The 230,686-nt window shown below is 30.2% G+C and carries 193 protein-coding genes, 31 tRNA genes, 1 other RNA gene, 8 pseudogenes, 1 riboswitch and 3 other annotated features (1 of these 237 cut by a window edge); of the genes and pseudogenes, 47 read left to right on the forward strand and 186 right to left on the reverse strand.

Annotated features, from left to right (window positions below):
* Positions 1 to 296: 296 nt before the first annotated feature.
* Positions 297 to 372, forward strand: a tRNA-Met gene (locus FNZ64_RS07015).
* Between the two features lie 211 nt (positions 373 to 583).
* Here the strand turns inward: FNZ64_RS07015 and FNZ64_RS07020 are convergent.
* The 8 genes from FNZ64_RS07020 to FNZ64_RS07050 form a co-directional block, all read right to left on the reverse strand.
* Entirely contained in the window at positions 584 to 2,317 is a 1,734-nt protein-coding gene (locus FNZ64_RS07020) for an NADH-dependent [FeFe] hydrogenase, group A6 (protein WP_142414143.1), read from the reverse strand.
* Positions 2,318 to 2,335: 18 nt separating this feature from the next.
* Complete coding sequence (locus FNZ64_RS07025) at positions 2,336 to 4,225, reverse strand: NADH-quinone oxidoreductase subunit NuoF (protein WP_142414144.1); 1,890 nt, start codon at positions 4,223 to 4,225, stop codon at positions 2,336 to 2,338.
* 3 nt (positions 4,226 to 4,228) lie between these two features.
* Entirely contained in the window at positions 4,229 to 4,723 is a 495-nt protein-coding gene (nuoE, locus tag FNZ64_RS07030) for an NADH-quinone oxidoreductase subunit NuoE (RefSeq protein ID WP_142414145.1), read from the reverse strand.
* 813 nt (positions 4,724 to 5,536) lie between these two features.
* The gene (locus FNZ64_RS07035) at positions 5,537 to 7,045 is read right to left on the reverse strand and encodes a DUF1846 domain-containing protein (RefSeq protein WP_142414146.1); all 1,509 of its coding nucleotides are present in this window, start codon (positions 7,043 to 7,045) and stop codon (positions 5,537 to 5,539) included.
* Between the two features lie 465 nt (positions 7,046 to 7,510).
* A complete protein-coding gene (locus FNZ64_RS07040; RefSeq protein ID WP_142414147.1) occupies positions 7,511 to 9,466 on the reverse strand; it encodes an elongation factor G in 1,956 nt (651 codons plus the stop codon).
* 264 nt (positions 9,467 to 9,730) lie between these two features.
* Positions 9,731 to 10,588 (reverse strand): prohibitin family protein, encoded by an 858-nt coding sequence (locus tag FNZ64_RS07045; protein ID WP_142414148.1) that lies wholly within the window; start codon positions 10,586 to 10,588, stop codon positions 9,731 to 9,733.
* A gap of 3 nt (positions 10,589 to 10,591) precedes the next feature.
* Positions 10,592 to 10,729, reverse strand: coding sequence for a hypothetical protein (locus FNZ64_RS14665; RefSeq protein ID WP_185903709.1), 138 nt, complete (start codon positions 10,727 to 10,729; stop codon positions 10,592 to 10,594).
* A gap of 52 nt (positions 10,730 to 10,781) precedes the next feature.
* Positions 10,782 to 11,945 carry a class I SAM-dependent methyltransferase gene (locus tag FNZ64_RS07050; protein WP_142414149.1) on the reverse strand — a complete coding sequence of 388 codons (1,164 nt, stop codon included), beginning with the start codon at positions 11,943 to 11,945 and terminating at the stop codon, positions 10,782 to 10,784.
* A gap of 264 nt (positions 11,946 to 12,209) precedes the next feature.
* Here FNZ64_RS07050 and FNZ64_RS07055 point away from each other — a divergent pair, with 264 nt between their 5' ends.
* Positions 12,210 to 12,608, forward strand: coding sequence for a (deoxy)nucleoside triphosphate pyrophosphohydrolase (locus tag FNZ64_RS07055; RefSeq protein WP_142414150.1), 399 nt, complete (start codon positions 12,210 to 12,212; stop codon positions 12,606 to 12,608).
* Between the two features lie 9 nt (positions 12,609 to 12,617).
* On the opposite strand, the gene FNZ64_RS07060 is transcribed toward FNZ64_RS07055, so the two are convergent.
* From FNZ64_RS07060 to splB, 4 genes and pseudogenes are all read right to left on the reverse strand, one after another.
* Positions 12,618 to 15,572, reverse strand: a complete 2,955-nt coding sequence (locus tag FNZ64_RS07060) for a DEAD/DEAH box helicase (RefSeq protein WP_142414151.1) — start codon at positions 15,570 to 15,572, stop codon at positions 12,618 to 12,620.
* A gap of 207 nt (positions 15,573 to 15,779) precedes the next feature.
* Positions 15,780 to 16,457: a DUF2812 domain-containing protein gene (locus FNZ64_RS07065; protein ID WP_142414152.1), complete on the reverse strand. Its 678-nt coding sequence runs from the start codon at positions 16,455 to 16,457 to the stop codon at positions 15,780 to 15,782.
* A complete protein-coding gene (locus tag FNZ64_RS07070) occupies positions 16,441 to 16,782 on the reverse strand; it encodes a PadR family transcriptional regulator (RefSeq protein ID WP_142414153.1) in 342 nt (113 codons plus the stop codon). Before FNZ64_RS07070 ends, FNZ64_RS07065 begins: the two co-directional genes overlap by 17 nt.
* Positions 16,783 to 17,280: 498 nt before the next feature.
* A pseudogene (splB, locus tag FNZ64_RS07075) lies at positions 17,281 to 18,302 on the reverse strand (spore photoproduct lyase).
* 199 nt (positions 18,303 to 18,501) lie between these two features.
* On the opposite strand from splB, the gene FNZ64_RS14910 reads away from it, so the two are divergent.
* Positions 18,502 to 19,128: a hypothetical protein gene (locus FNZ64_RS14910; protein WP_142414154.1), complete on the forward strand. Its 627-nt coding sequence runs from the start codon at positions 18,502 to 18,504 to the stop codon at positions 19,126 to 19,128.
* 85 nt (positions 19,129 to 19,213) lie between these two features.
* On the forward strand, positions 19,214 to 20,158 hold the full coding sequence (locus FNZ64_RS07085) for a hypothetical protein (protein ID WP_142414155.1): 945 nt from the start codon (positions 19,214 to 19,216) through the stop codon (positions 20,156 to 20,158).
* A gap of 104 nt (positions 20,159 to 20,262) precedes the next feature.
* Here FNZ64_RS07085 and FNZ64_RS07090 read toward each other — a convergent pair whose 3' ends face one another.
* Complete coding sequence (locus tag FNZ64_RS07090; RefSeq protein WP_142414156.1) at positions 20,263 to 20,769, reverse strand: GNAT family N-acetyltransferase; 507 nt, start codon at positions 20,767 to 20,769, stop codon at positions 20,263 to 20,265.
* Positions 20,770 to 21,090: 321 nt separating this feature from the next.
* Between FNZ64_RS07090 and greA the strand changes: the two genes are divergently transcribed.
* The 4 genes from greA (at position 21,091) to FNZ64_RS07110 (ending at position 24,358) form a co-directional block, all read left to right on the forward strand.
* On the forward strand, positions 21,091 to 21,555 hold the full coding sequence (gene greA, locus FNZ64_RS07095; protein ID WP_142414157.1) for a transcription elongation factor GreA: 465 nt from the start codon (positions 21,091 to 21,093) through the stop codon (positions 21,553 to 21,555).
* A 499-nt stretch (positions 21,556 to 22,054) separates the two neighbouring features.
* A complete protein-coding gene (locus FNZ64_RS07100) occupies positions 22,055 to 22,867 on the forward strand; it encodes a transporter substrate-binding domain-containing protein (RefSeq protein WP_142414158.1) in 813 nt (270 codons plus the stop codon).
* A gap of 71 nt (positions 22,868 to 22,938) precedes the next feature.
* Complete coding sequence (locus FNZ64_RS07105) at positions 22,939 to 23,610, forward strand: amino acid ABC transporter permease (protein ID WP_142414159.1); 672 nt, start codon at positions 22,939 to 22,941, stop codon at positions 23,608 to 23,610.
* A gap of 13 nt (positions 23,611 to 23,623) precedes the next feature.
* Positions 23,624 to 24,358, forward strand: a complete 735-nt coding sequence (locus tag FNZ64_RS07110; RefSeq protein WP_142414160.1) for an amino acid ABC transporter ATP-binding protein — start codon at positions 23,624 to 23,626, stop codon at positions 24,356 to 24,358.
* Between the two features lie 312 nt (positions 24,359 to 24,670).
* Here the strand turns inward: FNZ64_RS07110 and FNZ64_RS07115 are convergent, their stop codons facing one another.
* The 15 genes and pseudogenes from FNZ64_RS07115 to FNZ64_RS07180 all read right to left on the reverse strand — a co-directional run bounded on the left by FNZ64_RS07115 (position 24,671) and on the right by FNZ64_RS07180 (position 38,910).
* On the reverse strand, positions 24,671 to 25,804 hold the full coding sequence (locus tag FNZ64_RS07115; protein ID WP_142414161.1) for an SH3 domain-containing protein: 1,134 nt from the start codon (positions 25,802 to 25,804) through the stop codon (positions 24,671 to 24,673).
* A gap of 119 nt (positions 25,805 to 25,923) precedes the next feature.
* Complete coding sequence (locus tag FNZ64_RS07120) at positions 25,924 to 26,559, reverse strand: hypothetical protein (protein ID WP_142414162.1); 636 nt, start codon at positions 26,557 to 26,559, stop codon at positions 25,924 to 25,926.
* A gap of 24 nt (positions 26,560 to 26,583) precedes the next feature.
* Positions 26,584 to 27,366: a class I SAM-dependent methyltransferase gene (locus FNZ64_RS07125; RefSeq protein ID WP_142414163.1), complete on the reverse strand. Its 783-nt coding sequence runs from the start codon at positions 27,364 to 27,366 to the stop codon at positions 26,584 to 26,586.
* Between the two features lie 310 nt (positions 27,367 to 27,676).
* Positions 27,677 to 29,233, reverse strand: coding sequence for a glycosyl hydrolase family 18 protein (locus FNZ64_RS14915; protein WP_243129224.1), 1,557 nt, complete (start codon positions 29,231 to 29,233; stop codon positions 27,677 to 27,679).
* Positions 29,234 to 29,646: 413 nt separating this feature from the next.
* Positions 29,647 to 31,608 carry a bifunctional metallophosphatase/5'-nucleotidase gene (locus tag FNZ64_RS07135; protein WP_142414164.1) on the reverse strand — a complete coding sequence of 654 codons (1,962 nt, stop codon included), beginning with the start codon at positions 31,606 to 31,608 and terminating at the stop codon, positions 29,647 to 29,649.
* A 192-nt stretch (positions 31,609 to 31,800) separates the two neighbouring features.
* Positions 31,801 to 33,786, reverse strand: a complete 1,986-nt coding sequence (locus FNZ64_RS07140) for an ABC transporter permease (RefSeq protein WP_142414165.1) — start codon at positions 33,784 to 33,786, stop codon at positions 31,801 to 31,803.
* The gene (locus FNZ64_RS07145; RefSeq protein WP_142414166.1) at positions 33,776 to 34,546 is read right to left on the reverse strand and encodes an ABC transporter ATP-binding protein; all 771 of its coding nucleotides are present in this window, start codon (positions 34,544 to 34,546) and stop codon (positions 33,776 to 33,778) included. Before FNZ64_RS07145 ends, FNZ64_RS07140 begins: the two co-directional genes overlap by 11 nt.
* Positions 34,547 to 34,660: 114 nt before the next feature.
* Positions 34,661 to 35,677, reverse strand: a complete 1,017-nt coding sequence (locus tag FNZ64_RS07150) for a sensor histidine kinase (RefSeq protein WP_142414167.1) — start codon at positions 35,675 to 35,677, stop codon at positions 34,661 to 34,663.
* Complete coding sequence (locus FNZ64_RS07155; protein WP_142414168.1) at positions 35,668 to 36,348, reverse strand: response regulator transcription factor; 681 nt, start codon at positions 36,346 to 36,348, stop codon at positions 35,668 to 35,670. The genes FNZ64_RS07150 and FNZ64_RS07155 overlap by 10 nt, the downstream gene beginning before the upstream one ends.
* A gap of 323 nt (positions 36,349 to 36,671) precedes the next feature.
* Positions 36,672 to 36,809, reverse strand: coding sequence for a helix-turn-helix transcriptional regulator (locus tag FNZ64_RS15100; protein ID WP_423244935.1), 138 nt, complete (start codon positions 36,807 to 36,809; stop codon positions 36,672 to 36,674).
* Between the two features lie 158 nt (positions 36,810 to 36,967).
* On the reverse strand, positions 36,968 to 37,216 hold the full coding sequence (locus FNZ64_RS07165) for a DUF2442 domain-containing protein (RefSeq protein ID WP_142414170.1): 249 nt from the start codon (positions 37,214 to 37,216) through the stop codon (positions 36,968 to 36,970).
* Positions 37,217 to 37,229: 13 nt separating this feature from the next.
* Positions 37,230 to 37,391: pseudogene (locus FNZ64_RS15015) on the reverse strand (DUF4160 domain-containing protein); the annotation flags it as partial.
* A gap of 121 nt (positions 37,392 to 37,512) precedes the next feature.
* Positions 37,513 to 38,475 carry an IS3 family transposase gene (locus FNZ64_RS07175; protein ID WP_423244940.1) on the reverse strand — a complete coding sequence of 321 codons (963 nt, stop codon included), beginning with the start codon at positions 38,473 to 38,475 and terminating at the stop codon, positions 37,513 to 37,515.
* Positions 38,439 to 38,738 carry a transposase gene (locus tag FNZ64_RS15105; RefSeq protein ID WP_423244936.1) on the reverse strand — a complete coding sequence of 100 codons (300 nt, stop codon included), beginning with the start codon at positions 38,736 to 38,738 and terminating at the stop codon, positions 38,439 to 38,441. The genes FNZ64_RS07175 and FNZ64_RS15105 overlap by 37 nt, the downstream gene beginning before the upstream one ends.
* A 67-nt stretch (positions 38,739 to 38,805) precedes the next feature.
* On the reverse strand, positions 38,806 to 38,910 hold the full coding sequence (locus tag FNZ64_RS07180; RefSeq protein WP_423244937.1) for a DUF4160 domain-containing protein: 105 nt from the start codon (positions 38,908 to 38,910) through the stop codon (positions 38,806 to 38,808).
* A 638-nt stretch (positions 38,911 to 39,548) separates the two neighbouring features.
* Between FNZ64_RS07180 and FNZ64_RS07185 the strand changes: the two genes are divergently transcribed.
* Positions 39,549 to 40,331, forward strand: coding sequence for a hypothetical protein (locus FNZ64_RS07185; protein WP_142414172.1), 783 nt, complete (start codon positions 39,549 to 39,551; stop codon positions 40,329 to 40,331).
* A 156-nt stretch (positions 40,332 to 40,487) separates the two neighbouring features.
* Here the strand turns inward: FNZ64_RS07185 and FNZ64_RS14920 are convergent, their stop codons facing one another.
* The 5 genes from FNZ64_RS14920 to FNZ64_RS07210 all read right to left on the reverse strand — a co-directional run bounded on the left by FNZ64_RS14920 (position 40,488) and on the right by FNZ64_RS07210 (position 45,277).
* Positions 40,488 to 41,129, reverse strand: a complete 642-nt coding sequence (locus tag FNZ64_RS14920; RefSeq protein ID WP_243129225.1) for an IS4 family transposase — start codon at positions 41,127 to 41,129, stop codon at positions 40,488 to 40,490.
* A gap of 622 nt (positions 41,130 to 41,751) precedes the next feature.
* On the reverse strand, positions 41,752 to 43,680 hold the full coding sequence (locus tag FNZ64_RS07195; RefSeq protein ID WP_142414173.1) for a hypothetical protein: 1,929 nt from the start codon (positions 43,678 to 43,680) through the stop codon (positions 41,752 to 41,754).
* 644 nt (positions 43,681 to 44,324) lie between these two features.
* Positions 44,325 to 44,894, reverse strand: coding sequence for a hypothetical protein (locus FNZ64_RS07200; RefSeq protein ID WP_142414174.1), 570 nt, complete (start codon positions 44,892 to 44,894; stop codon positions 44,325 to 44,327).
* Position 44,895: 1 nt separating this feature from the next.
* Positions 44,896 to 45,111: a hypothetical protein gene (locus FNZ64_RS07205; RefSeq protein WP_142414175.1), complete on the reverse strand. Its 216-nt coding sequence runs from the start codon at positions 45,109 to 45,111 to the stop codon at positions 44,896 to 44,898.
* A 4-nt stretch (positions 45,112 to 45,115) separates the two neighbouring features.
* On the reverse strand, positions 45,116 to 45,277 hold the full coding sequence (locus FNZ64_RS07210; protein WP_142414176.1) for a hypothetical protein: 162 nt from the start codon (positions 45,275 to 45,277) through the stop codon (positions 45,116 to 45,118).
* 554 nt (positions 45,278 to 45,831) lie between these two features.
* On the opposite strand from FNZ64_RS07210, the gene istA (FNZ64_RS07215) reads away from it, so the two are divergent.
* The 5 genes from istA (FNZ64_RS07215) to FNZ64_RS07230 all read left to right on the forward strand — a co-directional run bounded on the left by istA (FNZ64_RS07215) (position 45,832) and on the right by FNZ64_RS07230 (position 49,936).
* Positions 45,832 to 47,328, forward strand: a complete 1,497-nt coding sequence (gene istA, locus FNZ64_RS07215) for an IS21 family transposase (RefSeq protein ID WP_142414177.1) — start codon at positions 45,832 to 45,834, stop codon at positions 47,326 to 47,328.
* Positions 47,325 to 48,104 carry an IS21-like element helper ATPase IstB gene (gene istB, locus FNZ64_RS07220; RefSeq protein ID WP_243129226.1) on the forward strand — a complete coding sequence of 260 codons (780 nt, stop codon included), beginning with the start codon at positions 47,325 to 47,327 and terminating at the stop codon, positions 48,102 to 48,104. Before istA (FNZ64_RS07215) ends, istB (FNZ64_RS07220) begins: the two co-directional genes overlap by 4 nt.
* 134 nt (positions 48,105 to 48,238) lie before the next feature.
* Complete coding sequence (locus tag FNZ64_RS15110) at positions 48,239 to 48,538, forward strand: transposase (protein ID WP_423244936.1); 300 nt, start codon at positions 48,239 to 48,241, stop codon at positions 48,536 to 48,538.
* A 56-nt stretch (positions 48,539 to 48,594) separates the two neighbouring features.
* On the forward strand, positions 48,595 to 49,464 hold the full coding sequence (locus tag FNZ64_RS07225) for an IS3 family transposase (protein ID WP_423244941.1): 870 nt from the start codon (positions 48,595 to 48,597) through the stop codon (positions 49,462 to 49,464).
* Positions 49,465 to 49,657: 193 nt separating this feature from the next.
* Complete coding sequence (locus tag FNZ64_RS07230) at positions 49,658 to 49,936, forward strand: hypothetical protein (RefSeq protein WP_142414179.1); 279 nt, start codon at positions 49,658 to 49,660, stop codon at positions 49,934 to 49,936.
* A 222-nt stretch (positions 49,937 to 50,158) separates the two neighbouring features.
* Here the strand turns inward: FNZ64_RS07230 and FNZ64_RS07235 are convergent, their stop codons facing one another.
* The 9 genes from FNZ64_RS07235 to FNZ64_RS07275 form a co-directional block, all read right to left on the reverse strand.
* The gene (locus FNZ64_RS07235) at positions 50,159 to 50,953 is read right to left on the reverse strand and encodes an MBL fold metallo-hydrolase (protein ID WP_142414180.1); all 795 of its coding nucleotides are present in this window, start codon (positions 50,951 to 50,953) and stop codon (positions 50,159 to 50,161) included.
* Between the two features lie 416 nt (positions 50,954 to 51,369).
* A complete protein-coding gene (locus FNZ64_RS07240; RefSeq protein ID WP_142414181.1) occupies positions 51,370 to 51,723 on the reverse strand; it encodes a hypothetical protein in 354 nt (117 codons plus the stop codon).
* Positions 51,724 to 52,262: 539 nt separating this feature from the next.
* Positions 52,263 to 52,496, reverse strand: a complete 234-nt coding sequence (locus FNZ64_RS07245) for a heavy-metal-associated domain-containing protein (protein WP_012658662.1) — start codon at positions 52,494 to 52,496, stop codon at positions 52,263 to 52,265.
* A gap of 89 nt (positions 52,497 to 52,585) precedes the next feature.
* The gene (locus tag FNZ64_RS07250; protein ID WP_142414182.1) at positions 52,586 to 54,439 is read right to left on the reverse strand and encodes a heavy metal translocating P-type ATPase; all 1,854 of its coding nucleotides are present in this window, start codon (positions 54,437 to 54,439) and stop codon (positions 52,586 to 52,588) included.
* 58 nt (positions 54,440 to 54,497) lie between these two features.
* Positions 54,498 to 54,800 (reverse strand): hypothetical protein, encoded by a 303-nt coding sequence (locus tag FNZ64_RS07255; protein WP_047001639.1) that lies wholly within the window; start codon positions 54,798 to 54,800, stop codon positions 54,498 to 54,500.
* 149 nt (positions 54,801 to 54,949) lie between these two features.
* Positions 54,950 to 55,714, reverse strand: a complete 765-nt coding sequence (locus FNZ64_RS07260; RefSeq protein ID WP_185903710.1) for a Crp/Fnr family transcriptional regulator — start codon at positions 55,712 to 55,714, stop codon at positions 54,950 to 54,952.
* Positions 55,711 to 55,953, reverse strand: a complete 243-nt coding sequence (locus FNZ64_RS07265; protein WP_242849830.1) for a hypothetical protein — start codon at positions 55,951 to 55,953, stop codon at positions 55,711 to 55,713. Before FNZ64_RS07265 ends, FNZ64_RS07260 begins: the two co-directional genes overlap by 4 nt.
* A gap of 18 nt (positions 55,954 to 55,971) precedes the next feature.
* Positions 55,972 to 56,196, reverse strand: a complete 225-nt coding sequence (locus FNZ64_RS07270; protein WP_142414183.1) for a helix-turn-helix domain-containing protein — start codon at positions 56,194 to 56,196, stop codon at positions 55,972 to 55,974.
* 128 nt (positions 56,197 to 56,324) lie between these two features.
* On the reverse strand, positions 56,325 to 57,587 hold the full coding sequence (locus FNZ64_RS07275; RefSeq protein ID WP_479723886.1) for a recombinase family protein: 1,263 nt from the start codon (positions 57,585 to 57,587) through the stop codon (positions 56,325 to 56,327).
* A 77-nt stretch (positions 57,588 to 57,664) separates the two neighbouring features.
* Between FNZ64_RS07275 and FNZ64_RS07280 the strand changes: the two genes are divergently transcribed.
* Both FNZ64_RS07280 and FNZ64_RS07285 read left to right on the forward strand, forming a co-directional pair.
* Positions 57,665 to 58,890 (forward strand): IS3 family transposase gene (locus tag FNZ64_RS07280; RefSeq protein ID WP_142413290.1). Its coding sequence is split into 2 segments (ribosomal slippage): positions 57,665 to 57,956 and positions 57,956 to 58,890, totalling 1,227 coding nucleotides; the frame shifts between segments, so codons are not numbered across the junction.
* Between the two features lie 130 nt (positions 58,891 to 59,020).
* A complete protein-coding gene (locus tag FNZ64_RS07285) occupies positions 59,021 to 59,743 on the forward strand; it encodes a recombinase zinc ribbon domain-containing protein (protein ID WP_243129227.1) in 723 nt (240 codons plus the stop codon).
* A gap of 91 nt (positions 59,744 to 59,834) precedes the next feature.
* Here the strand turns inward: FNZ64_RS07285 and FNZ64_RS07290 are convergent, their stop codons facing one another.
* The 4 genes from FNZ64_RS07290 to FNZ64_RS07305 form a co-directional block, all read right to left on the reverse strand.
* Positions 59,835 to 60,371, reverse strand: a complete 537-nt coding sequence (locus FNZ64_RS07290; protein ID WP_142414184.1) for a PIN domain-containing protein — start codon at positions 60,369 to 60,371, stop codon at positions 59,835 to 59,837.
* Positions 60,364 to 61,119 carry an ImmA/IrrE family metallo-endopeptidase gene (locus FNZ64_RS07295; RefSeq protein ID WP_142414185.1) on the reverse strand — a complete coding sequence of 252 codons (756 nt, stop codon included), beginning with the start codon at positions 61,117 to 61,119 and terminating at the stop codon, positions 60,364 to 60,366. The genes FNZ64_RS07290 and FNZ64_RS07295 overlap by 8 nt, the downstream gene beginning before the upstream one ends.
* Positions 61,109 to 61,462, reverse strand: coding sequence for a helix-turn-helix domain-containing protein (locus FNZ64_RS07300; protein ID WP_185903711.1), 354 nt, complete (start codon positions 61,460 to 61,462; stop codon positions 61,109 to 61,111). The genes FNZ64_RS07295 and FNZ64_RS07300 overlap by 11 nt, the downstream gene beginning before the upstream one ends.
* 777 nt (positions 61,463 to 62,239) lie before the next feature.
* A complete protein-coding gene (locus FNZ64_RS07305; RefSeq protein ID WP_242624585.1) occupies positions 62,240 to 62,461 on the reverse strand; it encodes an ATP-binding protein in 222 nt (73 codons plus the stop codon).
* Between the two features lie 113 nt (positions 62,462 to 62,574).
* Here FNZ64_RS07305 and istA (FNZ64_RS07310) point away from each other — a divergent pair, with 113 nt between their 5' ends.
* From istA (FNZ64_RS07310) to FNZ64_RS07320, 3 genes are read left to right on the forward strand one after another with little or no spacing between them, the layout of a single operon-like run.
* On the forward strand, positions 62,575 to 64,071 hold the full coding sequence (istA, locus tag FNZ64_RS07310) for an IS21 family transposase (RefSeq protein ID WP_142414187.1): 1,497 nt from the start codon (positions 62,575 to 62,577) through the stop codon (positions 64,069 to 64,071).
* Positions 64,068 to 64,847: an IS21-like element helper ATPase IstB gene (gene istB, locus FNZ64_RS07315; RefSeq protein WP_243129226.1), complete on the forward strand. Its 780-nt coding sequence runs from the start codon at positions 64,068 to 64,070 to the stop codon at positions 64,845 to 64,847. Before istA (FNZ64_RS07310) ends, istB (FNZ64_RS07315) begins: the two co-directional genes overlap by 4 nt.
* Positions 64,837 to 65,265 carry a hypothetical protein gene (locus tag FNZ64_RS07320; protein WP_142414188.1) on the forward strand — a complete coding sequence of 143 codons (429 nt, stop codon included), beginning with the start codon at positions 64,837 to 64,839 and terminating at the stop codon, positions 65,263 to 65,265. The genes istB (FNZ64_RS07315) and FNZ64_RS07320 overlap by 11 nt, the downstream gene beginning before the upstream one ends.
* A 102-nt stretch (positions 65,266 to 65,367) precedes the next feature.
* On the opposite strand, the gene FNZ64_RS07325 is transcribed toward FNZ64_RS07320, so the two are convergent.
* The 13 genes and pseudogenes from FNZ64_RS07325 to FNZ64_RS07385 all read right to left on the reverse strand — a co-directional run.
* Positions 65,368 to 65,646, reverse strand: coding sequence for an AAA family ATPase (locus FNZ64_RS07325; protein ID WP_243129228.1), 279 nt, complete (start codon positions 65,644 to 65,646; stop codon positions 65,368 to 65,370).
* Positions 65,647 to 65,690: 44 nt separating this feature from the next.
* Positions 65,691 to 66,056 (reverse strand): GrpB family protein, encoded by a 366-nt coding sequence (locus FNZ64_RS07330; protein ID WP_242855620.1) that lies wholly within the window; start codon positions 66,054 to 66,056, stop codon positions 65,691 to 65,693.
* A 128-nt stretch (positions 66,057 to 66,184) separates the two neighbouring features.
* Complete coding sequence (locus FNZ64_RS07335) at positions 66,185 to 66,679, reverse strand: HD domain-containing protein (protein WP_008981870.1); 495 nt, start codon at positions 66,677 to 66,679, stop codon at positions 66,185 to 66,187.
* A gap of 37 nt (positions 66,680 to 66,716) precedes the next feature.
* Positions 66,717 to 67,457, reverse strand: coding sequence for a class I SAM-dependent methyltransferase (locus FNZ64_RS07340; RefSeq protein ID WP_008766909.1), 741 nt, complete (start codon positions 67,455 to 67,457; stop codon positions 66,717 to 66,719).
* Complete coding sequence (locus FNZ64_RS07345) at positions 67,454 to 68,308, reverse strand: nucleotidyltransferase domain-containing protein (protein WP_027625761.1); 855 nt, start codon at positions 68,306 to 68,308, stop codon at positions 67,454 to 67,456. The genes FNZ64_RS07340 and FNZ64_RS07345 overlap by 4 nt, the downstream gene beginning before the upstream one ends.
* Positions 68,309 to 68,327: 19 nt before the next feature.
* Positions 68,328 to 69,545 carry a macrolide efflux MFS transporter Mef(A) gene (mef(A), locus tag FNZ64_RS07350; RefSeq protein ID WP_142414189.1) on the reverse strand — a complete coding sequence of 406 codons (1,218 nt, stop codon included), beginning with the start codon at positions 69,543 to 69,545 and terminating at the stop codon, positions 68,328 to 68,330.
* Between the two features lie 433 nt (positions 69,546 to 69,978).
* The gene (locus FNZ64_RS07355; RefSeq protein ID WP_142414190.1) at positions 69,979 to 70,569 is read right to left on the reverse strand and encodes a helix-turn-helix domain-containing protein; all 591 of its coding nucleotides are present in this window, start codon (positions 70,567 to 70,569) and stop codon (positions 69,979 to 69,981) included.
* A 34-nt stretch (positions 70,570 to 70,603) separates the two neighbouring features.
* Entirely contained in the window at positions 70,604 to 71,686 is a 1,083-nt protein-coding gene (locus FNZ64_RS07360) for a vWA domain-containing protein (protein WP_243129229.1), read from the reverse strand.
* A gap of 73 nt (positions 71,687 to 71,759) precedes the next feature.
* Positions 71,760 to 72,880, reverse strand: a protein-coding gene (locus FNZ64_RS07365) for an IS3 family transposase (RefSeq protein WP_423244938.1) whose coding sequence is annotated in 2 segments (ribosomal slippage) — positions 71,760 to 72,625 and positions 72,625 to 72,880 — 1,122 coding nt in all. Because the reading frame shifts where the segments join, the coding sequence is not laid out codon by codon here.
* 54 nt (positions 72,881 to 72,934) lie between these two features.
* Positions 72,935 to 73,864, reverse strand: a complete 930-nt coding sequence (locus FNZ64_RS07370; protein WP_142414192.1) for an AAA family ATPase — start codon at positions 73,862 to 73,864, stop codon at positions 72,935 to 72,937.
* A gap of 1 nt (position 73,865) precedes the next feature.
* Positions 73,866 to 74,330 (reverse strand): DUF6530 family protein, encoded by a 465-nt coding sequence (locus FNZ64_RS07375; RefSeq protein ID WP_185903712.1) that lies wholly within the window; start codon positions 74,328 to 74,330, stop codon positions 73,866 to 73,868.
* A complete protein-coding gene (locus FNZ64_RS07380) occupies positions 74,327 to 74,674 on the reverse strand; it encodes a GIY-YIG nuclease family protein (protein WP_142414194.1) in 348 nt (115 codons plus the stop codon). Before FNZ64_RS07380 ends, FNZ64_RS07375 begins: the two co-directional genes overlap by 4 nt.
* A 219-nt stretch (positions 74,675 to 74,893) precedes the next feature.
* Positions 74,894 to 75,382, reverse strand: a pseudogene (locus tag FNZ64_RS07385) (ATP-binding protein); the annotation flags it as partial.
* Between the two features lie 85 nt (positions 75,383 to 75,467).
* Here FNZ64_RS07385 and FNZ64_RS07390 point away from each other — a divergent pair.
* A pseudogene (locus tag FNZ64_RS07390) lies at positions 75,468 to 76,599 on the forward strand (IS3 family transposase).
* A gap of 170 nt (positions 76,600 to 76,769) precedes the next feature.
* Here FNZ64_RS07390 and FNZ64_RS07395 read toward each other — a convergent pair.
* The 4 genes and pseudogenes from FNZ64_RS07395 to FNZ64_RS07410 all read right to left on the reverse strand — a co-directional run bounded on the left by FNZ64_RS07395 (position 76,770) and on the right by FNZ64_RS07410 (position 80,084).
* Positions 76,770 to 77,933, reverse strand: coding sequence for an NlpC/P60 family protein (locus FNZ64_RS07395; RefSeq protein WP_243129230.1), 1,164 nt, complete (start codon positions 77,931 to 77,933; stop codon positions 76,770 to 76,772).
* Between the two features lie 16 nt (positions 77,934 to 77,949).
* A pseudogene (locus FNZ64_RS07400) lies at positions 77,950 to 78,450 on the reverse strand (ATPase, T2SS/T4P/T4SS family); the annotation flags it as partial.
* Positions 78,451 to 78,526: 76 nt separating this feature from the next.
* Positions 78,527 to 78,814 (reverse strand): hypothetical protein, encoded by a 288-nt coding sequence (locus FNZ64_RS07405; RefSeq protein ID WP_142414195.1) that lies wholly within the window; start codon positions 78,812 to 78,814, stop codon positions 78,527 to 78,529.
* Between the two features lie 316 nt (positions 78,815 to 79,130).
* Positions 79,131 to 80,084 (reverse strand): quinone oxidoreductase family protein, encoded by a 954-nt coding sequence (locus FNZ64_RS07410; protein ID WP_142414196.1) that lies wholly within the window; start codon positions 80,082 to 80,084, stop codon positions 79,131 to 79,133.
* Between the two features lie 175 nt (positions 80,085 to 80,259).
* On the opposite strand from FNZ64_RS07410, the gene FNZ64_RS07415 reads away from it, so the two are divergent.
* The 3 genes from FNZ64_RS07415 to FNZ64_RS07425 all read left to right on the forward strand — a co-directional run bounded on the left by FNZ64_RS07415 (position 80,260) and on the right by FNZ64_RS07425 (position 84,755).
* The gene (locus FNZ64_RS07415) at positions 80,260 to 81,702 is read left to right on the forward strand and encodes a DDE-type integrase/transposase/recombinase (protein ID WP_142413186.1); all 1,443 of its coding nucleotides are present in this window, start codon (positions 80,260 to 80,262) and stop codon (positions 81,700 to 81,702) included.
* A 377-nt stretch (positions 81,703 to 82,079) separates the two neighbouring features.
* Complete coding sequence (locus FNZ64_RS07420; protein ID WP_142413186.1) at positions 82,080 to 83,522, forward strand: DDE-type integrase/transposase/recombinase; 1,443 nt, start codon at positions 82,080 to 82,082, stop codon at positions 83,520 to 83,522.
* 291 nt (positions 83,523 to 83,813) lie between these two features.
* The gene (locus FNZ64_RS07425) at positions 83,814 to 84,755 is read left to right on the forward strand and encodes a helix-turn-helix transcriptional regulator (RefSeq protein WP_142414197.1); all 942 of its coding nucleotides are present in this window, start codon (positions 83,814 to 83,816) and stop codon (positions 84,753 to 84,755) included.
* Between the two features lie 308 nt (positions 84,756 to 85,063).
* Here the strand turns inward: FNZ64_RS07425 and FNZ64_RS07430 are convergent, their stop codons facing one another.
* The 3 genes from FNZ64_RS07430 to FNZ64_RS07440 all read right to left on the reverse strand — a co-directional run bounded on the left by FNZ64_RS07430 (position 85,064) and on the right by FNZ64_RS07440 (position 89,656).
* Complete coding sequence (locus FNZ64_RS07430) at positions 85,064 to 85,768, reverse strand: MBL fold metallo-hydrolase (RefSeq protein ID WP_142414198.1); 705 nt, start codon at positions 85,766 to 85,768, stop codon at positions 85,064 to 85,066.
* A gap of 262 nt (positions 85,769 to 86,030) precedes the next feature.
* Positions 86,031 to 87,380, reverse strand: a complete 1,350-nt coding sequence (gene rlmD / locus FNZ64_RS07435; RefSeq protein WP_185903713.1) for a 23S rRNA (uracil(1939)-C(5))-methyltransferase RlmD — start codon at positions 87,378 to 87,380, stop codon at positions 86,031 to 86,033.
* A gap of 320 nt (positions 87,381 to 87,700) precedes the next feature.
* Positions 87,701 to 89,656 (reverse strand): S9 family peptidase, encoded by a 1,956-nt coding sequence (locus tag FNZ64_RS07440; RefSeq protein ID WP_142414199.1) that lies wholly within the window; start codon positions 89,654 to 89,656, stop codon positions 87,701 to 87,703.
* A gap of 324 nt (positions 89,657 to 89,980) precedes the next feature.
* On the opposite strand from FNZ64_RS07440, the gene FNZ64_RS07445 reads away from it, so the two are divergent.
* Complete coding sequence (locus FNZ64_RS07445; protein ID WP_185903714.1) at positions 89,981 to 90,838, forward strand: alpha/beta hydrolase; 858 nt, start codon at positions 89,981 to 89,983, stop codon at positions 90,836 to 90,838.
* A 106-nt stretch (positions 90,839 to 90,944) separates the two neighbouring features.
* On the opposite strand, the gene FNZ64_RS07450 is transcribed toward FNZ64_RS07445, so the two are convergent.
* Positions 90,945 to 91,718 carry a class I SAM-dependent methyltransferase gene (locus FNZ64_RS07450; protein ID WP_142414201.1) on the reverse strand — a complete coding sequence of 258 codons (774 nt, stop codon included), beginning with the start codon at positions 91,716 to 91,718 and terminating at the stop codon, positions 90,945 to 90,947.
* Positions 91,719 to 92,025: 307 nt separating this feature from the next.
* On the reverse strand, positions 92,026 to 92,916 hold the full coding sequence (locus FNZ64_RS07455; protein WP_142414202.1) for a YitT family protein: 891 nt from the start codon (positions 92,914 to 92,916) through the stop codon (positions 92,026 to 92,028).
* 503 nt (positions 92,917 to 93,419) lie between these two features.
* Between FNZ64_RS07455 and FNZ64_RS07460 the strand changes: the two genes are divergently transcribed.
* The gene (locus FNZ64_RS07460) at positions 93,420 to 93,923 is read left to right on the forward strand and encodes a YbhB/YbcL family Raf kinase inhibitor-like protein (protein ID WP_142414203.1); all 504 of its coding nucleotides are present in this window, start codon (positions 93,420 to 93,422) and stop codon (positions 93,921 to 93,923) included.
* Complete coding sequence (locus tag FNZ64_RS07465) at positions 93,920 to 94,135, forward strand: hypothetical protein (protein WP_243129231.1); 216 nt, start codon at positions 93,920 to 93,922, stop codon at positions 94,133 to 94,135. The genes FNZ64_RS07460 and FNZ64_RS07465 overlap by 4 nt, the downstream gene beginning before the upstream one ends.
* Positions 94,136 to 94,323: 188 nt before the next feature.
* Here FNZ64_RS07465 and eutM read toward each other — a convergent pair whose 3' ends face one another.
* The 14 genes and pseudogenes from eutM to FNZ64_RS07535 form a co-directional block, all read right to left on the reverse strand.
* Positions 94,324 to 94,614: an ethanolamine utilization microcompartment protein EutM gene (gene eutM, locus FNZ64_RS07470; protein ID WP_142414204.1), complete on the reverse strand. Its 291-nt coding sequence runs from the start codon at positions 94,612 to 94,614 to the stop codon at positions 94,324 to 94,326.
* A 58-nt stretch (positions 94,615 to 94,672) separates the two neighbouring features.
* Positions 94,673 to 95,119: a EutP/PduV family microcompartment system protein gene (locus tag FNZ64_RS07475; RefSeq protein WP_142414205.1), complete on the reverse strand. Its 447-nt coding sequence runs from the start codon at positions 95,117 to 95,119 to the stop codon at positions 94,673 to 94,675.
* Positions 95,116 to 95,469 carry a BMC domain-containing protein gene (locus tag FNZ64_RS07480; protein WP_142414206.1) on the reverse strand — a complete coding sequence of 118 codons (354 nt, stop codon included), beginning with the start codon at positions 95,467 to 95,469 and terminating at the stop codon, positions 95,116 to 95,118. The genes FNZ64_RS07475 and FNZ64_RS07480 overlap by 4 nt, the downstream gene beginning before the upstream one ends.
* 39 nt (positions 95,470 to 95,508) lie before the next feature.
* The gene (cutD, locus tag FNZ64_RS07485) at positions 95,509 to 96,462 is read right to left on the reverse strand and encodes a choline TMA-lyase-activating enzyme (protein WP_142414207.1); all 954 of its coding nucleotides are present in this window, start codon (positions 96,460 to 96,462) and stop codon (positions 95,509 to 95,511) included.
* 144 nt (positions 96,463 to 96,606) lie between these two features.
* Positions 96,607 to 99,162, reverse strand: a complete 2,556-nt coding sequence (gene cutC / locus FNZ64_RS07490; protein WP_142414208.1) for a choline trimethylamine-lyase — start codon at positions 99,160 to 99,162, stop codon at positions 96,607 to 96,609.
* A gap of 81 nt (positions 99,163 to 99,243) precedes the next feature.
* A complete protein-coding gene (locus tag FNZ64_RS07495; protein WP_142414354.1) occupies positions 99,244 to 100,737 on the reverse strand; it encodes an aldehyde dehydrogenase family protein in 1,494 nt (497 codons plus the stop codon).
* Positions 100,738 to 100,783: 46 nt separating this feature from the next.
* On the reverse strand, positions 100,784 to 101,083 hold the full coding sequence (locus tag FNZ64_RS07500; RefSeq protein WP_142414209.1) for a BMC domain-containing protein: 300 nt from the start codon (positions 101,081 to 101,083) through the stop codon (positions 100,784 to 100,786).
* Positions 101,084 to 101,106: 23 nt separating this feature from the next.
* Positions 101,107 to 101,403, reverse strand: a complete 297-nt coding sequence (locus FNZ64_RS07505) for a BMC domain-containing protein (protein ID WP_142414210.1) — start codon at positions 101,401 to 101,403, stop codon at positions 101,107 to 101,109.
* A gap of 40 nt (positions 101,404 to 101,443) precedes the next feature.
* Positions 101,444 to 101,710, reverse strand: coding sequence for a helix-turn-helix domain-containing protein (locus FNZ64_RS07510; RefSeq protein ID WP_142414211.1), 267 nt, complete (start codon positions 101,708 to 101,710; stop codon positions 101,444 to 101,446).
* Positions 101,697 to 102,808: pseudogene (locus FNZ64_RS07515) on the reverse strand (hypothetical protein). The gene FNZ64_RS07510 and the pseudogene FNZ64_RS07515 overlap by 14 nt, the downstream one beginning before the upstream one ends.
* Positions 102,809 to 103,272: 464 nt before the next feature.
* Positions 103,273 to 104,103 carry a MerR family transcriptional regulator gene (locus FNZ64_RS07520; RefSeq protein ID WP_142414213.1) on the reverse strand — a complete coding sequence of 277 codons (831 nt, stop codon included), beginning with the start codon at positions 104,101 to 104,103 and terminating at the stop codon, positions 103,273 to 103,275.
* Between the two features lie 218 nt (positions 104,104 to 104,321).
* On the reverse strand, positions 104,322 to 106,289 hold the full coding sequence (locus FNZ64_RS07525; RefSeq protein ID WP_142414214.1) for a class I tRNA ligase family protein: 1,968 nt from the start codon (positions 106,287 to 106,289) through the stop codon (positions 104,322 to 104,324).
* A gap of 64 nt (positions 106,290 to 106,353) precedes the next feature.
* Positions 106,354 to 106,630: a binding site (T-box leader), on the reverse strand.
* A 76-nt stretch (positions 106,631 to 106,706) separates the two neighbouring features.
* Positions 106,707 to 107,414 (reverse strand): annotated as a pseudogene (gene pduB, locus FNZ64_RS07530) (propanediol utilization microcompartment protein PduB); the annotation flags it as partial.
* 250 nt (positions 107,415 to 107,664) lie between these two features.
* Positions 107,665 to 108,006: pseudogene (locus FNZ64_RS07535) on the reverse strand (amino acid permease); the annotation flags it as partial.
* Positions 108,007 to 108,084: 78 nt separating this feature from the next.
* On the opposite strand from FNZ64_RS07535, the gene FNZ64_RS07540 reads away from it, so the two are divergent.
* Positions 108,085 to 108,513: a hypothetical protein gene (locus FNZ64_RS07540; RefSeq protein WP_142414216.1), complete on the forward strand. Its 429-nt coding sequence runs from the start codon at positions 108,085 to 108,087 to the stop codon at positions 108,511 to 108,513.
* 294 nt (positions 108,514 to 108,807) lie between these two features.
* Here FNZ64_RS07540 and FNZ64_RS14675 read toward each other — a convergent pair whose 3' ends face one another.
* The 15 genes from FNZ64_RS14675 to FNZ64_RS07630 all read right to left on the reverse strand — a co-directional run bounded on the left by FNZ64_RS14675 (position 108,808) and on the right by FNZ64_RS07630 (position 135,029).
* Complete coding sequence (locus tag FNZ64_RS14675; protein ID WP_185903715.1) at positions 108,808 to 108,969, reverse strand: hypothetical protein; 162 nt, start codon at positions 108,967 to 108,969, stop codon at positions 108,808 to 108,810.
* Positions 108,970 to 109,254: 285 nt separating this feature from the next.
* Complete coding sequence (locus FNZ64_RS07550) at positions 109,255 to 109,719, reverse strand: hypothetical protein (protein ID WP_142414217.1); 465 nt, start codon at positions 109,717 to 109,719, stop codon at positions 109,255 to 109,257.
* Between the two features lie 122 nt (positions 109,720 to 109,841).
* The gene (locus FNZ64_RS07555; RefSeq protein WP_142414218.1) at positions 109,842 to 114,263 is read right to left on the reverse strand and encodes a coiled-coil domain-containing protein; all 4,422 of its coding nucleotides are present in this window, start codon (positions 114,261 to 114,263) and stop codon (positions 109,842 to 109,844) included.
* Positions 114,263 to 114,994 carry a DUF6063 family protein gene (locus FNZ64_RS07560; RefSeq protein ID WP_142414219.1) on the reverse strand — a complete coding sequence of 244 codons (732 nt, stop codon included), beginning with the start codon at positions 114,992 to 114,994 and terminating at the stop codon, positions 114,263 to 114,265. The genes FNZ64_RS07555 and FNZ64_RS07560 overlap by 1 nt, the downstream gene beginning before the upstream one ends.
* An 11-nt stretch (positions 114,995 to 115,005) precedes the next feature.
* Positions 115,006 to 116,595, reverse strand: a complete 1,590-nt coding sequence (locus FNZ64_RS07565; protein WP_142414220.1) for a hypothetical protein — start codon at positions 116,593 to 116,595, stop codon at positions 115,006 to 115,008.
* On the reverse strand, positions 116,588 to 117,655 hold the full coding sequence (locus tag FNZ64_RS07570; RefSeq protein ID WP_243129236.1) for a Wadjet anti-phage system protein JetD domain-containing protein: 1,068 nt from the start codon (positions 117,653 to 117,655) through the stop codon (positions 116,588 to 116,590). The genes FNZ64_RS07565 and FNZ64_RS07570 overlap by 8 nt, the downstream gene beginning before the upstream one ends.
* A 431-nt stretch (positions 117,656 to 118,086) precedes the next feature.
* Positions 118,087 to 118,311 (reverse strand): DUF6718 family protein, encoded by a 225-nt coding sequence (locus tag FNZ64_RS07575; RefSeq protein WP_142414222.1) that lies wholly within the window; start codon positions 118,309 to 118,311, stop codon positions 118,087 to 118,089.
* 371 nt (positions 118,312 to 118,682) lie between these two features.
* Positions 118,683 to 119,069 carry a hypothetical protein gene (locus tag FNZ64_RS07585; protein ID WP_142414223.1) on the reverse strand — a complete coding sequence of 129 codons (387 nt, stop codon included), beginning with the start codon at positions 119,067 to 119,069 and terminating at the stop codon, positions 118,683 to 118,685.
* Positions 119,070 to 119,819: 750 nt separating this feature from the next.
* Complete coding sequence (locus FNZ64_RS07595; RefSeq protein WP_185903716.1) at positions 119,820 to 121,238, reverse strand: DUF4357 domain-containing protein; 1,419 nt, start codon at positions 121,236 to 121,238, stop codon at positions 119,820 to 119,822.
* 895 nt (positions 121,239 to 122,133) lie between these two features.
* Entirely contained in the window at positions 122,134 to 127,389 is a 5,256-nt protein-coding gene (locus tag FNZ64_RS07605) for a DEAD/DEAH box helicase (RefSeq protein WP_142414225.1), read from the reverse strand.
* Positions 127,389 to 128,429: a hypothetical protein gene (locus FNZ64_RS07610; RefSeq protein WP_142414226.1), complete on the reverse strand. Its 1,041-nt coding sequence runs from the start codon at positions 128,427 to 128,429 to the stop codon at positions 127,389 to 127,391. The genes FNZ64_RS07605 and FNZ64_RS07610 overlap by 1 nt, the downstream gene beginning before the upstream one ends.
* Entirely contained in the window at positions 128,416 to 130,365 is a 1,950-nt protein-coding gene (locus tag FNZ64_RS07615; RefSeq protein WP_142414227.1) for a hypothetical protein, read from the reverse strand. Before FNZ64_RS07615 ends, FNZ64_RS07610 begins: the two co-directional genes overlap by 14 nt.
* Positions 130,355 to 131,977: a hypothetical protein gene (locus tag FNZ64_RS07620; protein ID WP_142414228.1), complete on the reverse strand. Its 1,623-nt coding sequence runs from the start codon at positions 131,975 to 131,977 to the stop codon at positions 130,355 to 130,357. The genes FNZ64_RS07615 and FNZ64_RS07620 overlap by 11 nt, the downstream gene beginning before the upstream one ends.
* Before the next feature lie 400 nt (positions 131,978 to 132,377).
* Positions 132,378 to 132,560, reverse strand: coding sequence for a hypothetical protein (locus tag FNZ64_RS07625; protein WP_142414229.1), 183 nt, complete (start codon positions 132,558 to 132,560; stop codon positions 132,378 to 132,380).
* A 435-nt stretch (positions 132,561 to 132,995) separates the two neighbouring features.
* Positions 132,996 to 135,029, reverse strand: a complete 2,034-nt coding sequence (locus tag FNZ64_RS07630; RefSeq protein ID WP_185903717.1) for a DUF262 domain-containing protein — start codon at positions 135,027 to 135,029, stop codon at positions 132,996 to 132,998.
* Positions 135,030 to 135,151: 122 nt separating this feature from the next.
* Between FNZ64_RS07630 and FNZ64_RS07635 the strand changes: the two genes are divergently transcribed.
* Entirely contained in the window at positions 135,152 to 136,174 is a 1,023-nt protein-coding gene (locus FNZ64_RS07635) for an IS6 family transposase (RefSeq protein ID WP_142414231.1), read from the forward strand.
* Positions 136,175 to 136,714: 540 nt separating this feature from the next.
* Here the strand turns inward: FNZ64_RS07635 and ssrA are convergent.
* Together ssrA and smpB are read right to left on the reverse strand one after the other, a co-directional pair.
* Positions 136,715 to 137,045: a transfer-messenger RNA gene (gene ssrA, locus FNZ64_RS07640) on the reverse strand.
* A 173-nt stretch (positions 137,046 to 137,218) separates the two neighbouring features.
* The gene (gene smpB, locus FNZ64_RS07645) at positions 137,219 to 137,692 is read right to left on the reverse strand and encodes an SsrA-binding protein SmpB (protein ID WP_142414232.1); all 474 of its coding nucleotides are present in this window, start codon (positions 137,690 to 137,692) and stop codon (positions 137,219 to 137,221) included.
* Positions 137,693 to 138,052: 360 nt separating this feature from the next.
* Between smpB and FNZ64_RS07650 the strand changes: the two genes are divergently transcribed.
* Positions 138,053 to 140,527 (forward strand): ABC transporter substrate-binding protein, encoded by a 2,475-nt coding sequence (locus tag FNZ64_RS07650; protein ID WP_142414233.1) that lies wholly within the window; start codon positions 138,053 to 138,055, stop codon positions 140,525 to 140,527.
* Between the two features lie 274 nt (positions 140,528 to 140,801).
* On the opposite strand, the gene FNZ64_RS14680 is transcribed toward FNZ64_RS07650, so the two are convergent.
* The 37 genes from FNZ64_RS14680 to FNZ64_RS07830 all read right to left on the reverse strand — a co-directional run bounded on the left by FNZ64_RS14680 (position 140,802) and on the right by FNZ64_RS07830 (position 151,087).
* Positions 140,802 to 140,957, reverse strand: a complete 156-nt coding sequence (locus FNZ64_RS14680) for a hypothetical protein (protein WP_185903718.1) — start codon at positions 140,955 to 140,957, stop codon at positions 140,802 to 140,804.
* 91 nt (positions 140,958 to 141,048) lie between these two features.
* Positions 141,049 to 143,289 (reverse strand): ribonuclease R, encoded by a 2,241-nt coding sequence (rnr, locus tag FNZ64_RS07655; RefSeq protein ID WP_279233263.1) that lies wholly within the window; start codon positions 143,287 to 143,289, stop codon positions 141,049 to 141,051.
* An 862-nt stretch (positions 143,290 to 144,151) separates the two neighbouring features.
* Positions 144,152 to 144,868: a pseudouridine synthase gene (locus FNZ64_RS07660; protein WP_142414235.1), complete on the reverse strand. Its 717-nt coding sequence runs from the start codon at positions 144,866 to 144,868 to the stop codon at positions 144,152 to 144,154.
* Positions 144,869 to 145,001: 133 nt separating this feature from the next.
* The gene (locus FNZ64_RS07665) at positions 145,002 to 146,369 is read right to left on the reverse strand and encodes a triple tyrosine motif-containing protein (RefSeq protein ID WP_142414236.1); all 1,368 of its coding nucleotides are present in this window, start codon (positions 146,367 to 146,369) and stop codon (positions 145,002 to 145,004) included.
* Between the two features lie 97 nt (positions 146,370 to 146,466).
* Positions 146,467 to 146,907 carry a YaiI/YqxD family protein gene (locus FNZ64_RS07670; RefSeq protein WP_142414237.1) on the reverse strand — a complete coding sequence of 147 codons (441 nt, stop codon included), beginning with the start codon at positions 146,905 to 146,907 and terminating at the stop codon, positions 146,467 to 146,469.
* Between the two features lie 295 nt (positions 146,908 to 147,202).
* Positions 147,203 to 147,279 (reverse strand) — tRNA-Arg (locus FNZ64_RS07675).
* A 35-nt stretch (positions 147,280 to 147,314) separates the two neighbouring features.
* Positions 147,315 to 147,388: transfer RNA gene (locus FNZ64_RS07680), tRNA-Gly, on the reverse strand.
* A gap of 25 nt (positions 147,389 to 147,413) precedes the next feature.
* A tRNA-Gly gene (locus FNZ64_RS07685) sits at positions 147,414 to 147,489 on the reverse strand.
* Positions 147,490 to 147,491: 2 nt separating this feature from the next.
* Positions 147,492 to 147,575: transfer RNA gene (locus FNZ64_RS07690), tRNA-Leu, on the reverse strand.
* Between the two features lie 5 nt (positions 147,576 to 147,580).
* A tRNA-Lys gene (locus FNZ64_RS07695) sits at positions 147,581 to 147,656 on the reverse strand.
* A gap of 6 nt (positions 147,657 to 147,662) precedes the next feature.
* Positions 147,663 to 147,737, reverse strand: a tRNA-Gln gene (locus tag FNZ64_RS07700).
* A 3-nt stretch (positions 147,738 to 147,740) separates the two neighbouring features.
* Positions 147,741 to 147,817, reverse strand: a tRNA-Arg gene (locus tag FNZ64_RS07705).
* A 6-nt stretch (positions 147,818 to 147,823) separates the two neighbouring features.
* Positions 147,824 to 147,897, reverse strand: a tRNA-Gly gene (locus tag FNZ64_RS07710).
* Positions 147,898 to 147,925: 28 nt separating this feature from the next.
* Positions 147,926 to 148,001 (reverse strand) — tRNA-Pro (locus tag FNZ64_RS07715).
* A gap of 3 nt (positions 148,002 to 148,004) precedes the next feature.
* Positions 148,005 to 148,080: transfer RNA gene (locus FNZ64_RS07720), tRNA-Lys, on the reverse strand.
* A 5-nt stretch (positions 148,081 to 148,085) separates the two neighbouring features.
* Positions 148,086 to 148,162: transfer RNA gene (locus tag FNZ64_RS07725), tRNA-Arg, on the reverse strand.
* Between the two features lie 6 nt (positions 148,163 to 148,168).
* A tRNA-Gly gene (locus FNZ64_RS07730) sits at positions 148,169 to 148,242 on the reverse strand.
* A gap of 25 nt (positions 148,243 to 148,267) precedes the next feature.
* A tRNA-Gly gene (locus FNZ64_RS07735) sits at positions 148,268 to 148,343 on the reverse strand.
* A gap of 2 nt (positions 148,344 to 148,345) precedes the next feature.
* A tRNA-Leu gene (locus FNZ64_RS07740) sits at positions 148,346 to 148,429 on the reverse strand.
* A 5-nt stretch (positions 148,430 to 148,434) separates the two neighbouring features.
* A tRNA-Lys gene (locus FNZ64_RS07745) sits at positions 148,435 to 148,510 on the reverse strand.
* A gap of 4 nt (positions 148,511 to 148,514) precedes the next feature.
* Positions 148,515 to 148,589, reverse strand: a tRNA-Gln gene (locus FNZ64_RS07750).
* Between the two features lie 3 nt (positions 148,590 to 148,592).
* Positions 148,593 to 148,669: transfer RNA gene (locus FNZ64_RS07755), tRNA-Arg, on the reverse strand.
* A 6-nt stretch (positions 148,670 to 148,675) separates the two neighbouring features.
* A tRNA-Gly gene (locus FNZ64_RS07760) sits at positions 148,676 to 148,749 on the reverse strand.
* Between the two features lie 29 nt (positions 148,750 to 148,778).
* A tRNA-Pro gene (locus FNZ64_RS07765) sits at positions 148,779 to 148,854 on the reverse strand.
* A gap of 3 nt (positions 148,855 to 148,857) precedes the next feature.
* Positions 148,858 to 148,933: transfer RNA gene (locus FNZ64_RS07770), tRNA-Lys, on the reverse strand.
* A gap of 5 nt (positions 148,934 to 148,938) precedes the next feature.
* A tRNA-Arg gene (locus FNZ64_RS07775) sits at positions 148,939 to 149,015 on the reverse strand.
* A 6-nt stretch (positions 149,016 to 149,021) separates the two neighbouring features.
* Positions 149,022 to 149,095, reverse strand: a tRNA-Gly gene (locus tag FNZ64_RS07780).
* Positions 149,096 to 149,120: 25 nt separating this feature from the next.
* Positions 149,121 to 149,196, reverse strand: a tRNA-Gly gene (locus tag FNZ64_RS07785).
* 2 nt (positions 149,197 to 149,198) lie between these two features.
* Positions 149,199 to 149,282: transfer RNA gene (locus tag FNZ64_RS07790), tRNA-Leu, on the reverse strand.
* A 5-nt stretch (positions 149,283 to 149,287) separates the two neighbouring features.
* Positions 149,288 to 149,363 (reverse strand) — tRNA-Lys (locus FNZ64_RS07795).
* A gap of 4 nt (positions 149,364 to 149,367) precedes the next feature.
* Positions 149,368 to 149,442: transfer RNA gene (locus FNZ64_RS07800), tRNA-Gln, on the reverse strand.
* A 3-nt stretch (positions 149,443 to 149,445) separates the two neighbouring features.
* Positions 149,446 to 149,521, reverse strand: a tRNA-His gene (locus FNZ64_RS07805).
* A gap of 4 nt (positions 149,522 to 149,525) precedes the next feature.
* A tRNA-Arg gene (locus tag FNZ64_RS07810) sits at positions 149,526 to 149,602 on the reverse strand.
* 6 nt (positions 149,603 to 149,608) lie between these two features.
* Positions 149,609 to 149,682 (reverse strand) — tRNA-Gly (locus tag FNZ64_RS07815).
* A 29-nt stretch (positions 149,683 to 149,711) separates the two neighbouring features.
* A tRNA-Pro gene (locus FNZ64_RS07820) sits at positions 149,712 to 149,787 on the reverse strand.
* A 189-nt stretch (positions 149,788 to 149,976) separates the two neighbouring features.
* Positions 149,977 to 150,459, reverse strand: a complete 483-nt coding sequence (locus FNZ64_RS07825; protein WP_142414238.1) for a metallophosphoesterase — start codon at positions 150,457 to 150,459, stop codon at positions 149,977 to 149,979.
* A gap of 28 nt (positions 150,460 to 150,487) precedes the next feature.
* Positions 150,488 to 151,087, reverse strand: coding sequence for an XTP/dITP diphosphatase (locus FNZ64_RS07830; protein ID WP_142414239.1), 600 nt, complete (start codon positions 151,085 to 151,087; stop codon positions 150,488 to 150,490).
* A 452-nt stretch (positions 151,088 to 151,539) separates the two neighbouring features.
* Between FNZ64_RS07830 and FNZ64_RS07835 the strand changes: the two genes are divergently transcribed.
* Positions 151,540 to 152,952: a hypothetical protein gene (locus FNZ64_RS07835; RefSeq protein WP_142414240.1), complete on the forward strand. Its 1,413-nt coding sequence runs from the start codon at positions 151,540 to 151,542 to the stop codon at positions 152,950 to 152,952.
* A 135-nt stretch (positions 152,953 to 153,087) separates the two neighbouring features.
* Here the strand turns inward: FNZ64_RS07835 and FNZ64_RS07840 are convergent, their stop codons facing one another.
* From FNZ64_RS07840 to trmL, 21 genes are all read right to left on the reverse strand, one after another.
* Positions 153,088 to 154,722: a peptide ABC transporter substrate-binding protein gene (locus FNZ64_RS07840; protein WP_142414241.1), complete on the reverse strand. Its 1,635-nt coding sequence runs from the start codon at positions 154,720 to 154,722 to the stop codon at positions 153,088 to 153,090.
* A 384-nt stretch (positions 154,723 to 155,106) separates the two neighbouring features.
* On the reverse strand, positions 155,107 to 157,098 hold the full coding sequence (gene ligA / locus FNZ64_RS07845) for an NAD-dependent DNA ligase LigA (RefSeq protein WP_142414242.1): 1,992 nt from the start codon (positions 157,096 to 157,098) through the stop codon (positions 155,107 to 155,109).
* 19 nt (positions 157,099 to 157,117) lie between these two features.
* The gene (gene pcrA, locus FNZ64_RS07850; protein WP_142414243.1) at positions 157,118 to 159,322 is read right to left on the reverse strand and encodes a DNA helicase PcrA; all 2,205 of its coding nucleotides are present in this window, start codon (positions 159,320 to 159,322) and stop codon (positions 157,118 to 157,120) included.
* A 147-nt stretch (positions 159,323 to 159,469) separates the two neighbouring features.
* Positions 159,470 to 159,736 (reverse strand): YerC/YecD family TrpR-related protein, encoded by a 267-nt coding sequence (locus FNZ64_RS07855; protein WP_142414357.1) that lies wholly within the window; start codon positions 159,734 to 159,736, stop codon positions 159,470 to 159,472.
* A gap of 290 nt (positions 159,737 to 160,026) precedes the next feature.
* Complete coding sequence (gene secG / locus FNZ64_RS07860) at positions 160,027 to 160,257, reverse strand: preprotein translocase subunit SecG (protein WP_142414244.1); 231 nt, start codon at positions 160,255 to 160,257, stop codon at positions 160,027 to 160,029.
* A gap of 233 nt (positions 160,258 to 160,490) precedes the next feature.
* Positions 160,491 to 161,792: a phosphopyruvate hydratase gene (gene eno / locus FNZ64_RS07865; RefSeq protein ID WP_142414245.1), complete on the reverse strand. Its 1,302-nt coding sequence runs from the start codon at positions 161,790 to 161,792 to the stop codon at positions 160,491 to 160,493.
* Between the two features lie 82 nt (positions 161,793 to 161,874).
* On the reverse strand, positions 161,875 to 163,410 hold the full coding sequence (gene gpmI, locus FNZ64_RS07870) for a 2,3-bisphosphoglycerate-independent phosphoglycerate mutase (RefSeq protein WP_142414246.1): 1,536 nt from the start codon (positions 163,408 to 163,410) through the stop codon (positions 161,875 to 161,877).
* A gap of 28 nt (positions 163,411 to 163,438) precedes the next feature.
* A complete protein-coding gene (tpiA, locus tag FNZ64_RS07875; RefSeq protein WP_142414247.1) occupies positions 163,439 to 164,185 on the reverse strand; it encodes a triose-phosphate isomerase in 747 nt (248 codons plus the stop codon).
* A 65-nt stretch (positions 164,186 to 164,250) separates the two neighbouring features.
* A complete protein-coding gene (locus FNZ64_RS07880; RefSeq protein WP_142414248.1) occupies positions 164,251 to 165,447 on the reverse strand; it encodes a phosphoglycerate kinase in 1,197 nt (398 codons plus the stop codon).
* A gap of 234 nt (positions 165,448 to 165,681) precedes the next feature.
* Complete coding sequence (gene gap / locus FNZ64_RS07885; protein ID WP_142414249.1) at positions 165,682 to 166,686, reverse strand: type I glyceraldehyde-3-phosphate dehydrogenase; 1,005 nt, start codon at positions 166,684 to 166,686, stop codon at positions 165,682 to 165,684.
* Between the two features lie 52 nt (positions 166,687 to 166,738).
* Complete coding sequence (locus tag FNZ64_RS07890; RefSeq protein WP_142414250.1) at positions 166,739 to 167,770, reverse strand: sugar-binding transcriptional regulator; 1,032 nt, start codon at positions 167,768 to 167,770, stop codon at positions 166,739 to 166,741.
* A gap of 331 nt (positions 167,771 to 168,101) precedes the next feature.
* Positions 168,102 to 169,262 (reverse strand): glycine/sarcosine/betaine reductase complex component C subunit alpha, encoded by a 1,161-nt coding sequence (grdD, locus tag FNZ64_RS07895; protein WP_142414251.1) that lies wholly within the window; start codon positions 169,260 to 169,262, stop codon positions 168,102 to 168,104.
* A 29-nt stretch (positions 169,263 to 169,291) separates the two neighbouring features.
* Positions 169,292 to 170,827, reverse strand: a complete 1,536-nt coding sequence (gene grdC, locus FNZ64_RS07900) for a glycine/sarcosine/betaine reductase complex component C subunit beta (RefSeq protein ID WP_142414252.1) — start codon at positions 170,825 to 170,827, stop codon at positions 169,292 to 169,294.
* Positions 170,828 to 171,123: 296 nt separating this feature from the next.
* Positions 171,124 to 172,428 carry a glycine reductase complex selenoprotein B gene (gene grdB / locus FNZ64_RS07905; RefSeq protein WP_142414253.1) on the reverse strand — a complete coding sequence of 435 codons (1,305 nt, stop codon included), beginning with the start codon at positions 172,426 to 172,428 and terminating at the stop codon, positions 171,124 to 171,126.
* Positions 172,429 to 172,522: 94 nt separating this feature from the next.
* Positions 172,523 to 172,993, reverse strand: coding sequence for a glycine/sarcosine/betaine reductase complex selenoprotein A (gene grdA / locus FNZ64_RS07910; protein ID WP_142414254.1), 471 nt, complete (start codon positions 172,991 to 172,993; stop codon positions 172,523 to 172,525).
* 70 nt (positions 172,994 to 173,063) lie between these two features.
* Positions 173,064 to 174,350 (reverse strand): glycine/sarcosine/betaine reductase component B subunit, encoded by a 1,287-nt coding sequence (locus tag FNZ64_RS07915; RefSeq protein ID WP_142414255.1) that lies wholly within the window; start codon positions 174,348 to 174,350, stop codon positions 173,064 to 173,066.
* A gap of 140 nt (positions 174,351 to 174,490) precedes the next feature.
* A complete protein-coding gene (locus FNZ64_RS07920) occupies positions 174,491 to 174,823 on the reverse strand; it encodes a thioredoxin family protein (RefSeq protein WP_142414256.1) in 333 nt (110 codons plus the stop codon).
* An 85-nt stretch (positions 174,824 to 174,908) separates the two neighbouring features.
* A complete protein-coding gene (trxB, locus tag FNZ64_RS07925) occupies positions 174,909 to 175,832 on the reverse strand; it encodes a thioredoxin-disulfide reductase (protein ID WP_142414257.1) in 924 nt (307 codons plus the stop codon).
* 13 nt (positions 175,833 to 175,845) lie between these two features.
* On the reverse strand, positions 175,846 to 176,223 hold the full coding sequence (locus FNZ64_RS07930; RefSeq protein ID WP_142414258.1) for a GrdX family protein: 378 nt from the start codon (positions 176,221 to 176,223) through the stop codon (positions 175,846 to 175,848).
* A 125-nt stretch (positions 176,224 to 176,348) separates the two neighbouring features.
* Positions 176,349 to 176,500: riboswitch (glycine riboswitch) on the reverse strand.
* Between the two features lie 182 nt (positions 176,501 to 176,682).
* Positions 176,683 to 177,522 (reverse strand): DegV family protein, encoded by an 840-nt coding sequence (locus tag FNZ64_RS07935; protein ID WP_142414259.1) that lies wholly within the window; start codon positions 177,520 to 177,522, stop codon positions 176,683 to 176,685.
* A gap of 11 nt (positions 177,523 to 177,533) precedes the next feature.
* Positions 177,534 to 178,001, reverse strand: coding sequence for a tRNA (uridine(34)/cytosine(34)/5-carboxymethylaminomethyluridine(34)-2'-O)-methyltransferase TrmL (gene trmL / locus FNZ64_RS07940; RefSeq protein ID WP_142414260.1), 468 nt, complete (start codon positions 177,999 to 178,001; stop codon positions 177,534 to 177,536).
* A 351-nt stretch (positions 178,002 to 178,352) separates the two neighbouring features.
* On the opposite strand from trmL, the gene gap (FNZ64_RS07945) reads away from it, so the two are divergent.
* Positions 178,353 to 179,357, forward strand: a complete 1,005-nt coding sequence (gene gap / locus FNZ64_RS07945; RefSeq protein WP_423244939.1) for a type I glyceraldehyde-3-phosphate dehydrogenase — start codon at positions 178,353 to 178,355, stop codon at positions 179,355 to 179,357.
* 246 nt (positions 179,358 to 179,603) lie between these two features.
* Here gap (FNZ64_RS07945) and FNZ64_RS07950 read toward each other — a convergent pair whose 3' ends face one another.
* Entirely contained in the window at positions 179,604 to 180,965 is a 1,362-nt protein-coding gene (locus tag FNZ64_RS07950; protein ID WP_185903719.1) for a VanW family protein, read from the reverse strand.
* Positions 180,966 to 181,137: 172 nt separating this feature from the next.
* Here FNZ64_RS07950 and FNZ64_RS07955 point away from each other — a divergent pair, with 172 nt between their 5' ends.
* Positions 181,138 to 182,178, forward strand: a complete 1,041-nt coding sequence (locus FNZ64_RS07955) for a M42 family metallopeptidase (RefSeq protein ID WP_142414263.1) — start codon at positions 181,138 to 181,140, stop codon at positions 182,176 to 182,178.
* A 196-nt stretch (positions 182,179 to 182,374) separates the two neighbouring features.
* Here the strand turns inward: FNZ64_RS07955 and sleB are convergent, their stop codons facing one another.
* Positions 182,375 to 183,052: a spore cortex-lytic enzyme gene (gene sleB, locus FNZ64_RS07960; RefSeq protein WP_142414358.1), complete on the reverse strand. Its 678-nt coding sequence runs from the start codon at positions 183,050 to 183,052 to the stop codon at positions 182,375 to 182,377.
* 369 nt (positions 183,053 to 183,421) lie between these two features.
* Between sleB and FNZ64_RS14925 the strand changes: the two genes are divergently transcribed.
* The 3 genes from FNZ64_RS14925 to FNZ64_RS07970 all read left to right on the forward strand — a co-directional run bounded on the left by FNZ64_RS14925 (position 183,422) and on the right by FNZ64_RS07970 (position 186,841).
* Positions 183,422 to 183,718 (forward strand): hypothetical protein, encoded by a 297-nt coding sequence (locus FNZ64_RS14925; protein WP_243129234.1) that lies wholly within the window; start codon positions 183,422 to 183,424, stop codon positions 183,716 to 183,718.
* A 41-nt stretch (positions 183,719 to 183,759) separates the two neighbouring features.
* Positions 183,760 to 184,860: an asparagine synthetase B family protein gene (locus FNZ64_RS07965; protein WP_243129235.1), complete on the forward strand. Its 1,101-nt coding sequence runs from the start codon at positions 183,760 to 183,762 to the stop codon at positions 184,858 to 184,860.
* 130 nt (positions 184,861 to 184,990) lie between these two features.
* Positions 184,991 to 186,841, forward strand: coding sequence for a YgiQ family radical SAM protein (locus FNZ64_RS07970; RefSeq protein ID WP_142414264.1), 1,851 nt, complete (start codon positions 184,991 to 184,993; stop codon positions 186,839 to 186,841).
* A gap of 15 nt (positions 186,842 to 186,856) precedes the next feature.
* Here the strand turns inward: FNZ64_RS07970 and FNZ64_RS07975 are convergent, their stop codons facing one another.
* The 3 genes from FNZ64_RS07975 to FNZ64_RS07985 all read right to left on the reverse strand — a co-directional run bounded on the left by FNZ64_RS07975 (position 186,857) and on the right by FNZ64_RS07985 (position 188,990).
* Positions 186,857 to 187,501 carry a hypothetical protein gene (locus FNZ64_RS07975; RefSeq protein WP_142414265.1) on the reverse strand — a complete coding sequence of 215 codons (645 nt, stop codon included), beginning with the start codon at positions 187,499 to 187,501 and terminating at the stop codon, positions 186,857 to 186,859.
* Positions 187,502 to 187,562: 61 nt separating this feature from the next.
* Positions 187,563 to 188,456, reverse strand: coding sequence for a YegS/Rv2252/BmrU family lipid kinase (locus FNZ64_RS07980; protein ID WP_142414266.1), 894 nt, complete (start codon positions 188,454 to 188,456; stop codon positions 187,563 to 187,565).
* 105 nt (positions 188,457 to 188,561) lie between these two features.
* Positions 188,562 to 188,990, reverse strand: a complete 429-nt coding sequence (locus tag FNZ64_RS07985; protein WP_142414267.1) for a CBS domain-containing protein — start codon at positions 188,988 to 188,990, stop codon at positions 188,562 to 188,564.
* A 254-nt stretch (positions 188,991 to 189,244) separates the two neighbouring features.
* On the opposite strand from FNZ64_RS07985, the gene pssA reads away from it, so the two are divergent.
* Positions 189,245 to 189,757 carry a CDP-diacylglycerol--serine O-phosphatidyltransferase gene (gene pssA / locus FNZ64_RS07990; RefSeq protein ID WP_185903725.1) on the forward strand — a complete coding sequence of 171 codons (513 nt, stop codon included), beginning with the start codon at positions 189,245 to 189,247 and terminating at the stop codon, positions 189,755 to 189,757.
* Between the two features lie 46 nt (positions 189,758 to 189,803).
* Here pssA and FNZ64_RS07995 read toward each other — a convergent pair whose 3' ends face one another.
* The 5 genes from FNZ64_RS07995 to FNZ64_RS08015 all read right to left on the reverse strand — a co-directional run bounded on the left by FNZ64_RS07995 (position 189,804) and on the right by FNZ64_RS08015 (position 194,840).
* Positions 189,804 to 190,133 (reverse strand): hypothetical protein, encoded by a 330-nt coding sequence (locus FNZ64_RS07995; protein WP_142414269.1) that lies wholly within the window; start codon positions 190,131 to 190,133, stop codon positions 189,804 to 189,806.
* A 63-nt stretch (positions 190,134 to 190,196) separates the two neighbouring features.
* Positions 190,197 to 191,246 carry a calcium/proton exchanger gene (gene cax, locus FNZ64_RS08000; protein ID WP_142414270.1) on the reverse strand — a complete coding sequence of 350 codons (1,050 nt, stop codon included), beginning with the start codon at positions 191,244 to 191,246 and terminating at the stop codon, positions 190,197 to 190,199.
* Between the two features lie 119 nt (positions 191,247 to 191,365).
* Positions 191,366 to 191,911 (reverse strand): rubrerythrin family protein, encoded by a 546-nt coding sequence (locus FNZ64_RS08005; protein WP_142414271.1) that lies wholly within the window; start codon positions 191,909 to 191,911, stop codon positions 191,366 to 191,368.
* Between the two features lie 155 nt (positions 191,912 to 192,066).
* Positions 192,067 to 192,942 carry an L-serine ammonia-lyase, iron-sulfur-dependent, subunit alpha gene (gene sdaAA, locus FNZ64_RS08010; RefSeq protein ID WP_142414272.1) on the reverse strand — a complete coding sequence of 292 codons (876 nt, stop codon included), beginning with the start codon at positions 192,940 to 192,942 and terminating at the stop codon, positions 192,067 to 192,069.
* Between the two features lie 236 nt (positions 192,943 to 193,178).
* Positions 193,179 to 194,840, reverse strand: coding sequence for a nucleoside kinase (locus FNZ64_RS08015; RefSeq protein WP_142414273.1), 1,662 nt, complete (start codon positions 194,838 to 194,840; stop codon positions 193,179 to 193,181).
* Between the two features lie 157 nt (positions 194,841 to 194,997).
* Between FNZ64_RS08015 and FNZ64_RS08020 the strand changes: the two genes are divergently transcribed.
* The 3 genes from FNZ64_RS08020 to fba all read left to right on the forward strand — a co-directional run bounded on the left by FNZ64_RS08020 (position 194,998) and on the right by fba (position 197,162).
* Positions 194,998 to 195,687: a DUF421 domain-containing protein gene (locus tag FNZ64_RS08020; protein ID WP_142414274.1), complete on the forward strand. Its 690-nt coding sequence runs from the start codon at positions 194,998 to 195,000 to the stop codon at positions 195,685 to 195,687.
* A complete protein-coding gene (locus tag FNZ64_RS08025; RefSeq protein ID WP_142414275.1) occupies positions 195,687 to 196,067 on the forward strand; it encodes a DUF4363 family protein in 381 nt (126 codons plus the stop codon). Before FNZ64_RS08020 ends, FNZ64_RS08025 begins: the two co-directional genes overlap by 1 nt.
* 150 nt (positions 196,068 to 196,217) lie before the next feature.
* Positions 196,218 to 197,162 carry a class II fructose-1,6-bisphosphate aldolase gene (gene fba / locus FNZ64_RS08030; protein WP_142414276.1) on the forward strand — a complete coding sequence of 315 codons (945 nt, stop codon included), beginning with the start codon at positions 196,218 to 196,220 and terminating at the stop codon, positions 197,160 to 197,162.
* A gap of 95 nt (positions 197,163 to 197,257) precedes the next feature.
* Here fba and FNZ64_RS08035 read toward each other — a convergent pair whose 3' ends face one another.
* The gene (locus FNZ64_RS08035) at positions 197,258 to 198,292 is read right to left on the reverse strand and encodes a nucleoid-associated protein (protein WP_142414277.1); all 1,035 of its coding nucleotides are present in this window, start codon (positions 198,290 to 198,292) and stop codon (positions 197,258 to 197,260) included.
* 366 nt (positions 198,293 to 198,658) lie between these two features.
* On the opposite strand from FNZ64_RS08035, the gene FNZ64_RS08040 reads away from it, so the two are divergent.
* The 5 genes from FNZ64_RS08040 (at position 198,659) to leuS (ending at position 204,170) form a co-directional block, all read left to right on the forward strand.
* Positions 198,659 to 199,207, forward strand: a complete 549-nt coding sequence (locus tag FNZ64_RS08040; RefSeq protein WP_142414278.1) for a class IV adenylate cyclase — start codon at positions 198,659 to 198,661, stop codon at positions 199,205 to 199,207.
* Position 199,208: 1 nt separating this feature from the next.
* Positions 199,209 to 200,096 carry a DUF5685 family protein gene (locus FNZ64_RS08045; protein WP_142414279.1) on the forward strand — a complete coding sequence of 296 codons (888 nt, stop codon included), beginning with the start codon at positions 199,209 to 199,211 and terminating at the stop codon, positions 200,094 to 200,096.
* Entirely contained in the window at positions 200,080 to 200,709 is a 630-nt protein-coding gene (locus FNZ64_RS08050; protein WP_142414280.1) for a J domain-containing protein, read from the forward strand. The genes FNZ64_RS08045 and FNZ64_RS08050 overlap by 17 nt, the downstream gene beginning before the upstream one ends.
* Before the next feature lie 148 nt (positions 200,710 to 200,857).
* On the forward strand, positions 200,858 to 201,376 hold the full coding sequence (locus tag FNZ64_RS08055) for a hypothetical protein (RefSeq protein ID WP_142414281.1): 519 nt from the start codon (positions 200,858 to 200,860) through the stop codon (positions 201,374 to 201,376).
* 65 nt (positions 201,377 to 201,441) lie between these two features.
* Positions 201,442 to 201,650, forward strand: a binding site (T-box leader).
* Between the two features lie 81 nt (positions 201,651 to 201,731).
* A complete protein-coding gene (gene leuS / locus FNZ64_RS08060; RefSeq protein WP_142414282.1) occupies positions 201,732 to 204,170 on the forward strand; it encodes a leucine--tRNA ligase in 2,439 nt (812 codons plus the stop codon).
* 115 nt (positions 204,171 to 204,285) lie between these two features.
* On the opposite strand, the gene yjbM is transcribed toward leuS, so the two are convergent.
* Positions 204,286 to 205,077, reverse strand: a complete 792-nt coding sequence (gene yjbM / locus FNZ64_RS08065) for a GTP diphosphokinase (protein WP_142414283.1) — start codon at positions 205,075 to 205,077, stop codon at positions 204,286 to 204,288.
* Between the two features lie 196 nt (positions 205,078 to 205,273).
* Between yjbM and FNZ64_RS08070 the strand changes: the two genes are divergently transcribed.
* Positions 205,274 to 206,236: a DUF2225 domain-containing protein gene (locus FNZ64_RS08070; RefSeq protein ID WP_142414284.1), complete on the forward strand. Its 963-nt coding sequence runs from the start codon at positions 205,274 to 205,276 to the stop codon at positions 206,234 to 206,236.
* 41 nt (positions 206,237 to 206,277) lie between these two features.
* Here the strand turns inward: FNZ64_RS08070 and FNZ64_RS08075 are convergent, their stop codons facing one another.
* The 5 genes from FNZ64_RS08075 to FNZ64_RS08095 form a co-directional block, all read right to left on the reverse strand.
* The gene (locus FNZ64_RS08075; protein WP_142414285.1) at positions 206,278 to 206,967 is read right to left on the reverse strand and encodes a metallophosphoesterase; all 690 of its coding nucleotides are present in this window, start codon (positions 206,965 to 206,967) and stop codon (positions 206,278 to 206,280) included.
* 33 nt (positions 206,968 to 207,000) lie between these two features.
* Positions 207,001 to 207,258 carry an EscU/YscU/HrcU family type III secretion system export apparatus switch protein gene (locus tag FNZ64_RS08080; RefSeq protein WP_142414286.1) on the reverse strand — a complete coding sequence of 86 codons (258 nt, stop codon included), beginning with the start codon at positions 207,256 to 207,258 and terminating at the stop codon, positions 207,001 to 207,003.
* A 38-nt stretch (positions 207,259 to 207,296) separates the two neighbouring features.
* Positions 207,297 to 209,300: a hypothetical protein gene (locus tag FNZ64_RS08085; protein WP_142414287.1), complete on the reverse strand. Its 2,004-nt coding sequence runs from the start codon at positions 209,298 to 209,300 to the stop codon at positions 207,297 to 207,299.
* Between the two features lie 225 nt (positions 209,301 to 209,525).
* Positions 209,526 to 210,743, reverse strand: a complete 1,218-nt coding sequence (gene tyrS / locus FNZ64_RS08090; protein WP_142414288.1) for a tyrosine--tRNA ligase — start codon at positions 210,741 to 210,743, stop codon at positions 209,526 to 209,528.
* 210 nt (positions 210,744 to 210,953) lie between these two features.
* Positions 210,954 to 212,099, reverse strand: coding sequence for an AlbA family DNA-binding domain-containing protein (locus FNZ64_RS08095; RefSeq protein ID WP_142414289.1), 1,146 nt, complete (start codon positions 212,097 to 212,099; stop codon positions 210,954 to 210,956).
* Positions 212,100 to 212,450: 351 nt separating this feature from the next.
* Between FNZ64_RS08095 and FNZ64_RS15080 the strand changes: the two genes are divergently transcribed.
* The gene (locus FNZ64_RS15080; protein WP_341472630.1) at positions 212,451 to 212,606 is read left to right on the forward strand and encodes a DUF5670 family protein; all 156 of its coding nucleotides are present in this window, start codon (positions 212,451 to 212,453) and stop codon (positions 212,604 to 212,606) included.
* Positions 212,607 to 212,699: 93 nt separating this feature from the next.
* Here FNZ64_RS15080 and FNZ64_RS08100 read toward each other — a convergent pair whose 3' ends face one another.
* The 11 genes from FNZ64_RS08100 to FNZ64_RS08150 all read right to left on the reverse strand — a co-directional run bounded on the left by FNZ64_RS08100 (position 212,700) and on the right by FNZ64_RS08150 (position 222,948).
* Positions 212,700 to 214,292: a peptide chain release factor 3 gene (locus tag FNZ64_RS08100; RefSeq protein WP_142414290.1), complete on the reverse strand. Its 1,593-nt coding sequence runs from the start codon at positions 214,290 to 214,292 to the stop codon at positions 212,700 to 212,702.
* A 205-nt stretch (positions 214,293 to 214,497) separates the two neighbouring features.
* Positions 214,498 to 215,181, reverse strand: coding sequence for an ABC transporter ATP-binding protein (locus FNZ64_RS08105; protein ID WP_142414291.1), 684 nt, complete (start codon positions 215,179 to 215,181; stop codon positions 214,498 to 214,500).
* A complete protein-coding gene (locus FNZ64_RS08110) occupies positions 215,181 to 216,404 on the reverse strand; it encodes an ABC transporter permease family protein (RefSeq protein WP_142414292.1) in 1,224 nt (407 codons plus the stop codon). Before FNZ64_RS08110 ends, FNZ64_RS08105 begins: the two co-directional genes overlap by 1 nt.
* 5 nt (positions 216,405 to 216,409) lie before the next feature.
* Positions 216,410 to 217,477 carry an ABC transporter permease gene (locus FNZ64_RS08115; RefSeq protein ID WP_142414293.1) on the reverse strand — a complete coding sequence of 356 codons (1,068 nt, stop codon included), beginning with the start codon at positions 217,475 to 217,477 and terminating at the stop codon, positions 216,410 to 216,412.
* 178 nt (positions 217,478 to 217,655) lie between these two features.
* Entirely contained in the window at positions 217,656 to 218,195 is a 540-nt protein-coding gene (locus tag FNZ64_RS08120; protein WP_142414294.1) for a hypothetical protein, read from the reverse strand.
* A 145-nt stretch (positions 218,196 to 218,340) separates the two neighbouring features.
* Complete coding sequence (locus FNZ64_RS08125; RefSeq protein ID WP_142414295.1) at positions 218,341 to 218,520, reverse strand: hypothetical protein; 180 nt, start codon at positions 218,518 to 218,520, stop codon at positions 218,341 to 218,343.
* Between the two features lie 257 nt (positions 218,521 to 218,777).
* Positions 218,778 to 219,836: an ACR3 family arsenite efflux transporter gene (gene arsB, locus FNZ64_RS08130; protein WP_142414296.1), complete on the reverse strand. Its 1,059-nt coding sequence runs from the start codon at positions 219,834 to 219,836 to the stop codon at positions 218,778 to 218,780.
* A gap of 34 nt (positions 219,837 to 219,870) precedes the next feature.
* Positions 219,871 to 220,287, reverse strand: coding sequence for an arsenate reductase/protein-tyrosine-phosphatase family protein (locus FNZ64_RS08135; RefSeq protein ID WP_142414297.1), 417 nt, complete (start codon positions 220,285 to 220,287; stop codon positions 219,871 to 219,873).
* Positions 220,288 to 220,341: 54 nt separating this feature from the next.
* Positions 220,342 to 220,680 (reverse strand): ArsR/SmtB family transcription factor, encoded by a 339-nt coding sequence (locus tag FNZ64_RS08140; RefSeq protein WP_142414298.1) that lies wholly within the window; start codon positions 220,678 to 220,680, stop codon positions 220,342 to 220,344.
* Between the two features lie 314 nt (positions 220,681 to 220,994).
* On the reverse strand, positions 220,995 to 221,999 hold the full coding sequence (gene trpS / locus FNZ64_RS08145) for a tryptophan--tRNA ligase (protein WP_142414299.1): 1,005 nt from the start codon (positions 221,997 to 221,999) through the stop codon (positions 220,995 to 220,997).
* A gap of 120 nt (positions 222,000 to 222,119) precedes the next feature.
* Positions 222,120 to 222,362, reverse strand: a binding site (T-box leader).
* A 208-nt stretch (positions 222,363 to 222,570) separates the two neighbouring features.
* On the reverse strand, positions 222,571 to 222,948 hold the full coding sequence (locus FNZ64_RS08150) for a desulfoferrodoxin (protein WP_142414300.1): 378 nt from the start codon (positions 222,946 to 222,948) through the stop codon (positions 222,571 to 222,573).
* A gap of 362 nt (positions 222,949 to 223,310) precedes the next feature.
* Between FNZ64_RS08150 and FNZ64_RS08155 the strand changes: the two genes are divergently transcribed.
* Entirely contained in the window at positions 223,311 to 223,598 is a 288-nt protein-coding gene (locus FNZ64_RS08155; protein WP_142414301.1) for a hypothetical protein, read from the forward strand.
* Positions 223,599 to 223,655: 57 nt separating this feature from the next.
* Here FNZ64_RS08155 and FNZ64_RS08160 read toward each other — a convergent pair whose 3' ends face one another.
* Positions 223,656 to 230,686: the 3' portion of a glycoside hydrolase family 94 protein gene (locus tag FNZ64_RS08160; protein ID WP_142414302.1), read on the reverse strand. It continues 1,579 nt past the right edge of the window; the window shows 7,031 of its 8,610 coding nt (coding positions 1,580–8,610); its start codon lies beyond the right edge, outside the window; it ends in the stop codon at positions 223,656 to 223,658.

A 230,686-nucleotide genomic window follows, 5' to 3' on the forward strand; every position in this document is an offset into this window, starting at 1 on the left:
ATATCTTGTTTTCTTGGGAGAAGTGGTTAGGTGGCTAACTGCAACTATAAAACCATATACTTCCATACAAGCTATCACTATGCGGGCAAGTCTGCCCTTTGTTATAGGAATATTATTCTATATTAGCTTAATTTAAGAATTTTACTATAAAGAATGATTATAATACAAATGTCAATGAAAATATTTTCTAAAAATTAAACACTAGTGAAAAATTATATAAAAATTATTTTACTTGACTTATGATAATAAATAGCTTATACTTAATTCATAAGTTAATTTAAACAAATCAATAATGACGCGGGGTGGAGCAGCTGGTAGCTCGTCGGGCTCATAACCCGAAGGTCGTAGGTTCAAGTCCTGCCCCCGCAACCAAAAAACTTCTATATTTATTATAGAAGTTTTTTTACGTGCATAATTTAATTAATAAAAACAGTGCTTTTAATGGTTGTTAATCATTAAAAGCACTCTTTTATACGGTAACTATCACTTTAATTCTCCCATGGCACTCTGTGAAAGCTATTCTTACCAAATCTAAGATTTGGACTCTCTGCTTTTATTCAAAGTGGGAGAAAAATTAAATAAATTATTTAGCTTTATAAGATGTATGCAATAATTCATGTGCAATATGGCTATTAGGTTTTTCTAAAAATTCTTCATAGGCTTGTTTTATCATTGGGTTTTCATGTGCCTTTCTAATTGCCTTATTAGCATCTACTGAATATATAGACTCCATTCTCTTTTTAATTATTTCAGTATCACATTTGCTATATGGTTGACCTGCACCATTTATACATCCACTTGGACATGCCATTACTTCAATAAAATCATATTTTGATTTTCCATCTCTAACTTCTTCAATTATTTTTCTAGCATTTCCAAGAGAACTTGCCACTGCAATATTAACATCTTTTCCATTTAAATTTACAGTTGTTTCCTTAATTCCTTTAAGTCCTCTAACATCTTTAAAATCAACATTTTCTAAGGTTTCTCCTGTTACCCACTCATAGGCAGTTCTTAAAGCAGCTTCCATAACACCACCTGTAGTTCCAAATATTGAACCAGCTCCAGTAGATTCTCCTAGTGGATTATCAAATTCTGCTTCCTCCATGTTTCTTAAATCTATACCTGCCTCTTTAAGCATAGCTCCAAATTCTCTAGTAGTTATTACTACATCTACATCCTGAATTCCATCTCTACCCATTTCTTCTCTGCTTGCTTCATATTTTTTAGCTGTACAAGGCATAATAGAAACTACAGCTATATCTTTAGGTTCTAATCCTAACTTTTTAGGCAAATATGTTTTTGCCATGGCAGCAAAAATTTGTTGAGGAGACTTACAACTTGATAAATGATTTATTTGCTCTGGATATTCTTTCTCTACAAAGTTAACCCAAGCTGGACAACAACTAGTCATAAGTGGAAGATTTTCACCCTTTGTAAATCTATCTATAAATTCTGCAGCTTCTTCTGTAATAGTCATATCAGCTCCAAAATTTGTATCAAATACTGCATTAAATCCTAACTTTTTTAAGGCTCCAACCATTTTTTTAGTTACAGTGCTTCCAATTTCAAGTCCAAACTCTTCACCTAGTGCAACTCTTACAGCTGGTGCAACTTGAACTACAACATATTTTTCTTTATTATCTAGTAAAGGCCATATTTTATCATAGTCTCTCTTCTCTCTTAAAGCACCTGTAGGACAGACAGCAACACATTGTCCACAATAAGTACACTCTGTTTCTGCTAAAGGTTTTTTAGAGAAAGTAGAAATAACTGAGTCAAAGCCTCTATCTACTGGTGTTAGTATATTTATGTTTTGCACTTCACTACACATGGTCACACATCTTCTACATAATATACACTTGTCCATATCCCTTACAATAACATTAGAAGAATCATCTATTGCATATTGAGACATTTCACCTTCATATCTATTTTTTCTAATTCCTAAATCCGCTGCTATTTTTTGTAGTTCACAATTTTGGTTTCTTTCACACTGCAGACAATCTTTTGGATGGTCTGACAATAAAAGTTCTACTATAGTTTTTCTTGCTTTAATAGCCTTTTCAGAATTAGTTTTAATAACCATTCCTTCTGAGGCATCCACAGAGCATGATGGAATTAATTTAGACCTACCCTCTTGCTCAACTACACATACTCTACAGGTTCCTTTGCAATTTCTAACCTTTCCGTTATCCATATACATATTACAAAGAGTAGGTATATTAATATTTAACTTTTTAGCTGCATCTAATATGGATGTTCCTTTTTCTACTTCTACTTTTTCACCATTTATCACCAAATTAACCATAGTCATCTCTTTATCCCCCCTATGCTACTTAATTACTATCGCTTTAACTGGGCATGCACTATAGCAAGCTCCACATTTTATGCATTTATCTTTATCAATAAGATGTTTTTCTTTTATACTACCTTCTATACAGTTAACAGGACAACCTTTCGCACATTTTGTGCAACCTATACATTTATCTGTAATTTCATAAGTTAAAAGACTTTTACAAACTCCAGATGGACATTGTTTTTCATTCACATGAGCTTCATATTCATCTTTAAAATACTGAAGAGTACTTAATACTGGATTTGGAGCAGATATACCTAATCCACAAAGTGAGGTATCTCGAATAACCTTACAAAGCTCCTCCATATTAGTTAAATCTTCTTCAGTTGCTTTACCTTCAGTGATTTTATTTAAAAATTCTAAAAGCCTTTTATTTCCTACCCTACATGGAGTACATTTACCACAAGATTCATCCACAGTAAATTCCATATAAAATTTAGCTACATCAACCATGCAGTTATCTTCATCTAATACAATCATTCCTCCAGATCCCATCATAGATCCTATTTTAGTTAAAGTATCATATTCGATAGGTATATCTATTAAGGAATCTGGTATACAACCTCCTGATGGCCCACCTGTTTGTACTGCTTTTAACTTCTTATGATCTTTTATTCCGCCACCTATTTCATATATAATTTCCTTTAAGGATATTCCCATAGGAACTTCAACTAAACCTACATTATTGATTTTACCTGCTAGAGCAAAAACTTTAGTTCCTGCTGATTCAGCTGTCCCTATAGAACTATACCATGCTGCTCCCTTATTGATTATAGCTGGAATATTTGCAAAAGTTTCCACATTGTTTACACAAGTAGGTCTTTTCCATAATCCCTTTTCTGAGGTACGAGGTGGTTTCATTGTAGGTTCTCCTCTTTGTCCTTCTATTGAATGGACAAGAGCTGTAGCTTCTCCACAGACAAAGGCACCTGCACCATATTTAAGTTCTATATTGAAATTAAACCCTGTACCTAGTATATTTTCTCCTAAAAGACCTGCCTCCATAGCGTGATCTATTGCTATACGTAATCTTTTAATTGCTAAGGGGTATTCTGCCCTTATATAAATAAATCCTTGATTTGATCCTGTGGCATATCCACAAATAGCCATAGCTTCTAACACACTATGAGGATCACCTTCTAGTATTGCTCTATCCATAAAAGCACCTGGATCTCCCTCATCAGCGTTACATATTACATACTTAATATCACCTTTTGCATTAAGTGCTGTTTGCCACTTTCTACCTGTAGGGAAACCTCCGCCTCCTCTACCCCTTAAACCTGAATCTGTTACCTCTTTTACTACCTCTTCTGGAGTCATTTCTGTAATTACTTTTCCTAGGGCAGTATAGGCTCCTGCTCCAATTACTTCTTCAAAATCTTCTGGATCAATTACTCCACAATTTTTTAAAGCAATTTTCACTTGTTTTTTATAAAAAGGTATGTTGTTTCTATTTTTTATTCTTTCCTTAGTTTCAGGTTCTTCATATAAAAGCCTGTCTACTACTTTTCCTTCTAATATATGACTCTTAACTATTTCTTCTGCATCTTTCTCAGATACCCTTACATAAAAAACATTGTCAGGAACTATTTCTATAACAGGTCCTTCAGAACAAAATCCAAAGCATCCAGTCATTACAACCTTTGTAGATTCTGCTAGTCCATTCTTTTTCAATTCTTCTCTTAAAGCTTCCATAATTTTATATGAATTTGCGGACTTACATCCAGGTCCACCACAGACTAATATTTGCCTTTCTTTTATTTCTTCATTATTGGATAAGCTTTCATCATTATATCTTAAATCCACAAGTTTACTATACTTCTCTTTTACCTTTAATAAATCATTATAATCTATAAATCTATCCATAACTTATTCTCGCTCCTTAACTTCATTTAAGATTTTTTTAACTTGTGATTTGTCAAAATAACCATGAACATCTTCATTAACAAGCACTACTGGAGCTATGGAACAAGCCCCAACACATCTTAATACGTCTAAAGTAAAAAGCCCATCTTTGGTAGTCTCCCCTTCTTTTATACCTAACTCTTTTTTAAATTCATCTAAAACTTCTCCTGCTCCCCTAACAAAACAAGCAGTACCTGTACATACGCTAATAACATATTTACCCTTTGGTTCTGTAGTGAAATAAGAGTAAAAAGTTACTACACCATATACTTTAGAAACTGGAATTTCTAATTTATCAGCAATAAACTCTTGAACTTCATCACCTAAGTATCCATAAAGCTCCTGTGCTTTATGTAAAACAGCTATTAATGCTGACTCTTTGTTTTCTACATTTGATTGTTCTTTAATAAACTGCTCCAGTTCATTAAATTTTAAACAGTTCTTACAGCTTGAACACATTTTTTTCCCCTCTTCCAATAACATAATTATTTTAATTTCTTTTTACTATTAACTTATTTATGACTTAAATAATTTTTTTACTTTTAAATTTTAATATTATTAACTTTTTATATTAATACCCTGAATCCATTTACAATTTTCTTCATTATATCACTATTTAGAATATTTGTTAATTTAAAATCATGATTTATTTTTTGCTTATATGATTTGGTTATCCATATAATTAAGTTTATGTGTTTTTTTAACATTTGTTTTCCTGTTTTTTTGATATTTTTTTCACAAAACAAGTTTTAAAAATTTACAAAAAACTTATTTATATAGTTTTTCTTAAAATAAATTTTTTATTTCATATGCTTTTATTTTAAATTTTGCAATTTTACATATATGTAATATTCAAAAAGTATCATGATATTTCTTTTTTTTAAATTATACCATATTTATACTAATATAGATTAATATTATAATTTATCATAGATTGTTAATTGTTTATCCTATTTTTTTGTATAAAAAATTTTTTATATAAATTTTATTTTTTTCTTTAATATTCCCAAATTAAATTTCATTTCAACTTAATTTACCATGTATTAAAGAACTTTTATTCATATTATTTACAATAAAACTTTGTCTACTCCATGAAAAATACATTGCCAATTTAGTTTCATTTTATATCCTTAATATCACTATAAAGCATCTAATTTTTGCATAAAAAAACTCCTAACTTTTAAATTCGTTAGGAGTTTTATGACTATGGCTCTAATACTCCTATCTTATTTAAAGTGGGAGCAAAGAGCGTCTATGTCTCTTGCTTATATTCTAATTATTATAATAAAGACTCTCTGTTGGATATTCTGGATCACAAGTTATATCTATTCCTAATTTTCTAAAGGTCTGTTCATCACTTCTACTTAAAATAGTAGTGGAATGAGCTTGTGCGCCTTTTAACATAGGTAGTTTTTCCATTGCAACTTGTGCTATTGGATTAGTTGCAGCACATATACTAAGAGCAATTAATACTTCTTCACAACTTAAAGCTATACTTTTACTACCTAAAGTTTTTGATTTTAGGTTTATAATTGGCTCTAGTATAACTGGAGAAATAAGGTGAATATCATCCGATATGTTAGCAAAATACTTAACAGCATTTAAAATTACAGCTGCTGATGCATCTAGTACTTTTGAGCTCTTACCTGTAAGTATTGTACCATCTTCAAGTTCAATGGCTACAGCAGGACAAACTTCATTTTTATTAGAAGTCTCTTTTAATTTAGCTGAACGCTCCCTTGCAGGCATAACAACTTTTCTATCTTCTTCACTTAAATTAAGTTCTTCCATTATAAGCTTTACTCTATTAAAGGTCTCTTTGTCTACATATCCTTTTTTATATTCACAACTTGTTTTAAAATATCTTCTAATTATCTCTTGCTTAGAAGCTTCTTTTACAACTTCATCATCAACAATACCAAAACCTACTCTATTAACTCCCATATCTGTTGGAGATTTATAAATAGATTCTTCCCCTGTTATTTTTTCTATAATTCTTTTTAGTACAGGGAACATCTCAATATCACGATTATAGTTTACAGATATTTTATTGTAAGCATCCACATGGAAGGAGTCAATCATATTTACATCTTTAAGATCTGCAGTTGCAGCCTCATAAGCAATATTTAGTGGGTGTTTTAAAGGCACATTCCATACTGGGAAAGTTTCAAATTTTGAATATCCAGCTACTTTTCCTCTTCTATATTCATGGTAAAGCTGGCTAAGACATGTAGCAAGCTTTCCACTTCCTGGTCCTGGTGCTGTTACAACTACAATAGGTTTTGAAGTTTCAATATACGGATTTTTACCATATCCTTCATCACTTACAATGGTATCTACATCTGTTGGATATCCTTTAGTTGCCTTATGTTTATATACCTTAATTCCTCTTCTCTCAAGTTTGTTTATAAAGACAGTAGTTGCAGGTTGACCCTCATATCTAGTGATTACAACACTATTTACATCAAGATCATAAGATCTTAAATCATCGATTAATCTTAAAACATCCATATCATAAGTAATACCAAAATCGCCTCTTATCTTATTTCTCTCTATATCTCCTGCATATACACAAATAACTATTTCTACTTTTTCTTTTAACTTATGTAGAAGTTTAATCTTTGCATTTTCATCAAATCCAGGCAATACCCTCTTTGCATGTAGATCAAATAAAAGTTTGCCACCAAACTCTAGATATAGTTTGTCGTAGTTATTCACCCTCTCTAATATGTACTTTGATTGTTCTTCTAAATACTTCTTGTTATCAAATCCTTTTTTCATCTTTACGCCTCACAATACCATAGTTTTCTAATTTATTTTTATAAATGTTTATTAAGTATTTAATTTAACACATGACTTTAAAGGAATGCAAATTATACTAAACTAGTTTACATCCTAAAATAGTCTTACCTATGCTTTACAATAAAAAACTCCTACCAAGGTTTAGTATTAAAAACTTGGTAGGTTCCTTAATTATATTATATACAATAATTTAAAATAAGTATACTTATAATATGGACTTTCTTAAAATTTCAAATAAAATTAATATATAAATACAGTTCCTGGCTTCAGATGGAGTTTTACCCCCAATAAAACTTAGAACTCTCTTTATCTATTAAAAAAACATAACTCTACATATTTTTTTCAAAAATTTTTAATAGCCTTATTATTTTTTTCTTATTATTTCTGTAAATAAAAACAGAAATAATTGAAATTAAAATTCTTATGAATAATTTAACTATAAAGCTATCTTAAACAATGCATATATTCTTCTGCTTCATCTCCACTTACTAAAAAACCTTGCCCTTTTGAACAAAAAACTGAGGTGGAGGTATATTCTATATCTGCATATTTGTCATAACCTATTTTTTTTATAATCTCCTCTTGATTATGACATACATCATACCCCTCAAAAATAAAATTAAGTTTGCCTTTTCCCTTTGTGAAGGAAACAAAATCCATAGGATAATTCATAAAGTTAGCAACAGGCCCTCTTCCCTTTATAACTACTTTATTATTAAAAGTTTCTGGAGACTGGAAGGATCCCTTTAGTTTTTGTATATCAGATAAAACCCTACCCATATAATCTATATCTACTTCAATTTTAAAAGTATAATAAGGCTCAAGTAATATATTTTCTACCTTTTCTATGCCTTGTCTTAAAGCCCTAAAAGTAGCCTCTCTAAAATCTCCCCCACTGGTATGCTTATTATGTGCTCTTCCTGTGATTAAAGTAATTTTTAAATCTGTTAAAGGAGAACCTGTTAATATACCATGGTGCTCTCTTTCAAAAATATGTGTTTTAACTAAATTCTGATTCCCAGGTGGTAAGTCGTCATTATGGCACAAATTTTCAAATGTAATTCCAGAGTTTCTCTCCCCTTGCTCTATTTTTAAATGCACTTCCGCATAATGCTTTAATGGTTCAAAATGACCATATCCATGAGTTTTACTTAAAATAGTTTCCTTATAGAGAATTTCACAAGGACCAAATTCTATAAATAAATTAAACCTCTCCTCCATCAATTGTTTTAAAACTTCTAGTTGAATAACCCCCATAATGTGAACTTGTATTTCCTGTAGCTTCTCATTCCAAATAATATTTAATGCTGGGTCTTCAGCTTCCAAAATCTTAAAATAACTTAAAACTTCTTTAGAATTTAATTTTTCATCAAATATAACCTTTGATTTTAATGTAGGAATCATTTCATAATTTATTTTTTCTTTTAAAGTTCCTACTCCATCACCTGGAAGTAAGCTTTTTAAACCTGTCACTGCAAAGACATCTCCTGCACTAATCTTCTCTACATTTTTAAATTTATCTCCATTATAAATTCTTATTTCATTTACTTTTTCATAGGAGATATCTTCACCAGAGCCAAAATATACCTCTTCCTTAACTTTTAAAGTACCGCCTAAGGCTTTTATGTATGTTATTCTATTTCCATCTTCATCATGTCTTATTTTATAAACACGTCCACTAAACTCTTCTTCATTACAATATTCTGTAAAGGTAAGCATATCTAATTTCTCTAGAAAAGTATCTATTCCAATATCTTGAAGAGCTGAACCACTAAAACATGGATAAATTTTATTTTCTTTAATCATATGTTTCATGGCATTTATCCATGCTTTACTCTCATAAGCTCCTTCTATGTACTTTTCCAAAAGTTCCTCATTACGTTCTGCTACAAATTCTATAATATCCTCACTAATTTCATTCTCATTAAAGGACTCATCAATAAAACAAATATCATAAGTTAAATTAGCTTTAATCTCTTCTATTACTAAGCTAAGATTAGCTCCAACTCTATCTATTTTATTAATAAAGAAAAAGATTGGCACTTTATATTTTCTAAGAAGTTGCCATAGGGTTTCCGTGTGACCTTGAACTCCTTCAACCCCACTTATTATTAAAATTGCATAATCCATAACTGCAATAGCTCTCTCCATCTCTGTTGAAAAATCAATATGTCCAGGAGTATCTATTAAATAATAAGTTGAATCCTTATAATTAAAAACTCCTTGTCCTGAAAATACCGTAATCCCTCTTTTTCTCTCTATATTATTGTTATCTAAAAAGGAATTTTCATGGTCAACTCTACCAATGCTTTTAATACTTTTTGTATGATATAATAATTGCTCTGAAAATGTAGTCTTTCCAGCATCTACATGAGCAAATATTCCTATGGTTTTATTCATATTCCTTTGTCACTTCCCTCTTAAGATTAAGTTATTAACTTATATTTTAAAGTACACTGTAATTTCTAAATGTATATTGCAACTTTTAAATCAACAATTATTTAACCCTTATTATATATTTTAACAAAAATATTATTTTTTTAAACCATCTTTTACTACATTTCAACATATAATTAAAAATACTAACATGATAATAAAAAATCCAAACACCTTAAATCAGATGTTTGGATCTTTACTAAGCTTTTTCTTAGTTTATATTTTCCTTTACTTTTTTAAATCTACAATAGCGTTTCCACCTTGAACTTGTGGAAGCTTGCCATCCCATTTATCGATCTTCTTATATTCCACAATGGAAGGTGTTAAACTTTCTTGTAACTTTTTATTTGCTTGTGCTTCACCATTAGCTTTAATTAACTTAGCATCTGCCTCAGCTTGTGCCTCAATTTTTTTCTTTTCTGCATCTATTTTAGCTCTATCTCTTTCAATTTTACTCTGTTCTAATTTTTGCTGAGAATTAATTCTTGTTTGAATTGCTTTTTCGGTTTCACTATCTAATCCTATTCTTGGGAAATTAACTGAATCAATAACTATTCCATACTCTTCAAACTTCTCCCTACTATAATCTAACATTTCTTTGTTTAACTTTCCTCTTTGCTCACCATAAATATCTATAACAGAAAATTTAGAAGATACTTCTGAAGCCCATGATTTCATTTTTCCTCTTATAAATGTTCTTTCTATTTCCTTACCACTTTGCCCTTTAAATCTAGTAAATGTCTTAGGAAGTTTTTCAGAATCAAAATGATATGCAAACTCTAAATCCACATTTATGGTTTTACCATCCTTAGTTGGGATTATAAAACTATCATCATCTTCTGAGCCTTCTCTTTTATCTTTACTTAAAAAAGCCTGTTCTGTTGCAACTGAATATTGTTTAACTGATTTTATAGGAGATACGAACTTAAGCCCTTGAGTTAACACTCTATCCTGTACTCCTCCGTTCATGCTGTAAACTATGCCTACATATCCTGGTTTAATTATCTCTGCCGATTTGATTAATATAATTACAATAAAAACCATTACTACTGCTGAAACTATGGCACCTACTTTTTTGTTTTTCATTTACTATTCTTCCCCTTTAAATAAATTTATTATTGGTTTTATTATATATTTTATTGTTAAACTTCCTATTCTGTCTGCAAACTTTAAACTTATTATCCAAATTAAAAATAATATTAATCCCACCAACATAATAAAAGGCATATAAAATCTCCCCTTGTTTTTGTCTATAAATTAATCCATATTAAATTATCTTTTATATTAAATTATCTTCTTTTAATAAATTGTATAAAGTAGGGTTTAAACTAAATTCCTTCATTAGTTTCTCAACTTCACATAGTGATTTTTCTTTCTTTTCCTTAGATATATTCCCTTTTGATGCTCTAATTAATATGTTTTTAGGCGAATGTGCTATATCTATAAACTCTAAAAGCTGAGTTTTATATCCTACACTTTCTAATAGATTAGCTCTAACTGCATCTGTCATAAGTGCAGCAACTCGCTCCTTTACTATACCGTATTTTGTAAGTATGAATAAATCTTCTGACTTTATTTGATTGTTAAATTCATGCTGACAACAAGGTACAGAAAAAATCATTTTACTATTCCACTTTATTGCATTATATAAAGCATAATCTGTAGCTGTATCACAAGCATGTAATGTAATTACCATATCAACTTTATCATTATACTTAAAGCCATTTATATCTCCAAGTTCAAAATGTAAATTCTCATAATTATATTCCTTAGCTATATCATTGCATTTTTTAATTACATCTGCCTTAAGATCTAAACCTATGATTTTTACTGGAATTTCTTTAATCTCTGTAAAATAGTAATATAGTATAAAAGTTAAATAAGACTTACCACATCCAAAATCCAAAATAGTAAGTTCTTTAAAATCCATCTTCTTTATTTCATCATCAATAATTTCTATAAATCTGTTTATTTGCTTGTACTTATCATATTTAGAGTTAACTACTTTTCCTTCCTTAGTAAAAACTCCTAAATCTATAAGTGGCTTAATTATCATCCCCTCTTTAAGAATATAATTTTTCTCTTTATTGTGACCTTTATTAAGAAGTTTTACATTACTATCTTTTTTCTTACTTAAAAATACTTTGCCTTTTTTAGATATTTTTAAATCAAAGGTATTCCCCTCTGACCAAGCAGATAATTGCTTATAATTTCCCTGTAAATATTCTAAAATTTTATCCTCTAAGATTTTTACATCTATATTTTCATGAAACACTTGCTTATTCGTATATTTTTCTATTTGATAATACTGTTTTTCATTATTTTCCTTTAATGCAAAGGTTATTTTATTATATTGAACATCTTTATTAGCCTTATTACTAATAACTAACTTTATAATATCTTCACTTGTAATCTCACTTATTGCTTTTCTTAAATATTCCATTGTCACTCACCTTATAATTTATTTTAAATTAATCTTATTTATGTTTATACTTATATTATTATATCTATAAAATTAATTCAAATGTTTTTCATATGGTTTACATATAAAATACTGCTATATAATTATATATTATAATTTTAAATTAAATATAGAAATCTATTAATTTAAGTTATCTACTTACTTATTTACTTCAGCATTATAAAACTTATTATTTAATGTTATAATTATACTGGAAAATTAAAATAACTGGCTTAGGGGGGCATTATGAAAAAAATACTTAAAGTTGTTGGAGCAATTATAGAAAATGAGAATAAAGAAATCCTATGTGCTCTTCGTTCACCTAAAATGAGCATTCCAAACCATTGGGAATTTCCAGGTGGAAAAGTAGAAACCCATGAAACTTTAAAAGAAGCCATTGAAAGAGAGATAAATGAAGAGTTAAATTGTTCTATTGAATTTATGGACATATTTAATGACAATACTCATGAATATGAAAACTTCATTGTAAACTTAATTACTGTTAAATGTAAGTTAGTAGAGGGTACCCCTATTGCCAAAGAACATTCTAAATTAATATGGTTACATAGAGAAAATTTATCTTCTTTAAAATGGGCTCCAGCAGATATTCCCGCTGTGGAACAATTAATTACAGAAAAGGTATAGCAAATTTAGCTATACCTTTTCTGTAAATTCTGTATATAATCCTTGTGGAACTTTATTCTCTAGACTCATTATAGTAGTAATAGGCTTTTCTCCAAAATACTTTTCTACATTTCCCTTTCCTATATAGATATATGGTTGAACTACTCCATCAATACTCTTATACTTTCTTATAAAAATATGAAGATTAATTCCCCTCTGCTTATTAAATATAATATTTTTACCTCGCTCTGAGTCCTGGGAAGTGCTATTAGGACTTTGCCATTGAAAAGTATCCCTACCTATGAATTTATCCTTATAATTTATACTTTCTTTAATATCTTTTTCTTTATGAAGATCTATAAATAAAAAATATTCTTTTCCATTGGTAATAAGTCCACTTCCCCTAAATGAACTGTGAATCTTAGTATAATTAGATAATAATGCAGTATCTACCATTTGATATTGAGCATATAACTTTAAAAAAGGCATTCCATAGTAGTCTTCTCCAAATTCCTTTTCATACCTTATAAGCCCATAATTTATAATATCATTAATATATGACTTGTAATTTTTATTCTCTATAATCCTTTTAAAATCCTCTGTTATACTTAAAACTTCATTTTCAAGATTAAAAGATTTTATATTGTTTTTTATTTGTCCTGAATCATAATAACTTTGATTTAAAACATTTAAAGCATGTATTACACTATTATCATCTACCTCTTTAATGTATTTTAATATTTCTTTTTTAGCTTCCTCTTTAGTTATACTTATATTAGAAAGTAGATATTTTATAATACTAAACTCATAAACTCTTTTTAAAGGTAACTTACTTGAAAGCTCTTTAAGTATTTTATAGAAAACTTCATCCTGTAATAAATTTTGTAGTTCTTCATCCTTTTCTATATTAGAAACAAAGCCTAAATAGGTTTTTTCCTTGTTTATAAATCTTAAAGGGTCTGGAGCTCCATCATATTTAATATAGTCCATTAAAAAATATGGAATCTTACCACCATTTAATTTCTTAAATTCTAGGTATTCTTCTTTTAAATATTTCATAGAATTAAAATTTTCTCTATTTAATTGTTCTAATATTCTTTCTTGAGCTATCCTATCCATTTGAATATTAGTACACCCTGGTATATCTTCAAACTGTCTAGCCACTGCCACCTTTAAACTATCTTTATCGTAATATTTTCCTCCATTTAAGGCTAAGGCTATTAAAAAAGCTTTATTGTGATTTCCTATGAAATCCAAAACCGTTAAAAAAGATTTATCCCTATGCTTTCTTAATCCTCTTCCTAATTGTTGAATAAATACTATAGGCGAATTTGTAGGTCTTAACATTAAAACTAAGTTAATTCCAGGTATGTCCACACCTTCATTGAAAATATCCACAGTAAATATAACTTCTAATTCATGATTATCTGATTCTAAATTTCTAATATGTTCTTCCCTTTCCTGTGGTGAATTTTCCCCTGTTAAACAAATACTTTTTATTCCTCTTTTATTAAACTCTTCAGCCATATACTTAGCATGGTCAATACTCACACAAAATCCAATACACTTACGCTTTTCTCCCTCATAACCATAAAAATTGATCTTATCTATTATAAAATCAACTCTTTTATTGACATTTAATCTCTTGGTTAATTCTGTTATATCATTAATATCTACATCCATTAAATCAATGCCTTCAATATCTGTAATTCCAAAATAATGAAAAGGAACTATAAGTTCTAACTCTAAAGCTTCACTAAGCCTTACTTCTAGGGCTAAATTATTTCCGAAAATATCAAATATATTTTCACTGTCACATCTTTCAGGAGTTGCAGTCATTCCTAAAATAAAATCAGGTTTAAAATATTCCATTATTCTTTTATAAGAAGAACTAGCTGCATGGTGTGCCTCATCTACAATCATATACTGAAATTCATTCGGACTAAAATTATGCAGATTTATATTCATAGATTGCACTGTGGCAAATAAATAATCAGCATTTATATCTTTTCTACTTCCTGTTAAAAGCCCTGTGGTCTTATTTTTATTCTTAACCAGTTTTCTAAAGGTCCTTTCAGCACTTTTTAAAATTTCCTCTCTATGTACTAAAAAAAGCATCTTTTTAGGTTTATAATTAATAACATCAAAAGCGGACATATAAGTTTTCCCTGTACCTGTGGCAGCAACAACTAAAGCCTTATGTTCCCCTGATTCGCGAAGCCTATTTAAATTATTAATAGCTCTATTTTGCATAGAATTAGGTCTGATTATTTCATAGTCCGTAAAATCCAAATTTTTTCTATGCTCTGTTTTTCTTATTTCCCTTATAAAATTATTGTAATTAGTTAAAAACTCCTCATCTACAAAGGACGTTGAATTCCATAATTCTAAATATTCTTCAATAACTTCAAGGACAAACTTATCTTCCTTTTTAGATATGACCTTAACATTCCACTCAACATTACTCTTTAAAGCACGCTGAGTTATATTAGAAGAGCCTATAATTATTTTATACTCATCCTTATTTTCAAATATATAAGCCTTGGTATGAAAACCCTTTTCTTTATCAGCCACGAAAATCTTTAAATCTATATTACTAAACTCTTTTATTCTCTCTAATGCTTTAGGCTCCGTAAAATTTAGATAAGTAGAAGTTATAATTTTTCCCTTAACTCCTTTTTCCTCTAATTCCTTAAAAGTATCTAATAGAAGTTGTAATCCACTAAAATTAATAAAAGCAACACTAAAATAAAATTTTTCACATTCACTTAAGCATCTTTTTAATTCATTTAAAAGATTTCCCTTATATCCATTAGTGATTAACTTGTTACTAACTAAGTAATTATTATCCTCTATTTCTTTATGGTTAATTTTTGAATACTCATAGTACTTATCTGTAATTAGGTTTTTTTTCTTTTCTAATAACTCCGCAGTTTCACTTTCTTTATACTGGACTGAAAGTGCCCCTTCCCTTGTGAAATTCATAAATATCCCCTCTATAGATATAATTTTCTATTGCCATTTTCTATGTTAATTCTAGCATAATATTCCCAAAAGTACACTAGAATCCTTTATTTAACCTTATTTCATGTTAAGATTGCTTCACATTACAAAATGAAAATTAAATATAAAATCACCTTACTTTAAATTCTTTATGAATGTAGAAGTAAGGTGATAGTTTCTATATTAATCTCAGTTTTCATATATACTTCCATGATTTTTTAAATTGGAAATAAGCTTTGTATATGAAATGCTTCTGAAAGTAACATAGGAAAGAATAGAAACAAATATACCTGACCCAATAATTTTTATAATTGTAGGCGTTTCTCCACCAAGCTTTATAAATTCGTATAAAAACCATGGTTTTTTCAGGGCAATTCTCATGATAACCTGAAACAACACTAGTGCTAATAAAAATATCTCTATGCTAATATAAGCCTTTCTTATAGATTTATAATACTGGATTTTATCTTCAATATCTGTATGAACCTGAAATTTTTCTCCATCACTTTTCTTTTCTAAAATAAGCAATTCCTTATTAATCATCCCTTTAGATTTAGCAAACTTTCCACCTTTATCTGCAAAGGGACGATATTTAATTCTACTGCAAGAATACTGTCCAACATTAATTGGCTTTTCAAATGTGGTTATACCTACTTCATTTAAAAAGTCTTTATATTTAAGCATCTCTTCATAAGACTTATGAGCAACGTACTCAACCTTATACTCATATTGATTAGGCAAACTATCTTCAAAATAATAGAACCATCTTGTTGTCTTTACTAAATGATATCCCTTTGTGGCCATGTTGTTTAACCAATTTTCTTGGGCATTAATTCCATCAAAGAATATTTTAAAAACTTTCTTCATCTCCCCTAATACCTCCTTTTACTGTTTCTCTTGCCAAACCATAGATACTTTCCAATCTCTTTATTTCATTTTCAACTTGTTCTTTTCCTATATCTGTTATAATATATTCCTTCTTTCGTTCCTCTTCGCTAAGCTGTATAATCCATCCCTTCTTTAAAAGATTATTTAATGCTCCATACAAAGTACCAGCACCTAGGTCAACCCTGCCATTAGTTTTATCCTTAATAAACTGCATAACACCATAACCATGATTAGGCTTATAAAAAGCAAGTAAAACAAGTAAAGTGGTTTCTGTCAATGCACCACCCTGTACGTTATCTCTCATAACTTCATCCCCTTATTACGTTTAGTGATATATTCAATATATCACTAAACGTAATAGATGTCAATAAATTAATATCTAAATCTAAAGTTTTTACCAAATGCTTATGTATGAGTATATGATAAACAGAGTTATAAGTTTTCACAGAGTGCCATGGGAGTATTAGACCAGGTAGTTATCATATAAAACTTTAATTTTAAAAATCCAGAAGCTAACTAATAACTTCTGGATTAATTGATTAATTAAATTTTTAATTATTATAATAAACATAACTGTGTAAATCCTTTTCTAAATTTTCTTTTGTTAATTTTGCATAACTACGGTCTGGTGTCTTATGTATTGCAGTTCTTATAACTCAGTTAAGCATTGGATCCTGTATTACATCATCTTTTTCAGGTTGTGCTGTAACTTCATTCTTGTTTAAAACATATGCCTTACATATGTTTGCTCCCCTCAATGAGAACAACATAAAAAAACATAATAATGGTACACTAAAACTCTTTATATAATATACTTTATCTCACAATTAGTAAAAATCTCTTTAATGTTCTCCTCAAAAAAATTTTTAATTTCACTTATGCTCTCCTTAGGATATACATATTTTCCATACCCAAATTGACCATACTTATATTTTCTTTCTTCTTCATTCATGGGTAATTTATTGTCTGGAAATACTTCCATTATTATATTTTTAGCTCTTGTGGTATATCTATGAGATATGATTTCAAAAGTAATTGGATAACTTAAATCTTTAGGCAATTCTTTATTTAAACACAATAATAAATTTCTGTATTCTTCTTTCCAATTATCATATATAAAAACTGGTGCTATTATATATCCAATTGGATATCCTGCTTTAGCAGCCTTAACACTTCCTTCTATCCTATTATTTATTGATGCAGTTCTTTTTTCATAATTACTTATTACTGTATCTGTGTTTATTGTAAATCTAATTTCTGTTTTCCCATTATGTTTTAGATCTAAAAGTCCATCAATACCACTATATTTAGTCACAAATCTAAACCTACCATACTCATTATTTGCAAAAAGTTTATAGTAGTTTTTAATATTTCTGTGTATGGTTCTATAGGTACTGGATCCGAGGTTGCGGCACCTTCAAATATGGTTATTTCAGGAATTCTATCTTTTATATATTCTTCTGCCTGATTTAATATATCTTCTATATTAGCATTAACTTTTACATAGGGTTTATCACCTAAGTTGGTATTCAAATAACAATATTCACAATTCCCTATGCAACCTGAAACTAAGGGTAACTGATAATGTGCTGATGGTTTACATGATTGAAACTTTAATCCCTTTTTTACCCCTACAACTAAAGTGTTTTTTCCCTCCCTATAAAACTCATATAAATTTTCTCCTGGAATATGTTGTTTTACCTTATTTGAGGTTAATCTTATAAGTTCGATATTTTCATCTTCTTTAAATTTATCATATATTTTTTTACCTATTTCATGATCTAAAGAACCCTTTTCAAATATTATTCTCTTAGGAATAAACATGGCATACTCACACTCCTTATACATATATTTTACCTTTTATCTCAAATATAATACTAACTTTAGTTAGGAATATTAAAACATCAAATATTGTAAATAATAACTGGATTCTGATAAAAATTATGATATACTTATATGAGTAAAATTAGGAAAATATATTCCCTTAATATGGAATAAAATTCAAAAACGAAAGGATAAGCTTATGAAAAAAATAATTACTTTATGCTTAAGTCTATGCCTATGTATGTTAACTGCTTGCAGTGCCCCTAAAGAAATAAAGAAACTTACAAAGGAAGACATTAAAAAATATTCTTCACAAATGAGTTCAGATCCTATATCTGGTGATGTTACCTTAAATGGAGTAAAATACTCTCTACCTATTAAAGCTCAAAATTTAGTAGATAATGGTTGGAGGTATAATGACTTTGCAGATAAAGGACAACCTTTAGAAAATGGCTATTATGTAGACTCAATTTATATGGATGATGGAAGCAAGAGTGAGGATAGTCGTATTACAGTAACACTTTATAATACAAGTGGCTCTACAGTAAAGTTTGATGATGCCATGCTAGGTGCTATTAAAGTATCTAAAAAAAATGATTCATATAAAAATACTGTAGTATTGCCAAAAGGAATTACTTTAGCATCAACTTATGAAGAGGTTATTACTGCCTATGGACCTCCAAAAGTTGATTATATGAAACAAATGGGTTGGATTACATATTATATTAGTGACATGGGGGAATATGGACAAGAACTTCGTATTGAATTTGATAAAAATACAAAGGTTATTACATCAATAAAATTAAAAAATATACCTAAAAAATAAAAAATATACACATATAAAAAGTTCATTACATATTAAATTGTACATATAATTTAACAAATTATATTTTTAGTGGAGGATATTATTAATGAAAGACAAACTACTTATAGGTCTGTCAGAATCAACGAGTTTAAGTTTTCTTAGCAAGAAAGATACTTTATTTGGAACATATAGAGGATATAATGTTACAATAAACTCAAATAACTATATATACTATATTGATTTTCCTTTAAAACTTTCTGCTGAATTTGAATTAAATAAGGTCAATTCTTTTCTTCATGAATTAACAACTGAATTTAAAAAGCTTAATTATGCAACATATAAAAATTCTAGCATACAACTACAATATGCTGCTAATTATAGAAAATATCGTAAACCAGAAATATTATTATCCATATTAGATAAAATAATAGATTTTGCTATTACAAATAATTTAGTTACTTGTTGTAGCTATTGTGGTGAAGAAGCAGAAGTAACACCATTTTTAATAGGTAATACTATTATGGGATGTTGTAAAAACTGTCAGTTAGAAATTAAAAATACAATTGCTCAGGAACAAAGCAATTTTCAAAAACAAAGCAATAATATAGTTGGTGGAATCGTTGGTGGATTCATAGGTGCATTACTTGGATCTGTTATTTGGATAATTATAGCTCAAATGAACTATATAGCTGCTATTGCAGGACTAGCTATTGCTGTGTGTTGTATTAAAGGATATCAAATGTTTGGTGGAAAACTTAATTTACTAGGTGTTATTATTACTTCCTTAATTACTATTATAATGGTTTATTTAGCTAATCACATTTCCTTAGCTATTGATATATACTCAGAATTAAAGATGGATTATCCAATATCCTTTTTTGATGCCTTAAAATTTGTTCCTAAGGCTTTGGAAGAACCTTCAATTCAGAGATCATTTATAAGTAACCTAGTTATTGGTTATCTTCTTACTTTTGTGGGATCATGCTCTAATATTATACATGCTTATAGACAAGCTAACTATAAAATAAAGGCTGAAGAAATAGAGATGTAATTGCTATACTTTAGTTTAATATAAAATTTAAAAAACTAATATTATTGTAATATAGTGGACACTTCTATTTTATAAAATAGAAGTGTCCCTTAATAATTTTCATTTTACGCAGCCATTCTAAAAAAACTTTCCTTTGTAATATGATATTCTACCTCTGTTTCTGAAACTCGACTTTCTTTAAACCCAATTCCCTTAAATAGATTTCGAGATCTTTTGTTACTCTTTTTAATTTTAGCAACAACTTTTTCTGTTCTCATATCAAAAAAAGCTTTTTTTAATGCTTCCAAAACTGCATTATGCCCTATGCCTTTTCCCCATAGTTCCTTCTCCCCTACTGTAATAACAATTTCAACCGTTTCATTCTTAGGAACTAATCTTACAAATCCTACTGTATCATATATGTTTTTGATTATAAAAAATCTACAATTATTATTAAATAAATGAGTTAAAATAGGCATATTTATCCTGTTTATAACACTAGTTAAATTTTCTATAACTCTATTATCTTCATTTAAATTATTTATTATGTCTTCATCACTAAGCCAATTAATTATCTTATATGCATCATGCCTATATACTTCTTGACTTAGTTTAATACTCCTTGTCTCCAACGATTACAGCTCCTTAATATTATTATAATGCTTGCAAGCTTATGAATTAATTTATTCATAATCACAAATATATTACCAATAATATTAAGGTATGTAAAAAAGCTTTTACTCTATTACTTAAGTTTAAATGTCCTTTACTATATTTACCTTATTTTTCTTTCACTTTATGCATTCACTTATATTTTACATTTTTAGTATTTACATTCCATTTAAAGTTACTAAAAGTAATTTTAAAACATTTTAACGACTATAATTCACTTATAAACTAAAAAATCATGGTATAATATTTGATGTAAATATTTAAATGGAGGTTTAGATCTTATGCATAATAAATTAACAGAGGAAAATTTAAAAAAGTTAAAAGAAGAATTGGAATATAGACTGACTGTAAAAAGAGCTGAAATCGCAAGAGAAAAACTAGAAGCTGCTGCACATGGAGATAGGTCTGAAAATGCAGAGTATAAAGAAGCCTGTGCAAATTATAGAGAAAATGACAATAGAATTCAATACTTAATGACTATGATCTCCACAGCAACTGTAATAGATGATAATATGGTTGATACATCAGCACTAGGAGTTAATAGCAAAGCTAGAATTAAATTTATAGATGATGAATATGAAGCTACCGTAACCTTAGTAACAACTATGGACCTAGACCCTGAAAATATGCGCATAAGTATAGAATCAGATTTAGGAAAAGCTTTATACGGTAAAAGAGTTGGAGATATGGTTGAAGTTGATGCTCCAGGGGAAAAATATACTGTAGAGATATTGGAAATATTATAAGGAATAAATATTACTATATATAAGGTCTTAACACAAAAGATAGTGAACTAAAAGATAATGTAATAGGATGAATATATTTGCTAGATATAAAGTCTTAACCACAGGAAGCTGTAGTTAAGACTTTTAATATTTAGCTTAAAAATCCCTCAACTCATAGTACTTACTATTTTCATCTTTTAATAATTCCTCATGATTCCACTTCTCTGTACTGATGGATATTTATAACATAAACTTTTATATAATTACATATATAAATCCATCAACTATTTTAAGCAGTATAAAAAATAAGAAGAAAAATAAATATTTCAAGAACTCGATTTCATTGATTAACTATATGAGTTGGAAATAGTTCTATAATTATCTATAAGGTTTTTATATTAGACAAATTTATACATAATATTTAAACTATAATTATGTCTGAATAGAAAAATATTTATAAACAAGTATATTCTTGTATATACTTGTTTATAATTTAAATTAAATTTTTAGGGGGAGAATAATGAAGAAGATAATTACTTTATTATTAAGTGTTATTTTAGTATTTTCTTTAGCTGCCTGTGACAAAGCAAAAGATACAAAAACAGCAGCAAATATAAAAGAAGATAACAAACAAAAGACTATTACTGTAGGTACTTCAGGGGAATATTATCCTTGGGCATTTAAGAAAGATGATAAACTTCAAGGTTATGAAATTGACGTATGGAGTGAAATAGCAAAAAGAAATAATTATAAAATTGAATACAAAACTTCAAAATTTAGTGGTTTAGTAGGAATGCTTGATGCAGGCAAAATAGACACAATAGCACATCAAATGTCAATTACTAAAGAAAGATTAGAAAAATATAATTTTACTGAACCTTATGCATACAGTTACTATGATTTTGCTGTAAAAAATGATAGCTCTATAAAATCCTTTGAAGATTTAAAAGGTAAAAAAGTAGCTTGTTGGTTAGGTGGAAATGGAGAAAAGACTTTAAGAGATGTTAATAAAGAAAAAAATTTAAATCTTCAAATAGTAACATATGACGGAGCACCTATTGAAAAAGAAATTGAAATGGGAAGAGTAGAAGCTGGATGGCAAGGAGAAGTTAAAACAAAATCAACAATCGAACAAGGAAATCTTCCACTTAGACTTATAGGAGCTAAATTAGCCTTTGAAACAAATGCTTACCCATTTACTAAGGATGAAAAAAATAAGGAATTAGTTGACTCTATAACTAAAACAATTAAGGAAATGCGCGAAGATGGAACATTAAGTAAACTATCAGAAAAATGGTTTAAACTAGATACAACTGCTAAACCTGAAAAATAAAAAAATACGGTACATTTGTACCGTATTTTTGTACCTAAGGAATTTGTAAATAAATTAGAAGTGGTGATTATATGAATACAGTATTTGATGTTCAGTATGCTATTAAGCTTATCCCAATAATGCTTAAATACGTTAAAGTTACTTTACTCTTATCGGGATTATCTATGATATTCGGTGTTATACTGGCGGTAATAATATCTTTAATTTTTAATAAAAAAATCAAGATCTTAACACCCATATTAAAAATATATGTGTCCTTTTTTAGAGGAACACCCTTAATAGCACAATTATTTTTAGTGTATTTTGGTTTTGTACAAGTTATGCCTTCCCTTAGAGGTATGACTTCATTTCAAGCAGCTTTTATTGTTTTAAGTTTAAATTCTTCAGCTTTCATGTCAGAATCCATAAGAGGAGCTATTTCTTCAATAGATAAAGGACAGATGGATGCAGCATTATCTATTGGCATGACTTACGGACAAGCAATGAGAAGAATAATACTTCCTCAGGCAATACGAGTTGCAATACCAGCTTTATCAAATAGCTTTATAAGTATAGTTAAAAGTTCATCTTTAGCTTTTACAATTGGAGTTACTGAGATGATGGCATCTGCCCAAATGGAAGCTACTTCAAGTTATAGATATCTTGAGGCTTTTACAGATATTGCAATAGTTTATTGGGTATTAATTTTAATAATGTCTTTTATTCAAAGAAAAATTGAACTTAAATTAAATGAATGGTATTAATAAGGTGATAGTTATGATAGATATACAAAATATACATAAGCGTTTTAATGAATTAGAAGTTTTAAAAGGGATTAATCTTGAAATTAAAAAAGGTGAAGTCATTGCAGTTATAGGGCCCTCTGGTACAGGTAAATCTACTTTACTTCGTTGTATAAATTACCTTGAAGAACCTGATAAGGGTAAAATAACTATAGATGATTTAGAAATAGATTTCGAAAATTGTACTAAAGAAGATATATTTAAACTTAGATTAAAAACTTCAATGGTATTTCAAAATTATAATCTTTTTAAAAATAAAACTACAATTGAAAACATAATGGAACCTCTTATAGTTGTACAAAAGTACAGTAAACAGGAAGCTTATAAAAAGTCATTGGAATTTTTAAAACAAGTAGGCTTAGAGGAAAAAAAAGATGTCTATCCAAGTAAACTTTCAGGAGGTCAACAGCAAAGAGTAGGTATAGCTAGAGCCATGGCAACAAATTCAGAAGTAATTTTATTTGATGAACCTACCTCAGCTTTAGATCCTCAGTTAGTAGGGGAAGTCCTAGATGTTATAAAAAAATTAGCAAAAGAACATATAACTATGATAGTGGTTACTCATGAAATGAAATTTGCAAGAGAAGTTGCGGATAAAGTTATTTTTATGGATGAAGGTAGAATTATTGAACAGGGGACTCCAGAATATATTTTTAAGGAATGTAAAAACTCAAAGGTTACTAAATTTCTTAAAAGCTTCAATATATAGATGATAAAAGCAAATGACGTACCTTTTCTTCTTGTCTAAACTCAATAATATTTTTACAGTATTCACCAAAACAGCTTCTCTTCATTATTTAAATATATAACATTTAAGTAATATTAAAACCAATCTTATATTATATTACTGAATCACACAAAACATAAGCTGGAACTACACCTTAGAATTAGGTTGTTCCAGCTTTAATATTATTGAAAACTAAATCCCATTCATACAATTACCACACTTATGATTAAAAGTTATTATTTAAAAACTTTTTCTATGTTATTTCAACAATATTCTTAAAATTATATATGCTAATTAGTATATATAACTAAGGTATGTCTTAGATGACCATCCCTCAACACCATTTAATCTTATCTTAACCCAGTTGCCATCTTGAGAATAGCCTATCACCTCAGCATATTGATTTTGAGAGATAGTTCCAATGATTTGTGATGTTGTTGAAGGTGCAGTTCTTATGTTAAGCTGATATACAGATTTAACTGCCACATATTTTCCGCTTTCAATTGGTGAAAGAAGGCTTTCATATATATATCCAACCTTGCCATTATAATTTACTTGATACCATCCAGATGAATAGCTTATTAAATATAAAACTGTTCCTTTTGGAATTGTTCCTATTAATGATGATGATGTTGATGGTCCAAGTCTAAAATTTGCATAGGATTGAACATTTGTAACCTTTGCAAAGTTACCTTGTGCACTAGCATTGTCCTCTGCAATGTTTACATATCTTCCTGGTATATATCCTTTATTAATCTCATTCATACTTAAAAAGTATCTTTTAGTTCCTTGAATTCCACCATATGTTGTATCTGGGGTTGATTCATAAGTAAATGCTCCATAAACCCCATTTAAAGTTCCCCATCTATCAAATATAACCACATGGTCATATGGCTTGTTTAAAATATCCATATGCTTTATATCCTTAATGTCTATCTTTGTAAAATACTTATTAAACATTGTGGATGTAGAAATCTTATAATCATGAATATTATAAGTAGCTTGTACAAATCCTGAGCAATCAATTCCAGCTGTTCCGGAAATATAACCATATCCTGCCTCTGTATTAACATTTCCAGTATAAGCACCCTTGTTTACAGCATCAAGAAAGCTTGTCCATGGAGCATTTATGGAGTTTGTATCGAGTCCATCAAGCCCTCCCCAGTTATACGGAATACCTTTCATTTCGTCTGATATAACACTTTTAAGCTGATCTGGTTGTGTTACAAGGTTTAAATTGTATGGACTTAAATTACTGTTTTTGTCCCTTGAGTAAGTCCACTTAAGATCAATCATATTAAGTGCCCTCTGCTCAGCCTGAGCTCTGGTGATTTGAGTAACTTCTGCTGCCCTAACCGCTTTTTGGTTAAATGGAGTTAATGGTAGAAGTAATAATAAAGAAAGAAATGCGGAAAAAAACTTTTTCATTCTCTCACCCCTTGTGAAAATTTTAATAGTAATCTACGTTATCATAGGTAACCTAATTATATTGCCAAGGAGGAGTCCTATCAATAATCAAAATGTACCAGCTAATCCAATTGAAATATTTATTTATCTTTTAATCTATAAACTTTTTTAAGCTCATCCTTTAATCTTCCCTTAGAAAAAGGTCCTGCTTTTTTAATAAATTCTTCTTCACTTATAAGTTTATCTCCTTTAGAAGATGTTTCTACATAAAAAATATTTCCGTCTATATATAATTCTAAATATAAAGTATCTTTAAATTCATTAAAAATCTTTTTTTCTTCTTCTATTAAAGACTCATAATCCTTAGCTAAGGAAGAATAATTCATTACTACCATGTTTCCAGTTGTAACCGGCTTATCCTCTTCTAAAAATAAAGCCGTTCGTGACTCTTCACTAGAAATAATACCCTTATCACATAATATCTGTGGAATATGCATACCAACCCCCATATTAACTGAATGGTTTGTTTTATTTATAATATGAAAATCATACTTAATCACAGATTCTTTTAATTCATTTTGATTTTTTTCAATCTTGTAATTACATTTTATATCAAAAAATTCTTTATTCTTCTCTTTTTTTATATATTCCGTATTACTAGGGTCTTTTATCTCTTGTATACTTAACTCTTTTTTGCTAAAGGTAGTTATAAAGAAAACACTTAGACCAATAACTATAAGTATGAAAATAGCTTGGACTATTCTTTTCACTTTCATGTTGATTCCCCTTATATATTAATTTTATAACTTCTCACATATATATAATCCATGTTGACTGTACCCGATAAGACTCTCATCCTCGCATGTCATAAAGTGAAAATCCATCCACCTATTAAATTCCTCTTCATTAAATTCCCTTAGATTATTCCTTAAGGTTCCCCCTATTCCATCTGATGCAATATTTTTTATTTTATTTACATTAAAGTTTTTCATAAAAGATTCTATTTCCTTATATGAAGAAAAATAAAAACAGTCTCTTTTATCCCCAAATTCCAGGCCATCTGATGTAATCTTCAAAAGCCCTTCATCATATACATTCTTCTTATCCCTGGTTATCATATTTACAAAGGTTGCAAATCTATTGATATAAGCAACTGCCAAAATTCCTCCTTTTTTTAAAACTCTTAAACACTCCTTAATACAAGTACTTCTATCCTCTTCACTAGAAAGATGATATAAAGGTCCAAGGCACAAAACAAAATCAAAACTTTCCTTCTCAAAACATTTTAGATTTAAAGCATTTCCAACTACAGCATCTATCTCTATGTTACTAAGCTCAGCCTTTCCCTTAATTGTATCGATATGCTTTGGAACCAAATCAAGTGCTGTTACCTTACATCCCTTTTCTGCAAAATAAAGTGAATATTTTCCCGTTCCAGCCCCAACTTCAAGAATCCTAGATTCACTATTTATATACTTATCAAGATAGTGCACAGTTGTAATGAACTCTATTCTATGTGCGTTATCCTTAATAAGCCTCGAATCCTCATCATAATCCTCATAATATTCAATTATATTATCCATAATAACCCCTCCCCAATTAAAAATACTAATTAAAATTATTATTCTCTTATAAGAACACCTCAATTTACTCTTTAATTAATTTGTTTATAATCACAAGTAGAAGTAAATTCTTACAATATATATATTTCCATAATTATATTCTTTTTTCCGGTTATTATCAATATTATTTAAAATACCTAATTTAAATATTTAAATTCTTATTTGCTATTACCATTTTCTTATTCAAAAGAAAAAAGCTGCTACCATCTAACTATTATGTCAGTTGGCAACAGCTAATTATTTTATCCTATGTCTATCCGCTCTACTCTCTTTATCTACTAAATTTTTCTTTAATACTTGTCCAATACGGGGCGTTTTCAAGTCCCAATCTCCATATACCTATTCCATTTAAATCATATTTATTTACTAAATCTAATTTATACTTAAGACTGTTTTCATTTTCAAACCATACAGTATGGCTTATACCTGAAGCATCTTTATAATTGAAATAAGGCGTTTGTGATAGCTTGTCCCATAATATAGTTGCTCCATATTTTGTAGCTAAATTATAAACTCCTTGTATTCCATAAGCTTTAGTTCCATTTGATGACCAATCATATCCATAAGCTGCTGTACCTAAAAGTATTTTTTCCTTTGGAATTACTGAAACAGCATATTTTATAACATTTTCTACCCAATTTATTGAAGCTACTGCCCCTGGTTCGCCTCCTGGGTAATGTTCATCATAGGTCATTAATATAATCTTATCTGCATAATTGCCAAGCTTAGCATAGTCATAAGCTGCACACCAGGTATTAGCTGGATTATCATTAATTTTAGCTGGAACAGATAAAGTAACTGTAAAGCCTTGAGGCTTAAGGGTGTTATATAGCTGTTTTATAAACTCAGTATATTGATTTCTGTTGTAAGAGTAAATTCCTTCCAAGTCTATATTTACCCCCTTATATCCATTGGTCTTCATTTGAACTAATATATTATTTATAAGATTTTTTACATTGGATGGACTTTCAAGTAAGGTCTTTGCTATATTTCCATCAAAATTATTAGCTACCATGGCTAAAGTTTCTATTCCATTTTTATTAGCATAAGTTAACTGATTAGTTGGCATCAATCCTGTTATGTTACCTTTTCCATCTGTTATATAATTATGAGTAGCTATTTGATCAATATTACTCCTATTATTAACCATTGAGTTGTATGAAGAACTATCTCCAGAATAATAGTAAGTTGCAAATCCCAGAACCTTTTTCTTACCTGTTACAACTTGATTATTGCTTGATACGGTTTGGATACTTGTTGAAGCTTGTTTATTGCTTGATGTATTTTGAGTGCTTGTTGTAGTTTGTTTATTGTTTGACACACTTTGGACACTTGTTGTTGCTTGCTTGTTACTTGATACACTTTTGGTATTTGTTGTAGTCTGCTTGTTGGTTGATGGCTTTTTAGTACTTGTTGCAACTTTTGTCTTGCTTGATACAGTTTTTGTACTTGTTGAAGTTTTAATTTTGGGAACTACTACTTTTAAACGATTAGATCCCGAAGAACGTCCATACTTATTATAAGCTACAATATAATACCAATAAGTTTTTCCTGCACTAACCTTAGTATCTTTATAAGTTCTTGAAGTTGTATTTGCCAATAAAGTGTATTTTGAGTTATTGTTCGATGCCCTATAAATTCTATATCCTGATGCTGTTACTGAATTCCAAGTTAAATTTACTACTTTAGAAGTTATAGATACGGTCCTAAGCTTAGTAGGTGTTCTCGGTAGTTTTGATGTACTTCTAGGTTTAGCTGCTGCTACACTTGTTATAATTACTATAAACATTAAAAATAACATTGGTAAAGTTTTTTTATACTTCTTCACAAGTTACTCCCCCTTCTTTTGTTTATACCTATTTATCGTTATACTACAATTTTCAATTCACATGTAAATGTTGTAAAAAGTAGTGAGGATACTTTTACAATTTTCCCTACTGTACATCAAGTCACTATAAATACTTATGCAGATTTTTCTATTATTGCCCTACTTACTTATAACTTTATTATAATTATTATTATTGCAATTATTATTATTGTCTGTTATAGTCTGTTATAGTCTATTCTGTTCTTGTATAGTCTTGTCTAGTCTAGTATATTAATGTTTACCTTTTTACCATGCTTTGGTAAGTCATTTGGTAAGTACTTTGGTATATGGTTTGGTAAGTACTTTGGTATATAGTTGGTAAGTACTTTGGTGAACACTTTGGTACACACTTTGATATAAATTCTATATTAAAATTAAAAATTTCTCATAGTCATAAGTTGTTTTTTCTTTTTTCGCTTAACTAACATAAGTATTATAAATGCAATCAATGCAATTATTACTATGATAATGCAATAACCTGCAATAGCAATGCCATTTGGATTTCTTAAAATAGCTAATATACTAGGGTTGTTATCAACAATTATTCTATTATGATTAGTATTATAATATTTAGACACCTCAGAAATCCCCTCTACTTTATCAAAGGATTTAAGGTATTCTGCAATAGCTAACCATTCTTTTACTTCACACTTATTTCCATTAACTGTATTAGTTATTATCTGTGCTTCATAATCAGTAATTGGTTTGCCATCTTTAGTTTTTGGGACAATTGACAATAAGCCAAAAGATTTCTCGCCTACTACTGAAAGCATCTGAGCTGAATATAGTCCTGCTACCACTCGGTAAAGCTTATCATCCTGAATTTTTTCTAAGGAACCATTAGAATTTTGAAACTTAGCCTCTGTAACCTTATTAAAAATAAGCCTGTTAGGATTAAACTTAAAGCTTACTCCTGACATATAAAGCTTTGCAGCGGACATTATAGGTGAAATAGATGCTTCTACCTCACAGGCTGTCTTTATTTCTTTACCGGTGAGATATGCTGATATCAAAGGATATCCTGAAAGTTTATCTGCTCCTATACCTAGGGAGCTCACATTATATGCATCTGATGTAGTTATATTTCCTTTTACAAATGATCCTCTTATGTTACCCTCTGGTACAATTGCCATGGCTATAGGTTCATAGTTAGGACCTTCTGCTTTTTTCGTAGCATATATATAGGCATCTGTAATAAAGTTTCCTAGGGTATCTTCACCATGATTTACTCCAATACTAGATCTTTCCTTAAAATTAAAGCTTAAATTAGCAAGAACCTCATCAAATTTTAACCCAAAATTACTTAAATATTTTTCTTGTACTGTATTTTTAAAATTATTTATTGTTTTTGAAATATTAGGCTCCTCTGGTAAACTGCTATTTATTGGCTTAAACTTATAATTATCAATTTCCCAACTACCCTTTGAAGTCTTAGAAATGTTAATTTTCCCTAAATTTTTTCCATACTCTCCACAAGAAGCTATGACTGTTTTTCCTACCTTAAGTGGTTCAGTGAGTTTAGTATGTGTATGTCCGCTTATTATAATATCTATATCCTTTACCTTTTTTGCTATTAATTCATCTTCAGATCTAGATTTATCTTTATCTGTGCCTGAATGTGACAAACAAATAATAAGGTCAACCTTTTCTTTTTCCTTTAATATATTAACAACCCTTTTTGCACTTTCAGCTGGGTCATTAAACTTTACTTCTGTCATAGGAGCACTGTCTTCTGCATCCTTTCCCATCAATCCAAATAAACCTATTTTCACTCCATTTTTCTCAATTACTGTATAATCTTTTACACCATAGTCATTCATAGCTTGTTTTAGATTATTTAAAGCTTCAGTGATATTTCCATTTTTGTCCTTAGGATATGTAATATTTGATGCTACAATCTGAGGTAATCTCTCCTTACTATTTCTTGCAGCATTTAAACTTTCAGCCAAACCTTTATCTCTAAAATCAAATTCATGGTTTCCAAAAGTTGTTACATCATATCCCATTTGCCCTAAGATTCTAAGTTCTGGTGCATCACTAGAATAAATTGATTGAAATAAAGTACCCATTGAGTAATCACCTGCATCAACTAAAAGTAAGTTAGGATCTTTCTCTCTTTCTTGATTAATAGCACTTTGTAGCCTTGCATAACCACCAACTTGTTTAGCTTGTCCATTTTCTAGTACATTAAAAGGCAGTAAATTCCCATGCATGTCATGAGTAAAAAGTATAGTTAAGGATTTTTTATTCTCCTGCGCATAAACCTTTGATATACTATGAAAAGGTAGCATGGCTACTATTATAACCAAGCAAAGTATCCTAAATAATTTTTTCATATGTTATTTCTCCTTTAAACTTGTATTGTAAAAACATATTATCATTATTACCTTGAAAAAACAATAAAAGCCCCTGAAATCAAGGGCTTTATATTATACCAACATCATATATCGATATTCACTTGTGAACCTCCCCGACCATAAGGTTACAGGGCTTCGTATAGAAAATTGATAGTCTATAAATTTTTCATATTATATTCTTTGACTTATATTTTTCTTTGCTCCAAAATAAGTTGCTATAAAATATCCACCATATATAAGTATTAATACAAATAGTGAAATTAATACATTATTCATTGCTCCTACGCCGCCAACTACATTTATTATTTTCCTAGAAAATTCTAGTCCAACTATGGAATGTATCAATGCCAAGGATAATGGCATTATAAAGTATATGGCTATTTGACTTAACAAGGATTTATTAATTACTTTTTCGTCTACTCCTATTTTTCTTAATAGGTTATATCTCTCTATATTTTCTGTTGATTCAGATAGCTGTTGAAGTGCTAATACCGCTGCTGAAGTTATTAAAAATACCCCTCCAATATAGATTCCTAAATAAGATATTATGGCTCCCACACTTGATGAATTTGCCAATAAATCATCTTTTGTTATGTAGTAAAACTTGTCTTTTCCTTCTATAGGATCTATTTCTGTTTTGATTAATTTTTCTACCTCAGACTTATCTTTCTTATAATTTAAATTTAAGAAAGAACTTTTAACTGGTAACCCCTTTGTAATAGAATCATTAACTATAACGGTACATATGTTAGTTTTTATCATCTGGTCATAAGCAACAACTTCCATGGTCTTAACCTTACTTGGCTTTAATTTAAATCCATTTATATCTATTTCCTTATTAGAATCTAAAATTTTATCAAATACCTTTATAGAGTCCTTTATATCCGTAAAGATTGCATATTCATCCTTATTTAATTTTATGCCATCTTTTTTTGCCATCTTCATAATTTCATTAAATTTTGATATTCCTATAACCTGAACTGGTTGATTTGAGCTTACAGGATAATAGTTTTTAAGTTTTTCTTTTCCTTCCTCTGGTAATATATCATTATATTTTAAACCACTGTTAAAATTTGTGTAATTTATATATTCACTAGAATACTTACTTAAATCTACTCCATTTTCTTGCAATATTTTTTCTATATTACCTCCATTAAAGTTCCAAAATGTTAAATCATATTGAGTTAAGTCTTTTATCTCTGCATTCATGGCACTATTTATTCCAAGTCCGCCTGAAAACATACAAATTCCGAAAAATAGCATTAAGCATATAAAAGACATAGATATAAATACTGTATTTATCTTACTGTTTATTTGTCTTAAAACAAACATATTTAAACCTTTTAGATAATGTTTTTTATTAGCTTGAAATAACTTTAATAAAAATCCTGATAAAGAAAAGAAAAATAAGAATGTTCCAATTGTACCTAATAATATACTTACCCCAGTTACTTTAACGTTTAATTCAGCTACTCCACCCTTTAAAATCATATGGTATGCATAACAAATAATACTACAGCTTATAATAAAGGTTATTACAGAAATCCAAACATTTCTTATCTTTATATTTTCATTTTTTCTTGCTGAGGTTAATAAATCAATAAGATTAACTTTTCTTATAGTTATTGAATTAAACATTAATACAATTAAATATATACCACCAAAGCAAAGCAAGGTTTTTATCATTGAACTTGATGAAAAAATAAATTTAAACTTAGTAAGATTTACTTCAAACATTTTTGCTGTTAATACTGATAATCCTTGTGATAAAAGTACTCCTATACCTAAACCTATAGCTAAAGATATTACCCCTACTATTAAGGTTTCTATAAAAATTATTTTAGATAAACTTCCTTTTTCCATTCCCAGTGTCATATATATTCCAAATTCTTTTTTTCTTCTTTTTATTAAATAATTATTTGCATATATAATTAAAAATCCTAAAACAAAGGATACAAATATAGATGCAAAACCCATTATACCTTCTACTTGTTCAAAGGCTGAGGCTTGAACTTCATTTAATTCCATCATAATACTTTGAGATTGTATTGAATTAAAGGTGTAAAATATACATACTCCAAATACTAAGGTTAAGAAATAAATAGTATAATCTCTAAAACTTCTTTTTAAATTCCTAAAGGCTAGCTTAGAATACATTATTTTGGTCACCTCCAAGAAGGGTTATAACTTCAATTATCTTCTCGAAGAATTCTTTTCTTGAGTCCTCTCCACGAACTAATTCATTAAATATCTTTCCATCCTTAATAAATAAAATGCGACTTGCATAACTAGCAGAAAAAGCATCATGAGTAACCATCATAATTGTAGCATTTAAACTTTTATTCAAATCCTCTAAGCTTTCTAAAAGCATTTTAGCTGATTTAGAATCTAATGCCCCAGTTGGTTCATCTGCTAATATTAATGAAGGATTTGTTATTATTGCTCTGGCAGAAGCAACTCTCTGTTTTTGTCCACCAGACATTTCATAAGGGTATTTATTTAAAACTTCTTCTATATTTAGCTTTTTAGCTATATCTTTTACCCTTTTGTCTATTTCCTTGTGATTAACTTTTAATATAGTTAAAGCTAAAGCTATATTTTCATAAGCTGTTAAAGTATCTAAAAGATTAAAGTCCTGAAATATAAATCCTAACTCTTCTCTTCTAAACTTTGCTATGTTTTTTGAGTTTAATTTTGTAATATCATTTTCCGATATATAAATATGCCCACTAGTTACCTTATCTATTGTGGATATACAATTTAAAAGTGTAGTTTTTCCACTACCTGAAGCCCCCATTACACCAATAAATTCTCCTTCTTCAACAGAAAAGCTTATATTCTCAAGTGCTTTAGTAATATTGCCTTTTCTTCCATAATACTTCTCTATATTACTTACTCTTAACACTTCTTTTTTCATATTATCCTGCCTCCTAATCAATCTTATAGAATAATTGTAAGATTTATTAAGACTTCAATCCATAGAATAACCTAACAGAAAACTTACACTTTTGTAATATAACTATATTTAAAACTAATTTTCAAAAATCATCATTCTATTTATAGGAAATATTATGGATACCTTAGTTCCTACATTAATTTCTGAAGTTAAATTTATTCCAAGTCCAAGTTTTATGACTAACTTTTTGCATAGATATAACCCTATACCTGTGGATTTTCCGAACTTACGACCATTTTCGCCAGTATAACCCTTTTCAAAAGCCTTAATTACATCTTTTTCACTCATACCAATACCTGTATCTTCAATGTTTAAAATAATATTTTCTCCTATTTCATTTGTATAGAACCTAATTGTACCTTCACCCTTCTCCATATATTTAATAGAATTAGATACTATTTGATTTATAATAAACTCAATCCACTTGCTATCTGAATAAACAATTTTATCTAAATCTTTTACTTCAATTTTTATTTTTCTTTCTATTAAGATATTAGCATTTCTTTTTACAACTTTATTAACAGAGTTTTTTAAGTTTAATTCTTTTATTATGTAATCTTTTTCCAAAGCATTACTTCTAGTGTAAAAAAGTGCTTGTTCTATATAGTTTTCAACCTTTACTATTTCCTCATCTATGCTTTTTGTTACCTCTGATTTATTATTTTCTACAAGTAATTTACAGCTTGCTATTGGAGTTTTTATCTCATGAACCCACAGCTCTATGTATTCTCTATATTCATTATTATTTATTTTTAAAGAGGCAATTTCATCGTTCATAGCTTTAGTAGCTTCTTTAATTATGGAATATAAAATCTTACTATCTAAAAAATCCCCCTCATCTATGATTTCTGAAATTAAATACTTTTTATCTAACCTATCTAAATTTAACATTAGCTCATTATAATACTTTTTTTTATTAAAATAATCATATACATGAAATATAGATATCCCAATTAAATTAAGTATAAAGATAAAAAAAATAGCATAGAAGTCTACCTTTAAAGCAGCTAGTAATATTGAACTAAATATCATTATAGACAAACTTATAATTATAAATAATATTCTTTCTTTAATAAAATCCATTAATCCCATATTAATATATATCCTTGCCCTCTCTTAGTTTTTAAATAATCTACTGCTCCTATCTCCTCTAGCTTTTTTCTTAATCTATTTATATTTACTGTTAATGTATTATCATCAACAAATTCATCTGATTGCCATAAAGCTTCTATTATTTCATTTCTAGATACTATCTTTTCCTTATTTTTCATCAAAACATATAGTATTTTACTTTCATTTTTGCTAAGTTCAATTTTATTATTATTATATTCCACTTCACTTATAGATAAATTATGCAAAAGTCCCCTATATTCCAATATCTCTGAATCAGAATTACTATAAGCTCTTCTTATTATTGAAGATATTCTAGCTAAAAGTATTTGGGTATTATAAGGCTTTGTTATAAAATCGTCTGCCCCTAAGTTCATGCTCATAAGTTCATCTACTTCGTTATCTCTGCTTGTTACAATTATTATTGGCACAGTACTCCTTCTCCTAATTTCTCTACAAATATAATAACCATCATAATAAGGAAGATTAATATCTAGTAAAATTAAATGATACCTTTCTTTCATAACCTCTTCTACTATATTTTCAAAATTTAAAGAATAGCTAGTTTCATATCCATATTTATTTAAAAAAGTACACAGTTCATTTCTAATTTTTTCTTCATCCTCTATAATAAAAATTTTCTTTGTGTCCATAGTTCCTCCTAAATATTTTATAATTAAAAACATTATTTATAACTTAAATACGTTAAATTACCACGTTATAATTTTTTCTTATCTATTTATTCACCTTTATACTCTTTTGCTATGTTTTCAAGCATTTTATCCAAATAATCCTGGTGAACTTTTTCATCCTCAACAATTGCTATTTTTCTGCCCTCACCACCTCTTTATTTTAAATTATACCTTTTTACTATAATATTACAAGTATTGCTGCCTTAAGCTTTGCTAATAAAAAATCCACCATATTTCTATGGTGGAAAATAATATTACCGTACTATACAATACCTATTAAGTATTTATAAAGATTTACTTTTTAATTGGTATCCATATTTCAAAGCTACATCGGTTACCCTATTCCCCATAAATAAGTCCTGTGTAGCTAAAGACAATCTTCTTCTCCTTGTATATTCACTTACTGTAACACCTGTTATCATATAATACATCCTTTGAAAGTGAAATTCTGAGGACAAAGCTATTTTTGCAACTTCCTTTACATCTATTTTTTCAGTAATATTGTCCTCAATCTTATGTCACAATCTCAGGTGTTGTTCCAGAAAAAGGATGTAGTCAAGCAGTATACTTTTTCTGGGTGTTATGGATTCTTATAATAAGGAACACTATCCTCATATAAAGTTTCTGGATCTATATCAGCTTCGTTTTCCCACTCCACGCTATCAAAACTTGCTTTCACTGATTTAAATATTGATGTATCTTTTAGTTCTTTAAAGATACCTTTATTTAAATATGGATTCATATCAAATAATCTTACTTCACCATTTTCAAAAGTTAGTAGTAACTTATACCCGTCTAAGGCTTTTACATCTTTTACTGATAAGTACATATACATCACCTCTTTATTTTAAAGGTTCTATTTTAAATGGTAATTCACTTTCCATTGCTAAATTCCAATTAGCCTTTAATTCATCTTGATGAAGTTCAGCCCATGCTAATACTAATCTTAATTGTTTTCTTGGTAAGTTGCCTTCTATTAATTCACAAGTATTTATATCTATAACTGCCTTATAATCGGATTAACCCCTTTATTTTGGACAAACTCTATTAAATTCTCGCTATTACTTCAATTTTCATGCCATCATAAGTTATAGGCTTAATTCATTTACTATGTATTTTTATACACTATAACTTAACTGTCATCCATTCTAGAGTTTCTCCAGAATAAAGGTTATAAAATTCACTTGGAGTCTTATATCCTAAGCTTGAATGAATTCTACGGTTATTATATCTTTTCATAAATTCATCTACACTTATAAATGCTTCTTTATAATCATTAAATTCATTAACACTAAAACACTCATCCTCTAATATTCTGTGAAAAGATTCAATATGGGCATTCTTATTTGGTGTTCTAACAGGTATTCTCTCATGATGGATACCCAAAATTTCACAAGTCTCTTTGAAGGTATTACTAATAAACTGTGGACCATTATCAGTTCTTACCACAGGTAATTCAATATCCTTTTGAAATAAATTTCTTTTAATAAGACAGCGCCTAAGGGTAGCTGCGGTATCTTTAGCATCACAACTTAATCCCATATGATAGTCAATTAATGTTCTGTCAAATACATCAATTACATTTAGTAAGAAGAAAAATCTATCTTCTCCTTTTATATAGCCGTATTTAATATCTAGCTCCCAAACATTGTTTGAAGAGTTTACTTTTCTATTTATAGCAATACTCTTCTTAACTTTATCTTTAACTTTTCTCTGAGGCCTTAGTAAATCTAACTCTTTGCATAATCTATATGCTTTCTTATGGTTCAATACAAGCTTATATTCACGCTTGATGTGTTCTTTTATCTTTCTATATCCATAAAACTCTGCATCTCCATTTATTGATTCTATTATCCATTCTTTTATTTGTTCATCACACACTTTATCACCACTAAGATTAAATGAATATCCAGGAGCAGGTTTACCTACAGGTTTCTTTTTTATCTTATCTTTATTGGCAATATTATAGTAATAAGTTGATTTGCCTAATTTTATAATCTTAAGTACTAATAATGCACAATATCCTTGTGATATATATTTTTCACAAATTTCTACTTTATCTTTAATTGAGGGTTTACTTTTTTTAATAAGTCTCTAAGTATTGAAATTTCAAGATCTTTCTCACCTAACAGTTTCTTTAAATGATCATTTTCTTGCTCTTTTTCTTTAAGTTCTTTAGTTATTTCTTTTCCCTCAATTAAAGTTGATGATAAACCTTGTTTTTTTATCCATCCATTGACCGTTGATCTTGCAATTCCATGCTTACGTGCAACTATACCAATATCTTTTACATTATTAACTTCCTTAATGATTTGGGATTTAAACTCTTCTGTATAATTCTTCTTTTTCATGTATAATCACTCCTGACAATATTATTATATTTTACATAACAGATATTGTCCAATATCATTTAGGGGCTTAAGAGTAATCTCCATAAAAAGCATGAAAATGCGATGGTGCATGTTCTTTTGGTGCACAATACATCCTTATAATTATTCCATAAAACATACTTATTGTTGGCATAAAATCTCACACTCCTTTATTCAATTTACAATTTCATTATAACTTATTAATTAAATTATTCAAACAAATTAGTAAAAACTATTTTAATACCTAGAAATACATTGCCGTGTTATCTGCAATTCCTCCTCTACAAATTACTATTTATACTACTCAAAATTATTTCTAATTTTATTATAACATATTTTGTTAATTCATCATTACTTATAATACGGTATCTTCATGTACAAAAATAAACTTATGCAAGTCATATAAATGCCTAAGTCTAAAAACCTCATTTACTTAAAGGAAACTGGACTCACATTCCTTCGCTAAGTAAGTTCCCCTAACCAAATCAAAGATTTGGAGCATCACTTATGGTACATTTCTTCCTATCATATTCTAAATTCTATTAAATTCACTTTGAAGAAAAGCAGAGAGCCCAAATCTCTGATTTGCTGCGAATCGCTTTCACAGAGTGCGATGAGAATATTAGAGCAGCTAGTCATTCTATAAATTTAAAATGAAGATTTTAAATACTGGTATTCAAGAAAATTCCATAGTTATATGTGATATAATCTTATTAAATAAAGGTAAAACTTAAAGTAAAGTAGATAAGTTAGATAATTATCTAATAATAGTTATTTGAGGTGATAGTAACAATGAACAAATTAGATTTAAGTGCATTAGTTAATAAATACTCAAAAAATGATAAATCATATTTTAGTGGTTTACTTATGTATAAAGATAAGGAAGTTGCTATTATAGAGGATTCTAAACTAACTAAGATTATAGACAAATCATTATTGCCAATAATAATGTTAAATGAAAATATAGGTTCTTTTGATGCATGGTTACAAACTAGAGTTATTGACACTCATAGAGCTAACTCTAGGCATGTAAGACGTAGGTTAAGTGTTAGAAGTGAAGTTCCAAATGAAATAGTTGTAAAATCCAGAGCCCTTAGTATAACTGACAGCTATTGGTTAAAATGGACTAATGAAAATTTAACATATAATCATATCAGAAGCAAATTATCAGATGGATTAAATACCATAGCTCTTTATGGGAATTCAGAAAATGTTACATTTAATGATACTGATTTAACACCAGAATTAACTAACATAGGAAGCTTTGAAAAGTGTTGGAAGCTTATAGATGGATCTTGGTTCATGATTAAAAAAGGAACCTACAAAGAAAATTTTGCTGAGGTATTAATATCTAAAATAGCTATACATCTAGGATTTAATGCTATATCATATGAACCTTTAGATCATGGAAGATTAGTAAAATCTAAAGATTTCACTAATAATGCAGAGGTAGACTTTGAACCAATGTTTTCTTTCGTAAGGGATTACTGGGATATTGACAACTCCATAGAAATAATAAATCAATTAGGATTCATAAATGAATTTTTAGACATAACTTATATCACTAGTGTTTAATTTTTAGAAAATATTTTCATTGACATTTGTATTATAATCATTCTTTATAGTAAAATTCTTAAATTAAGCTAATATAGAATAATATTCCTATAACAAAGGGCAGACTTGCCCGCATAGTGATAGCTTGTATGGAAGTATATGGTTTTATAGTTGCAGTTAGCCACCTAACCACTTCTCCCAAGAAAACAAGATATTATCTATTAATTTTGTAATTGAATGTTTTATTAATCTCTTTATTTTTAATAAGCCGTAGGCTGTTTTGGCTACGTCTTGTATTAGTTTTATTATAATGAATGTTATTATTGCCGAAACAATTTGCATCATAACTGCATTAAGGCTATGTCCTATGAATCTTTTAATTTTTAAATTTTGCTTAATCCATTTGAAGAATAGCTCGATATCCCAACGTTTTTTATATAACCATGCTATATCTTCACTAGTATATTGTAATATGTTAGTTACAAAGGTTAGTATTTGACCTTCAGAATCAACTACAGTGATAACCCTATACTGATTTTTTGTCATATTAATATCTTCTGTACCAAGATAGCAAATAATATCTTCAATGATATTTATAGAATCATCTAGTAGAGTAACGTCAGAGTAAGTTATTTCAAGCTTACTTACTTCAGTTATAGCAGCATTATCTTTTAATCGGGTAATAAAGCGTATTCCTTTATTGCTAAACTCATCAAACTTTTTATAGTCAACATAGCCTTTGTCAAAGACATATATACAGTTGTTTTCTGTAATAAGTTCTTTCATCTTAGTTCTATCATGTGGTTTAGCATTAGACACNAATTATAAGCTCAGGAACTCCTTTGCTTAAGTTGAATTTTGTATGAAGCTTTATTCCTGCTTTTGTAGAGCGAAATTCTGCCCACTGAAAATAAGTCTTGGCCATACTTATAGTTGAAGAATCTATTAGTTTTATGGTTCCAAACTTTTTAAGTTTCTCATTTACAGGTAATTGTTTTAAAGCAGTATCAATTAGTTCGTTTAATATTGGAATGTAAACATTATAATCCATATAGTTATTATAATTAGACAACGTTCCCAAGCTAACGCTTTTTATTGACTCCTTTAGCTTAGAATCAGATTGCATAAAATCATCAACATCCCTTAAGCTATCTAGCTTCGCTAAATGAAAGTAAAGGTGAGTTTTCAAATGATTTGATGCTATATTATAGTCAACATCTAACTTATACGTAGATTTTTTCAAAGTGTTCCAGTTAACAATATCTAATAATTTTTCAAAAATAGTGATATAATTATTCATAGATAGTCAGCAACTCCTTTGCGATATGATTGTGGTAATTATATTAAAGCAAAGGTGCTGACTATTTTCATTTATATATTGCTGGTACACATAGAAATTTATTACAAGTTATTATTGTCAATAGGATTTTCAATCCATTAATTAAACACTAGTGACAATAAATAATAAATAAATTATAAAATTTACTTTTAAAATATATAATATAATAGAAGCACTTATCATAATTATAGTTGTTGCAATATTATTATTTAAAATCTTAATAGAACTATATCCCTGAATATATTTAGCTGCATATTTTTTACTGTTTACAATCATATCTATATAATTTGATATGTAAACAATAAATAGTAATACTAGTACAAATAGAAATATAAAAATATTTGCTTGAGCCATTAAAAATTTATAATTACTAATTTTAATCTCAAATCGTGTTAACATAGTATTGGTAATATAAAGCTTGTCTAAATTATATTGTATAAGCATACTTTTAAATTGATTTCTATCATTTAACTTAAAGGCTATACTACAATTTGCAAGATTATCATAATAAAAACTGCTTTTAAAACTTCCATTGTCTAGAATTATAATAGAATCGTGAATTTCCGTAGTTACTGTATCTTCATCATAAATAGAACTTAATATTTTATATTTTATTCCATTATCAATATAAATAATTTGTATATCATTTATATTATTTTTTTCATCTTCTAACTCCTTATTAAAACTATCATTTGCATATGAATTATAAATAGATATATAATTACTTTTTATATCCTTTTCATATTTCTTATATTTTTTTGGCACTAGGATGGTTGGAATGTGATAATTAAAATTCCAATCTATTTTAATTTTCGTATAATCCTCTATATATTTTTTATTCAATATAAGGTTATTACGTATATATGAATTAACCATTTGCTCCTTTGTTTCTCCTAATTCTGCCTGAAAAGAATCCTCTTTTAAATACTCTGTAATTAAATCTATCATAACATAGGCTTTATTTTGATTTTCAATATACATTTTCTTAACATTATTCTGAGTTTTAGCAAGTTCTTTTTTATTATTTCTTAACCTATCATATTCATCTGAATTAAAACCATAAGAAGTATACATATTATTTAATGCTTTATAAGCATCACATTTTTTATACAGTTCTTGCAAATCCCCATAATATTTAATAGACATATTAATTGATAATGTAATAAAAATAATTAATACAACCTTAATTATATGAATCATACAATTTAACCTAGAAGAAAAAACTTTATTTTTTAATGCTGCAATAATATCTAGTTTTTTGACAGATTTTTGTAATAATAGTATTAGTATAATATTAATACTACTAATAATAAATAAAAATAAAGTTAGAAAAATTATGTATCTCAAAGAAAATTTATTTTTAAAACAATAGTAAATAGAATATGCCAAAACCACTATTGCTATACAAATACTTTGTATCTGCAATGTTTCCTTAATATTAGTAAAAACTATTTTTGTAGGAGAAAAACCTGATAATTTTTTTACTGCATTTACTTTATATCTAAATATTGTATATATATAGAGAATTGCCAATGTAATAATACATAATATAATAAATTGTAGTAAATTTTGTTTTAAAATATTACTATAAGCTATTGATTGCTTATCTACCACCTTTATATCTACTCCTATTTTTTTCGAGAGCATACTTATTTCTTCTGGCGATAAACTAGCAGAAAATAATCCGCTACTATCTATAAAATCATCTTGTGTAATTTCAAAATATCTATAAATATTATTTGAAACACCAATAATTTTTTTAATTGACTTTATATCAGTATGGTAAATATCATAATAAATATTTTCATCTTCTGATATAGGAGTTTTCACTATTTGAAATGTAGCATTATTTTCTACAAGTCCTTCATATACTTTTAATAACTTATCACCTTGGAGATCACATACTTGATACTCTCTTAAAGAAGTATCTCCAATGTTATTAAGCCCATATATTTCATATATAGAATTATTAAATATGTATGAAAATATGAGCATTAAACCAACTAAATAAATTGCATATATTTTTTTCATAAAAAACCCCTTTTGTATATTTATTTAGCATAAAACTACTGAAACAATTGTTTGTTTTACTTTTTTGATCTTTATTCCTCCCCATAAATTAATTTGGTATTACAATTTAGTATCAACTTCCTTTATAATACTTTTTATTTATTTACTATTATATATTAACTTTTATTTTATTTAAATACAATTACTTCTACATTTTTCATCTATTTCTTACATTTTTCTTTTTTAATTTCACTACTTTGGAATATATATGTACTCATCTACTGCAATAGTTGTGATGAAATAATTGATAAAGTAGCTATCATACACAGTTAAAATAAGTAATAGATTTCATTTGTTTAGGATTAACTGAGAGACAAATAAGCCTACAATTAAAGGTATTGAGAATTGAAAGTTTAGTAGCAAAAAAATAATTTGCCACCATATTCTAAACTATGGTGGCAAATAGGTGGCAAAATCATTTATTTGAATCTAAAAATCTCTTCTAACTATTGTCTCAGCAGTAGGTTGCAGCAAATCAATTTTCCCTTCACTCAATTTCTTGGGCAATCCTTGCATGGACATTCGTAAAGCCTCAGTAGTCCCTTGGCGTAAGGATTCTCTGCTCCATAATGATAACGCAATATTGGTAACTATTGTTATTTATTTTATATTATCTCAAAAATAAACTCACAAGGTTTTTGCCCCTTGCTGTTAATCGGAGATGAAACAATTTCTTTTGTTTTTAGCCCAACGCCCAGTTGTAACTGTAAGTGACGCCTAAATGATCCGGCACAACAAAAGCAATAAGAAAGCGGCATAGTGCGATCATCAGCATAGCCTGTGAGATCAGAAACCGTCATGCCCTTTTTTACGGCGGCGGAACAGACGCATTTGTATTTTTCATTTCCTTTGTATAAAAGAGTTCCTGTCAATAAATTATTCCCGTTGAGAATAATTTTTTCCGAATCAAAAATATTGTTATTCAGATGGTTTACCTTTTCATCTAATGATTTACCAGTAAGGTTTTTTCCAATCTTTTTGCATTGTTTTAAAAATTTCTGTCCGCCTCCACAAGCGCATGAATCTAAAATCTCATGCATCATATCTTGGTCAAGCAGCTTCTCCATTCGCGAAATAACATCTACTAAATCTTCGTTGCCGATGATTTCTTTTATTATTTTTTCATCAACATTATTTAGCGACAACTTCTTTTTAATTCCATAAACCCTTGCCATTTTACTTTTCCCCCTTCAATTTAATTGGCACATAAATTTCAAGTTGATGATAGCCAATCCCTTTTTTAATATCATCATATGGATATATCATATTACATAGCGTTTGATGACCAGAATGCTCATCTATTTCAAAACCACTTGTTCCCACAGAGCGATATATTTTAATTTTCAAGCAGCTTTTTATAAACCGCTGTCTCCTTGTCGTATCAAAATCCATTTGTCTACAATACCTTAATTGAAGTTACATTTACTCTTTCTTTTTTGATTGTTGGATCAGCGACTAACTGAATGGCATTAGGTTGGTCTTCAATTACTTTATCACATATCAGTCTAACCAATTTTTTCCCAAGACCTTTTCCTAAGAGATGCTCTTCACCAATCATATAGTCAATTCCATAGGTTCCTGTTGGTTCACAATCTTCCTTAAACGCCTTCGTTCTTTAATTAGTTTTGTTATTATAGACTTCCCAGTTCCATTTTTACCAAATATAAAATTGATTTTCTTATCAAATCAAATATAATTTCATTTTCTTTGGGCTAAGTTAATATACATTAGAATTCCTCCATTATAGTGTTATGTAAAGTATTCTCTCAAGTAAATTAAGAACTCTTCCATTTTATTGTACATCAATTTACATATTATTACAACAAACAATTTATTATAATAGCAAATAAAATTATTGTATTTCAAATTATAAAACATAACTCTATCTATTCGAAGAATAACTGAAGATAACACGAAAGTATTCTCTCACGTCAAAATATATTCCCATCTAAAATTCTGTGCACACTGTAATCAACTTTTTATGCTCTTTAGGTACAGGGGATATTGTTGATTTATAATTAAAACTGACCCACCTTTAATACTTAAAATTGACCCGTCAAAAATAATAATGTACCCTAATCATGAAAGAAAAGATTGGGGGGAAAAGTTAAGGTGAAAGAAGTGCAAGATTGGATTACAGTAAATAGACTTTATAAGAAAGGAGTACCAATAAGACAAATTGCAAGGCAGCTAAAAATATCAAGAAATACTGTAAGGAAGTTAATAAAACTAAAAGAGGAACCTAAATATAGTAGAAGCCATTATGAAACTAAGGTAGACAAGTACAAAGATGATATAAATATGTGGTACTTAGATCCCTTATATAATTTTAATGGAACTAGAATATTTAGAGAACTCATAAAGAAAGGATATACTGGAAGCATCGGCCCTGTGTATAGATTTTTAAATAAGTTAAAGGATGAGAAAACTAAAGTTAGCTCAAAAGCCACTAGAAGAGTTGAAACTCCTTTAGGCGATCAAGCCCAATTCGATTGGTCAGAATATAAGGTTTTTATAAATGAAAAGTTAGTAACTGTATATTGTATAACAATGATTTTAGCTGCTTCTAGGAAAAAAGCTATAGTATTTAGTAAAAAAGTGGATGGCGAAAGCCTTTACGAAGCAATTCATGAACTCTTCTTAGACTTAGGTGGGGTAACAAAGGAGTTATTAATAGATAATCCTAAGGCATTAGTTATACATAATGATACTGGATACGAAGTAGACTTTAACATAAGTGCGTTGAGATTGGCCACATTTTTAGGATTTGAATTTAATGCTTGTGCACCATATAGAGCTAGGACTAAAGGGAAAATAGAAAAGCCATATCAATACATAGAGGAGCAATTTATCAAAGGAAATAGTTTTCAATCAATGGAGGAATTAAATTTTAGAGGTAAAAAATTTGTTGCTGAATGGAATAATAAAGTTCATGGAACTACTAAAAGAATACCAAATGAAATGTTCTTAGAAGAACTTGAAACGCTACTACCTGTAAAAAAATCTAAATTTATTATAGAAAAACTAAAGCAAAGAAAAGTAAGTTTAGACTCATTTATATCTGTAGATGGTAATAAGTATAGTGTTCCAATAGAATATGTAGGGAAAAAGGTAAAATTCAGAATAATATATGGATATAAAATAGAGGTGTTTAATGATAATTTAGAAGTTATAGCTTTTCATGAAGTTATTATTAATAAAGCTAAAGGAATAGTAGCTGTTGATGAATATTATGGACATTTAAATAATCTAGTCCCAAAATCTTTACCAGAAATACGTAGACAAATGGAGAATACATTTGCCTATGGTAAGTTATATTATGAGGAAGCAAGTAAAAGGCTTAAACAACCTAGTTTTCATGCAAAAGGCTTCCTTAAATTAAAGGAACTATATAATGTTGAAACCTTGAATCTTATTCTAGAATACTGTTTAAAGCATCATATCTACGATATAAGTGATATTAAAAAAGTTATAAAAGAAAACTACTTAGATATAATTGGAAATAAAATATCGGTAGATAGTAATAAAACCAATTCCTCAGAATTAGTTAGAGGTTTAGGTTATTATGAAAAACTATATAACTATGAACAAAAGGAGGGTCAAATTTGATTGAAAATACTAAAATTAACACATCAAGATCATATATAGACTCAGCTTTAAAAAGATTTAAACTCTTAGATATAGGTGAGAATTATGAAGAAGTTATAAAACATGCTATTGAAAATAAGTTATCTTATAGAGAATTTCTATCTAAGTTACTGGAATTAGAAACAGAAGGAAAGTTAAATAGATTAAAAGAAAGAAATATTAAAAATGCTAAATTTGAAGGAATAAAAACGCTTGAAACCTTTGATTTTAATGCTGAAATTAAAATTGAGGAATCAAAAGTTAGGGAGTTATATAACATAAACTTTATTGAGAAAAAAGAAAATATAATATTTATAGGACCACCAGGTGTCGGTAAAAGTCATTTAGCTACCGCTTTAGGGATAAGAGCATGTGAATTAGGTTTGAAAGTTCTATTTATCACGGCAAAAGATCTTATTGAAAACTTATATAGAGACTATGAAAAAGGAACTTTAAAAAACAGTTTTAATAAACTTAAAAAGATTGATTTATTAATTATAGATGAGTTAGGCCATTTTATGATGGATAAAGAAAAAGAGAGTATATTTTTTCAACTTATCCGCCACAGATACGAAAAAAACTCTCTTATAATAACTACCAATATCCCCTTAGGAGATTGGAGTAAAATATTTAGCAGCGAGTTAGCTGCCACCGCTATACTCGATAGACTGCTACATCATTGTCATATTCTAAGTATAACAGGTGATAGCTATAGGGTAAAGGAATTTTTAATGAGAGGTGAAAATTGTGCCAAATAGAAATGTAAGCATTGACTTTGAAAAGTTCGTTGAAATTTTTAATAATGACGGGAAGCCTACCTCTTAAGCCCCTAAATGATATTGGACAATATCTGTTATGTAAAATATAATAATATTGTCAGGAGTGATTATACATGAAAAAGAAGAATTATACAGAAGAGTTTAAATCCCAAATCATTAAGGAAGTTAATAATGTAAAAGATATTGGTATAGTTGCACGTAAGCATGGAATTGCAAGATCAACGGTCAATGGATGGATAAAAAAACAAGGTTTATCATCAACTTTAATTGAGGGAAAAGAAATAACTAAAGAACTTAAAGAAAAAGAGCAAGAAAATGATCATTTAAAGAAACTGTTAGGTGAGAAAGATCTTGAAATTTCAATACTTAGAGACTTATTAAAAAAAGTAAACCCTCAATTAAAGATAAAGTAGAAATTTGTGAAAAATATATATCACAAGGATATTGTGCATTATTAGTACTTAAGATTATAAAATTAGGCAAATCAACTTATTACTATAATATTGCCAATAAAGATAAGATAAAAAAGAAACCTGTAGGTAAACCTGCTCCTGGATATTCATTTAATCTTAGTGGTGATAAAGTTTGTGATGAACAAATAAAAGAATGGATAATAGAATCAATAAATGGAGATGCAGAGTTTTATGGATATAGAAAGATAAAAGAACACCTCAAGCGTGAATATAAGATTGTATTGAACCATAAGAAAGCATATAGAATATGCAAAGAGTTAGATTTACTAAGGCCTCAGAGAAAAGTTAAAGATAAAGTTAAGAAGAGTATTGCTATAAATAGAAAAGTAAACTCTTCAAACAATGTTTGGGAGCTAGATATTAAATACGGCTATATAAAAGGAGAAGATAGATTTTTCTTCTTACTAAATGTAATTGATGTATTTGACAGAACATTAATTGACTATCATATGGGATTAAGTTGTGATGCTAAAGATACCGCAGCTACCCTTAGGCGCTGTCTTATTAAAAGAAATTTATTTCAAAAGGATATTGAATTACCTGTGGTAAGAACTGATAATGGTCCACAGTTTATTAGTAATACCTTCAAAGAGACTTGTGAAATTTTGGGTATCCATCATGAGAGAATACCTGTTAGAACACCAAATAAGAATGCCCATATTGAATCTTTTCACAGAATATTAGAGGATGAGTGTTTTAGTGTTAATGAATTTAATGATTATAAAGAAGCATTTATAAGTGTAGATGAATTTATGAAAAGATATAATAACCGTAGAATTCATTCAAGCTTAGGATATAAGACTCCAAGTGAATTTTATAACCTTTATTCTGGAGAAACTCTAGAATGGATGACAGTTAAGTTATAGTGTATAAAAATACATAGTAAATGAATTAAGCCTATAACTTATGATGGCATGAAAATTGAAGTAATAGCGAGAATTTAATAGAGTTTGTCCAAAATAAAGGGGTTAATCCGCTACGGCTAAAAAATATATCGAAGATACTTACGATATTACATACAATATTGCACAAAGGCGCTTAGTCAAGGAAACAAATTATGTGTTTAGCAGAGCTACTAAAAAATATATTGTTCAAAATAAAACCGAGGAAGTGTTCATTAGTACAGATAAATTATTTGAAGGTAAATTTATATCAAAAGATAAACAAAGTACCTTAAATGATAAAAACATAAGTTTTGATGATATTTTAACTGATATTTTAAAAGATAGATTAACGGAGTTAGGCAAGTTTTTCAATATTTCTCAAAGTTCTAAGGAAATTTCAATTAATATGAAATTACTAAACTCCTCAGGATATAAAGTGAATATTTTAGATTAGAAGTAATAAATAAGCAACCAATAAGTATATTTTTGATATTACTTATTGGTTGCTTGATGGGTCAATTTTAATTAAAAAAGTGGGTCAAATTTACTTGACAATCTACACTAATGCAAGGCTTACTGATATATAATAAATAAATTTTGCTTTTTTAATTGTTCCATAATTTTATCGATAAGTTGTATTTTGTAAAATTGGTATTATCCTCATAATTCTTCTGATTTAGGCTTCAACTGTTTCTCCACATGACAGGTAAAATAAATTGGGCATTTGCTGAGATAGAACTTGAAATGCTTCTACCCCTGTACAATGACAAGTAAAGAATTGGGTTTTAGGATACTTTTGCAATTCCTTTGCAATACCATTCAATAATCTGGTAGATACAGTTTTCTTCGTCAATGGATTGAACAAATGATAACCACCAACGCATAACTGTGGGTTATATAGCTTTGCCTTCTCCATAATATTTACAATACCTGAATGACCGCAACCCATAATAACAGCTATTTGATTTTCTCTGATGACTAAGTTGTGTTCGTGTGTAAAATCATCTTTCTTCCCTTTCGCATACAATGCATCATTCGCATTTGAATAATATTTATCTGTATGACTTACAGTAAACACACTCAATTCATCATCAATCTGAAAGTCGCCTTCGATTAAAGCAATTTGCGGATGGTTTGCTAGGTTCTCGTCTATACCAACACTTACTTTCAAAAAAAGGAGCTTAGAATAGTGTGGCTCAAATGCTTTTTTCTGCACATATATCTTAGCAGTTGAGTTGATTTGCAAAAAACGTTTCAAAGCTCCACCGTGATCCATGTGTCCATGTGAGATAATAACTGTATCAACCATAGAAATATCGATACCTCTTATTTTGGCGTTATTAAAAACAGTATTGTCAGGGCCCAAATCAAATAAAATTTTATGTTTTTGCGTTTCAATATATAACGATAAGCCATGTTTAGCCTTTAATTCACACTTAGATTGATTCTCAACTAACGCTGTAATCTTCATACCGCTTCCTCCCCATACCATATAAACAATCACTTTCAAGACTGCCCGATAAATTACTATTTTTAGTTTACATATTGGAATTTGGCGAAATGAAGAGCTGTTCATTTCACACAACATCCCTTACTTTATAACATTCCTCCAAGCAAGTGTAATTGTGATGTTATAAAAAACAAGATTATTCCAATACTTAAAACTGTTAAAATCTGTTTTGATTTCTCGTATAAAACAAATATAGTTGCTCCCCATAGAAGTAATTCTAAAAAATAACTTATATCAAGATACCAAAAACCAAAATTGAATGCTTGTCGTGTCATCACCATAAAAATAATTGCCGAAATACAAATTGATATAATATGCGTTCCTTTAGCATACCAACATATTGCTCCTAAGAAAGGCGATACTACGGTCATTGCAAACTAAATCATCATATATGACTTGGGATAAAATCCTACAATCATAATAGTATAGGCATAATAACTGCTTACCATCCCGACAAAGAATAAAAAGCTATTCAAGGCTGCTCGCTTGAAAGATTTAGAGTACATAGCAATACAGATTCCACAAAAGAGCCAAACACCCATGCGTGAAAAGAAGTTTCTCAAATCCAACATCTGAAGGACATATGGCAATGAATTACTGGCTGTTTCATCTAATATCTTTGATACTATGCCAAGTGCTATTCCAACTGCAAATATTAGAACAGAATATAATATTTTTTTAGTGATTGATATTGTAACTGGTTGTCTGATTTCATTGAAAAATTTCCGCATTATTACCTTACAAAACATAAATAATCTCTCCTACAAATTCCTATTTGTCTAATTGCCTATATATAATTCATGTTTCATTACTCTGCTTTTCTACACTATATAATATAATTTATCCATCGATTTATCAACTTAGATTTCCTATTTTCCTCTGTCATCACTCCAATTATCCAATGTCATCTATAAAACACCCTATTTTTAAGGGTCAAAAAACGGTGTTTTTTCACCGATTTTTGACCCGATTTTCATCCTCAAACCACTATATATTGTGGTTAAGTTACCTTATTTCTTCTTGTCACCACAATACGTCATCAGAATTATACTCTCAACATGTTTTGAGATGAATTCATAGCTGTCAAGAAATATTGGCTCAAATGCTTTTATCGAAAATTCCCTCTGTGGAAACATATCCACAGAGGGAATTCGTATGTGAGAACATATCAGTCAAAGTATGGTTTTATTACATAGCTCCTCTAATACAGTTCTTAGGAAAAAATGCTTCCCAAACACTATCTCCCATATAAACTTAAGTGGTTCGTTACTTAAATATTTTTGACCTGGGATTTTAATACTTCATAACCTAATTTGTCGATAACATGTTCAATGTCTTTTATAGATACTTTTTCATCGTCAAATTCCACCCTCACCTTGCTTGAATTAAATAGTACTTTTAAACTCTCTTTACTTACCCCGTCCAAAGATTTCACACCATTCTCTATTTTTTGCATACAAGACGGACATGTTAATGTTTCTAACTGAATTGTTGCTTTTTGCATTTTTCATCTCTCCTTTAGTTTATGTTAATTGTATTATATACTATTATTATCTATAATAAATTGATTTACATCAAGAATTTTATTTATTTTTATTTTCTTAATTTATAGCGAAGAAGTCTCATACCATTTAAAATAACTACTAATATACTTGCTTCATGTACTAACATACCGATTGACATGTTCATCCATTCACTAAAGAATACGCTGGCAAGAAGGACTAATACAACCCCTACTGCAATAATAATATTTTGAAGCATGTTATTAGCGGTTGCTTTTGTTAAACCTAATGCATGTGGCAAGCGGCTGAAATCTGAATTCATTAAAACAACATCTGAAGTTTCGATTGCTACATCTGTTCCATTTCCCATAGCAATTCCAATTTGTGCTAGAGCTAGTGAAGGACTATCATTTACTCCATCTCCAACAAATGCCACAATTTGACCTTTTTCTTGTAACTCTTTAATATATGTTGCTTTATCTTCTGGCAACATATGTCCATGAGCTTCTGTAAGTCCTAGTTCACGTGCTACTAAATCAACTGTTCCTTGGTTATCACCAGAAAGAACTACTAGATTTTTAACACCAAGTTTTTTCAACTTTTTAAGATCATCTTTTACACCCGGGCGAATTTGATCACGAATACCCATCAATGCTTTTAATTCACCATCAACTGATGTTAAAACAAGTGAATTTCCATTTTTCTCAAATCTGGCAATATCTGCACGAGCTTTTTCACTTAAAAGAATATTTTCTTGCTCCATTAGTGCCACATTACCGACTGCAACTTTATGACCTTCTACATGAGCTACAATTCCTCCACCTTTTACAACATCTGTTTTTTCAACTGTATATAATTTTATATCTCCAATATATTCTACAACTGCTTTTGCTAATGGATGATCTGATTCCTTTTCAACACTTGCTAGATACCCTAATACTTCATATACATTATCTGCATAAATTTCCTTATCAGCTACTTTGGGATTTCCTATTGTTAATGTACCTGTTTTGTCAAATACCATGGTATCTAGTCTGCTAAAGTCACTAATAACCTCGCTACCTTTTAGAAGGACTCCATGACGTGCTCCATTGCCAATCCCCGCGACGTTTGAAACCGGTACACCGATTACCAATGCTCCTGGACACCCTAAAACTAATATTGTAATTGCAAGTTCAATATCCCTTGAAAATATCCATACAATAAAAGAGAGAACTAAAACAGCTGGTGTGTAGTATTTAGAAAATCTATCAATGAAACGTTCTGCTTCTGATTTTGAATCCTGTGCTTCTTCAACCAACTCAATGATTTTACCAAAAGTAGTATCCTCACCTACACGATCAGCAGTGATTTGAATAGTTCCATTTTCTAAAATTGTTCCGGCATATACCCCTGAACCTTTCTTTTTACTTACAGGAACCGCTTCTCCTGTAATACTTGCTTCATTAATATGCCCTTCTCCTGTTAACACTGTACCGTCAACTGGGATTTTTGCACCCGTTTTAACAAGCAAAATATCTCCTACATCAACTTCATCTATTTCTACTTCTTCAAACTCACCATTTTCCACTTGTTTTAAGGCACTTTCTGGTGCCATTTGAGTTAATTCTTTAATTGCAGAACGTGTTTTATTAAGTGTCCTTTGTTCTAGATAAGCTCCAAATAGAAATAAAAATGTAACAATTGCTGATTCTTCGTAGTTTCTAACTATAAAGGCTCCGATAACTGCAATGGTAACTAAAACATCAATACTAACTACTTTGACTTTTAATGCTTGATACGCTTGAATCGCAATAGGTGAAACTCCCAAAATTGAAGCAATTACTAATGCCCATATGGCTATTTGTTCGTTTTCGAAGCCTAATTTACTGACAAATGCAATTATTATTAAAATTGCACTTACTATTGTAATATGGTTTTTTCTTCCTAATATAAATTTTTGCACATTCATACTCCTCCCTATTAGATTATTTATATCTTTCCATTACTTTGTTTGTTTTCTTTTATGCTTCATATGCTTTATCTAATTCTGCTAACATGTTATATACTGCTTCATAACTTTCGCATACATCACCTGGAACTGTATAATTATCTGTGATTTCACGTAATTTTACAAACTCCTCTTTTAAATCCGGCTTTTCTACTCCCGCATCTTTTGCTTTCTTTGCAAGTTCATCATATACTTTACGAACCTGGTAGAATTCTGGATGATTTCCTCCATGAACTTTTGCTACAACTGGAACATATTGTGCTAATGTTTTTAAATGAGTTTCCTTTACTTGATTAAAATTTAATTGTCTTGACATATTTTTTTCCTTCTTTCTTGTTTTATTTTTTCTTTATCTTGATTATATAATACTATAGATTGAAAGAAATTAAATTGATCTAAATCAAGTTTAGTCTTTTTTAAATGTTTTAATAATTTTTACTACTATTTTACTTTATATTATCACATCTATACCAACAACAATCCATCTAAATCTAAAATCTCAATCCTTCTACCTGATTTTTGTTTTATATATCCTTCATTTTCAAGGTCAGCTAACTTTCTACTAATAGTTTCTGGAGTAGTTCCTAGATAAGAGGCTAAATCCTTTTTACTCATTGGCAATTCAATTTCCATTGGACCATCTCCGCTTTCCATGCATTCTGCAAGAAACAGTGCTAATCTAGTATCTACCTTCTCTGTGGCAAATCTAGTTGTTTGTTTTTCTGATGTTTCTAATCGGTTAGAGAATTCCGATAAAATCTTCAAAGATATAGTAGGGTACTTTAATAAAAATTCTTGCAAATCATTTCTACTAATCATACATACATCGGTATCACTCATTGCTTCTGCATATGCTTCCTGAATTGATTCGCGAAACAAGGCAAGCTCTCCAGTGAAATCGCCTGGATTTAATATTCTCACTAATTGTTCTTTTCCTGATTCAGACGAACGGTAAATTCGAATTTTCCCTTTACTTACAATATATAACAAGTCGGATATATCTCCCTCTCGGTAAATTACTTCACCCTTTTTAAAAGAGGTCGATTGTGTTACTTTCATAATTTCCTCCATCTGTTCTCCTTCTAAATGATTAAAGATCGGAACTACAGTGATACATGAAGCGTGTGAAGCTGACTCATGTCCTTGATGATGAGTGTGAGTAACATCGTGATACCCTTGTTTTTCTATATATTGATTTTTAATTTCATGCATCAAATCCTTTTTTTTCATTTGAATGCCCCTTTCATATTCTCTCTTAAGGTCTCTTTAGCTTTTTCCAAGTACCCACGAGTCCAGTAAATGCAGGTAAACTTATCCGGATGAATAATTGCGTTATCATCATAGTCAGGATTTTCCAGTGTACTTTTTAGACGTCCTATTTCTTGCTTAAGTCCTCGGATGGCGGTCATTATTTCTTCCTTTGTCTTTCCTTTGAGATACTCTTCATAGTAACTTTCCGGACTAATCATTATATTAGACCGCCTCCTTTATTCGTTAGATATTTTTATCTCATCACCATCAGGTAAAACAAATGCCTGCTCAAACCTGACACCCAGTACATCTGCGATGGCTTTCAACTCATCCAAGGTTACTGTTTCTCGCTTCAATTTCTTGTTGAAATTTTGTGGTGTCTGTCCAATACGTCTAGCAAGTTCGGAAACACTTATATTCATTTGCTCACACAGTTCTTTAATCATTTCTGCCGTAGTCATACAGCACCTCCAAGTTTACGCTAAGAATATTATAAACCGTTTGGTTGATAAATACAATTATTATAATCAGCAAGTAAAAGAAAACCCACAACTCTACTTCAGAGGCATGGGCTATTTACTTCTGGTTTTCATATTTCCATTTCGATGCCAGATTTAAAGACTATGATGAAGCGGTCTTCATAGACTGTAACGTTCTGGATTATCTTCCTCACAAGCTTATCGTCATATTCTAAGGTGCGGAATTTGTGCTTGCGGATAAATTCAATCAACTCATCGATTCGCTCATTTTCGCCACTAAGAGAGGCGTCTTCTACTAAAAGGGTCTGTAGCTTATCTCGCAGTTCATCAATCTCGTCTGCTAGATATTCATAGTCTTGCCCCTTATTAGCCAGCTTGATGAGTTCTTTTTGTTTTTCCTCTAGTGAGTTGTTAATCTCTGAAATTTGGTACTCTGTCGTTTCGCCAATCACCGCATGAATATTTTCTTCCAAGGTTTTTATCATGTTATTGCCACCTGCAAGCAGCTTATTAATTGCGGTCATTACAGCACCATAGAGTTCATCTTCTTTTACGGTTCGGTTCTTACAAACTTCAGGACCTTGCTCGATTCTAGTCACGCATCGCCAGACAAATTCTTTTCTACCATGAATATTCCAATATGTTCTCCTATAAATATCGCCACAATCTCCACAGAAGGTAATGGCACTTAAAGCGTACTTGCTACTATAAATTCGTTTGTTCTTGCCTTCTCCTGTGTAGATATTGCTTCTTCGATGAATCTCTTCCTGCACCTGCAAAAATAACTCTTTAGGAATAATCGCCTCATGGCTATTTTCAACATAATACTGGGGAAGATGACCTTCATTCTTAACTCGTTTCTTGGTTAGAAAATCTACAGTAACAGTCTTTTGTAAGAGGGCATCTCCGATGTATTTTTCGTTTTGGAGGATTTTTTTAACTGATTCCGGTCGCCATCTTGGTTTTCCCGCTGCTGTTAAAATACCATCCTTTTCAAGACCTCGACCAATACCCACTAGACTCTGACCTTCAAGGTATTCTCGGTAGATGCGTTTGATAATCTCAGCTTCTTCGGGGACAATAATTAAATTTCCATCTTCATCTTTCGTGTAGCCCATAAATCGCTTATGGTTGACCTGCACCTTGCCTTGTTGGTATCGGTACTGTAGGCCAAGCTTAACGTTTTGTGAAAGGCTCTGGCTTTCCTGTTGTGCTAGAGATGCCATAATAGTCAGCAAAACCTCACCTTTGGCATCCATTGTGTTGATGTTCTCTTTTTCAAAATAAACGGATATGTTTTTATCCTTGAGCTGTCTAATGTATTGAAGGCAGTCTAAGGTGTTACGCGCAAATCGGCTGATGGATTTTGTAATAACCTCTTAAGCCCCTAAATGATATTGGACAATATCTGTTATGTAAAATATAATAATATTGTCAGGAGTGATTATACATGAAAAAGAAGAATTATACAGAAGAGTTTAAATCCCAAATCATTAAGGAAGTTAATAATGTAAAAGATATTGGTATAGTTGCACGTAAGCATGGAATTGCAAGATCAACGGTCAATGGATGGATAAAAAAACAAGGTTTATCATCAACTTTAATTGAGGGAAAAGAAATAACTAAAGAACTTAAAGAAAAAGAGCAAGAAAATGATCATTTAAAGAAACTGTTAGGTGAGAAAGATCTTGAAATTTCAATACTTAGAGACTTATTAAAAAAAGTAAACCCTCAATTAAAGATAAAGTAGAAATTTGTGAAAAATATATATCACAAGGATATTGTGCATTATTAGTACTTAAGATTATAAAATTAGGCAAATCAACTTATTACTATAATATTGCCAATAAAGATAAGATAAAAAAGAAACCTGTAGGTAAACCTGCTCCTGGATATTCATTTAATCTTAGTGGTGATAAAGTTTGTGATGAACAAATAAAAGAATGGATAATAGAATCAATAAATGGAGATGCAGAGTTTTATGGATATAGAAAGATAAAAGAACACCTCAAGCGTGAATATAAGCTTGTATTGAACCATAAGAAAGCATATAGATTATGCAAAGAGTTAGATTTACTAAGGCCTCAGAGAAAAGTTAAAGATAAAGTTAAGAAGAGTATTGCTATAAATAGAAAAGTAAACTCTTCAAACAATGTTTGGGAGCTAGATATTAAATACGGCTATATAAAAGGAGAAGATAGATTTTTCTTCTTACTAAATGTAATTGATGTATTTGACAGAACATTAATTGACTATCATATGGGATTAAGTTGTGATGCTAAAGATACCGCAGCTACCCTTAGGCGCTGTCTTATTAAAAGAAATTTATTTCAAAAGGATATTGAATTACCTGTGGTAAGAACTGATAATGGTCCACAGTTTATTAGTAATACCTTCAAAGAGACTTGTGAAATTTTGGGTATCCATCATGAGAGAATACCTGTTAGAACACCAAATAAGAATGCCCATATTGAATCTTTTCACAGAATATTAGAGGATGAGTGTTTTAGTGTTAATGAATTTAATGATTATAAAGAAGCATTTATAAGTGTAGATGAATTTATGAAAAGATATAATAACCGTAGAATTCATTCAAGCTTAGGATATAAGACTCCAAGTGAATTTTATAACCTTTATTCTGGAGAAACTCTAGAATGGATGACAGTTAAGTTATAGTGTATAAAAATACATAGTAAATGAATTAAGCCTATAACTTATGATGGCATGAAAATTGAAGTAATAGCGAGAATTTAATAGAGTTTGTCCAAAATAAAGGGGTTAATCCGGTACAGTTCCTCAATACTATGTGGAAGATAACCACCCCGCCATTATTCCAAGAGATATTTACATGATTGTTCAAGAGGAACTAGTGCGCAGGCGCGTGGTTCATACCAGCAGTAATGGTAAGAAACGAAGCTTTAGCTCAAACCACTGCTTCTCACAGATTGTATTCTGCGGTGACTGCGGTGAGATTTTTAGAAGAATCCACTGGAACAACCACGGATGCAAATCTATTGTCTGGCGCTGCATTAGCCGCTTAGAGAGTACCGGCATTAAGGAGCCTTGCCGTGCAAGAACGGTTAACGAGCTGCTCCTTCAGGAGATTGCCTTAAAAGCTATCAATCAGACAATTGCCGACAAGGACAGCTTTACCAAAGCCTTACAGCAGAACATTGCTAAAGCAGTACGCTTATCCGATGTATCGTCGGTAGAAAGTATTGATGATAAACTTACAGAGCTACAACAAGAGCTTCTTAAAATGGCAAACAAGCGCCAAGACTATGATGAGATTACTGATGAAATCTTTAGGCTCCGTGAACTTAAGCAACAGGCGGAGGTTGATACGGTCACCAGAAATGAGCAAATAGGACGCATCACCGACCTGCAGAACTTCATCAATGAACAGCCTACCGATATTCAGGAGTTTGATGAAAAGCTGGTTAGGAGGTTAATTGGGAAGATTACTGTATTTGAGGATAGATTTGAAGTTGAGTTTAAGTCTGGTGTTAGTGTTGAGATTGAGGAATAAGACAAAAACAAGCACCCTACATCGATTTAAAGTAAGAAATTTTTCAAAAAAGAAGAATCCATATCAGTATTTTACTGTTATGGATTCTTTACTATTTACCCTTTAATTTTATGTACTCAGAAAAAGATGATGCTCCTAGTTTTCTACGTTTTGCAAGCATAGAAGCCCAAATTGTATTTCCGTCATCTTCTGTAATATAGCCTTTTTCCAATGCCTCAATTAATATATCTCCAGTGGTAATGTGCCTCAATTTGAACTCGCTGATATATGTGCTAATATCTTTTAAATTATTACTTGCTACAATACCATTATTAGTTTTTGCCAGTGCAATAGAAGCAGCTTCTCCTGGGCCGATTATCTTATGACCTTTATCTGGTGTAGTTGTAAGTTTTTGATACAAAGCATAAGTTTCACTGCCTACATTGATGGTTTCCAAACTAGCTTGCCCATTGTTAATCAGGAAATCAATTCGCTGTTTTAAATGCGGCGTAGTTGGATAAGATAATTCGTCATATGCTGGTTTTGGAATCACGACCATTCCAGGATAAAGTAAATTTAATAAATTCTGTTGATTTACCCATAAAAAAGCTGAAATACAGTCACTATCGAAGAAAAGCGAATCAGTCATTCAATTCGCCCCCTTCGGATTCATCACCGTAAACAAGATCGGGTCTAAAAGCAGTCAGCAAAAGTTGCTCATATTTACCCGTTGAAACAAGATCTTTTTCAAAAAGCTCTTCGGCTTGTTGAATATAATATCCATATGTTTTAAATTGCTTGTTTTCCGGAAGAGGTTTATAAAGAGTATCATCATAACCTAAATTAACAGCCGAACGTATTACACCTTGCCTAAACTGATCTGCTTGTTGTGGGGTTAACTTGTTATCTTCAATTAATCTACACAGCATAGCTTGCCGGCTTACCCCAAAATATTGTTCCAATTTGACAATCTCTTTTATTCCTAAACTATCCGATGTACTGCTTTGTATCTTTTTAATTGCTTCAGATAAAGCGACTGGTGGCATAAGAAAATAGGAGGCAAACTGGTCAGCAACCTTTTCAACCTCATTGCCACACCCAATTTTCATTGAACATACCGTCGAATGTTTATTTTCATCAAAATATAAGTGAAATAATTCATGAGCCATAGAGAATCGCTGTCTGCCTACAGACATAGAAGAATTGACGGCAATAACTGGGTTGCCATCATTCTTTATACACATTCCACTTAAATGATCTCCCATTGGATAAAAAACTAAAGTTAATTGTGGAATTGTGTGTGCCAACGAAAAAATATCGACTGGTGATGTAGTATCTTCACCTAACTCTTTTCGTAAACTTAATGCTTTTGTGCAAAGATCTAATTTATCTATCAATTCCGTTGCCTCCTAACAATTGTGTCATAAAATTCGAATTTAAAGCAATCCTATTTATGGCACTAATTGTCTCTAAATCATCTTCGTTAATCTCACTGGCTCTTAGAGCAAACGAAATTCGATTTGCAGGAATTGATTCTAGACAAAAGCTCTCTGTTGTAACACCAAATAATGCAGCTAACTTATCAAGCATATCCGAAGTCAAGGATCGTTCATTTTTTTCAAATTTAGATATTAAACTTTGATCAACATTTAAATATTTGGCAAGATTACTTTGTGTAAAACCGCTTTGCTCTCTTAAAGCCTTTATATTTTCACTAATTCTAAACATTGCATTGTCCATAATAATACCTCCTTCTTTACTATTATTATATGCCATCTTTGTCATAAAATCAACATGTTTTCAAAAATAATTTATGACAAAGCATGCAAACTTGTGATTGTGTCAACATCCAACCTGCTCACAAATCCTTGACATCTATCCTATAGCCTACGTCTATCCTGAACACACAACCCTAAGGATATGACATCTATCCTATAGTCTATAAAAATTGACATCTATCCTGACTTCTAAACTATCCGTTATTTTCCAGTAGATATGTTTCCACGAATTAGTTTTGCTCGTAAAAACAGGATAGATGTACCATAATACAAAACACTAGAAAGCCTAGTAAATAAGGCTTTTTCAACCGATTACTTATCTACCCTCGACATCAGTACCACGCACTCAACGTGGCTTGAGAGGACAGAATGAATGTCATTTGAGTATGTTCGTTCTCGGAAACATATCCACTGCGTTTTTAGCACTATCGGTAGACGGGAACATATCCATTCATGATAAAAAATAACGTGTCTAATTGCATAATCATGATTGAGTAGAGTTGTCAAAAGAATAAACATAACGTATTTCAGTAAGTTTTTTTCCTGTAATTTCAATAATGCATTCATCGTCTTCATTGCATCGCCACTTATTCTTCCGGCTGAATCAATACTACCCCCTGCTCTGAGATGACAATAATGATATCACCTGAAGCTGGTATCCCCTTGTTGGAAGTATATCTTTCAAAAAATTTGACAAAACTTATCATCTAGTACAATTTCCATGCCTAAAACCACAATATTAATATCCCTCGACTACTATAACTTCACCTTCTTCATCAGTTGGGGGTTGAAAATGATCATAATAAGTGGAAGCTGTTTGCTCCGTCAATATGATATCATTTTGATGATTTCCGTTTCTTTTTCGAATACGTTCCATAACAACTTCCTTAGGTGTCTTTATATAATAGATTTTGGGTTCTATGTCGTATTTCTTTAATAATGAAATATATTCATTTCTCATTTCTCTTGTTGATTTATAATTAAAACTGACCCACCTTTAATACTTAAAATTGACCCGTCAAAAATAATAATGTACCCTAATCATGAAAGAAAAGATTGGGGTGAAAAGTTAAGGTGAAAGAAGTGCAAGATTGGATTACAGTAAATAGACTTTATAAGAAAGGAGTACCAATAAGACAAATTGCAAGGCAGCTAAAAATATCAAGAAATACTGTAAGGAAGTTAATAAAACTAAAAGAGGAACCTAAATATAGTAGAAGCCATTATGAAACTAAGGTAGACAAGTACAAAGATGATATAAATATGTGGTACTTAGATCCCTTATATAATTTTAATGGAACTAGAATATTTAGAGAACTCATAAAGAAAGGATATACTGGAAGCATCGGCCCTGTGTATAGATTTTTAAATAAGTTAAAGGATGAGAAAACTAAAGTTAGCTCAAAAGCCACTAGAAGAGTTGAAACTCCTTTAGGCGATCAAGCCCAATTCGATTGGTCAGAATATAAGGTTTTTATAAATGAAAAGTTAGTAACTGTATATTGTATAACAATGATTTTAGCTGCTTCTAGGAAAAAAGCTATAGTATTTAGTAAAAAAGTGGATGGCGAAAGCCTTTACGAAGCAATTCATGAACTCTTCTTAGACTTAGGTGGGGTAACAAAGGAGTTATTAATAGATAATCCTAAGGCATTAGTTATACATAATGATACTGGATACGAAGTAGACTTTAACATAAGTGCGTTGAGATTGGCCACATTTTTAGGATTTGAATTTAATGCTTGTGCACCATATAGGGCTAGGACTAAAGGGAAAATAGAAAAGCCATATCAATACATAGAGGAGCAATTTATCAAAGGAAATAGTTTTCAATCAATGGAGGAATTAAATTTTAGAAGTAAAAAATTTGTTGCTGAATGGAATAATAAAGTTCATGGAACTACTAAAAGAATACCAAATGAAATGTTCTTAGAAGAACTTGAAACTCTACTACCTGTAAAAAAATCTAAATTTATTATAGAAGAACTAAAGCAAAGAAAAGTGAGCTTAGACTCATTTATATCTGTAGATGGTAATAAGTATAGTGTTCCAATAGAATACGTAGGGAAAAAGATAAAATTCAGAATAATATATGGATATAAAATAGAAGTGTTCAATGATAATTTAGAAGTTATAGCTTGCCATGAGGTAATTATTAATAAAACTAATGGGATAGTAGCTGTTGATGAACATTATGGACATTTAAATAATTTAGTCCCAAAATCTTTACCAGAAATACGCAGACAAATGGAGAATACATTTGTTTGTGGTAAGTTATATTATGCAGAAGCAAGTAAAAGACTTAAACAGCCTAGTTTTCATGCAAAGGGCTTTCTTAAATTAAAGGAACTGTACAACGTTGAAACCTTGAATCTTATTCTAGAATACTGTTTAAAGCATCATATCTACGATATTAATGATATTAAAAAAGTTATAAAAGAAAACTACTTAGATATAATTGGAAATAAAATATCGGTAGATAGTAATAAAACCAATTCCTCAGAATTAGTTAGAGGTTTAAGTTATTATGAAAAACTATATAACTATGAACAAAAGGAGGGTCAAATTTGATTGAAAATACTAAAATTAACACATCAAGATCATATATAGACTCAGCTTTAAAAAGATTTAAACTCTTAGATATAGGTGAGAATTATGAAGAAGTTATAAAACATGCTATTGAAAATAAGTTATCTTATAGAGAATTTCTATCTAAGTTACTGGAATTAGAAACAGAAGGAAAGTTAAATAGATTAAAAGAAAGAAATATTAAAAATGCTAAATTTGAAGGAATAAAAACGCTTGAAACCTTTGATTTTAATGCTGAAATTAAAATTGAGGAATCAAAAGTTAGGGAGTTATATAACATAAACTTTATTGAGAAAAAAGAAAATATAATATTTATAGGACCACCAGGTGTCGGTAAAAGTCATTTAGCTACCGCTTTAGGGATAAGAGCATGTGAATTAGGTTTGAAAGTTCTATTTATCACGGCAAAAGATCTTATTGAAAACTTATATAGAGACTATGAAAAAGGAACTTTAAAAAACAGTTTTAATAAACTTAAAAAGATTGATTTATTAATTATAGATGAGTTAGGCCATTTTATGATGGATAAAGAAAAAGAGAGTATATTTTTTCAACTTATCCGCCACAGATACGAAAAAAACTCTCTTATAATAACTACCAATATCCCCTTAGGAGATTGGAGTAAAATATTTAGCAGCGAGTTAGCTGCCACCGCTATACTCGATAGACTGCTACATCATTGTCATATTCTAAGTATAACAGGTGATAGCTATAGGGTAAAGGAATTTTTAATGAGAGGTGAAAATTGTGCCAAATAGAAATGTAAGCATTGACTTTGAAAAGTTCGTTGAAATTTTTAATAATGACGGGAAGCCTACGGCTAAAAAATATATCGAAGATACTTACGATATTACATACAATATTGCACAAAGGCGCTTAGTCAAGGAAACAAATTATGTGTTTAGCAGAGCTACTAAAAAATATATTGTTCAAAATAAAACCGAGGAAGTGTTCATTAGTACAGATAAATTATTTGAAGGTAAATTTATATCAAAAGATAAACAAAGTACCTTAAATGAGAAAAACATAAGTTTTGATGATATTTTAACTGATATTTTAAAAGATAGATTAACGGAGTTAGGCAAGTTTTTCAATATTTCTCAAAGTTCTAAGGAAATTTCAATTAATATGAAATTACTAAACTCCTCAGGATATAAAGTGAATATTTTAGATTAGAAGTAATAAATAAGCAACCGATAAGTATATTTTTGATATTACTTATTGGTTGCTTGATGGGTCAATTTTAATTGAAAAAGTGGGTCAAATTTACTTGACAATCTACATTTCTCTAGACCAAAATGAATAATCGAGAACAATATCAATGTTTTGCATGATAAGTGAAATTAGTTTTTCATCAAGATAGGTTTTAATATCTTCTAAAACCTCCTGAGGTAAAGGATGTTCATTCAAACCTCGTTTGAATGATTCTTCATCATAAGATAGTATTGTCATCCCGGTACTTTCAAATTTTTTTGCTAGTGTTGATTTACCTGCTCCCGCAGGGCCGCACATTAAAATAACTTTACTTTTCGACAAATTATCTACTGTATTTTTCATTGATATAACCTCCTATAACAAACCAAGAAAACATGACACTCTCCTTAAGCATTATTACTATTCGCTCTTTTCATGATTTCCTGTACTATTGATGTTTTAGCATTCGCATAGTGCTGGACATGCCTCCATTTATTCTTTGCCAAGCTTCGTTTGACTTGTGCATATTTGTCCCGATCAGTATCATTAGTCCGCAACCAATCACGGAAGCGTAACATTCTATCAATCTCTGATGTGCCCAAACTGAACACATGCAGATTAATATCGGTATCCGGTCCTTTAAACAAACGATGCTCAAACCAGTCAGGTTCTCGAATCTGTAGCACATATCCGGCCGCTTCCAACACTGGAACGTAGGATGACTCATCAGCAGAATCCTTAACAACCAACCGTATTCTTTTGCAACTCATCATCCGTTGTAGGCATGGAGGTATTATTAGATATCATCTTATCGCACTCCTTTGCTGCTTATTATCTAGGGTTAAACTTAACTACTATTTTTTCTTTGCGATATAAAATACATAACTGTAATAATCTACTACTAATCTAAAATAAAGCGATTATAAGCTATCCTTTTTCCTGTGTTTGTTTTAAAGTTTTCATCTATACACTTTTTTATCTTTTCCTGTTCTTTTTCTTTATCCATAACCGTTAAATTTTCAAGCAAATCAGCTTCCCATTGTATTTGAAAATCAAGTCCATCAATTTTAGATGGAGTATGATGGTTGCCTATTATAAAGCATATTCTATCAATATTTTTGTTATAGCCTACCTTTTTTAATATTTCTTTCGCTACTTCTGGTCCTTCCTTTTCTTGATAGACACCATCAATAGAACCGTATTTTTTTTGTGCTTCAACCGCACCAATATCATGTAGTATAGCAATAATACTGATGAATTCTTTTTCTTCCTCTCCGATATTTTCTCCTTTCATTATATCTTCTGCATTTTTCAAAACTTTGAGAGTATGCTCTATGCCAAAAGGAATTTCTTTGAATACTTCTTTCATCTCTATAATAATTTTTTCTTTAAACATAAATTACCTCCATTTATACCTTATAGGTGTTTTAGTTCTATCTATCCACTTTTTTGTTCGCCGATACAATCAGCATCATGGGACGGCGCATTTCATCCTGCATCCCCGGAATATCCATCATGTTTTCCGGCGGCTGCGGCTCCACAATATGATTTATTATAAAACCATTTGAAAGCAGTGTATTTAGATATGTGGTCAGTGTTCTATGATATTTTGTAACCTTTTCTCCCAAAAACACAGCTGTCCGTTTGCCCTCATAATAATAATTATCCACCGGAAAATGCAGTATTTCTCCTTTTTCGTTATAATGCCAGTCTTGTGTTCCATAGGCAGTAAAAACAGGATGTTCAACCGTAAAAACTAGCTTACCACCAGACTTCAGTATTCTATATATCTTTTTTACTAAAATCTCATAATCTGCTACATAGTGAAACGCAAGTGAACTTAATATTACATCAAAACTCTCCTCTGGGAATTCCACATCTTCTATAGCACAGCATTTATATTCAACCTGTGGAAAATGTGTTTTTTCTTTGGCTACCTCGAGCATTTTATGAGAAATATCAACACCTACAACAGAAGACGCTCCGTGTTCCATCGCATAAATACAGTGCCATCCATAGCCGCATCCTAAATCAAGCACACGCTTATCTTTAAAATCCGGCAGCAGCTTTCTCAATGTTTCCCATTCTCCTGCACCGGCTAGTCCCTGCTGTGAGCGACTCATTTGACTGTATTTTTGAAAAAATATATTATCATCATATTTGTTTTCTTTCATCTGAATTCCCCCTCGTTTAAAAAGTTATTTATCTCCGTTGCAATTTTTTTCACTTCTTTATAAAGCTTCTCGGTCATATCGTAGCATTCAAAAAGTGAAAGACCGAGTACTTCAAAAATATGATTTACCCTTTCGGCATATTTTTTAGGTTTATATTCAAAAGTTTCAAGCAGTTTTATAGCTTTCTTTTCGTTAATGCAATAAGCATTATTGCATGCAAATAGTACTTGATTTAAGCATGAAATAATACGAAAAACATGGCCTGCAATATAATATTTATCCTCTGCTCCCGCATTTGCTTTTACAAACATTAAAGAGAACTCTGCTTCAAATAAAAAAAAGTTTATCAAGCTCTTCTTTAGAGCACCAGGGTAAATTTCCGCCTGATTTTTTAATTCGCATAAGCTTTCATTTTTAGCATATTGTATCTTGCTGATAGCCAATTCTCCACGATACATAGCACTTATATAACCATGGGGATGCCCGGTCTGATAATTTGCAGTAACAATTCCTTGCTCCGTATCCTTGATTATTTGTTCCACCCGTTTTATATCACGTAAAATCAGATCAACATGATACCCGTTCATAACTAACCATCCGCCGCCATTGATCCAATCACCCCACGCTCCGGGAGGTACAACAAGGTTGTTTCTATTCTCATCATCCAACTCTGTAGCAATTTGGTTAATCGCTGTCAGGTCAAATGATTCTTGATTGTAATAAATTCCGATATCTATATCAGAATCCTCTGTATGGGTACCTCTTGCACGGGATCCCCCTAATACGATGCCTTCTATATAAGGCAAAGAGGATAATTTTTCTGTCACTGATTGAATAATATTATATATCATACGAACACACTCCTTTATTTTATTTTGCATCTAATTTTCTAATCTCAGTTATCATTGGGCAAACTATTGCAATGCAAATAATTAAAATACCTGATAGTAAAAACCAATGATTTACACCGATTCTATCAGCAAAGAATCCAGAAAGAATTAACCCAATTGGCATAGCAAGAGACATGATACTTCCAGTTAAAGAAAATACACGTCCTAAATATTCAGGCTTAATTTTCTCCTGAAAAAGAGCTGTTTGCACACCGCTGTAAAACGGAACCGAAAGCCCCATTATTGCACAGCAGACTACAAATATGAAAAATCCACTTTGGGGAAGTAATCCTGAAATGGTTAAGCTTATCCCCATCATAAAAATGGATGCCGTTATTAATAAGATTCGCTTTTGGTAATTCCCAAATAACCCTAATAATAGACCCCCTATCAACATACCAGAGGCATAAGCAATCTCCGTAATAGAAATATGCATCGGTGTACCATTAAAATATTCCATAGTGATTAAAGGATATAAAGCATTTATGGGCATATAAACAAACATATATAATGTTCCAACGAGTAATAAAGCAAATAATCCTTTATTTTGCCGTAGTACAGCCATTCCTTCTTTCATTTCTCGTATGAAATTTGGTTTCAAACTTTGCACTTGATCACCCAGCTTAGGAATACGTACAATTGCTCCCGTAATAGATGCAATCACAGCACCCAATACATCGATGGCAATAATAGCATTTAGTTCCCAAACGGAGTATAAGAGTGCTGCAACCGCCGGACTAACAATATAGCTTATAGACTGCAAAGACTGACTATAGCCTGCACATTTCGTAAGCTGTTCTTCTGGTACTAAAAGTGGCGTAACCGCATTGAGAGCCGGGGTGTGAAAAGCTGTTCCAATGCTACGGATAAACAATACTACCATAACCATCCAGATAGGTAGCTCCATATACAATGCAACAATAGCAAGCACTGCCCCAGCTGCTGCGATAATTAAATCAGCACCAATCATTATCTTCTTCCTATCATGACGATCCACTAATACACCAATAGCTGGTCCAAAGACCGCATAGGGTAAAAAACCTACTAGTGAAGCCATAGACAAGACCATCGCAGATCCTGTTTTCTCTGTAAGGTAAAAAATGATCGCCATTTGCAGGATGGCACTAGTGATTAATGATACTGCCTGCCCTGCCCATATTGTATAAAACTTAAGTTTCCAATTGTTGTATTTTTCCATTTATATTATCTCCTGCATATTATTTTGCTTGAATTTCTATTTTGAATAGCATTCTAGGCAATAAAAAATGCAGGCCTAAATCCACAATGTGGCTTTTGGTCTGCATACATACAATTTGGAAACATTCATATTAAAGACATAGTTAAATAAAGGTATAGTTAAATAACTTATATCTCACCGTAACTAATGAATGCTCAATATCGTATAAATAAGCACAACAAAAAAGCCTATCATCGGGGATAGATTCTGCTTTTTTTATTGCCAGCTTATCTTAAACGCATTGAGGCTGTCATAGTTTCGGTTCCTCCTAAACTCTTATTTGTATCAGCATATATTTTAACACAATAAGTTGTTTTAAACAACGTTTAAAATTGAAAAAAGCCACGGACAGTACAACAAACATATACATCTCAGGAAGATAATATTGATTTAATTATAGATTACCTGAATATACCGATAAGCCATGCTTAATACAATAAACAAATAGTTTGCCACCGGTAGTTATAGGAAACCTACAAGTTGGACTTTGTTCTGGGTACAAGCGATTTAGAAATACTCTGTCACTTTTAACACAGGCCACAAAAGAAAGATAATGATCTTTGGTCATTGGATGGTCAAAAGTGACAAAGTAATCAGTATCTATTTCCTCTACCGTGATTTTTGGTGCAATAGTTGCAACAGTAGGCAAGATACGTTCTAACTTTCTTCCGCAGCAGAAGATAGAGGCACTTCCTGTGCTCACCAAAATATTTCCACAGGAAGGACAGACGTAAAAACGTACTTTATCAATATTGCCGCTATCCGGCTTATTTGATGTGATTTCACCCTCCATCATCTGTTTCATATCAACACCCAAAATAGTAGATAGTTCTGGCCACAGCGATAGGTCAGGACATCCTAAACCACATTCCCATTTTGAAACAGTTTTATTTTGAATACCCAGTGCATCTGCAATATTTCTCTGGGTAAGTTTTTTTTCCTTTCGTAGCTTGGCAATTAATTTTCCTATTTTCATACAGTCCATGCATTCACCTCCATTTCTGCTTAGTATAACATACTTATAGAAACCTTGTGATTATTTGTACCAACCTTGCTGGAAGTTGCTTTAAATCGGTTATATCCAGTGTGCTTTCAGCACCGTAGAGTTTGCGGATAGCTTCTTTATCCTGGCCTATAGCTGCAGATAGGAATTGGATACCTTTTCGTCTATATTCCTGCAAAGTATCTTTCATATCATACGCTGCCTTTTCACCTGTATAATCGGGCATAGCCTTAGGCTGCCCGTCGCTGATGCTGATAATTAATTTGGATTTTTGGGGCGCATTAAGCAATCTATCGGAAATAATGCGCAATGCCATACCATCTCGATTGTTGCTGCGAGCCTGAATGTTCATAAGAGCATATTTTTCATCTGCATCTTTGCTTTCAAAGTCTACATAGGCATAGACAGACATTTGCTCCAGCTTGGAGCGGTCTGCTGTATCTCCGTAAACCATTATCGGAATTCCACACCCTTTGCAGAATTCATATAAGGCGACAGCTGCCTGTTTTGCTGCATCCAAACGACCAAAGGCTGACATAGACGCTGATTCATCAATCCTGAGAGCAACCGCAAGGGAGGGTTCTTCCTCAGGTGGGCGCTTGCGAGCAAATACGCGAAAATCCAAAGACGGAGCCTGATCCGCACAGAACTTCGTGCCATACAACCTCGATTTCACGAATTCAGCAGATAATTCATGCTCCAACAGCGGATTTGTTTTTCTGATTAATTCCCGAATAACTGGCATCAAGGTTGTCATCATACGGTTATACTCTTCCCTATTCTGATAGGTAACTTCCGGACGATGGACGATCAGTTTAATATCTTCATGGACACTTCCTTGAACACTTTTCCTTGCTTCTCTGTTCAACTGTTTACGAAATTCTTTTTTTTGTAATTCGGTTGTATCTGATTTATTGAGCTCATGATAGAATGGAGTGCCATTTTCTCCATTATCATTGCTTGAAATATCAGTATTTTCATCACTTCTCGTATCAGAATGCCCCTCACTGTCTTCTGATTTTTTCAGATGCACTGCATTTTTATCAGCTTGATCTGTCTTGGTAGAGAATTCTCCGTTTTCAGAAATATTAAGTTCCATTACTTCAGGATTCTCTCCGGTTTTTTGCAACTGACATATGTGATTGGATTGTCAACACTTTTTCATACAACTTTTATTCGGTCATTTTTGCTAGCCTATATTCTACTGGTGTCATATAATTCAGAGCACTATGAATACGTTTATTGTTATACCATAACACATAACCTTGCAATTCCTTTTTCAACTCTTCTAAATTTTTAAAAACTCTGTTAAATGCAAATTCTGTTTTTATAATTTTATATCCAGCTTCAGCAACTGCATTATCATAAGGGCATCCTTTTTTACTTAAGGAACGCTTTATCTTAAAAGCTTCTAAAACTTCATCTATTATCTTATTTTTAAATTCATTTCCCCTATCAGTATGGAATATTTTTACTTTAGTTAAATTTATATTAGAACTCATAAATGCTTCATAAACTAGATCAGCATTTTTTTTAGAACCTGCTGAATAGCCTACTATTTCTCTATTAAAAAGGTTGATTAATAAACATATATAATGCCATTTACCAGCCACATTAACATATGTAAGATCACTTACTACTATTTCTAAATCACTTCTATTATCAAATTCTCTATTTACTATATTATCTATCTTTTCCTCGTTACACTTGATTTTATGCACCTTATATTGTTTTACAGTATAATTAGAAACCAATCTGTACTTGTCCATAATTTGCCTTATTTTTCTTCTTGATGCTAATATATTTTGCTTTTTCAATTCTATTTTTATCTTTCTTGAACCATAATTATTCTTGCTATCTCTAAATATTGATATAACTGCATTTTCAAGTTCAGTGTTATATACTCTAGTTTTTTTCTTATAATACACTAGGCTCCTTGGAATATTTAGTATTCTACTCATTGCACTGATACTGTACTTTTCCCTATTTGCTAAAATTATTTCTATTTTCGTGCCATTATCAGCGCTGCTTGCTTTAAAATATCATTTTCCATCAGTAATTGTTTATTTTCCTTACGGAGACGTATTAGCTCATTTTCTTCTTCGGTACGATTATCTTTAGCCTTGAAAGACCCTGATTTGCCATAATCATTTACCCACTTAACTATTGTAGACTTGGCTATTTGATACTCCCTTGCAATATCGGATGTTGATTTGCCATTCTGTTTAAGAGCTACTATTTGCTTTTTAAAATCCTCTGTATAATTTTTTGTTTTTCCTGCCATGATATTCATCCTCTCAATATTTTATTTTATTATACCATGACCGAATGTTTTTTGTACAATTTATTATAACCTATCCAGATCCATTTCCTCAAGCTTTTCTGGCAAGCCATGACTAGCCAGTGCCTGCTCTAAAATAACAAGCTCCTGCGGATCGGTCGTGATTTTGTATAACACCTTATAATATAAACCTTTTTGGAATGAGGCACCACTTTGAACGGCATCCACCCAAAAGATATACGAACGCATACCGGCCACACCTTTAATGGCATTGGCGCGGGCTGTCTCATCCAGCACCATAATCGTTTCAGCTAATAGAGATAGTACAGGTTCAGATTCATAACCAGTCTTAGCTTTAACCCGCTCCATCATTACTTTTTTAGGCGGTAATTCTAGTTTTTCTGCATGCTGCACTCGATCTCGCAAAGCTTCATTTAAGGGTCTGAAGCCATTGTAACCGCGATTTGTTGTAATAACCGCAATAAAATCAGGGTGACGATGCGCGATACGAGTTGGCAAGTTTAGACTGCCATCTGGTTCTAATGCAGAATTTAGCGCCATTAAAACTGCAGCATCCCGAATCACTGTCGGTTCCTGAATCTCCAAGAGCCATCCATTTTCATATGCACGAACAATTTCAGAAGGATAATAGCCATATTCAACCTTATCAGAATAACCATCTTCTTCTGACAGCACCGGAAGAATCGAACCCAGAACATCGGATTTATCCATATCTGCAAAACAGGTTACTTTCGTATAAGGCAGGTTAAAATCAGCAGATAAAGCTTTGGCAATCTGGGTTTTTCCCGAACCAGCATCCCCTTCCAGCAAAATGGTGCTAATTTTCATTTCACCGCGATTCCAATTTCTTACTACTTCTTGATATATACGTTTTTCTGCTTCACTCTCAATATGTGAAGGTGGTTTTTGCCAGACAAGGGACTTCTCCTCTTCTGATAGCTGCCTGGTAGGCGATATAATACTGGTTTGTTTCATATTAATATAGCTCCAATTCTTCTAACATTCGATTAAGCACCCGCTTGCGTTCTCCAATCAATTCCCCTAAATCATTCAGACTCTGGGCAAATGCTTTGATTTCCTCATTGATATTTTGATTACCTACACACACCTCTACAGGTAGCATATCACCTTGTAGCCCAACACGTTCCACGAGGGGATTTTCCGGGTCATATAAAAGGGGGAGCCGGTAAGCCTCCTTGAAGTAAAGCAATGTCCTGGACAAAAAAATCATCAAATCAAATATTTGATGGATGGGCAACTCCTGGGCCAAAATCAATTCACCATCTTTATCATTTTTCCAAATCTGTGCGGCAATCTGCATTTTTTTATTTTCTTCCAGCATAGGTGCACCTAATGTTAAACATTTGATGTCAGATTGATAAGCGTTTCTGCCATCTATACGGTCATAATCATTTGATATCATAACAACCTTTTCATTCATCTCCATATCCTCCTTGCATTTGGATCAGCAGCGAGACACTGCTCTCTCAAACTTTCTAATTTTGCTGTATGATCTTCATGTGGATCATCATACTTTAACACTTTAATAACTAATAGTTCAAAGCCTTCCGAACCATATTTGTTCCAGAGTTCCTGTAATTGTTTATTAGGATGCCAGTTGGCTGCCAATTTCATATTATTGCTGTTAAAGTCTGATTTTGTATCTTTGGAGATACCAAAAAACACCTCTCCTGTTTCCATACAACGGTAAGATATTACTCCCATTTCAGGATGTCTGTTTTTATAGGCTTCTATAAGCTCTTTTTTTCTTTTTGTATCCATCATTTTCACCTCGTCTTTAGTATAAAATAATGTAACTCAAAATATAATCCACGCTCCGTAGACCATATGAATGCAGAATTATCCAATAGATACTATTTTATAAAAATAGTGGCTTGTGCAACTTGCCGTTAAGTTTTTCAATTTCCTATATGACATAAGCTGTGAATGTTGATAAAAAAATGTATGAAAATTCCAAAGTAAAAATGTAGGTTTATTCCAAAGCTATTGTCTATCATTTTCTATTAAATTATATACATCTTTCGTGCGATATGATGGTCCAACCATCTTAATAACATGAGAATGATGCAATAATCGATCTAAGATTGCATTTGCTAAAGTAGGATCAGAAAATACTTCCCCCCATTTACTAAAAGTTGATTTGTAGTAATGATTGTTGATGCATGTTCATAGCGCTTTGATATGAGCTAAAAATAGATTTGCACCCGTTTTATCTACTGGTAGATACCCTATTTCGTCTATGATTAATAACTTATGTTTGCAAAAGTGTCTTAATCTATGCTCTAATCGATTCTCTTCATGAGCCTTTCCTGTACCTGGAGTACCATAGAACAAGATGTTTTCTTTTTGTTCTATAAATGGTAATGAGCACAGATCTTTTATCTCATCTTTATTAACACCAGGTTGAAAGTTATAATCATAATCATTTGCTGTTTTTACATAAGGAAAATGAGATACTCTTACTTGCACTTGCGCTGCTCGTTCATAGGATAGGCTATACTAAATAGGATAGTTTTTCTCCGAACATGATATAATAAATTTATAGGAGGAGAAAGCCATGTCAAAAAAATATTATGAGGAAAATTTCAAGAAGCAAATTGTCAATATATTTAATCAAGGTAATCATACCTACAGGGAGATAAGTGAGCAGTACGGTATAGCAGCTTCAACTATGAGGCAGTGGGTAATAAGATATAATAATTCAAGGTCCTTTGATGCAGAAGATAATAAAACTGATGAAGAAAAAAAGATTAAAGAGTTAGAAAAGAAAGTTAAACAGCTTGAAATGGAAAATGATATTTTAAAGCAAGCGGCACTCCTACTAGGCAAAAAGTAGACCTCATTATTTCTAATAAAGAGAAATACAGTATTAGTGCCATGTGCGAATTTTTAGAGGTCTCACGTAGCTTAGTATATTATCGTTTAAATAAAGATCCTGATATATCTTCAAAGGAAGAAAAATTATCGAAGAACACATAAAGGATATATTTAGACTTAGTAGAAATAATTATGAAACAAGAAAGATAAAAGTAGAATTAAGGAAGTTAGGCTATCAAGTATCAAGAAAAAGGATAGCAAGGCTCATGAGAAAAAATAGCCTAGTATCTAACTATACAGTAGCTCATTACAAGGTTCATAAAAGCACATGTAACCAGACTGATACTCCTAATCTTGTAGATAGAGACTTTGATAATAGAGAGAAATTGGAGGTCGTTGTAAGTGATTTAACCTATATTAGAGTAGGTTGTAAATGGAATTATGTTTGCACCCTAATAGACCTTCATAATCGTGAGATTATAGGTTACTCTGCAGGAGAAAAGAAGGATGCTAAACTGGTAGAAAAGGTTCTTTTAAGTATACCCTATTCATTGAAAGATATAAAAATTTTTCATTCAGACCGTGGTAATGAGTATGATAACAAGCTTATAGATGATGTTCTAGAAACATTTCAAATAGAGAGATCTCTAAGTAATAAAGGTAGCCCTTACGACAACGCTGTAAGTGAGGCAGTATATAAAACAATGAAAACTGAATTTATATATCAGAAAAAGTTTGAGACATTAGAGGAATTGCAGTTAGAATTAGCAGAGTATGTTTACTGGTATAACAATCTGAGAATTCATGGTTCTTTAGGCTATCTAACACCAATGGAATATAGAGGGTTAAACACTCTGAAATTAGCTGGATAAGAACTGAAGCCATAGTAATTTCTTGTTCGGAGTAATTTTGTCCAAAAAGGGGTTGCCAATCCAGTTCTGTCATCTAACAAATTACTACTGAATTCTTCAAATTCATTTTTATCCATTATTTCAATACCATTAATCACACATACTTTTGTATCAAATCTTGAAATCTTTTTTCAAATATCGCCTTTGTTGTTAACATAAAGTCCTCCTTTTATTTTAAAATATGCGGCATCTATTACCTTGCCATTTCCAGCATAGACTCCTACATGGGTAATGTTCATAAATCTACTGTTAGGCTTGTGACTCCAAAACACTAGATCCCCAGGAACTAAATCTTCTTTTGAAACAGTAAGATTATTATTTACACAAAATTTTCCTTGCTCTGCTGCAGTTCCGGGTATTACAATTCCTATCTGCCTATAACTCCACATGGTCAAATAACTACAGTCTGTATAATTTCCTTGTCCTCTTCTCTCTTGTGAATAGGGATCTCCTAACCTTGTCATAGCGAGCTTTACTATCTCTGAACCATTCTCTCCCTCTGGCAATTCATGATACAATTGCTCTAGCTCTTCTGGAGTAATGCTATGTGTCCAATCTCCCCATTCCCCAAAACCATCTCCTTCACTTGGTGCTGGAACTCCATACTTAATTCGGTAATAGATTTCATTGGCATTAGCCATATCCTCATAAGTAGTTTCCTTTCCCATAATCATTTCAATATTTTCATAGATTTCTGGGAGAGTATCAATTGGTATTGCTATAGCTTGCAAAGCCCCTATAATATCTGGGTTTATTAACTTTATCCTAGAAATAAAACCCTTGAATACAGACAGAACTGGTGGATTTAAATAGTTCATATTTTCCGTGGCTGCTGTAAGGATATCCTCATTTCTTAAATAAGCAGTTGTTATAATACTTAGTGCTGCTTCAAGTTCTGCAGCAATATCCCTTTTAATATAACTTTGAGTAAGCCTTACATACCAAAACGGCAGAAACATAAAGCCTATTGCCATCACTGGTACTAAGAAAAAGTTACCCAGCATGATAGTAATAGATCCTCCCATGGCAAACAATAACAAGGATAAGGCACAAAGCATAGGAAACTTCTTCTCTCTTCCTGTTATTTTTAAAATCTCTTGTACTTCCATGATTTCTCGTCTTAAAATAGGTATTTTCTTTCGCTTTGTAGTCCCATTAATCTCATCCTTTATACTCCTTGGCTTACTCATCATCCTTTTAAATATGTTTTCTGTGAACTCCATGGATGAGATTCCAAATAAACTAAAAAAACCTGCAATCATTCCGATACAGGCAATCAACAAGATGGTACTCATATAATTTCCACCTCCTTTATTTCAATTTTTCTATGATGGCAATTGGCATTCCATTTTCCAAGAATCTTTTGCCAAGGCTATCTGAAATGCTATTAATCTGCTCATGGTAACCATTAATAATAAATTTTCCATCCTCCATCTGGTTTTCTGTAATTACATATTGATATAAGGGCCTATAGTTCCTTGTACCGTCTGATAGGATTTCTCACTCCATTATCTCCATCATTTTTCTTTTCTTATTTTCAAGTTGTTTACAAAACACAACAATAGGATAAGCCTCTGTTACATATCCCATTAGGGTTTCATCTGACATATCTACTGCTCGTTTGCAAAGAGATACCATTCTACGATAGGTTGCCTCACAAGAGTTTGAATGGATGGTAGTAAGAACAGCTACTCCTGTCCTTGCCGCTTCCTGTGCTGCATTGATCTCTGCTCCACGCATTTCTCCTACTACAATAATATCGGGGTTAAATCTTAAAGACATATCAAGTAAAGTAATCTGATCCACTCTTTGTGGTGTACACGATAAAACCTCTTCTTATGGATATGATTTAGAAATAGTTCACCAGTAAACTTTCTGCTAAGTAATTTCAATCTGTTTTTAGAACATAATTTTTTATTCTTCCAAAGCAATCTTCTATCAGATCTTTATATTCAATTTCATCTGTCACTAGTTTTTCTTTGAAATAAAGCCAATCATTAGGGTTCCCCCTACTTTTAACCTTTGCTACACAGCCATTACAAATCTTATTACCTCCATTACAATTAAAATGATTATTAATGACTATTCCACTTCTTCTTTGAGGAAAATTTGGTGCCAGCATCATCAGCTGCTCTATCCCTCCCAGTGATGTACCATACATAAAATATCTTGACATTGTTCTCAGTCCTTTCTTTCTATTAGTTTTTGAAATAAAAAAGAGGCGAAGACTATCGATCATAAGTTGACCGAAGACTTCGCCTCTTTGGTTTTCTGTATTAAATTTTAGATTTATATAAAATAAAAGCACCAAGACTTTTTTATCTCAGTGCTGTTGATATTTTTGAATTTAATTGTGGCTAGCATAAAGAACATGCTCATTTATCTACTAAAAGCCTCCCTTATCAATTGATTTTTTCACTCCCTCACACAATATTTGTATTATAAACAAGTTATTAAAATATTCTAACTGTATTTAAACTCTGCATCCTCACTTAATAACTAACTTGCAAGCAAAGTTTACCCACATAATGATTGTTAAGAGCCAGATGTGCTTTAAAAGCATCTTCCAGTAAGAACACCTTATCAATATGTGCTTTTATTTTACCTGAACTTATTAAATTATTTACTCTTTGTAAAATCTCTGGTTCGGGTTCACCATTATAACCAGTTATACTAATATCTGATTTTGATTTTGGAATCGGATATATTCCATTTGGATATGCTATACGCCCATTAGCACGAACACACTGAACTAAAGAGTTTGCAAGCTCACCACCTGTTGTAAATAGTGCAGCATCAAATCCTTTCGGTGCAAATTTGCTTGTTGCAAACATTACATCTTCTCTATGTCCATCCACCACAGCATCCACTCCAAGCTTCCTAATCATCGCAACTCCATCTTCACCTGAAGCTACTGCAAATACCCTAGCGCCTATATTCATTGCAATCTGCACAGCCAAGTGTCCGATTCCACCGCTTGCACCCAAAATTAATATTGACTCATCTTTCTTAATCTTTAATACATCCTCCAGCCCACGTAGTGCAGTTAATCCAACTCCTGATATTACACTGGCTTCCTGTAGTGTTATGGATTCTGGAATAATAGATACATACTTAGAATCTATTGAAACATATTCTGCATAAAATCCACCTTTGGGATTAAGAAATCCTGTAGCGTAAACCCTATCTCCAATAAAAAAATTGTCTACATTCTTTCCTTTGGCATAAATGACACCTGAACCTTCCGAACCTAATATAAACGGAAATTTCGAATTTAATCCAAGCATTTCATCATATCCACCTTCTCTCTCAAAAATATCCCATTGCCCAACTCCCGCATACTCAACTTTAATTAGAACATCGTTATCTCCAATGCTTGGAATTACCACATCTCTCACCATCAGTTCATCAGGGCCTCCAAATTTATAAAGTACTGCTGCTTTCATTTTATCTTCCTCCTATTGCTAATTGTTAGTGTAAAGTTTTTCACACTATATTTTTTACTTTATCTTTATATATCAAGGGTTACAGAATTTTTTTAAACAAAAAAACAATGACCCCCTTTTTTATGCTATAATTGAATCGCCAAAACCCAAAATAACATGAAAGGATGTCATTGCTATGGATTCAATTATAACTTATTTACTTTTATATATTCAATACCAAAACAAAATTATTTTAGAACTTTTTTTATTTATATCTAAATATATTCCTCTTAAACAATTGGTTTTTGAGGATTCACATAGTCCTGAATATCAGAAGTTTAAGGTGGATAAACTTCCTAAAATCTTCAATTCAGAACCTGTTGATTATCAATTGCTTTTAGCTTATTACAAGAACAGGTACGGAAAAACTGTTAAGCCAGTAAATCGTAGGTCTGAAAGTGCAAAAGTTGGTGAATCTACCGTGTGCCCTCGTTGTGGTGCTCCGCACAAATACATTTACAAAAATAATGGTTCTAAAGGTCAATATCAGTGTAAAGTATGTGGAGAGTTATTTAACGAAATAAATATCTATAATAGACCTTTAGCTTTACGTTGCCCTTATTGTGGACATATTTTAACACCTAAGAAAGATCGTAAGCATTTTAGAATACATAAATGTGTTAATCCTAAGTGTTCTTACTACCGCAATAACTTAGACAAGCTACCTAAAGACTTAAGTGACGCTAATAAACACAAGTACAAGCTCCACTACATCTATCGTGAGTTCACCATAGATTTCTTTAAAATGGACTTACATGAACTTCCTTCTAGAGCAATTAACTTTAAGTATAAGAAGTTTAATGCCCACATTATGGGGCTTTGCCTTACTTATCACGTTAATCTTAAGCTATCTACTAGACAGACAGCACATGCCTTGGAAGAAGTACACGGCATAAAGATTTCACATACAATGGTTGCTAATTATGCTATGACTGCTGCCGCAGTTATAAAGCCTTTTGTTGACACATTTGACTACAAACCATCTAATATTCTTTCAGCTGATGAAACCTATATCAAGGTAAAAGGTATAAAACATTACGTTTGGATTATCATGGATGCCTGTAAGAAGTCTATCTTAGGCTATCAAGTATCTGATACTCGTGCTGTAGGTCCATGTATCCTCACTATGCGTATGGCTTTTGAGAAGTTTAAAAAATTCCCTAATAAAGCCTTAAAATTCATTGCAGACGGCTATAGTGCCTATCCTCTTGCAAGTCAGCAGTGCAAAATCGTTAATGGATGGGACTTTGATGTTACTCAAGTTATCGGACTCACCAATGATGATGCTGTATCCACCGAATTTCGTTGGGTAAAGCAAGTAGTAGAACGACTTAACCGCACCTTCAAATCTTCTTATCGCGTTACCTGCGGTTATGGAAGCGAGAATGGTGCACTTTATGGCGTTTCCCTTTGGGTTGCCTATTATAACTTTCTACGTCCTCATCCTTATAACTACTGGAAGCCACTAAATGAGATAGATATTTTAACTAATGCGGGCAATATGCCTGCTAAGTGGCAAATACTTATTTATCTTGGTCAACAAACAATATTAAAGATGCAAGCTGAAAACTCTGCTTAATTTAGTTATAAAGTAAATATACGATATTTCTGAGCCACTACGTGGATAAATTAATGTGGTGATTAGCAATATCAAAAATTTTCCTTCTCTGAAAAGGATTTTTTGTCATGCTCAAAATTCGTTAATCCATCTTTAAATCACAAAATATTTTAGTATTCTACGCCCTTCGGGCAAAACATTTTTAAACTTAACTTTTTCATATTTCACTTTACACTATCTGCTAATTGTTAGTGTAAAGTTTTTCACACTATATTTTTTACTTTATCTTTATATATCAAGGGTTACAGAATTTTTTTAAACAAAAAAACAATGACCCCCTTTTTTATGCTATAATTGAATCGCCAAAACCCAAAATAACATGAAAGGATGTCATTGCTATGGATTCAATTATAACTTATTTACTTTTATATATTCAATACCAAAACAAAATTATTTTAGAACTTTTTTTATTTATATCTAAATATATTCCTCTTAAACAATTGGTTTTTGAGGATTCACATAGTCCTGAATATCAGAAGTTTAAGGTGGATAAACTTCCTAAAATCTTCAATTCAGAACCTGTTGATTATCAATTGCTTTTAGCTTATTACAAGAACAGGTACGGAAAAACTGTTAAGCCAGTAAATCGTAGGTCTGAAAGTGCAAAAGTTGGTGAATCTACCGTGTGCCCTCGTTGTGGTGCTCCGCACAAATACATTTACAAAAATAATGGTTCTAAAGGTCAATATCAGTGTAAAGTATGTGGAGAGTTATTTAACGAAATAAATATCTATAATAGACCTTTAGCTTTACGTTGCCCTTATTGTGGACATATTTTAACACCTAAGAAAGATCGTAAGCATTTTAGAATACATAAATGTGTTAATCCTAAGTGTTCTTACTACCGCAATAACTTAGACAAGCTACCTAAAGACTTAAGTGACGCTAATAAACACAAGTACAAGCTCCACTACATCTATCGTGAGTTCACCATAGATTTCTTTAAAATGGACTTACATGAACTTCCTTCTAGAGCAATTAACTTTAAGTATAAGAAGTTTAATGCCCACATTATGGGGCTTTGCCTTACTTATCACGTTAATCTTAAGCTATCTACTAGACAGACAGCACATGCCTTGGAAGAAGTACACGGCATAAAGATTTCACATACAATGGTTGCTAATTATGCTATGACTGCTGCCGCAGTTATAAAGCCTTTTGTTGACACATTTGACTACAAACCATCTAATATTCTTTCAGCTGATGAAACCTATATCAAGGTAAAAGGTATAAAACATTACGTTTGGATTATCATGGATGCCTGTAAGAAGTCTATCTTAGGCTATCAAGTATCTGATACTCGTGCTGTAGGTCCATGTATCCTCACTATGCGTATGGCTTTTGAGAAGTTTAAAAAATTCCCTAATAAAGCCTTAAAATTCATTGCAGACGGCTATAGTGCCTATCCTCTTGCAAGTCAGCAGTGCAAAATCGTTAATGGATGGGACTTTGATGTTACTCAAGTTATCGGACTCACCAATGATGATGCTGTATCCACCGAATTTCGTTGGGTAAAGCAAGTAGTAGAACGACTTAACCGCACCTTCAAATCTTCTTATCGCGTTACCTGCGGTTATGGAAGCGAGAATGGTGCACTTTATGGCGTTTCCCTTTGGGTTGCCTATTATAACTTTCTACGTCCTCATCCTTATAACTACTGGAAGCCACTAAATGAGATAGATATTTTAACTAATGCGGGCAATATGCCTGCTAAGTGGCAAATACTTATTTATCTTGGTCAACAAACAATATTAAAGATGCAAGCTGAAAACTCTGCTTAATTTAGTTATAAAGTAAATATACGATATTTCTGAGCCACTACGTGGATAAATTAATGTGGTGATTAGCAATATCAAAAATTTTCCTTCTCTGAAAAGGATTTTTTGTCATGCTCAAAATTCGTTAATCCATCTTTAAATCACAAAATATTTTAGTATTCTACGCCCTTCGGGCAAAACATTTTTAAACTTAACTTTTTCATATTTCACTTTACACTATCTGCTAATTTATAAATAATAGTATACACTAAAACCATGACAAAACTTGTCATGGTTTAATAAGGAGTGAAAAAAATGTCTAAAACAAAATTATTGTTTGATTTAATAATGTATGTTAATACTAAACACAATTTTACTGCTGAAGAAGTAGCACGTGAATATAATGTTTCAGTTCGAACAGCCCATAGATACCTTATGGAATTAAGCGAGATGGGTGTCCCTCTCTATACCGAACCTGGTCGTAACGGTGGATATCGTATACTTAACAATAGAGTACTACCACCTATTATTTTTAATGAAAATGAAGCTTTTGCCATCTTTTTTGCTTTTCAATCTCTTAAATTTTATAAATCATTACCCTTTGAAATTGATATTAAATCCGTTTCAAGAAAACTATATGCAGGTCTACCTTCTGACACCAAAAATAAAATAGATAATCTTGATACTATTTTATCCTTTTGGAATATAAAAAGAAGTACTCCTTCTCCATTTATAAAAGAAATTATAGATGCTGCTCTAGAAAGCCACGTACTTTCCATAGAGTATAAATCAAAATACAAAAACACATATAGAGAAATTACACCTATAGGTGTGTATGCCTATGCTGGATTCTGGTATATGCCTGCTCTTGACTTATATCAAAACGAAATTAAGGCTTTTCGTCTGGATCGCATTGTATCATTAATTAATAAACAAAAGAAGCATAACCCTGGTATAAATCTTGATGGCTGGCTCAAAAATCTCAATACACAAGAACCAAATGACCCTATCCATTTATATGCAGAATTGACCAGGGAAGGAATTCGACAATGCAACAATCAATCTTGGTTAGAACCACATATCAAAACAACTGATGAAGAGCATGGCTATATTGATATGGAAATTGATAGGAGCGAGATTGAATTTGTTTCAAAGTTTTTTATACAGTTAGGTACAAATGTAAAAGTATTGGAGTCGCAGGAAATCATAGACACTATTCGCAATCAATTGAAAGATACTTTACTGAATTACCTATGATTATTGTTCAATTACTAACTAAAAATTTACTATTTGTCATTCTACTACAATAGATATGAGACTTTTGTTGTCAATCTATTCATAATATCGCACCTCTTTCTTTATTTCGAAATTATACTTGGACAAAATTTCACCCTAAAAGTTAAATTTATTTTCTAACTTTTGGGGTGAATTTCAAGATTTAAAAATCTTCTATGAATAATCATTTTCTTGTTTGATATTAGTGATGTAAAATATAAAAACTTGTCTTAATATATATAATTCTCTAAGCTTCTTATTATTTATATTACTTCTTATCTAGAATTACATTACCTAGTTGTGGATCTAATTAATTTTCCTCCATGATAGCAATAATAATTATCTACATTCATAGACATAATCTTCTCTAACGAATTTTCAGCTGTACTTAAGTCAAGTGTAAATTGCGGATTTGCAATTACTAATTCACCATTTTCTATAACTGTCGCATCACCTGTTACAATGGAATTAGTCTCTGTTAAAAATAATGAAATATGACCCGGCGTATGACCAGGAGTTGATATAACCTGACACCCTCCTGCCCAGTCAAAATTATCTCCATCTTTAACTGTTATATCTACATTGACAGGTTTAACTTTTCTTAAGGTTTCACAGAAATCAATTCCAAATTGTTTCTGTTCTTCTGGCATGACCTTTAGTATTTCCTCTGCTTGTAACAGTCTAAGTGATTTCCTTTTACCAGAAATATACTCACTCTCTATTTCACTTGAAACCACCTTAATATGTGGATATTTTTCTTTAATTTCATATAAAGCTCCCATATGGTCATCGTCATGATGTGTAATCAGTACTTTTGTCAATGAATCTGGGTCTATTCCTTTTGATTTCATTTCATCTTCTAATAAAGTTAAAAGATTAGGATAGCCGCAATCAACTAAAACAACATCATTTTTATCTATTAATAAAATGGGATTTATAGTTTTCGTTTCATCTCCATACTCAAAGCTAATATTTAGCATTATTATTTCGTTCATTTAATTTCATCTTCTTTCTATAAAAACAAGCTCAATTTTATCTCATTATTATTTAATTTTTCACCTTAAACTCCTAAATAAGTATTAAAAATATTATTTAGTTTCCTACCTCTCTTTTTACTGCTTTTACCTTGTCATCACCCAAATTACCCTATGTCATCTATAAATCACCCTAAAAACAGGGGTCAAAAAACGGTGTTTTTTTGCTCTTTTTTTGCTCCAAAACAGATCCAAAACCACTATATGTTGTGGTCAGGTCTTATTATTTCTCCCCCAAACCACAATACGTCATCAGAATTATACTCTCAACGTGTTTAGTCTGCGGAAACATATCTACTGGCTGTATTTCCTCTACTTTATAACCATGTTTTGTTAAATACCTAAGATCACGTTCTTGTGTTACTGGATTACAGGATATATATACTACTTGTTTTGGTGCTAAACGAATTATAGAAGATAGGAATTTTTCATCACTACCACTGCGAGGTGGATCCATAAATACAACGTCAATGTTTTGTTTATTATTAGCTAAATCAACCATAAAATTACCAGCATCCTCATTATAAAAGCGAGTATTAGTTATTTTATTTGCTTTTGCATTTTTTATTGCATCTTTGACTGCATCTTTATTTAACTCAACACCTATGACATTTTTCACTTTACGACTGACAATAAGTGAGATAGTGCCAATGCCACAATATGCATCGATAACCGTTTCATTTCCTTTTAGGTTTGCCATATCAATTGCTTTATTATATAAAACTTCAGTTTGTATTGGATTTATTTGATAAAAAGATTTCGGTGAAATTTGAAATACACAGCCACATAAGGTATCTTCAATATATCCTTTTCCAAATAGTACTTTCTCTATATTCCCTAGCACAGCGCTTGTTTTACGATTATTAACATTCATAACAATAGTGGTGATCTCAGGATGTCTTTTTAATAGTTCACTTACAAAATTCTTTTTCCCTGGAAATACTTGAGATGATACTACAAGGACCACCATCACTTGTTTACTTACGAAACCTGTTTTCACTAAAATATGTCTAAGAAAACCTTGGCCAGTATCTTCATTGTAGGGTTTCATTTTAAAGGTCTTCATAATTTCACGAATGGATGCAGTTATTTTATCTGCAGGTTTATCTTGTATTATACAGTGTTCTATTGGAATTACATTATGCGTATGCTCCTCATAAATTCCTGATATAATTCTCTTTTTATTGTCATATGCTACTGTGGAGTGAACTTTATTACGATAAAAATAAGGTTCTTTCATGGTCAATACTTCATTAACTTTATGATATTTTTGCATTAATTTTACAACACTATTCCATTTGAATTTTGACTGTCCTTCATAAGACAAATGTTGCAATTGGCAGCCACCACATTGGTCAAAGTATTTACATTTTGGCACAACTCTGTCTTTTGATTTTTCCTCAATTCTAACCACCTTTGCACTTATAAAATTTCTTTTTTCAGTTACTTCAACAATAGCTGTTTCTCCATCAATTAAATAAGGTATATGAATTTCTTGGCCTCTTATTTTTACAATTCCTTTTCCTTCTTCATCCATACCTATACATTTTACTTTTATTTGTTCTTTGTTCATATTCTCACCTTTGCTTAAAGTAATTAAATTTACTTTCTCTCTCTATAATAATTCTATACTGCTTATTTTTGTAATAATATTTTTAATTATACCACATCCCACAGATTCAACCTTAATTTTTACATTAAAATGGGACTGTTACACTAATGAATTTACATACAATATATTGATTTGCAAATTTGAAATTAGCAAAATATATTGTAGTATTTGCTCTTAATGCGACAGTCCCCTTACTATTTATTACATTTGCTTTTGACTTTCCTTAATTGTTATTCTGCAGCTACATATCTTTAATAAAACTTTGAATTCCTTTTCTTTAATTAAACATGTTTTACAAACCACTGAAGATTTTGTTCCATTATTGCTTTATTAAGTCCAGGTTTATTAGGACCGTGTCCCATTCCCTTAAATACTACAAGTTCACTTTCCACTTCTAGGTCTTGTAGTCCTCTGTATAGCTCATATGCATTTGGAACAGGCACTCTCTTATCATTATCACCATGTTGGATAAGTGTTGGTGTGCAAGCAGTTTTTATATAGGTCATAGGAGAAGTTTTTGCATATATTTCTGGATCATTCCATGGTGTTGCTCCTAAATATGCCCTAGTAAATGTTGTTATATCTGTATTTACATAATACGTAGTCCAGTTACTTATTCCCGCTCCTACAGAGATTGCTTTGAATCGATTGCTAAAGGTTGAACAGAAGGCTGATATATATCCACCTTGGCTCCATCCCATTACTCCAACCCTTTCTTTGTCTACTATACCCTTTTCTATTAGAGCATCTACTCCTGAAATAACATCCTCATAATCCCCTACCCCAAGCTTTCTAAAATTGCTAGTTACGAACTTGCTTCCATAGCCTGAGCTTCCTCTGTAATTTGGTTCAAGAACAAGAAAGCCCTTTTCCACAAACTGCTCAATTGGATAAACTTTATTCATATTATGAATAGGGAATGATGCCCATGTTGGTCCCCCATGTATAACTACCAAAAGGGGATATTTTTTATTAGGATCATAATCATGCGGCTTAGATAAAACTCCTTCTATCTCAAGATCATCCTTTGTATTCCATGTTAAAAGTTCTTTTTCACTCAGTAGTTTATTCTCGTATACCTTGCTTTCATTGGTTATTTGTACTGAGTTTATATAAACTTCAGCTGCCTTATTTTTTCCTGTTTTAATATAGGCTATATTTTCACCATCTGAAGTACTATCTGCATCAATTATATAACATACATCTTTGCTATAAATTGAAGAGAGTTCACCCTTTTCAGAAACCATTCCAATTCGATAATTTGCTCTATCCTGCCAGTTTACAAGAATTCCTTTACTTGTCCATTTAATAGGTGTAACACTTCTGTCAAATTCAGATAACCTCATTATGGTTTCTTCCTTTTCAAGATCATATATCTCTAAAACAGCATCTTCAGGAACCTTCCATTTATAATATTCTGGCTCTCTTGGTGTTTTCGCAAATACAATCCTGTTTCCATCTGGAGAAAATGAAATATTTGAACTAAAGATTCCAGTAATATTAAGTTTTTTAAACTTTTTAGTGGATATATCCAATAAGTATACATTTGTTTCTTTATCTCTTATATCCCCTGTTGGAGTACATATAAGTGCAGCTTTTTTCCCATCTGGCGATAGTTGAAAGCCCCTTACGCTAAAATCCCTAGGATTTGTTATCTCAACTTTAACATCCTTTAATTCTTTCTCTTCACCTTTTTTCTTATTACTTAGTTCTTTAAATGATTCAATTGCTTCCTCTATTCCTACATAACATAAGTATTCATTTTTATATTCTTTATCAACATATTCAAATTCACCATAATTCTCTTTACGTTTCTTTAACTCTTCTGAGTCCGCTTCTGTAGTAGTGTAGTATATTCCCTTACCGTCAGGAGCCCACATAAAGCTGTTTACACCTTCCTTGGAATTTGTGATCTGAATTCCATTGAACTCATCAAAGGTTTTCAAAATAATTTGCTTTCGAAGCTTTTCTTTTTCACCCTTCTCTGCAATATAGGCTAAATAATTCTTATCGGTCGCCCATGCAGGGTTACTGCTTTCAGATTTACCTGTTGTTATGGGATAATGCTTTTGCCCATCTATTTCATAAACCCATACATGATTTCTGTATACATTTTCACCTAAATCAGAAGTTCTTTTAACATATGAAAGAACCTTTCCGTCCTTACCGATATTTATGGATTGAAGCCATGGCATTTGTACTAGTTCCTCAATTGAAGTATAGCTTGTCTTATTCATAAAATTCTCACTCCCTTAATTACCATAAAATTTCCCCATGAATTAAAAATTGGTAATTCCATGATTTCTTTTCATTATATAGTGTATTTTGGATTCATGTCAAGATGCTTGGTACACCCCAAAAATATTGACTAGTAATAGTTCTATAAGTATAATTTCAATAGGTAATGTACTAATGAAAAATGAAAGTGTAGTTATAAGAAAAAATGTAGAAAGGATCGTAAATTACAAAACCTTATAAAAAGGACTGTAAATTACAAAAAACTTATAAAGATGATAATTATTTTATTTATACTATCAATTTTAATTCTAGAAGTTTTTTCTGTGTATATAGTATTGAAATTTAGCCATCCTGATGGAAATAAACGTGTATTAAATTTTGAAAATTATAGCATAGAAAATTACGAAAAGGTTAATTTCAAAAGTGAACAAGGTAATGTCGAATTAGGTGGATATATTATAAAAACTAATAATAGTAAGAAAACTATAATTATATGTCATGGTTACGGTGATAATAAATTTATGGATGGTGGAAAAACTTCTGAGGCAAAGGTAGACCATCTTAAACTTGCAAAAATGTTTATTGATAAGGGATATAATACTTTTATATTTGATTTTAGAGGTCATGGTGATTATTTAGGAAAAAATGGAGTGACTGTAGGATTTAACGAACAGAAAGATCTTTTAGGAGCTATTAAGTTTATAAAATCTAAGGGTATAGGTGAAAATATAGGACTTATAGGCTTTTCAATGGGAGCTGCCACTTCTTTAAGTGTATTAGATAAAACAAAAGATATTAATTTTGTCATTGCTGATTCTCCTTTTAGTGAGTTAAAAGGATATTTAAAAAGTAATATGAAACATTGGACAGGCTTACCCTATTTCCCTTTTGTGCCTATAATAATGTTAAACTTTAAGCTTATATATGGAGTTGATTACAATAAAGTAAATCCTTTAAATAGTATTGAAAAATCAAGCATACCTATTTTAATGATTCATGGTAAAAAGGATATTACCATCCCCTATACAGAGAGTGTTAAAATGGAAAAATCATTGAAAAATTCTAAGAGCAAGTTGCTTTTATTTGATGATTCTTCCCATATAGGCTCTTATTCCTTATATAAGAATAGCTATGAAAAAGCTATAAAAGAATTTTTAGATTCTATAAAAACACCTAATTAAATTTAGGTGTTTTTAATTATTCTAAAACAATATTTAAATTCTATTTTACTGTTTTATATTCCAACAAACCATAACCTTAAAATAAATTAGACTATTTTACTATATATCACTTTCTTAAAATATCTAGTGTATGTCCGCTTGCTCCCAACAAATCTGGTCTTTCACAGGTAGAAAAATGATACTTAATAAAAAGTTGAAATGCATCTTCATCCATATGATTCAAAACAGATCTCATATAATTAGCTGGTCCATCTGCTGCAATTAATTTTATCCTTTGAAGTCCTACTTCCTCATCTAACTTATTGATATCTTCAATTCTTACATAATCATATAAATCTTTTGGTTCTGATATAACATGAAAATCCTCAGTAAGTTTGCCATTATCAACGCATGCACGAATATTATTTTCCTTAAAACCATAGGTTAATACACTATATTCATTCATACAGTATGCTACTAAGATGACTCCTCCAACTTTCGTTACCCTTTTTGCCTCTTGTAGGGCTTTTACCTTATCCTCAAACTTATATAAATGGTACATTGGTCCAAACACCAAGGTCATATCAAAAGTATTTTCTGAAAACCTTGATAAATCTAATGCTGTTCCCTGCATTGCCTTTACTGTACTTCCTTTTGACTTTAAAATTCCTAGGTTATGCTTCACAAGCTCAATGGCAGTAACATCATATCCTTCATTTGCTAATTGCACAGAATATCTCCCTGTTCCTGCCCCAACATCTAATATTTTTGCCTTATCATTATTTCCTAGATACTCATGAATATACTTCATGGAAGTAATATATTCAACTTGTCCATATCTTCTTGTTAATCTTTTGTCCTCACAAAATTTGTTGTAGTATTTTTCTAATTCCACTGTCATCTCTTGTTCCTCTTCTCCAAACTATGTTATCTTTATGTTTCAATAAATATTATACTATAATATTTAATTTAGAATATAATTTTTCTCTTAAGAAAGTTAAACTTTTTATTTACCACAAGCTAATGTGTTTTGTGGATTTCTATTTATCTTCCGCAAGCTGGAAATGTCATCATAAATACAACAACCACAATTTTTAAAATAATCAAGGGAAAACTTTTGAGTTTCTAAATGTTCATCAAATGCTTCTTTAGCATATGGATAAAACTTTGGGCCGTATCACTAACTTTTTAGTAATACAGCCCAGTTTTTATTTCTTTTCTAATAATACCTTTGGTTTGCTTTTGATTCCCTTTACTCCAAAATTGCCATAGATTTCACTAACTGTTCCTGCCGTAATAAATGCATCAATTTCTTCTTTTTTAATAAATTCCATAAGATAAGAAAATTCATTTCGTGTCATTAAACTTTGAATTTCAAACTTGTCCTCAGATCCTAATCCGCCTTTAATAGGATATAAGGTTGCTCCACGGTGCATATCTTCTATTATAAATTTACGAATTAACTGGTAATCTTTCGAAATAACACAGACCCTTTTTCTAGAATTAAATCCTATCATAAAATGTTCCAATATTAATCCATTAAGATAAGTTCCAATTAGTCCTATGATTACTGTTCTTATATCATATACAAAAATCGCAGTACAACAAATCATTGCTCCTGCAATAGTAACTGATGTACCTAAATCAACATGAAAATATTTATTTACAATTTTAGCTAGAATATCTAAGCCACCAGTTGATGCATTGCGTCTAAATAAAATAGTTTGTGAAAAACTCAAAATCAACACAAAACATAAAAGATCTAGCCACTGATCCTGCATTAATGATTGTTTAATTGGACATACTTTATCTAGTATGGCAAGCATAGGTGACAAAATCAACGCTGAATATACGGTTTTAACCCCAAATTCTTTTCCTATAAGAAAATATGATAAAATTAATAAAAATGCATTTATAATAAAAATTAATACCGGTAATGATATTGATGTAAGTAAATTAATTACTATTGATAAACCTGTAATAGAACCAATAACTAATTTACTTGGAATCAAAAAGAAATGTACAGCTAATGTTCCAATAAACATACCTAATGTTAATATTGGTAAATCCTTAATAAAAGCCTTTATATTTTCCCCCATTTTATCTCTCCCCAACTTTAAAACTAATTTCTTCTATTTGATAAATAATTTTTTATAACTTCTTCATAACTTCATGCATAAGACATATACCCCCCCAGTAATAGCAATATATATTTTCTAGAATCCCCATTTTATCTATATTAGAATAACCTTCAAAGAAATGATTTCAATTAAAAATTCTAATATTAGATATTATATTTAATTATAATGTGAAGAAGAAAATTGTTTACGTGATTAATTTTACCATAGATGCCTGCATCTTAAAATGAAATTTTTGACTTTTCAGAAAGAAACTTATCCACTTCATTTTGTCATTTTTTACACAATCTTAAAATGACATAGCAAGAAAAACTATTAAAATACTTGATATTAATTTCTTAAACATTTGAACTCCCCTTTTACAATAGAACATAGTACCAACAAAAAAGTGCGTAATTTACAAAGCTTTTAAACTGCTATAAACTAAACCCATAAAATAAAAAATATTTATTGGAGGTTTTGCAATGATTGTTATAAGTACTGGTATTGTTAATGGTATTATTGAAGATAAGTATGGAAAACATGGTACAGAATTTAATCAGAATGGAATGCCAACATATTCCTTACCCTTTGAAGTTATAGATGCACCAGAAAATACAAAAAGTTTTGCTTTATTTTTAGAAGATAAAGATGCATTCCCTGTGAGTGGAGGGTTTTCTTGGGTGCATTGGGTAGCAGCTAATATAATAAAAAATAAAGTTTTAGAAAATGAAAGTCAAAGAACTAAAGATTTTGTTCAAGGTGTTAATAGTTGGATGAGCATTCAAGGTGGAAATCAAAGTAAAGAATTATCATCATATTATGGTGGAATGGCTCCTCCTAATGAACCACATATATATGAACTTCATATATATGCCTTAGATACCATGTTAGATTTGGCAAATGGTTTTATGCTTAATGAAATGTTTCGTCAAATGGATGGTCATATTTTAGCGCAATATACATTAAAAGGAGAGTATAGAAATTGAGTATTCTAGAAGCAATTATGCTAATTTGTTTTGGTATAGCATGGCCCTTTTCAATTGCAAGGTCTATAAAATCTAAATCCATAAATGGAAAAAGCTTGATTTTCTTACTTGTTTTAATTTTAGGTTATATTGCAGGGATTGCAAATAAATTAATTAATAGCAAGGATGTTGTCTTATATTTATATTTTAAATTTAACAATGGTTTCTACTGATGCGCTTTTGTGGATTAGAAATAAGAACATAGAAAATAATTTATCTAAAAAATAAAAAATTGGACTGTCGCACTAAGAAATTTACATACAATATATTGATTGAGAAACTTAAAATCAACATAATATATTGTAGTATTACTTTTAATGTGACAGCCCAATTTCAATATAATAGACTTTAGTTAAAAATCTTAGTTTTCAGTTTCTTTAGTTGCTGGAAGAATTACTTCAACCTCAGAATGTGGACGTGGTATAACGTGAACTGATACTAATTCTCCAACACGTTGTGCAGCTGCAGCACCAGCATCTGTAGCAGCTTTAACAGCTCCAACATCCCCTCTAATCATAACAGTTACAAGTCCTCCTCCAATCTGCTCTTTACCTATTAAATATACATTTGCCGCCTTAACCATAGCATCTGATGCCTCTATTGCTGCTACTAATCCTTTTGTTTCTATCATTCCTAATGCATCATATTTCATCTTAGACTCCTCCTAAGTATCTTTTTATGTATTTTAATATAAATTTTATAATTGCCTGCTATTCCTCACATTTTTTAAATAAATACTTTTTTAAATCGTCAATTCCTGTTCTCAATTCAAAGCTAATATGAAAATATGGCTCTGATACCCCAATATTCTTTAACTGCATTAAACATTTTTCTTTATTTTCAGGCATTAAATCACATTTTGTTATAACCCCAACTACTGGGCATTTAAAAGACTTTGCAAATCCAGGGGAGTATACTTCAGTACAATTAGACTGGTCAACTACTATAAGCACATGAGATGCGTTCTGAGCTGTAGCGATTATATGACTATACATCCAAGCATTTTCTATATAAGCACCTGGAACATCAATAGTATTTTTACCATATCTTAAATCTGGTGTTGGTCTTAAGGGACCCTCATAATCATTTAATGCATTAACTATTGTGGTTTTACCAGACTTTGAAGGACCAATTACCATTATGCGTTTTTTTCTCATGTTCTTGTAATGGGAGCTGGAGTGAATCCAAGCATATTTCCTAGCGTATCATTTATTGCATTAAGTGCTATTTCAACACTTTGAACATCGCCACTTATTACAACTGAACCTGTAAAACGATCAAGAAATCCAACTCTAACGTCTGAAGCCTTAGTTGCAATATCTGCTGCAATAATAGCAGTTTCAAAGGGTGAAAGAGTTAAAATACCAATTGCCCCTGCTTCGTCAATTCCAAGACGATCATATATATCACTCACTGGTGATGCAATAACATGAGCTAAAGTAATTTGCTTCCCTGGTACTGTCTCTTGTATAACACGCTGTATACCTTTATCTAAAAAATCTCCCATAACTCCTACCTTCCATCTTATTATCTATTTAAAATTTATTTAATGACGGATTACTTTTACAGGTAAATCATATTTTTTAATCCATCCTTCTATTCTATCTAAATCTTCATTTTTTAAACTTGGATCTCCCTGTATAGGATATTCAATTCCTAATTGATTATATTTATTTACCCCCATCTTATGATATGGAAGTAAATCAATTCCCTTAAAGTTCTTATAATCTTTGTATGGTCTTAAAAACTCCATAGTTGCATCTATTTCTTCTTTTGAATCATTTATACCTTTAAGTAAAGGCATACGAATCTTTACATTATATTTGTTTTTAAGTAATTCCTGAAGATTTTCTAAAATCTGTTCGTTTCTTACTCCTGTTAATTCATAGTGTTTTTCAGAATTAATATGCTTAATATCAAATAAGAATAAATCTACAAACTCTGCAACCTTAAGTATTGTTTCCATCCTTGTATAACCGCAAGTTTCAATTGCAGTGTTTATACCTTCTTGCTTACATGCCATTAATAAGCTACCAGCTGCTTCAGGTTGCATTAAAACTTCTCCACCACCTAAGGTAACTCCACCACCAGACATTTCATAAAAAGTCCTATCTTCTTCTACAATTTCCAAAAGTTCAGAAATAGTTTTTGTTTCTCCAACTATTGATATAGCAGATTTAAGACAAGCCTCCTTACACTTACCACATCCAATACAGTCAATATGACGATTTACCTCATGCTTTAGAGTTTCATTAGATATGCTATGTATTCCCACAGGGCAAACAGAAACACAAGCTCCACAATCATTACATAAGTTACTTTTAAACATAACTCTATATTTTTTTTCTAATCCTTCAGGATTTGCACACCATTTGCAACGAAGGGGACACCCTTGGAAAAACACTATAGTTCTTACCCCATCTCCATCATACATATTATATTTTTGTATATTAAAAATCCTTGCTTTTCGTTCGATTATACCTAAATTTCCATTGCTCATATTCTTCATTCTCCACTTTCATTTACTTTGATTTTTAATATATTAATTTTAATCTGCAATCTACAGCACAAAACTGTAGATTGCAGACCTTATAAAAACCTATTATAAAAAGTTTTAACTTATATATTTTTTAAATTTCTATAATTAAAAATGATTAATCATAGTTCTACTAATAATTTCATCCTGAACATCTTTACATAACTCAACAAAGAATGCACTGTATCCAGCAACACGAACGATTAAGTCACGATATTGCTCTGGGTGTTTCTGTGCTTCTATTAAAGTATTGTTATCTAAGTAGTTAAACTGTACTTCTCCAAGCTGAAGGGCACATGCACTACGTAATAATGTAATGATTCCTTGTTCACCTTCTTTAGTATCAAGAAGACCAGATATTAACTTAAAGTTATGAACCATACCTATATTCATATCTTCACAAGACATTTTAGAAACAGATTTTATTATAGCAGTAGGTCCTTTGAAATCAGATCCTTGTGATGGACTTATACCATCTGATAAAGGTAACCATGCTTTACGTCCATTTGCTGTAGCTCCTGTCAGTTGTCCAAATGGAGTGTTATTTGATATTGATAAAGTACCATGGCTAAGTACTGAATATAATGTCTTATATTTACGGTGCTCTCTTTCAGTAAAGTTAATTAAGTCAGCAGCAATATAATCTGCATAATCATCATCGTTACCATACTTAGGTGCTTCTAAGCAGTCTTTTCTTAATTTTTCATATCCAACAAAATCAGCCTTTAAAGCTTCATTCATCTCTTGTAATGTATATTTCTTCTCTTCAAATACTAATTTCTTTATAGCTGCCATAGAATCTGTGTAAGTTGCAAGACCGCTCCAAACTACTCCAGGTCCAAAGTTATACATAGCTCCGCCTGCTTCTACACCTCTACCCTTTTCCATACATCCTTCATACATCATAGACATAAGTGGCTTTGGCGCAAGATCTCTATGAACACGTTGAGAAATTACTGTAGCAACACTTGTCCATTTAGTAATAAATTTAATTTGCTCTTTAACAGCTGCTTCAAATTGTTCGTAAGTTTTAAATTGGCTTAAATCCCCCATATCTGGACATACTTTCTTACCATACCATAGTGGTACACCATGATTTAAAACAAGCTCTATACATATAGGCCATTGAGTATATCCTGTAGAAGTCCATTGATATAATCTTCCTGATTTCTGTGGCTCAACGCATCCCATTAAACAGTAATCTCTTGCATCTTCTATAGAAACACCTTTAGCTAACATCATTTTTATATGAACATCGTCAAAGTGACATGCTGGGAATCCCATACCTGCACGAATAACATCAACTATCTTTTTAAGATATTTTTGTGGTGATCCTTTGTGGATACGACATGATACAGATGGTTGATATATCTTAACATGACGAACTGCATCCATTAAAAGGTATGTTAATTCATTTGTAGCGTCACGTCCTTCTCTAGTAACACCACCTAAACACATGTTAACAAATGGTTGGTAACCTGCAAAGAACTTAGAACCACCTTCACTTGTTATCCACATCATTTCAGACATTTTGATAAGCATACAACCTGCTAATTCAAATGCTTCAAAATCAGTCATACGTCCTGATTCAACATCAGCTTTATAGAATGGGTACATATATTGGTCAACACGTCCTATAGACATACCTGTTTGATTTTCTTCAACTACAAGTAATGATTCTATAGTCCAAACTGCTTGTATTGCTTCCCAGAAATTGCTTGGCTTATGAGCTGGAACTCTAGCATTTACTTCAGAAATCTTTAATAGTTCAGCTTTACGCTTAGGATTAGTTTCTTTTGCAGCAAGTTCTGCAGCATACTCTGACATACGTTTAGCATATATCATAACACCTTCTGCAGTATCAATCATTGATTTGTAGAAATAAATTTTATCTATATCTTCTGGTTTTTCATAACTTAGATTAGCTAATTTTTCTTCTGCTTCTCTCTTTATATCTAGCATACCTTTTTTCATTAAGATAACGTCATATCCTGGGTTAGAGTCTCCACCACCATTTACTGCATGATATGAACAATCAGAAACAAAGGATTCTCCTGAAAGTTCCCATACTCCTGCTTCACGATACTGGTCTTCACAGTATTCATCAACTGATTTACCCTTCCAGTATGGGAATAACTCCTCACGCATAATTTTCTTATCTTCTTCTGAGATATAGAATGGGTCTTGTGGACGATTTCCTATTGTATCAATTTCATCCTCCATCCATCTCCAAGCTATATCAGGAGAAAATGCTCCAGCACGAGGTTTTCCATTTGGTGCTCCAACTATAAGCTCATTATCTTGAATTACTAATGGTGCAGTTTCACAACAATACTTAAAGCATTTTCCACGCAAAACTGATTTAGGGATACCAGGATTTTCTTTAGCTATTTTAGTAATTGCTCTTGCTCTATGAGTTGTTATTGATGGAACTTGCTTCATATAATTTTCTTTTAACTTAATTAAACGTTCTGTTATTCCATCAGGAATTTCACCATTATTGTCACCAGATATAATATTTAAAATATCTGGTTCTTCTTTCATTATATCTTTAGAAACACTAGCAAACATCTTCATTAAACTAGCACGCTCTTCGTTAGACATGTTCTTAGTAGCTTCCATAAACTTAGCTGAAAATTTATTTGAAAATTCATTAATATCCAAATTTATTACCTCACATTCTTTAGTTTATTTTATAAATTAACTATTTTTCTTTAGTTTATTTCATATGTTAAATATGATTTTTTATTTTAATTCTTCTAGAACCTTTTTTACAATATTCTCTAATAACTTATAGTTATCTATTTCATTTACATTTAACTTATCACTTGAAGTTATAGCAGTAGAATTTTCTTTATTATCTATTGTTCTAATAATCTCCTCTACTGTACGAACCCCATACCCAACTTTACGAACATATACTAAATTCATAGGTGAAACATTGTCCGAAGTCATTCCTTGACCTGCAGAACCACTGCCTAAAGTCATTGAAGGAAATAAGTTTGTAGTCGCACCCATACTTCCCAAAGCTCCTAGAGTGTTAACAAGTACCCTTCCAACAGGTTTTTTAAGAATAAACTGGCGAATAACTTCTTCATCCTTTGAATGTATAACAAGTGTATGTCCATATCTCTCTGTAAGTAACAATTCTATACACTTTTCACAAGCATGCATCCAATCATCCTCTATATAAAAAGCTAAAACAGGACAAAGTTTTTCCTTTGAGTAAGGATTATTCTTAGAGACAAACTTTTGCTGTGAAATAAGTAGCTTTACATCCTGTGGAATACTAAAACCAGCACGTTTAGCTAAAAACTGTGGTGATTTACCGATCATTTCCGATTCAAGGCTTCCATCTTTATTAAAAAGAATTGAACCCAGTTTTTCAGCCTGATCCTCTGTCATAAAGTATCCACCATTTTTAAGAAATTCCTGTTTTACCACAGATGCAATACAACTATCAACCACAATTGATTGTTCAGCACTAGATACAACTCCATAATCAAAACTTTTACTACAAACAATATCTTTAACAGCTTGTGCTATGTCAGCTGTACGCTCTATGAATACTGGACCATTTCCATTCCCACCATAGATTACTGGTTTACCTGAGTTATAAGCCGCATCAAGCATTTCTGGAACTCCTGTATTCATTATAAGAGAAGTATCTCTATGATTCATAAGCTCTAAAGAACCGTTTTTAGTTACTGTATGCAAATATGCAAGTGCACCTTCTGGAAGTCCCGCCTTCTCTGCTGCCTTAATTAAAATATCAATTGTTTTAAAAATTGTATTTTTAGCTCTTGGATGAGGTGAAAATATAATTGCATTTCCTGATTTAATTGCAATCAATGCATTATATATGGTTGTAGATACAGGACTAGTTAATGGACAAAATCCTATAATAACACCCATTGGCACTCCAACCTCTTTTGTCCTATTAACTTTATCTTCATTGATAATACCTACACAATTCATACCTTTAAGTCTATTTTTCAAATATTTACACATAAAGTTATTTTTTAAATACTTGTCTTCCCACTTTCCACATTCTGTTTCTTCATTAGATATCTTTGCAAGTTCCTTTAAATGTTTTTCAATCTCTTCTGTCATACAATAAACTATCTCATCAAGTTTTTCCTGTGGGAAAGTTGCTAATTTTCTTTGTGCCTCTCTGGCATTTTCAACAAGAATCCTAGCTTCCTGCATGGAGAGTAAATCATTATCAATAATATTAATATTCATTTTTTCTCTCCTTTCCTTTAAAATTTATTTTTCTATTCTATTACAGATTTTCAATAGCATAACGCTTTATTATTTTTTCAAGATCATCATGTGGCCTTGGAATAACCAGTGAACTATAAAGGTTTCCGCCTTCCATTGCTTGAACTGCTGCAACACCTGCATCTACTGCTGCTTTACAAGCACCAACATCACCACGAACCAGTACAGATATATAGCCTGATGCAACATTTTCATATCCTACAAGCTCAACATTTGACGATTTGCACATAGCGTCTGCTGCTTCTAAAGCAAAAACCAGACCAAAAGTTTCGATTAATCCTAAAGCTTCATATCCTGCCATATGTACATCATTTCCTCCCTCTTTTATGAATCGATATCGTGTACTGAAACTATATTTCCAACTTCTTTAATAGGACGTGGCATAACATTCTTTGCTGTTAATGTACCAACAGCAGCTGCAGCTGCAGCACCTGCTTCTACAGCTGCCCTTACTGCTCCAACATCACCTTTTACCATAATAGTCACAAGAGTTGAACCAATATTTTCGTATGATATTAATTCAACATTAGCTGCCTTAAGCATTTTATCTGCTGCTTCAAGTGCAGGAACTAATCCTACCGTTTCTACAAGACCTAAAGCCTCATCTCCATAGTATCTCATTTAAGGGTTCTCCCTCCTATTTTAATAATTTATTATAAAATTAATCTTCTATATATTTATTAATTGTAGCGGCTCCCTCTTCGTTTGCACGATAATAAACCCTTAACTCTTTATCTTCGTCTAAATCAAATCTTGTTTCTTCAATAAGGCCATTTGCTTCTGCCGTCATTAAAGCATTAACTACAGATTTCTTGTTTAGTGCCTTAAAGTTCCCATATTCTTCTCCTAGTGCATTTATAACATCCACAGCACAAGCTTCAGAAACTTTAGTAAAATGTTTTAAAATTGCATAATTAAGCGGTTTCATCTATATCTCCTCCATCTTCTTTTTCTTTAATAAATCAAGTGGATTCATAGATATTGTGAGTATACCAAACATCATTATTACAGCTCCAATCCAAGCAACAGAAGGTAATGACCATCCGTCCATTCCACCATATACTCCTAATAACAATAAGCAGAATAATGGACCAAAGAAAGAATATGTACCATTACATGCAGTACCAAGCCCTGCTCCACACATACTGTTTCCAGCATACCATGTCATAAATGTAACAAAGGATAAAAGCCCACTTAAAGCAAACCAAACCATTGCAGGAGAACTTGTAAATGCCTTCATTGCAAGATCAATTGAAATGTTAACTCCACCTGCCATCATTCCGAAAATTGGAACTAATATGAATAAATTCGCTATTCCTGATGTTACTTGACGAATACAAATCCCAATTTCAGGATCGATCATTGCTGTACCATATCCAGCTACACAACCTTCAAAGCCCCATCCAAGAGCCGCAACAATAGCTATTGCAATACCAATTAAAGTCTTTGCTGAAGCACCACCACTAAGCCCTGTACTACCAATTAGGAAACTAGCAAATACACAAACTAAAATACCAAATGCCATACGTTTATTTAATTCTTGCTTATATAAAACTTTACCTAGTATAGCAGCAATAGCAGGACAAAGAGCTGATATAGGAACAACTATTGAACCAGCCATTTGAAGAGCTATAACATAAGCAGTACCCGCTATAGGTCCTCCAATAAGAGCTGCTAATATCATGATACGTCCTGGTTTTGTGTTAATACATCTTAAAAAGTCTCCAAATTTCCCTTTAACTGCTGCATATAAAAGTGACCAAATTGCGCTACATGTGTCATTTATAGCATTACCAAGTGCTGCAAGCAAATATGCTATAACAAAGGCTGATAAACCAGCTGTATTATTACCATACCAGTCACCCCAAACACCTTTAGCCATACCCATAGTTAGACATGCCGTATATAGTCCATAAGCAAGTCCTGAAAATAAAGCTAGTGATATACCCTTTTTGAAGAAATCACTTGCTAATTTCTTCTTTGCAGCGATTGCTTCTAAGCTTACTGCTTTTGAATCTCCACTCATAAAATAAAACTCCTTCCTCTTATGTAAAATAATTTTTAAAATTTATATTATTAAATAAAAATTTGCAATAAATATACTTTAAAACCGTTATAATTTGGATATTTCATTTTAGAGCTACTGGACATTTTTCATTTTTATCTTCTATGTATTTTATTTAAGTAAATTATATTCCTTTCCCCATAGGGCAAGGTCAACAGATATTTAACAAGAATATTTAAATAATTTATAATCTTATAATCAGAAATACAATTCAAATTTAATAAACAACTTATTTAAACATGAAAATTGGGGCGTTTCCATGTTCTTTAAATAACAAACATGAAACTGCCCCAATATCAATTAATAAAATTTAATTTTCTGAAATGGATGAATATATTTTATTGAGTAATATTCATTATTCGCAATTTTAATACCTTATCCCTTCAATACTTTACCCTAAGGTTAATGTTTTAAATATTAAAAAATTATTTTTTTCTACTGATTTTGATTAAAACTTCAGTTACAAATTTATCAGTATTTTTAGTAGTCCAATAATCTGTTACATATCTTTCATAAGATTCTTCAGCACATATATAGTTATGTTTTTCTGTCCATTCTTTTATTTTTTCATATGTTTCATTAATTGTTTCATGAGAGCCTATATGATAACAAGATGCAGCCATCCATCCTCCAAAATTAGTGATTGCCTCCTCTTTACATTTTAAAATTGCTTCTTGCATTATTCTCATTTTATTGCACTTTCCACTAATCTTATCTTCAAAACATGGAAAACATATAATCACAGGACCTGTTATTGCATTATTTATACTATCTATATACTTAGTAAATTCTATATTAATTATAGAGTCCATATAATCATAATTAAAATCTTGATCTAAAAAAGTTAAGGTACTATTTTCTATGTATTTTATAGACACATCACAAACATTATTCTCAATTACATTCTGTGCTTCAACTATAAGGTCATCCCAATCTTTAACGGATCTTATTTTTAAATTTATTTCTCTCTCAAGTTCTTTTAATTCATCAATTTTCTTTCTAAAGCTATTATGAAAAAAGTCATAAGTTTTTCCTTCTAAAAAAGCTTTCATTTCTTCAAGCTTAAACCCACTCTGTTTATAATATTTTATCATAGGAACAGATAATAAAGTTTCCTTGCTATAATATCTATACCCACTTTCATCATCTACTTTATCAGGCGATAATATATTCATTTTGTCATAATATCTCAATGCTTTTTTTGTTATCTTGCATATTTCGCCAACTTTACCTATGGAATATAGCTCATCTTTCATATTAGCTCCTCCTGTTTCTATATTTTATTTATAATTTTAAAATGTAATTTAAATTATATTTTAAAATATGTAATTTTTCAACTTTTATGAAGTGAAACACGCAAAAAAACCACCCATTAATGAGTGGCATAAAATAAAATCATTATAAACACTATATTAAATATAAGGTTTACCTGTGGTGGATATGGGGTTTTCACCCATTGACTTACAATAATTTATTAATATTGATGCTCCATTTTCTCAAAGAAATCACTCTTTGGTTCAAGGAACTTAAACTTATGATCCTCACCATCTTTAAAATAAGAATTAAGAGGGTCTAGTATTTTATCCCAATTCCATAATTCATCATCTATATTCAAGTAATCTCTAACCTTGTCACAGCCTTCTGGTGCTATGGGATGAACTAGTACTGCTATTACTTTGCACGCATAAAAGCAATCTGCTATTACTTGTCTTTTTAATTCTTCATTTTTAATATTGTTAGACCAATATTTGTTTATTTCTCTTATATAATCGTCAAGAACATATGATATTCTGTGAAAATCTTGGTTATACATATGTGTTTCATATTCTAATACTGTTCTTTCTGTTAATTCTTTTATTTTTTCGCTTACTTCCATGCTTGGAATACTTTCATTCATACTTTGCAATGTATAGAAGCATGAACGAAGAAGCCTGTTAAACACATTGGTTAGAAGGTTTCCTTCCTTTAACACTGGATCTACACCTACTTTTTCTTCTTCATTCATATAAACTTGTGGCTTAAATCCAACACTCTTTGAAGATAATCCTAAGCTCATAAAGTGCATACGTAATTGGTCTTTTGAATAATGTTCTAATAATTCATCTGCCATTGGAGGCTTAACTTCTGAACTACTACTAGCTTTTTTATCCATAAATAAAACATGTTTATTAGAAATAATATGTGGCAACTTAATTTTAGAAACATCTACAGCTTCACCTTTAGCTATTTTTAGTCCAATAAACATTGCTATTTCAGCGATTGAATAGAAATAAATATTATCTTCACCTATAAATTGATATACCATAGAATCGTCATCATCCCACCAATTATGCCAGTTTTCAGGATTTTCCCCTATGGACTCTAGATATGCTTTAGTGAAAGATATTGGCGCCCATAATGATTCTGGCCATACCCAAAATGTTAAATCCTTTAAGTCATCTCTGTCTGGCACTTTTACTCCCCAAGAAATGTTTCCTGATAATCTAAAAGGAACCAAAGTCTTACCACTTGTATAGTTAATGCTGAAATTATCTAATATTTCTTTAGCTTTATCTCTCTCTTCTAAGTTTTCAAAAATGAAAGTTACAAAAGATTTCTTTTCTTCATCTATGGTCTCATGCTTTGGAAGCTTAACTTCTAACTCACTAAGGTCATCAATATATTTTCTTGGAACAGATATTAATGGTTTCTTTAAAAATTCATCTATAGTTTTAAGCTCATATTTTCTTCTGTTAGTGTTTTTCTTTAAAAACTCATTAAGCTCATTCATAATATCCATAGACTCATCTAAGGTAAAGTACCAGTTATCTACACTCTTTAGTTCTGGCTTTTTTCCTGATAATGCACTAATAGGATTGATTAACTCTGACGACATATATTGATGTCCTAATGAACATTCTTCTGCATATGCCTTCTCAGAATTACATCCAGCAATTGGACATTTACCAGTTACTTGTCTTCCATTAAGAAATATTTTTTTATCTTCATCATAAAATTGTAGTGCTGACATCTTTTTTATATAGCCATTTTTAAATAGGGTATTAAATATTTCTTCTGAAGTTTTATTATGAATTTCACCAGTTCTTCCAATAGCTGAAGCACCAAAAAGATTCAAGCTAACATTATAATCTTCTAAGGTTTTCTTTTGACTTAAATGATTATCCTTAACATAGTCCTCTATAGTTTTTTCATAGCCATCTTCCTTAAGCTTTCTATGGCTTTCAAGAATAGGTGAACCATAACAATCTGTACCCGATATAAAAATTACATTTTCTTTCCCTATTCTATCCCTTAAAAATCTTGCAAATATATCTGCATGTATAAACATTCCACCAACATGCCCAAAGTGAAGGTTTTTGTTTCCATAAGGCATCCCAGCTGTAATTACAGCCTTCTTTGGAAATACTGGTCTTTCATTTCTTCCTAATCTTTTACTTATCATATTTTTCACTCCTTGAAATTTCACTATAATTTTTTACGTCAAAAAACCCCTGTAGAACTATATCTACAGGGGCAAAAATTCTATTTTGCGGTACCACCCTTTATTCTCTAAAATGTCATCATTTTAGACTCGTAAAGTACACCATCTTCCTAAAACTCTAAGAAAAATCATACTCTAGTTCTGTAACGTGAACCAACGTCATAGCATCACTTATAATAACCTCTTATAAGATCCGTATGAAGCTCCAAGACTTGTTTCATTATAAACTCATAACTTCCTCTCACCAACCGGAAGCTCTCTGTGTACTACTTTATAACTACTGCTCTTTTCATAGCCTTTAATTTCTATAATTATATACCTTATAAGGCTAAGTGTCAATTGTAAGACATGCTATGAGTTCAGAATTTATATATGATATTAGATATAAGGTTTCCCCGTAGTGGATATAGGATTTTCACCCATTGATTTAGCAATAGATAATCCCACTTCTCTAGCAGCAATTACCGATTGCCTTACAGCCTCTGAATCTCCTGTTATAGTTATTATGACTTCATTTGAATATGAAGTTCCCTTACTTGGACTTAAATAACTAATAAGTTCAACATTTGCAGTTTTAAGTGCAGTATCTGCCATTACAACTCCAATGCCTGCTGGTGCCCCTACAATTATACCAAAAGCTTTTCCTATAGGAGCATTAAAACCTTTATTTAGAGCAAAGCTTGCCCTTGCTGTATATTGCAAGTCTAAATGACCTGCATCAAATCCATAAACCTCTCCAAAATTTCTTTCCGTATTATTAAGAGCAATTTCTACTGCATTTCTTACATCAGCTACATCTTCTGATGCAAGTATGATTAAGCATCCATGCCCAGCTCCCCCTTTTGTATCTCTAGGAAGCTCAACACTAACCACTTTAGCATTACTAGCTTTTACCGCCTCATCAGCAGCCATAATTTGAGAGCCCGCTCCAGTTCTATTACTTATAATGCCTATTGCTCTATGGTTTTTATCTAATCCCATTTCCTCTCGCAAAACACTACTTACATTTGGTATAACAAGCCCCACTGTATCTCCATACTTTACTGTTCCTACAAATTCAGATATTGGTGATATTATATTCATTAACTCATTCTCCTTTTGAGATTAATTTTCATCTTTTGATTTTGTGATCTTACTAATTTACAAGCGTATGTTAACAAAGAATATATTACCGTAGAATTAAAAAAAATGCTATATAAAATATTAGCATATCAATGCTATAAATATAAAAAAGCCAGCACCTTTTTAACTGATACTCCCCCTTTATAAAAACAGTTTTATTATTTTAACTGTCTACTATAAAGGAATCACATCAAACGGTACCGGCCTATATATTTTATTTATTAACTACAGCATCTTCTTTATTAGTTTTCTTAGCTATTAAAGATAATATTAATCCTAATCCTACTAAAGCAAATGGTGTTACAATGTTAAGCACTAATTGGAAAGTATCTGTAGAATACACTCCACCTATACATGTAAAAGCAGTAAATGCAAAACACCAAGCTCCAAATATTATCCCTACAGTTTTACTTTTAACAAATTTATATTGTGATGGGAACTTATCCCCTGCTTTCTTTAGGGCAATATATGCAGTAAACACCCATAAATATCTCAATGGCATACAAACTGCATTTAATTTTACTAACCATTTAACTAAAACATCAACACTCTCTATTTTCACTAATAACCTATAATTAAACTGAATACTTAACCATTAATCGGATATCCTAAATATATGAGGAGTGTGATAGAAATGAATGGAAATACCGAATTATTAAACTTCATCTTTCAGAATTCACAAATGGGTGTGGATACAATTAACCAATTATTGGGTATAGTTGAAGATGAGAACTTTAAAAAACATTTACAATCCCAGTTAAATGAGTATAAAGAAATTCATTTAACTGCACAAAAAGCACTGAATGAAAATGGTCATGATGAAAAGGGCATTAGCACATTTGATAAAATTAAAACTTATTTCATGATTAATATGCAAACTATGACGGATAAAACACCCTCACATATTTCCGAAATGCTGATTATAGGAAGTAATATGGGCGTCATTGATGCAATTAAAAATCTAAAAAAGTACAATGAAGCTGAGCCCAGTATTATAAAACTCATGGAAAAATTGCTTAAGTTTGAAGAGGATAATGTCCAGCAACTTAAACAGTTTCTCTAAAAATTTATTTATCCACCCAGAATACTCTGAATAAACCAGTGTGTTTTTATAACTGCTTTTAAATAAGGGTACTTTCATAAGAAAATTTAATCAGAATTTTTAAAGCACGAGATACGCATGTCGATATCCCACACACACACTTGTAGAAGGATAATCACAAAAACAAGCAAGGTACTCTTAGAAATTAGACGTAGGGTTCCTTGCTTTTGTGATATATTAAAGTAAAATGTACCCCTATTATAACCTGCTTTAACAGTAATATCTCTTAATGTTATTTTATCTATTATTTTTTTACTATACAACGCTCAAAAGCATCAATGAAACTATGATTAGATCTTTTGTAGGCCAAATGCTTGGTATTCCAACCTTTTTAGCAGCCCAATTTCCTATGCATAATACTAAAGAAGTTGCTTTTTTACAATGTAGCTTGCAGTATATGCATTTTGAGTTACTCAAACCATTCCAACTATGTCCCATGCATGTGTAAGTCCATCCTCTGCAAAGCTATTAAAAGCAGTTTCATAAGACTCCTTGTCCACTATATCATATCCTATTTGTAAACCTTCTTTCATTGCAGGTATTAAATTCTTTTTCTCCTTATTCCAATAGGTTTCTGTACCACCTGTATATCTAAGATTGAAAAAATTATTTTCTAAAAGGTTATCCCTATTTTAATTTGTTAACTTCATATCTAAAAATAAGGCTGGATTTTGAAATAAAGCATTGGAACAAATTGCTTTTCTACATATTCTTTGTATTTAAATCAAGTTTCACATTTTGCTGTACTTTTCCATCGTCTTCTTCTAAATCCTTTATCACCTTATCTGAGAAATCCTTCCATTCATAAAACCCAATATTCTTTCTATCTGAAAAATCAATAATATCCATTGTGGATGTATCTAGTGCATACCATCCTGTGGATTTGCATAGTTTTTCTATTGTTTCAAGACAGGTATCCTCTCCTCTAACATGCAATATAATACAATCAACCTTATCCCTTGGTCCATCCATATTGAACTCTATTGAAAAGTCTTTCCTATCTAATATCCCCCAACTCTTATCAGAAAAGTCCACATCACCAAACACACTTTCCACTATTTTAATAACCTCACTTTTTTGACCTAAATACGACTTCAAGGAATTAATTTCCATGTCATCCTCAGATGGAATATCTTTTGTACTCTGAATTATTACATCCCAACTCATATTTTACTCCCCTTCTTAATTTCTGTTAGTATAAAGTTTTTTACACTATATTTTTTACCTTATCTTTATATATCAAGGGTTCAGCGTTTTTTTGAATAAAAAAACAATGACCCCCTTATTTATTAGTCTATATCCATAGCCATTTGTTTAATGTCCATTTTTCTTCCATATAACTCTTCATAACCTAATGACCTTAGATTGTAATCTGAATGGAATCTATTTATTACTATCTTCTCATAATGCTTAGATGCTTTCTTACCCATATAATATCTTGTAGGAAATATATTAGCGAGCTGTGTCTTTATTTCGAATCCCGCCGCCCATAGCTGTACATTGTTTTCCTTTAGTAAATTTAGTATAGGCAACCATATAATTTCCGATGTAGTACCAGAGAATGGATTATCTAAGATAACTACTTTCTTACTTTCATCTGTAGAATTTGTATACAGCTTTCTTAAGTAACTTATTATGCATATAAGCATAGTTATATACATACCATTTGTTTCACCTTTAGAACCGTATGCTCTATCTAGGCTTAACCAGTCGTTAACCTCCATATTATCTACATCTTCAAGTTTATATAGCTCTACTGATTTGTTTTTTATTCTATCTATAATTTGCTTAAACAAATTATCAGTAGTTAATCCTTTAGATATTTTGATTTTTCTTACTGCATCGTCACTCTCTTCCGAACAAGACCCTATAATTCCCTCAATGTAGTTTTTCATTTTTTCTCTCGCTAACTCATCTGGAAGCTTATTCAGATTAATTCTAAGCATTTCTTGTCTTCTACCATTAATCTCTATAATAGAAAGTTCAGTAAGCTTTTTAATATCTCTAAGAACATTTTCACTCTTTTGAATACATAAAGTTATGAATTTTTCTTCCTGTAATTCTAAAGACTTTATATTTTCAACTATCTTCTCTTGTTCAAATTTCAACATAGAAATCCAGCTATTATCGTCTTCTCCTGCTAATTTACTTACCATGTTTTTTAAAGACGATGATTTAGTAGGAAGTTCTTCAAGGTCTGATAAGATTTCTGAGTACCCTTGAATGCTAGTGGTCATATTTTTGCCAAAAGTTACATCTCTCTTAAATTCACTAAGTTTATACCTCACACTATTTTGAGCAATCTTAAGTTCTGTAGCTACATCTTGATAATTTCTTATAGATGTAAGCTTTTCTCCATTTAGTTCTATGTCAATATCCTTATCTAGCAATATAAACTTGTTTTTAGTATCATTATTATACCTTATCTTATCATCAAGTAGCCTCAATTCCTTATCAAGTTTAACCTTGATATTTATAGCCTCTTTTCTTATATTTTTCATATCCTTAACCTTATCTACATAAGAAAGACCTTCTAGCATTTCATCTATATTTTCCTTTATATCGCTATAATTAACAGAATTATTACTAAATAAAGTATCTATTCTAGAAGTTAAACTACCTTTTAATTCACCTTTACTAGATTTTATATCCATAAGTTCTAACTTCAATGCACCTAACTGCTTATCTAATGATTTCACGTAATCATTTAGATTTTTAAGAAGCTCATTAGAATTCTTTACGAAATCAATGGTTATATGAGAGAATTCCTCAAGAGTGAAGTTTTCGCGGTCTATTATAGATTTATTTTCCCCTATTCTTTGTTTACATTTTAATATTTCATCATTTAAAATCTTTAAATCGCTGCTTGATCCTTGAAGCTTCTCTAACACAGCTGTAAGTCTACTATTTTTATCTAGATACTCATCTTCAGTTAAGGTAGTACTAGAAGTTATTTCCCCAACAAAAGCTATATTATCCATATTCCTCTCTATCTCATATTCTTGTTTCGTAAATGATTCTTTCAAATCTTCGAATTCGGATTTTCTTGCTCTAAGTTCCTTTATATAATTTAGCTCAGCTTTTAAGGATTTATCTATCTCGGAACATACCTTATCATTTTCCGTAAGCTCCAATTCTAGCTTATCCATTCTACTTTTACAATCTAAATACACTTCTAAGGCTCTAAGTTGTTTTTCCTTTTCAGATATATTATCATTTGCAGATTTAATTCTTTCATTTATAGCTATTAAATCTGACTTAAGAGATATTTGAAGCTTATTAAACACATCTATACTATCTTCATTTTTATCTAAAAGCTCTTCTATGTTCCTTACTGTAAGAGCTAAGCTTTCAAGAGTAGCTTTATTAATATATCTGTCGATAAATTCTCTTACAGGTTTTATATCATTATTTAGAAATAATATAATATCTTCGATCTCTTTCACTTTAATTTCCAAGCTTTTTAACTCTTCTTCTTTTTCTAACTTTAATCTAGCTATTTTTTCCTCATTTGTATAGAATTCTATATCCTTTGAGGTAAATGCAACCCCTTTGGGATATATGATAACTTCTTCTAAGGTCTTTTTACTTATAACAGGAACTGCACTTCCGTAATAGTTATCCAGTAAGTCTTTATCTTCAATAAACTTCTTATAATCATTATCTTCCAATAGTACTGCATAAGGAATCAAGCTATTCATTTTTATAAAATATTCTTTTTCTTTTATATCTAATGATGATATAAACTCTAATCCTAATAATGGGTTTGAGAATCTCCCCTTTAAAATGTTATATATATTCATGGTATCATTACTTAAGGTTATATTGTGATTTTGCAAAGTACTTATAATACTTTTGCATTTTGATATATCATCGGTTAGGATAATTTTGCTTTCCTCATTCTTTGCAAGCTTATCGGATAACGTAGAATTAAGCTCTTCTACAGAACTACAATCATATATTTCAAATAGAACTTCACATTTTCCATATAAATTTGCCGCCACCTCTAGCTTTTCGCTCTCTATGTTGTACTCCATATCAAGCTTAGCTTTTTCTATATTTAATGAATTTATATTTGTTTCGGTTTCTTTTATCTGCTGGTCTATTGAAGATAGCTCTTTTATAAGGTCGTCAACTATAACTGTATTCTCCTCTATTTCATCCTCTAATCTTCTCTTAGTGTAAATATCCTTATCTAAGTTATGGATTATCTTAAACTCTTTTGAAGTGATTTTTTCAGCGAGTTCATCTTTCTCCTTAGCTATTCTTTTGTTATCTTTATTTAAACTAATAATTTCACTTTGCTTATCTCTTACTGAATCGGAGTACTTATCTATTTCATTGTTGCAATCAGATATATTAGCTAAATTTTCATTCTTTTTCCTTACAACTAACTCTTTCTTAGCTAATAAGTAAGATTTAACCTCAGCACCTAAAGAATTTCTTTCTGAAACAAGTTCTTTATTGTTAAGTTCTAAAGTTTCAATACTAGCTTTACATCTACTAATATTAGATTCTTCCTGTAATATAGAGTGGTAGGTGTTTTCTTGAGATTTAAAAGAACGGTTACGCTCTTCCTTCTCTAATGTATTCTCAAGAGAGGCTATTTCTTCTTTTTTCTCCTCTTCCTCTATTAACTTTTCTTCGTAAGCCTTTTCTATATTTCTAATTTCTAAGGCTTGAATATTTATATCTAAAGTTTCTATATCTTTTTTAACATTATTAAAATCCATTTCAGTAGCACTCTTTTTATCTGTAAGATTTATCATCTCTTCTTCTAAATAGATTATACTCTTCTTAATCTCTGTATATATTTTTTCTCTTTCAGTATACTTAGTTGATAAATCCTCCAACTTAATAGCTAACTTTTTGATTGATTCTATAATCTTCTCATATTCTTGAGACTTTGACTTACTTTTCATAAGTTCATCCATCTTCTCTCTTATATTTAAAAGGGAAGACGCTAGTTTTTCACTATCTTGATATTCGTATCCTGCCCTTGTAGAATAACATTCTTCAATTTTAGGAATAAGAAAATCTAATATGAATTTTTCAGCATTAGGGTATTGTCTTAAATAAGTTGCAACATATTTTTCATCAGCATTAACACCTTTTATAAGCTCCCACTCGGCTTCAGTAATATTGTATTGAGATAATCTCTTTCTATAAGATTTAGATACTGTAAATAGCTCTGTATAATAGTCTGCGGACTTAATGCTATGAAGATATTTTTTTAATTCAGACAAGGACATAAATTTACTACTTCCATCGTCATTAACCTCTTTTAAAGGCAAATTAAAAATATCATTTTCGTTACGATTATTATATAAGCATATATACGAAAATCTTTCAAAGTCAGCGTAAGTCTTATCCTCATCATCGTTATTGTTTTTTGTAGGTTTTGATGCACAGAATCCCGCTAGTAAATATTTGTATTCCATACCATGGTCTAATTCCCATTCAGTAACACAGTGAATTACTGTATTCTTATTTTTAGGTTCAAAAACGGCTTTAAAATCCCAGTCATTTTGCCATCTGCTGTTTGGTATTATGGTTTGCCCTATACATTGAATTAAAAAAGACTTACCGCCTCCATTAACCATATCTATAACCAAAGCATCTCCATGAGAGTTTAATTGTAAATCTTCATAATACTTCTTTCCACCACTAAATCTTGCATTACAAACCCTTGTACTTAATAAACCTGGCATTAGCGTAACCCCTCCCTCTCAATTTCTTTATCCAATAAGTCCATAAGAACTGTATTAGTATTTGAATCATCAAAAAATCTCTCTATCATATATTCAAATCTTCCAGTTATATAATATCTTCCTGTTGGCGTATCTCTTAATACTAAATCTTGTTTTATTAGAAAGCTCATAGTTCTATTGATAAGACCTATTTGTGTTTTTCCTCTATTATCATCATAATTAACATTTTCATTATCTTTTCTTAAAGATTCTGGGAAGCTCTCCCATGTAGCATATAACTTCTTAAATGAAGACTCATACTCTCCGCTTACAGTACAACTATCAGATAATGGTTTAAGCTTCTCGTTAACTTTATCCAACAAGCTTTTAGTGGTTACGTATTCAACCTGTGTTTTGTAATTACTTTGAATGTAGAAAGTAGATATTAGAGTGAAAATTATAAAATAAGTTAAATATAACTCACTATTGTTTTTAAGAAGCAGCTCACTTCTTAGTTCTTCATTCTTATATCCAAATATATCATTATTCGGCTTTGGTGTAATAAACACTCCATTCTTTTCATTTACATATAGGTCTAATCCCATTTCCTCTAACATTTCCTCTAGATATGCTCTTACAAAAGAATTAGTTACTACAGCTCTATATAATTCATGATTTGTATTATCATCTATCTTAATCTTTCTTATAACTTTTGAAAAAATCTCAAGTGCAGTTTTGTTATTTGAATCCATATGCATACCTCCTAATCATATTTTCTCTTTACTGTAACATTTGTCATATTGAATCCAGGTGCTATTTCTATATAAGAGTTTTCTATAGCAGTAATTTCTATACCATAATCTTTGTTATATCTTTTCTTTGACTCTAGTATGACCCTTTTTAATAAATTTGCATTACTTTCCTCTTCATCTTCGTTCTTAGTTTTTGATTTAGGTTTATCATTTTTTATATAACTTGTTTCGTTAGCTCGTATCATATCAATAATAACGCCGATAAAATCGGGATTCTTAAAGATATTTTCTATGTCCTCATCAGACGCATTCTCTATAATTCCCTTCATATCAACTTCTTCATTTTTTTCAAGTATCATGTAGAGATATTCTATTACATGCTTATAATTAGAAGAAACTCTTTCTCTAATTGCTCTATTAAATCTGTCAGTATCAATATTAATAGCATCATCTTCTTCTCTATCCACAGCGCCTTCTCTTTCACTCTTGTTTATACCACACAATAACATGTCATTTATTTTTCCAAGAGAAAATATCTTATCTATATTTAAAGACATAAATGGTGCTACGAAGTGACCTAGATTTTCAGCACTTCCAACTTTATTTAATTTATCAATATAAGTAGAAAAATCGAAAGATGGTCTAAGTAGCTTTATTCGTTTCTGTTTTAATATTTCGTCTGCTTTTCTAGTTAAGATTACAACTTTACCTAAAAGCTGCTGATGAAGTTCAACCGTCTTATTAAGTTCTTTATCCATTTCATCTAAGCACTTAAAAGCGTTTTTCTCTTTCTCACCTATCTCAGATTTCTTTACTTTAGTAGCAAATTCTTCCCTAAGAATTCTTACTTGCTCCATTGTTTCAGAAAATAATTCTTCTTCTTCCTTCTGTCTTTTATCTGCTAGATTTCTATATGCTAGAAAACCATCATAACCTCTATTTCCACCATATATAAGATTCATTTCGATTTCATATACTTTAGATATCTGTTTTATAACTTCTGCATTTACTTGAGTTAAAGATAAAAGAGCACTATCATATTCACTATCAGTTATAAGCTTCTTTAATAAAAGTAGACTGATAGTTATCTTACTTTCTTCTGTAAACTCTTTAGTTGCAAGTATTAAGTCTATTGCTAGTGGAGTTATTTCATAGTTCTGCTTTCCACTTTCCTCTTCTCCACTTCTAGTTATATACTTTACATTTTTAATTCCAGCCTTATCTTTATTTTTATCATACATTGGGAAAAATAACTCATATCCTGCTCCATTCTCCCCTTGTATCTTATCTAGTACATTGTTTGTGAATATATCTAACTCTTCCGCTGTAGGAGTAATTTCATAAAGGTTTACTAAGAGCATTTCTAAAAAATCTTTAATATTTACAAATTGAATTTTCTGATTTTTTAATTTGTTTTCATAGAACATAAAAGATAAAAGACTTAAGCAAACTTCACCCATATTAATATGTTCATACCCTTTTAAAGTAGTATATCTATAACTAAATAGATAAAAAAACGGATAGTACTTACGTAATGATTCTACTCTATCTGGACACTCTGTTAATGTATTATTAAGCGTCTTTAAATAGTTATTATTCAACCTTCCACCCCCTTAATCTTTTGTAATTCAAACTTTCCTGTGGAATATATAGTCTGTTCTTTAGTATATCTTTAAGTTCTATTTTATCTTCTTTACCAAAATAGCTTAAGAACTCTGCCATATCCTCTTCAGATGGAATAGTCTGATTTGGCGAAATAGATTCTTTAATCCCTCTATCCTTACCAGATTTCAAAAGACCTCTATATAAATTTACATTAGGCTTTATAGTGAATGTATCAAATTTATTTTTCAAAAGTGAGTATATACATATACCTTCTAAATCTATATCCCCATAATAAAGAATATTGTCTTTTGTAGTTACACCGTATTGAATAATACCAGCAAAGTTCTTAACTATACTATAACCTTCTCCAAAAACTAGCATATCAATAGATGTCTCATTCTCTCTCAAAAATCTATTTAAAGTCCAGTACGTTTCCAGATTTTCTATAACAAGAATATTTCTTATTTCCTTTTGATAAAACCCCTTAAATATAGTATTCAAAAGAGGATTATATTTTGTTCTGCATCCAAGACTTTCTTCATTTAAGCCTATCTTACCCATCACTTCTGAAGCTCTTCCAGGTTCCCCCGTAGTCATAGCCTTTTCATAGCCAAATAGCTCATAACTTACTTCATTCATACTTAAATCCTTATATTCAGTCTTATTCCTCATATAGTTATTAAGGATCATCAAAATATCATAGTCTTCCCTAAACTCCGATGCTCTTTTTTTATAGTATTTAAGATTCAGTTTATTAAGAGCTATCAATTTTATTTTTTCCTCATCAGTTAAAGTATCAGTTTCTTTTATTAGCTTATACTTCTTATAAAGACGTGGTTGCATAGAATTTTGTTCATTACCATACTTTTTTAAAATATTGCTTCGTTCCATATTGCTTATAAGCTTATAAAATTCTTCATAATATTTATTTTTAACATCGTTTATATCTATACCTAAAATTTCAGATGATAAAATAAATAATTCATCTAAAGTCCATACAGTTTTTCTTTTAAAACTCAGCATTTTAGACTGAATTTCACCATTTTCTATTTTCATCACAATTCTCTCACTCCTCTGCGCTCACTATATCACAAGCTCTACATAAAATCACAAACAATAATTGCAAACCTCTTTTGTGTTCATCTAGTTTCTTTTCATGCTCTTATTCAAAAATAGCCCTTGATACTGAATATATTAATACTAAATCCTTACTTTTCAAATCCTCATTCTCCTCTTATGATCTTCCCTATTATTGTATCTAAATTATCCTATAATCCAAAATAAGTCTGGCAATTTTTTTACCAGACTTTTTCTTACTTCCGTATAGATTCATCAATATTTATCAAACATAAACTTCCAGTTTATGTCACAACCCCTGGGTAGTTCCAGAAAAAGGATGTAGCAAGGCAGAATACTTTTTATGATTTCTATATCCAATAATCTTTTATAGAAATTAGGACCACTAAAATTAGAGATGCAATCTATTTTTACATTTTTATAACTTTAGATATAAATTCAACTTCATCATTAATTAATATATATGGAGCATATTCTCTATAACTATCTAAATCGTTTAAAGTTAATATTTGTACCCCGCGTTCAAGTGTTGTTAATGTTAGATACTTAGATAATGATGCTAATCTTTGACCTTGTTCTGCCTCTAATACTAAACTTCCTTCTTTATCAAATTTCTTTGCTACTAGATAACACATTCTTCAATACCTCCTTAAAATCAGATTCATTTTTAATTTCTCCATTATCATATTTTCTTCTTAACAATTCACCTATATTACTGTTTTTTTCATACTTATACAAATGTACATGAAGCCAATCATTAATAATCCTATCATGCTTAGTATTTATTTGAATCTCTATAGGATAATGTTTATTCGTCTTCTGATAATATAAATGAAATCCTCGATATCCATCATCATTAGCTTTCCCTTTTATCATATCAGCAACCTTAAAAATATTTAAATCTTGTTCTAAAACTTCATTATAATTATTTATGTTTATGTCATGACCCCTGGTGATGTTCCAGAAAAAGGATGTAGCGAAGCAGAATACTTTTTCTGGTTGCTAATTACTTTTTATTTTTAATATATTCATCTATAAGTTTTATATCATGAATATCTTTCTCTCTCCCCAGTTCTGCTTTTTGTTTCTTGATACTTTCTAAACTACCCACTGGTAATCCGTCAATGAATTCAATTTCATCTACAAACCAATTTTCAAGCAATTCAACCTTGTCACTTACTTCTACTATTTTTGAGTTATCATCTGATACTCTGTATTGACAGCCTTTTCCCAAATATTGTTCAACTAAATTTGTTGTACACCCCAAATCAATATCTCTTGTGGCTTCTTTAACTCCATGAATCACTAATCCTGCACCAGAAGTTATCCAATATTCACTTAAGGGCAAATCCATTTCCTTGAGTATTCTAATTATATCTTCTTTACATAACATTTAACTATCCCCCATTTATAATCGTTCTCAATATACTACAAATTTTAATCAATATGTTGATTAAATTATACCATGTAATTACAGTAACTCAAATTGGAATAGAATGCCCCATTTTGTCCCACTCATAGTTCATTAACTTGTTATATATAGTAGAAAGAAGTTTTTTTATAAAGGTTAGAAGCTGAGAGTTTCCTATAAAACTCCAAGGTAATCGTAGATGCCGCTGCTAGTAGAGATAAACTTCCAGTTTATGTCCTGAACCCTGTGTACCACCAAAAAAAAGGTTGTAATAATGTCTGCAATTGAGGCATCCAGTGAATATCCTATAACTCTAGTTGATTCCATTAACGTTGGAGCATACAGTGGTAATTTTATGCTTTTTATTTGTTCACCACACTAATCCAATGAAAATTCACTTTTCAAGATGTCAATAAGCTCTTTTGCCATTGATTTATCTAGCTGAATTGACTGACTCACTTTTTTAGGCATAACACGTTCAACAGTACCATATGTATCAATTTGAAAATATTTCTGACCGTTATCCTCAAATACAGTGAATGTTGCAACAGTAGTTTTATGAATAGTATTTCTAGTCTTTTCAATTCTATTAAATTGTTCAATATTATTTTATTTAGTTCATTTAAACATTATAATATTAAGTTTTCTGTTATTTGCAAGGTATCAGCCCTTTCAAAAAAATAATAACCTACTAGTAATTTAAGTAGGTTATTTATAACATTCATTATTTAATTATTCATCTTTACCCTTTAAGTATTCTCCTAAAGTCATCCCATTTTTAAGTTTCCAATACTTCATACCTGTTTCATTTCTTCCAAGGACTACTGAAGCTGCTGGAGATGATTTTGTAAATCTATAATCTTTTTCAAACACCATTTCATCTCCACTTTTAGCAATTACACCCTCATTAATTAGCTTTAATCTTAAATCAAAATATGAACCTTTAAGTGAATTTTCAATATTAGTTGAAACCCTAGACCCTTTTAAAACAACAAATCCGTCTTTTACATTTTTACCAATAGCATATACATTTTTCTTTTCATCTATGATATAAAATTTTTCTTCTACACTTCTCCAGTTAACTATCATATTTGAATCTCTATTCCTACTTTTCTTTCCATTATAAGCAATTAAACAAGCTTCTTTAAATGATTTCCAATGTACTTCATCTAATTTCAATATTTCATCAAAAGTAAAATATAAAATATAGCATTCAAAATTTTTAAACTCCCATTTTTCAATAGTATTTAATCTCTCCTGTAATATTATAGTTCTAAGATTATAAAAGTCTTCTTTAGGATATATTATTTCAGCTATAGGTTTATTCATATATGGTAATAGAAAAATTCTATAGTTCATTATATTCACAGCCACATCTACCCTGCTTTTATTTTTTCTATATCTAAATGCACAAGCCTTCCTTACATCTTCTGGTATGTTAAACTTTATCAACTCATAAACTTCCACTATTTTTTCTCCAGTATTCTCCATGCCACATTCATTAATAACTAACTCCAAGGCTTTATATTCTGAAATACTATTACTAACTGTATCCTTATTTGAGCTTTCTTTTTTATATGGATGGCTTCTTTTCTGCTCTATAATTTGCTTATTTAATTCTTTAATTTCACTTTTTATTTTATATTCTTGATTTTTATGTACTTCTAAAATACTAAGTTTATCTTGTATTGAAACTATTATCTCTTCATTAACTATGCCCCCATTATTCCATAAATTATTTATATCTTGTTTTATATCTTTTAAACCTTCTTCAATCAAAACACCATATTCTAAATTGTTATACATACCATTTTGAGTAAAGTTTGCTGATGTAATCACAGCTTTTTTTCCATCAATAACATAGATTTTAGCATGAAGATTGGAATAATACCTTACTTCAATATTAGGATTTTTAATTAACTTATTGAGTATATTTATATCTGAGGAACTGCTTATAAAGTCATCTAATGAAAGTCTTGTTAGAATTCTTATCTTTATTCCATCTAAAACGTCAATTATATTTATTATTGGGTTTTTAGATATATATGGTGCTACAATTATAATTTCATCTTGTGCATCAGATATCAACTGTTTAAGTTCTTCTCCAATAGAATTAGATTTATTGTGGTTATATAAAAATTTTACACTCATTATATAATCTCCAATCATAATTATTACAATTAATATTTCTATATATACATAAAAATTCCTTTGAAATAATAAACTCCTATCATTAAACTTTAAACTCTTAACACCTTGATATACATAACAACTTCCATATCCTCATATTCAGGTAAGCTACTCCAACATTTAATATCTTGGAAAATATAATCCTATGTAGTTCTTTGTCATTTTGCATTTCTTTCAATTATTTATTATTTAACATATATTTCAATTCATTAAAAAGCTCTCTGTGAAGTTTCCTAAACTTACGATCAAAGCAATTAGGAAAATAACAAATATCAAAAAATTATATATCCATATCACCCATCTTAATACATTTATTATTTTTGTTTATAATTAAACTTAGTATTTATGAATGAAATTATACTGTACATTTTAAATGGATCTTATACTGTAAACTCGTCAATATTATTATATACCTTAACTATTATAACTGTTAAAAGAATATTCAATTATTGTTTGTAAAATCCTTCTCTTAATTGAAAATAGTAACTAAACCTGATACAATAAAAAATAAAAAAATTATACCATAGAGAAACATGCTAACTCTTTTGTTTCTACAATAAAATATAATGATGCTATAAATCTTTTAGTAGAAATTGAACCTTATTTAGTAATTAACACTAAAAAGAAAAGGGCTAGCCTCATAATTGAAAAATACAAAGATGTTACTTCTAGAAATGGAAGGTATTCTAAAGAAATGCTTGAGGCTAAAGAAAAGTTTTATGAAGAATTTATTAGTATAAAATAGGTAAAACCCCACCACAAAAATGTGATGGGGTTTTTATTAGTGGAGGCGAACCGTACTTAACCACCATTTTTATAATATAATCTTTGTTTAATCAGTATATAAATGTACTTTTTATATCATTTTCATCAGTTGACTATATGCTTCTGGCAAAGCCTTCTTTATTAATCTATCTGATAAAGCAATGGCATTACAAGGTATATCTTTGTTTGTCTTTTTCCACATAGATGGATATACATAAACTCTTTTTTCAATATTATTTTTATATACTATTATTTCATCTCTTATAATATCCACTTTGAATTTTTCATCTAACTCCAACAACTCTTTTAAAGGTTTAAATATTTCATATTGCTCATTTACAGTAAATTTTTTTGCCATAATTCCCTTTTCTCCCCAATCAAGAAGTTGCATCGCTATATGTCTATCTAATTTTGTCTGTACTTTTTGATTCCAAAAGTGATTTAAGCACTTATAACATGAAGATTCACAGTTACACTCTTCTAATATTTTCTCTGTTTCTTTAAATAGATCCGATGTTTTATTACAAATCTCTGAACTATATCCAGCACCACTAGAAAGACTATCAAATAAAAATATATCAACAAAAACCACATCTTGTGAATATCTTAATCTATATCCGCTACGTATTTCATTAAATTCAATATCTAATATTCTTCCTGCTGCAAGTACCATTGCTTCTGATAATGATAATGAGGCTGTCCTTATCCATAAATCATTGGAACTACATTCTGCATTAACTTTATTTCTATCAATAGCAAACTCATATACAACCATGTCAGTCATAAAATTATGCCCCAAAACCACATTTTCAATATCATCATGATTGCATCTTTTTAATGCTCTTTGATGGTTAAAAGGCTTTTTCACCCTCTTTAATTCCTCTTCACCAGTTACTGCAGCTCCACAGTCCTTACAAACATTAAACCCTTTTCCTTTAGGTCCATTATTTAATACAATCAGCATCTGATCAGAACGTTTAGCTTTTTTAATATTACAGAAACCAGTTTGCAACATATCATCTTTTGTTGGTGTAGCTGAATAGCAAGGCTCTTCTGCATATGATACTTCATTTTCAGCTGCAGATTCTGGAATACTGGTAGCATTTAACGGGGCAAATCCCCAAGGCTTTAACATATTCAAATTATCTATATCTGTACCTTTGCAGAATGGACATTGATTATTTTTAGGCTCTTCTACCCCAAACCAACCACATGATTGATTTTTACATAAAAACAAATTCTTCAAATACTCTCCATTCTCAAAATACGGTCTTGCTGGTTTTTCATAATAGTTTGCTCTAAACTTTGAATGATAATTGTAAATCCCTCCAGATTTATATGTTTTCTTATCAACTACAATTATACGCCCTGGTGCATACTCACTTATAGCCATATCTAAAGACCTATCTGGTTTTTGCTCAATTTTTTCCCCCTTCTTATCCTCTATGAAAAAACCAACTATATTTTTAGGAAAAGAATATGTTGGGAATATACTTTCCTCATATAATACATCAAGTAAACTTTTCGCTTCATTTTTTTCATTATTATACTCTAAAGGATCATTAATAACTTCTTTACCAATTATATCAAGCTTTGCTTTTAATGTTTCCTTAAACTCCTCCCAATTAATTAAATTCATATCTGGTATAAGTACTTCTAATTCATCATTATTCTTTTTATAGTTTGATAAAAATACTGAAAAATCTCCATAATTATTCTCAAAGAACTCCACAACACTAAGCTTTTCTATTCCCTTATTGATAATGTATAAATATTCTGTAATTACAATCATACTAAGATGTCTATGTATAAGTTTGGAATTCTCCACATCAATCCATGGTTTTCTAACATTACCTGATATTATTTCGTATGGATTTAAAAAATAATAGCTATCATGTGGTCCATTATCAGTAAATGTAACTATAGTAGAAATTGCTGAACTCCTTCTTCCAGCACGACCTGCTCTTTGTTGATAGTTTTCACGCATTGGAGGAATATTTCTAAGTCCAACCGCTGTAAGAGAGCCAATATCTATACCAACTTCCATAGTTGTAGTACAACTTAAAATATCTATAGGCATATCCTCATTTATGTGAACATCTTGAAATCTCATTTCATAATCTTCTGTCGTTGACCACAGCTTTTCACGTTGATCCTTATGTGATAATTGTGCTGTATGTTCTTCGGTATTGATGCTTGTAATCAATGTGGACTTATCACCCTTAATTGCATCTAAAACTGGTTTTCTCCAGAAATTATATCTTTGTAAATCACATTTACTCATTTCTATAATACTATTGTCCCTACAGTGAGCACACATTTCCCATATAGTATGAGGAAATACCCCTGAACATTTTTTACAATGATACCACTTTTGATTCTCATTGTAACGCAGTGTTATTAAATTTAAATTTAAATATTTATTTTCATTTCCATTTGGAGACGCTGTATATTTTAATAAACATTTATAAATAACCTTTATTTCCTCAGGTGAATATTTTCTTTGTTCTAAAATTTTTTTAATTGTTTTGGGAATTTCCTTATTAGTTGGTATTCCAAATCTATCAAAACTAGTCGTTCTAACATTTTGTCTTACTCTATCATCAATTGTATCACCAAGTGCATAAGTATCTTTCATAATAATATTTGCCCAAGCTGAAAATAAAATAATAAACTCATCTTCATCCATCTCAATATCATTTTCATAGAAATCATCTAGAACCTCATCCATAATCTCATCATTACAAGGCTCAATCCAGCAAAGTCCTATATCTGTCAATGAACGATAACTACTGCACATAAGCTTCAATATTTGCTCATCATAGAGCCCTGGTGTAGTGTTGAATTGCGATTTGATAGAATCATACTCTATATCACGTTTTCTTCTCATAGACCTCTCTATCTTATCTTGAATTTTATTTATGTCTTCTGTAAAGTTCTTTTTTTCTTCACCATAAAATAATCTCAAATTATTTGTAAAAGCAACTTCTAAAAACACTATATATAATAAATCCATAGTAGGTTTTTTACTTTTTTTAGCTGCCCATTCCTGTAACTTTTGAGTTGCTATAACCATTATTTTTCTAACAGCATCATCATCCGCTGCTCTAGTTAAATCTTTAGCTAAACCTGCTGCTCTCTGTCTACTATCTGAAAAAAGCAATACCTTTCTTCCTGCATTCGGTAGTTTTCTCAATATTTCTTCATTAAAAACATTGGGTGGCTGAATATATAGTTGTTCTGATACTAAATTATAAAATGATTCATTACCTTTTGTAACAAAATCCGATACATTTAAATGTGATTTTTCACATTTAGGGCAATAATTATAAGTTAAAATTCCTGGTTTACCCTTTTGCTCTTTATTATTAAAAGCAACATAAAGAAACCCCTTTTTACCTGCATAAGTATCATTATCATCAAAAAACTTTCCTGAAACTGCATTAAGCCATCCAACTTTTGTTTCTTTTGATTTTGTAAACGGGCCCCAATTAGGTATTATATAAAAATGAACTTCTTTCATGTTATCTCCAAATTGTTCACCAACTTTATTCCAAACGAAGTTATCATTTATTTCATTTTCATGCATATACCCTTTTAAAAATAAAGCGCCACATCTTCTATCATTGACAAGTTCATATACTTTTCCGCCACAACACTCACAAGTATCTCTACCACTTCCAAAATATATCTTACCAATACTTAATCCATCACTGGAAACTTTCTCAGCACAATCTGGATTGCTACAAGCATATATTCCTTGTAACCCTCTAAACATCATGTGCAATCTTGCTGGAAATAAAACTTGGTTCTCTTTATTTTTTGCAAGTGGTGCAATAGCTAAAAGCACCTCTGTTGCTTTTCTAGCCGTAATAATATCTTCTTCTGGGAATACATGTTTTGATAAATCATCATATGAAATAGCATGTCCCCTACATACTTTCATGATATCAAGCATTGGCTTAAATTTGTTTAAGAAGTCATATAACCAAATTTGTGCTTCTTCATATTTTCTAAACTCTATCTCCTTTGATTCATCAAACATATTTGCAAAATTTTTAATGGCTTTAATTTTAAAGTTCTCATCTTGCTGAAACTCATCAATATTAATTTCTGCAAGCTTTGAAGATTCTATATTAACTGAATTCTCAAAAACTATATCTTTTTGCTCTCCATATACTATATTAAAACTGGATTCACTTTCTTTTTGCGCCGTCAAATTACATGCAAACTTTCTAACAGCTTCTTCTCCGTCAGAAGGTATGCTTGCACTTGTTAATATAAATCTTACTTTATCTCTATTAATATTTAATTTATGTAGTAGTCTACGTATCAAAAGGGCCACTTCTCCACCTGATGATCCTCTATACATATGTGCTTCATCAATGATAATAAGCAATTTATTTTCTTCAGACTCATTAAGCCAGATCTTTGTTTTCTCCCAAATACTTTGTTCAATAGGTCTTATCAACATGTATTCAAGCATTGAATAGTTTGTAATTAATATATCTGGACAAGACTGTTGCATCTCTTGTCTTGTTATTAACTCCGCATCTTTATCATTAGTAATATGTTTACCACTTAATAATTCTTCTAAGTATTCTTCCAAATTAAATTTAGATGGATACTTTCCTATCTCAATTAACTTTTGCTTTACATTATCGTCCCTGTCCAATAAATATTTTTTTAGTGTATTAGCAAGTTTTTCATCTTCATTAAGGTCATTATCACCAGCATAAGGTGTTCTTCCTGTATACATCCCAAATTGAGGTATTCTAAGATCATTATTATTTACATTTTTATAAAATACTCCTCTAAACTTTCCATCCACATCCCCAATCATTTTACGTAGGCGTCCTAATTGATCTGAAACCAAAGCATTCATAGGGTACAACATCAATGCCCTTACCCCTCTTTGTTGCCAAGATTTTGGGTTAGTTTTAGCTTCCTTAACTATACTACTAATCATAGGCCACATAAAACACTCTGTTTTACCTGAACCTGTTCCTGTTGTTATAAATAAATCTTTTCCTCCATAAAAAACTTCTAAAGCTTTTACCTGATGCTTAAATGGATGCCTAAATACTCCTAACTTATTTTCACACATATCTAAAAGTATATCTCTAACTTCTTCCGGAATATAAGCATTTACAATTCCATCTTCTAAAACCTTATACGCTGGGTTAGCTTCAATATATGGTGACTGAAATAATTCACCTTGTTTATTTAAAATTTCATCGCATGACTTTAATAATAGGTTGTTTTCTCCTAAATATTGTGCACGAATATAATCTATTAACTTCGTCTTTAATGCATTATGCGTACTGCTTATTCCGTACTTATCCATCACATAACCTCCTGTAAGTCAATATTTAAATTCTTTAATATAACTTCAACTACTGGCCATATACTAATATGAAAAATCAAATTTAATTTATCATTTATGTCTTTCATTGGCCAGCCTAGTAACAACAATATACCTTCTTCCTTTTCAGGCAATTTATTATATAAATTTAACCTAACTATTCCTTTTTCATATTCCATCTTATATGTAGCATTAGCTGAATTATTAACATCATTTTTTAAACCATACATAAACCTTCTTACTTCAAATTGATCAATTAAATACTTACTTATTTGACTTATATAAATATTATCATCTAATTTTTTTATAAATCCAAAATCGTAAAATTCATGTCTATAAAGAGTAATTTCTCCACTTTCTAACTTATATTCGCTATTCCAGCAACTTGAAAAACATTCCTTGCTATACTTATTAAATATTTCAGCTGAATAATAATCAATCTTATTCCACTTAATATTTTTTACATAAGACATAACTTCTTCTTTTGCTGATTTACTTTTTAAACCATAAAACTTAAATATTTTTTCTATATCCCTGGTATTTTCCTCTGTTGCTTTTTTTAATTGTGCTAACCCAGTTGATATTTTAATATTTCCTACATTTAATCCTCTAATGATACTAATTCCATCATTAACTACACATTCTTTATATGTTGGCAAAGCTAAATTTGTATTGAAACCTACATCAACCAACTCTCCCCCTTTATAAAGCCTATCCCTAATTGTTATTATTGGGTTTTCTTCACTATCATAAGGCTTAAACCACTTTTCTATTTCTGGATAAATTTCAATAATATTATCCAGAAATATTGAACATCTATTTATTATATGTATTTTACTCACTCCACTAAACTCTGGGTTGTTTTCAAATATATCTTCATCCAATGCAGAAATCCTTATCCAAATTCCTAGTGCAGAATACACTATTCTTGCAATATATTGTATTATTTCTTCTTCCTTATATCTTCTTATCCTTAAATCTTTATTAATATATTTTAAAAGTTCATGATTATTCTTTATCATAAATATCTCCTAAAATAGCTTGTAATCTTTTAAACTCCTCTGCAGAAATTCCTTGTTTTTCAATGTATTCTCTTAATTCTTTTAAAGTATCATTACATTTACATAATGGATATACTGAAAACATCAAAATACAACTTATAGCCTTATTTCCTAATTTTAATTCATCAATTATAGACATTATCTCTGCTAACCTAAACTTAGCACAATTACTAAGATTTATTGCATTATCTAATCTACTAATCTGCCTTAAATTTTCACTCTTAAATTTTTCATCCATATCAATATTAAATATATTTTCATTACATACGCCTGTTAATAACTCTCCTGAATTTCCATAACCCAACAAAATATCAACATCTACTAATGTCATATAGTTAAAAATACTCTTAGGTAATATGCTAATATTTTCCGAAGATTCCATTGAAAAGATAATTATTTTATTGGTATTTTCCTTAATTAAAGATAAATAAATACTTTCTGATATATTATCAACAGCATTCTCTATTAAAACAACCTTACCGGTTGAATTATCCACTTCTCTAATTAATTCGTTAGGATCATTATACCCTAGTGGTAATACTATAACTTCTGTACTTGCACCATTAATAAGATATGATATTGCCTCTGTTATTTTTCTTGAATTACATCCACTTAAAAGTAAACTCATTTTATTTGAAAGTATGGCATATATATATTGAGCTAACTCGAAAGAATACTTATTCTTAATACCACTGGATTGTAAATTATCCGATAAATCCTCTATAAATTCTATATCTTTATCAATCAGCTCTTTTTCACCATCTAATACTTTACTTGAAATTCTATGAATTTTACTTTCCTGTTTTGTTATGGTCTGTTGTTTATCAAAACCGATAGTGTTTAGCATTTCTCTCATATTAAGTATAAAATCCCTTGACTTCTCTTCTGTAGCTACTAATTTCTTTTTCAAATCATTTTTTGATAAATTTAATGAGTTAATTTCTGAAAGAAGTTCTTCTTTATTTTTTCTTAAACCTTGAAGAGTTTCGTCAATTTCAGCTCTCTCTTTTAATAAGTTTTTATTTTCCTTAATCCATCTTACATTTGCAACTTCATTAAATTTGTCATATTTTGAATTTACCCATTCTGATAATACTATTATTTGCTTATCTTTTTCATCATTTTCCACTTTTAATTTTTGTGCTGATAATTCTAACCTATCTATTTTATCCCTTAACTTTCTTACTTCTACTAACAATTTTTCTTCAGATCTATTATGATTTTGATTTAACTCCTTAATACTTAAATTTTTATTTTCTAGTTCAAACTCGTAAAATTTCTTTTCATCTTGCAATTTTTCTTCTAATATCTTAATTTGAAATTCTTTTTCTTCTAATTTAGTTGTATAGCTCTTTTCTATTTCTTTTAACTTACTTTCATATTTTATACTTAAATCATTTTTAACTTCAGTTTCTATTTCTTTGTGTAATATTTTATCTTTATACTCACTATTTAAATAGTTAATTTGCTCCTCAGTTAACTCATGATCTATCATTTTAAAATATAAATTAATATTATTTTTATATTTGGTTTCAAGCAGTGCATCTATAAATTCATCAAAATATTTAATATCATTTTCTTGAAGCTTAATTTTAATTATTTCATCCGAAGTAAGTTTTTCTAGAATAATTTTATCTACTTCTTTTAAATAAATTTTTATCAATTTTTCTATATGCCTTATTAAGCATTGATCTCGCTTTATATATATTCTTGAATAATATATATTTTTCAATTTTAAAGTTGATAGATTATCTGGTCTAAACCCTTTAATATCTTTACTATATTCTTTACTATATTTTTTTATTGGCTCAATAAGTTCTGAATGCGGCAGTAATGATATTATAAATTTAAATTCTTCTTTAGAATATTTATCTATTAATTTATGTTTAACTTCCAATTCTAGCACCTTCCTCAATTATTTTGTATATATCTCTTAAGACTTTAATAGCATCTCTAGGTATTTTATTTTCAACTATGAATTTCTTTACTAATTTAAATGTATTTGAGTTAGTTTGTATTAATAAAAGAAGTTTTTTTATCCAAATTGGTGCATCAACAACTTCTTTCCTGCACCTACAAAGCTTTCCATATACTAATTTATCATTAAATTCCAGTACATTTTGTTTATTAATTCTAATATATTGTATAAGAGAGGTTTGCTCTATATCATCAACGACTAACTCATCTCCAAAATCAATATTTTCTATAGTAGTTTCTTTTTCATCTTTAATATCATAGCATTTGTATACTTGATTATTTTTCAAATGAAGAACGGTACATTTAGATATCGAAGTTATTTTTAAGATTTTTTTCTTAGGTATCTTTGAGTAAATTCCCGTGTTAATTATGTTGTCATCACAGTCTTTAAGATAAATAATATTACTATATGTTTTAATCTTACCTTTATAATGATTTATAAATGCACATATTGAATTATACTTTTCATTTATATTTACTGATAAATTTTCTACTATAGGAACTTTTAATAAGTACTTATCTTCATAAATTCTATCTCCATATATATTGTTACTTGAATTATTTATATGTGTGAATACCTTAGCATCATTTTCTTCACTTTTTAAAACAAACATTGCTTCAATTTCACTATCTAAATAATAAAATTGATTATCCTTTTTAATTGCAGGAGGCCACATATCTATAATTGTTGATGGTTTATATATTAAACTTACCTTAAAGTTATCTCTGCAAAAATAATATAACTTAGTAAATTGATTTTCATTTTGTATCCTAAAATTGATTTTATAAACTTTATACTCTAAGCTTGTTTCAAGCGAAATATTCCCACAAAAATTCTTCTCTATCTCATTATATCTATCTAAAAGTTTGGAACTTCTGCATAAATAATAGTAATCTGTATTAGTGGTAATATCATCATTTATTCGTATTTTCCTACCACCTGTTTCACTATATATAAATAATGTTCCATTTTGTGAGATACCTTCAACTTTACTTCCCCATTTCTGTTTTAATAAACCTCTAGCTTTATTTGAAGAATATTCAAGCTTGTACCATTCCGATACCAAATTAATTCTTTTTAGAGTTACCGAATTTGTAGAGAAGTTAATATTATTTATAAAATATTTAATTTGCGAGTTATCATTAGCATTTAATAACTTTATGCTTACCTCAAATCCTTCTTTTATAGCAAGACTCATTAGCCATTCATCTATACTATAAAAACCTAAGTATATATGAAAACTATCATTAAATTTCTTTAAATATATAGGAAGTCCTATCCTTTCATATATAGAATAACTTTGGTCACTTTTGCTCCTTTGTTCACAAAGTTTTGTTGCTTCTTTAATATTTCCATGTCTAAAATACGATTTATATTTGTTACTACGTACAAAAGTTAAATACTCTCCACATTCTGGGCAAATAAATCTTTTATTACTAGATGAAATTGTATTATAATAAACTTTTTCCATCTCATCAGCTGTAACTGTTCTATGCTTTCCTATAGAGTAATTCTCTTTTGCCTTATGCATAAAATTCATCCCCTCGATATTCCATCATCTACTAAATAAACTAATTTCAACATTTATCACTCTCATTTTACCACATTTTTTTACATTGATATATATATTATGTAATATAATTGTATAAATGGAACTATGCATTTTAAAACGCCAAAAGGGCACTTTTGATGTTTAATCTTAAAGTGCCCCTTATTAATATACATCTTAAGTTTGTAATGCTTTTTTGATTGTAATTTCTTATGAAGCATAACTTTACTTACTTTATACCTTTTCAATATATATTCCAATAAAAATCATTTTATAGATGATCTTCAATAGCCCTAAAATTAATTAAATCTATTATTCAAACTATTACTATTATTCATTCCAAATCCACTTTCCCCCCTACCTCAATAATTTAATATTTTCTTTAATATTCTCTTGTTTTCATAGCAAACATAAACCCCCAGTTTATGTCACGACTCCTGGTGTCATAGCCACCAAAATGCGAAACTGAAATATCCAGACTATCTAGATTATCTAAAAACCTATTATAAAAATCTAAGCCTACTTCCAAAGAATTAACAGCATTCTCCGTAACATGTATCTCCATAAATATCTCTCCCATCAACACTCATAGCAACTATATAATAAAATTCTAACATATATAAGATAAAAATATAATATCAACTAGCTTTTATATAAATCACACCGCTCAATTTTATTTACTACATCTACACCTTAATTATTTTTAGCAAAAAAGACACATCGAAAATTACTTCAATGTGTTCTTTATAAGCTACAATTTCTTTTACAAAGTCCTGTATAAACTTTTTGCACTGTTGGATATTTCTAGTTATTACATAACTACTAAAATTATTTAATAACTTTCTTATATCTTCCTCGGTTATTTTGTGTTATATTTCACTTGTTTAAAATTCTACCTGTGATTTTCTTTTTTAACTTACCTATCTTTATTTTAAATTCTTCTTTCATACAATCTACTTCCTATTTCTTCAACTATATAAACAAAATAACCTTTTTAATATTATTTTATTTTATATATTATTTCATTTTCCATACCTTCATATTTCTCAATAACTAGTTTAGAATAATTCAATGCATCATTGGCACTCAAATTTTTCTCTATATATATTCCATCTGCTATTTCAGCTGGTTTTATCAAAGTACTACTATCATCAGTAATAATTCTTTTTTTTCTCCCTTTAAAATCATTGTGTTTAATTAAAGTTTTAAATATTTGTGAATCATATTCATGCATTACTGTACATATGCATATGAAAAACTCTCTCCAACTATTTACACTATATTTACTTCCACAAACCTGAATCTCATATGGACTTCTACCAGTTACATCTATATCATCCATGATTTCAAACTCACCTGTATCTACATCATTACTTATATATCTTTCTTCAATTAATGGATATCTCCATATTTCGATAGCACTTTCAAATAAACTATTACCTCTTTTTTCAATACTAACCTCATTCCAAATATCATAATGTAAAAAATCTCTATTTAAATTAATATTAGAATTTATTAAAAACTCCTTTTTCTCAATAAAACTTTTATTTGATAATTCCGAATTATATCCTGTCAAAGTTAAATTACCAATCTTATTTATATTTGTTTCATGAATATCCTTGTATTTTTTTCCTAAATCAACTTGCCATTTAGGTGTTAATGTTTGTGGCATAACATGCTCAATTGTTGTTTCTTCTAATTTAACTTTCTCTTTACTTTTATTTAATTCAATCTCTTCTAAGATAAATCTACCTTGCTTAAAATGATAGAAATCCTTATTAACGAAACTTTCCTTTAATAAAACATTATTAGGAAAGGCTACCTTACCTTTTTTATTTATTAACACTACACTAATTTTTTTATTTAATTCTAAATCTTTATATTTATCTTTTGCAATCTCTTTTGCTAACGATGCGAATACCTTATTTAAGGCATTTGTAGGTAAATCACAAATTAATCTTCTTAAAACATATGAAATTACAACATCTAAAGCTAGCTTTAATTCTTCATTAGTTATATTTTTATAAAGATAACAATCTTCAAATACACTAAGTAAAAAAGGATATACTACAGTAGATTTTAATTTTTGCAACTCTACTAATCTATTATTTATATCTTCATCAGGGCAATTACAATATTTAAACCAACTATAATACTGTCCATATGTTTTTAATTCTTCCAATAATCCATCAACATCATAGTTACTTAATTGTTGATAATAATCTTTAAAATTAATATATACCTTATCCTTATTAGGTATTGTTCCTGTTTTTAAAGTTAAGTAATCTCTTATAAAGTCTGATATTATCATATCCGGCAACAAACTCTCTATTTTAACCCAATAATTAGCATATAACTCTTCTTGTTTACTATACTCCTCACCCATTAACAAATAATTTCTTATTAAGTCTGCTTGAGTTAAATCTAATCCTGTTGAATTTAGACTTTCAAATATCAATTGAGGATTTTCATTTTCTCTCGATAACTGTATATAAACTATTTCTAACTTTTGAATACCGCTATATATCTCTTCTGGAGTTAATCTTGATAAATTAATCAACTCTAAGAAATATTTATAATTAGATAATATTGATGAATCTGGTAATGTATTTATATCACCATTAATAATTTCCTTATAAATTTTATAGTCTTCTTTCATTGGTTTTAGCTTAATTCTATACTCTTCTGGTGCTCTTTTATTTATTAAAAAACTTTCGTAAATATCTTCTTTTGTATCTATGTCAGTTATTACATCCTTCAACGCCTTTAAGAAAAGCATTATAGATGTTAACCTTTGTTGACCATCAATTACTATAAATTCTCTAAAATTAGCCGTATCGTCTCCTTGTATATAAACCATCGTACCAAGAAAATGGATACTTCTGTTTTCATCTTTAGCAATCTTCTCAATATCTCTAAACAACGTTAAACATTGACTCTTCTTCCAGTCATAATTTCTTTGATATACTGGAATCTTAAATGTTCTTTTCGACGCACTTATAAATTCTAAAAGATTTATATTATCAGCCTTCATATTCATCCCCCTATACTATATTTCGATCTGTTAAGTTATATGAACATTGCTCTTCTCAACCATAAGAAATATAATAAGTTTGCTTACAACAAAATATCCCCCATGAAAAGGAGAGAAGAACAATGAACAAAACAAATGTAAAATGTCCTCGTTGCCATTCTGATAAACTATATAAATTCGGATTGGATAAGCAGGCTAATCAAAAATATCAATGTAAAGAATGTAAACGTCAGTTTGCACCCGACTCCGTCACTACTAAGTCGAAATGTAACTATCCAAGATGCCCTAAGTGTGGTAAAGCAACTTATCTTCACCATAAATATAAACACTATAATAGATATAAATGTGGTAATAAAAAATGTAACCATGTAATTGTTCAGCATCATAACCTCAATATAGATATGGCTTCTAGCGAAGCTGTCTCAGGATCTCTTTCTATTAAGGGAATGAGATTCTCACTACATACCATTTTAACTGCTTTAACTTTGTATTTTTTAAATAACTCATCAACAAGAGCAATTTCACAATTTCTATTAGTTTCATCCAACATAAAAGTCTCACATGTTACTATAGCTAATTGGACTAATAAATTTGCTCCTTACTTTAAAGCCAAGGCTGATAAATTTAAAACTAATTTAAATTTACAATCTGACGATTGGCATGCCGATGAAACGGTAGTTTTCATTAATGGTGAACGTTATTATTTATGGTTAGCTATTGACTCTGAAACACGATTTGTTTTAGCATTTCATCTAACAAAATCACGTAGTGAGGATTCTGCATTTACACTAATAAATCAAGCTAAACAATTTGGAACTCCCACAAACTTTATAACCGATAGGCTACCTTCATATAATCAAGCTGCAGCGAAGCTATTAAATGAGAGTAAACATGTGCCTGTTGCCCCTATGTCTAGCGACGTAACTAATAACTTAATAGAGTCTTTTAATAAAACATTTAAAGCATGGTATAAAGCTAAAAAAGGTTTTAATTCTTTTGAGAAAGCAAATAATTTAATATCTTTATTTATCTTTCACTATAATTTTATTAGACCTCATGGTTCACTAAATAAGCTAACTCCTGCTGAAGTGGCAGGATTCCAAAGTGATAATTTAAATAAATTTTCTTGGTTTGTAGCTGCTTAATCTTTATTAATATCTTTGATTAACCTACAAAAATCCGCATTATTGCAGGTTTGTTTGCCATACAATAAAATAATCAAATTTATATAGTTTCCAAAGAACGAGTAATTCTACGAAATATTAAGCTCTTTTTTCATATCAGCTTAACAGATTCTTATATTTATATCTCAATTTTATACCATATAAATCATTAAGTAAATTTACTTAACACTAAAAAAATCCACGACATTTCTGTCGTGGATTTTTTGGTGGAGGCGAGGGGACATGCTCTTCTATTATTTCTAATAGCATTGACTATGTCTTCAAGTTATTACTAACTTGTAATAACTCCCTTGGCGTATTATAGAAGCCTTAGTATAGTTTTATAACTTCTATCCTAGTACTTCATGCTAACTCTTAGGAGTTAGTTTAGAAGCCTATAAGTCGATACACGGCTGTTGAATTTCTTCACATACCACTCGGCGTTGCCGACGTCTTTACGTTTCGGTTTCACCGATAAAGCCAAGTTTTCACTTATGAATCACTTCATAAGGCGACTCTTTTTGAATCGAACCCCTGTCCGAAAGCCATAACATCTAGGCATCTCCGAGTGCAGTCTGTAGTTTAACATTCCCTCCATGTGACGCTAACAGACAAGCTTCACACTTTAGTAGCTTCATAATTTCCGTTTCTAACTCAAAGCTTTGTTAGACTCGGTTCACCGCTGTCGACGCCCTATCCTAAGCCGCGGTACTCAAAGGTAGAACGTAGCAGACTAAGCTGCTAATGCAAAATTATCGTTTGCGTTTATCTTTATTCCCATAGTTTTTTAACGCGGGCCCACAGGTTCCCTCGACTCGCTTCCTAGGTGCAACGTACCCCCGTCGAAACCAAGTACGCCCCCATGTTATATTGGAGTTGTCACTTTGTTGATTGGGTCTCCACCTATATTTAGTTTTAGGTAAGTCCTTGTGCAACTCTGCACGCAAACTGAAAAACCTTATTTATAAGGTTCATTACTTATAATACAACAAATCTAATATTTATTCAAGTAGCAATTTCATGTGTTTATCTCATAGAATGTTTAAATTGCTTTTCTACTTCTCTCTTTGTAATTTTTTCTTTTAATGCTTCTCTCTTATCATAGTTATGCTTACCCTTAGCTACTGCTAATTTTACTTTTACTCTTCCTCTGATTAAATACAAAGAAAGTGGAACTAAGGTATACCCCTCTTGTGATGTAAATTCTATAAGTTTTAATATTTCATTTTTGTGAAGAAGAAGCTTTCTGTCTCTTAGAGGGTCTCTATTAAATATGTTGCCCTGTTCATAGGGGCTAATATGCATATTACTTATAAAAACTTCTCTATTTTTAATATATGCATAACTATCTTTTAAGTTAACTTTTCCACCTCTAATAGATTTTACTTCTGTTCCTGCAAGGGAAATTCCTGCTTCATAGGTCTCTTCTATAAAGTAATCATGAAGTGCTTTTCTATTTTCAGCTAAGGTATTGCTTGGAGTCTTTTTCTTTTTTGCCATGTTTTCACCTACTTTGTTTTATAAATCTTTCATAGCTTATTATATCAAAATCCTTGGGTAAAGTGAATGTTTTCATAATTTATTATTTCTGTAGTAAATATTCCCCTCACAAGTTTTAATGTTTGAGCATAGCGAGTTTTAAAGCTTTAGTACTATTTACGTAATAAATAATCTAAATTCTTAACATAGTAAACCCATGATGAAGTAACTTTCATATAAACATTTTTGCCTAATGATACGAATATTATTAATATTTATATTTAATTTATTTTTTAAAATCTTTAATTTTTTCTTTAAATACACTATAATAATAATTAGTACCACTTTATATAATAGGTAATTATTAGGGGAGGAATATACATGGGGAAATTAAAAGGTTTATTTAAATCTAAAGATATAGTTACATATGAAGATAAAAAGCATTTATCCAATAAACCTATAGATTCCGTAGAAATAAAAAATACCAATGCAAACTTAGGATTGATAAAGGAAAATCAACTTCGGGCTCTTGAAAAGGTAACTACTAGCTTAGATTTTACTGACTTTTCATTAGAAAACTTAGGGGAAGTTGCAGAACATCTTTTTAATAGCGTAAATGACCAAATGGATGCTATTGATTCTGTATTTCAGCAAATTGATAATTATTCTGCTCTATCACAGGAAGTACTTGCAAGTACAGAAGACTCTAAGGTTATATCTAATAACACCTTAAATACAGCTCTTAAGGGCAATGAGGTAGTAGTTAAGTCCATAAACACCATGAAAGAAATTGAAGATTCCGTAGAAGCTGTTAAGACAATGATCAATGAAGTTAGTTATAAGTCTACAGAGATAAATGGCATGTTAGATATAATACAAAATATTTCAAAGCAAACAAAATTATTATCACTTAATGCTTCCATAGAAGCTGCTCGTGCTGGTGAATTTGGAAAAGGTTTTTCCGTAGTTGCAAAGGAAATTAATAAGCTTGCAATGGGTAGTGATGAATCTGTAGCTGAGATTTTAAATACTATATCTGGTATAAAAGAAAGTATAGAAAAAAGTTCTCATGCAATGGATTTATGTATAGGCAAGGTTGAAGAAGGCACAAAGGTTTCTAATGATACTATGGAGGTATTTGACCAAATAATAACTGCTGTTAAATCTAATACAACTGTTTCAGATAATATTAATCTTGCAGTATCAGATCAAACGAAATCCTTGGATATTATAATATCCTCTGCAGAAACCTTAAAAGAACTATCTAATAAAGTTACTCTTTTAATAGAATGGATAGGATTAAATACAAAGTACACAGAGACCTCTCTTGATAAATTAAAGAATGTTTGTATAGATTTAAAAAACGTTTCCTTGAAGTTATTGGAAACCATTAATAATTCATCAACGCAGCAAAGTTCCGTTAAAATTTTACTTAGTGGTAAAGTAGTATCCACTGATCCAATTTACGCCATAGATGATATTAGTAATAGTGTTCTATCCTGTGTACATATGGGGCTTTTAACTTTAAGTTCTAATGGAGAAATTCTACCAGGTGTTGCTAAAAGTTGGTCTCTAGAAGATGATGGTGTTACTTGGACCTTTAATTTAAGAAAAGATGCTAAATTTCATAATTTAAGAGAAGTAACTGCAGAAGATGTGAAATTTTCTTTTGAAAGAATATTAAATCCAAAAAAACCTTCTGATAATTCCTACTTTATTGAGGATATAGAAGGTGCTCTAGATTATAAAAATGGTAATTCTAAAGTAATATCCGGAATAAATGTTGTAAATAAATACTGTATTTCAATAAAACTAACTTCTCCTTATAGTGGGTTTCTAACTAATATTTCTAATTGTTGTTGCTGCATTATATCTAAGGATGCCTATTTAAAGGATAAATCCATTGTAGGATGTGGGGCATTCCTTCTAGACCATCTAGAAAAGGAAGGTCATGGAGCAACTTTAAAATCCTTTAAAGAATACTTTGGAAGTAGTTCTTATGTAGATGAACTTATATTTGTTAATTCTTCTTCTATAGTTGAAGATTTTAATAATAAAAAAATAGATGTTTTACAGGTTACGGATTCTAAACTATTTAATGAGTTAAAAAAAGGTTGTAAAACTAAGATTAAAACAAAGGAATCCCTTAGTTGCATTTATGCAGGTTTTGTCTTTGGCCATAATAAACCTTTTTCTCATAATACAGAAGTTAGAAAAGCTATAAACTATGCTGTTGATAAGAAAAAAATAATAAAGGAATATAATCTTGGCTTAGCTGTTGAATGCCCGGGACCTTTTCCTCCTGGCTTAATCCGCTCTAATCTAAGCTCAATACCTTATGATCCTAATTATTCAAAAAATATTCTTAGAAAGCATGGTTTAAACTCTAATAAAGAACTTAAAATAGCTTGTTTAAAATTTTTAAAACCTTTAGCAAACTTAATAGCTGCAGATTTAAAGAATGTGGGTATAAATGCTAGGGTTTATGAAGAAGACTATTTTAAATTTTTTGATAGGAACACCATTGGAAAATATGATTTATTTATAAGTAGCTGGTCCTTAGATACTCTTAACCCAGATTCTTATATAAAAGCAATATTATCAGAGGATGCACAATATAATTTAGGTAGCTATTGTAATTCTCAGTTAGAAACTTTATTATCTAGTGCAAAATCAATAATAAACCCTGGCAAAAAATTAGAGGCATATAAACATATAGAAAGAAACTTATTAGAAGATTACCCTTGGATCTACTTAGTTACTCCTGAACTTGCATATACTTGTCAGAATAATATATTAGGGCTTAAGGTTAGTCCTTTAGGAGCTATTTCTTATGAAGATATAATGTTAACATAGTTAAAAGATAAGTTTGCGGTACTACAAATTATTACCAACGATTCGGCATATAATGTTAACATAATTAAGATATAAGTTCATATGACTATAACTACAAAACTTAACCCTTATTGATTAATGTTAATATAAATAAGAATATGAATTAATAAAAAATCAATAATTCTTTATAAAAATCTAAGACTCCCATATTCTCGAAAATGGGAGTCTTAATACATCTATTTGCCTTTAAAAATATTATTCTCTTCTTAATAATACTTAAGAAAAAAGATTATCTTTAATTTCTTGAATCACTTTGAAATCCTTCTCTTTTTATAGATTGTTTTTTAGCAGTTCTGTTATGATTTTTACCTTCTTCACTAGTTATTGGAGTCTGGTAATTACATTTTTCCATTCTTGCTTTTTTATTATCTGGTTGACTATCCTTTGGCATAAATATACCCCTTTCTGTTTTAGATAAGTATATATTTTTTCTACTTTAGATCAGTATATATTTTGCCCTTTTTTTAAAATATTATTTGTGATTAATCATTAAAGCTTATCTCTTCCTCTGACTTTAAGTTTTTTATACCCTCTTTAACCTTTTGAACTTCTTCTTCACTTGGATAAAGATCCGTTGATTCTCTATCTGAATCTTCCTCCTCTTCACCTACAAGCTCAAAATAAATCTCATGAGTATCTAAGTTAACTCTACTAACTTTTATTTTTACTGGATCACCTAGTTTATATAATTTCTTTGTATGCTCACCTATTAAACAAAGATGTTGATCATCAAAAATATAGTAATCATCATTTAAATCTGTTATATGAACTAAACCTTCAATAGTATTAGGTAGTTCTACAAACATTCCAAAGTTAGTTACAGAGGATATTATTCCTTCGAACTCCTCTCCTATTCTATAGCTCATATATTCAGCTTTCTTTAGGTCATCTACTTCTCTTTCGATTTCCATAGCAGCTCTTTCTCTTTCAGAGGATTGAAGAGATACTGTGTCTACTTCCATCTTTAATCTATTCATTCTCTTTTCATCAATTTGCCCATTTATATATTCTTTAATTATTCTATGAATCATTAAATCTGGATATCTTCTAATTGGTGATGTAAAGTGACAGTAGTATCTAGCAGCTAAACCAAAATGCCCTATACACTCTGGAGCATACTTTGCTTTCATCATGGATCTTAACATTAAGGTACTAACTACAACTTCTTCCCTTTTTCCCTTTACCTCTTCTAATATTTCTTGAAGGGCTCTTGGATAAATCTTTTGTCCACGCTTTAAGGTGTATCCTAAATTATATACAAATTCGCTAAAATGAGCTAACTTTTCTTCATCTGGATCCTCGTGAATTCTATATACAAAAGGCATCTTAGTCCAATACATATATTCTGCTATAGTCTCATTACAAACTAGCATAAATTCTTCTATAATCCTATTTGCAATAGCTCTTTCGTAAGGTTTTATATCTATAGGTTTTCCTAATTCATCTAATATAATTTTGCATTCTTCAAAGTCGAAATCAATACTTCCTCTTTCTGCTCTCTTTTTATTTAAGATTATGCACAGTTCCTCCATAGTCTTAAACATTTCATATAGATAGTCATATTTTTTAATTAATTCTTCATCTTTATCCCTTAAAATTTTTGTAACATCCGTATAAGTCATTCTTTCATTAGTTTTTATTATACTTTCAAAAACCTCATGAGATAAAACTTTACCCTTATGGTCTATTTCCATGATACAAGTTAAAGCTAATCTATCTACCTTAGGGTTTAAGCTACAAACTCCATTGGATAATTTTTTAGGTAACATAGGAACTACCCTATCTATTAAATAAACTGAGGTTCCTCTTTTTAAAGCTTCTTTATCTAAAACATTTTTTTCCTTGACATAGTGAGATACATCGGCTATATGAACTCCTAATCTATAATTACCGTTTTCTAATTTTTCTACAGAAACAGCATCATCTAAGTCCTTAGCATCCTCACCATCTATAGTGACCATAAGTAAATCTCTAAGGTCTCTTCTTTTAGCATACTCTTCTTCTGATATTTTATCTTCAATATGATCTGCATAAGCTTCTACTTTTAATGGGAATTCTTCAGGTAATTTATGTTTTCTTATGATTGTTAGTATGTCTATACCTTTGTCTCCCTTATTTCCTAAAATCTCTGTTATTTTTCCTTCAGGACTTCTTCTATTTTTATCTGGCCACTTAGTAATTTCAGCTACTACTATTTGCCCATCTCTAGCACCACTAATTTGTTCCTTTGATATGAAAATATCTTGGTGAAGTCTCTTGTCTTCTGGAACCACAAAGCCAAAGTTAGCACTCTTTTGGAAAATACCTATAATAATCTTATTTGCATGTTTTATTACCTTATAGATTTCTCCCTCTCTCTTTTTACCTTGTTTTTCCTCTCTTATTAAAGATACTAATACTGTATCCCCATTCATAGCTCCATTCACTGCATTTATTGGTATGAAAATATCATTTTCTTCCCCTTCAACAGCTACGAATCCAAAACCCTTGGCATGCCCTTGGAATACTCCTTGAATAAATCCCATTCTCTCTGGTATTCCATAATGTTCTGTATGGGTTTTAATTATTTGCCCCTCTTCTTCCATGTACCCTAAAACCTTTTCAAATTCTAAAATTTCCTTTTTTGATATACTAAATATTTTGCTAAGTTCTTTTATATTCATAGGTTTATAAGCTTTTTCTTTCATAAAACCAACCAAAACTTCTCTAATATCTTTATTCAAAATTCCACATCCTCTCTTTATAAATAAAAGCATAGCCCTTATATTTTTACCTAAATTTTTATATGTTGTAAAATATATTATAGTTAATTATACCACATATGTACTCCGGTATATTTATCTATTATTTATTACTTATTATTTCTTAATTTTATTATTATATCCTTAGTTGGCTAAGTAATTGATACTTTTAACTAACTTTTTTTATTTTTCCCATGACTCTTCTCTTTAATACTCCTGTGCTATTTAAAGTTGACTATTATCATAGCTGCACACTAGCTAATAATCTATAAATCTTACTGTGAGTAGAAAAATCCCTGAAATTTAGAACTCTATGTATGTAGATTTTAATTTGTGGGAACACATTAATTATAGTTTGAGATTAATTATGGTGTAGGAATTTATTGGTAGTTATAACACACAAAAATAACGTACTATATATTAATATAATATTAATATACAGTACGTTAAATTTCCGTTATGTGTCGATGTTTTTTATTTAGGGGTTTCGACATTTTTTTTAAATTAATAACATTAGGGGATGGGGTGTTATTAATAATAAAAAGGGGGTTGTTTTTTCTTGCATAATTATTATATAAAATATTTTTACTTAAATCAATAGTTTTCTCTTGTAATCTTGTTAATTATTTGTTAAAACCAAATTTAACTTGCATATTTTATCAATAAAATTGTTTTTATATGCAAGTTAGAATTTTTTTAATGGCAATTGTATGAGGATTTTTATTCCATTATACTTAATATGGTTCTTAGTATAATTTTTTCATATGTTTTATTCTCATTATTTGCCTGTTTTTTTTATAAACCTCTTATTAATTTTAATATTTTTTAATACTTTTTGATAATTTTATATACTTTTTAAAATTTCTACTTCTTCCTCTGTAAGTTCTCTATAAGTTCCTTCTTCTAAATTGGGATCTAAACTTAAAGGTCCAAAACTTTCTCTCTTTAAATAAACCACTTCTTTTCCCCTACTTTGGAACATTCTCTTTACTTGATGAAATTTTCCTTCTTGAATAGTAACTATTACATTGGAACCATTAGGAGAAGATTCTAAAATCTCTAATTTTGCTGGCATACATTTATACATATCATCTAAGACAATACCATTTTTAAAGGCTATTATATCTTTTTCATCAACTTCTTTATCTATTTGAGCAAAATAAACCTTATCCACATGATTTTTAGGAGCTATTAGCTTATGATTTAATTCTCCATCATTAGTAAGTAGTAACATTCCTACAGTGTCCTTGTCTAATCTTCCTACTGGAAAAGGCTCAAAAACTTGATATTCTCTATCTAATAAATCGATCACTGTCTCATCATAGTTATCAAAAGTAGCTGAAACAACACCATCTGGTTTATTCATCATAAGATATATAAATTCTCTATATACTACACTTTCTTCCCCTACTAGAATTTTATCTTTATAAGGATCTACTTTAATACTACTATCCTTAACTATATCCCCGTTTACCTTAACTTCTTTTCTTTTTACTAAAATTTTCACTTCTTTTCTAGTTCCATATCCTAAATTAGCAAGTATTTTATCTAATCTTTCCATTTGTTTCTCCTTATTATTTATTATGTTGTATTTATTATTATATCAAACTCATTGCTTTAAGTGGAAATTTTTTATACTTATAATTCGCATTTTACAATACTCTTTAAACTATTATACAATATTATGTAGAAACTTACATAAAAGCATAGCTGTTAACTATAAATTCCTTACCTTGATTAACATAAAACTTATAAATAGCATAATTCTCATACTCTATATTCTTATGAAAACTTTTTGCTAAAACCAAGATCTTATAGTATCCCTTTTTAAAAGGTATCATGGTATAAAAATTCTTCTTACTATATTTTTGCACAAGTTCCCAATTATCATGCTTTAATATATAAAATTCATATAGTACATTTTTACCACCTAGGGTATTTGCCGTAAAAGTAACATCCTCATTGCATCTTATAAATTCTTTATCACATTCTAGGTCTATTCTCTCTATAGGTTTTGAATAATCTACATTAAGTGTGTAATCTACTACTTCATCAAATTTCTTTGTACTCTCTTTTTTCTTAACATAGAATTCAAACCTATATGTTCCTATACATCTTGGTAAAAATGAAAACTCACTAGATTCCTTATAGCCGATTTCTTCTATTAAAACTTCATCTATATAAAGCTTGTATTTTGTAAGTGTATTTTTAGGGTTTTCAGTCAAAATAGTAAAAACTATTTCTTCATCAATGGCATATTTATCTTTAGGATTTACTAATATATACTTTATTAATTTTTTATATTTATTAGTATTATTCTTAAACTCCTTAGCATCTTCTTCAAATTCCTTAATCTCATCTTCAATACCCTCAAAGTTTTGAATATTATCAGTAGAACTACTCGCTGCTTTTAAATGTTCTTCCTTTGTTTTAAGCTCTGTTTCCTTATTTACATTATCATATTTATTTTCTATATGACTTTCTTCTTCATCTAACTCCACTGCACTTTCAAAAAAAGACTCTTTATTCTTGTGATTTTTTTCATAATTATGATTTTCATTCTTCTCATCCTCAGATATATGATCAAATATATTTATTTTTTCATCATATGTATTCTTACTTTTAGTAGTAGAATCACTTTTTTCATTACAAAAATGACTTTCTTCATTATCTAAGATTTCTTTACCTTTAATATTTTTATTCTTAATATTTTTATTTTTTTTATCTTTATTTTCCTTATCTTTATTTTCTTCTTTAGAGGATTCTTCTATATGATTTTCATTTTTTATAAAATGTTCTGAACGTACTACATAATCAAAAGGCTTTTCACTGTTCTCACTTTTAGCTTGAACCATAATTAAATAATTTCCTTCTCGATTTTCATCCCAAAGAGTGTAATTCTTTTTATCAAAATCTCTTATTACTTTCCACATGCCATTTCTTCCAACTAGAAATTTATATAATAAAGGCTCATTATATCCCTGATTAACAAAAATACCAATTGCTTTTTCTCCATTTTCCATAAAAAAATTCTTATCAAAAGTAATTGTTAATTCATTCATAACATTACCTCCTATGTAAATATTTATATATATAACATTATACTATATTTACATATTATGGTACAGTATCTTTTGTATATTTTATACATTGAATTTATTATTTTTTATAATCATTTATAAGTTTATATAAGTTTTTAAATAACCTATTATCATCCTCAGCTGTTCGTTTCTTAGGGTTTGAGTGCTTTCCTCCCCCTCTTCTTATCTTATGAGATATATGCCTTTGCATTAGCATGCTATCTATATTTTTATCATTATAAATATACCCTTTAGGGTCTATGGCATATGCTTTTTTTGATAAGGCAATAGTAGCCACTCCATAGTCTTGAGTAACTACTATATCAAAAGAAGTAACAGCATTTGCTATCTTCATATCCACAGCTTGAAAGCCGCTATCTACATAAATCACTTCACCATAAGATATAGTTACAATACTATCTAAACTACAATAAAACATCAAGTCCAAAGAATTTTCTCTAGCTACCTTTTCTATAATATCTCTACCTGGACAAGCATCTGCATCTACTAAAATTCTCATATTTGTATCCTTTCTATACTATATTGTATATGTATAATTGATTTTTTAATTATTTCTATTTAAATAAGAATTACCTATATAAATATGTTTGCAAGTTTTTAAAATAAAATACTACTAATATTATAAATTAAAATACCGCATATTCTCTTGAATAATACAGTGTTTTAAAATATTATTATGTTTATTGTAACTTCATCAATTTCATTCCATAATTTTAGGTGAAATGCAAAAAAGCTTTACAGAACTAAAAGTCCTATAAAGCCTTGATGCTTCTACCCTACGTTATGTATCCCTTTGGTGCACCCAGCAGGAATTGAACCTGCGACCTTCAGATTCGAAGTCTGCAACTCTATCCAACTGAGCTATGGGTGCCCTTGCAAAGTTTTATTTAAAATTTTGCAAAAAAATGGAGCGGGTGAAGAGAATCGAACTCTCACAGCCAGCTTGGAAGGCTGGAACTCTACCATTGAGCTACACCCGCATGTACAAATTTTATATTTAATTAATGGAGCGGGAAACGGGGCTCAAACCCGCGACCTCCACCTTGGCAAGGTGGCGCTCTATCAACTGAGCTATTCCCGCATTGGTGCAGATGAAGGGAGTCGAACCCCCACGCCGAAGGCGCTAGATCCTAAGTCTAGTGCGTCTGCCAATTCCGCCACATCTGCATATTTGGTGATCTACCGGGGAATCGAACCCCGGACACCATGATTAAAAGTCATGTGCTCTACCGACTGAGCTAGTAGATCTTGTTTTGGCTGGGATAGCAGGATTTGAACCTACGAATGCCAGAGTCAAAGTCTGGTGCCTTACCGCTTGGCGATATCCCAGTATGGGGCGTCTTAAGGGAGTCGAACCCCTGGCACACGGCTTAGAAGGCCGTTGCTCTATCCAACTGAGCTAAAGACGCATATTCTGGAGCGGGTGAAGAGAATCGAACTCTCACAGCCAGCTTGGAAGGCTGGAACTCTACCATTGAGCTACACCCGCATGTGTAATTTCTTATATTTAGTTTAAGTGGTCGGGGTGACAGGGATTGAACCTGCGACCTCATGGTCCCAAACCACGCGCGCTCCCATCTGCGCCACACCCCGTTTTGGTGCGCTATCAGGGGATCGAACCCGGGACACCTTGATTAAGAGTCAAGTGCTCTACCAACTGAGCTAATAGCGCTTATATGGTGCGTCTTAAGGGAGTCGAACCCCTGGCACACGGCTTAGAAGGCCGTTGCTCTATCCAACTGAGCTAAAGACGCATATCTTGGAGCGGGTGAAGAGAATCGAACTCTCACAGCCAGCTTGGAAGGCTGGAACTCTACCATTGAGCTACACCCGCATGTGTATATTTTATATTTAGTTATTGGAGCGGGAAACGGGGCTCAAACCCGCGACCTCCACCTTGGCAAGGTGGCGCTCTATCAACTGAGCTATTCCCGCATTGGTGCAGATGAAGGGAGTCGAACCCCCACGCCGAAGGCGCTAGATCCTAAGTCTAGTGCGTCTGCCAATTCCGCCACATCTGCATATTTGGTGATCTACCGGGGAATCGAACCCCGGACACCATGATTAAAAGTCATGTGCTCTACCGACTGAGCTAGTAGATCTTATTGGCTGGGATAGCAGGATTTGAACCTACGAATGCCAGAGTCAAAGTCTGGTGCCTTACCGCTTGGCGATATCCCAATATGGTGCGTCTTAAGGGAGTCGAACCCCTGGCACACGGCTTAGAAGGCCGTTGCTCTATCCAACTGAGCTAAAGACGCATATTCTGGAGCGGGTGAAGAGAATCGAACTCTCACAGCCAGCTTGGAAGGCTGGAACTCTACCATTGAGCTACACCCGCATATGTATATTTCTTATATTTAGTTTAAGTGGTCGGGGTGACAGGGATTGAACCTGCGACCTCATGGTCCCAAACCACGCGCGCTCCCATCTGCGCCACACCCCGTTTTGGTGCGCTATCAGGGGATCGAACCCGGGACACCTTGATTAAGAGTCAAGTGCTCTACCAACTGAGCTAATAGCGCTTATATGGTGCGTCTTAAGGGAGTCGAACCCCTGGCACACGGCTTAGAAGGCCGTTGCTCTATCCAACTGAGCTAAAGACGCATATCTTGGAGCGGGTGAAGAGAATCGAACTCTCACAGCCAGCTTGGAAGGCTGGAACTCTACCATTGAGCTACACCCGCATGTGTATATTTTATATTTAGTTATTGGAGCGGGAAACGGGGCTCAAACCCGCGACCTCCACCTTGGCAAGGTGGCGCTCTATCAACTGAGCTATTCCCGCATTGGTGCAGATGAAGGGAGTCGAACCCCCACGCCGAAGGCGCTAGATCCTAAGTCTAGTGCGTCTGCCAATTCCGCCACATCTGCATATTTGGTGATCTACCGGGGAATCGAACCCCGGACACCATGATTAAAAGTCATGTGCTCTACCGACTGAGCTAGTAGATCTTATTGGCTGGGATAGCAGGATTTGAACCTACGAATGCCAGAGTCAAAGTCTGGTGCCTTACCGCTTGGCGATATCCCAATATGGGGTGAACGATGGGATTCGAACCCACGACAGCCAGAGCCACAATCTGGTGCTCTACCAACTGAACTACGTCCACCATATGGTGCGTCTTAAGGGAGTCGAACCCCTGGCACACGGCTTAGAAGGCCGTTGCTCTATCCAACTGAGCTAAAGACGCATATCCTGGAGCGGGTGAAGAGAATCGAACTCTCACAGCCAGCTTGGAAGGCTGGAACTCTACCATTGAGCTACACCCGCATGTGTATACTTCTTATATTTAGTTTAAGTGGTCGGGGTGACAGGGATTGAACCTGCGACCTCATGGTCCCAAACCACGCGCGCTCCCATCTGCGCTACACCCCGTTTTCTTATTATATATCTTATGATTTATTAAGATATATTTTATAAGTTTTGTTAGTTGTTTTCCTAACGACATGGTTTATTCTACACTATATAAATAATTTCGTCAATACTTTTTTTGATTTTTTTTGCTTATTTTAAAAAACTGTTTACTTGTTGCCTTTAAATCACTGTTTTTAAGGCATTTTATTGCTATATCTCTATTATACTAGGTATTATTCTACCATCCAAAATCTCAATTAAAGCTAAAGTATTATTTTTCGCCCTAGATAAAGCTATACTACCTGGATTGATAATCCATATACCTTCCTCATATTCAATGCTTGGAATATGGGTATGACCATATAAAACAATATTTGCTTCTAATTCCATAGCTCTATATTGCAATCTAAATATATTTTCTTTTACACCATATTTATGTCCATGAGTTGCTAAAATTTTAATTCCATCTATATTAATTAACTTTTCATCTAACTCTTTAGCTAGATTACTATTTAAAAAATCACAGTTTCCTTTTACGTTTACTATTTTTCCCTTAAACTCCTTAGAAAATTCATCTACATCTTCAACATTATCTCCTAAATGAAATAGGTAATCTGCTTTTTTTATCTTCCCTAATGCTTTTCTTATAGAAGTATTATCTCCATGACTATCACTTACCACTGCAATTAGCATTTTATACCCTCCATTCTGTGAATTTTCTTTAACCTATTGCTGCCTTTAACTCTTCTTTTAATTTTTTAAGTGCCTTTGCTCTATGACTTATAGAATTTTTCTCCTCTTTAGTCATTTCACCAAAACTCTTCTTAAATTCTTCTACATAGAATAATGGGTCGTACCCAAATCCCCCATTGCCAGTTAATTCTTCTAATATTGTTCCCTCTACTTCACCTTGTACTTTTATACATTTGTTATGGTCTAATACTAAAACCATAGCACATATAAATTTCCCGCCTCTCTCTTCCTTAGGAATCCCTTTTAATTTTTCTAATAACCTTTCATTATTTTTCTTATCATTCCCATGTTCTCCTGAATATCTTGCAGAATAAATTCCTGGTTCTCCGTTTAAGTATTTAATTGAAAGTCCAGAATCATCTGCAAGAACATAGCAATCACTTTTAAGGTCAAAAATAGCTTTAGCTTTTAAAAAAGCATTTTCTATAAATGTCGTACCTGTCTCTTCAACATCTATATTAATGCCTTCATCCTTTAAAGAACAAACTTCTAAATTCATATCTTTTAATATAGATTTTATCTCTTTTATTTTATTTTCATTATTACTTGCAACTATTAATTTCTTCATATTATACCCCTAGATTTTTTTATTAAAGTTTACCCAACTCTCTTATAAACTTCAATTAATATTTGTAATATTTGTTTGAAAAATTTTTTATTTTAAATAGTTATTTTAAAATTATAATTTTATTACTTTATATACTATTTTAACATTAATTTTATTTTATTTTAATACCTTTGTAATCTTTTATTATTTTTTATATTCTTCTTAAGTAATCACTTTCTTTTATTTTGTCCAAATCAACATAGATTATATGTATGCTATAGAAGCTGAAACAGCTGTTATCCTCTTTAATATAGAAGGATTTAAAATAGATTACTATGTATACTATATCCTTGTATTTAAATCTAAGCTTCTGTATTTACAAGTCAAAAACAAAGTTTTTTAGGTATTTAAGCAACTTTTACTTATTAATATCATATTATTTTTATAAGGACTAATTTATGGTGGTGTTATATTTGAAATTTATAGGACCTTTTTTAAGAATCAACTCTTTAAATGAAAATAATATAAGTAGTCAATTATTTCATTTAAGCAAAGAATCGTTAAATCGTATTGTTTTACACTCTAAATGTGGTATTCCAATAGCTCCTCAAGAGCTAAACAAACATATGCCTAAAACTGACTTTAATTCAATTAAGGGTTTTTCTCCACTACTATGTGTATATAAAAAAGCTAGTGCTAAATTGTCTACAGAAAATCACAAGTTATGTTGGAACACAGAAAAATTCAAAAAAGAAATACCAATATTAAGTAATGCACTAATGACCCTATGCCTTTTAGAACTTTGTGATTATTATAAAGGCTTTAAGGCTATCGATAAGAAAAAATACAGTAATTATGAAATTTATTCTGCTTTAGCAAAATGTCAATTACAGTTCTATGTATCTAACCTTAGAAATGTAGATGGTGTTTTTGTAGACAAACTTCATGATTCTGAATTGTTTAGTGAAGACTTAGTACTGTCAGACAAGAAAAACACATTTAAATTCTCTGAACAAGCCTTTTTAATGAATGCATATTATAGATATTCTATGCTATTTGAAGAAGATTTAAAAAAAGATGAAAATAGTTATGCAAAGGAATACAGAAAGTTTTCCCTAGATATATTAAATTTATTTATGGACTGTAGAGAATATATTTATGAAAATTCTTTTTCAGAAAAATTAAAACTATTTTCAGCTTTAAATTTATTCTATAACTATAGTAGAATGGATGATTTAAAACCTTTACTTTTAGATTTATATGATTTAATTTTAGAAGAATACCATATGGGAGCAACAGATAAAAGCGATGACAAAGTTTTATATGATAGTTTACTTTTACTAAATTCTAATTTTATGTATAAAAATTTAAATTTCTTAAGAGCTAAAGAATTTAGTGAGGATCTTCATAAAAACTTAATTTCAATTTACGACAAAGACTTAGGTCTTTATGTAAAAACTCCAGAAGAAAAAACTTGTGAATATAATTCAACAGAATTAATTTCATATCTTATGTCTTTAATTACCTTTAATAAGACTTTTGAAGATGATATTGAAGATGATGATAATTCTATTATTGAATCTGTATATAAAAATGGTATAGCTAATTCCGGTTTAGTTTTAAGTTGGCCAGATACCCCTAACTTAAATGATCCTGAAAGATATAGGGATTTCTATAAGGACTCAGAAAATTTATTAGATGAAGATTACTTTAGAATGCAAACTTTGCCTACTCCTGAAAACAATGAATTAGCACCAGTGTTTGTAAAAAAGATTACTTATAATAGGAAAAAACATGAATTTAAAGTTAGTAAATCTAGTTTTTACAGTACAAAAAATATGACAATTTTCTTTATGAGTATTTTTTTGTATAATAATTTCGCATAACTCTTAATATACTAAATGTGTAGGCATGATTATTATTCATGCCTACTTGATTATTCAAAACTCTCTCTTTAAGACTTGTAAACTTATACTAAGTTTACAAGTCTATTTTTTTATCCATGACTAGCCGCTCTAATGCTAAGAACCTTCTCTATCTATATAAGCATAGTTAAAATACAAGTTACCATTTTTATTTGCTTCAACTCCCTTAACATAATTCTTTTTACATATTGCAGTTTTTAAATTTAAAAAAGGTATTAAGGGCATATCTTTTAATAATAATTCTTCTCCCTTTCTTATATACTCAATTTTTCTCATATGATTCTGCTCGTTTTTTGCTTTGTTTACATAATGATCAAAATTAATATTTTCATATCCTGTATAAAAACTATTAGAACCTATTTTCCATTCATTTAGAAAACATATTGGATTATCAAAGGTGCCTGAAAACTCCAATAATGCCATATGGAATTTTCCATCTTCTAGCTTTTTATTTAGTTCACTTTCTTCATACTCTTCTAAATTTACTTTAATATCTAAAGCTTGTTCTAATTCATTTTTAATATTCTCACTTAAAATTTTATTTGTATTATCTTTTTTATAAATTAGCGTAATAACCTGCTGCTTTGTATTTAAGTTTGATTTTTTTAAATAATCTCTCGCTACAGTGATATTTGGTTTAAATAAACTATAATCTCTCTCTCCTAAATCTCCACCTCTTTCATTGCTAGTTGCACTTGGTATAATACTACCTGTTAAAATAGTATTTTTGTTATCTATAATATCTGAAACAATCTCACGTGAAAGAGAGTGCTTTATACTCTGTCTAAAATTTATGTTTCCACTTACTTCTGAATTCTTAAGGTTGAATACTAGATTTAAGGTTTTAAAAGAAGGATATAATTCTATATACTCCTTTTCCCATAATCTATTTATTTCATTTTTAGGGGGATCTACTAAAAGGTCTATACTAGGATTGTCTTTTTCAAATTTTATTAAGGCATCTGTTTGATTTTCTACTGCAATAAAATCTATTCTATTAGAAAGAACCTTTTCCTCTTCCCAATAGTGCTTATTTTTATTTAATAGTATTTCCTTTTCATCTTTTATATTATTATCATCTTTTATATTATTAATTGTAAAGGGACCTGTGAATTTTACTCTATGATAATTTCCTAGGTAATTATCTGTAAACACATTTTTTTCTCTTAAAGTTAGTAATGGATGGCTTAATATATTTAAAAAATAGTTGCATTGATTGTTAAGCCTTATTTCTAAAACATTAGGCTCCTTTGCATTTATAGCCACATCTTCAAATTCTCTTCTTCCATTCATGTATTGACTAACTCCGTAAATGCACTTTAATTCTTTTATATATTCATTATTTTTCCCCTCTTTTAATATCCACTGAAAAAACTCTCTAAAGTCTTCTGCTGTAATCTTATTTCCATTACTCCATTTAGCATCTTCCCTAATTTTAAATTTATAACTTAATCCATCTTTACTAATAGTCCAATCATCTGCTATGGCTGGAAGTATGTTTCCCTTGCTATCTTCCTTTACTAAGCCTTCAAATATAGCAAATAGCAAGTCTTTTTCTCTTATGTTGTTATTGTCTAGCATACTTAAATCTTTAGGTATTTTTTCTATGTTGTAAACTAAGTAATCTCTATTTTCAAATTTTATTCCTTCTTTTTTCTCTATACATCCACTTAGAGTAAACGTAAAAAAGGAAATAATAAAAATAAGGGCTAGTTTTGATTTTCTCTTCATTAATATCTTCCTTTCTAAAAAAATAAAAGGTTTCCACTCTAATGCTCCTATAGCACTCTGTGAAAGCTATTCCTACTAAATCCAAGCTCTGGACTCTCTGCTTTTCTTCAAAGTAAGAGAAAAGAGTGGTTACGAATTCTTCTTATAATTATTGCCTCCATTATAAAACTTTAAACAGTGAAATAAAAAAAACTGCTTGTATAAATTAAATATTTTACAAGCAGTTTTAAACCCTATTATCTTTATTAAAATTTAAAGCTATAAGTAAATATATAAGTACTTACCTGAAAACTTAGTAATATAGATATTTACTTACTTTAAAAATTATAATTCACCTACACTTTTATAAAACTGTAGGCATGTAATAATAATACTTACTTTAAACTATTTTATAGAGTCCTTAAATTCTTCTTCGCTTATTACTTTTACACCTAATTCTAAAGCCTTATCATACTTTGACCCTGGTTCTTTTCCAACTAAAACATAATCTGTTTTTTTACTTACACTTCCTGATACCTTTGCACCTAGAGACTCTAATTTTTCTTTTATTTCACTTCTTGAATAAGACTCTAAGCTTCCTGTAACTACTACAGTCTTCCCATCATAAATACTTTCTTCCTTATTTTCTTCTTCATAGATAGGCTTAACCCCTAAGGATAAAATTTCATTGATATTGTATACTATTTTATCATCTTCAAAGAAATCAACTACACATTTAGCTATAATTTCTCCTACATCTGAGACTTCTAGTAATTCTTCCATAGAGGCATTTTTAATATTTTCTAGTGATTTAAATTTTGCAGTTATATCCTTTGCAGTTTTCTTCCCTACGTTCGGTATTCCTAATGCATACAAGAAAGAGGCAAGATCACATTGTTTACTATTTTCTATGGCATCAATTAAATTCTGAGCTTTTTTAGGTCCAAACCTCTCTAATTGAAGTAACTCTTCTTTTTTTATTTTATATAGATCAGCTATTGATTTTATATGTAGTTCTTCAAATAACTGTTCTGCAGTTTTCTCACTAAATCCACCTATATCCATAGCTTCTCTACTCGCAAAATGAACTATGCTTTTTACTAATTGTGGTTTACATGATAGGGTATTTTCACAGAAATAATGTGCCCCATCTAATCTTATTTCACTTCCACAACTTGGGCAAAACTTAGGTGGTAGAATTTCTTGTAGTTCTCCCTCTTCTTCAACTACCCCTAAAATTTCTGGTATAACATCATTAGAACGCCTAATTATTACTGTGGATCCTAATTTTACAGCTTTTCTTTCTATGTCTTCCATATTGTTTAAGGTAGCTCTTTTAACTGTGGCTCCTGCAATTTCTACTGGTTCTAAAATAGCTGTAGGACTCACTCTTCCACTTCTTCCAACATTCCACTCTACACTTAATAACTTTGTAGTTTCCTCTTCCGCTTTAAACTTATAGGCAATAGCCCATTTAGGAAATTTTACTGTATACCCTAAAATCTCTCTAGTTTTAATATGATTAACAGCTATTACTATGCCATCAATATCATAATTCAAATCATCTCTTATATCTTTTATATATTGAATTTCCTTTTCGATTTCTTCTATAGTAGAACACTCTTTAATATAATTGTCCACTGGGAAGCCCTTATCTTTTATAAAATCCAACATTTCTATATAGGTATTAAATTCATGTTCTTTAGTATAACTTATATCATAAAAAAATGCAGATAAATTTCTTTTTCTTGTTTCTCCAATGTTTAAATTTCTTAAGGCACCGGCAGCCCCGTTTCTAAGATTTTTAAGAGGCACTGCAGCATTTTTATTGTACTCTTCAAAAGCTTCTTTTGTCATTATAGCTTCCCCATGAATTTCAAATAAAAAATCATTGTCTATTTTAAGAGGAATTGTCTTTATGGTTTTTGCTTGTTCTGTAACATTTTCACCAACTACTCCAGTACCCCTAGTTGCTGCTGTAACTAGTATGCCCTCTTCATCATAGGTGCAATTAAGAGTTAAGCCATCAAATTTCTTAGTTAATATATAAGTAGGTTCTGGTAACTTTTCTTCATTTATAAGATTATATTCTCTTATGGCTTTTAAATTTCTATTATGCCACTCTCTTATTCCCTCTACGCTTTGAGATTTATCTAAACTCCAAAGTGGTGCTAAATGGGTATGTTTTTTAAACTCTGGAAGAACCCTATCTCCAACCCTTTGAGTTGGAGAATACGGGAGAACTTCGCCTAGTTCTTTTTCTAAACTAACTAATTTATCGTATAATTTATCATACTCTGCATCAGATACACTTGGAGTATCTAGTGCATAGTATTCACGTGCATACTGGTTTAATTTTTCTATTAATTCTATCATTTCATTTCTTTTATTATCCATGGACTTTCCTCCTAAGAAATTATAGAAGTTCTAAAGGAGCTATTTCTAAGCTCAATTTTTTTATTCCCATATTATTAAAAGCAATAGTAAGTAAAACTCCATTTTTATCCTTAGATACATTTATAATAGTACCTTCACCAAAACTAGAATGTTTTACTTTTCTACCTGGGACAGCTTCATTTGAATCTAAGGTTGGTCTATTAGTATTATTAGTATTGTTTGTATTACTAGCTGTGTCTCCTCTATAGATTCCCCTAGAATTCATACTGTTTTTTAATACATTCATGCCCCTACTTCCATTTATATCTTCCTTTAATTTTAATGGAATTTCATCTATAAAATCTGAAGTACCATAAGATACTGTCCTTCCAAATACCATTCTGCTTTGAGCTGATGTCATATATAGTATTTCCTGTGCTCTAGTTATAGCAACATAGCATAGTCTTCTAGACTCTTCCATTTCAGAATTACTATTTAATGAAGTTTCACTAGGGAATAATCCATTTTCCATTCCCACCATAAATACCACTGGGAACTCTAACCCCTTTGAACTATGAATTGTCATTAAAACTACACTATCTGCCTCTTCATCATAGTTATCTACATCAGAAACTAAGGTAATCTTTTCTAAGAAAGCACCTAAGGTTTTATCCTCTGAATTTCTTTCAAATTCAACAGCTTCTGAAACTAACTCTTTTAAGTTTTCAACTCTACTTTTATCCTCTATATCCTTAGAATTTTCTAATTCCTTTAAATATCCTGTCTTATCTAAGATAATTTTTATTAGCTGAGATATATTAGTTTCATTTTTAATGGTAATAAACTCATTTATTAAACTTGTAAACTTACTAATTGAAGTTATATTTCTTGCTGTAAGTCCTGGTACAAAACCTGCATCTAAAAGAGTGCTGTATAGACACTCTCCTGTATAATTTGAGAATTCTATCACTTTTCCTACTGTAGTATCTCCTATACTTCTCTTCGGCACATTAATTATTCTTTGAACACTTATATCATCTAAAGGATTATTTATAAGTTTTAAATAAGCTAAAATATCCTTTATTTCTTTTCTATCATAGAACTTTAACCCACCAACTATCCTATAAGGAACACCTTCTCTTCTAAGTGCTTCTTCAAATATACGAGATTGGGAGTTCATTCTATATAATATAGCAAAATCTTTATAACAACTATCAGTAGAATTTTTTATCTTTTTAATTTCATTTACAACAAAACTAGCTTCATCAGTATCTCTGAAAGCTCTATATAATCTTATCTTTTCTCCTTCTTCTTTTGTGCTCTTTAAAACCTTATTTTTTCTCTGTGCATTGTTTCTAATAACAGAGTTAGCAGCATCTAATATGGTTCCCTTTGAACGATAGTTTTTTTCAAGTTTTACTACCTTTGCCTTTTCAAAGTCCTTTTCAAAGCCAAGTATGTTTTTAATGTTGGCCCCTCTCCACTCGTAGATACATTGATCATCATCACCAACTACACAAATATTGTCATGAGCCTGTGCAAGAAGTTTTACTAATTCATATTGAGCTTCATTGGTATCTTGGTACTCATCTACCAATATGTACTTAAATTTTCTCTGATAGAATTCCAATACATCCTCATGTTCCTTAAAAAGTTGTACGGTTTTAAAAATTAAATCATCAAAATCTAGGGCATTGTTTGCTTTAAGTTTCTTTTGATATAAAAGATATACATCTGCTATTTTATTTTTTCTAAAATCTGATTCATTTTTTATTTTGTAGTTTTCTGCAGTTTGCATATTATTTTTACAATCTGAAATTTTATTAATAATCTCTCTATCTGTAATATCTTTTTCATTTATATCAAGTTCTTTAGTACACTGCTTTATTAAAGTTTTTTGATCGTATGTATCGTATATTGTAAAATTCTTATTATATCCTAATTTGTCTATTTCTCTTCTTAAAATCCTAACACAGGTAGAGTGAAAGGTAGAGACCCACATATTGTCTGCCTGTTCTCCTATTAACTTTTTTATTCTATCTTTCATTTCACCTGCTGCTTTATTTGTAAAAGTAATTGCTAATATTTCATAAGGTTTTATATTTAAATCTTGTACCATATGAGCTATTCTATAGGTTAAAACTCTTGTTTTTCCAGAACCTGCTCCTGCTAAAATAAGTAGGGGGCCCTTCACTGTAATAGCTGCTTCATATTGTTCCTCATTTAAAAGGTTTTTTAAATCCATTTCATCACTCCTTCTTTTTTATAAGGAAATTTAAGTTTATTATTTATAATTATATCATATATATAGACTTTTTAATCAAAAAAATCGAACTTATATTCGCATTTTTAAATAAATTAAGAACCCATAAAAGGTTCTTAGTTTATTAATCTATTTTTTATTTTCTAATCTATCTAAAACTAGATCATAGCCTTCATTGCCATAACTTAGTGCCCTATTTACTCTACTTATGGTAGCAGTACTAGCTCCTGTTAAGTTTGCAATGTCTATATATGTCTTTTTTTCTTTAAGCATTTTAGCCACTTGTAATCTTTGTTTTAATGCATTTATTTCATTTATAGTACAAATATCTTCAAAAAAGCTATAACACTCTTCTTTATCTTGTAAGCTTAATATGGCATCAAAAAGATAATCCATATCTTCACTTTGTAATCTGGAATTCAACCCCACGGAATACCACTCCTTTTTACTTATAGGTTTATGTATTATACTTTAATTATACCATTTAAAATGATATAATCCTACGAAAAGAAAAAACTCACACCTATAATGCGAGTTTTAAACATTAACTTAGAAATCCTTATCCAGGGACGTATCGCTCTTTACTCCTCCTTTAAAGAAAGCAGAGAATTCAAACCCTCCATTTGGTAGGAGTCGCTTTCACAGAGTGTAATGGGAGTATTAGAGCAGATAGTCATCTAGTAAAACTATTTTACTATGTTAAGTCCTATAACAACTAGAGCAAAAAGAGCTGAAGATATCATAGTAATTCTAGCTAATGTAGCCTCATAAGTTCTAATTTTATTTTTAGAAAAATAGTTTTCGTTTCCACCTGAAATTAAACTTGTAATGCCATCACTTTTACTTGGTTGAAGCATAACTGAAACTATAATTATAATTGAAAGTATTATTAGAGCGATATTTAAAAACATTTTCATATTTTTACTTGGTTAAGAAACCTTTATGAAACTTAACCTTACCCCTTTCTTAATTTATATTCTTCATAGTTAACTAAGAATTATTTTAGCATATAAATTAATACTTTACAATGCAGTATGTATTGGGTAGACGTAAAATAAAATAATTATTTTCATACTACTCCATGTGTTCCTGTACTGGATGCAGAAATATTTAGAGAACCCATAGTTCATGGGTTCTCTAAATTAAATACTTATTTTTTTATATTATAGAAGGCTTTCATCCCTCTATACTCACCCATTTCTCCTAATTCTTGCTCAATTCTTAATAATTGGTTGTATTTTGCAACTCTTTCACTTCTTGCTGGCGCTCCTGTTTTTATTTGACCTGCATTTACAGCTACAACTAAGTCTGCTATAGTTGTATCTTCTGTCTCTCCTGATCTATGAGATATAACTGCTGTATATCCTGCTCTCTCTGCCATTTCTATAGCATTTAATGTTTCTGTTAATGTACCAATTTGATTTAATTTAATTAAGATGGAGTTAGCTGTTTTGCTTTCTATGCCTTTTGATAATCTTTCTGTATTAGTTACAAATAGATCGTCTCCAACTAATTGAATTTTTGAGCCTAGTTTTTCAGTCATTATTCTCCAGCCTTCCCAATCCTCTTCAGCCATACCGTCTTCTATAGAGATTATTGGGTATTTTTCTACTAGGTCTACATAGAAATCAACCATTTCTTCTGGTGTTAAAGTTTTTCCTTCACCTTTTAATTCGTACTTATTAGTTTCTGTGTTAAAGAATTCAGAAGATGCTGGGTCTAGTGCTATAAATATTTCCTCTCCTGCTTTATATCCTGCTTTTCCTACTGCTTCTAATATAACTGTTATAGCTTCTTCATTAGAGTTTAAGTTTGGTGCAAATCCACCTTCATCACCAACACCAGTTGATAATCCTTTTGATTTTAAAATTGATTTTAATGCATGGTAAACCTCAGCACACATTCTTAAAGCTTCACTAAAGCATTTAGCTCCAACTGGCATTATCATAAATTCTTGTAGGTCAACGTTGTTATCTGCGTGTTTTCCACCATTCATAATGTTCATCATTGGAACTGGCAGAACTTTAGCATTAACTCCTCCTACATATTGATATAAGCTCATGCCTAAATGTTTTGCAGCTGCATCTGCACATGCTAGTGATACACCTAACATAGCATTTGCTCCTAATTTCCCTTTATTTGCAGTTCCATCAAGTTCAATCATAGTTTTATCTATAGCAACTTGATCTAATACATTCATACCTATTAATTCTTCAGCAATTAATGTGTTTACGTTGTCTACTGCTTTTAAAACACCTTTTCCATTATAAAACTCTTTATCCTCATCTCTTAATTCTACAGCTTCAAACATTCCTGTAGATGCCCCTGAAGGTACAGCTGCTCTTCCTACTGTTCCATCTTCAAGCATAACTTCTACTTCTACAGTAGGAAATGCCCTTGAGTCTAAAATTTGAATAGCTTGGATATCAATAATTTCAACATATCTTTTCATATTTTTCCCTCCGATAATTAGACTTACAACTTTAATATGCCATAAATCTATAATTTTTATTTAAAGTAAATTATTTTCTAAACTAAGCCTTAATTAAAGAATTTCCTGTCATCTCTTCAGGTTTAGAAAGTCCCATAGTTTCTAACATAGTAGGAGCTATATCAGCTAATACTCCCTCTTTTAAACCTCTACCATTTACCTCATTAGAAACCCATAAAAATGGAACTTTATTAGTTGTATGAGATGTCAGTGGTTTCCCTGTGGAATAATCAATCATTTGTTCACAATTTCCATGGTCTGCTGTAATAAATACCGTGCCATTCTTTTCTAAAATCTTTGGTACCACTCTTCCAAGACAAGTATCTACTGTTTCTACAGCTTTTATTGCAGCCTCTAATACCCCTGTATGGCCAACCATATCTGGATTTGCATAATTTAATATAATCATATCATAGGCATTATCTTCTATGGCTTTAACTACCTTATCTGTAACTTCTGGTGCACTCATTTCAGGCTGAAGGTCATAAGTTGCAACCTTTGGAGAACTCACTAATATTCTTTCTTCTCCTTTATAAGGTTCTTCCCTTCCTCCACTAAAGAAAAAGGTTACATGAGCATATTTCTCTGTCTCTGCTATCCTTAATTGAGTTTTTCCATTATTACTTACATACTCTCCTAAGGTATTTTTATGTGCTGATGGTGGATAAGCCACTTTTACATTTTCTATGGTTTTATCATATTCGGTCATACAAACATAGTTTAATTCTAATGTTTCTCTTTTAAATCCTTCAAACTCTTTATCATTAATAGCTCTTGTAATTTCCCTTGCTCTATCTGGTCTAAAGTTGAAGAATATTACAGTATCATGATTTTCTATTTTCCCTGTAGGTTCTTCCCCATCTATTATTACTGTAGGAAGCACAAATTCATCTGTCTTATTATCATGATAGGAATTATCTAAGGCCTCAAAAGCTGATTTTGCTATCTCACCTCTACCTTGAACCATGGCTCTATATGAAAGTTCTACCCTTTCCCATCTCTTATCCCTATCCATAGAGTAGTATCTTCCTGAAATTGTAGCAATCTTTCCAATGCCAATTTCTTTCATATAATCTTCTATTTCTTTTATATAAATTTCTGCTGATTTAGGTGGTACATCTCTTCCATCTAAGATAGCATGAACATAAACCTTTTTAGCATTTTTAAGTTTAGCAAGCTTTAATAGACCCTTTAGATGTTCTATATGAGAGTGAACTCCTCCATCAGATAATAAGCCTATAAGATGGATAGCATTATTACTATTTATAGCCTTATCTATGGCATCATTAAAGACTTCTTTTTTAAAGAATTCCCCATTTTCTATATCTCTTGTAATACCAGTTAAATGCTGAAATATAATTCTACCAGCACCAATATTTAAATGTCCCACTTCAGAGTTACCCATTTGGCCCTCTGGCAGACCTACACTAAGTCCACTGGCACTTAAGAGTGTGCTTGGATAACTACTCATTAGTTTATCAAAATTAGGTTTTTTAGCTAAGGCTGCAGCGTTTGATTCTTTGTCTTGTGAAATCCCAAATCCATCTAGTATCATTAGCATAACAGGTTTTCTTTCCATATTTTCTTCCTCCTGTATAAAAGTCCGATTAGTAATTTACTATACCTGCAAAATCTTTTGCTTTAAGGCTAGCTCCCCCTACTAATCCTCCATCTATATCTGATTCAGCCATTTGTTCTTTTATAGTTGAAGGTTTTACTGAACCACCATATAGAATTCTAACTTTATCTGAAATTTCTTTTCCATATAAGTCTTTTACTATATTTCTTATAAAGCTTATTGTATCATTTGCCTCTTTAGAAGTAGCTGTCATTCCAGTTCCGATAGCCCATATTGGTTCATAAGCTATAACAAGTCTTTCTACTTCTTGAGCCCCTATTTCATTTAGGTCTAATTTTATTTGTTTTCCTATTACTTCTTCTGTAATGTTTGCTTTTCTCTCTTCTAGAGTTTCTCCAACACAAAGTATAGGAATTATATTATGATTAAAAGCTGCTTTAAGCTTTTTATTTACTGTTAAATCCGTTTCATTGAAATATTGTCTTCTTTCACTATGCCCTATTATTACATAGTCTACTCCAAGTTCATTTAGCATATTAGGGGATATTTCTCCTGTAAATGCACCATTTTCTTCAGAGTGCATATTTTGAGCACCAACTTTGATATTTGTGCCTTTAACCTCATCTATTACACTTTTTATACTTAGAAAACTTGGACAAACTATAACTTCCGCTTTAGCATCTTTTACAAGTGGCTTTAGTTCTTTAACTAAGGTTAAAGCTTCTTCAATGGTATTATTCATTTTCCAATTTCCAGCTATAATAGGTTTTCTCATATTACCACCCTTTCATAATCTAAACTAACCAAGGGATAAACTTATCCTTGGTTAGTATTAATTTTTTATTTTTCCTGTAATGCTGCGATTCCTGGTAATTCTTTTCCTTCTAAGAATTCAAGAGATGCCCCTCCACCAGTTGAAATATGAGTCATCTTATCTCCATATCCTAGGTTATTTACAGCTGAAGCACTATCTCCACCACCTATTATTGTGGTAGCTTTAGTTTCTGATAAAGCCTTTGCCATAGTTTCAGTTCCCTTTGCAAAGTTTTTAAATTCGAAAACTCCTAGAGGTCCATTCCAAATAACAGTTTTTGCTTCCTTAACTGCATTTGTAAATAACTCCATAGTCTTAGGTCCTATATCCATACCCATATACTCATCACCAATATTTCTATCCTCAGTAATTATTGGCTCAGCATCCTTTGAAAATTCAGTTGCTACGGTGAAATCTACTGGCAATAATAGTTTTACCCCTTTTTCCTCTGCTTTTTTAACCATATCTAGTGCATAACTCATTTTATCCTCTTCTAAAAGAGATTTACCTATAGTATGTCCTTGAGCTTTTAAGAAAGTATAAGCCATTCCACCACCTATGATTAAAGTATCCACTTTATCTAAAAGATTATTTATAACATTTATTTTATCTGATACCTTTGCTCCACCTAAGATGGCTACAAAAGGTCTTTCTGGATTTTCCACTGCTTCACCTAAAAATTTTAATTCTTTTTGAATTAGATATCCACATGCTGATTCTTTTAAGTACTCAGTTACTCCCACAGTAGAACAATGAGCTCTATGAGCAGTTCCAAAGGCATCATTTACGAAAATTTCTGCAAGAGAAGCTAATTCTTTAGAAAAGTTTTCTTCATTTTTAGTTTCTTCTTTTCTATAACGAGTATTTTGTAATAATACAACATCTCCATCTTTCATAGCCTCTACAGCTTTTTTTGCATTCTCACCAACTACATTATCATCATCTGCAAAAACTACTGTTTTTTCTAGCAACTCTGAAAGTCTATTTGCAACTGGTTCAAGGGATAACTCTTTTTTAGGCTCTCCCTTTGGTTTTCCAAGATGAGAACATAAAATAACTTTAGCCCCATTTTCCATTAAATATTTTATAGTTGGAAGTGCACCTTTTAATCTATTTTCATCAGTAATTTTTCCTTCTTGTATTGGCACATTAAAATCGCATCTAACTAGAACTTTTTTACCTTTTACATTAAGATCTTCTATGGTTTTTTTATTGTACTTCATAGAGCTACCTCCCAAATTTATTGATATAACAGATATTTATTAATTATATTTTAACATAAATTTTTTAACATAAATATAGATTATTATGTCCTAAGTAAAACTTATTAATGCTATAAAAGTCTAGTTTTATAGAGAAACTACAAAACTAGACTTTGTTTAACTGCATATACTATAAACTTATTAATTGCAATAAGCTATACTAATTCATTTCTCTCAAGAATTATTATATCACAATTATAATCTATCTGCTACATATTTTGTTAGATCTGCTAATCTGTTTGAGTAGCCCCATTCATTATCATACCAAGCAACAACTTTTACTAATTTTCCAGATACCATAGTAGATAAGCCATCAACTATAGAAGATCTTTCATCTCCTCTATAATCCATTGATACTAGTGGTTCTTCTGAGAATCCTAATATACCCTTCATTTTGTCATCAGCTGCTTTTTTTAATGCTGCATTTACTTCTTCTGCTGTTGTCTCCTTAGAAACTTCACAAACTAAATCAGTTATAGAAACTGTTGGAGTTGGAACCCTTACAGCCATACCATTTAATTTTCCTTTTAACTCTGGTAATACAAGCGCCACTGCTTTTGCAGCTCCTGTGCTTGTAGGAATCATTGATTCTGCAGCAGCTCTAGCTCTTCTAAGATCGCTATGAGGAGCATCTAATATTTTTTGGTCATTTGTATATGAGTGAATAGTTGTCATTAATCCACTTACTATACCAAACTCTTCTTGTAACACCTTTGCAAATGGTGCTAGACAGTTTGTTGTACATGAAGCATTTGAAATTATATTATGCTTTTGTGAGTCATATTTATCTTCATTAACTCCTAAAACTATAGTAATATCTTCATTTTTAGCTGGTGCTGATATTAATACTTTTTTAGCTCCTGCTTCAATATGAGCCTTAGCTTTTTCTGCATCTGTAAAGAATCCTGTAGATTCTATTACTATTTCTGCACCAATTTCTTTCCAAGGTAAATTCTTAGGGTCTCTTTCTGCATATATTTTAATCTCTTTACCATCAACTACTATGGAATCTGCTTTAGCTTCTACAGTTCCATTAAATTTACCATATAAAGAATCATATTTTAATAAATGTGCTAAGGTAGTTGGATTTGTTAAATCATTTATGCCCACAACTTCTATTTCGTTTTTATAATTATTTAGTAATGCCTTAAATACATTTCTTCCTATTCTTCCAAAACCATTTATACCTACTTTTATCATTTTAAATTCCTCCCTTAAATATTTAACTTTAGTTTACTTAATTATTATTCTCTTATTTTTCTAAAATTATATTTATTATTTTTTCTGCAGCACCTTCATCGGTAATTAAAACAGCTCTATTTTTATTCTTTAATCCACCTATAATGGCTTCTGCCTTATTAGAACCAGCTGCTACAGCAATAAGCTCATCCATTTTATAAGTATCTTCTTCTTGTACACCTATAGTGGTATGTTTAAATATTACATTTCCATCTATATCGTAATAATTTCCAAGCGCCTCACCTACAGCTCCTTTTTCTATAATACTTTCTATATCACTAGGTGAAAGTTCTCTTTTTTGAGCCATTTCATCAGCTCTTCCAATCCCATAAATTAGTATGTTAGAATTTCTTATACTGGTCACAATTTCTTCTATGCTTTTTTCATTTAACATTGTATTTAAAGCAACTTCACTTAAATTATCTGGAACATGCAAAAGTTTATAATTACAACCTAACTTCTCAGCAAATCTTGCACAAAGAGTATTTGATTGTATTTCTACGTCTCTCCCCATACCACCTCTTGCTGGCAAAATTAATAATTTTTTATATTTATTTAACTTAGGCATGCTATCTACTAATTCTTTGACACTAGTACCACCTGTTAAGGATATGGTTAAGTTATCTTTTAAAACTTGCCTTAAATAACTAGAGGATTCTTTTCCAACTTCTTTTAAAATGCTATGATCTTGCTCATAATCTCCTGGAATTATATGAACTTCTTTTATATTTAAGTATTTCTTTATCTTATCTTCAGTATCTTTTAAGCCTTTAACTTCATGAATGAATCCTCCAAGGCTCTCTATGAGTTCTGCACCTTCTTCTGTTATATACATACCTTCATTATATATTTCTATAAGCTCTTGAGATTTTAGAAAGTTAACTTCATTTCTTATTGTTCTTTCCCCAAGATAAAGATTAGTTGCAAGTACTCTTCTACCAATGGGTTCATTATACTTTATAGCTCTTAAAATCTTATATCTTTTTTCAAGTAACTCTAATATTTCAGGTACGATTTTTTTTTGAAGTTTTAATACATCTATCATTTCAACACCTCTTTGGGTACTGTATTGTCCCATGCACTTATTTCTGTTCCCACTTATATTATAACCTATAGTAAATTATTTTAAAAGGAAATTTATAGAATTTTCAATATTTTTTTGTTAATATACTGTAAAGTTAAGATTATTTTAACCTTAAATATTATTTATATACCGACTTTCAGCTTGCAGTTGGTGGATTGTATAATAACAACCAAAAGTTAAGTATTATTTATATACTGAATTTCAACCTATTTCCCTGTGAATTAGTAAATCTATTTAAAATAAAAAGACCTAGCATAAATGCTAGATCTTTTTATTTTAAATGTATTTTATTTTACATATATTCCGCTTTTTTAAGTATTTCTATAGCTTTTTCACCGTTAGCTTCTGAAACTAATATGATAGGTCCTGTACATCCCATTCCACTTTCAGAATAGATGCCTTCTTTCCATAAAGTTTTGCAAGCATCTTCAAGTTCAAGAATATCTATTCCTGGAATTGAGAATGTAACTACTTCTTTAGGTGGCATTTTAACTTCTTCTTCAGTAGAAGCTTCTGCCTTTTTCTTAATTACCTTATCTATAGAAGCTTGTAATCCTGCTTTACCTGCATTTTTAAACTCGTCCTTAGCTATTGCTAAGACTTTGTTTTTAGCACAAGTAGCACAATATCTTAAAGCGTCTGCAATTAAAGGTGCCCCTGATGCTCTTGAAACTATGTTCACTAATTTATCATAGTCAGCACCAATTCCTGGACCATATCCTGCACCTAAAGTTTCATATCCTCCACCTGTTGTAAATGAAGAGAACATTTTTATTAATAGGTTTCCAGTTAATGAGTCACAAACCATTACATCTGGAGTTCCTGCAAGTAGGTCATTTCCTCTCATTACAGAACCACCATCTGCTCTTAAAGATTCAGCAAAAGTTATATCATATCCATTTTCTTTCACTTCATTTAAGATTCTTTCTGTTTGTCTTGCACCTTCTATATTTAGGATACCGATTCTTGGATTTTTAATTCCTAGAGCTTTTGCAGTAGCTACTCCAGATATAGCATTAATAACCATACCTTCAACTCTATTTGTTGAAGTTGTTCCAGTAGTTGTAGCTATGATCATTTCTCTTCCCTTTCCTGGTGTTACAACTTTTCCTACTGTAGAAACACCTATTGGGAAATCAAAGTGTTGAGTTACACAACCATCTAACTCACCATTTTCAAGCATTTCAACCATTTTCTTATGTCCTTCTTCAGCATCGCTAACTTCTACTATTTCAAAATCACAATCTACTTTGCTTCCGATTAAAACTATTTCAAAATCGTCGTATTTGCTTTTTGCTATTTCAGCAGCTTTAACCATTTCTTCAACTCCATGTTCGGAGCCTAAAATAGTTAAACCTATTCTAACCTTTTTGCCAAATCTTCCGCTCTTTACTCCATCAGCTATGTCATTAAAAACTTCTGCTATCATTTTTTTTGCAGCATCTTGGCTCATGAAATTCACCTCTTCTCTTTTTAAGGATATTATTCTTGCATTAAGAACTTAGCAAAATCTTTCATTGCATCTGCAACCATTGATTTAACTTCTTCTTTATTAATTCCGCCTTCTGCTTCTACTACACCGTTGTTCTTTTCAACAACAAATGATATACCATCGAATAAGTTAGTCATTCTTCCTAAGAATAAGCTTCCTTTTCCTACAATCATGAAATTATCGAAAGTTCCATCTAATATTCTATCTCTTCCATGTCCAACTATTGGCACTCCTGATGGGATATGTCCTTGAGTTGGAGCAAATCCTGGATATCCGTGTTCTTTTATAAATCCTGGTAATTCTTTTTTATCTAATTGTCCAGTCTTAACAGCTAGAGCTCCTATCATTTTATAGTTTTGAGTTGGAACGTCTCCTGCTCCTGCTGGTTCAGTTATTTCTGAAGTTTGCATTTCTGGAGAATATTTTTTAATATCTGTTATTTTTAATCCGTGGCTTTGTAGTGGTTCTAACACTAATGCTTGAAGAACAGCTTGTGGAGAAGCTCCGTGTCCTATAGTATGTCTTCCTAATATATCAGTTCTGATTATTGGGTTTACACCATCATTTTCAGATACTAAAATAGCAAATGCTCCTAGGCAATCTTCCATTACTGGCATTTCTTTTCCTAAGTGAGATTTACCATTCATTCCTAATTTAGCTGTACATCCACCAGCTACAACTACAACATGTTTAAATGTTCCAGCTTTAACTAATGAAGCTGCACTTACTAAAGCATGAGCTGGTCCAGCACAGAATCCTCTCATATCTATACCAGTTGCACCTTTTAATCCAACAACTTCACCTATAGATTTAGCTAAGTTTCCGCCACCTCTTTGGTTCATATCACCAATAGCTTCTTCTGAACATTCAATAATATATCCAATTTCATCAACTGGTACATCTAATCCATCTACTAAGTAAGCTAAAGATAAAACAGATGTTGCTTTACCAGCTAAGTTTTCAAGCATGTATTCAGCTGATAAGTTTTCATCAACTTCGTGTGCTCTTTTAACGCATCCAACTAATTTGTCATTTTCATATAAGCCTTCAGCACCTTTGTTGTTTACAAGGTTTTCAATAAAAGATAATTCTTCTCCTTCTTTTATTGCTTCAGCTTTTTCTTTTAATAATTTATGACCCATTAATGTTTCTTTTATTCTTTCAGTGAAAGATTTTTCAAGAACAACAAGATCAAAAACGTCTACTATTTTCATTAATCCGTAGAATTCATCTTGAGGCATGATTTCACCAAACTTACCAAATCTATCTGCCTTTTCAACGTTTGTTTTAAACCATGGTTTTGGCATTTCTTGTAATTCTTCTGGTGTCATGTTTCCTATATAAGTTTGATTTGGAGCATAGCCTACAACATCCTCAAAAGATCTTAAATTAGGTCTAATAGCCTTTAGATATTCTGAATCTGGATGTGACTTTCTCTCTACCATTTGTGTAGTTCCATTATGTATTACCATATCTGGAGTGTGAGCTAATACATAAGATGCTTTTTTAATAACTGGAAAACTCATATTGTTACCTCCTCGTAAATGAAAAATCTAGTTTACTTTATATGTTTTAATATAAAATGATTATACAATCCACATTATACAATATACCTAATAGTTTTTATTTTCAGTCTTAATTATATTCTATAATACCTTTAATACATTGCACACAGTGCATTGTACATAAAATTCAATACCTTACATCTTATTAGTAAATTTCATAATATATACCTCGTTGTATATATATGAAATTTTTATCTTAATTTATTTTTTACAAATAATTAGGGAACATAAAGTTCCCTAATTATTTAATTTATAAATTAGTCTTCAAATACTGTTTGACCATCTACTTCAGTTTCAAGAGCTTTTAATGCACTTTCAACTAATTTCTTTCTTAGGTTATACTCATCTTCTTTATTTAAAGCTGGGTTTCCTAATGGGTAAGGTATAGCAATTGTTGGTATTATTCTGTTAGCTCCAACAGTCATTGAAACTGGTGTAATTGTACACATATGAACTACAGGTAATACTCTTTCTATTTCTTTAACTAGCGTTGCACCGCAACGTGTACAAGTTCCTCACGTAGAAGTTAGTATAACTGCATCTACACCATCTGCTACTAATTCTTTAGCTGCTTCAGCTCCGAATTTTTTAGATGATGCAACAGCTGTACCGTTACCAACTGTTGAATAGAAGTATCTGTGTAATGAACCGATTTTTCCTTCTTTTTCAAACTCTCTTAAAACGTCTACAGGGATAACTCTGTCTGGATCTTCATTAGCATATACAGGGTCGTGTCCACCGTGAGCTGTTTCATGAGTTTCTGAAGTTAAGTCCATTAAGCCTTCTATATCGTACTTACCAATCTTAGAAGCACTTGAAGATTCAATGTGGTCTGGGTTTCCTTTTGGAACTATACCACCAGATGTAACAATAGCAATTTTAGCTTTTGTTATATCTTTTACAGCTGGTTGTGGATCTACTCTATCGAAGTCTGGCATTGGGAATTCTGTTACAAATTCTTCACCTTTTAACTTCTTAACAAGCATATCAACTGCTCTTTTTGCTCCTCTTTCTTCAGCAAAATAGTTCTTTCTGATTCCTCTTGGGATGTACTTATCCTCAGCAGGAGTTCCAACTTCTTCACCTTTACCTAATTTAAGAGCTAAATTAGCCATTGCTGGTAAAGCTTGTCTCATACCTACTGCACTATTTCTTGTTTCAATGATATATACATTTTTCTTGTACATATCTGCACCTGGGTTTTCTGTGTACATAGCTGTCATTACAGGAATACCTAAATTTTCATTAACTGCTTTACAGATAGCACCGCAAGCAACACCGTATCTTCCAGCGTTAAATGCTGGTCCTGCTATAAATAGATCTGGTTCAAGTTTTTTAACCATTTCTAATATTTTAGCTTCAGCCTCTTCCATGTTTTCACCGAAATATGAGTCACCACATATAACTGTTGCAACTATTTCAGCTCCATCTTTTTTAAGCAGACCATTTAAACCCATTCCAGGTCCTACAAAGCCTTCTCTTACTTCAGGTTCGATGTGAGCCATTTCTTCTCCACCGACACCAGCATAGAATTGATTTATATAGTGAACTACTTTAATCAAAGTAATTTCCCCCCTTCAACTGGAGTTACTATTCAAACCCACAAGTTTTTATTATTTTGTGTTTTTTAATTAAAATTATGATTTTTAAGTGAGATTATAGAGAATACTTAGAGAATTCATCTCTAACAGATTTAACTTCGTTTATGATATCATCAACTTCAAGAACCATTTCCATCATTCCACATTGCTCATCATAAACTGCTTCATCACATTGTTCTTTTATTTCTGGTTCTACTATGTGATATGCTGCTAATCCTAGTGCAACACCTGCTAGTGGTCCTGCAAAAGTTGGATCTCCTGCTGCTACTGTTTCAGCTGATAATCCTGAAGCTTCTGCTTCTGCTCCACCAACTATAACAACAACATTTTCTGGTCCGTGTTTTTCTGTTAAATCTTTAACTCTTTGTTGGATCTCCAGATCCATAGCACCTGCAGCTGTTCAGACGAAACACTCTGTAGATGCAAATATTACCTCTGCTCCTGCTGATTTTACGCAAGCTTCGATAGCTGGTCCTGGTATACCGTCTCTATCGCCGATCGCAATTACTTTTTTATCTTTTAACATAATTGATCTTCCTTTCCTTGTTATTCAATATAATATAATATCCTATTTGGGTCCATAAAATTCCTTAAAATTAATATCCTTTAGCTGTTAAGTAGTTGAATCCAACTTCACTAGTAGCTCCAGTTATTACTTGGATTTCAGCTACGATTGATCCATCTTCTTTTAAGCTTTCATTGTTTGCACCAGCAATAATTTTTGCTGCTTCTGGATGTCCTATAACTTTATCCATTGCTGGAAGTGTTATAACTTCGTTAGCATTACCGTTTGTTACAACAGCATCTCCCTTTGGAGTTGAGTCTGCTAAAGATTGAGAACTTCCGTCTTGTCCTGCATACTCGTCAGTTAATAAAACTGTTTTTATACCTTTATCTGTGATTTTGTTACAGTTCATAACTAAGTCAGCATCTGGGTTTCCAAAGCCTTCTTCTGAAACTATAACTGCATCTACACCAAGATATTCTGCCATTTTAGCAACCCAGTTAGATGATCTTTCTTTATCTGCAAGATATACGTTTTCATTAGTTAAGATAACTCCTACGAAGTTAATATCCTTACCATGTCTTTCGTATAATTCTTCGATAATTGGGTGATTCATGTGAACATAACTTGGGTTTTTGTCACATGCTGATACACAGTTACCACTAACTACAGCACCATCAAATACTTCTGTTGGATACATGAAAGTTGGTATTATCTTCTTAGCATCTACTCCGTACACATAAGTGTCGTGAAGTAATCCTTGGCTTTGAAGCATGTAAACATAAGCTACCTTTGGTAATTCAGGGTATTGCTTAAGTTGTTGTAAAAGTGGTAAAGTTTCGAAAACTTTAACTTCATCTGGTTCTACATTAGCTCCAGCTTTTCCAAGATAAACAGCTGCTTTGAACCCTAACATTCTTACTGCTTCCTCATGACTGTGTTGAGCTATTCCTTCTTTAGGTTCTGCAACTATTACTAAGTTGTTAGTCTTTGAGAATGGAGTAAACTTAGCACCTTCTCCTGACATATCAACTATTCCTTCTTGGAATCCAACTATTTTACCAGTTGTAACAACTGCTGCACCTTTTAGTACGTGAGTTCTTCCTGAACCAACTGTTTCTACCTTGTTTATGAATCCAGGGAAAATTCCGCCTTTTCCTTCAACTTTAACTCTTGGTTCTACAACGTCTTTAACTGGAATAATTCTAACTGATTCTCCAGGTCTTGCAATTTCAAAATCGATGCTTGCGATTCTATCATCTCCACCGATTTCATTTAAAAGCTCTTCCTTGTTAACATAAAGAACTCCATTTTCAACCTTTGTTTCACTGCCGAATTGAAGATCTTTTATAAATATTTTACCTACTTCAAGACGCATAAGGTTCACCTCCCAGAAATGTTAAGTAAATACGCCTTACTTATTAATAATTTATATTCATGCATAGAGATATTTTAATATCTCTATGCAGAATTTACTAGTTAATATATCTTATAATTATTCTAAGATATAGGTTCTAATTATAGAGTTTCATAGTATTCTTTTATGAAATTTTCTATATCATCTAATGCTGCGATTTTATCTGGAGTTATTGTAGCAACTACTTCTCCATCTTTGTATATTTTCATTGTTGGTAATCCTAAAACTCTTTGAGCTATAGCAAGTCTTCTTGAACCTGAAGTATTTAAGCTAGCGAATTTTATTTTATCGCCATATTTTTCTTCTAAGCCATGAACACCTGGCATAAGTTGTTTACATATTTCACATTTGTCTCCCCAGAAATCCACGAATACTGGTTTTTCTGTGTAGTTAGTAACCTCTTGTTCCCAGTTTTCTTTGTTTAATTCTAACATTTAATAACCCTCCTCAATATTTTATACACAATAGCTTCGTGTATACATATATCATTAATTTAATTATTAACGTAAGTAAAGTTTATTATTTATGATTTTCAACATAGTGCTCAGCTTGAGTAGCTGCAATTGAACCATCAGCACTAGCTGTAATTACCTGTCTTAAAGATTTTTCTCTAACATCACCAGCTGCAAATACTCCTGGTATATTAGTATGCATGTCTGCATCTGTTATTATGTCGCCTCTATCAGTCATATCTATAATGCCCTTAAATAATTCAGAGTTTGGATTGTATCCTACGAATACGAAGCATCCTTGAACATCTAAAGTGCTTTCTTCTCCTGTTACTCTGTTTTTAAGTTTTAATCCGCCTAAGATTCCACCATCATCTATAGCTTCTTCTGGTACTGTGTTCCAGATTACTTTTATTTTTGGATGGTTAAGTACTTTTTCTTGAACAGCTTTGTTTCCTCTAAATTCATCTCTTCTATGAATAACTGTAACGTTTTCAGCGAATTTAGTTAAGTATAAAGCTTCATCTAATGCTGAGTCTCCCCCACCTATAACTGCAACGTCTAATTCTGTAAAGAAATCAGCATCACATGTTGCACAGTAAGAAACTCCTTTTCCTCTTAATTCAACTTCATTTTTGAATCCAGCAAGTCTTGGATTTGCTCCAGTTGCTATAATAACTGTTTTTCCTTGGTATTCTACATTTCTACCTTTAAGTACTTTTATGTCGCCTTCTAATTTAACATCAACTATTTCATCTTTAACAATTTCAGTTCCAAATCTTTCAGCTTGATCTTTCATTCTGTTTATTAAAGTAGCTGTATGATCATCAACTGAACCTGGATAGTTTTCTAATTCTTCTGTTGTAGCAGCTTGTCCGCCAAATTTAGCTCTTTCGATCATTAAAGTCTTCATTCTAGCTCTTCCGCCGTAAAGTGCTGCTGCTAATCCTGCTGGACCACCGCCGATTATAATAGTATCATAAATTTGTGACATGACATTTCCTCCTTTAATTCAACGCATGATATATTAAATCATAATCTATAACTTGAAAATCTTTCATTACACTCTCCCCATATATTGGAAGTGGTGAAATATTCAGAAATTTTTTTAATGTCATTATGCTGCTTTCAATTATAGATAATGAATCTAAGTCTACACTTTTTAATTTTTCCTTTGAAAGACAAACCGTTCTATAAGGTGTTTCATTTGGTTTTACACTTCCCATCAGTGGATGGGTTAATAGCTTATGACCAATATGTATTTTATCCCTTACAGCTCTATAAACTTCTTCCATAGGTCCGTCTATAAATATAACTTCGTACTTTTCGCTAAAATTCTTCTCACTTAAAGGATTATTGGTGATAATAAATAGTTGTTCTACCACTTTGTCCTCCTAAAATTTTTATAAGTATATTTAAAAAAGACACGACATAAAAAGCTTTAGCCTTTATGCCCTGTCTTGTTACCTGAGAGAATTACTCCTTCGGTGCTTTACGCTTTCCAGAGATCTGTCGACCTTCGATACTTTTGCCTGAGAATTTCATATTTATCGGCTAGATAAATACTTGTTCCTTCGGCTATTTTAAAATTTTAGAAATCACATATAAATTTAATTATTGTGAACTTCTTAAACTTTTAAAATCATCTCTCGAAGATGTCATCCAGCAATATTTATTTTTTAGATCGTTATTACATTATCAATTATAACCTATAAATAATTAAATTTCTATAGTATTTTGAAAATTTCTTATTTAATTTATCTATAGATATATTAAAAAAAACAATAAATTAATAAAATTCATTTAATTTTGCAATAATTAAAGTTTAAACAATCTTACTATAATTAATACTTTTCTATGAAAAATATACCTGCCGCTGTAGTACCTGCATGCACTCCCACAGTACACCCAACTTCTGATTCAATGTATTTTGTGTCTAATTTATCATATGCAGATTTTATTAATTCTCTAATTTCTTCACTGCCAGAAGTTAAAAGAATTCTATCTTCCTCTTCATTAATGCCTTTTTCCTCTATATATTTTATAGCATTTTTTACTGCTTTTTTAGTTCCTCTTACTTTTTCTCTAACCTTCATCTCCCCATTATTGACCTCTAGTATTAATTTTATATTAAGTAAATTTCCAACCATTCCTGCGGTTTTAGATAATCTACCACCTTTAACAAGGTTGTCCAAAGATCCAAAAACAAGAGAACTTTTCACATGAGGTATTGTTTGCTTTATAGAGTTTTCTATTTCCTTTAAACTAAGACCTTTATCTCTTAGTCTACAGGCTTTAAGTACCAAAAGCCCTAAGCCTGAAGTTACATTGCAGCTATCAATTACTGCTATATCATCGGTTTCAAGCATGTCTCTTGCCATGCATGCTGATTGATAAGTTCCACTCATTTTAGATGAAAGATGTATAGAAATAATCTTATACCCTTCATCTAGATACTTTTTATAACACTGCATAAATCTTTGCGGATTTATTCCAGCTGTTTTTGGAAAACAATCCGAAGTTTCCATTTTAACTGCTAACTCCGGGAATGTAATATCAATTCCATCTATGTAATCTTTTTCTTCAAACTCTACAATTAAGGGTAGAACTTCTACATCTTTTTCCTTTAATAAACTTTCCGGTAAATCTGATGTACTATCAGTAATTACTTTGATTTTTTCCACAACATTTCCTCCTATTTCATATTAGGGAAATTTATTTGTCTTAATGCCTCATAGGCAATTATAGCTACTGTATTAGATAAGTTAAGTGACCTTGTTGTAGTGTTTATCATAGGTACCCTAATGCACCTTTCACTATTTTCCTCTCGTATATAGTCTGGAAAACCTGAAGACTCTCTTCCAAAAACAAGAAAATCTCCTTCTTTAAACTCTACATCACTATGAAATTTTTCACCCTTTGTTGTACAAAAATAAAAAGTGGATTCTTTATATTTTTCCCTTAGAGCTTCATATGACTCATGAACTTCTAATTCTAATTGACTCCAGTAATCTAACCCTGCTCTTTTAACAGCTTTTCCATCAATTTCAAATCCTAAAGGCTTTACTAAATGCAACTTACAATCAGTAAGCACACAAGTTCTTCCTATATTCCCAGTATTTTGAGGAATTTCTGGTTGAAATAAAACTATATTAAGATTCACTTTTTTTCCTCCTCTTAAGTATCTATAGTTTAATATGTATGTAACATAAACAATTCTATTTTATACTTTTATATTATAGCATAAATTAAACTATTACATTATGTAATAAGAAAATTATTTAAATTATGTTTTCAAATTTGCAACTTATTTTTTTACTTTTTTAAAATATGAAGATATTTATTCAATTTGAAAGGTATTCTGAGCTAATCCCCGAATATTAAGTGTAACACATATTAAATATTATATAATATTATTGACAAATAGTATGGTTTTTTTATATAAATAATGTATACAATATATTATTTGTTATATATTATTTAATATAAAGTAAGATGTATGGGGGGTTACCTAATGAAAATCGGAATTAATGGTTTTGGAAGAATTGGTAGAAGTGTTTTAAGAATCGCTATGGAAAATGGTCGTGAAGATGTAGAGATAGTTGCTATAAATGCAAGAGCTAATAGTGAAACACTATGCCACTTATTTAAGTATGATTCATGTTTTGGTAAATTTAATGGAGAAGTTTCATATTCAGAAGATGAATTAATTGTAAATGGAAAAGCTATTAAAATATTAAGAAAACCAAGTCCAAAGGAAATTCTTTGGGGAGAATTAGGGGTAGATATTGTAATTGAAACTACTGGTAAGTTTAAAACACAAGAAGATTTAATGCCTCACATTGAAAACGGTGCTAAAAAAGTTGTTTTATCAGCACCTGGTAAAAATGTAGATGCTACCATAGTTTTAGGCGTTAACGAAAATACTTTAGACTTAAATAAACATCAAATAATTTCTAACGCATCTTGTACAACAAACTGTCTAGCACCAGTTGCTAAGGTTTTAAATGATAAATTTGGTATTGTTAAAGGATTAATGACAACTGTACACTCTTATACTAACGATCAAAATACTTTAGATAAAACTCATAAAGACTTAAGAAGAGCAAGAGCTGCTGCTGAGTCTATAATTCCTACAACTACTGGTGCTGCAAAAGCAGTTGGAATAGTTATTCCTGAACTTCAAGGTAAACTAAATGGATTCTCCTTAAGAGTTCCAACTCCAACAGTATCTATTACTGATCTTGTTTGTGAACTTAAAAAGAATGTTACAGCTGAAGAAGTAAATGCTGCTTTAAAAGAAGCTTCTGAAGGAGCTATGAAGGGAATATTAGGTTTTTCTATGGAACCTCTTGTTTCTGTAGACTATACTGGTGATGAGAGATCATCTATAGTGGACGGGCTTTCAACTATGGTAATTGGAGATAATATGGTTAAAGTTGCTGCTTGGTATGATAACGAATGGGGATACTCTACAAGAGTAGTTGACTTAGTTCAATATATAATTAAAAACATGTAATTTTCCTTATATAATATGAAGTGTAAATCTATATTATATAAGAATAAGAGGGTGCAACTTATAAATTGCACCCTCTTTTCTTATACTATTAATTTGTATAATCAATTTTTATTAAAGACTGTATTAAAGATTTTTGTCCATACGATGGTTACGTAATCACATATGAACAAGTTTTAGAATTTCATTATTTCTTTAGTAACTATTATGTTGAAAAGTTTTAATGTTTGAGCATAGCAAATTTTAAAGCTACTGCTTTCCCGTACCTTTAACAACTACCCCATTTACTGGAGCAATATTAACCTTATGCAGAACTTCTTTTTTAATAAGTTTTTCATTTTCATATGTCTCTCTATATATAGTTGCTTTATGACCTGAATATGATTTTTTAGTTACATTCTCTGTACCAGATGGTAACTTAGGATCTGTTATTATATTTGTTTTAGCTGGAAGTTCTTCCTTATCCGCTGAATAAACCTTATATGTGTATTTTTTCAACTCTTCATTTGAGTACACATTAAAGCCTACAGAAGTACTTGTGGTATACCCTTGAATATATATTGGATAGCTTAAATTATTTACAAATTTATAATCAGGTCCTCCCCAACTTACTGTAGCATCTTGTCCTATATCCACATAACTTGATGCTATAGTGTGACTATACCTTTCTGTAGGATCTACTTTAGCTCTTATCATAGCATTATATAGTGTGCTTGATGTTTGACATATACCGCCACCTAAATCTTCAACAAATTCATTATTAAAAATAACATTAGCTTTTTTATATCCTCTCTCTGCAGTTCTTTCTCCTACAACATTATTAAAGCTGAAAGCCTCACCTGGAAGTAATACAACTCCGTTTATAGCCTCAGTAGATAATCTTATATTAGTGTACCTTCCATAGTTTCCTGACCTAAAAGTTGTAGAGTATGAACTTATAAGCGAGTTTATTTTACTTAATTGTTCTTTTGTCTTTTTAGGTTTTACTATTTCAAATGGTGCTTCTATTTTTACAACTCCATTAGTTAATTCTCCATTAACTTTAGATAGAATTTCATTTTTAAGCTTGTCCTCTTTTACCTTAAAACCATGTACCCCTTCGTGAACAGCAAAGTTTCCACCAGACACCATAGTAATGGTTGCATCTTTTGCATTTTTATTCATGTCGTTTTTAATTTGTTTTATAACGTTATCTATATATTCCTTTTTATAATCGAATTTTAATTCTACATTCTTTCTCTTATTTTTCTTAATATCCATGAATTTTTTAAAGTTACTTTCATCTTTACCATAGTTCATAGCAGTATTAACTGTTTCATTTATATTGTATTTTGCATCTAGCTTATTATAATCTATAGAGTACTCTTTTCCCTTGGCACTAATAATAATTTTCTTTTTTAACATTTCATCCTGATATTTTTCTTTTATTAGTTTTTGTGCCTCTTCTTTTGTTTTGCCTCCTAATTTTACATCCCCAACCATAACACCTGGATATATTAAATTAGACCATTTATTCACTGTAGAATAAACATAAGCTCCAAAAGCACCTCCTAATATAATAAGCAATAAAAGTGTACTTATAATAATACCTTTTTTGCTGTTTTTCTTCATTATCATAACTCCCTTCTGCCCATATTGCTATTATACTACAAAAGTTTTTCTAATCATATATCCTTTTGCTTATTTTAGTGTTTTGTTTATTTTGGTTCATTTTTATTTTATTATATGTTAAGATATTTATGTGTTAAATTTTATTTACATTTTAAAATTAAGGGGTGGTATAATGTCATACGACGTAGAAATATTAAAAAGTTACTTAAAAAACATATTAACAATTCCAAGTCCTTCAGGTTATACAGACGAGGTTATGAGCTATGTAAAAAAAGAATTAGATAGTTTAAATGTACCTTATGTTGTTACTAATAAGGGGGCTTTAGTAGCTACATTAAAAGGTGAAGATGACAGTTATCAAAAAACCTTTTCTGCTCACGTGGATACCCTAGGTGCTATGGTTAAAACTTTAAAATCTAATGGTAAATTAGGTATAACATCTGTTGGTGGATATATGATGAACTCTATAGAGAGCGAAAATTGTACAATCCACACTATGGATGGAAAAATTTACAGTGGAACTATTCAAACCATAAAACCTTCTGTTCACATTAGTGGAAATGAAGCATATGAATTAAAAAGAAGTACAGATAACATGGAAGTTGTTATAGATGAAAAAGTATTTTCTAAAGAAGATGTTGAAAACTTAGGCATAAATGTAGGTGACTTTATTTGCTTTGATTCTAGAACTACATTTACTGAAAGTGGATTTGTAAAATCAAGACACTTAGATGATAAAGCTAGTGTTGGTATCTTATTATATACTATAAGACACATTGCTAAAAATAACATAAAATTACCTCACACTATAAACTTCTTTATTAGTAACTTTGAAGAAATTGGACACGGTGCTTCAGCTTCTATTCCTGAAAATACTAAAGAATTTATAGCTGTAGATATGGGCTGTCCTGGACTTGACCAAAACTCAACAGAATATGATGTTTGTATCTGTGCTAAGGATTCAACTGGTCCTTACACTGTAGAACTTAGAAATAGATTAGTGGATTTATGTAAAAAAGAAAACATAGGATATAAAATAGATATATATCCTAGCTATGGTTCTGATGCTTCAGCTGCTTTAAGAGCTGGATGGGATATAAAAACAGCACTAATCGGAGCTGGTATATTCGCATCTCATGGCTATGAAAGAACTCATATGGATTCTATTTTAGCTACTTTAGACCTTGTAGTAAAATATTCAATGGAAAAATAATTTATAATGGGCTGTTGCACTAATGAATTTACATACACTATATTGATTTGGAAATTTAAAATTAGAACAATATTGTAGTATTTGCTCTTAATGCAACAGTCCCTTTATTTTTTTGCAAATAGACCTATAGTATAACTTCAATTATATTTTTTCTTTTAAATTTATATTTTTTCTTTTTAATTATTTATTTTAAAGCCTATTGGCAGAATCTATGTTTTCCTATAATTTTAATTAGAGGTCTTGACCAAATCCATTTATTTGTAGTCTTTGCTGGATTAAAATAATATAAGGCTCCTCCTGATGGATCCCATCCATTTAATGCATCTCTAGCAGCATTTATAGATGTTTGCTCTAATTCTGCATCTATTTGACCATCCACTGTAGCTGTAAAAGCCCCTGGTTGATATATAACTCCTGCTACGCTTGATGGAAATTGAGGGCTTCTAGTTCTATTAAGTACAACTGCTCCAACAGCAACTTGCCCTTCATAAGGTTCTCCTCTAGCCTCTCCATTTATAAGTCTAGCCAAAAGCATTAAGTCTGAATTATTACTATTATAAGTTCTATAGTTTCCACCAGCACTTTTTTCATTTATTCCTAGTGCATTTAGAGTTGCAGTCCCCACCACTCCATCTACATTCAGCCCATTTTTTTCTTGAAATTTCTTTACTGCTGTATAGGTTCCATACCCATATATCCCATCAACTGACCCACCATAATATCCCCAATTTTTTAACTTACTTTGAATGGTTCTTACAGTATCAGAAGTTGAACCATAACTATAAGCTGTCGTTTGAGTTTCTTCGATTACATTCTTATTAAGGTTACTATTTTTAAACACAATTAAAAATGAAATGTTGATTATTATAACCATAAAAATAAACAATGATTTATTTATTTTCTTCTTATTTCCCTCCAATATTCCTACCTCCTTACAATATTATCGTTAAAAATATTTTGTGTTAGTTTTTAAAAATAATTCATATTTTAAATATTTTTAATAATAAAGTTGTATCTACCATAGAATACGTTTTTAGTTTAAATTAAACTAAGTTTCTTTACTCTAAAATTTAGTAAAGCTAAATTTACAATATAATTAAATATGGTTACATTTTAGATACACTTATATTTTTAGTAAAAATTTATGGTATTATCTATTATTATATAGTACATAGTTTTTATTTAGCATAATATGTCATATCATAATATAATATACAAAAATTTAGTTTTGGAGGAGTTTATTTTGTGTGGATTTACAGCTTTTTTTAGTAATAATATTTTAACTAAGGCACAAAGTGATAAAATGAAGCTTTGCAATGACATAATACAGCATAGAGGACCCGATGATGAAGGCATATATTTTAATGAATATATTTTTTTAGGTTTTAGAAGACTTAGCCTAATAGATTTTGAAAATGGTAAACAACCCTTCTCCCTTAATGGTGAAGATTATAAACTTATATTTAACGGAGAAATTTACAACTATCTAACCCTAATCTTTCTTTTAATATTAATTCTAATTCTAAAGATGAAAAAATAAGGAATATAAGAAATGTACTTTATGAATCAGTAGAAAAACACATGCTAAGCGATTTTCCTGTAGCATCTTTTTTATCAGGAGGCATAGATTCCTCCATAGTAACCTTAATTGCATCAAAAATTAATCCAAAGCTTAAAAGCTTTACTGTAGGTTTTGAATTAAACGGATATAGTGAAGTAGAACATGCAAAATCTACGGCAAATTTTATAGGAATAGAAAATATACATAAATTCATTAGCTGTGAAGAGTTTATAACTGAGCTTCCTAAAATAATCTGGCATATGGATGTACCTGTTGCAGACCCTGCAGAAATTCCTCTTTACTTTATAGCAAAAGAAGCAAGCAAACATGTTAGGGTTATTTTATCTGGCGAAGGTGCTGATGAACTATTTGGTGGATATAACATATATAATGAACCAAATTCTTTAAGAATGTTTAATCATATACCAAAATTTATGAAGAACTTTTTAAGGGATTTTTCTCATATATTGCCAGAAGGTACAAAGGGTAAGAGCTTTTTATATAGAGGATGTACCCCCTTAGAAAAAAGATACTTTGGAAATGCAAACATCTTTAAAGAACCTGAAAAAAGTATACTGCTAAACTCTTATAATGAGGAATTTGCTTCTGAATACTTTATTAACTCCTTCTATAAAAAGGTGGAAGATTTAGATTGTATAGGTAAAATGCAATACATAGATCTTTGTACTTGGCTTAAAGGAGATATATTAGTTAAATCTGATAGAATGACCATGGCAAATTCTCTTGAACTTAGAGTTCCTTTCCTAGATAGAGAAGTGTTTAAAGTAGCTTCTTCCTTAGGTTATGAGGACAAAGTCTATAATGGTACTACAAAATACCTATTAAGAGAAGCTTTTAAATCAGAACTTCCTATGGATTTAATTAATAGAAAAAAATTAGGTTATCCTGTTCCTATAAGAGTTTGGTTAAAAAACGAATTATATCCTTGGGCAACTTCTCTCATAAAAGAAAGCCATACTGAAAAATATATTAATAAGGACTATGTTATTAAGCTTTTAGAAGAGCATAGAAAAGGTTATTTAGATAATAGTAGAAAAATATGGACAATCTTAATTTTCATGCTATGGCATAAAATTTTTATAGAAGACAGTATATCATAAGTTTAACTTTATATTTAAAGTTTCTTGTGCTAATATAATAAATACATGCTTTTAGGATTAAATCCTAGAATGCTATTTCTATGTATTATTATTTTTAATCATGGAACTTTTATAGAGAGGAAAATAATTTATGAAATTAACAAAGGAATTTTTGCCTATTTCTAAAGAAGATATGAAAAAAAGAGAAATAGATCAGTTAGACTTTATTATAGTTACAGGAGACGCTTATGTAGACCACCCTTCCTTTGGTACTGCAATCATTGGTAGAGTTCTAGAAAGCGAAGGGTTTTCTGTAGGTATTATAGCTCAACCTAATTGGACTAATATAGATGACTTTAAAAAACTAGGTAGACCAAAATATGCCTTTTTGGTTAACTCAGGAAATATAGATTCTATGGTAAATCATTATACAGCTGCTAAAAAAAGAAGGCATGATGATTTATATTCTCCCGGAGGTAAGTCCGGATTTAGACCTGATAGGGCTGTTATTGTATATGCTAATAAAATAAGAGAAGCTTACAGAGATAGCGCCATAATTTTAGGTGGCATTGAAGCCAGTTTAAGAAGATTTGCTCATTATGATTATTGGAGCAACAAGGTAAGAAGAAGTATACTACTAGATTCAAAAGCTGATTTACTTATATATGGTATGGGTGAAAAACCCGTAGTTGAAATTGCTAATTTAATGCGATATGGCATGGACATTAAGGATATAAAATCTGTTCGTGGTACTGTATACTGTGATTCAAATATAGAAGATTTAACTTCCCCTGTTCTTACTCCTTCTTATGAAGAAACCCTAGAGAGTAAAAAAGCTTATGCTAAAAGTTTTAAACTTCAAGCTGAGGAACAAGATTCTATCCGTGGAAAAACTGTAGTTCAAAAGCATGGTGATAAATATATAATTCAAAATCCCCCTAATTCTCCTCTTACTGTGGAAGAAATGGATAAAGTATATAATCTACCTTATGTTAGAACTTATCATCCGACTTATGAAAAACAGGGCGGTATTCCTGCTATTACGGAAGTTAAATTCTCAATAACTAGCCATAGAGGATGCTTTGGTTCTTGCTCTTTTTGTGCTCTAACCTTTCATCAAGGAAGAGTAATTCAAAAACGTTCTGAAGACTCCATAGTTGAAGAAGCACAATTACTTACAACTCTAGAAGACTTTAAAGGATATATTCATGATATAGGTGGCCCTACAGCTAACTTTAGAAATAAAGCTTGCAAAATACAAGAAAGTGTAGGTGTTTGTAAACATAGACAATGTATGTTCCCTACTCCTTGCAAAAATCTTATAATAGACCACTCAGAATATCTAAATATATTAAGGAGAGTAAGAAAACTACCGAAGATAAAAAAAGTATTTATTCGTTCTGGTATTAGATATGACTATTTATTACATGATAAAAATCCTAAATTTTTAGAGGAATTATGTAAATATCATATCAGTGGACAGCTTAAAGTTGCTCCTGAGCATATAAGCGATCGTGTTTTAAATCAAATGGGAAAACCAACTAGAGAAGTTTATGATGCTTTTTGTGAAAAATATTCTAATATGAATAAAAGACTAAACTTAAAACAATACCTTGTTCCTTATTTAATGTCTAGTCATCCCGGAAGCACTATGAAAGAGGCAATTAAGCTTTCTCAATATATAAAGACCATGGGATATAACCCAGAACAGGTACAAGATTTTTACCCTACCCCTGGAAGTTTATCCACTACAATTTATTACACCGGAATTAACCCTTTCACTAATGAAAAAGTTTATACTCCTATTGAACAAGAAGAAAAAAATATGCAAAGGGCTCTACTTCAATTTAGGGATCCTAAAAATTATGACTTAGTTAAAAAAGCCTTAATTAAAGAACATCGTGAAGATTTAATAGGAAATGGTAAAAATTGCTTAATTCCAGATTTCAAACCAAGAAGCACTAGAGTTAACAAAAACCATAAATCAAAAAGAAAAAAATAGCACTATATTTAGGTGCTATTTTTTTAATTTATATATACTATAATTCATTGTTAATATCCATAACAATTGCACAAAGGTCCTTAAAATTATAGCAACTTCATAATTTTTAATTAGAATAGATGTAATCATCCCAATAACTCCACAGGTTAAAATGTATACACCACCTAATTTATCTTTAAACTCTGTCTTTAATATGTATATAGATGCTAGTATAACTAATCCATTAAAAATAATTCTAAAAAGCTCCTCATAATAAGGAGTTGCCAAGGTCATGAAATATCCATATTGACCCCTAAGCTTAACTTCAATAGGATTTCCATACATAAACATCATATATACTATGAACATACAAAAAAATACAAATTTAATATAATCAAATTTTAACCTATTACTTCTTAAAAATATAAATATAGAAATTAAAGTACCCATTACAATTCCTAAATAGTTTAAATAATATATATGTTTAAAAAGATATAAATTGTTTAAATTAGAAAAGATAAGCATATAGAGTTTCATTAAAAAACTTGTAATTACAAAAGAAAAACTTATGCCATACCAAAGTTTTATTCTAGCTGAAGAATATTTTTTATTATTATTCAATGCAAAAAAAGCCCCTAAAATAACAAGTAATAGTTGTATAAAATAAAGATATATTCCCATAAAACATCTCCTTTAATTACTATTACTTAATATTACTCTGGAGCTTTTAAATTTATGACTATTAATTTTTTTCTCTATTATATCCTAAAATACTTAAGCCTTCCTTTAAACAAGTTATTTCTAGCGGAAAATCAGGTCCCTTCTCCCCATCAATATCTGTTGCTATATTTTCATCAGAATATATAGTAACTTTATCAGTTTTAAAATAAACTACCCCTTTTATATCTTCAAGATGCTCTCCCTTTAATATCTTTATAAATATATTAATTATATTTGGTATATTTACACCTTCTATTATAATTACATCTAAGAGACCATCATCTACTTCTGATTTATAAGCTAAATTAAAGTTTCCAGCAGTTCTCCCGTTAAAAACTAGAGTTAAGTACATATAGTTATCATATACCATTTCTTTAGATTGAACTTTTACCTTTAGCTTTCTAAGATTAGATATCTGTTCCATACCTTTTATATAGTAAGCTAATTTTCCAATAGTGTTTTTCAAGTTAACATCAGTTTTTTGAGATACATCTGTAAAAAGTCCTGTACTAGCTACATTTACAAAATACTTATCATTTATTTTTCCTATATCAATTTTTTCTGGTTTACTATTTAAAATTTGATTACAAGCTTCTTCCATATTAGTAGACATACCTATAAACTTTGCAAAATCGTTAGCAGTACCTGTTGGTAGAATCCCTATAGGAAGATCTATTCCCTTTTCTTTCATGGCATTAACCACATTATCTACAGTTCCATCCCCACCTGCAACTAAAATATAAGTATACTCATCATCAATATTATTAAATGCATCACAAATTTCATATTCATAAGCTATTCTAAAGGGAACCACAGTGTATCCGTATCTTTGATGTACATTTATAACCGTATCAAGATCTGAAAGTATATGGTTTTCTCCTGAATAAGGATTATATAAAAATTTAACTTTCTTCATATCCCTCTCTCCTAATTTTGCATATTATATATCATTATACCTATAAACTATAAAATCCACAAGATTCTACTTACCTCTTGTGGATTTTATAGTTAAAATATGAAGTTAAAATTCAGGAGAACTTGATTCTGAAATCTCTGTTAAAGCATCTCCTGCTTCATTTCTAAGCTTAGGTTCTGTAGCTAAATCCCCTAAGGATACCATTCCAACTAAACTTGACTGATCTACTATAGGAAGCCTTCTTATTTGTCTCTCACTCATAAGCCTTGCAGCATCATCTGTTGTCATAGATGCGGAACCACAAACAGGATTCGATGTCATAATATCTCTTACCTTTTGATTTTTAAAATTTTCCCCACTAGCAACAGAACGTATAGCTATATCCCTATCTGTTACTATACCTATAACAGTTTCCCCATTACAAACTGGTACTGAACCTATGTTATAATTTCTCATAAGCTCTGCTGCACGATCCACTGTATCTTCTGAATTTAATGAAACAATATCTCTTGACATTATATCTTTAACTTTCATGAAAAACACCTCCACTAATATTTTGACCCGTATTAGTTAATAATATTAATGGTTTTTTTTTCATATAGTTTTACATATATCCATATAACCTAAAGGTATAATATCTAAAGTTTTAAAAAAACTTATATATCTTTCTTTTATTAATTTTAAAAGATGATATAATGATTATATTATATAGTTTTTTATTTAATATTTTAAAAGGAATTATAAATTTACGTAAATACTTTAGGAGTGGTAGAATGTCTAAATTTGAAATGCCTAAAAGCTTTTTACCTAATCTTTTTACCCTTAGCAATTTAACCTTAGGTGTGTTATCTTTGCTAATGACATTTAACGGTAACTATGCTTTGGCCGCAGTTTTTATTTTATGTGCAGCCTTAATAGATAGATATGATGGAAGAGTTGCTAGATTATTGGGAGTTTCTAGTGAAATAGGTAAGGAATTAGATTCTCTTGCAGACTTGGTTTCTTTTGGTGTTGCTCCAAGCATGTTAATTTGTTTAATATATAATCTTACATCCTTCAATATTATAGGATATGCACTTGTTGTAATATTCCCTGTTACTGGGGCTTATAGACTAGCTAGATATAATACAATGGATTTTGAAAATGTATTCTCAGGAATACCTATAACTATAGCAGGTTCCATATTAGCCTTATATGCACTTATGACTTATAAATCTGCAAATAACTTAGTATTAACCATTGTAATTATTCTCTCACTATCTTATTTAATGGTTAGCAAAATTAAATTTAAAAAGTTTTAACTTTAATAAATAAAAGGAGGATTTAATATTTAATTATATCCTCCTTTTACTCTTTAAGCTTTAGCCCTTCCTCTATTTCAAGTAAAACTTCCTTTTCACATAACCTCACCTTTAAAACCTTAGATTTTAACTTACAATAATCTGTGTAATTTCCAATACAATAATCTAAGTCTTCTATTACATCATCTATTATTTCTCCCAATTCATCCGCTCGTTTTAAAGCCTTTTTTATATCATTTTTTGAAGCTAAAGCTATTCTGTTTAGTTCATCTGCCCCACCAACTAAAAGTCTGTAGGCGTTCACAAGTTTTAGTAAAAGATCACAAGTATTATTTACATCACAATAATAATTTTCAACTATTCTTCTATATGACAACTATAATCACACCTAAATAATTTTTCATAATTAATTATATTATAACTATTAGGCTATTATGCTTTAAACTATATGATAATATGATAAAGTTATCATTACATAAATAGCAATTAATACAGCACCTTCAAACCAATAGGTTTTTCCGTCCTGAAACACAGTATAAGACATTAACACTGCAACTAAAGCCATTATAATTTGAAAATTACTATATACTAAAGTCATTTGAACTCCCATGATGTGAGATACTATAATCATAAGGGGCACTACAAAAAGAGACATTTGAATTGATGAGCTAGATACAGTCTCTAAACTTAAATTTATCTTATTATTAATAGCACAAATAATTGCGGCCACTAATTCTCCCATGTTTCCAAGCAATGGTATTAATATAATTCCCATAAACTCTTCTGAAACATGATTATTTTTAATAAATATATTCACATTTTTAATTAAGTTTTCACTTAAAAAATATATGAGCATACAAGAAATTATTAATATAACTATCTTGCTTTTAAATCCTTTTCCCTTATCTTGTAATTCCTCTTTTTGATTTGAGAATAATTGACTGTGAGTATAAAATGAAAATACAAAGCTTAAAATATATATAGTTATAAGCACTATTGACACCTTTACACTAATAGATTCTATAATATTATTTTGTATATTTCCACTTCCATTTATAGCACCTATTACAACAATCGAAGAAAGAGAAAGGAACAACATAATAAAATTTGTTCTTGCTAAATTTTTATCAAACTTTTGCTCTCCATATTTTATTCCACCACATATAATAGCTATTCCTATACCTAGAAGCATGTTACTTAATATACATCCCATTAAAGCTCCCTTTGCCATGTTAACCATTCCATACTTTATAGCCCAAACACCCATGGCAAGCTCGGGTAAGTTCCCTAAGGTGGCTATTAAAAAACCACCTTTTTTATCTCCTATTACATCTGAAATTTCATCGGTACAATTTCCTATTACTATAGATAGGGGAATTATGCCTAAGGAATATATAATAATATTAAATATATTACTTCCTGTGCTGATTGATAAAATTATTAAAGATAATGTAAGCACTATAATCTCAAACTTATTAAGTTCTTTCATATTTTTCCCTCATATCTGTAATTCTTATATATTTTCCACAAAAAAATATATAATATTTTATTTTAAATTTTTTGCACCTATCTAATTCCATTTAAATTCCATGAAAACATAATAAAAATTTATTTGTAATCCTCACAGGCAATTTTAAAATACCCTCTTGGAAATTTACAAAGAGGACATGACATAGGTGCCTCTTTTCCTATATGAATATACCCACAGTTCATACATTGCCATTTAACTTCTTTGTTTCTTTTATACAATGTATCGTTATCTAATCTACATAATATTTGCTTAAATCTATTTTCATGGATCTCTTCAACTTCAGTTAACTCTTTAAAAAAATCTGCTATGTCATTGAAGCCCTCTTCTCTTGCTTCTTTTTCAAATTGAACATATATTTTTTGGTTTTCCATAGCTTCTCCTATAATAGCATCTTTTAAGTTCTCCTTAGTATCTCCTACTAATTTTAAATATCTATTATAAACTTCTCTACCATGAGCCATCTCATTATAAGCAGTTTCATCAAAAACTTCCCCTATATACTGATATCCTTGAGCTCTTGCCTTTTCCCCATAAAATGTGTATTTGTTTCTAGCTCTAGACTCTCCTGTGAAAGTTCTATATAGATTTTTTTCTGTCTTACTTCCCTTTAATTCTTTATTCATACTTATTCTCCTACCAAAATTAATTCTCCATAACAGTTTATTCTCTCTCCATTTAAAAGTTACTAATACAAACTAAAAAGACCTCCATAACTTTTGAACTACTATAGTTCATTTATGGAAGTCTTTTTTTTAATTTAGATTAAGTTAACTTGATTTTATTTTCCTAAAACTGCTTTTTTCAATTCTAATCCTGTAGGAGTTACAGCTAAGCCACCTAAAGCAGTCTCTCTTAACTCACATGGCAATCTCTTTCCTACTTTATACATAGCTATGACAACTTCATCAAAAGGAACTATACTCTTAACTCCACTCATAACCATATCTGCAGTAGTTAGTGCACTTACAGCACCAGCCATATTTCTCTTTGCACAAGGTGCCTCTACTAAACCTGCTATAGGGTCACAAACTAAGCCTAAAATATTCTTAATTACAATAGCCCCTGCATGAAGAGCCATTTCAATGCTTCCTCCCATCATCTCTACAATAGCTCCTGAGGCCATAGCTGCAGCTGAACCACACTCTGCTTGGCATCCACCCTCTGCTCCAGATAAAGTAGCATTTTGAGCTATAATATTACCTATACCAGAAGCTGTAAATAAGGCCTTAACTAAATCCTCATCACTTTTTCCTAGCTTTTCTCCCGCTGTAATTAAAGAACCTGGAAGTATACCACAAGAACCGGCTGTAGGAGTTGCAACTATTCTACCCATAGAAGCATTAACCTCTGAACAAGATACAGCCCTTGCCATAGCTTTAACCATTACATCACCAGTTAAAGTTTCCTTGTTAGTTGCATAATCATAAAGTTTCTTAGAGTCACCCCCTATTAATCCACTTATGGATCTAGTTTCATTTGTTAACCCATAAGAAGCTGCATCTTGCATTACTTTTAAATTATCATACATTTTATTCCATATAACCTCGCGTGATAGACCCGATCTTTCAACCTCACACTCAATTGTGTATTCCCATATTTTTAAATTTTTTTCATTACATACTTCTATTAATTCAGAACCTTTGCTTACAAACATTTGTAATCCCCTTCCTTAGTATAAGACATATATATTTTAATAAATGCCGGATTTTTCAATGATTTATATAAAATATTAAAAACTTATTATGTTTCACATATATTATAAACTAAAAACACACTTTTTTATAATATTCTTTATAAAAAATAATTGCAATTTTAGCTTTTTAAAATAAAAAGTTAAAATTCATATTGTTACTAAAAATATGATGTTAAAAATAATTCTAAGCTTCAAGTTTAATAATCATAAAAACAACTGCCACCCACAAACTCTCTTAAAATTGAATTAGATGGAATTAACTTAAGGTCACTATCTTTAAAAAACTTTAAGAAACTTATAAGTCTTGCAGCTTCATAATATACCTCTGACTCTTCCCCTATTTTCTTTAATTCCTCAAGAGCATATTTTTTTAGCATACAAAGTTCATACACATAGTTAGAGTTAAAAAGTACATCCGCTTCTTCTTGATACACAAATATATTTTTCTTTTCTCCTCTTTTTATTGAAGGCCACATTTTTAATGTATCCTCTCCACTATAGCCCCTAATTAAACTATCCCTTACAATTCTTCTAACCATCCTAACATCTGTTGTAGGTATCCTATTATGATTATCTATATTAAGTTGAGTAAAACAGTTTATATATACTTTAAACTTCTCCTCTCTCTTAATAGAAGAAGTTAAGATTTCATTTAGAGCATGAATCCCTTCGATTAATAATACCCCATTCTCTGGAAGCCTAACTCTTTTTCCATTCCATTCCTTACATCCCTTTAGAAAATTAAAAGTAGGTAGTTCCACCTCTTCCCCTTCTAAAATTCTCTTTAATGTACTATTAAATAGCTCAATATCTAAGGCATAAACAGACTCAAAATCATAATCTCCGTTCTCATCCTTAGGTGTATCTTCCCTGTCAACAAAAAAATCGTCCATAGAAATCTGTATTGGAACTAAACCATTTACTGCTAATTGTACAGAAAGCCTTTTTGTAAAAGTGGTTTTTCCTGAAGAAGAAGGCCCTGCAATTAATACTAATTTCACACTTTTTTTCTCACTTATACTATCTGCTATATACGCAAGTTTCTTTTCTTGTAAGCCCTCATTTATAAGAACCAAATCTTTCATGTGCCCTTGTTCTATTAGTTTATTTAAAGATCCTAGGGTATCAACCTTTAATATCTTTCCCCACTCATTAGTTTCTTGGTAAATAGTAGCTAACTTTTTATATTTCACATATTCACTAATAGAAGTTGGATTTCCTAAACTTGGGAATCTTATTATAACTCCTGAGTTAAATTGTCTAAGTTCGAAAAACCTCAAATTTCCTGTAGAATATGCCATAGGACCATAGAAATAATCATATCTCTCCTCTAATTTATATAAACTTACCCTATCTAAAGGTAGAGTTTCTAATAATCTTATTTTATCTTTCATACCATAGTCACTAAAAATTTCTATAGCTTCTTTTTTGCTCATAGAAATTTTCTCTATAGGTAAATCTCTTTCTATTATATCTCTCATTTTACTTTCTAAAATATTTATTTCTTCTCCAGTTAAAGGAGTATCTTTATGAATCTCACAAAACAATCCTCCACTTAAAGAATGTTCTATGCAAACTTCAGAATCTTTAAATATATCATAAGCAGCTTTTATAAGAACAAATTGAAGACTTCTCTCATAAGCTCTTTTCCCCATATCCTCTCCATTAGTTAAAACCTGAAATTCACCTTCAGAATCAATCTTATGAGATAATTCAAATACCTCTCCATTAAATTTTCCAAGCATAATAGGAGAATTCATTTTAATATTAAATTTTTTTATTATAGTATATAAATCTGTACCATTTTCTACTTCAACTTCTCTATCTATATCTTTTAAAAATAATTTTAAATTTTCCATATTTCGTGCCTCCCCTTAAAATATTTATTTAAATTAATTACATAAATTAAAGTACCTTTGGGTACTATTTATTATATAGATAATATAAGGTTCTATTATATTATATCTAAAATTACTAGTCTTATATAGATATTATAATACTAAATGTGGTGATATTTTGTTTATATTAATTATTAGAACTGTAATACTTTATTTTTTATCCTTAATTATAATAAGATTAATGGGAAAAAGACAGATAGGTGAACTTCAACCCTTTGAAATAGTCCTAACTGTTATGATATCTGAACTTGCTACTTTACCTATGCAAGATAATAGAATTCCATTAATCCATACTGCAATTCCCATGGTAATTCTTCTTATTTTACAAGTTGTAACTTCTATATTACAGCTTAAAAGTGAAAAAGCAAGAGGGATTTTATGTGGTAAGCCAAGTATATTAATTGAAAATGGGAAAATTGATATACATGAACTAAAAAATCAGCGAATAAATATAAACGACTTATTAGAAGAACTTAGACTAAAGGACATATATAACGTAGATGATGTTCAATATGCTATTTTAGAAAATAGCGGTCAATTATCTGTTATACCAAAAATGGAACATGATAAAGTAACTAAAAAAGACTTAAATATTGAAACTAAACAAGAAAAAATACCAATATCACTAATATTAGACGGTATTATAAATGAGGAAAATTTAAAAATCATAAAAAAAGATGAAAAATGGTTAATGAATACACTAGAACAACACAAAATATACTCTCATAAAAAAGTTTTTCATGCTTACATAAACACAGAGGGTAAATTTGTTTATCAACTAAAAAATGAGAGGAGAAAGAAAAAATAATGAGAAATGTTATTATCTCTTTTTTGATTTTTATCCTCATGATGGTAGGGATATTTTTTTCCCTAGACTATTTAAATGATATTTCTACTGAAATTCTAAGTTTAAGTCAATGTATAGAAGATCATATCGTTGATGATGAGTGGGATCTTGCTTATAAAGGTTCCATGGACCTATTACAAAAATGGGAAGATAGTTCTAAAATAATATCTCTTTTTACTAATGATACAGATATACACAGTTTAAGCGATGAGATAGTTAAACTTACACAGCTTATAAAAAGTGAAACCAAGGATGAATCCTTAGTTAGCACTCACTTAATAAAATATTTTATGAACCATATACAGGATATGCAAAATGTAAATTTAGAGAATACCTTCTAAAATTCATTTAAAATTTGTTATATGCAATTTTTTGGTCTATAATATATATAGAAAATTTTAAAAATATAGTATATAATATAAATATAGTATAACAAAAAAGTCCTATGGGGATCTATAAAGTCCCGAGCGGGTTAGAAAGGTGGAATTTAAATGCCATTAGTTACAACAAAAGAAATGTTTAAAAAGGCCTTTGAAGGTGGTTATGCAGTAGGTGCATTTAATATCAATAATATGGAAATTATTCAAGCTATAGTAGATGCGGCAAAAGAAAAAAAATCTCCTGTAATATTACAAGTTTCTTCTTCTGCAATGAAATATATGAGACCAACTTATCTTATAAAATTAGTTGAAGCTGCATCAGAAGATTCAGGAGTGGACATAGCTCTTCACCTAGACCATGGTGCAGATTTTGAAGCTTGTAAGAAAGCTGTTGATCTAGGATTTACTTCTGTTATGATAGACGGTTCTCACTTCCCATTTGAAGAAAATATAGAGGTTACTAAGAAAGTTGTTGAATATGCTCATGCAAGAGGAGTAGTCGTTGAAGCAGAGCTTGGTAAACTTGCTGGAGTTGAAGATGAGGTTAATGTATCTTCTAAAGATGCTACTTACACAGATCCAGATCAAGCTGTAGAATTCGTTGAAAAAACTGGAGTAGATTCATTAGCTATAGCTATAGGCACAAGCCACGGAGCTTACAAATTTAAGGGTGAAGCTAAATTAGATTTTTATAGATTAGAAACTATAACAAAAAAATTAGAAGAAAAGGGATTCCATAACTTCCCAATAGTACTTCATGGTGCTTCAGCTGTTGATCCTGCATATGTTGAAATGTGTAATACTTATGGTGGTACTTTAGATGGAGCTAAGGGTGTTCCTGCTGAAATGTTAAGAAAAGCCTCTTCAATGTCTGTATGTAAAATTAATATGGACACAGACTTAAGACTTGCTATGACAGGTTCTATAAGAAAAATCTTTGGAGAAGAGCCTAAAGTATTCGACCCTAGAAAATATTTAGGATTTGCAAGAGATAATATAAAAGTTCTTGTTGAAAATAAAATTACAGATATATTAGGTTCTGAGAATAAACTTTAATATAGAGACTTTAATATAAGTGTGTGAGATGAGAATCTTTAACAAACCCTTATATAGCCCTATAAGTTAAAATAAGATAGTCATCATTGACTATCTTATTTTTCTATATAATTTCTAACCCCTTTTATAACCATATCAATACTTCCATCACCATTTCGCTTTATCTGAAATCTGTTAAAATCCTTATAGGCTTCTTCACTTAAATATATATCTATATCCCCATCTATCTTAAGTCTAACCCTTTTTAACTTTTTTTCTACCCATTCCTTATCTACTGGAATATTTTCTTGAAGTCCATTATCTTTTACATAACTTAAAAAAGTAGCTTCCTCCTCTTCCTTGTCAAAGACTTCCTTAGTAAATTCTTTTATATCTATTTCTTCCTCTTCCTTAAGCTTTTCTTTAACTTTTCTTCTAAGTTTCTCAGCTTTATCTGCATTATCACTTAAATTTTCCCTAGTCCACTGCTCTGCTGTTTCTAAAAATCCTTTTGTCATATCTCTTTCATTTGCAATTATTTCACAACCTAAATAATTATCTATAAAATAGTTAGTTCCATAATCCTCTTCTTTTTTACTTCCCTTCTTCTTATCTAAGACCATTAAATCAAAACCTTCTTCACTAATTACAGGTTTTATAAAAGCACATTTTTGTATTTTTTGAGAACTAGCAGGTAATCCTGTAACTTGAGGTATTATATTTATACCTACTTTGTTTTCCACAAACTCCACAGTATGCATATAATTTTTAACATAATCCATCTTTAATATAGCAAGCATTGGTCCAAATTCTGTAGAAATAGAAACTACTATTAAATCACAAGAAGATATACTCCCCTTAGATTTCATAAGAGAAAACATCTGTCTTCCTAGTTCTTTTGATATCTCTAGTAAATTATTATGGCCTGATAAATACTCCCTACTAATTTCTTGAACTATATTTCTTCCCTCTTTAAATACAGCATACTTTAGCTCCTCATCCCTGAGTAGTTTTTGAATATGCTTATATAAAAAACCATATATCTCTTCAGTTAAATCTAGTGCGTATTCATTTAAAATAGGCTCATCAGTATTATTGTCTAATATATGAATTACAGCTTCATTTATGTTTACTTCCTTTATGTATTCCAAACTTAACACACTCCCTTTACAATCTTTTAACTTCTCTAATTTACATATTAATTTTTAGTTATTTATAACTTTTGAAATATTTTATTAAATTCTTCCATAAAGATTATACCTGTTATAAAGTTTTTATGCAATTTACAATATATTACTATTAATTCTCAATTCTTACTTCTTGCTTCTCACTTCTTTAACTCTTATTTCTTTCTTCTTTTTTACTTCTTATCTCTTATGGCTTATGTCTTATCTCTTACTCTTAATCTTACATCTCACTTCCTTCATTTAAGTTAAACATAAGATTATCATAATAAAAATTTAATACAATTAACTATTTTATTATGATATAATCACAATATTAAGGAGTTGATTACAGTGAAAGAAATAGAAACTAGAATAACTCACATTGATGTGGATGAAATTAGAAATAAACTAAAAAAACTTAATGCTATTAAAGTAAAGGAAGAAAATCAAATAAATAATATATTTGATTTTGAAGATAGAAGACTTTTAAATAATAAGGGTTATGCTAGAATAAGAGTAGTAGAAGACCTTATTAAAGGAGAAACTAGAAATTATATTACAGTAAAAAAACTAATTAGCCAAGAAAAATATAAAATAATGGATGAACATGAAACAGAAATTAAAAGTGCAACTACTGGAGAAGACATATTTAAAGCATTAGGTCTTACCTTAATTCAATCCATAAAAAAATATAGAGAAAGCTATAAATATAAAGATACTCTAATTGAAATAGATATAAATCAAAAAGACTTTTGTCCTTTTCCTTACATAGAAATTGAATCTAGCGATGAAAGTGAACTAGAAGAAGTAATAACCTTATTAGGTTATACCATGAAGGATACTACTTCTAAAAGCATATATGAAATATTAAATGGAGAAGTAAATATAAAGGGGCTTTAATATGTTTGGGTACGTTACTCCATGTAAAATGGAACTTAAAATAAAAGATTATGAAAAATTTAAAGCATATTATTGTGGTTTATGTAGAACCATAAAAGTACACTATGGAAACCTTCCTAGAATGGTTCTAAACTATGATATGACTTTTCTTGCTGTACTTTTAGATTCTATATCTGAAGATAGTAGAAAGCTTGAAAAGATCCATTGCTTTGTTCACCCTACTAAAAAAAGGTTAATTATAGTAGAAAATAAAGCCTTAAACTATGCAGCTTATTGCAATGTGATATTAGCTTATTATAAGCTTTTAGATGATGCTTATGATGATAAAGATATAAAAAGTAAAACCTTATCTAAATTTTTAAATTTATATATAAAAGAAGAAAAATTAGACATAGAAAAAAAAGAAATTAATAATTATATAAAGAAAAGTTTAAAAGAGTTAAGTCTAATGGAAAAGTGTAGCATAGAAACTTCAAGCATAGACCAAATCTCTCACCCTTTTGCCGATTTAACTGGCTTTTTAATTAGCAATTACTCAAAAGATAAAAACTTAAAAGAAACTTTATACTTCCTAGGATATAATATAGGTAAATGGATATATTTAATAGATGCCTTTGATGACTTAGAAAAAGATATGCTTAATTCTAAGTTTAATCCTATTAATAAGATTTTAAATTTGGAAAGGTTACCATTTAAAGAGTTTTCTAGTACAATAGAAAATAGAATAGATTTTATTTTAACTACTTCAGCAGTTAACGCTTTAAATATGCTAAAAAAACTTCCTATAAAAAGAAATGAGGAGTTACTATATAATATTCTTCAATTAGGATTAATGGAAAAAATGGATAAAGTATCTAAAAGGAGTGAAATAAATGAGAGATCCATATGAGGTTTTAGGACTTAGAAAAGGTGCATCAAAAGATGATATAAAAAGTGCCTATAAAAAACTTGCAAAACAATACCATCCAGATCAATTTGATGACAATCCCCTTCGTGACCTTGCAGAAGAAAGAATGAGGGAAGTAAACGAAGCTTATGATCATTTAATGAAAAATGGTGGTAATAACTCAAATAATTATGAAAGCTATAATGGAAGAACAAATACTAATAATTCTTCTTACTCAAATTCTTATAATACAGGCGATATTTATCAAAGTATAAGAAGAGATATAGATAGTGGAAATTTATCTGCAGCAGAACAAAAATTAAATTCCATAACTTTTAAAGATGCTGAATGGAACTACCTAATGGGAACTATTTATATGAGAAAAGGCTGGTATGATAGTGCAAACAACTATATAACTACTGCTTTTAATTTAAATCCTGCTAATCCTCAATATAGAGAAACTTATAATCAGCTAAATCGTCAAACAAAGGATTATAGACAAAATTATTATGGAAAATCCTCTAGAGACAACGATATGTGTGACTTATGTGTAAAATTATGGTGTGCAGATTCCCTTTGTGAATGTATGGGTGGAGATTTAATATCTTGTTTCTAAAAACTAAACTTATCTATCTAAGAACTTAAATTTATCCAATGACTATCTGCTCTCTACTCCCCTTTTCTTTAAAGTAAGAGTAAAGAGTAGCTATGCCACTAGATAAGATTTTCTTAGGGGATAAGTTTTTTTCTAAAGGAGTGCTATTATGAATAAAAAAAGCATTTTAAGTAATAACATAGCTAAGGGTGGTATATTTACAGCTTTAGGTATTATATGCGTTTATTTAAGTGTTCTAATCCCTGTAAATACTTTGTTTTTTCTTCTATTAGCTTCAGCTATTATTCCCCTTACACTTTTAAGTACAGATATGAAAACTACAATAGTAGTTTATTTATCCACTGCCCTTCTCTCCCTTATACTTGTTCCTACAAAAAGTATAGGTATATCATATTTAATACTATTCGGTATATATGGTATTATAAAATATTTTATAGAAAAATTAGAAAATACCTACTTAGAAATCTTATTAAAATTAGGATTTTTAAATATTACAATGTTTATAATTTATTTTTTCTATAAAACTCTATTATTTAAAGGCACTCTGCTAAAGCTTCCTCTTGTACTAATTGTTCCTTTTATGCAAGTAGTCTTTGCCATATATGATTATACCCTAACTGTATTTATAAATTATTCAAAAGATAAAATCATAAAGAACTTAAAATAACCTATTGACATAAAATTTTTTTAATATATAATTATTTTTAAAGCAATTTTTAAAATTTAATTATTTTATTGGCTAGGATCTAGGAGTAGTAATATTTAAGGTAACTTTAGAGAGCTACTGTGTGGTGTAAAGTAGTGTTACTAGAATATGAACTTGCCTTGGGAGCTTATCTATTAAAAATAGATACGGGTTTTCCGTTATAATTATAAGTGAGATTATATTTTTATATAATCTAATTAGAGTGGTACCGCGAATTTCAGCTTTCGTCTCTTTATTGAGATGGAAGCTTTTTATTTTTGGCTATATTAGATAAATAAGAACACAATTACTAACAATTAAAATAGGAGGTTTTTACATGGCAAAATACAGTACTAAAATCGATAAAAAATGGCAAGAAAAATGGGAAAGTACAGAGTTATATAAATTTGTTCCTAAGGATTTAGATAAAAAATTATATGTACTTGAAATGTTCTCATATCCATCAGGAAGCCAACTTCATGCTGGTCATTGGTTTAACTATGGTCCTATGGATTCTTGGGCTAGATTTAAGAGAATGCAAGGATATAACGTATTCCAACCTATGGGCTTTGACGCCTTTGGTCTTCCTGCTGAAAACTATGCTATTAAAACAGGAATTCACCCAAAGGATTCCACAGAAAAGAATATAATAAAAATGGAAGAACAATTAAAAGCTATGGGTGCTATGTTTAATTGGGAAAATGAAGTGGTAACTTGCAGGGAAGATTACTATAAATGGACTCAGTGGTTATTCTTAAAACTTTATGAAGAAGGCTTAGCTTATAGAAAAAAAGCCCCTGTAAATTGGTGCCCAAGTTGTAATACTGTTCTTGCTAATGAACAAGTATTAGATGGTGAATGTGAAAGATGTAGCTCAGAGGTTACAAAAAAAGATTTAACTCAATGGTTCTTCAAAATAACAGATTATGCAGAAGAACTACTAGAAAAAATAGATACCCTAGATTGGCCTGAAAAAACTAAGGCTATGCAAAAACATTGGATTGGAAAATCTACAGGAGCAGAAGTTACTTTTAAAGTAGATAATTCTGATCTATCCTTTAATGTGTTTACCACAAGAGCAGATACCCTATTTGGAGTTTCATATGTGGTTTTAGCTCCTGAAAATCCACTAGTTGAAAAATTAGTAACTAGTGAAAATAAGGATGCTGTTGAAAACTATAAAGAAGCTACTAAAAAACAATCAGATATAGAAAGACAATCTATAACAAGAGAAAAAACAGGTGTATTTACTGGTGCTTATGCCATAAACCCTGTGAATAATAGAAAAGTTCCTATTTGGGTTGGAGACTATGTTCTAGCAACCTACGGAACTGGTGCTGTAATGGCAGTTCCTGCTCATGATGAAAGAGACTTTGCTTTTGCAACTAAATATAACCTTCCAATTGAAAGAGTAATAGAAGGTGGAGAGTCTCTTCCATTTACAGAATACGGAACTTTAGTAAATAGCGGAGAATTTAATGGTCTTACTGGAGAGGAAGCTAAAAAAGCCATTATAGAAAAACTTCAAAAAGACTCTTTAGGAGAATTTAAAGTAAACTATAGACTTCGTGACTGGCTAGTTTCAAGACAAAGATATTGGGGAGCTCCTATTCCTATAATTCACTGTGATAAGTGTGGAATAGTTCCTGTAAAAGAGGATGCTCTTCCAGTTAAACTTCCATACAATGTTGAATTTGCACCAGATGGAAAATCACCACTAGCTAAAAGTGATGAGTTTATAAATGTAACTTGTCCTAAATGTGGAGGAGAAGCTCATAGAGATCCAGATACCCTAGATACCTTTGTATGTTCATCTTGGTACTACCTAAGATATGTAGATAATAAAAATTCAGAAAAAGCTTTTGATCCTAAATTAATAAACGAAATGTTACCTGTAGATAAATATGTAGGTGGACCTGAACATGCTTGTATGCACTTACTATATGCTAGATTTATGACAAAAGCTCTAAGAGATATGGGATACTTAAACTTTGATGAACCATTTAAGTCTCTAAATCACCAAGGACTTATCCTAGGACCTGATGGATTAAAAATGAGTAAATCTAAGGGAAATACTATTTCTCCTGATGATTATATAAAAGAATATGGTGCTGATGTATTTAGAATGTACCTAATGTTTGGATTTGCCTATGAAGAAGGTGGCGCTTGGAGCGATGATGGTATTAAATCTATTGGAAGATTTGTAGACAGAGTTGAAAGAATCATAGACTCCTGTATAGAAGAGCTAAAGGATAATGAGACTTCTAAAGATACCTTAGATAAGGATGAAAAAGAACTAAATTACTGGAGACACTTTGCAATTAAAGGGGTTACTGAAGATACTGAAAAGTTACAATTTAACACAGCTATTGCAAGAATTATGGAATTTACAAATGCACTTTCAAAATATAAAGAAGTACAAGATAAAAACTATAATTTCCTAAAGGAAACACTTGCAGATTATATTAAATTAATAGCTCCTTTTGCCCCTCACTTTGCAGAAGAACAATGGGAAGCTCTAGATATGACTTATTCTATATTCAATGAAACTTGGCCTGTATTTAACCCTGAGGCCCTAGTTAAAGATGAAATTGAAATAGCAATCCAAATAAACGGAAAAATTAAGGCTAGAATTAATATTCCTTCTGATTCTTCTGAGGACACTATTAAAGAACTTGCCCTAAAAGATGAAAACATAGTTAAAAACTTAGAAGGAAAGACTCTAAGAAAAGTTATAGTAATCAAAGGAAGACTTGTTAACATAGTTGCAAATTAGTAAATACTAAGTCTATTAAAAAGTATAATACTCTACTTTTTTAAAAATGGTAGTATTACTTTAATAAAGTTTAAAATAGAAAACACCTTGCATTAATAAAGTGCAAGGTGTTTTTTTATACTTTGTATACTTCAATAAGTTTTTCTGTAGTCTTTAAAAGAGAACTTAATTCCACAATGTCTCCTTCTTCTATAAGAGTATTTAGCTGCTCCCTAAGCCTTGCAACTTCTATATTTTTACCCAAGGCCCCTAGACTTGCAATGTTATCAGAAATATTAGAAACTAAGCTAGATTTTATCTCAAATAATTTTTGTGCATCCTTAATTTCTTCCTTTATTTCTTGCATTTCTTGATCTAATAAAAAAGCTGCATCTGCTGCCTTTTTAAGCTTTTCCTTAATATTACTTGGAATAGAATGCTTATATTTATAATTTAAGGAGTGTTCAACTGTAGCCCAGAAATTCATAGCCAAGGTTCTTATCTGAAACTCTGCTAAAATCTCCTTCTCTCCTTCTGCCATATACACAGAGTACTTTATTATTATATGATAACTTCTATATCCACTAGCCTTAAAGTTAGTAACATAGTCCTTTTCATAAATTATGTGCATATCCTTTCTTTCCCTAATTATGCTGACAACCTTTTCAATGTCATCAACAAACTGACACATTATTCTTATACCAGCTATGTCTTCCATTTCATATTCTATTCTATCTAAAGGAATATCAAATTTATTTGCTTTTTCTAATATACTTGAAATTTCTTTTACTCTACCTGTGACAAATTCTATAGGCGAGTATTCATTCTTTCTTCTATACTCTTTTCTTATGCTTTTAAATTTTGTTTTAATCTCTTCTACAGCCTGTTCATAAGGTAACAGGAAACTCTTCCATTCTCTTATTGCCATAAGAATCAACCTCTTCTTATTATCATTTTAAATAAAGATTATTTAAAGATGAATTTTAATTTAATATTTGATATAATTAAATTGGTATATTAATATATTGTAAAATATATTAAACGTCTCATAAAATATTATAATACATTACACAGTAGTAATAAACATGAATTTTTAAAAAAGTATCTTTGAGGTGGTATAAATAATGACAGATGAAATATTTAATGGTCTAGAACATTTAGGTTTTAAGGATACTTCTAATCTAAATCTTTATGAAATTGAAGAAGATACAGCAAAGGATAAATCTAACTTAGGTAAAACTGAAGAAGATAAAATTCTCTCTTTATTATACACTAAAACAATTACTTGCCCTGTATGTAATAAAACTTTCAAAAGCTTAGCTGTTAAATCTTCCGCCTATAAATTAAATAGCAGAGACAGTGATCTATTTATGAGATACTTTCTTATAAATCCTTACTTTTACGATGTATGGATTTGCGAAGATTGTGGATATGCTGCTATGAAGGCAGATTTTTTAAATGTTAAAAGCTATGAAATAGACTCTGTGGCAGAAAATATAACTCCTAGATGGAAGAAGAAAAATTATCCTGAAATATACGATGTTAATATAGCTATTGAAAGATATAAACTCTCTCTTTTAAACTATGTAGTTATGAAATCAAAATCAAGTAAAAAAGCTGTAAATTGTTTAAAAATAGCTTGGATGTATAGACTTATAGACTCTGAATCAGCTAAGGAAAAGGAGCTTCTTTTTATGAAAGAGTCCTTAACAGGTTTTGAATATGCCTACTATAATGAAAGCTTCCCTATATATGGCATGGACTCTTTTACTATAATGTATTTAATAGGTGAACTTAACAGGCGAGTTGGAAACTATGATAATGCTCTTTTATGGTTTAGTAAGGTAATTACTACCCCTGGTGTAAAAAGCAAATTAAAGGAAATGGCTAGAACGCAGAAAGATTTAGCTCGACTAGGTTTAGAAAACTCAAAAAATAGTCATAGTGACATTCATAATGATATGGATATTGAAGATGAAAATTTCACAATAGAAAAAGAAATAGAGAATAATTCAGATGTAAAAAAAACAGAGAAAAAAGAAACTAAAAAAGGATTTTTCTCAAAGCTTTTTGGAAAAAATAATTAATAAATACACCTTGGAAATTTAAAATCAAGGTGTATTTATTATTAATCTAATATTTTTTTTGGGTAGAAGTCTAAATAATCACTTGAAGTCATTATATACTGAATCCCGTCCCTATGACCCTCAAAAGCATTTTTTAATGAAGGTCCATGTAAATGTCCGTATATAACCTTCTCCACAGAGTATTCCTTAAGAATATTAATAAACTCAGTATCTTCAGTTCCTTTATATAAAGGAGGGTAGTGTGTCATTACTATAAATTTAGAAAATCCTTGTTTTACCCCTTCATCTAGAGAAAGTTTTAATCTAATACATTCTCTTTTAAATATTTTTTTATCATGATCTGTGAAATTTGACCCATAAGGTAGGGTCCAGCCCCTTGTTCCACATATAGCATAGTCATTATATGAAAAAGCATTATTTTGTATAAAATTTAAATCCTCATATAGATTATTTAACTTTTTTATACTACTCCACCAATAATCATGATTCCCTTTAACTAAAATTTTTCTTCCAGGAAGTTTATGAATCCAATTAAGGTCTTCAAAACCTTCCTCTATATTCATGGACCAAGAAATATCTCCTGCTATTAATACAGTGTCCTCTTCCCTTATTTCTTTTAACCAATTTTCTTTTATCTTTTCCTCATGTTTAAACCAATTTTCCCCAAACACATCCATTGGCTTATCTGTGGTAAAAGCTAAATGTAAATCAGATATTGACCACAAAGACATATAAAATCACCTTACTTTACTCTATAAATGCACTTAAATTAAATTATCAATCTCCATAACATAAGCTAAAACCCTTGCAACAGCATCATATAGCTCATAGGGTATATTATCTCCAACTTCTACCTTACTTAAAAGGTCTGCCAATTCTTTGTTTTCTATAATAGGTACTCTTTCTTCTTCCGCCTTTTCTAAAATTTTTTCAGCAATATATCCTGCTCCTGCGGCTGTAACCATAGGGGCTTCATAATTCGTATCGTATTTTAGTGCAGCTGCTTTTTTCTGCCCTTTCATTATATTATCACATCCCTAATTAAAAATAAAAGGATTATTTAAATTAAAGCATTTACTGTAGTAAAACTCTTGTCATCAAAAAACTCACAAGAATTTTTTAAATTTACTTCCTCGATCTTTTCTTGAACTATAACATGAGAATTATATCCTATGTCGTTTAATCCCTCTTCTAAATTAGCCTTAAATTTTAAAAGTAATCTTGTATACTTTTTAGGTGCATTTATTTTTACTTCTAAATTACTATTATTTATGGTTATATAGTTATCTATAGTACCCATATTAATAGTTTTAATACTTGCAATTATTTTTGCAGACTTAGAATCAATCTTTTTATTTTTCTTATTTTTATTTTTTATTATAAGTTTAAAAGGATATTCATTTTCTTTTACATTGAGAGGAAAATCTAAATAATAATACTCATTACTTAAAGAATTGTAGACCTTTAGATTATTAATTGGTCCCTTTAAATTATTAAAAATTAATTGCTCCTCTAATTTAGGATTCTCATCCATTAACTTAATTAAAGTCTTAATATTATGCTTTATTGTGGATAAATTGTTTACTATATCTTCTTTTACCTTATCACCTAAAAGCAGTAGATTTTTCACCTCTGCACTTAACTCTTTAGAAATGTTTCTTGATAAGTCTACACCATTTTCTTTTAATAATATATTTAAAGTTTTCTCCATATTCATAGATAAATTCTTCTCTTCACTAGGCTTAGCATTATTATTTAAGGTACTTAAATCTGAATTCTTATTAACATTATTAGCGTTATTGTCCACATTTTTATCTATATTCTTGTTAGTTATATTATTCTCTGAACCTTTCTCAATATCCTTGCTAATTATATTATTCTTTGTCCCCTTATCTATATCCTTGTTAATAATATTTTTATCTACATTTTTGTCTATACCCTCATTATTTAATTGATTTTTGTCGTAATACCCTTTTTCTATTTTCCCCTCACCTTCTAAGGTTTTTAAACCATTTTCAGATGGTGAATTTAATACTTTTTCTTCTAAATTAAGCTTAGTAGAACTCCCATCATTATCAGAAGTTGCAATACTTAAACCCTTTGCACTTTCATCCTTATAAATAGTACTATTATTACTTACTATTTCTTTATTAGCTAAACTATTTTCTCTAATTACACTCTCTTTTCCTTCTCCTAATGTAATCTCCTTAGGATTTATAGGCTCCTTTGATTTAATATCATTATTGTCTATTATAACATCCTTAGAGTTTTCAACCTCTCCGTCCTTTACAAAAAAGTCTAAGTTTCCTCCTTTTAGGTTTTCAAAAGAAGTGTTTTGCTCTTCACTATTACCTAAGTCCACTATGACTTTTTCTAGTAGTGACTCTATATCCTTTCCAATAAGTCCTGTATCCTTAATTAAGTTATTAAGACTTTCTATATTTTCCTTTGTAATTTCTATGTTGTTCTCTTTTAAGTACATAATTAAATCTAAGTCAGAACTCTTTAGTTCTTTAAAAAATTCCTTTAAGGTATTATATATGAATTTTCCCTTATCAGAATCCATATCTACCCCTTCTTTTTCCATGAAAAGTCTTATAAAGTTTTCCTCATCTTCCGCATTTGAAATTTTTTCTTTTAGATTTAATAAGTTTTTCATATCCATTATATTTTCTTTACTTAAAGTAATGTCATGTTTTAGCATTTTCCCTAATAACTCTATGTTTTCTTCAGACCCCTCTAATCCAACAGAATTTAATATCTTTTCTAAGGAACCCTTAATCTCACTCTTATCTTCATTTTGTACTAATTCTAACTTAAGTTTTCCCTCAGAAAAATCTTTTACTTCAAATTTTAAAACTTTTCCTTCTCTAGATTCAAGAGAGTCCTTAACTTCTGCTTTAAATTCCCAACCATTAGGTAACTTAAGTGTAGCTTCTCCCGTTGATTTATCTAAACTACATAACTTAGCTGAAAATTTTTCTCCATAATTAAAGGATAGTTTACTTTGAACTTTTCTCTTGTCTACATAATTTATGGAGTTTACTCCCAAAATTTTAGCCATATGATTTTCCTCCAAAAGGTTATTCTACTCTATTATCGTGATTACCCTAAAAATAGTTTAGAATATAAATAAAAAAGTGGATATACAGATTCACAACTATATTAATATTAAATAAAGTGTTTCATCTTTTTATCCACTATAATTAGTTTTCATGTAAAATTTTTTCTACTTAACTTTTATCCACTACAATTAATTCTAATGTAATAACTTTTTCCTAGCTAAAAATTATTTCATTATAACTCTATAGATTTTTTTCTTTCCTCTTTTTATTAAAGCTTCTCCATCTTTTAAATATTCTTCCTTAAATAAAGCATTTATATCTGAGATATTTTCCTCATTTATGTATAGACCACCTTGCTCTATTAATCTTCTTCCCTCTTTTTTAGATGGAACTATGTTTGAACTTGCTATAATATCTAAAATAGATGTTCCTATAGCTTCCTTAGTTATTTCAACAGTTGGAGCATTGCTTAAATTTCCACCAGCACCAAATAAAGCTTCTGCAGCTTCCTTTGCACGATTAGCCTCTTCTTCTCCATGTATAAGCTTTGTAACCTCATATGCTAAAACCTTTTTAGCATTATTCATTTCTGAACCTTTAATAGCACAAAGTTGTCTTACTTCTTCCATTGGTACAAATGTTAATAATGATAGGCATTTTTCTACATCTTCATCATTAATATTTCTCCAATATTGATAAAATTCATATGGTGAAGTCTTTTCTGGGTCTAACCAAAGAGCTCCATTAGCTGTTTTACCCATTTTCTTCCCTTCACTGTTTGTAAGAAGAGTACAAGTCATAGCATAAGCTTGTTTTGCTTCCTTTCTTCTTATAAGGTCTATACCTGCTAACATATTAGACCACTGATCATCTCCACCCAATTCCATGGTACAACCATATCTGTGGTATAATTCTAAAAAGTCATATCCTTGCATTAACATATAGTTAAATTCTAAGAAAGAAAGTCCCTTTTCAAGTCTTTGTTTAAAACATTCTGCTGTAAGCATCTTGTTTACAGAGAAATGTACCCCAATGTCTCTTATAAATTCTATGTAATTTAACTCTGATAGCCAGTCTGCATTATTAGCTAAAATAGCTTTTCCCTCACTAAAATCAACTAATCTTGATAGTTGTTTTTTTATACAATCTACATTATGCTGAATTTGCTCCTTAGTAAGCATATTTCTCATATCAGTTCTGCCTGAAGGATCCCCTATCATACCTGTAGCTCCACCTACAAGAGCTATTGGTCTATGTCCTGCCCTCTGCATATGAGCCATAAACATCATAGCTATAAAATGTCCTACGTGAAGACTATCTGCAGTTGGGTCAAATCCAATATAGAAAGTTACTTTTTCCTTTCCTAGTATATCTTTGATTTCATCATGTGTTGTTTGCTTAATGTAACCACGTTCCATTAAGGTATCAAATACATTTTCCATAATTGTCCTCCTAATCTTTTATATGTTTATCAATGACTATATGCCATAATACTCTCATCTTTTTAAAAACATGAGAAAATAGTAGCTACTTCTCTTAATAAAGATTTCCTCTAAAGGATAATGACTTCTAAGGAGTAAAACTCCTAAGAATTCTGTTAATAGGCTTTAGTTAAATTAAAACCCACCTTTGAAGTCAAGACTTCTTTTTATTTAAATATAATTATCTATCCCTGGATAGGATATTTTGAAATAATTATACTTTGTCGAATTAAAAAAGTATACTTTTTTCCCACTTTGCTTAAAAGAATTTTTAATTATGGAAAATCCACTTCCTGTATTTAAAAATCTTTTCTTATGGTCTAAAAGAATTAACTTTTCGTATATCCACATATTCCGTTTTATATAAGAATTTTTATTTTCACCCTTATATATATTCATAGAACCTGGACTTATAAGTGTAATATAGTCTTTAGAAATCCTTATTTCTATTGTCATATCATAAATAGTGTAATCTCTATATAAAACAGCATTTTTTATTCCTTCATATAAGGCATTAATAGGGTAACTAGATGGCATATTGATTTTTAAATATTCCTCGGCTTTATCTAGCATATCTAAAAGTTTACCACCTATTATAATTATTTCTTCTTTATTCTTAACTGTATTTATGATTTTAATCTTATTTTGAGGAATATATATATTATTATAACTTGAAAAAACCAAAAGTCCACCTAATGTAACCATTAATTTAGAAGTTTCTTTATCTTTTACTACAACGCCTAAATTTATCATTAGTTCTTCCATATTATTCTCTGTAAATTGTAGCCTTTGAAAACGAAAATAACTTTCTAACATTTTTTTATCTAAATGCTCTACATTACTTCTTGCAATTGGACAAAGTTCTGCATTTAAAGTTAGATTTTCACTTAATAAGGTCACTATCTCTTCTTTTCTCATTATATCAGTTGTGGACCCTCTTCTTATATAAAAAGCTCCATTTTCTCTAATTTGATAAGGTTTTTGATTTCCATCGTAAATTGTTATTATACCTATGGTTTTTCTGTCTATGATGCAGTAGTCTAAGGTTATTGGAATAGGTGGATCACATCTTGAACTAATTATTTGTTGAATTTGTTCTTCTTTTAATTCCTTTGGGTCAACCCCAATTAACTTTTTTGTCTTATCTTCCACTCCTAATATTAAATAACCTCTTCCACCTCTTCCGTTGGCAATTGCACATATATCCTTAGCTAATTCTTTCTTTCCACTTTCTGCGTTAACATCTACCTTAAGCTTAAAATCTAATTTTACATTTTCCTCTTTTTTTAGCAAACTTTTAAGTTTTTTTATATTCATTTTCTTTACCCCAAATATAAATTTATGAATAAGTAATAGTTTAATAACTAGGAGATAATAGTTGTAGTTAAAATTCAGCTAAAGTGAATTTTCTTATGAAAACTTTTACCTACTACTTATTAGTTGTTAGTTATTACTTATTACCTTCCCTATAATTATAATTATTATATTATATAAACAATTATACACCAAAAATTGTTTCTAATAAAAATCTTTAAAATGGGTATATTAATTTATGATGATATTCCTTTATATAATATTTATAAGTATGGACTATAAAGGAAAAACAAGTCCTTATGCCAACTAGACGCAGTATTACATGGAAGAAGTGTACCCGTAAAGGAGAAAAAAATGAAATTCTTAAGATGGCTTTTATGTATTATTCCTTTTTTCTTTATATTAGGATTAATGTTTAAAATTGGTGGTAAGTTAATAAATATATTACTTATAATATCACTTATAGTCTTTATAACTGATTCCTTACTTAGAAGGAACTCTATTATTTAGCATATTTATATATTAATAAATAAAAATTGCTGACAAAAACATATGTCAGCAATTTTTATTTAGGCTTCTATTTAAGACAAAATCTATTTATTTCTATTCTGATTTACCAATATTAGATAGTACAAGGTCCTTATTATGATCTAGTGCCCAACTAATACCCCAATCATTTTGAAATAATAATATATTTCTATCTTTTAAGTCTTTTACAAGTTTAGTATCACTAGTTAAACTTAAATTTTCTGCTTTTACACTAGTGCTTTCAATCCATCTTATATTTCTAAAAGGAAGTCTCTCTATCTTTATGTCTACGTTATATTCATTTTTAAGTCTATATTCTAAAACTTCAAATTGCAGTACACCTACAACCCCAACTACAATTTCTTCTACACCTATAAAAGGTTCTTTAAAGACCTGAATTGCACCTTCTTGGGCTATTTGAGTTATACCTTTTATAAATTGTTTTCTCTTCATTGTATCCATAGGTTTTACCCTTGCAAAGTGTTCTGGGGCAAAGCTTGGTATACCTTCAAATTTAAATGAATTATTTACTGGACATAAAGTATCACCTATGCTAAAAATTCCTGGGTCAAATACACCTATTATATCTCCTGCATAAGCTTCTTCTACAATTTCCCTATCCTGTGCTAAGAATTGCTGTGGTTGAGATAACTTAACTTTTTGCTTTCCTTGCACATGATAAACATCCATACCCTTTTGGAATTTACCAGAACATATTCTCATAAAAGCTATTCTATCCCTATGTGCTTTATTCATATTTGCTTGAATTTTAAATACAAAGGCTGAAAAGTCTTTGCTATATACATCAACTTTTCCATCTTCTGAATTTCTAGGAAGTGGTGGCAGACTCATTTCTAAAAATCCTCTTAAAAATGGTTCTACACCAAAGTTTGTTAAGGCACTTCCAAAAAATACTGGAGTTAGATTTCCAACTTTAACTGCCTCATAATCAAAGTCATCTCCTGCTATATCTAAAAGCTCTATGTCCTCTAAAAGTTTATTATAAAAACTCTCACCAATAACTTCAATAGCCTGTGGATCCTCTATATCTATAAAAGTAGATTCTGTTTGAGATTGACCATGCTTTCCACCGTTAAAGGTTTGGATTTTTTTACTTTCTCTATGATATACACCTTTAAAGTTTCTACCACTACCAATAGGCCAATTAATAGGATATGATTTTATTCCTAATTCATTTTCTATATCTTCCATAAGTTCAAAGGGATCTCTTATTTCTCTATCTAACTTATTTACAAAAGTGAAAATAGGAATTTCTCTTATACTACAAACCTGAAATAATTTTCTTGTCTGATCCTCAACACCTCTAGCTCCATCCACAACCATTACAGCACTATCTGCAGCCATTAGGGTTCTATATGTATCTTCACTAAAGTCTTGGTGCCCTGGAGTGTCCAAAATGTTTATGCAAAAATTATTATATTTAAATTGTAAAACTGATGATGTAACAGAAATTCCTCTTTGTTTTTCTATTTCCATCCAGTCAGAAACTGCATGTTTTGATGCTTTTCTTGCTTTAACAGAACCTGCTTCTCTAATAGCTCCACCATATAACAGTAATTTTTCTGTTAAGGTAGTCTTACCAGCATCTGGGTGAGATATAATAGCAAAGGTTCTTCTCTTTTCTATCTTGCTTCTTAAATCCTCCACGTTTTTCTCCTCTTTCTATATATATTTAAAATCTAATCCTCAAAGTAAAACTATTTCACTTTTAACTTATTAAATTTTTCCCATATAAAGCTATTTTTACTCAATAATTAGTCTACCTAATGATTTTAACTTTATTATTTCCCTATGTCAATAAATACGTGAAGGATTACATTACTTATTTAAACACTTATTTTAGTACTTTTATTTAAACTAACTCTTTTATCTCTATAATTTCCCCATCCTTTATATTGATAATTTTCTTACACTGTTCTGCTACCTTAGGATCATGGGTTACTATTATAACAGTTTTCCCCTCTTTATTTATCTCTTTAAATATATCTATTACTTCATTTCCAGTTTTCGTATCCAAAGCCCCTGTAGGTTCATCTGCCAATATAACTTCTGGATTATTAACTAAAGCCCTAGCTATGGCTACCCTCTGGTTTTGTCCACCTGATAATTGACTTGGTCTTCTACTTTTTTTATTTTCTATGCCTAGTTTTTTTAGATATGTCATAATTCTCTCATCTTTTGCTTTCTTTTTAAGCTTTGTATAGTCTAGAGGAATTTTTACATTTTCATATATGGTATAGTCCTCTATTAGGGCAAAATGCTGAACTATGAATCCAAAGAAACTCCCTCTTAAGGTTGCCTGCTCATTTTTACTTAAATTTGCTACTTCTTTCCCATTTAATTTATAACTACCCCTAGTAGGCTTATCTAAGCATCCTAATATATTCAAAAGAGTAGATTTACCAGAACCAGAAGCTCCCATTATGGCAATCATATCCCCCTTTTCAATATTAATTTCAATTTCCTTTAAAGCCTCTACCTTACTATCACCCATGCCATAAATTTTCCAAACTCCCTTTAATTCAATTAAACCCATTACTCTTTCCCCCTAATAATATCATTAACATGGAATCTCATTAATTTTATAACTGGTATAATGGTTAAAAACATAATAGTTCCTAAACTAAAGATTAATAAATATGGTGTACTTTTCATATCTTTAAATTTAAAGATATTTATGCTAGTGATAAATAAAAAAGAACAGCCTATAATCATTGCAGTTTCTAATACAATTCTTAAGATGATATCACTGATTTTCGCTCCACATAAAAGGTGGATACCAAACTCTGTGGTTCTAGTATCTATGGAACTTAATATGGATGTTATAATACCTATACTACAAAATAATAGCACTATAGAAAAAATCATAGTAGATTGTTCAATATCACTTTTCACAAATCCTTCAAACTCTTTAAATTGTTCTTCACTACTATAATATTTGTATTTATATAAGTCCATCTCTTGAGATTTACTTCTAATTTCATTGAAATACTCAGCATTCTTTTCTGGATTTCTACTAAAAATTGCTCCTTGAGAGTCATAGAAACCTAAATTTAAAAAAGTTTCTTCTGTATCTATAAAGCTGTCCATATATGGAAGTAACATGTAATTATTTAAGTTAGTAGTTTCAAGCTGTTGAGTATCCTCTAAGCAGTATGAATCTTCTTTTAAAAATCCTATAACTTTATATTTATATATCTTATTATGAATATTATCTTCTGCTTTAAACTCATCTCCTAACTTATATATTTCCCTATAATTGCTTCCTAAAACTATAGGAACTACATCAGTCCTATTAAAATCTTCTTTATTTAAAAATCGCCCTTCATCTACAGATAGCTTGAAAAATTCTAAGAAATTGCTATCAAAACTTATATTTTTTATAGATGAATACCCTGGACTAATAAAAGGATTCCTATCTCGTTGTTCTATAAATTTACTGTCACCTTTAAAATTCTCAATATAAAAACTTCTATTCTGAATAATTAAAAGTTTAAATTTATCATTGTTTCTTAAATAATCTCTAAATTCCTTTGCCTTATTTATATCTACATCTTTATTCCCATTACTTACTAAAAGTCTAAAAGGTCTTACACCATTATATATAGATAATAGTTGTTCTTTATCTTTTCTATATTTTCTCTGCACTAGTATAGCAGAATTTAAAAAATACAATGCCACTGTAACTTGAATTAAAATAATTATACTTACCCCTATTCTTGTACTTAAACCATGAAAAGCATATTTTATATTTTTCATAAACATCACCTCATTATTTCACATACTTCTAACTTTTCAGCTTTTTTCATAGGTATTTTTGCTGTAATTCTTCCTATGACTAGGCATAATAAATAAGCTATAAAAGATGATGTAATGTATATTTCTCTTCCAAAGGTTTTTATAAGTCCTGCCTTAATTGCTATAACTGAAATTATAAATCCAAGTAAAAAAGAAAAAGTAATTACTATTTCATATTCTATTAATATTCTTCTTCTTATCTGTTTATCTGTTCCTCCATAAGCCTTTCTTATACCTAATTCTTTTCTCTTTTGATTTATCCAATTAGTTGTAAGACTTATGGTGTTAAGTGAAATACATGTTACTATTAAAATTATTATCATATTAGCTCCCATAGCATTAGTAAGTAAACTTCCAAGGGATGAATTAACCTCTTCATTTTTATAGGTACTTATCCTAGCCAAGGGAAATCTTTTTCTTATAACTGCTTCAAATTTTTTCACTGTTTCTTTAGTGTCTTTACCTGAATCTATAGAATAATTACCACTGCTAAAGTCTACCTCTGGATTATTGTATATAGAATTTAAGTTAAAATGAACTACATAATCTAAAGTTGTATTTTTTTCTTTATATCCCATAACCCCTATTACTAAGTATTCTCCACTATCATCAGAAAAATATTTCTTACCATCTTTTTCAACACAGATTTTTGCTTTTTCTCGCCCAACTACAGCTAATTTTTCATTTTTATTAAAATCTTCTTTAGAAAAGTATCTTCCTTCTAAAATAGGAACCTTAGGGCTTTTATTCCCACTAAAATATACCCCTTTATATATCTCTCTTGAAACCTCTTTATACATTAAAATATTTTCATTTAGCTTTTTAAAGTCTAAAAAATCCTTATGATTTAAACCATCTATTAAATCTACATTACAATTTATAGTTTCTCCTGTGAGAAATTCATTGTTTTCTGAGGTGCTTTTCATAACGCTTTCGTAAACTGTGGTAGCAATGGAAAATATAAAAGATATGGCAGTAAAAGTTATAATTATAAATATGGATTTCTTTAATAGTCCCCTAATAATCTTAATCACCCCATTATAATTTTTTTATCCAATGACTACCTGTAACATTACTTTTATTCTCTTTAAAGGCAAAACATAAAGTCTTAAATAGGAATTTCTATACTTTAGAAAAATTAATCCTATTTAAAGGAGGAATTTATTTTGCCTCTTTATGATTGAAGAATGTATTCTATTACTAATATTTTATTTATTTTAATTTTTGTGGACTTGATATCCTTTCCCTTTCTAAATCATTTGTATAATAAAATTTAAAAAAGTTCTTCTTATATTTATTTAAGATTATAAAACAAATTATTACTATTATTATATTAGTAATATTTAAAACCCAAAAATATTGACCAGATATCATCTTTAAATACATCCCATAAAATCTGTTAATAAATTTTGATTTATGAAATATAAATAAATAATTATTACTATGTAAAAGATATTTAATTATTAGCTTATCAATAATATCAGGAATAATTGCTCCAAAAACACATATTAATGTTATCTTGTATTTTCTCTTATTAAAAAATATTAATACTAATAGTATTAATATTGATGTAAAAACACAATCTATGAATAAACTTAGAGGATAATTATGAGGAATTATATCCATAAGGCCATGTAATAAAATATTTAATAGAATTGGTATCCAAATATTTTTAATATTAATATTGTGATTATTATTTGAAATTACTGTAGATGTTGTAACCCCAACTAACGTATGATAAGTTAAATTCATGAAATTACCCCCTATAATATAATAAGTTATAAATCTATTACTTTTATTATTTTAATAATTAAACTTTCCTGAAACCATTACCCCAGTATTCTAATCATCATAAATATTTGTAATTCTTAACTCATATTTATCAGAAATTGTAGGACTAAAATGCCAATCCTGTACTTTGAGTTCCATACTTAACAATTGATTTTGCCGTACTTCCAGAAGAATTAATTAAACTATATCTTCCCCCTAAATTACTACCTTTATATAAGTTTTGGTAAGCATATATTGTATTTTTCCTATAGAAAACCCATGCTAATGTTTTTCTGTATTGTATCATATTTCACTATTTATTAGAATATATTTCGCAATGCATATTATTACAAAATTAGACTTAAAACTACTTTATATAATTTTATATAGAAATTATAAATAAAAAACTTGCAAAGTTATATGTGAATATAAGGTTTGAGTTTTACTCTACTTCTTATATCTTAAACATATAATCTGCAAGTTAATATTATGAATATTGCTATGAATCTTGTTATAGCTAAAAGTTTCTAGTTTCTTTATAATTTTGCTAAAGAATTCATTATTTTATTTATTATCAAATCTTCCTCTTGTGTTATTTGCAATCTTAACAAGAGTAAGCATTATTGGTACTTCTGTTAAAACCCCTACCACCGTAGCAAGTGCTGCTCCTGATTTTAAACCAAATAATGATATTGCCACTGCAACTGCTAATTCAAAGAAATTACTTGCTCCTATCATTGCTGCTGGTGCTGCCATACTATGTGGTAGTTTCCAAAATTTTGACCATCCATAAGCAATTCCAAATATTAAGAATGTCTGTATGGTAAGAGGTATAGCAATTAATAAAATATGCAGTGGATTATTTATTATAATCTCCCCTTGGAATGAAAATATAATAATTAAGGTTAATAGCAGTCCTATAATTGTTAGATTATCAAACTTCTTTAAAAACACATTGTTAAAATACTCTATTCCTTTTTTATTTATAATGGATTTTCTAGTTAAATATCCTGCTGTAAGTGGTATTACTACAAATAATATAGTTGATAATATCAATGTTCCATAAGGTACTATAACATTACTTACACCCAATAAAAATGCTACAATAGGGGTAAATGCAATCAATATAATCAAATCATTTACTGCAACTTGAACTAATGTATATGCTGGGTCTCCTTTTGTAAGATAACTCCATACAAAAACCATTGCTGTACATGGTGCTGCCCCAAGAAGTACTGCTCCTGCTAAATACTCTGTGGCAAGATTCGCTGGAATAAGTGCTTTAAACACACCTTTAAAGAAAAATGCTGCTATAAGATACATTGTAAATGGTTTTATAAGCCAGTTAGTAACACATGTGACTATTAACCCTTTAGGTTTTTTTGTTACGCCAACTATACTATTAAAATCGATTTTTAACATCATTGGATATATCATAAGCCAAATTAAAATAGCAACTGGAATTGAAACATTATAATATTCAAACTTGTTTAAAGTCTTTGGAACTATTGATGCAAATTGTCCAATAAGTATTCCAATTATAATACAAAGTCCTACCCATACTGTAAGATATTTTTCAAAAAATCCCAGTCCTTTGTTTTGATCTTTTTTTTGAAAATCCATAATTACTCCTCCTATTTTTAATATAAGCTAACTATTATTCATTTAAATTAATTTCTTTATTTTTTATTCTTTTTGCTAAATCTTTAATATTTTCTTCAATAGCCTTTGCTACTTTAATAAACTCTTCATCACTTTTATCTGTAGGATCTTCTAATCCCCAATCTTCTGTATGCTTTGCTGATAAAACCGGACATACAACATTACATCCCATTTTTATAACAATATCAACTTCGGGTATATCCTTTAATAATTTAGATGTATGAATCTCATTCATATTAACTTCATACACCTGTTTTATAATTCTTACTGCATCTTGATTTATTTTAGGTTTAGTCTCTGTTCCTGCTGAATAAGAATCAAAAGTATCAGAGGCAAATAACCTTCCTAGTGCTTCTGCCATTTGGGATCTACAAGAATTGTGAACACATATAAATGCTACTCTAGGTTTCATAAAAGCACTTCCTTTAACTTATTATTTTGAAAATCATAATTTAACTTTTTTAAATTAATGACAAGTAAATCCACTCATCTTATGTTTTTTCAATTTCTCATAATCTTTATTACATTGTTCTAACTTAAGAGTTTCATTCTCAATAATATCTTTTAAGAATGGATATTCTTGAATTGTATTATTATTAATTTTGTAATATACATACTTAGCAACTTTATAATATTCTAGTATTTTAGCATTAGTTAATTTGTTTAAATGTCTTGATGCATTAGATTGATTAATATCTAGCAAAATTTCTATCTCACATACACACAATTCACCGTCTTTAAGTATGTTTAGAATTCTAAGACGTGTTTCATCTGATATTGCTTTCATAACTTGTATTAAATTCAATTTTTACCACCTCGTATATGATTATATTCAATTTTAATCATATGATATTATATAATTTTTTTCAATTAAAACATAACTATTTAATCTAAATTTAACTTTATTAAAATATTCATAGCAGAGATATTCTTTTATAAATATTAAGTATCATTGTAAATTTTAAAAATTTATAAATATATCTAATTATAATTGTATATATTTCTAGGTGGAAATATATAAAGCCATAGGTTGGTGAATATTTTTTATACTCCAACCTACGGCTTTTGAAAAACTTTTTATTTGAACAAAATTTTTATTATGTTTAGAAAGGTCTTTAATTACTTAGCCACAGGAATAAATCCCATTTTCTTTTGCATTTTTCTTAAAATCTTTCTAGATACATAAGTTGCTTTTTCAGCACCTTTTTTATAAATTTCTTCTAGGTATTTTTTATCTTCTAAAAGTTCTTTTATTTTATTTTGAATTGGTTCTAGTTCGCTGATTATAGCTTCTGCTACGTCATTTTTAAATTCAGCATAGCCTAAGTCTTTATACTTTTCTTCAATTTCTTCTATGGTCATACCTGTTATTACACTTAAAATTGTAATCAAATTTTTAACTCCAAGTTGTTCTTCTGTATATTTTACTTTTCCAATACTATCTGTAACAGCACGATTTATTTTCTTCCTTATAACCTCTGGTGGATCCATTATAAGTATATATGAATTAGGATTCTCAGCAGACTTTGACATTTTTTTAGTTGGTTCTTGAAGATCCATGATTTTAGCTCCTGAGTCTGATATATATGGCTCTGGAATTGTAAATGTTGGACTATATAAGTTGTTAAATCTTTGAGCTAAGTCTCTTGTTAACTCTAAATGTTGTTTTTGATCTTTTCCTACTGGCACTAAGTCTGCATTATATAGTAATATATCAGCTGCCATTAATACGGGATAAGTTAATAATCCTGCACTAACTGATTCTCCATAACGCTGAGATTTATCCTTATACTGTGTCATTCTAAATAATTCACCTATATAAGTGTTGCAATTTAATAACCAAGCTGCCTCTGCATGAGTTGATACATGTGATTGAATAAATATAGTATTTTTTTCTGGGTCTATACCTGATGCTATATATGTTGCTAGAACTTCTAAGGTTCTTCTTCTTAAATCCTTTGGTTCTTGTTTTACTGTTATAGCATGTAAATCAACCACACAATAATAACAGTCATATTCCTCTTGTAATTTAACCCAGTTTTTTATAGCTCCTAAATAATTTCCTAAGGTTAAATTTCCTGAAGGTTGTATTCCACTGAATATTACCTTTTTCTTTTCTTCCATTTTAAACACACTCCTTAAATTATGTAATAATGTCTTATGCCATAACCATTGTTCTGGTTCTCCAAGCTTATTGAAGTAAGATTAATATTTTTGAATATTAAAAAGCCCTATGGTATAAAACCATAGGACGTAATTTTTACGTGGTGCCACCTAATTTTAAGAATAATAAATTTAAAATATTATTCTCCTCATTAATATAAAACCTAATACTTTTATAACGTAAAGCTAACGTATAAAGCTACTATATTTTCACTTTATATTCTCGGAGTCCCACTTTAGTCTAATCATAACTGCCATACTCTCACCCTCTATGACTCTCTGTAAATCTGTTTTTAGACCTACTCTTCTCTTCACAGAATTTATATATCTTTTAATAATTTTATTTAATATATAATATGCCTTTTTAATAATATTGTCAAGGGGGTGAATAACTCTTAACAGGCCTAAAATATCACACCCTATAGGACTTTCACGGAATAGATTATGGTCATGCTGGGCGCACAAAAATAAGGAGAGCCTAGCCCTCCTTTAAAGTCAGAAATTATTATTGCTTTTTTATATGTTTATATTTCTATTTTGAAGCCCATAATCCGTGTAGATTACAATATTCTCTTACTAGTATAACTTCTTCTTCAATTAAGAATATAGCTTCTGGTTTTTCACCTGCTTTTAAATATTTTCTATAAACTTTATTTGCTGTATGAGCTTCTATCCATTCGATATGGTGCTCTTCGCCCATTGGATGTTCAACTTCTCCTACAGTTACTTTAATTCCGCCTTCTATTTTTTCAACTACTGGTACGTGCTTTTCTCCTGCACCATCTTTTTCTAATTCACTTTTTAAAGTCATTGGCTTTCCACAGCAAACTAATTCGCCTCCAGCACCATGCATAACCTCAACTATATTTCCACAGACTCCACATTTATAAACTTCATGTAATTTTGTCATTTAAATTCCTCCCTTACTAAATATATATATTCTCTTATATAAATTGTACATTAAAAATGTCTTTATTGTAAGTTTACATTAAATAATTTTTAGAAATTTAACATAATTCTATTTATTATAACTAGTTAACACAATGGTTTTATACTAAACATATAAATTCTAGAGTATATTATATGTTTTCATATAAGGTTTATCTTTAAATAAATTATATCATATAAGTTTTAAATTTTCAAGTATTATTATTAATTAATAATAACTATTGATAAAATATTAAATAAAGTACACACTCTGTTTATCCTTATTGATAATTTAATTGTTTACGTGGAATACTAATTCTAGTTATTAAAAGAAGGAGGGATATTATGAAAAATTCTAAAGAAAATTTATCTTATGGTCCTGAAAAGAGAGATTTCATGGAAGCACCACAAAAGGAAGTAAAGTCATATTCACCCAAAAAAGATTATACTTTGCTTCCTGATAATGTTACAGATAGAATTGCAGTAAATAACATAGCCTATCAAGAATTTGACTACACTTATGGTGATGTAGAACATGATGAACTTCACGATTTAGCTGGTGTAGAATTTAAAGAAACTAAAGAAAAACCCCTTAAAGAAAAGAATCACCAAGATCCTAATATGAAATACTAAATTTTTTCTTATTAAAAAACTGTCTTAAGCTATTTTGCCTAAGACAGTTTTTATTTTTTAGATTGTAACCTCTATTATATGTTCCTTAGAGTCATTACTATAAGGTATAATATTTTCTTTTAAAGGAACTCCATCCATTAATATTCCTTTTTCCTCTCCCCTTAAAACCTTAATTTTATATAAGGTTTTATCTTTTTTATATATAATTTCATATTCATTCCACTGTTTTGGAATACATGGGTCTATGGTAAAGCCTTTTTTCTCAAGTAATTTTAATCCTAAGATGCCTTCTATGGCAACTCTATACATCCAAGATGAGGTTCCAGTATACCAGCTCCAACCTCCTCTGCCTATATGAGGTTCTACACCGTAAACATCTGCTGTCATTACAAAGGGTTCTGTCTTGTAAATTTCGCATTTTTCCTTACTATCTGTATGCTTTATAGGATTAATCATATTAAATAATTTAAGGGCATTTTCTTGTTTTTTTAGTTTGCACATAGCTAATATGACCCAGGTGGAGGCATGGGTATATTGCCCTCCATTTTCCCTAACACCTCTTACATATCCTTTTATATAACCTGGTTCTAAATCTGAACTATAAAAAGGTGGTGTTAATAAAAGTATCAATCCTTCTTCTTCTTTTATTAGATATTTTTCTAAGGACTCTATTGCCTTTTCTACTTTTTCCTTCTCTCCACCATCAGAAATTACAGACCAAGATTGTGATAGGGAGTCAATTTTGCACTCCTTATTTTCTTTTGATCCTAATGGAGTACCATCATCAAAGTAAGCTCTTCTATACCATTCTCCATCCCATGCATTTTTATTTATATTTTCCTTTATAAACTCTTTTGACTCTTCATATTTTTCTGCTCTTTCAATATCATTTTTATATCTACAGATTTTTATAAAATCCTTTAATATGGAATATAAAAACCAACCAAGCCATACACTTTCGCCCTTACCCTTATTACCAACTGTACTCATTCCATCATTCCAGTCTCCACTGCCCATTAAAGGTATATTGTGCGCACCAAAGTTTAAACCTTTTTCTATGGCTTTTATACAGTGATCATAAATAGATTCTTTCTTATCTGCAACTTTAGATATAGTATATCTCTCATCTTCGCCCTCTCTTAAAGGCTCATCATAAAGATATGTTGCTTCCTCCTCTAGTATAGAGTAGTCTCCTGTGTTTTTAATATAATCTAAGGTAACATAGGGTAACCATAATAAGTCATCTGAAAATCTGGTTCTAATACCACTATCTACTCCAGGATGCCACCAGTGTTGAACATCCCCTTCTATAAACTGTCTTGAAGCACTATGGAGTATTTGATCCCTTGTAATTTTAGGATTTAAATATGCTATAGGCATAACGTCCTGAAGCTGATCTCTAAATCCAAAGGCACCTCCAGATTGATAAAAGGCAGTTCTAGCCCAAAGCCTACATGCTATGGTTTGATACATTAACCATCCATTAACTAGGATATCCATAGACTTCTCAGGAGTATTTACCTTTATAGCTCCTAGAGTTTCCTTCCAATATTTTAAGGTTTTTTCAAATTCCTTATCTATACTTTCCATAGAGCTATATTTATTTACTAATGCTTCTACTCTCTCAAGGCTCTTCTCTTCTCCAAATAAAACCACTAATTCTCTCTCTTCTCCTGGTTCTAGAGTTATTTCACCTTTCATAGCAAAGCATGGATCCATACCTGCTCCTACAGTATTAGATAGTTCTTTCTTATAAAGACCTGCTGGATTTTCCGTATCTCTCATTCTACCTATAAACTCTGCTCTACAACCAGTATAGCTTAAATTATCTACTCCTATAGTTTTTAAAAAGGCATAGCTTTCGTTAAAATGCATACTATAAGGATTTTTAGCATATAAAAATCCTTCGGAATGATAAAAAGTAGCTATTTTATCTGATGTATAAGCTGGTACAACACCCATGACTAAATGTGCATAATAAGTTAAACTTAAGGTTCTCTTTTTCTTTTCCTTATTTTTAAGTCTTACTTTTATAAATTTTAAGCTTTCCTCCATTGGAAGAAACATCTTCTCTTCCCCTTCTATATTAAAGGCAGTATGAGAAAACTTAGAATAACCGAATCCATGAGTAATTAAATAATCTCCTTCACCTCTTATAGGCTTTGGAGTAATGCTCCAAAAGTCTCCTGACTCTTCATCCTTAAGATATAATACTTCTGAAGGATGGTCACTTACCCAATCATTATTCCAATTAGTTATTTTATTTTCCCTACTGTTTTCACTCCAAGTATAAGCACTTCCGCTTTCAGAGATATGAAAACCAAACTTAGGATTGGATATAACATTAATCCAAGGTGCAGGAGTATTTTGTTCTTCTTTAAGATGAATTATATATTCACTTCCATCCTTAGAAAAACCACCATATCCATTATAGAAATCCATAGTTGGAGGGTTTAATTTTTCCCCACTATGCTCCTTATGCTTATGTCTATTATTTTCACTTAATTCGCCATATTTATTTATATGAATTTGATTTTTAATGAGATCTCCTTCACCATCTATTACAATACGAGCCAGTGCCTTAAATAACTCTAAATCTTCTAAATTCATATTTTCTTTGTTTAATACAAAGATTCCTCCACTTTTATTTAGCTTATCTCTTCCATACCCTGAATATATAATGTCCATAATAGTTCTTTTTACTGGGTTATGGTAACTATTTTCCTCTTCATTTATAATTACAAGATCAACTTTTAGCCCTTTTAAGTTCCAATATTCATGAGCACTTATGATTTGAATTAATTTATCTATATTTTTTTCTTCCTTTATAAGAAGTAACACTATTGGAACATCACCTGAAATTCCATAGGACCATAGTGAACTTTGATTTTTTATTATGTTTTTTATATACTCTTCTCTTTTTTTCATAAGTGGAGATAAATAAAGTATTCTTGATGCCATATCTTGATATAAATTAGCTTGAGGAGATTTAATACCTAAATATCTCATCTCTGTTTGTGCTGCATTAAGGGTTAGATTATACTGTCTATTTACAACTGTCATATCACCATATTTTCTAGCTAAATATAAGACTTCATCCCTATTATCACTGTATGCAGTAATAAATGCTAATTCTATTTTCTCACCTTTTGGTATTGATACTTTTGCTTTTAAACTTATTATAGGATCTAATACTACCCCTTTAGAATTCTCCAAGTTTTCTTTATTTAATGCCTGAGGTTCTTTCTTATTTCCACCTCTTCCAATAAAGTCTACCCTTGCAGTTTCATACTCTATATCCTCTATTATTTTTGCATTTGTAGCTAGTGTATGCACTAAATAAGGAGTAGTTTTTCCCTTTGCCCTTGGTCTTCTTTTGCAAATAAGAGCTAGCGGATTATTTACAAATTCTGTAGTTATAAAGAGATTGCTAAAGGCTTGATGAACTAAATCTCCATCATAATCTGCTAATACAACTTCTCCATAACTTATTAGTTCAATTTCTCTTTCTTCTTCTCCTAAATTTTCTAGTGTAATTTTTCTTATTTCTACATCATCTTCACTAGAAACTATTACCTCTGTTTTACTTAATATATTTTTATAGTTTTTTTTGAATTCAGCTTTATCTATGGAAAAGCTTACTTCATAATCCTGGCCTTCCTCCATAGTAGGTGAATAAGTAGCACTCCAGTATTCCTTTGTTTTACTATCTTTTATATATACATATAGACCTGTATTATCCTCAGTAACATCTGCCCTCCATCTATATAAAAAGGTATCCTTAAATTTTGTATATCCACTACCACTGTTAGATATCATAAGGGATAGATTTCCATTAGATAAAAGTTGCACTTCTGGAATTATGGTGTTACCCTTTGTGTATTTTCTTTCAATAATCCTTTGCTTTTTAAATTTAGTCTCTTTCAAATCAAATTTATATTCTCTGTCATATACAATTTTATTGGGTACTTTTTCCTGAAGTAAAATTTCTATGGATTTTATTATAGGAATACTGTGAAATCTTTCTTGTAATATATTGTAATTTAATACATTGTCAATAGCCATTAAACTCATACCTTGATGGTGTATCATAAAACATTTTACTATTTGATTTTTATTATTTTTATTTGAATTATATTTTGTGTAATCTATAGCTTCGTAAAAACCATAAACACCTTCCATGCCTTCTTTTATAAGCCCTTTAATATTAATTAAAGAATTTTTTAAATCCTTTTGAAGGGCTAAAACTGTGGAATAAGGAGATATTACTAGTTCATTTATAAGCCCTCTTTTAAGACCTATTCCAGGAACTCCAAAAGCCTTATATTGATAATTCTTATTTATATCAAAGTTATAAAAAGCTGATTCTGAAATTCCAAAAGGAACTCCTCTATGCTTTGCATATTTTCTTTGCCCATATAAAACAGAATTATAGGTATTATTAAGCAAAGTATCAGGATAAGTCTTCATTATTAATAGTGGCATAAAATATTCAAACATAGTACCACTCCATGAAACCAAGCCTTTGTTTCTTCCCATTAAAGTCATACTTCTTCCAAGCTTAAACCAATGTTCCTTTGGAACATCTCCCTTAGCTATAGCAACAAAACTAGCCTGCCTTGATTCTGATGCCAATAGATCATAATAGCTATTATTTAAAGTCTTATTTCCCATATCAAAACCAATAGAAAATAACTTTCTCTTTTTAGAGTATAGAAATTTAAAGTCAGTGTTATATGCTATTTTATCTAGTTCTTCCCCTACAGTTTTTATCCTATCTATAATGGAAGCTATATAAACCCTACTACTTTTTACTGCATCTATAATGTTTAACTTAGGATTTATCTCTAATAAATCTTCCTCTATAGAATATAGTTCCTCTTGAATATCTTTTAACTTAATTTTTGAACTTACGGATATTAATCTTAATTTTATTGGTTCACTGATTTCTTCTTCTTCAATTATTTTTACCCAAGGGAATACCTCATCTATTTCTCTTATATAAGCTTGAATATCCTTTTTCACTTTATTGCTCCAATAAAGTGATTTACTTCCTGCATTTTCAAAGGCCTTATTTAAATTTTCTAATATATACATAAGAGTTTTCCTAAAGGCTATTATATCTAGTTCTGTTTCTTCATTAAGGTTTATATTTTGAATTTTATTTTCTTTTCCTAAAATTTCTTTTATTTCTTTTTTGCTTAAATTTAAAGTATCATTTAATCCTTTCTTTATGCACTTATTAAAATAAGGACTATTCAACTTTTCATTTAAAGTTTTTCCACATAACCACAGGTATCCAACTAAATTCCCACTGTCAACTGTGGATATAAACCTTGGATACAGGGGTTCCTTTGTCACTGTATTGTACCAGTTATAAAAGTGGCCTTTATAACTTTCTAAAGTATTCATAGATAACACTATATTATCTAATCTCTCTAAAGCTTCTAATAGTCCTATATATCCCATATCTAATGCAACTATATTGGAACTTAGAGCCATACCTATGTTTGTAGGTGAAGTTCTAGTTGCAAGACCATTAGGAGGATCTTCTTGATAGTTATCTGGACCTAGCCAATTGTTCTCTTCATTTACAAAGTCCTCAAAATAAGCCCAGGTCTCTCTAGCAAGTCTTCTTAAAATTAAGGCTTCATCTTTTTTTATAAATGTAGTTTTATCGTAACAAGGAAGACTCACATAGTATGCTATAAGTGGACTTAGAAACCAAATAGCACATGGTATGAACATAATTATGCCAATATAACTAGACTTATTAAAAGATAAAAACAGAATTAAAGCTGAAATTAAGCTACCGCCCCACATAAACTTAATAAAGTCACTTAACTCTCTTCCTACAGTCTTTTCTACATCAGCAGCAGTTTGCCATTGTAATAAATTCTTTTTACTTATAAAAAGTCTATATATTGTTCTTAATATAGATTCCACCATAACTATTGCCTTATGAGGAAGAAAGGCAAATATTAGGAAAAATTGATTTGTTGCCATTTTATGATTTTTTACTCTTCCTGAAAGGCTAAGTCCTTTCATAGGTGACACTATACTTTCCGTTACATCAAATATTATTGGAATAGTTAATGTTAAAAAAGTCACCATAAACCATTTATCTATACCATCTGGAAGTATATTTAATAACCCTAATATAATAATTAATATTAAAAAAGGCGCTAACATACTTCTTCTTAAGTTATCTACTATCTTCCATCTACTTAAAAGATTTATCCTCTTATTTGTAATCCAACTTAATAACTGCCAATCTCCTCTTACCCATCTACCTAATCTTTTAGAACTAGAATTATAGTATGCAGGATATGAATCTATAAGCTCTATATCACTTACTAAGGCAGTTCTCATATACGAGCCCTCTAAAAGGTCATGACTTAAGACTAAGTTTTCTGGTATTTCATCTTTTAAAGTTGAATTAAATACATCTATATTGTAAATGCCCTTTCCTGTAAAAATACCCTCTCCAAATAGATCTTGATATACATCAGATACAGCAGTACTATATGTGTCTATACCTGTTTCTCCAGATAAAATTTTAGAAAACAAGGTCTTGTTAGAACTTTCAATACTAACACTTACCCTAGGCTGCATAAGCCCATATCCTCTTAAAACAGTTTTTCCATCCTCTGTTAAATAAGCTTTGTTTAAAGGGTGTTCCATAGCACCTATAAGCTTCCTAGCACTATCTTTTGGAAGTATAGTATCTGCATCTAGAGTTATGATATATTTAGCTTTTTTAAGGTTTTTTATATCGCTGCTAATTACATTATAGCTAGTATTTTCCTCTCCTCTTAAAAGCAAATTAAATTCTACTATTTTACCACGTTTTCTTTCCCATCCTAAATAATATCCTTCTGAACTATTAAATTGCCTATACCTACAAAAGAAGAAAAACCTCTCTTCTCCATTTTTAAATCCATATTTTTTGTTTAAATTTTTTATTTCACTTAAGGTAGCTTCTACAATGTTTTTATCTTCCTCTTCAATTTCAGTTTTACTATCTTTAAAATCTCCTAAAATAGCGAAATAAAGATTTTTCTCTTTATTTGATAGATAATATACTT

The sequence above is a fragment of the Hathewaya massiliensis genome (assembly GCF_902143515.1).
In the GTDB taxonomy this organism is placed as follows: domain Bacteria; phylum Bacillota; class Clostridia; order Clostridiales; family Clostridiaceae; genus Hathewaya; species Hathewaya massiliensis.

Excerpts from the sequence above, each read along its gene's own strand:
- FNZ64_RS07020 (WP_142414143.1), bottom strand. The coding sequence starts at position 2,317 with ATGACTATGGTTAATTTGGTGATAAATGGTGAAAAAGTAGAAGTAGAA.
- FNZ64_RS07025 (WP_142414144.1), bottom strand. The coding sequence starts at position 4,225 with ATGGATAGATTTATAGATTATAATGATTTATTAAAGGTAAAAGAGAAG.
- nuoE (WP_142414145.1), bottom strand. The coding sequence starts at position 4,723 with ATGTGTTCAAGCTGTAAGAACTGTTTAAAATTTAATGAACTGGAGCAG.
- FNZ64_RS07035 (WP_142414146.1), bottom strand. The coding sequence starts at position 7,045 with ATGAAAAAAGGATTTGATAACAAGAAGTATTTAGAAGAACAATCAAAG.
- FNZ64_RS07040 (WP_142414147.1), bottom strand. The coding sequence starts at position 9,466 with ATGAATAAAACCATAGGAATATTTGCTCATGTAGATGCTGGAAAGACT.
- FNZ64_RS07045 (WP_142414148.1), bottom strand. The coding sequence starts at position 10,588 with ATGAAAAACAAAAAAGTAGGTGCCATAGTTTCAGCAGTAGTAATGGTT.
- FNZ64_RS14665 (WP_185903709.1), bottom strand. The coding sequence starts at position 10,729 with ATGCCTTTTATTATGTTGGTGGGATTAATATTATTTTTAATTTGGATA.
- FNZ64_RS07050 (WP_142414149.1), bottom strand. The coding sequence starts at position 11,945 with ATGGAATATTTAAGAAAAGCAATAAGTGAGATTACAAGTGAAGATATT.
- FNZ64_RS07055 (WP_142414150.1), top strand. The coding sequence starts at position 12,210 with ATGAAAAAAATACTTAAAGTTGTTGGAGCAATTATAGAAAATGAGAAT.
- FNZ64_RS07060 (WP_142414151.1), bottom strand. The coding sequence starts at position 15,572 with ATGAATTTCACAAGGGAAGGGGCACTTTCAGTCCAGTATAAAGAAAGT.
- FNZ64_RS07065 (WP_142414152.1), bottom strand. The coding sequence starts at position 16,457 with ATGAAGAAAGTTTTTAAAATATTCTTTGATGGAATTAATGCCCAAGAA.
- FNZ64_RS07070 (WP_142414153.1), bottom strand. The coding sequence starts at position 16,782 with ATGAGAGATAACGTACAGGGTGGTGCATTGACAGAAACCACTTTACTT.
- FNZ64_RS14910 (WP_142414154.1), top strand. The coding sequence starts at position 18,502 with ATGAAAAAAATAATTACTTTATGCTTAAGTCTATGCCTATGTATGTTA.
- FNZ64_RS07085 (WP_142414155.1), top strand. The coding sequence starts at position 19,214 with ATGAAAGACAAACTACTTATAGGTCTGTCAGAATCAACGAGTTTAAGT.
- greA (WP_142414157.1), top strand. The coding sequence starts at position 21,091 with ATGCATAATAAATTAACAGAGGAAAATTTAAAAAAGTTAAAAGAAGAA.
- FNZ64_RS07100 (WP_142414158.1), top strand. The coding sequence starts at position 22,055 with ATGAAGAAGATAATTACTTTATTATTAAGTGTTATTTTAGTATTTTCT.
- FNZ64_RS07105 (WP_142414159.1), top strand. The coding sequence starts at position 22,939 with ATGAATACAGTATTTGATGTTCAGTATGCTATTAAGCTTATCCCAATA.
- FNZ64_RS07110 (WP_142414160.1), top strand. The coding sequence starts at position 23,624 with ATGATAGATATACAAAATATACATAAGCGTTTTAATGAATTAGAAGTT.
- FNZ64_RS07115 (WP_142414161.1), bottom strand. The coding sequence starts at position 25,804 with ATGAAAAAGTTTTTTTCCGCATTTCTTTCTTTATTATTACTTCTACCA.
- FNZ64_RS07120 (WP_142414162.1), bottom strand. The coding sequence starts at position 26,559 with ATGAAAGTGAAAAGAATAGTCCAAGCTATTTTCATACTTATAGTTATT.
- FNZ64_RS07125 (WP_142414163.1), bottom strand. The coding sequence starts at position 27,366 with ATGGATAATATAATTGAATATTATGAGGATTATGATGAGGATTCGAGG.
- FNZ64_RS07135 (WP_142414164.1), bottom strand. The coding sequence starts at position 31,608 with ATGAAAAAATTATTTAGGATACTTTGCTTGGTTATAATAGTAGCCATG.
- FNZ64_RS07140 (WP_142414165.1), bottom strand. The coding sequence starts at position 33,786 with ATGTATTCTAAGCTAGCCTTTAGGAATTTAAAAAGAAGTTTTAGAGAT.
- FNZ64_RS07145 (WP_142414166.1), bottom strand. The coding sequence starts at position 34,546 with ATGAAAAAAGAAGTGTTAAGAGTAAGTAATATAGAGAAGTATTATGGA.
- FNZ64_RS07150 (WP_142414167.1), bottom strand. The coding sequence starts at position 35,677 with ATGGGATTAATGGATTTTATTAAAGAAAGAATATTATTTATAATTATA.
- FNZ64_RS07155 (WP_142414168.1), bottom strand. The coding sequence starts at position 36,348 with ATGGACACAAAGAAAATTTTTATTATAGAGGATGAAGAAAAAATTAGA.
- FNZ64_RS15100 (WP_423244935.1), bottom strand. The coding sequence starts at position 36,809 with ATGATAACAGGTGTTACAGTAAGTGAATATACAAGGAGAAGAAGATTG.
- FNZ64_RS07165 (WP_142414170.1), bottom strand. The coding sequence starts at position 37,216 with ATGTACTTATCAGTAAAAGATGTAAAAGCCTTAGACGGGTATAAGTTA.
- FNZ64_RS15105 (WP_423244936.1), bottom strand. The coding sequence starts at position 38,738 with ATGAAAAAGAAGAATTATACAGAAGAGTTTAAATCCCAAATCATTAAG.
- FNZ64_RS07180 (WP_423244937.1), bottom strand. The coding sequence starts at position 38,910 with ATGCCAACAATAAGTATGTTTTATGGAATAATTATAAGGATGTATTGT.
- FNZ64_RS07185 (WP_142414172.1), top strand. The coding sequence starts at position 39,549 with ATGAACAAATTAGATTTAAGTGCATTAGTTAATAAATACTCAAAAAAT.
- FNZ64_RS07195 (WP_142414173.1), bottom strand. The coding sequence starts at position 43,680 with ATGAAAAAAATATATGCAATTTATTTAGTTGGTTTAATGCTCATATTT.
- FNZ64_RS07200 (WP_142414174.1), bottom strand. The coding sequence starts at position 44,894 with ATGGCAAGGGTTTATGGAATTAAAAAGAAGTTGTCGCTAAATAATGTT.
- FNZ64_RS07205 (WP_142414175.1), bottom strand. The coding sequence starts at position 45,111 with ATGGATTTTGATACGACAAGGAGACAGCGGTTTATAAAAAGCTGCTTG.
- FNZ64_RS07210 (WP_142414176.1), bottom strand. The coding sequence starts at position 45,277 with ATGATTGGTGAAGAGCATCTCTTAGGAAAAGGTCTTGGGAAAAAATTG.
- FNZ64_RS15110 (WP_423244936.1), top strand. The coding sequence starts at position 48,239 with ATGAAAAAGAAGAATTATACAGAAGAGTTTAAATCCCAAATCATTAAG.
- FNZ64_RS07235 (WP_142414180.1), bottom strand. The coding sequence starts at position 50,953 with ATGAAGATTACAGCGTTAGTTGAGAATCAATCTAAGTGTGAATTAAAG.
- FNZ64_RS07240 (WP_142414181.1), bottom strand. The coding sequence starts at position 51,723 with ATGCGGAAATTTTTCAATGAAATCAGACAACCAGTTACAATATCAATC.
- FNZ64_RS07245 (WP_012658662.1), bottom strand. The coding sequence starts at position 52,496 with ATGCAAAAAGCAACAATTCAGTTAGAAACATTAACATGTCCGTCTTGT.
- FNZ64_RS07255 (WP_047001639.1), bottom strand. The coding sequence starts at position 54,800 with ATGTCAAGACAATTAAATTTTAATCAAGTAAAGGAAACTCATTTAAAA.
- FNZ64_RS07260 (WP_185903710.1), bottom strand. The coding sequence starts at position 55,714 with ATGAAAAAAAAGGATTTGATGCATGAAATTAAAAATCAATATATAGAA.
- FNZ64_RS07265 (WP_242849830.1), bottom strand. The coding sequence starts at position 55,953 with ATGATTAGTCCGGAAAGTTACTATGAAGAGTATCTCAAAGGAAAGACA.
- FNZ64_RS07270 (WP_142414183.1), bottom strand. The coding sequence starts at position 56,196 with ATGACTACGGCAGAAATGATTAAAGAACTGTGTGAGCAAATGAATATA.
- FNZ64_RS07290 (WP_142414184.1), bottom strand. The coding sequence starts at position 60,371 with ATGACTGATTCGCTTTTCTTCGATAGTGACTGTATTTCAGCTTTTTTA.
- FNZ64_RS07300 (WP_185903711.1), bottom strand. The coding sequence starts at position 61,462 with ATGGACAATGCAATGTTTAGAATTAGTGAAAATATAAAGGCTTTAAGA.
- FNZ64_RS07305 (WP_242624585.1), bottom strand. The coding sequence starts at position 62,461 with ATGAGAAATGAATATATTTCATTATTAAAGAAATACGACATAGAACCC.
- FNZ64_RS07325 (WP_243129228.1), bottom strand. The coding sequence starts at position 65,646 with ATGAAAAATACAGTAGATAATTTGTCGAAAAGTAAAGTTATTTTAATG.
- FNZ64_RS07330 (WP_242855620.1), bottom strand. The coding sequence starts at position 66,056 with ATGATGAGTTGCAAAAGAATACGGTTGGTTGTTAAGGATTCTGCTGAT.
- FNZ64_RS07335 (WP_008981870.1), bottom strand. The coding sequence starts at position 66,679 with ATGTTTAAAGAAAAAATTATTATAGAGATGAAAGAAGTATTCAAAGAA.
- FNZ64_RS07340 (WP_008766909.1), bottom strand. The coding sequence starts at position 67,457 with ATGAAAGAAAACAAATATGATGATAATATATTTTTTCAAAAATACAGT.
- FNZ64_RS07345 (WP_027625761.1), bottom strand. The coding sequence starts at position 68,308 with ATGATATATAATATTATTCAATCAGTGACAGAAAAATTATCCTCTTTG.
- FNZ64_RS07355 (WP_142414190.1), bottom strand. The coding sequence starts at position 70,569 with ATGGACTGTATGAAAATAGGAAAATTAATTGCCAAGCTACGAAAGGAA.
- FNZ64_RS07360 (WP_243129229.1), bottom strand. The coding sequence starts at position 71,686 with ATGGAACTTAATATTTCTGAAAACGGAGAATTCTCTACCAAGACAGAT.
- FNZ64_RS07370 (WP_142414192.1), bottom strand. The coding sequence starts at position 73,864 with ATGAAACAAACCAGTATTATATCGCCTACCAGGCAGCTATCAGAAGAG.
- FNZ64_RS07375 (WP_185903712.1), bottom strand. The coding sequence starts at position 74,330 with ATGAATGAAAAGGTTGTTATGATATCAAATGATTATGACCGTATAGAT.
- FNZ64_RS07380 (WP_142414194.1), bottom strand. The coding sequence starts at position 74,674 with ATGATGGATACAAAAAGAAAAAAAGAGCTTATAGAAGCCTATAAAAAC.
- FNZ64_RS07395 (WP_243129230.1), bottom strand. The coding sequence starts at position 77,933 with ATGAGTACCATCTTGTTGATTGCCTGTATCGGAATGATTGCAGGTTTT.
- FNZ64_RS07405 (WP_142414195.1), bottom strand. The coding sequence starts at position 78,814 with ATGTCAAGATATTTTATGTATGGTACATCACTGGGAGGGATAGAGCAG.
- FNZ64_RS07410 (WP_142414196.1), bottom strand. The coding sequence starts at position 80,084 with ATGAAAGCAGCAGTACTTTATAAATTTGGAGGCCCTGATGAACTGATG.
- FNZ64_RS07415 (WP_142413186.1), top strand. The coding sequence starts at position 80,260 with ATGGATTCAATTATAACTTATTTACTTTTATATATTCAATACCAAAAC.
- FNZ64_RS07420 (WP_142413186.1), top strand. The coding sequence starts at position 82,080 with ATGGATTCAATTATAACTTATTTACTTTTATATATTCAATACCAAAAC.
- FNZ64_RS07425 (WP_142414197.1), top strand. The coding sequence starts at position 83,814 with ATGTCTAAAACAAAATTATTGTTTGATTTAATAATGTATGTTAATACT.
- FNZ64_RS07430 (WP_142414198.1), bottom strand. The coding sequence starts at position 85,768 with ATGAACGAAATAATAATGCTAAATATTAGCTTTGAGTATGGAGATGAA.
- rlmD (WP_185903713.1), bottom strand. The coding sequence starts at position 87,380 with ATGAACAAAGAACAAATAAAAGTAAAATGTATAGGTATGGATGAAGAA.
- FNZ64_RS07440 (WP_142414199.1), bottom strand. The coding sequence starts at position 89,656 with ATGAATAAGACAAGCTATACTTCAATTGAGGAACTAGTACAAATGCCA.
- FNZ64_RS07450 (WP_142414201.1), bottom strand. The coding sequence starts at position 91,718 with ATGACAGTGGAATTAGAAAAATACTACAACAAATTTTGTGAGGACAAA.
- FNZ64_RS07455 (WP_142414202.1), bottom strand. The coding sequence starts at position 92,916 with ATGGGGGAAAATATAAAGGCTTTTATTAAGGATTTACCAATATTAACA.
- FNZ64_RS07460 (WP_142414203.1), top strand. The coding sequence starts at position 93,420 with ATGATTGTTATAAGTACTGGTATTGTTAATGGTATTATTGAAGATAAG.
- eutM (WP_142414204.1), bottom strand. The coding sequence starts at position 94,614 with ATGAAATATGATGCATTAGGAATGATAGAAACAAAAGGATTAGTAGCA.
- FNZ64_RS07475 (WP_142414205.1), bottom strand. The coding sequence starts at position 95,119 with ATGAGAAAAAAACGCATAATGGTAATTGGTCCTTCAAAGTCTGGTAAA.
- FNZ64_RS07480 (WP_142414206.1), bottom strand. The coding sequence starts at position 95,469 with ATGGGAGATTTTTTAGATAAAGGTATACAGCGTGTTATACAAGAGACA.
- cutD (WP_142414207.1), bottom strand. The coding sequence starts at position 96,462 with ATGAGCAATGGAAATTTAGGTATAATCGAACGAAAAGCAAGGATTTTT.
- FNZ64_RS07500 (WP_142414209.1), bottom strand. The coding sequence starts at position 101,083 with ATGGCAGGATATGAAGCTTTAGGATTAATCGAAACTTTTGGTCTGGTT.
- FNZ64_RS07505 (WP_142414210.1), bottom strand. The coding sequence starts at position 101,403 with ATGAGATACTATGGAGATGAGGCTTTAGGTCTTGTAGAAACGGTAGGA.
- FNZ64_RS07510 (WP_142414211.1), bottom strand. The coding sequence starts at position 101,710 with ATGAAACCGCTTAATTATGCAATTTTAAAACATTTTACTAAAGTTTCT.
- FNZ64_RS07520 (WP_142414213.1), bottom strand. The coding sequence starts at position 104,103 with ATGAAAGATGAGCTATATTCCATAGGTAAAGTTGGCGAAATATGCAAG.
- FNZ64_RS07525 (WP_142414214.1), bottom strand. The coding sequence starts at position 106,289 with ATGATAAGTAAAAGATTAGGAAGAAATGAAAGACCAGTATTTCCAAAG.
- FNZ64_RS07540 (WP_142414216.1), top strand. The coding sequence starts at position 108,085 with ATGAATGGAAATACCGAATTATTAAACTTCATCTTTCAGAATTCACAA.
- FNZ64_RS07550 (WP_142414217.1), bottom strand. The coding sequence starts at position 109,719 with ATGAGTTGGGATGTAATAATTCAGAGTACAAAAGATATTCCATCTGAG.
- FNZ64_RS07555 (WP_142414218.1), bottom strand. The coding sequence starts at position 114,263 with ATGCCAGGTTTATTAAGTACAAGGGTTTGTAATGCAAGATTTAGTGGT.
- FNZ64_RS07560 (WP_142414219.1), bottom strand. The coding sequence starts at position 114,994 with ATGGATTCAAATAACAAAACTGCACTTGAGATTTTTTCAAAAGTTATA.
- FNZ64_RS07570 (WP_243129236.1), bottom strand. The coding sequence starts at position 117,655 with ATGAAAATAGAAAATGGTGAAATTCAGTCTAAAATGCTGAGTTTTAAA.
- FNZ64_RS07575 (WP_142414222.1), bottom strand. The coding sequence starts at position 118,311 with ATGTGTTATCTAGTAGCAAAGAAATTTGATAAAGAAGGAAGTTTAGTA.
- FNZ64_RS07585 (WP_142414223.1), bottom strand. The coding sequence starts at position 119,069 with ATGTTATGTAAAGAAGATATAATTAGAATACTCAAGGAAATGGATTTG.
- FNZ64_RS07595 (WP_185903716.1), bottom strand. The coding sequence starts at position 121,238 with ATGAGTGTAAAATTTTTATATAACCACAATAAATCTAATTCTATTGGA.
- FNZ64_RS07605 (WP_142414225.1), bottom strand. The coding sequence starts at position 127,389 with ATGGATAAGTACGGAATAAGCAGTACGCATAATGCATTAAAGACGAAG.
- FNZ64_RS07610 (WP_142414226.1), bottom strand. The coding sequence starts at position 128,429 with ATGATAAAGAATAATCATGAACTTTTAAAATATATTAATAAAGATTTA.
- FNZ64_RS07620 (WP_142414228.1), bottom strand. The coding sequence starts at position 131,977 with ATGCATAAGGCAAAAGAGAATTACTCTATAGGAAAGCATAGAACAGTT.
- FNZ64_RS07625 (WP_142414229.1), bottom strand. The coding sequence starts at position 132,560 with ATGGAGATACATGTTACGGAGAATGCTGTTAATTCTTTGGAAGTAGGC.
- FNZ64_RS07630 (WP_185903717.1), bottom strand. The coding sequence starts at position 135,029 with ATGAAGGCTGATAATATAAATCTTTTAGAATTTATAAGTGCGTCGAAA.
- FNZ64_RS07635 (WP_142414231.1), top strand. The coding sequence starts at position 135,152 with ATGAACAAAACAAATGTAAAATGTCCTCGTTGCCATTCTGATAAACTA.
- smpB (WP_142414232.1), bottom strand. The coding sequence starts at position 137,692 with ATGGCAAAAAAGAAAAAGACTCCAAGCAATACCTTAGCTGAAAATAGA.
- FNZ64_RS07650 (WP_142414233.1), top strand. The coding sequence starts at position 138,053 with ATGGGGAAATTAAAAGGTTTATTTAAATCTAAAGATATAGTTACATAT.
- FNZ64_RS14680 (WP_185903718.1), bottom strand. The coding sequence starts at position 140,957 with ATGCCAAAGGATAGTCAACCAGATAATAAAAAAGCAAGAATGGAAAAA.
- FNZ64_RS07660 (WP_142414235.1), bottom strand. The coding sequence starts at position 144,868 with ATGGAAAGATTAGATAAAATACTTGCTAATTTAGGATATGGAACTAGA.
- FNZ64_RS07665 (WP_142414236.1), bottom strand. The coding sequence starts at position 146,369 with ATGAATGAATTAACAATTACTTTTGATAAGAATTTTTTTATGGAAAAT.
- FNZ64_RS07670 (WP_142414237.1), bottom strand. The coding sequence starts at position 146,907 with ATGAGAATTTTAGTAGATGCAGATGCTTGTCCAGGTAGAGATATTATA.
- FNZ64_RS07825 (WP_142414238.1), bottom strand. The coding sequence starts at position 150,459 with ATGCTAATTGCAGTGGTAAGTGATAGTCATGGAGATAATACTTCTATA.
- FNZ64_RS07830 (WP_142414239.1), bottom strand. The coding sequence starts at position 151,087 with ATGAAGAAATTAATAGTTGCAAGTAATAATGAAAATAAAATAAAAGAG.
- FNZ64_RS07840 (WP_142414241.1), bottom strand. The coding sequence starts at position 154,722 with ATGAAGAGAAAATCAAAACTAGCCCTTATTTTTATTATTTCCTTTTTT.
- ligA (WP_142414242.1), bottom strand. The coding sequence starts at position 157,098 with ATGGATAATAAAAGAAATGAAATGATAGAATTAATAGAAAAATTAAAC.
- pcrA (WP_142414243.1), bottom strand. The coding sequence starts at position 159,322 with ATGGATTTAAAAAACCTTTTAAATGAGGAACAATATGAAGCAGCTATT.
- FNZ64_RS07855 (WP_142414357.1), bottom strand. The coding sequence starts at position 159,736 with ATGGATTATCTTTTTGATGCCATATTAAGCTTACAAGATAAAGAAGAG.
- secG (WP_142414244.1), bottom strand. The coding sequence starts at position 160,257 with ATGAAAATGTTTTTAAATATCGCTCTAATAATACTTTCAATTATAATT.
- eno (WP_142414245.1), bottom strand. The coding sequence starts at position 161,792 with ATGAAAAGATATGTTGAAATTATTGATATCCAAGCTATTCAAATTTTA.
- gpmI (WP_142414246.1), bottom strand. The coding sequence starts at position 163,410 with ATGGAAAGAAAACCTGTTATGCTAATGATACTAGATGGATTTGGGATT.
- tpiA (WP_142414247.1), bottom strand. The coding sequence starts at position 164,185 with ATGAGAAAACCTATTATAGCTGGAAATTGGAAAATGAATAATACCATT.
- FNZ64_RS07880 (WP_142414248.1), bottom strand. The coding sequence starts at position 165,447 with ATGAAGTACAATAAAAAAACCATAGAAGATCTTAATGTAAAAGGTAAA.
- gap (WP_142414249.1), bottom strand. The coding sequence starts at position 166,686 with ATGATAAAAGTAGGTATAAATGGTTTTGGAAGAATAGGAAGAAATGTA.
- FNZ64_RS07890 (WP_142414250.1), bottom strand. The coding sequence starts at position 167,770 with ATGATAGATGTATTAAAACTTCAAAAAAAAATCGTACCTGAAATATTA.
- grdD (WP_142414251.1), bottom strand. The coding sequence starts at position 169,262 with ATGAGCCAAGATGCTGCAAAAAAAATGATAGCAGAAGTTTTTAATGAC.
- grdC (WP_142414252.1), bottom strand. The coding sequence starts at position 170,827 with ATGAGTTTTCCAGTTATTAAAAAAGCATCTTATGTATTAGCTCACACT.
- FNZ64_RS07915 (WP_142414255.1), bottom strand. The coding sequence starts at position 174,350 with ATGCGTCTTGAAGTAGGTAAAATATTTATAAAAGATCTTCAATTCGGC.
- FNZ64_RS07920 (WP_142414256.1), bottom strand. The coding sequence starts at position 174,823 with ATGTTAGAATTAAACAAAGAAAACTGGGAACAAGAGGTTACTAACTAC.
- trxB (WP_142414257.1), bottom strand. The coding sequence starts at position 175,832 with ATGTCACAAATTTATGATACTATTATAATCGGCGGTGGTCCAGCAGGA.
- gap (WP_423244939.1), top strand. The coding sequence starts at position 178,353 with ATGAAAATCGGAATTAATGGTTTTGGAAGAATTGGTAGAAGTGTTTTA.
- FNZ64_RS07950 (WP_185903719.1), bottom strand. The coding sequence starts at position 180,965 with ATGAAGAAAAACAGCAAAAAAGGTATTATTATAAGTACACTTTTATTG.
- FNZ64_RS07955 (WP_142414263.1), top strand. The coding sequence starts at position 181,138 with ATGTCATACGACGTAGAAATATTAAAAAGTTACTTAAAAAACATATTA.
- sleB (WP_142414358.1), bottom strand. The coding sequence starts at position 183,052 with ATGGTTATAATAATCAACATTTCATTTTTAATTGTGTTTAAAAATAGT.
- FNZ64_RS07965 (WP_243129235.1), top strand. The coding sequence starts at position 183,760 with ATGCTAAGCGATTTTCCTGTAGCATCTTTTTTATCAGGAGGCATAGAT.
- FNZ64_RS07970 (WP_142414264.1), top strand. The coding sequence starts at position 184,991 with ATGAAATTAACAAAGGAATTTTTGCCTATTTCTAAAGAAGATATGAAA.
- FNZ64_RS07975 (WP_142414265.1), bottom strand. The coding sequence starts at position 187,501 with ATGGGAATATATCTTTATTTTATACAACTATTACTTGTTATTTTAGGG.
- FNZ64_RS07980 (WP_142414266.1), bottom strand. The coding sequence starts at position 188,456 with ATGAAGAAAGTTAAATTTTTATATAATCCTTATTCAGGAGAAAACCAT.
- FNZ64_RS07985 (WP_142414267.1), bottom strand. The coding sequence starts at position 188,990 with ATGAAAGTTAAAGATATAATGTCAAGAGATATTGTTTCATTAAATTCA.
- pssA (WP_185903725.1), top strand. The coding sequence starts at position 189,245 with ATGCCTAAAAGCTTTTTACCTAATCTTTTTACCCTTAGCAATTTAACC.
- cax (WP_142414270.1), bottom strand. The coding sequence starts at position 191,246 with ATGAAAGAACTTAATAAGTTTGAGATTATAGTGCTTACATTATCTTTA.
- FNZ64_RS08005 (WP_142414271.1), bottom strand. The coding sequence starts at position 191,911 with ATGAATAAAGAATTAAAGGGAAGTAAGACAGAAAAAAATCTATATAGA.
- sdaAA (WP_142414272.1), bottom strand. The coding sequence starts at position 192,942 with ATGTTTGTAAGCAAAGGTTCTGAATTAATAGAAGTATGTAATGAAAAA.
- FNZ64_RS08015 (WP_142414273.1), bottom strand. The coding sequence starts at position 194,840 with ATGGAAAATTTAAAATTATTTTTAAAAGATATAGATAGAGAAGTTGAA.
- FNZ64_RS08025 (WP_142414275.1), top strand. The coding sequence starts at position 195,687 with ATGAGAAATGTTATTATCTCTTTTTTGATTTTTATCCTCATGATGGTA.
- fba (WP_142414276.1), top strand. The coding sequence starts at position 196,218 with ATGCCATTAGTTACAACAAAAGAAATGTTTAAAAAGGCCTTTGAAGGT.
- FNZ64_RS08045 (WP_142414279.1), top strand. The coding sequence starts at position 199,209 with ATGTTTGGGTACGTTACTCCATGTAAAATGGAACTTAAAATAAAAGAT.
- FNZ64_RS08050 (WP_142414280.1), top strand. The coding sequence starts at position 200,080 with ATGAGAGATCCATATGAGGTTTTAGGACTTAGAAAAGGTGCATCAAAA.
- FNZ64_RS08055 (WP_142414281.1), top strand. The coding sequence starts at position 200,858 with ATGAATAAAAAAAGCATTTTAAGTAATAACATAGCTAAGGGTGGTATA.
- leuS (WP_142414282.1), top strand. The coding sequence starts at position 201,732 with ATGGCAAAATACAGTACTAAAATCGATAAAAAATGGCAAGAAAAATGG.
- yjbM (WP_142414283.1), bottom strand. The coding sequence starts at position 205,077 with ATGGCAATAAGAGAATGGAAGAGTTTCCTGTTACCTTATGAACAGGCT.
- FNZ64_RS08070 (WP_142414284.1), top strand. The coding sequence starts at position 205,274 with ATGACAGATGAAATATTTAATGGTCTAGAACATTTAGGTTTTAAGGAT.
- FNZ64_RS08075 (WP_142414285.1), bottom strand. The coding sequence starts at position 206,967 with ATGTCTTTGTGGTCAATATCTGATTTACATTTAGCTTTTACCACAGAT.
- FNZ64_RS08080 (WP_142414286.1), bottom strand. The coding sequence starts at position 207,258 with ATGAAAGGGCAGAAAAAAGCAGCTGCACTAAAATACGATACGAATTAT.
- FNZ64_RS08085 (WP_142414287.1), bottom strand. The coding sequence starts at position 209,300 with ATGGCTAAAATTTTGGGAGTAAACTCCATAAATTATGTAGACAAGAGA.
- tyrS (WP_142414288.1), bottom strand. The coding sequence starts at position 210,743 with ATGGAAAATGTATTTGATACCTTAATGGAACGTGGTTACATTAAGCAA.
- FNZ64_RS08095 (WP_142414289.1), bottom strand. The coding sequence starts at position 212,099 with ATGAATATAAAAAAACTTAAAAGTTTGCTAAAAAAAGAGGAAAATGTA.
- FNZ64_RS15080 (WP_341472630.1), top strand. The coding sequence starts at position 212,451 with ATGAAATTCTTAAGATGGCTTTTATGTATTATTCCTTTTTTCTTTATA.
- FNZ64_RS08105 (WP_142414291.1), bottom strand. The coding sequence starts at position 215,181 with ATGGGTTTAATTGAATTAAAGGGAGTTTGGAAAATTTATGGCATGGGT.
- FNZ64_RS08110 (WP_142414292.1), bottom strand. The coding sequence starts at position 216,404 with ATGAAAAATATAAAATATGCTTTTCATGGTTTAAGTACAAGAATAGGG.
- FNZ64_RS08120 (WP_142414294.1), bottom strand. The coding sequence starts at position 218,195 with ATGAATTTAACTTATCATACGTTAGTTGGGGTTACAACATCTACAGTA.
- FNZ64_RS08125 (WP_142414295.1), bottom strand. The coding sequence starts at position 218,520 with ATGATACAATACAGAAAAACATTAGCATGGGTTTTCTATAGGAAAAAT.
- arsB (WP_142414296.1), bottom strand. The coding sequence starts at position 219,836 with ATGGATTTTCAAAAAAAAGATCAAAACAAAGGACTGGGATTTTTTGAA.
- FNZ64_RS08135 (WP_142414297.1), bottom strand. The coding sequence starts at position 220,287 with ATGAAACCTAGAGTAGCATTTATATGTGTTCACAATTCTTGTAGATCC.
- trpS (WP_142414299.1), bottom strand. The coding sequence starts at position 221,999 with ATGGAAGAAAAGAAAAAGGTAATATTCAGTGGAATACAACCTTCAGGA.
- FNZ64_RS08150 (WP_142414300.1), bottom strand. The coding sequence starts at position 222,948 with ATGACAAAATTACATGAAGTTTATAAATGTGGAGTCTGTGGAAATATA.
- FNZ64_RS08155 (WP_142414301.1), top strand. The coding sequence starts at position 223,311 with ATGAAAAATTCTAAAGAAAATTTATCTTATGGTCCTGAAAAGAGAGAT.